Source organism: Psychrobacter sp. T6-4 (assembly GCF_052258425.1).
Lineage (GTDB): Bacteria > Pseudomonadota > Gammaproteobacteria > Pseudomonadales > Moraxellaceae > Psychrobacter.
The window spans coordinates 230,686-396,794 of record NZ_JBQQEZ010000001.1 but is presented as its reverse complement, the minus strand read 5'-3'; the positions used below and the strand labels follow the sequence as shown (position 1 = coordinate 396,794).

Annotated in this window: 149 protein-coding genes and 4 tRNA genes (1 of these 153 running past the window's edge); 64 read left to right on the top strand and 89 right to left on the bottom strand. The window is 45.8% G+C overall.

The features are described 5' to 3' along the window. Positions 1-58 (top strand): IS3 family transposase (locus ACTXGE_RS01775; RefSeq protein WP_443541323.1); only part of this gene is annotated, 58 nt, incomplete at its 5' end. 74 nt (positions 59-132) lie between these two features. Here ACTXGE_RS01775 and ACTXGE_RS01770 read toward each other — a convergent pair. Together ACTXGE_RS01770 and dxs are read right to left on the bottom strand one after the other, a co-directional pair. After that, the gene (locus ACTXGE_RS01770) at positions 133-960 is read right to left on the bottom strand and encodes an inositol monophosphatase family protein (RefSeq protein ID WP_435950158.1); all 828 of its coding nucleotides are present in this window, start codon (positions 958-960) and stop codon (positions 133-135) included. Positions 961-1,114: 154 nt separating this feature from the next. Then, positions 1,115-3,163: a 1-deoxy-D-xylulose-5-phosphate synthase gene (dxs, locus tag ACTXGE_RS01765; protein WP_435950157.1), complete on the bottom strand. Its 2,049-nt coding sequence runs from the start codon at positions 3,161-3,163 to the stop codon at positions 1,115-1,117. A 561-nt stretch (positions 3,164-3,724) separates the two neighbouring features. On the opposite strand from dxs, the gene ribA reads away from it, so the two are divergent. From ribA to ACTXGE_RS01750, 3 genes are all read left to right on the top strand, one after another. Next, entirely contained in the window at positions 3,725-4,363 is a 639-nt protein-coding gene (gene ribA, locus ACTXGE_RS01760) for a GTP cyclohydrolase II (RefSeq protein WP_317199512.1), read from the top strand. A gap of 108 nt (positions 4,364-4,471) precedes the next feature. Then, entirely contained in the window at positions 4,472-5,464 is a 993-nt protein-coding gene (hemF, locus tag ACTXGE_RS01755; RefSeq protein ID WP_443541112.1) for an oxygen-dependent coproporphyrinogen oxidase, read from the top strand. A 115-nt stretch (positions 5,465-5,579) separates the two neighbouring features. Next, a complete protein-coding gene (locus tag ACTXGE_RS01750) occupies positions 5,580-6,080 on the top strand; it encodes a c-type cytochrome (RefSeq protein ID WP_435950154.1) in 501 nt (166 codons plus the stop codon). A gap of 103 nt (positions 6,081-6,183) precedes the next feature. Here ACTXGE_RS01750 and ACTXGE_RS01745 read toward each other — a convergent pair whose 3' ends face one another. From ACTXGE_RS01745 to ACTXGE_RS01730, 4 genes are all read right to left on the bottom strand, one after another. Continuing rightward, on the bottom strand, positions 6,184-7,347 hold the full coding sequence (locus ACTXGE_RS01745; protein ID WP_443541114.1) for a hypothetical protein: 1,164 nt from the start codon (positions 7,345-7,347) through the stop codon (positions 6,184-6,186). Between the two features lie 27 nt (positions 7,348-7,374). Then, positions 7,375-8,391, bottom strand: a complete 1,017-nt coding sequence (locus ACTXGE_RS01740; RefSeq protein ID WP_435950152.1) for a mechanosensitive ion channel family protein — start codon at positions 8,389-8,391, stop codon at positions 7,375-7,377. A gap of 45 nt (positions 8,392-8,436) precedes the next feature. Then, entirely contained in the window at positions 8,437-9,006 is a 570-nt protein-coding gene (gene gloA / locus ACTXGE_RS01735; RefSeq protein ID WP_435950151.1) for a lactoylglutathione lyase, read from the bottom strand. Positions 9,007-9,129: 123 nt separating this feature from the next. Then, positions 9,130-9,777 (bottom strand): carbonic anhydrase, encoded by a 648-nt coding sequence (locus ACTXGE_RS01730; protein ID WP_317199518.1) that lies wholly within the window; start codon positions 9,775-9,777, stop codon positions 9,130-9,132. A gap of 298 nt (positions 9,778-10,075) precedes the next feature. On the opposite strand from ACTXGE_RS01730, the gene potA reads away from it, so the two are divergent. The 4 genes from potA (at position 10,076) to ACTXGE_RS01710 (ending at position 14,266) form a co-directional block, all read left to right on the top strand. After that, a complete protein-coding gene (gene potA / locus ACTXGE_RS01725; protein ID WP_443541117.1) occupies positions 10,076-11,353 on the top strand; it encodes a spermidine/putrescine ABC transporter ATP-binding protein PotA in 1,278 nt (425 codons plus the stop codon). Continuing rightward, positions 11,353-12,240, top strand: coding sequence for a spermidine/putrescine ABC transporter permease PotB (gene potB / locus ACTXGE_RS01720; RefSeq protein WP_443541118.1), 888 nt, complete (start codon positions 11,353-11,355; stop codon positions 12,238-12,240). Before potA ends, potB begins: the two co-directional genes overlap by 1 nt. Then, a complete protein-coding gene (gene potC / locus ACTXGE_RS01715) occupies positions 12,240-13,028 on the top strand; it encodes a spermidine/putrescine ABC transporter permease PotC (RefSeq protein ID WP_443541119.1) in 789 nt (262 codons plus the stop codon). The genes potB and potC overlap by 1 nt, the downstream gene beginning before the upstream one ends. 344 nt (positions 13,029-13,372) lie before the next feature. After that, a complete protein-coding gene (locus tag ACTXGE_RS01710; protein ID WP_443541120.1) occupies positions 13,373-14,266 on the top strand; it encodes a LysR family transcriptional regulator in 894 nt (297 codons plus the stop codon). Positions 14,267-14,358: 92 nt separating this feature from the next. Here the strand turns inward: ACTXGE_RS01710 and ACTXGE_RS01705 are convergent, their stop codons facing one another. Further along, positions 14,359-14,820, bottom strand: a complete 462-nt coding sequence (locus tag ACTXGE_RS01705) for an REP-associated tyrosine transposase (RefSeq protein ID WP_443560258.1) — start codon at positions 14,818-14,820, stop codon at positions 14,359-14,361. 121 nt (positions 14,821-14,941) lie between these two features. On the opposite strand from ACTXGE_RS01705, the gene ACTXGE_RS01700 reads away from it, so the two are divergent. Beyond that, positions 14,942-15,511: a hypothetical protein gene (locus ACTXGE_RS01700; protein ID WP_443541121.1), complete on the top strand. Its 570-nt coding sequence runs from the start codon at positions 14,942-14,944 to the stop codon at positions 15,509-15,511. Between the two features lie 148 nt (positions 15,512-15,659). On the opposite strand, the gene ACTXGE_RS01695 is transcribed toward ACTXGE_RS01700, so the two are convergent. From ACTXGE_RS01695 to ACTXGE_RS01670, 6 genes are all read right to left on the bottom strand, one after another. Beyond that, a complete protein-coding gene (locus tag ACTXGE_RS01695) occupies positions 15,660-15,941 on the bottom strand; it encodes an addiction module antidote protein (protein WP_317199524.1) in 282 nt (93 codons plus the stop codon). Next, complete coding sequence (locus ACTXGE_RS01690; protein ID WP_443541122.1) at positions 15,942-16,244, bottom strand: type II toxin-antitoxin system RelE/ParE family toxin; 303 nt, start codon at positions 16,242-16,244, stop codon at positions 15,942-15,944. 78 nt (positions 16,245-16,322) lie between these two features. Beyond that, positions 16,323-16,694, bottom strand: a complete 372-nt coding sequence (locus ACTXGE_RS01685) for a CrcB family protein (protein WP_443541123.1) — start codon at positions 16,692-16,694, stop codon at positions 16,323-16,325. Between the two features lie 51 nt (positions 16,695-16,745). Further along, positions 16,746-17,804, bottom strand: a complete 1,059-nt coding sequence (gene tsaD, locus ACTXGE_RS01680) for a tRNA (adenosine(37)-N6)-threonylcarbamoyltransferase complex transferase subunit TsaD (protein ID WP_443541124.1) — start codon at positions 17,802-17,804, stop codon at positions 16,746-16,748. A gap of 130 nt (positions 17,805-17,934) precedes the next feature. Continuing rightward, positions 17,935-18,456 carry a c-type cytochrome gene (locus ACTXGE_RS01675; protein WP_435950140.1) on the bottom strand — a complete coding sequence of 174 codons (522 nt, stop codon included), beginning with the start codon at positions 18,454-18,456 and terminating at the stop codon, positions 17,935-17,937. Between the two features lie 53 nt (positions 18,457-18,509). Further along, on the bottom strand, positions 18,510-19,037 hold the full coding sequence (locus tag ACTXGE_RS01670; protein WP_435950139.1) for a c-type cytochrome: 528 nt from the start codon (positions 19,035-19,037) through the stop codon (positions 18,510-18,512). Positions 19,038-19,407: 370 nt separating this feature from the next. Between ACTXGE_RS01670 and rpsU the strand changes: the two genes are divergently transcribed. Then, the gene (gene rpsU, locus ACTXGE_RS01665) at positions 19,408-19,623 is read left to right on the top strand and encodes a 30S ribosomal protein S21 (RefSeq protein ID WP_025651930.1); all 216 of its coding nucleotides are present in this window, start codon (positions 19,408-19,410) and stop codon (positions 19,621-19,623) included. A 147-nt stretch (positions 19,624-19,770) separates the two neighbouring features. Beyond that, positions 19,771-20,220: a GatB/YqeY domain-containing protein gene (locus tag ACTXGE_RS01660; RefSeq protein ID WP_435950138.1), complete on the top strand. Its 450-nt coding sequence runs from the start codon at positions 19,771-19,773 to the stop codon at positions 20,218-20,220. Between the two features lie 106 nt (positions 20,221-20,326). Here ACTXGE_RS01660 and ACTXGE_RS01655 read toward each other — a convergent pair whose 3' ends face one another. Further along, on the bottom strand, positions 20,327-21,964 hold the full coding sequence (locus tag ACTXGE_RS01655) for a M48 family metalloprotease (RefSeq protein ID WP_443541125.1): 1,638 nt from the start codon (positions 21,962-21,964) through the stop codon (positions 20,327-20,329). A 227-nt stretch (positions 21,965-22,191) separates the two neighbouring features. Between ACTXGE_RS01655 and ACTXGE_RS01650 the strand changes: the two genes are divergently transcribed. The 4 genes from ACTXGE_RS01650 to thiS all read left to right on the top strand — a co-directional run bounded on the left by ACTXGE_RS01650 (position 22,192) and on the right by thiS (position 24,463). Continuing rightward, the gene (locus ACTXGE_RS01650; RefSeq protein ID WP_443541126.1) at positions 22,192-22,623 is read left to right on the top strand and encodes a sulfurtransferase TusA family protein; all 432 of its coding nucleotides are present in this window, start codon (positions 22,192-22,194) and stop codon (positions 22,621-22,623) included. A 329-nt stretch (positions 22,624-22,952) separates the two neighbouring features. Next, entirely contained in the window at positions 22,953-23,816 is an 864-nt protein-coding gene (rpoH, locus tag ACTXGE_RS01645; protein WP_317199671.1) for an RNA polymerase sigma factor RpoH, read from the top strand. A 32-nt stretch (positions 23,817-23,848) separates the two neighbouring features. After that, positions 23,849-24,214: a DUF423 domain-containing protein gene (locus ACTXGE_RS01640; RefSeq protein WP_443541127.1), complete on the top strand. Its 366-nt coding sequence runs from the start codon at positions 23,849-23,851 to the stop codon at positions 24,212-24,214. Positions 24,215-24,265: 51 nt separating this feature from the next. Beyond that, entirely contained in the window at positions 24,266-24,463 is a 198-nt protein-coding gene (gene thiS / locus ACTXGE_RS01635) for a sulfur carrier protein ThiS (protein ID WP_443541128.1), read from the top strand. A 67-nt stretch (positions 24,464-24,530) separates the two neighbouring features. On the opposite strand, the gene hpf is transcribed toward thiS, so the two are convergent. After that, positions 24,531-24,911, bottom strand: a complete 381-nt coding sequence (gene hpf / locus ACTXGE_RS01630) for a ribosome hibernation-promoting factor, HPF/YfiA family (RefSeq protein WP_317199535.1) — start codon at positions 24,909-24,911, stop codon at positions 24,531-24,533. 445 nt (positions 24,912-25,356) lie between these two features. Further along, on the bottom strand, positions 25,357-27,003 hold the full coding sequence (locus ACTXGE_RS01625) for an RNA polymerase factor sigma-54 (protein ID WP_443541129.1): 1,647 nt from the start codon (positions 27,001-27,003) through the stop codon (positions 25,357-25,359). Positions 27,004-27,253: 250 nt separating this feature from the next. Here ACTXGE_RS01625 and ACTXGE_RS01620 point away from each other — a divergent pair, with 250 nt between their 5' ends. Further along, positions 27,254-28,153, top strand: coding sequence for a carbon-nitrogen hydrolase family protein (locus ACTXGE_RS01620; RefSeq protein ID WP_443541130.1), 900 nt, complete (start codon positions 27,254-27,256; stop codon positions 28,151-28,153). Between the two features lie 42 nt (positions 28,154-28,195). On the opposite strand, the gene ACTXGE_RS01615 is transcribed toward ACTXGE_RS01620, so the two are convergent. The 4 genes from ACTXGE_RS01615 to lptM all read right to left on the bottom strand — a co-directional run bounded on the left by ACTXGE_RS01615 (position 28,196) and on the right by lptM (position 32,092). Then, positions 28,196-29,191, bottom strand: a complete 996-nt coding sequence (locus ACTXGE_RS01615) for a tyrosine recombinase XerC (RefSeq protein WP_435950132.1) — start codon at positions 29,189-29,191, stop codon at positions 28,196-28,198. A gap of 54 nt (positions 29,192-29,245) precedes the next feature. After that, positions 29,246-30,133, bottom strand: a complete 888-nt coding sequence (gene dapF, locus ACTXGE_RS01610; protein ID WP_435950131.1) for a diaminopimelate epimerase — start codon at positions 30,131-30,133, stop codon at positions 29,246-29,248. Between the two features lie 209 nt (positions 30,134-30,342). Next, on the bottom strand, positions 30,343-31,698 hold the full coding sequence (lysA, locus tag ACTXGE_RS01605) for a diaminopimelate decarboxylase (protein WP_443541131.1): 1,356 nt from the start codon (positions 31,696-31,698) through the stop codon (positions 30,343-30,345). Positions 31,699-31,765: 67 nt separating this feature from the next. Further along, positions 31,766-32,092 (bottom strand): LPS translocon maturation chaperone LptM, encoded by a 327-nt coding sequence (lptM, locus tag ACTXGE_RS01600; protein ID WP_443541132.1) that lies wholly within the window; start codon positions 32,090-32,092, stop codon positions 31,766-31,768. A gap of 394 nt (positions 32,093-32,486) precedes the next feature. Here lptM and ACTXGE_RS01595 point away from each other — a divergent pair, with 394 nt between their 5' ends. The 5 genes from ACTXGE_RS01595 to ACTXGE_RS01575 all read left to right on the top strand — a co-directional run bounded on the left by ACTXGE_RS01595 (position 32,487) and on the right by ACTXGE_RS01575 (position 38,288). Next, entirely contained in the window at positions 32,487-33,719 is a 1,233-nt protein-coding gene (locus tag ACTXGE_RS01595) for an acetate/propionate family kinase (RefSeq protein ID WP_443541133.1), read from the top strand. Between the two features lie 105 nt (positions 33,720-33,824). Continuing rightward, positions 33,825-35,969: a phosphate acetyltransferase gene (gene pta / locus ACTXGE_RS01590; protein ID WP_443541134.1), complete on the top strand. Its 2,145-nt coding sequence runs from the start codon at positions 33,825-33,827 to the stop codon at positions 35,967-35,969. A gap of 109 nt (positions 35,970-36,078) precedes the next feature. Beyond that, entirely contained in the window at positions 36,079-36,885 is an 807-nt protein-coding gene (locus tag ACTXGE_RS01585) for a nicotinate-nicotinamide nucleotide adenylyltransferase (protein ID WP_443541135.1), read from the top strand. 100 nt (positions 36,886-36,985) lie between these two features. Then, positions 36,986-37,387: a ribosome silencing factor gene (gene rsfS, locus ACTXGE_RS01580; RefSeq protein ID WP_317199545.1), complete on the top strand. Its 402-nt coding sequence runs from the start codon at positions 36,986-36,988 to the stop codon at positions 37,385-37,387. 157 nt (positions 37,388-37,544) lie between these two features. Next, positions 37,545-38,288, top strand: coding sequence for an MOSC domain-containing protein (locus ACTXGE_RS01575; protein WP_435950128.1), 744 nt, complete (start codon positions 37,545-37,547; stop codon positions 38,286-38,288). Between the two features lie 43 nt (positions 38,289-38,331). Here the strand turns inward: ACTXGE_RS01575 and ACTXGE_RS01570 are convergent, their stop codons facing one another. Next, complete coding sequence (locus ACTXGE_RS01570) at positions 38,332-39,255, bottom strand: hypothetical protein (RefSeq protein ID WP_435950127.1); 924 nt, start codon at positions 39,253-39,255, stop codon at positions 38,332-38,334. A gap of 85 nt (positions 39,256-39,340) precedes the next feature. Here ACTXGE_RS01570 and ACTXGE_RS01565 point away from each other — a divergent pair, with 85 nt between their 5' ends. From ACTXGE_RS01565 to tdh, 4 genes are all read left to right on the top strand, one after another. Next, positions 39,341-40,228 (top strand): N-acetylmuramoyl-L-alanine amidase, encoded by an 888-nt coding sequence (locus ACTXGE_RS01565; protein ID WP_443541136.1) that lies wholly within the window; start codon positions 39,341-39,343, stop codon positions 40,226-40,228. A 47-nt stretch (positions 40,229-40,275) separates the two neighbouring features. Then, on the top strand, positions 40,276-41,016 hold the full coding sequence (locus tag ACTXGE_RS01560) for a pyridoxine 5'-phosphate synthase (RefSeq protein WP_443541137.1): 741 nt from the start codon (positions 40,276-40,278) through the stop codon (positions 41,014-41,016). A gap of 162 nt (positions 41,017-41,178) precedes the next feature. Then, positions 41,179-42,369 carry a glycine C-acetyltransferase gene (gene kbl, locus ACTXGE_RS01555; protein WP_443541138.1) on the top strand — a complete coding sequence of 397 codons (1,191 nt, stop codon included), beginning with the start codon at positions 41,179-41,181 and terminating at the stop codon, positions 42,367-42,369. Positions 42,370-42,411: 42 nt separating this feature from the next. Next, positions 42,412-43,437, top strand: a complete 1,026-nt coding sequence (gene tdh, locus ACTXGE_RS01550) for an L-threonine 3-dehydrogenase (protein WP_435950123.1) — start codon at positions 42,412-42,414, stop codon at positions 43,435-43,437. Positions 43,438-43,524: 87 nt separating this feature from the next. On the opposite strand, the gene ACTXGE_RS01545 is transcribed toward tdh, so the two are convergent. Further along, entirely contained in the window at positions 43,525-43,677 is a 153-nt protein-coding gene (locus ACTXGE_RS01545) for a hypothetical protein (protein WP_435950122.1), read from the bottom strand. 464 nt (positions 43,678-44,141) lie between these two features. Further along, positions 44,142-48,146, bottom strand: a complete 4,005-nt coding sequence (purL, locus tag ACTXGE_RS01540; RefSeq protein WP_443541139.1) for a phosphoribosylformylglycinamidine synthase — start codon at positions 48,144-48,146, stop codon at positions 44,142-44,144. A 295-nt stretch (positions 48,147-48,441) separates the two neighbouring features. Between purL and ACTXGE_RS01535 the strand changes: the two genes are divergently transcribed. Both ACTXGE_RS01535 and ACTXGE_RS01530 read left to right on the top strand, forming a co-directional pair. Further along, on the top strand, positions 48,442-48,936 hold the full coding sequence (locus tag ACTXGE_RS01535; RefSeq protein ID WP_317199556.1) for a pyridoxamine 5'-phosphate oxidase family protein: 495 nt from the start codon (positions 48,442-48,444) through the stop codon (positions 48,934-48,936). Between the two features lie 285 nt (positions 48,937-49,221). After that, the gene (locus tag ACTXGE_RS01530) at positions 49,222-49,716 is read left to right on the top strand and encodes a pyridoxamine 5'-phosphate oxidase family protein (protein WP_443541140.1); all 495 of its coding nucleotides are present in this window, start codon (positions 49,222-49,224) and stop codon (positions 49,714-49,716) included. Positions 49,717-49,811: 95 nt separating this feature from the next. Here ACTXGE_RS01530 and pgsA read toward each other — a convergent pair whose 3' ends face one another. The 9 genes from pgsA to ACTXGE_RS01485 form a co-directional block, all read right to left on the bottom strand. After that, complete coding sequence (gene pgsA / locus ACTXGE_RS01525) at positions 49,812-50,483, bottom strand: CDP-diacylglycerol--glycerol-3-phosphate 3-phosphatidyltransferase (RefSeq protein WP_443541141.1); 672 nt, start codon at positions 50,481-50,483, stop codon at positions 49,812-49,814. A gap of 319 nt (positions 50,484-50,802) precedes the next feature. Then, on the bottom strand, positions 50,803-51,954 hold the full coding sequence (locus tag ACTXGE_RS01520) for an NAD(P)/FAD-dependent oxidoreductase (RefSeq protein ID WP_443541142.1): 1,152 nt from the start codon (positions 51,952-51,954) through the stop codon (positions 50,803-50,805). Positions 51,955-52,073: 119 nt separating this feature from the next. After that, positions 52,074-54,044 carry an acetate--CoA ligase gene (gene acs / locus ACTXGE_RS01515; RefSeq protein ID WP_443541143.1) on the bottom strand — a complete coding sequence of 657 codons (1,971 nt, stop codon included), beginning with the start codon at positions 54,042-54,044 and terminating at the stop codon, positions 52,074-52,076. 300 nt (positions 54,045-54,344) lie between these two features. Then, on the bottom strand, positions 54,345-55,577 hold the full coding sequence (locus ACTXGE_RS01510) for an ABC transporter substrate-binding protein (protein ID WP_443541144.1): 1,233 nt from the start codon (positions 55,575-55,577) through the stop codon (positions 54,345-54,347). A 73-nt stretch (positions 55,578-55,650) separates the two neighbouring features. Next, positions 55,651-57,636 (bottom strand): AMP-dependent synthetase/ligase, encoded by a 1,986-nt coding sequence (locus ACTXGE_RS01505; protein WP_443541145.1) that lies wholly within the window; start codon positions 57,634-57,636, stop codon positions 55,651-55,653. 3 nt (positions 57,637-57,639) lie between these two features. Further along, entirely contained in the window at positions 57,640-58,482 is an 843-nt protein-coding gene (locus ACTXGE_RS01500) for an ABC transporter ATP-binding protein (RefSeq protein WP_443541146.1), read from the bottom strand. Beyond that, the gene (locus tag ACTXGE_RS01495) at positions 58,482-59,249 is read right to left on the bottom strand and encodes an ABC transporter ATP-binding protein (RefSeq protein WP_317199562.1); all 768 of its coding nucleotides are present in this window, start codon (positions 59,247-59,249) and stop codon (positions 58,482-58,484) included. The genes ACTXGE_RS01500 and ACTXGE_RS01495 overlap by 1 nt, the downstream gene beginning before the upstream one ends. Further along, the gene (locus ACTXGE_RS01490; protein ID WP_443541147.1) at positions 59,246-60,343 is read right to left on the bottom strand and encodes a branched-chain amino acid ABC transporter permease; all 1,098 of its coding nucleotides are present in this window, start codon (positions 60,341-60,343) and stop codon (positions 59,246-59,248) included. The genes ACTXGE_RS01495 and ACTXGE_RS01490 overlap by 4 nt, the downstream gene beginning before the upstream one ends. A gap of 49 nt (positions 60,344-60,392) precedes the next feature. Next, positions 60,393-61,271, bottom strand: coding sequence for a branched-chain amino acid ABC transporter permease (locus ACTXGE_RS01485; protein WP_317199564.1), 879 nt, complete (start codon positions 61,269-61,271; stop codon positions 60,393-60,395). A 383-nt stretch (positions 61,272-61,654) separates the two neighbouring features. On the opposite strand from ACTXGE_RS01485, the gene ACTXGE_RS01480 reads away from it, so the two are divergent. Next, positions 61,655-62,947, top strand: a complete 1,293-nt coding sequence (locus tag ACTXGE_RS01480) for a BaiN/RdsA family NAD(P)/FAD-dependent oxidoreductase (protein ID WP_443541148.1) — start codon at positions 61,655-61,657, stop codon at positions 62,945-62,947. 196 nt (positions 62,948-63,143) lie between these two features. Here the strand turns inward: ACTXGE_RS01480 and ACTXGE_RS01475 are convergent, their stop codons facing one another. Next, positions 63,144-64,256: an alkene reductase gene (locus ACTXGE_RS01475; protein ID WP_443541149.1), complete on the bottom strand. Its 1,113-nt coding sequence runs from the start codon at positions 64,254-64,256 to the stop codon at positions 63,144-63,146. Positions 64,257-64,562: 306 nt separating this feature from the next. On the opposite strand from ACTXGE_RS01475, the gene ACTXGE_RS01470 reads away from it, so the two are divergent. Then, a complete protein-coding gene (locus tag ACTXGE_RS01470; RefSeq protein WP_443541150.1) occupies positions 64,563-65,675 on the top strand; it encodes a hypothetical protein in 1,113 nt (370 codons plus the stop codon). A gap of 82 nt (positions 65,676-65,757) precedes the next feature. Here ACTXGE_RS01470 and trpB read toward each other — a convergent pair whose 3' ends face one another. After that, a complete protein-coding gene (gene trpB / locus ACTXGE_RS01465; RefSeq protein ID WP_443541151.1) occupies positions 65,758-66,984 on the bottom strand; it encodes a tryptophan synthase subunit beta in 1,227 nt (408 codons plus the stop codon). 246 nt (positions 66,985-67,230) lie between these two features. On the opposite strand from trpB, the gene ACTXGE_RS01460 reads away from it, so the two are divergent. Continuing rightward, entirely contained in the window at positions 67,231-68,829 is a 1,599-nt protein-coding gene (locus ACTXGE_RS01460; protein WP_443541152.1) for a GMC oxidoreductase, read from the top strand. Positions 68,830-68,998: 169 nt separating this feature from the next. Here ACTXGE_RS01460 and ACTXGE_RS01455 read toward each other — a convergent pair whose 3' ends face one another. Then, positions 68,999-69,253, bottom strand: a complete 255-nt coding sequence (locus ACTXGE_RS01455) for a DUF4282 domain-containing protein (protein WP_443541153.1) — start codon at positions 69,251-69,253, stop codon at positions 68,999-69,001. 187 nt (positions 69,254-69,440) lie between these two features. On the opposite strand from ACTXGE_RS01455, the gene ACTXGE_RS01450 reads away from it, so the two are divergent. Further along, positions 69,441-70,460, top strand: a complete 1,020-nt coding sequence (locus ACTXGE_RS01450) for a lipoate--protein ligase (protein WP_443541154.1) — start codon at positions 69,441-69,443, stop codon at positions 70,458-70,460. Between the two features lie 45 nt (positions 70,461-70,505). Here ACTXGE_RS01450 and ACTXGE_RS01445 read toward each other — a convergent pair whose 3' ends face one another. Together ACTXGE_RS01445 and ACTXGE_RS01440 are read right to left on the bottom strand one after the other, a co-directional pair. Beyond that, a complete protein-coding gene (locus ACTXGE_RS01445) occupies positions 70,506-71,705 on the bottom strand; it encodes a serine hydrolase domain-containing protein (RefSeq protein WP_435950101.1) in 1,200 nt (399 codons plus the stop codon). A gap of 452 nt (positions 71,706-72,157) precedes the next feature. After that, on the bottom strand, positions 72,158-74,314 hold the full coding sequence (locus ACTXGE_RS01440; protein WP_443541155.1) for a 2,4-dienoyl-CoA reductase FMN-binding domain-containing protein: 2,157 nt from the start codon (positions 74,312-74,314) through the stop codon (positions 72,158-72,160). A 260-nt stretch (positions 74,315-74,574) separates the two neighbouring features. Here ACTXGE_RS01440 and ACTXGE_RS01435 point away from each other — a divergent pair, with 260 nt between their 5' ends. Beyond that, positions 74,575-76,239, top strand: a complete 1,665-nt coding sequence (locus ACTXGE_RS01435) for an AMP-binding protein (RefSeq protein WP_443541156.1) — start codon at positions 74,575-74,577, stop codon at positions 76,237-76,239. 88 nt (positions 76,240-76,327) lie between these two features. Here ACTXGE_RS01435 and ACTXGE_RS01430 read toward each other — a convergent pair whose 3' ends face one another. The 4 genes from ACTXGE_RS01430 to hemA all read right to left on the bottom strand — a co-directional run bounded on the left by ACTXGE_RS01430 (position 76,328) and on the right by hemA (position 80,357). Next, the gene (locus tag ACTXGE_RS01430) at positions 76,328-76,747 is read right to left on the bottom strand and encodes a DUF6691 family protein (RefSeq protein WP_443541157.1); all 420 of its coding nucleotides are present in this window, start codon (positions 76,745-76,747) and stop codon (positions 76,328-76,330) included. Between the two features lie 69 nt (positions 76,748-76,816). Next, a complete protein-coding gene (locus ACTXGE_RS01425) occupies positions 76,817-77,254 on the bottom strand; it encodes a YeeE/YedE family protein (protein WP_435950096.1) in 438 nt (145 codons plus the stop codon). Between the two features lie 203 nt (positions 77,255-77,457). Beyond that, on the bottom strand, positions 77,458-78,594 hold the full coding sequence (locus tag ACTXGE_RS01420) for an aminotransferase class V-fold PLP-dependent enzyme (protein ID WP_435950095.1): 1,137 nt from the start codon (positions 78,592-78,594) through the stop codon (positions 77,458-77,460). Between the two features lie 440 nt (positions 78,595-79,034). Then, complete coding sequence (hemA, locus tag ACTXGE_RS01415) at positions 79,035-80,357, bottom strand: glutamyl-tRNA reductase (protein ID WP_435950094.1); 1,323 nt, start codon at positions 80,355-80,357, stop codon at positions 79,035-79,037. A gap of 483 nt (positions 80,358-80,840) precedes the next feature. On the opposite strand from hemA, the gene ACTXGE_RS01410 reads away from it, so the two are divergent. The 10 genes from ACTXGE_RS01410 (at position 80,841) to ACTXGE_RS01365 (ending at position 89,349) form a co-directional block, all read left to right on the top strand. After that, complete coding sequence (locus ACTXGE_RS01410; protein WP_443541158.1) at positions 80,841-82,709, top strand: tetratricopeptide repeat protein; 1,869 nt, start codon at positions 80,841-80,843, stop codon at positions 82,707-82,709. A gap of 145 nt (positions 82,710-82,854) precedes the next feature. Beyond that, positions 82,855-83,493 carry a lipoprotein insertase outer membrane protein LolB gene (lolB, locus tag ACTXGE_RS01405; RefSeq protein ID WP_435950092.1) on the top strand — a complete coding sequence of 213 codons (639 nt, stop codon included), beginning with the start codon at positions 82,855-82,857 and terminating at the stop codon, positions 83,491-83,493. 49 nt (positions 83,494-83,542) lie between these two features. Then, the gene (ispE, locus tag ACTXGE_RS01400) at positions 83,543-84,517 is read left to right on the top strand and encodes a 4-(cytidine 5'-diphospho)-2-C-methyl-D-erythritol kinase (protein ID WP_443541159.1); all 975 of its coding nucleotides are present in this window, start codon (positions 83,543-83,545) and stop codon (positions 84,515-84,517) included. Between the two features lie 102 nt (positions 84,518-84,619). After that, a tRNA-Gln gene (locus ACTXGE_RS01395) sits at positions 84,620-84,695 on the top strand. A gap of 183 nt (positions 84,696-84,878) precedes the next feature. Then, a tRNA-Gln gene (locus ACTXGE_RS01390) sits at positions 84,879-84,954 on the top strand. A 97-nt stretch (positions 84,955-85,051) separates the two neighbouring features. Next, complete coding sequence (locus ACTXGE_RS01385; RefSeq protein ID WP_317199585.1) at positions 85,052-85,999, top strand: ribose-phosphate pyrophosphokinase; 948 nt, start codon at positions 85,052-85,054, stop codon at positions 85,997-85,999. Between the two features lie 318 nt (positions 86,000-86,317). Further along, positions 86,318-87,022 (top strand): 50S ribosomal protein L25/general stress protein Ctc, encoded by a 705-nt coding sequence (locus tag ACTXGE_RS01380; RefSeq protein ID WP_317199586.1) that lies wholly within the window; start codon positions 86,318-86,320, stop codon positions 87,020-87,022. A 160-nt stretch (positions 87,023-87,182) separates the two neighbouring features. Then, entirely contained in the window at positions 87,183-87,764 is a 582-nt protein-coding gene (gene pth, locus ACTXGE_RS01375; RefSeq protein WP_443541160.1) for an aminoacyl-tRNA hydrolase, read from the top strand. Between the two features lie 97 nt (positions 87,765-87,861). After that, positions 87,862-88,242 carry an aspartate 1-decarboxylase gene (gene panD, locus ACTXGE_RS01370; RefSeq protein ID WP_010196068.1) on the top strand — a complete coding sequence of 127 codons (381 nt, stop codon included), beginning with the start codon at positions 87,862-87,864 and terminating at the stop codon, positions 88,240-88,242. A 138-nt stretch (positions 88,243-88,380) separates the two neighbouring features. Beyond that, positions 88,381-89,349 (top strand): calcium/sodium antiporter, encoded by a 969-nt coding sequence (locus tag ACTXGE_RS01365; RefSeq protein WP_435950089.1) that lies wholly within the window; start codon positions 88,381-88,383, stop codon positions 89,347-89,349. A 22-nt stretch (positions 89,350-89,371) separates the two neighbouring features. On the opposite strand, the gene ACTXGE_RS01360 is transcribed toward ACTXGE_RS01365, so the two are convergent. The 8 genes from ACTXGE_RS01360 to ppx form a co-directional block, all read right to left on the bottom strand. Then, the gene (locus ACTXGE_RS01360) at positions 89,372-90,055 is read right to left on the bottom strand and encodes an RDD family protein (RefSeq protein WP_443541161.1); all 684 of its coding nucleotides are present in this window, start codon (positions 90,053-90,055) and stop codon (positions 89,372-89,374) included. Positions 90,056-90,220: 165 nt separating this feature from the next. Then, positions 90,221-90,297 (bottom strand) — tRNA-Arg (locus tag ACTXGE_RS01355). A 154-nt stretch (positions 90,298-90,451) separates the two neighbouring features. Beyond that, positions 90,452-90,541: transfer RNA gene (locus ACTXGE_RS01350), tRNA-Ser, on the bottom strand. Between the two features lie 296 nt (positions 90,542-90,837). After that, positions 90,838-91,407 (bottom strand): YggT family protein, encoded by a 570-nt coding sequence (locus tag ACTXGE_RS01345; protein WP_317199590.1) that lies wholly within the window; start codon positions 91,405-91,407, stop codon positions 90,838-90,840. A gap of 62 nt (positions 91,408-91,469) precedes the next feature. Further along, positions 91,470-92,303 (bottom strand): pyrroline-5-carboxylate reductase, encoded by an 834-nt coding sequence (gene proC / locus ACTXGE_RS01340; protein ID WP_443541162.1) that lies wholly within the window; start codon positions 92,301-92,303, stop codon positions 91,470-91,472. 139 nt (positions 92,304-92,442) lie between these two features. Beyond that, the gene (gene tilS / locus ACTXGE_RS01335; protein ID WP_443541163.1) at positions 92,443-93,951 is read right to left on the bottom strand and encodes a tRNA lysidine(34) synthetase TilS; all 1,509 of its coding nucleotides are present in this window, start codon (positions 93,949-93,951) and stop codon (positions 92,443-92,445) included. A 126-nt stretch (positions 93,952-94,077) separates the two neighbouring features. Continuing rightward, entirely contained in the window at positions 94,078-94,881 is an 804-nt protein-coding gene (locus ACTXGE_RS01330; RefSeq protein ID WP_435950085.1) for an acetyl-CoA carboxylase carboxyltransferase subunit alpha, read from the bottom strand. A gap of 365 nt (positions 94,882-95,246) precedes the next feature. Next, a complete protein-coding gene (gene ppx, locus ACTXGE_RS01325) occupies positions 95,247-96,782 on the bottom strand; it encodes an exopolyphosphatase (protein ID WP_317199593.1) in 1,536 nt (511 codons plus the stop codon). A 325-nt stretch (positions 96,783-97,107) separates the two neighbouring features. Here ppx and ACTXGE_RS01320 point away from each other — a divergent pair, with 325 nt between their 5' ends. Next, positions 97,108-97,506, top strand: coding sequence for an Mpo1-like protein (locus ACTXGE_RS01320; protein ID WP_435950084.1), 399 nt, complete (start codon positions 97,108-97,110; stop codon positions 97,504-97,506). A gap of 122 nt (positions 97,507-97,628) precedes the next feature. Here the strand turns inward: ACTXGE_RS01320 and hemL are convergent, their stop codons facing one another. Together hemL and ACTXGE_RS01310 are read right to left on the bottom strand one after the other, a co-directional pair. Next, a complete protein-coding gene (gene hemL / locus ACTXGE_RS01315) occupies positions 97,629-98,930 on the bottom strand; it encodes a glutamate-1-semialdehyde 2,1-aminomutase (protein WP_435950083.1) in 1,302 nt (433 codons plus the stop codon). 138 nt (positions 98,931-99,068) lie between these two features. Further along, positions 99,069-99,425, bottom strand: a complete 357-nt coding sequence (locus ACTXGE_RS01310) for a zinc ribbon domain-containing protein YjdM (protein WP_435950082.1) — start codon at positions 99,423-99,425, stop codon at positions 99,069-99,071. Between the two features lie 242 nt (positions 99,426-99,667). On the opposite strand from ACTXGE_RS01310, the gene ygfZ reads away from it, so the two are divergent. Then, a complete protein-coding gene (ygfZ, locus tag ACTXGE_RS01305; RefSeq protein WP_443541164.1) occupies positions 99,668-100,399 on the top strand; it encodes a CAF17-like 4Fe-4S cluster assembly/insertion protein YgfZ in 732 nt (243 codons plus the stop codon). Between the two features lie 54 nt (positions 100,400-100,453). Continuing rightward, the gene (locus tag ACTXGE_RS01300) at positions 100,454-101,779 is read left to right on the top strand and encodes an FAD-dependent oxidoreductase (protein ID WP_443541165.1); all 1,326 of its coding nucleotides are present in this window, start codon (positions 100,454-100,456) and stop codon (positions 101,777-101,779) included. A 58-nt stretch (positions 101,780-101,837) separates the two neighbouring features. Here the strand turns inward: ACTXGE_RS01300 and ACTXGE_RS01295 are convergent, their stop codons facing one another. Continuing rightward, complete coding sequence (locus ACTXGE_RS01295) at positions 101,838-104,039, bottom strand: molybdopterin oxidoreductase family protein (protein WP_443541166.1); 2,202 nt, start codon at positions 104,037-104,039, stop codon at positions 101,838-101,840. Positions 104,040-104,678: 639 nt separating this feature from the next. Here ACTXGE_RS01295 and ACTXGE_RS01290 point away from each other — a divergent pair. After that, a complete protein-coding gene (locus ACTXGE_RS01290; protein ID WP_317199600.1) occupies positions 104,679-104,882 on the top strand; it encodes a CsbD family protein in 204 nt (67 codons plus the stop codon). 716 nt (positions 104,883-105,598) lie between these two features. Further along, complete coding sequence (locus tag ACTXGE_RS01285; protein WP_443541167.1) at positions 105,599-106,225, top strand: hypothetical protein; 627 nt, start codon at positions 105,599-105,601, stop codon at positions 106,223-106,225. 86 nt (positions 106,226-106,311) lie between these two features. Here the strand turns inward: ACTXGE_RS01285 and ACTXGE_RS01280 are convergent, their stop codons facing one another. The 6 genes from ACTXGE_RS01280 to ACTXGE_RS01255 form a co-directional block, all read right to left on the bottom strand. Then, entirely contained in the window at positions 106,312-106,623 is a 312-nt protein-coding gene (locus ACTXGE_RS01280) for a YqfO family protein (protein WP_443541168.1), read from the bottom strand. Positions 106,624-106,670: 47 nt separating this feature from the next. Beyond that, positions 106,671-107,300 carry a DNA-3-methyladenine glycosylase gene (locus ACTXGE_RS01275; protein ID WP_443541169.1) on the bottom strand — a complete coding sequence of 210 codons (630 nt, stop codon included), beginning with the start codon at positions 107,298-107,300 and terminating at the stop codon, positions 106,671-106,673. A 150-nt stretch (positions 107,301-107,450) separates the two neighbouring features. Then, complete coding sequence (purC, locus tag ACTXGE_RS01270; RefSeq protein ID WP_435950075.1) at positions 107,451-108,164, bottom strand: phosphoribosylaminoimidazolesuccinocarboxamide synthase; 714 nt, start codon at positions 108,162-108,164, stop codon at positions 107,451-107,453. 110 nt (positions 108,165-108,274) lie between these two features. Beyond that, positions 108,275-108,589 carry a hypothetical protein gene (locus ACTXGE_RS01265; protein WP_443541170.1) on the bottom strand — a complete coding sequence of 105 codons (315 nt, stop codon included), beginning with the start codon at positions 108,587-108,589 and terminating at the stop codon, positions 108,275-108,277. Positions 108,590-108,628: 39 nt separating this feature from the next. Beyond that, positions 108,629-109,534 (bottom strand): 4-hydroxy-tetrahydrodipicolinate synthase, encoded by a 906-nt coding sequence (gene dapA, locus ACTXGE_RS01260; protein ID WP_435950073.1) that lies wholly within the window; start codon positions 109,532-109,534, stop codon positions 108,629-108,631. Positions 109,535-109,740: 206 nt separating this feature from the next. After that, the gene (locus ACTXGE_RS01255) at positions 109,741-111,117 is read right to left on the bottom strand and encodes a Do family serine endopeptidase (protein ID WP_443541325.1); all 1,377 of its coding nucleotides are present in this window, start codon (positions 111,115-111,117) and stop codon (positions 109,741-109,743) included. 537 nt (positions 111,118-111,654) lie between these two features. On the opposite strand from ACTXGE_RS01255, the gene ACTXGE_RS01250 reads away from it, so the two are divergent. After that, complete coding sequence (locus ACTXGE_RS01250) at positions 111,655-113,823, top strand: cation:proton antiporter (RefSeq protein ID WP_443541171.1); 2,169 nt, start codon at positions 111,655-111,657, stop codon at positions 113,821-113,823. Positions 113,824-113,919: 96 nt separating this feature from the next. Here the strand turns inward: ACTXGE_RS01250 and tmk are convergent, their stop codons facing one another. Further along, positions 113,920-114,591, bottom strand: a complete 672-nt coding sequence (gene tmk, locus ACTXGE_RS01245) for a dTMP kinase (RefSeq protein WP_443541172.1) — start codon at positions 114,589-114,591, stop codon at positions 113,920-113,922. 98 nt (positions 114,592-114,689) lie between these two features. Beyond that, a complete protein-coding gene (gene mltG, locus ACTXGE_RS01240) occupies positions 114,690-115,847 on the bottom strand; it encodes an endolytic transglycosylase MltG (protein WP_443541326.1) in 1,158 nt (385 codons plus the stop codon). Between the two features lie 325 nt (positions 115,848-116,172). On the opposite strand from mltG, the gene ACTXGE_RS01235 reads away from it, so the two are divergent. After that, the gene (locus ACTXGE_RS01235) at positions 116,173-116,937 is read left to right on the top strand and encodes a DpnI domain-containing protein (RefSeq protein WP_435950070.1); all 765 of its coding nucleotides are present in this window, start codon (positions 116,173-116,175) and stop codon (positions 116,935-116,937) included. 42 nt (positions 116,938-116,979) lie between these two features. On the opposite strand, the gene ACTXGE_RS01230 is transcribed toward ACTXGE_RS01235, so the two are convergent. Continuing rightward, positions 116,980-117,474, bottom strand: coding sequence for a hypothetical protein (locus tag ACTXGE_RS01230; RefSeq protein WP_435950069.1), 495 nt, complete (start codon positions 117,472-117,474; stop codon positions 116,980-116,982). A 167-nt stretch (positions 117,475-117,641) separates the two neighbouring features. Between ACTXGE_RS01230 and ACTXGE_RS01225 the strand changes: the two genes are divergently transcribed. Continuing rightward, positions 117,642-117,836, top strand: coding sequence for a DpnD/PcfM family protein (locus ACTXGE_RS01225; RefSeq protein ID WP_443541173.1), 195 nt, complete (start codon positions 117,642-117,644; stop codon positions 117,834-117,836). A gap of 6 nt (positions 117,837-117,842) precedes the next feature. Here the strand turns inward: ACTXGE_RS01225 and ACTXGE_RS01220 are convergent, their stop codons facing one another. Together ACTXGE_RS01220 and ACTXGE_RS01215 are read right to left on the bottom strand one after the other, a co-directional pair. After that, positions 117,843-118,802: an aminotransferase class IV gene (locus ACTXGE_RS01220; protein WP_443541174.1), complete on the bottom strand. Its 960-nt coding sequence runs from the start codon at positions 118,800-118,802 to the stop codon at positions 117,843-117,845. Between the two features lie 32 nt (positions 118,803-118,834). Next, complete coding sequence (locus tag ACTXGE_RS01215; protein WP_443560256.1) at positions 118,835-119,473, bottom strand: hypothetical protein; 639 nt, start codon at positions 119,471-119,473, stop codon at positions 118,835-118,837. Positions 119,474-119,870: 397 nt separating this feature from the next. On the opposite strand from ACTXGE_RS01215, the gene aroE reads away from it, so the two are divergent. Both aroE and ACTXGE_RS01205 read left to right on the top strand, forming a co-directional pair. Further along, positions 119,871-120,734, top strand: a complete 864-nt coding sequence (aroE, locus tag ACTXGE_RS01210) for a shikimate dehydrogenase (RefSeq protein WP_435950065.1) — start codon at positions 119,871-119,873, stop codon at positions 120,732-120,734. A 439-nt stretch (positions 120,735-121,173) separates the two neighbouring features. Further along, positions 121,174-122,994 (top strand): acyl-CoA dehydrogenase C-terminal domain-containing protein, encoded by a 1,821-nt coding sequence (locus tag ACTXGE_RS01205; protein WP_435950064.1) that lies wholly within the window; start codon positions 121,174-121,176, stop codon positions 122,992-122,994. Positions 122,995-123,089: 95 nt separating this feature from the next. Here the strand turns inward: ACTXGE_RS01205 and ACTXGE_RS01200 are convergent, their stop codons facing one another. Both ACTXGE_RS01200 and ybaK read right to left on the bottom strand, forming a co-directional pair. Further along, a complete protein-coding gene (locus ACTXGE_RS01200) occupies positions 123,090-123,467 on the bottom strand; it encodes a 5-carboxymethyl-2-hydroxymuconate Delta-isomerase (protein WP_443541176.1) in 378 nt (125 codons plus the stop codon). Positions 123,468-123,545: 78 nt separating this feature from the next. Then, positions 123,546-124,034 (bottom strand): Cys-tRNA(Pro) deacylase, encoded by a 489-nt coding sequence (gene ybaK, locus ACTXGE_RS01195; protein ID WP_435950062.1) that lies wholly within the window; start codon positions 124,032-124,034, stop codon positions 123,546-123,548. Positions 124,035-124,257: 223 nt separating this feature from the next. Between ybaK and plsB the strand changes: the two genes are divergently transcribed. Further along, complete coding sequence (gene plsB, locus ACTXGE_RS01190; RefSeq protein WP_443541177.1) at positions 124,258-127,047, top strand: glycerol-3-phosphate 1-O-acyltransferase PlsB; 2,790 nt, start codon at positions 124,258-124,260, stop codon at positions 127,045-127,047. A gap of 103 nt (positions 127,048-127,150) precedes the next feature. Here plsB and ettA read toward each other — a convergent pair whose 3' ends face one another. Further along, complete coding sequence (ettA, locus tag ACTXGE_RS01185; RefSeq protein ID WP_317199620.1) at positions 127,151-128,812, bottom strand: energy-dependent translational throttle protein EttA; 1,662 nt, start codon at positions 128,810-128,812, stop codon at positions 127,151-127,153. Between the two features lie 435 nt (positions 128,813-129,247). On the opposite strand from ettA, the gene ACTXGE_RS01180 reads away from it, so the two are divergent. From ACTXGE_RS01180 to ACTXGE_RS01165, 4 genes are all read left to right on the top strand, one after another. After that, entirely contained in the window at positions 129,248-130,366 is a 1,119-nt protein-coding gene (locus ACTXGE_RS01180) for a flavin reductase family protein (RefSeq protein ID WP_443541178.1), read from the top strand. Between the two features lie 21 nt (positions 130,367-130,387). Next, positions 130,388-131,710 (top strand): fatty acid desaturase family protein, encoded by a 1,323-nt coding sequence (locus ACTXGE_RS01175; protein ID WP_443541179.1) that lies wholly within the window; start codon positions 130,388-130,390, stop codon positions 131,708-131,710. A gap of 44 nt (positions 131,711-131,754) precedes the next feature. Continuing rightward, positions 131,755-132,039 (top strand): GNAT family N-acetyltransferase, encoded by a 285-nt coding sequence (locus tag ACTXGE_RS01170; protein WP_435950058.1) that lies wholly within the window; start codon positions 131,755-131,757, stop codon positions 132,037-132,039. A 100-nt stretch (positions 132,040-132,139) separates the two neighbouring features. Further along, positions 132,140-132,433: a 4a-hydroxytetrahydrobiopterin dehydratase gene (locus ACTXGE_RS01165; RefSeq protein ID WP_317199624.1), complete on the top strand. Its 294-nt coding sequence runs from the start codon at positions 132,140-132,142 to the stop codon at positions 132,431-132,433. Between the two features lie 108 nt (positions 132,434-132,541). Here the strand turns inward: ACTXGE_RS01165 and ACTXGE_RS01160 are convergent, their stop codons facing one another. Continuing rightward, positions 132,542-132,697 (bottom strand): DUF1328 domain-containing protein, encoded by a 156-nt coding sequence (locus ACTXGE_RS01160; protein ID WP_443541180.1) that lies wholly within the window; start codon positions 132,695-132,697, stop codon positions 132,542-132,544. A 440-nt stretch (positions 132,698-133,137) separates the two neighbouring features. On the opposite strand from ACTXGE_RS01160, the gene ACTXGE_RS01155 reads away from it, so the two are divergent. The 3 genes from ACTXGE_RS01155 to ACTXGE_RS01145 all read left to right on the top strand — a co-directional run bounded on the left by ACTXGE_RS01155 (position 133,138) and on the right by ACTXGE_RS01145 (position 136,420). After that, positions 133,138-134,409 (top strand): saccharopine dehydrogenase family protein, encoded by a 1,272-nt coding sequence (locus ACTXGE_RS01155; protein ID WP_443541181.1) that lies wholly within the window; start codon positions 133,138-133,140, stop codon positions 134,407-134,409. A 388-nt stretch (positions 134,410-134,797) separates the two neighbouring features. Further along, a complete protein-coding gene (locus ACTXGE_RS01150) occupies positions 134,798-135,640 on the top strand; it encodes a hypothetical protein (protein ID WP_443541182.1) in 843 nt (280 codons plus the stop codon). Between the two features lie 393 nt (positions 135,641-136,033). Further along, positions 136,034-136,420 (top strand): hypothetical protein, encoded by a 387-nt coding sequence (locus ACTXGE_RS01145; RefSeq protein ID WP_443541183.1) that lies wholly within the window; start codon positions 136,034-136,036, stop codon positions 136,418-136,420. Between the two features lie 138 nt (positions 136,421-136,558). On the opposite strand, the gene ACTXGE_RS01140 is transcribed toward ACTXGE_RS01145, so the two are convergent. Next, a complete protein-coding gene (locus ACTXGE_RS01140; protein WP_443541184.1) occupies positions 136,559-139,093 on the bottom strand; it encodes a Tex family protein in 2,535 nt (844 codons plus the stop codon). A gap of 336 nt (positions 139,094-139,429) precedes the next feature. On the opposite strand from ACTXGE_RS01140, the gene ompR reads away from it, so the two are divergent. Together ompR and ACTXGE_RS01130 are read left to right on the top strand one after the other, a co-directional pair. Beyond that, positions 139,430-140,185 (top strand): osmolarity response regulator transcription factor OmpR, encoded by a 756-nt coding sequence (ompR, locus tag ACTXGE_RS01135; RefSeq protein ID WP_317199630.1) that lies wholly within the window; start codon positions 139,430-139,432, stop codon positions 140,183-140,185. 91 nt (positions 140,186-140,276) lie between these two features. Then, positions 140,277-140,957, top strand: a complete 681-nt coding sequence (locus ACTXGE_RS01130; protein ID WP_435950053.1) for an exopolysaccharide biosynthesis protein — start codon at positions 140,277-140,279, stop codon at positions 140,955-140,957. Positions 140,958-140,996: 39 nt separating this feature from the next. Here the strand turns inward: ACTXGE_RS01130 and ACTXGE_RS01125 are convergent, their stop codons facing one another. The 4 genes from ACTXGE_RS01125 to ubiG form a co-directional block, all read right to left on the bottom strand. Next, a complete protein-coding gene (locus ACTXGE_RS01125; RefSeq protein WP_317199632.1) occupies positions 140,997-141,263 on the bottom strand; it encodes a DksA/TraR family C4-type zinc finger protein in 267 nt (88 codons plus the stop codon). Between the two features lie 85 nt (positions 141,264-141,348). Continuing rightward, the gene (locus tag ACTXGE_RS01120; protein ID WP_443541186.1) at positions 141,349-142,164 is read right to left on the bottom strand and encodes a YciK family oxidoreductase; all 816 of its coding nucleotides are present in this window, start codon (positions 142,162-142,164) and stop codon (positions 141,349-141,351) included. Positions 142,165-142,201: 37 nt separating this feature from the next. Further along, positions 142,202-142,912, bottom strand: a complete 711-nt coding sequence (locus tag ACTXGE_RS01115) for an HAD family hydrolase (RefSeq protein ID WP_443541187.1) — start codon at positions 142,910-142,912, stop codon at positions 142,202-142,204. Between the two features lie 106 nt (positions 142,913-143,018). After that, on the bottom strand, positions 143,019-143,825 hold the full coding sequence (gene ubiG, locus ACTXGE_RS01110) for a bifunctional 2-polyprenyl-6-hydroxyphenol methylase/3-demethylubiquinol 3-O-methyltransferase UbiG (protein ID WP_443541188.1): 807 nt from the start codon (positions 143,823-143,825) through the stop codon (positions 143,019-143,021). A gap of 375 nt (positions 143,826-144,200) precedes the next feature. Between ubiG and ACTXGE_RS01105 the strand changes: the two genes are divergently transcribed. Next, entirely contained in the window at positions 144,201-144,821 is a 621-nt protein-coding gene (locus ACTXGE_RS01105; RefSeq protein WP_317199636.1) for a thiol:disulfide interchange protein DsbA/DsbL, read from the top strand. A gap of 122 nt (positions 144,822-144,943) precedes the next feature. Here ACTXGE_RS01105 and yjgA read toward each other — a convergent pair whose 3' ends face one another. The 8 genes from yjgA to mazG form a co-directional block, all read right to left on the bottom strand. Continuing rightward, on the bottom strand, positions 144,944-145,453 hold the full coding sequence (gene yjgA, locus ACTXGE_RS01100) for a ribosome biogenesis factor YjgA (RefSeq protein ID WP_317199637.1): 510 nt from the start codon (positions 145,451-145,453) through the stop codon (positions 144,944-144,946). 40 nt (positions 145,454-145,493) lie between these two features. Further along, positions 145,494-146,471 carry an RNase adapter RapZ gene (rapZ, locus tag ACTXGE_RS01095; protein WP_443541189.1) on the bottom strand — a complete coding sequence of 326 codons (978 nt, stop codon included), beginning with the start codon at positions 146,469-146,471 and terminating at the stop codon, positions 145,494-145,496. A 55-nt stretch (positions 146,472-146,526) separates the two neighbouring features. Continuing rightward, positions 146,527-147,411 (bottom strand): pantoate--beta-alanine ligase, encoded by an 885-nt coding sequence (gene panC / locus ACTXGE_RS01090; protein WP_443541190.1) that lies wholly within the window; start codon positions 147,409-147,411, stop codon positions 146,527-146,529. A 29-nt stretch (positions 147,412-147,440) separates the two neighbouring features. Further along, positions 147,441-148,241, bottom strand: a complete 801-nt coding sequence (panB, locus tag ACTXGE_RS01085; protein ID WP_317199640.1) for a 3-methyl-2-oxobutanoate hydroxymethyltransferase — start codon at positions 148,239-148,241, stop codon at positions 147,441-147,443. A gap of 212 nt (positions 148,242-148,453) precedes the next feature. Continuing rightward, positions 148,454-148,972, bottom strand: a complete 519-nt coding sequence (gene folK, locus ACTXGE_RS01080) for a 2-amino-4-hydroxy-6-hydroxymethyldihydropteridine diphosphokinase (protein ID WP_317199641.1) — start codon at positions 148,970-148,972, stop codon at positions 148,454-148,456. A 23-nt stretch (positions 148,973-148,995) separates the two neighbouring features. Then, the gene (gene pcnB, locus ACTXGE_RS01075) at positions 148,996-151,167 is read right to left on the bottom strand and encodes a polynucleotide adenylyltransferase PcnB (RefSeq protein WP_443541191.1); all 2,172 of its coding nucleotides are present in this window, start codon (positions 151,165-151,167) and stop codon (positions 148,996-148,998) included. A 198-nt stretch (positions 151,168-151,365) separates the two neighbouring features. After that, positions 151,366-151,746: a ComEA family DNA-binding protein gene (locus ACTXGE_RS01070; protein WP_443541192.1), complete on the bottom strand. Its 381-nt coding sequence runs from the start codon at positions 151,744-151,746 to the stop codon at positions 151,366-151,368. After that, the gene (gene mazG, locus ACTXGE_RS01065) at positions 151,733-152,506 is read right to left on the bottom strand and encodes a nucleoside triphosphate pyrophosphohydrolase (protein ID WP_443541327.1); all 774 of its coding nucleotides are present in this window, start codon (positions 152,504-152,506) and stop codon (positions 151,733-151,735) included. Before mazG ends, ACTXGE_RS01070 begins: the two co-directional genes overlap by 14 nt. A gap of 264 nt (positions 152,507-152,770) precedes the next feature. Here mazG and ACTXGE_RS01060 point away from each other — a divergent pair, with 264 nt between their 5' ends. After that, positions 152,771-154,246, top strand: a complete 1,476-nt coding sequence (locus ACTXGE_RS01060) for a phosphohexomutase domain-containing protein (protein ID WP_443541193.1) — start codon at positions 152,771-152,773, stop codon at positions 154,244-154,246. A gap of 103 nt (positions 154,247-154,349) precedes the next feature. Here ACTXGE_RS01060 and ACTXGE_RS01055 read toward each other — a convergent pair whose 3' ends face one another. From ACTXGE_RS01055 to ACTXGE_RS01015, 9 genes are all read right to left on the bottom strand, one after another. Next, positions 154,350-155,756, bottom strand: coding sequence for a UDP-glucose/GDP-mannose dehydrogenase family protein (locus ACTXGE_RS01055; RefSeq protein WP_443541194.1), 1,407 nt, complete (start codon positions 155,754-155,756; stop codon positions 154,350-154,352). 67 nt (positions 155,757-155,823) lie between these two features. Then, positions 155,824-157,485 (bottom strand): glucose-6-phosphate isomerase, encoded by a 1,662-nt coding sequence (gene pgi, locus ACTXGE_RS01050; protein ID WP_443541195.1) that lies wholly within the window; start codon positions 157,483-157,485, stop codon positions 155,824-155,826. Positions 157,486-157,500: 15 nt separating this feature from the next. Further along, complete coding sequence (locus tag ACTXGE_RS01045; protein ID WP_443541196.1) at positions 157,501-158,379, bottom strand: UTP--glucose-1-phosphate uridylyltransferase; 879 nt, start codon at positions 158,377-158,379, stop codon at positions 157,501-157,503. 75 nt (positions 158,380-158,454) lie between these two features. Continuing rightward, positions 158,455-159,501: a UDP-glucose 4-epimerase GalE gene (gene galE, locus ACTXGE_RS01040; protein WP_435950037.1), complete on the bottom strand. Its 1,047-nt coding sequence runs from the start codon at positions 159,499-159,501 to the stop codon at positions 158,455-158,457. Positions 159,502-159,614: 113 nt separating this feature from the next. After that, positions 159,615-160,490 (bottom strand): succinate--CoA ligase subunit alpha, encoded by an 876-nt coding sequence (gene sucD, locus ACTXGE_RS01035; RefSeq protein WP_435950036.1) that lies wholly within the window; start codon positions 160,488-160,490, stop codon positions 159,615-159,617. A 27-nt stretch (positions 160,491-160,517) separates the two neighbouring features. Then, positions 160,518-161,696 carry an ADP-forming succinate--CoA ligase subunit beta gene (gene sucC / locus ACTXGE_RS01030; RefSeq protein WP_317199650.1) on the bottom strand — a complete coding sequence of 393 codons (1,179 nt, stop codon included), beginning with the start codon at positions 161,694-161,696 and terminating at the stop codon, positions 160,518-160,520. 142 nt (positions 161,697-161,838) lie between these two features. Continuing rightward, positions 161,839-163,290: a dihydrolipoyl dehydrogenase gene (gene lpdA, locus ACTXGE_RS01025; RefSeq protein WP_317199651.1), complete on the bottom strand. Its 1,452-nt coding sequence runs from the start codon at positions 163,288-163,290 to the stop codon at positions 161,839-161,841. 234 nt (positions 163,291-163,524) lie between these two features. Beyond that, positions 163,525-164,796 carry a 2-oxoglutarate dehydrogenase complex dihydrolipoyllysine-residue succinyltransferase gene (odhB, locus tag ACTXGE_RS01020; protein ID WP_443541197.1) on the bottom strand — a complete coding sequence of 424 codons (1,272 nt, stop codon included), beginning with the start codon at positions 164,794-164,796 and terminating at the stop codon, positions 163,525-163,527. A gap of 103 nt (positions 164,797-164,899) precedes the next feature. Next, a protein-coding gene (locus tag ACTXGE_RS01015) for a 2-oxoglutarate dehydrogenase E1 component (RefSeq protein ID WP_317199653.1) crosses the window boundary here: on the bottom strand, positions 164,900-166,109 show its 3' end. 1,673 nt of this gene lie beyond the right edge of the window; only the last 1,210 of its 2,883 coding nucleotides appear in the window; its start codon lies off the right edge, out of view — the gene reads right to left on this strand; the stop codon is at positions 164,900-164,902.

Below are 166,109 nucleotides of genomic sequence, written 5' to 3'. Positions count from 1 at the left end.
TCAGCTAAAACTAAAAGGACTAAGCCCTGTACAGTACAGAACTCAGTCCTTGTTATAAACTTAAACCGTCCAAGTTTCGGGGGGCAGTTCACATTTTGAAGTCAGCTTTTTTGTGATTATTAATAAATGATATTAAATGGCGTCGTTCCAAGCCGGGACAACGATTTGCATTAGTGGCTTGAGTAGTTTGACGTTACAGGCAAAGATAGAGCCTGTAGTCATAGAGTTATGCGCGCCCGTATGATCGACAACCACGCCGCGCGCTTCGGTGACAATCAGCTCACCTGCCGCAATATCCCAAGGCTTGATAGACATCTCAAAATACCCATCAAAACGCCCTGCTGCTACGTAACATAGATCTAGGGCGGCTGAGCCTAGGCGGCGAATTTGACCGCCCGCTTCACAGACCTTTTGCAAGCTCTCAAAGTGCTCTTTGGCATAAGAGATGACTTCGCCGTTACGTTTACGCTCTAGCGGATGACCTGTGGTAAATAATGCACCCTCTAACGTTTTGCGCTCACTGACATTAATACGGCGCTGATTAAGACGCGCGCCTTTACCGCGACTCGCTGAGAACATCTCATCACGAACGGGATCATAGATAACGCCGTGCTGAGTGACGCCTTTATGCTGCACGGCGATAGACACACAAAACTGCGGAACCCCGTGGACGAAGTTTTTGGTACCATCGAGCGGATCGATAATCCAGCACCAATCAGCGTCTTCGCCGCGACCTTCTTGCATACCAAACTCTTCACCCAAAAATGAATGCGTCGGATAGCTGCTTTTGAGCGTCGCAATCGTCAGCTCTTCGCTAAAGCGATCGATACGAGTGACCAAGCCATCAAGACCTTTAGATTCGGTATCGAACTCGATTTTGTGGCGGTTTTGATGCGCATGCAAGATCTCTTTTCCAACTTTTTCAGCAGCACGCGCTGCGATGACGACCATGGGTTCCATAAATAACCTTTTACCTAATCAATGAATAAAACGAAAGCATTAGCCGTAGCCAAAGCCATTTAAGACACACTGTAAAATAATTTACACCTGCGGCAAGCAGGCGTCGTACTAAAACTTTTAAAGCTAATAAATATATTTTCAGTAGAATATAAGACTACGAAGATAACAAACCTTTGAGCTGAGAGGTTACGCCTGTGACATCTAAGCCGCAGTCTGCGATCTGCTCGGCTTGCGAGCCATGAGCGGCAAACTGATCGGCTATACCGATGTTGAGTACTACCGGTCGCTGACGCTGATAAGCGACTGACTCATTGAGCAAATACTCATTGACCGCGCTACCAGCCCCGCCCATGATGACGTGCTCCTCAAGCGTTACGATATGCGTCGCGCCTTGCTCAATTAGCGACTCTATCATCTCACTATCTAAAGGCTTGACCCAGCGCATATTGACCACTTGAATCTGACAATCGGCTTGCTCAGCACTCAACACCTTTGCCGCTTGCTCAGCTGTCGCAACCCTAGTTCCGAACGCTAGCAAAATCAGCTTAATCTGAGCCTCACTAGAACCCAATACTGACTCAATAACGGCTTGTCCGATCTTATACTGCTCAGCAGGCTTAACGATAAGGGCGCCTGTGCCCGTGCCGCGTGGATAACGAACCGCGCTGCACCCTTGATACTCATAACAAGTATTAAGTAGATGGTAGCACTCGTTTTCATCTTTTGGCGCCGCGACAATCATATTAGGTACGCAGCGCATAAAGGCTAAATCAAATATACCCGCATGGGTTGCACCATCTTCACCGACTAACCCTGCACGGTCGATAGCAAACATCACGTCCAAATCTTGCAAAGCGATATCGTGAATTAATTGATCATAACCGCGCTGCAAAAATGTGGAATAAATCGCCACAATAGGCTTGACCCCTTGGGTTGCCATGCCGCCTGCCAGCGTGACCGCGTGCTGCTCAGCGATTGCTACATCAAAGAAGCGCTCAGGATAGTGGCGGGCAAACAGGGTCATCCCTGAGCCCTCCTCCATCGCAGGCGTAATAGCTAACAGCTTATCGTCTTGCTCAGCTTTATCACACAAAAACTGCCCAAATACTTGCGAGAATTTTAGTGCTGGTGCTTTAGCTGGACTGTCTTTGGCGACATCATTGTTTGGCGTATCACCAGCCAGCTTACTAATCGCATGATAACCCACAGGATCCGCTTCAGCAGGCGCAAAGCCGCGACCTTTGGTGGTATAAATATGTACCAAGACTGGGCCTTTGACTTGTTTAGCTCTCGATAACACCCGTAATAATTCAGGCATGTTATGACCATCAAAGGGGCCAAAGTAGGTAAAGCCTATAGCTTTAAACAAGTTGTCTTCTAAATTAGGAACATCGCGCATGGCTTTGTGGCGTTTGCGCCGATCAAAATCACGCATATTAGGTCTATGACGCAAGACAGGCTCGCCCGTTTCTGCGATATCTACCTGATAGCCTGACTCCCACAGCATCGCTAAATGCCGTGAAAACCCACCGATAGAGCAGGATATCGACATATCATTGTCATTTAATATGACTAGCAGATCAGCGTTTTGCTGCACCGCATCATTCATGGCCTCAAACGCCATGCCACCTGTCATCGCACCATCGCCGATAACGCAAGCAACAGTCTGCGCGCGACCTTGGTAACGCAGCGCAAGGCTCATACCAAGCCCAGCTGAGATAGAAGTCGAGGAGTGTCCCACGCCAAAGGTATCGTATACAGATTCGCCGCGCTCAGGGAAAGCGGTTAGACCATCTTTGGCACGAATAGAGCCAAGCTTATCACGGCGACCAGTCAATACTTTATGAGCATAAGCTTGATGACCGACATCCCAAACGATTTGATCTTGCGGCATATCCAACAGATAATGCAGTGCAATCGTCAGCTCAATGACGCCCAAGTTTGCGCCAAAATGACCGCCGCTTTGACCTGCTGAATACAGTACAAACAGACGCAGCTCATCGGCTAATGTAATAAGCTGCTCACAACTTAAGTCATTTAAATCAGCAGGCGCGTCAATAGTGTCTAGTAGCGGAGTCGATGGACGCGTGCGCGGAATAGTATCGTAAGTTTGCTGCAAAGCTGATGGGTACACAGGCGCATCAGCAATAGAGTGCGCTGCAGATGCTGACTGAGACTGTAGGGGATGAGTTGACTGCTGCATAAACCGTACGATACCTATCAAGCTTGACGTGATATACCTTTAGCTTACATAAGCTTAAGAGGTAAATCTTTATTTGTTTTTTTGCTCAAACAGACCCTAGTATTACCTACTTTATTCGCTGCGATAACTTGCCACATTATGCCTTGTTATCGGGCATGGGTCGTGAAAGTTCGTGACGCCATAGTAATCTACGGGTAAACACTTGTCACTGTACTGGGCAAAATAGTATGGCATAATAGCATTTTTTTTTGACAGTCGCTGAAGTCATCGTGTTTGGTCTGTGAATTTTATGTGTTTTATCCTAAACTTAGTCGCTTGCTTCAGAACAGGTTATACTAGTTTGCTCTATTTACTATCAGCGTGTTATTAATTGGCCTCAAGCACCACATAAGTGAAGCACTCCTTTGCCAGCCTTAAGTCATAGGCTTATTGTAAACGAGAACTTATGCCTTATATAAGTCTAAAATTATCGTTAGGCTAATACAGGTTCCAAGTTGACCTTAAATACGCTCTACAACACTCTCCTCTACTGCCACGATAACCGGCCTATGCAGGATCTCAATGTCATATCAATTTATTACTAGTGCCAAATTACCGACTCGTTACGGCGAGTTTGATATTCATGTTTTTGAAAACGAAGACGGTCAGGAGCATGTCATGCTCACCGTTGGCCTGCCTGCCGCACAAGATATAGATGCTAGTGCCTCTATGATTCCCCTTGTACGCATTCATTCAGAGTGCCTTACAGGTGACGCTTTTGACTCACTCAAATGCGACTGCGGGCCTCAGCTTAATATGGCTATGCAAGCGGTACAAGAGTCCGGTTGCGGCGCTATATTATATCTGCGTCAAGAAGGCCGCGGCATAGGACTCACCAATAAAATCCGCGCTTATGCCTTGCAGGATCAAGGTCATGATACTTTGGATGCCAATTTGATACTAGGGCTACCTGCTGATGCGCGTATCTATGATATGTGCGGGCCGATGCTGGCACACGTTGGCGTCAATCAAGTACGCCTCATCACCAACAATCCTAACAAAGTCACCTATCTGACCGATCACGGTATCGACGTCGTAGAGCGCGTGCCCTCAATCGTCGGTATCACAGAGGATAACGCCGGTTATCTAGCGACTAAGCGTGACCGCATGGGACACCTGTTGGATAAAGACATCAATACCGAAACGCATTTTAATCAGTAATACGCTTCAATAGTAGTACAAGTACCAAGATTGTAAGCGCAGGACTATAAGCGACAAACTATAAGAAGTGACAAACTATAAGCGAAGCATTATAAGTGAAAAATTATTATGAGCGACACAAACGACAAATCAGCAATAACGACTACTGACAGTGGAGCGACCAGCAAGAGCATCCTGCGCGTACGCGCGTTTTTGGTCGATTTGCAGACGCGAATTTGTCAGGCGCTAGAAGCTCAGGAGCGTGACGGCGGCGGTAGTGCTACCTTTGTTCCCGATAATTGGGAACGTCCTGAGGGCGGCGGCGGACGCTCAAACGTGCTTGCGGGCGGTCAAGTTATCGAAAAAGCAGGCGTTATGTTCAGCCATATTCATGTCCATAACTTGCCGGCGTCCGCGACAGCTCGTCACCCTGATATCGCTGGTCGCAAAGCACAAGCAATGGGCGTATCACTGGTGGTGCACCCCACTAATCCAAACGTCCCAACTAGCCATGCCAACGTTAGATTGTTTGTCGCCGAAGCACCGGGTGAGGATCCGATTTGGTGGTTCGGTGGCGGTTTTGACTTGACGCCGTTTTATCCTGTGCTCGCTGACTGCGTGCACTGGCACCAGGTCTGTCACGATCTATGCGCACCTTTTGGCGAGAACATTTATGCTGATTTTAAACAGTGGTGTGATGAGTACTTTCATCTGCGCCACCGTGATGAGCAGCGCGGTATCGGCGGCCTGTTTTATGATGATGTCAATACCCAGAGCCGAGGTTGGGATTTTGAGCGCTGCTTTGACTTTATGAAAGCGGTCGGCAACGGTTATCTCGATGGCATCCTCCCTATCTTTGATAAGCGTAAAGATGAGCCCTATACCGAGGCGCAGCGCGAATTTCAGCTCTATCGCCGTGGTCGCTATGTTGAGTATAACCTGGTGTATGATCGCGGTACCTTATTTGGGCTACAGAGCAATGGCCGTATTGAGTCCATCTTGGTCAGTATGCCGCCCCTTGCCAGCTGGCACTACCGTTTTGAGCCTGAGCCTGGCACTGCTGAGTTTGAGCTTACCGATTACTATTTAAAACCACGTGACTGGTTGACTTTGCACTCTTAGTTGGCATAATGAATAAAAAAGAGCTCAACAACTGCCCTTTCTTGTTTTTAATAAAAACTATCTTAACCACCAACCCTGCATATTTAATCATTGTATAAATAAGGAAGAGTGACCTATGGAACAGGTTCGTACTAACACCCTATTAAAAAACAAAACTTTAAAAGCCACATCATTAAGAGCAGTCGCTGGCACGGCGCTACTAAGCGCTGTAGTCGGTTTAAGCGCTTGTAGCAGTCCTACTGATCCTGATATCAAAGCCCGACAAGACATTATGAAAAGCTACAGTGACGCAATGGGAATTATGGGCGATATGGTCAAAGCGCCTGATACTTTTGATGCGGCAGTACTCAAAGATCAAACCTCATTTTTGGCAGAAGCCTCAAAAAGCCCTTGGGTACATTTTGGTAACGCGGAGTCCATTGGTAATTCGACAGAAGCCGTTTGGAGCGACAACGCCACTTTCGTCAATGAATCAGAGAAGTTTCAGCAAGTTACCGCACAGCTTGATGCGGTTGCGCAAACAGCGACCAGTGTCGATGACTTCAAGCCCGCTTTTGGTGATGTTGGTGCCAGCTGTAAGTCTTGTCATACTGACTTTAAAGTTAAAACCGACTAAGGTGCCTACGTTTGTAGTCAGTGAGCAAGTACAAAAAAACCGCTATATTAAATGATATAGCGGTTCTTTTAGTGAGATTTATTAGTAGCTTGTTCCCAAGCTATCACGTTTCATCAGCTGCAAACAACACATTGCGTACCACTGAGCGCGAATCCGCCGATCCGCCAAGCGAGCCTGATAGCACTCCTACAGCCGCCAAGAATGCTGCCAAGCGTATATGAGCTGCAAGGGAAGCTCCATCTTTGTCAGAGGTCCACGTACTCATCAAGGGATCTGGAAATACGAACACCACCACACCATACATCAGCACTCCAAACATGATGAACATACAAATCAGCGTTAATACTAGTGCCAAATAGGTAGCCGCAGCCGTGACCACCGAGCTCTCTGAGGTTTGCCCTCGCCGCGTAGATATGAGCTGAAAGGAAAAAGCGCGGTAGAGCACAAAAGTTGCTGCCAAAAAACTGGAGACGACAAAAACCGCTAGCTGACTGTAAGACACTGAAGCGGCAAAATCCCAAGTCTCCCCGCCAAAGATAAGTACGATAATCACTGAAAGCGCTGTCGCAATCATGGTTGGTAGTTTGGTAACAAGGCGTAGCGGATTGGCTCTGATGGCTCCGCGAACAATCTTTGGAATATTGCTTAGGATATGCCGAATGACAAAAGAAAACCTACTCCCCTCAGAGTAACGATCATTGGCCTCTTGTGGAAGACTCTCAGCCATCTGCTGGTACTGAGCGGCTGTAAAGGCCTGCATAGCGTCAAGGTCATCAGGCACTTGCACATAAGCCAAATAATTAGTCGGCTCTTGCGTATATTTTAGGTTTAACAGTCGACCAAAGCACTGTAGCATTAGGTGAGTTAAGCGCTTGATAAGCCTATCCTCTTGCGTAACTTCAGAATCGAGCAAACGACGCGTAGAGATTACCGCCACATTAGTAAGCTGAGAGGGCAGCGCAAGTAAATAAGACATAGAGGCGGCAGCGATTTCTACATCGGTAATAATCAACATAAATGCAAGCTTGCGCTCAGTCTTTTCATTGATGCCAATCTGTACAAAATCGAGCGCTCGATAGCCGTTCTGATCAGGAGTTAAACTGAGTCCTGTAAAAGAGAATGACTCGATTTGAATGTCTAGCTTATGCTGCACGACTTGGTTGAACCGAGCCGTCGCAGCTTCGATTGTTTTATCCAAGGCAACGTCACTCTCTTCGCCAGCTACGGCAAGTTTCATAATGCCAAGAGTGATCACTCTTTTCGTCATCGATGTATCAGCCTCAACACCAGATATTTACTCTGTGATAATTTTATCCACATCTACTTTGTTTTCACCTTCTTGATCTTTAGCATCCTTTTTGCTGAGTTGCTCGACCGTAGCTTTTACCGACGGATCGCTCAGATCTAGCGTGCGTATCGGGAATGGTATATTAATGTCTGCCGCATCAAGTGCTTTTTTGATCTCAACAATGACCTGATGAATGGAAGCCACTTTATTGGCTTGCGTACCATCTTCGATAAACCAACGTACTGTCATATCCATAGATGACCCACCAAAACCTGTGGCAATGATACTTGGATCCGCTTTGGTTGATACCGTATCCGCCTTTTGTAATGCCTTGATAATCTCCATCTTGGCTTCTTCGATATCATCCTCATAACCGATACCCACCTCAACTTGCAAGCGGCGCTGCTTATAGGCGGTATTGACCGTTAGAGCCGAGGTATACAGATCTGAATTGGGTATGACAACTTGCCGTCCATCATAAGTTCTAATGGTCGTGGCGCGGATTTTGATGTCTTCAACCGTACCCTCAAAATCACCTGAGACAATTTGATCGCCAATGCGAAACGGCTCTGATATTAATAATAAAATACCAGATAGTAGGTTTTGAAAAATATCCTTAAAGGCAAAACCAATGGCAACCGAACCGATACCAAGCGCGCCGATAAGTTTGGCTGGGGTAAATCCTGGTAAGGCGATGACCATAGCGATCATAAAGCCGATAAAAAATATCAATGCGCCGCCTATGCGCTGAAATACTTTGACAAGGTTTTGATGCCGACTACGGCTGCCCAGTAGTTTGCGAACGATTTTTTTGAAGACGATAGACAATAGCCAAAAGATTACGATCACGATAATCGCCGCAACTAAGTACGGGATGCGTTCGACGAAACTACTGAGTAGATCGTTCGCTGTATCTGTAATGGTATGATAAGTCACAGGGTCAGCGCTTTGTATTGCTGTGTTTGCGGCAGTCTCAGTTGCGGCAGTCTCAGTTGCGGTAGGATCACCCTCAGTAGTTGCCATAAAAAGATTACTCCAGTCATTATTGTTTTAGTCAATCGGGCATTACTAATCCATCAAGTCCGCTTGTACGATCTCAATCCAGTAACCATCGACATCTTTGATAAAGGCAATATTTTTCATACTGCCTTCCTCTGGTCGTTTTTTGAAAGCGACATCTTTGCTATCAAACCATTCTACAGCGGCCTCTAAATCAGGTACGCTAAAGCAAATATGTCCAAAGCCCTGCGGCGCCTCATTACCATCGTGATAGCTAAAGTCATCTTTGGTCTCGGTACCATGATTGTGCGTAAGCTCCAAAATACCGCGCTGACGAAAGGCATAAATCGCTAAATCGTCACCTGCGGGCAGAGTATCACGCTCGCTTTTGGTAAGCTTGGCTAAAAAGTACAAATCAAAACCCATATCAGGGAATTTTTTGACGGCAAGTAAGGTCATACCGAGCACGCCTGTATAAAACTCAAGCGATTTGACGGGGTCTTTGACGCGTAGCATGGTGTGATTAAAATTAAAGCCTTTGGTTTGAGCCGATATAGGCTGAACCCCTACCGCTTGTACGCTGCTCTTGGGCTGGTCAATCGACGCGTTACTCGTATCTGGACTTAATACCTTTGACATTATTATTCCTATTTTTTAAAAGTGTTACTCATCTTAATAAAAATCGCCGCGGGTACTGATGGCGTTTTGTATTAAGCTCATAAATTCAAATTAAGATGATAAACCTAGATTGAGCTTATACATTTAATTGTCTAAAAAGCGCACCTCACCTGTCTCTAAGTCATACTCAGCGCCGACGATGAGCAATTGACCACTACCAGATAAGTCTTCTAAAATACGTGAGCCGTGACGAAGCTGGCTGACCGACATGCGTACATTGGCGCTAATAGAGCGCTCAACCAACTCATCAGCGTCGACATCTTGCCCGTTGGCAGTAGCAAGCTCATGCAGGTTGTAGACACTGGGGCGGATGCGATCGACGATCGACTGCAAGTTGGGCGAGTAGTACTTGTCAGGATTGATCAGCGCGTCGACGCAAGCGGTCACCGCGCCGCAGTGCGAATGCCCAAGAACGACGACAAGCTTGGTATCGAATTGATCGGCAGCAAATTCAACAGAGCCAATTTGAGAGGGCGCGACCACATTTCCTGCCACCCGAATCACAAAAAGCTCGCCAAGCTTTTGATCAAAAACAATCTCTACAGGGACGCGGGCATCTGAGCAGCCCAGAATAATCGCTAGTGGATTTTGCACACTGACCAGCTCAGGCCGCCTTTGCATACAAGGGTCTGTTGTATTTAAGCTCTCAACGTAACGCGCATTGCCTTCTTTGAGTAGCGCCAGTACTTCTTGACCCGTTGCTGGGCGATTATTATCGGTTTGAGTAGTCATAGGACGTCCTTGTTTTGAGATGAGGGGCACAAGTTTTAAAACCTACCTAGTGAACAAAAACAATTGTATCGCAATAATGTTAAAAACAGGGTAAAAAATGTTTGTCTCAATGTTTGTCTCAATGTTTGGCTATAAGCCACTTGCATAATTCATAATGAGATTTGGGTCATTCATTGGGTAGGTTTGTTATAATATCTAACCGTTGACGCAAGTCAAACCCCGCGCTTATCTTATATTCGTCGGTATACTTGATATAAATATTCACAAGCCTATTGTTAAAAGCTTAGGAATCCGCTTTATGACCAACTCGCCAGCAACTGTCATCTCAGCAAGCGCCAACAGCGCTTCTAACTATGATAAAAACACGCCTACTGACAGTAATAGCTTGCTGCAAATCACAGGGGTCAAAAAATCTTACGATCAGACGCAAGTGCTGACCGACATCAACCTCGATATCAAGCACGGTGAGTTCCTAACTTTGCTAGGTCCATCTGGTTGCGGCAAGACCACCTTGCTACGCTTGATTGCAGGATTTGAGCAGCCGACAGCAGGTGCCATCGTTTTGGACGGCGTGCAGATGGCAGGTCTATCCGCTGATAAACGCCCTGTCAATACCGTATTTCAGCAGTATGCGCTGTTTCCGCATATGAGCGTCGCGCAAAACGTCGCTTACGGACTTAAGCTCAAAAAAGTCCCAAAGGATGAGATTCAGACGCGGGTGCGCGAGATGCTAGCGATGGTGCAGATGGAGCACTTGGCTAATCGTCGCCCGCAAGACTTATCTGGCGGTCAGCAGCAGCGCGTGGCTATCGCGCGCGCGGTCATCAATCGCCCTAAATTGTTGCTACTCGATGAGCCGTTATCAGCACTCGATCATAAGCTGCGTTTGCAGATGCAATCAGAGCTTAAACGCTTGCAACGTGAGCTGGGTATTACCTTTGTCTTTGTCACTCACGATCAAGAAGAAGCCTTATCGATGTCAGATCGCATTGCGGTGATGAAAGATGGTAGGTTTCAGCAAATCGGCACGCCTATTGAAATCTATGAGACCCCTGCTAATCTGTTTACCGCCAAGTTCATCGGTGAAGCCAATCTGTTTAAAGCTGAGGTTAAAGGCGTGAACTTAAAGCAACCAGATCGCGATGGTCGCGTCACTAACGGGCGTATTGAGGTTGAAGTTTGCGAAGCGCAAGACGGCCCGACGACCCTGCGTAATTTGCGCCGCCCTGCGTTTGCGACAGCCGTTCAAGTCGGCGATATCGTCAATTTACTCCTGCGCCCTGAGGATCTGCGCATTTATGATCCTAATGATATGACGCATACGGGACTGCTGGGCCGCGTCATTGAAAGTAATTATAAAGGCAGTACGCTTGACTCTATTATTGAGCTTGAAAACGGTCATGTGATTAAAGCCTCAGAATTCTTTGACGAGGACGATCCTAGTTTTGATTACAAGTTAAATGAAGGCGTCAAAGTCTCGTGGGTTGATGGCTGGGAGTGGGTATTGCCTGATGACACTCATGGCGACACGAATGATGGCTATGACAACGTCGATAACGAAAAGGATGGCAGCTGATGGCAGGTCATGGCCGTTTCAATTTGGGCAGCAAAAGCCCCTTTCGTACTGCAACGCTGTGGCTAATTTGGGGCTGGCTACTAATATTTGCCCTGTTGCCTAATATCTTGGTCATTGCAGTGAGCTTTTTGAGCCGTGATAGTAGCGCGTTTATCAGCTTGCCGGTCACTATTGAGAGCTATATACGCCTAGTTGATCCGCTATATTTTGAGGTCTTCGTTCATTCACTCTGGATGGCAGGGATTACTACCGTGATCTGTTTGCTGCTTGGTTATCCCTTTGCTTGGCTCGTCTCCAAAACAAATGGTCGCTGGCAGGCGTTACTGATGATGTTATTGATATTGCCCTTTTGGACCAATTCTTTAGTACGAACTTATGCGCTCAAATTACTATTTGCCAATAACGGTTTGATTAATAAATTATTGCTTGGCATTGGCATAATCGATACCCCTATTAATATCTTATATACGCAAGGCGCGGTCATCGCGGGTTTAACGTATTTATTATTTCCCTTTATGGTGTTGCCACTCTATGCCGTGTTTACGGATCTGCGCGATGATATGCTGCTGGCGTCACAAGATTTGGGCGCCTCAAAAACGCAAACCTTTTGGCATGTGGTGCTGCCCTTGACCACGCCGGGGATTATCTCAGGCGTACTCTTGGTGTTATTGCCGGCGATGGGGATGTTCTATGTCGCTGATGTCTTAGGCGGCTCGCGCAATTTGCTAGTCGGTAATATCATCAAAAACCAATTTTTGGATGCGCGTGATTGGCCGTTCGGCGCGGCAGCGAGTGTGCTGTTAACGTTAGCGATGGCGGTGTTGCTCCTAGCCTATCGCGCTAGTAGTAAGCGTATCGGCAAAACTGACTTCAATGAGGTGGCGTAATGTCGAGCCTACGTACACAAAAGATAGGCCGTATCGCCGCCAAAGGTTATCTGGGACTCATTTATACGCTACTGTATTTGCCCATTATTGTCTTGGTTGTGATGTCTTTTAATGAGTCAAAGATCAGCTACAACTGGGGCGGCTTTAGCCTTAAATGGTATGAGTCTTTGTTCAATAACCAAGCCATGCTTGATGCGTTTTGGCACTCCATTGTGTTGGGATTGGTCGCGGCAACGGTCTCAACCTTGATTGGGACACTGACGGCTCTCGCCTTACACCGCTATCAGTTCCGCGGCAAAGGGCTATTAAACGGACTATTATTTGTATTGATGATGTCGCCTGAGATTGTGCTGGCGATATCTTTACTAGCATTGTTTTTATTAATTGGTCTGCAGCTTGGCTTTGTGTCTTTGCTACTGGCACACATCACCTTTTGCTTACCTTTCGTCGTTATCACTGTCTTTGCGCGCTTAAGTAGTTTGGACGAGCGGCTGATGGAAGCGGCACGTGATTTGGGCGCTTCTGAGTCCACCATGGTACGTACCATTTTGATTCCGGTGATTTTCCCGGCGGTGATGGCGGGCTGGTTGCTCGCCTTTACCTTGTCGCTTGATGATGTGGTGGTCTCTACCTTTGTCACGGGTCCGAGCTATGAGATCTTGCCGCTGCGTATTTATTCTATGGTGCGTGTCGGTCTTAAGCCTGAGGTCAATGCCATTGGCACACTGTTATTAGCGGCTTCATTGGTATTGGTCATTATCTCGCAGCTCTTATTGCGTCGTCGCTAAGCGTAGTAATTTTAATACGCCATTCTTAGTTTAATATTAGCTGTTGTAGGCTAGCGCTTTTAGACTAGCTTTAAAACCTTACAAAAGCTTCTTGGAAATTCTATTTAAAGAATTACCCTTGCAAAGCTAAAATTGCAGTGCAATTTTTTAACGCTTCTCAGGACTTAAGCCTGAGGTCAATGCTATCGGTACACTACTGCTCGCAGCGTCTTTGATCTTAGTTATTATCTCGCAATTGCTATTACGCAAGCGTTAATATCAAATAGAAAACTATAAATCTGAAAGAAATTCATTGTGATATTTACTATAATGAATCCATCTCATCTTAAATATAAAGATACGCTATGTTAGAGCTTCGCCATCTTAATACGTTAACCGCGCTGCGCGCACACGGTTCGCTAGCCGCCGCAGCCGATGAGCTACACGTCACCGCTTCTGCGGTCTCCCATCAGCTCAAAGAGTTAGAGAACTACTACGACATCAGCTTAGTCAATCGTCGTACGCGCCCGCTTAGCTTTACTCCAGCAGGCAAGACGGTACTGGCGCTCGCTGATAGTATCTTGCCGCAAGTCACCCGTACCAAATCTAACCTCAAGCGCTTAGCTCATGGGCAAGCGGGCAGATTGCGCCTAGCCTCTGAATGTCATAGCTGCTTTGACTGGCTAATGCCGATACTCAATCAATATCGCCGCGAATGGTCCGATGTCGAGCTGGACTTTGCTACAGGATTTGAGCCTGAGCCGCATCATTTGCTGGTTGAGGGTGATATTGACTTGTTGATTACCACGAGCAATCTACCGATAGACGGTATCAGCTATCAGCCATTATTTGAGTATGAGAGTCGTTTGGTGTTATCGCCAACACACGATTTGGCAGCGCAGCAGGTTATTGAGCCTAATGATTTAATCGATGAGACCTTGATAGCTTACCCCGTTGAAGCCAAGCGCTTAGATATCATTGCCAACTTTATGACACCATGCGATGTGAGCTTTAAGCGTATCCGCACCACTGAGCTAACCGCGATGTTGATTCAACTAGTCGCTAGTGAGCGCGGAGTTGCCGCCCTCCCCGATTGGGTGGTTGCAGAATACGAGAAAAAAGGCTGGGTGGTCTCGCGTCCTTTAGGTGATGGCGTGCATTGTCAACTCTATGCCGCGACGCGTAGCTCAAACCAAGATACAGCTTATATGCAAGGGTTTGCGAGTTTATTGGAAGGGATTGTTAAGCCGGTTCCATGATGATTCCCTAACACGTAGGTTGGGTGGAGTTTACGACACCCAACATTTATATATTGGAGAGTTATTCAACCACCCAATCTACAGGTAATAAACTATCCGCTACGAATCGATGAATATTGCCAATCTTGAACCCGTTTAACATACTCGTGTTTGACTGGGTTCAGATGGATATAATCTATGTGCATACGATAATCTGCTTCATTACGAATGCAATGCTCCCAAAATCGTCTTTGCCAAATACCACGCTCGCCTTTTTTACGACGGCTCTTTGAAATATGCTCGGTTTTGACGATACGATAAGAGGAATAGTATTTAATCAGTTTAATACGTTCAGAATAATTAGCATCATCGCTTGGTATCGTGCATAGCATATGCAAGTGATCGGGTAGAATAACGATAGCATCGATATAAAAAGGATGTTTTTGTTTTACGACTTTGAAAGCGTAGCGTAGTGTCTCAATCTCTTTGATTAGCAAGTCACTTGATCTATCAGCGAGGTTAACGGCTAAAAAATAGCTAGCGCCTTGAACGTAGTGTCTGCGATATTGCGGTATAGTTAAGTTAATCTTAATCTATCGTGTTGGGTGTCGCAAGCTCCACCGAAACTACGGGCTACAGACTCCTATCAGAAATATATGGTAAAACTAAGTGGTTCTACAAGTGTGGGGACTAAATATGCTAGATAGACCATGGATTAAAGACAATGACCCAATCAAAGACTTTTATGACTGCTTGAATAAAGAGGAAATCGCATGGTTATATGGCGTAGTAAAAGCTGTAGACCTAAATCGAGCGACTTTTAATACAAATTTTTGTCCAAATAAAGTACAGCTCTTGGATTTCTCCAATTACTATGACAATCCATATCAGTTCGACTTATTATCAGATTTAATTAATGAGTTCAATTATATAGGTAGTTCTCTGTTTTGGTTACCACTCAATAATGACTGTTCAAAAAATGAATTTGAGAAATTTGAACCACTTATGATTGCTAAAACACCCATGAACATCATTTATTTAAAAAAAGTATCGCGGTCTATGATGCAAATGATGAATGGTGGATATATTGTGGTTGATAGTGGGAATAATTTTATAGCAATAATCGTTGACGGATATTATATGTTGGCTCTAGTCGATGATGATAATTTGCCAACTAAATACGAAAAATACATAAAAAATTGGAGTCTGATAGAGGAAAATATTGATTCTATTACAGCAAAACCACTAATACGTGCGAGACTTTAAAATACTGTTTAAAAATTGAGGCATACCCCACTGGAACCACCAAAACCGACTTGATAATAAATAAACAGCCTATTCAAAATAGAATGCTATAATTAAACTATTAACTACAGAATAAAAACACAAGTTAATTTAAGAAAGGCTCGATATCTTAAATTGCCAGACGTAAATTTAAAGCTTTAACAACCTTAATAATCGTGTCAAAACTTGGATTGACTTCACCAGAGAGTGCTTTATAGAGACTCTCTCGACCTAATCCTGTATCTTTTGATAACTGTGACATTCCCTTGGCTCTAGCGATATTACCTAGAGCTTTTGCTATAAATGCGGCATCGTTGTTAGATTCTTCAATACAAGCTTGTAGATAAGCTTGCATGTCCTCATCAGTTTTAAGATGCTCAGCACTATCCCATTTTCGAAGTTTAATAGTCATTTATAACTCCTTCTCTAACTCTTTTGCCAATTGAAGGGCAATTTTTATATCTTTACTTTGAGTCGATTTGTCTCCACCTGCTAGTAAAATAACGACTCTTTGCCCCTGCGTGCAATAATAGACTCGATAGCCAGAACCAAAGAAGAAATGTAGTTCAGAAACACCTTCACCGATAGGTTCAGAATCTCCAAAGTTTCCATCTTCAACTCGATCAATTCGAGCCTGTATGCGTCTTTTTGCCTGTTGGTCTTTTAGTTTATTAAACCATTTGTCAAAAACTTCAGTGGTATATATTGAGTACATAGAATTATTGTATCCTATAAGATACAGGTAAACAAGATTTATATCTATTTTGATATATCAACTAATATCAATCGTAGTTCACAAAACCATTTTAAAAAAATAAAACCCAGCAGCAGTAGCCAATAAAGTCAGCCCAACATGTAACCCTATCAGGGCTAAACCCGCCAGCAAACGCCCATCATGAATAAAGCCAAAAACCTCAGCACTAAAGGTACTAAAGGTCGTCAGTCCGCCCAAAAAGCCAGTGATCACAAACACGCGGACATTATCCGACAGACCACTGCCCATCCGCTCAAACCATACGAGTGCAAGGCCTATCAGCAGACCACCTAAGACATTCGCGCCCAATGTGCCCAGTGGTATCCAACTGTGCGCTATATTAAAGCGGGACAGCCATGCTCGCAGACACGCACCAATCGCTGCTCCTACACCTATGGCTAGCCATTGCATCGCGTTATCCTTTTTTATGATTTAAGGCTATGAGAAAACTATATAGAACGCTTACAGTGCAGGCAGCTCTGTCATCGGCCAACGCGGTACGCAGCTCACCGCCAGATCGTCAGACTGCCCAGCTTGCAAACGCTCGTACCCTGCGTAGGCTATCATCGCGCCATTATCCGTGCATAACGCAGGCGGTGCATAATGTACAGTTGCGTCCATCTTTGCCAATTCAGTCTCTAATGTTTCGCGCAGATGAGTATTAGCACTGACGCCGCCTGCGATAACTAGCCTATTCATATTTACTTGCTTGAGGGCTTTAACGCATTTTTTCACTAGCGTATCGACCATTGCATGTTGAAAGCTCGCAGCAATATCGGCACGCACTTGTGAGTCGCTCTCATCTTTATGACCTGAGCCTCCTGAGTGCGGCGTATCTTTGATCAAATTATGCACCGCGGTTTTCATACCACTAAACGAAAAGTCCAAGCCGCGATGGAGCATAGGGCGCGGTAAATCGTAAGCGCTTGGATCACCACTCTCTGCTAGTTTGGCGACATTGGGACCGCCAGGATATGGCAAACCCAACATCTTGGCAGCTTTATCAAAGCACTCACCCGCTGCATCATCTATCGACTCACCGAGTATCTCATACTCCCCAATACCATGTGCGGCGATCAGGAGCGTATGACCACCAGAGACGAGCAAGGATACAAAAGGAAATGCGGGTGGATTTGCGCCCATAAGTGGTGCCAGCAAATGCCCCTCCATATGATGCACCCCAATCGCAGGAATATCCAAGCCATAAGCCAAACTGCGCCCAAATAACGCGCCCGTCATCAGCGCGCCGATCAGACCTGGACCTTTGGTGTAGGCGATCGCATCGATATCGCTTTTTTCGATATCGCACTGCGCAAGCAATTCGTTAAGTAGTGGGACGAGTTTACGAATATGATCACGACTGGCAAGCTCAGGTACCACCCCGCCGTAGAGAGCATGAAGCTCTACCTGAGAGTACAACACTTGCCCAACGAGACCTTTATTATCGCTGCTGATTTGCTCACTATCAAAAATAGCCAGACCGGTCTCATCACAAGAGGTCTCAAGTCCCAATACTTTCATACTTTATCCTTTGTCATGGCTTTTACGGTGCTGCCGATTGTATTATCACTTAGTCCAAAACAGCAGCCATAAAAAACCGTCACTGTGAACCCACAATGACGGTTAGCTTAGCAAATTTCAATAGCGGATATTAGCTTACAGCTGCCAACATATAATCTACAGCCGCTTTGACTTGCGCTTCTGTGACGCCGTTTACAGCTTGCGCTGGCATCTTGTTAAAACCGTTTGCAGAATGCAGGTATAGGGTTTGCTTGTCTTTTTGTAGTGCTAACGCCCATCCTGCTTTGTCACCGTATTTAGGCGCGTTGAGGAGTCCACTGGCATGACAGGCTTTACAGTTTGACTCATAAAGAGTGACACCTGCATCACTTGCAAGAACGACGTCAGCGGATTCATTCTCAGTAGCGTCTGTCTGAATGACCTCTGTTTTTGGCGCTACAGAGTCAGTTTCGACTGCCGCTACAATTTCTGTTTCTGGCGCTACTGTTACTACCTCAGGATCAGCCGTAGTCGTTTCAACTGTAGCACTGTCACTAACAGGCTCATCGCTACTACAAGCACTCAATAAAAAGAACAAGCTAAGATTAGAGGCTATCAAAATCCCTTTGACTAGCGGACGTTTGGGTGAGGCTTTTTGCTGACTAGTCATCATAGCTCCTTATACATACAAAAATTAGCGCAAGACAACCCTCTACTTATAGCCTATTAGCTGGCTGCATCGATCATGTATTCGACCGCTTGGCGGATCTGATCTTCGGTCACGCCGTTATAAGCCTGAGCTGGCATCTGATTAAAACCGTTGGCTGAATGAGATGTTAGCGTATCAACACCTTTTTCGATACGAGGTCCCCAAGCGGCTGCGTCACCATATTTAGGGGCGTTGAGCAACCCTGTCGCATGACATGCCATGCATTGCTTATTATATAGCTCAGCACCCACGTTGACCGCTAAGTCCTCAGCAGGGGCAGCGGCATCAGCTGGTGCTGCCATTGCATCATCCATTGCGGTAGTTTCTGTAGCGTCAGTTTCAGCGATAACCATAGGCGCAGTCTCTGGAAACTCAAAGTCCTCAGCTTCTGGAGCATTAGCGCGAGCTTGATCTGCTGCAGCATTGACACGTTCAACAGCAAAAACATCATGAGAATCTACCCCTCCACCACAAGCACTAAGACTTAAGCCTGAAGCGATGAGCAACGCTGTCCATAATGATGCATTTAGTACTGTCTTTTTCATCCTAAAATCCTTGTTTAAATCAATCTGAATATGTTGTGATACTATAAAATTATCATACCATAAACTGCTTTTAATACGTATAAACCGTATGGACTTTTTGTGCGCGGTCATTACATTTAGCTAGAGCTTATAGTGCTTATTTTATTTCAGCGCTTATTGTTATAACCCTCAGAGATGAGTCAGTATAGCTATCACATAAGAAGATTAAGCTTTGACTTTGTAGGTATTTTTGAGTATAATTACCGCCCTTGTGCACCGTGCACAAGTTATCCTAGTTTGAGCTGATGCCTGTAATCTTGAGATGTTACGGCTAAATACTAATACACAGCCAAACTAATGCCTTTGTATCTCATCCCAATAAGGAGTCTTCATGCCTGCAGTTAAGGTTAAAGAAAACGAACCCGTAGATATCGCTATCCGCCGTTTTAAGCGTGCTTGTGAAAAAGCTGGCGTTCTATCAGACGTACGCAAACGCGAATTTTATGAAAAACCAACGCAAGAGCGCAAGCGCAAAAAAGCGGCTGCTGTAAAGCGTTATAAAAAGAAGTTGCAACGCGAAACTATCCGCACCACTCGTATGTACTAAACACTATTGAGCCCATAGCTCAAATGTGAGTACTACAAGCGCTATACCAACGCCACTGCTATCGATTGATATCAGTGGCGTTTTTTATGCTATTATTTTTGCTATTCATATTGATCTATCAACTTTTAAAAATAAGGAATAATAATTATGAGCGACCTCAAACAAGTGCTATCAGATAGCATCAAAACTTCGATGAAAGCTCGTGAGCTTGAGCGCGTCAAAGTGCTGCGTAATGTACAAGCGGTTATCAAACAAATCGAGATTGACCGTCAAACCCAGCTGAGTGACGCTGACGTTTTAGAGGTACTACAAAAACAGCTCAAGCAGCGCCAAGAATCGCTCGCTATCTTTACTGAGAATAATCGTGAGGATCTTGCGAACAAAGAGCAGTTTGAGATTGATATCATCAATGGTTTTATGCCGACGCAGATGGATGATAGCGAGCTTGCCGCCTTGGTCAATAGCGAGGTTGCAGCACAAGGCGCGACCTCTATGCGTGATATGGGTAGCGTGATGGGCGCACTCAAAGCCAAAACCGCAGGACGCGCTGATCCTGCGGTAATATCAAAATTGGTTAAAGAAGCGCTACAAGGCTAACCCTACTAGTCGTCTAAAAAATAAAGCGTCTACAAAAGCCATTTAAACTAGACGGTTTATGGCCTATTTGATATAAGCCGACTTATATAAACTATCTAAAAACCGCTTAAGGCTCAAAGTCTTTGGCGGTTTTGACGTCTTTGATCTCAGCATTGATATTTGCAAGCAAAGGCGGCGCGCTTCGAGCTTGTGCGGTGCTTTGTAGTTTCTTAGTTAGCTGCTGAGCTTGGTTTAACGAGGTCAAAGCACTATCATAGCGCCCACTCCACAATTGGGTTTGACTGCGGTAGCGTAGTGCATTAATCGTAGCAATATCAGCCAATGCCTTTGAATCCGTCGTTTTGGCCAGTTTTTCATTAGCCATCTGCATACTTTGCCATGCATAACGATCGCTTGGGTCTTGCTGCGTGAGCGACTTTACTAAAGCTTGTGCTTGCGCGGGCTGATTACTATTGGTCAAAGCCTCAGCTAAATACAGCCGCAAATCACGACGCTCAGGGTACAGGCGCTGCTGGCTTTGTAATAATTGCGCAGCCTGCTGCCACTTGCCTTGATCACTGAGTATTTGGCTATAAGTAATTGACAATAAAGGCTCAAGCATCTGGCGCTGGGCGATTGGCAGAGTCTGTAGCTCATTCATGATATCTTTGGCATTAGCATAACGCTGCTGATCGCCGTACCAGTACATCAGCGCAACTTTAGCCCCAAGGCTATTATTAGCAGCGGTCTTAAGAGCAGTTTCAGAGACATGTTTGCCCGTGACCTGTACGCGCCAGTGCAATAGATCAAATAGCGCTTGATGACGCTGCTGCTCACTTAAGCTCAAGGACGAGTAACGCTGGGCCCGCGTCTGTGCTTCGCTCAAACGCTCATTGCTAAGCGGATGCGAGCGTACAAAACTTGGCATAAATTGATTGGCAGTTTGATTAAGCTGGCTTCTTTGATTCATAGTCGCAAAAAATCTAGGCATCGCTCTTGGGTCATAGCCCGCTTGCGTCATGATTTGCATACCGACCCGATCTGCCTCACGCTCATTGCTACGACTAAAGGCCATGCTACTATTCATCGATGCCGTCTGACTACCTGCCATCACTGCCGCCGCTGCATTACCATCAACCGCAGAAGCCGCGATAGCAGCGAGCATCCCGCCGATTTGCATCAGCAGTGCTTTTTTACGCTCATCTGCACCGCTCTCATAATGACGCTGACTGATATGCGCCACCTCGTGAGCGACGACGCTTGCCAGCTCATCCATGCTACTTGCGGCAAGTATCGTACCTGTATTGATACCGATAACGCCGCCTGGCGCGGCAAAAGCATTGATACTTGGATTATCTATGAGTACTAACCCTATAGGCGCTTGCTGACGCGCTTGAGCATTGATGCGCCATGTCATGTCCTTGACAGTCTGTTGAATCCAAGGATCATGCTCCATTTTAACCCGGCCATTGATATTTTGCAGTGACCATGCCCCAAGCATTTTGTTTTGATACTGCTCATCAAAGCTCAAGCCTGAACCGCGCAAACTTGGCAGCTCTAATGTCTCAGGCTCCATGACTTGCCATGAGTTTTTGACATAGCTAGCCGCCGACGCAGGCGCAGACCACAGCACTGTGCATAGCGCACAACTAAGGGCTATCGATAAAGGCTTGGCGCTTTTATATGCTGTCAATGCAGCACTGCTCTTAGCTGAGCGGTTTAGACGAGAGTCGTACTGAGTAGAGTGGTACTGAGTATAGTACAAGGGCGTATCCTATGCGGTGACCAGATATCAGCTTTGACTATACGAGCTTGTTTGGCGCAAATCAATTTTAGTCTGCTGATAGCTACCAATATCCAAGCAGGCGTCACTTTTTAGTAACACTTGCTTGTGATTTTGGCGAGTCAAACATGCTGTTAAACATTTCAGAGACGACTGAGCTACCGCTATTTGCTACAATGACACGCTACTGTATAAAGGGGCTTACTCCTATGTCCATCGAACCTACTTCTACCACTTATTACGACCTCTCAAAGCTATCTGCTACTGAGCGATCAGTCGTACAGGATTTGATTGAGCGCCTCCCTAAAGATAGTGATCAAGCATCCTTGGCAAATTCTATTGCAGATTTGTCCATAACAGCATTCGTCGATGGGCGCAATCTATCTTGCCCTATGCCACTACTTAAAACTAAAGTGGCGCTGCGGCAAGTAGTAGACGGTGACTCACTCTATATCGTCGCAACTGACCCCAACTCACAAGCAGATATTGTCGCTTTTTGTGAGCAAAGTCAGATAACAAAAGCTACAAGCTCATTATCTTTGGCAGTCAACACTACAAGTGAGATAGAGCCAGATAGCAATCTAGCAACATCATTCGATACAATATATCACTTCATCATTACCAAAACTGATAGTAACTAAGCGTCTCTATCCTTTACAATTAATACAAATACACCTTTGCTTACTTAGTTATAAATACTTAGTTAAAAACACTCAAGGTCAAGAATATGGCTACTAAATCAGCAAGCGACAATAACAACCGCAAAAAAAACGACAAGGTGCAAGACAAAACTGCGCCAGACAATGCTGTGCAAAATGATGAGACGTCTAATATAAAAACAGCGGCAGGCAAAACCTTGACGCCTGCAAAAAGTGAAGCTCGTACCGCAGCGCTCAAGGCTGCCGCACAAAGACCACCTTATGATGCGAGTAAATTGGGCGATACCAGTACCCGTGACTTGGTGCCTGCGATGCCAACGCATCTGTCAGCGCCTGGCGTGAACTTAGGGGCATACATTAATACTGTGCATCAAATCCCTATCCTAACGCCAACACAAGAGCAAGAGCTGGCTCATCGTTATTACGATGAAGGCGATGTCGAAGCGGCGCGCCTTCTCGTTATGTCGCATCTGCGTTTTGTCATTCATATTGCGCGTAGTTATTCAGGATATGGTCTGCCGCAAGCGGATCTGATTCAAGAAGGTAACTTGGGACTGATGAAAGCGGTCAAACGCTTTGATCCCAACAAAGGCGTGCGTTTGGTGTCTTTTGCCGTACATTGGATCAAAGCTGAGATTCACGAGTTTGTCATTCGCAATTGGCGCATCGTTAAAGTGGCGACCACCAAAGCGCATCGCAAATTGTTCTTTAATTTGCGTAGCCTTAAAAAGACGAACAATCAGCTCACTTTAGAAGAAGCGGATGCTATCGCTAAAGATTTAAATGTCACGCGCAAACAAGTGCTCGAGATGGAGTCGCGCCTAACTTCTTATGATGCGTCATTTGAGGCGCAATCAAGTGATGATGATGACGGTCGTTACGCGCCGCAACTGTTTTTAGAGGATGGTATCGATCCTGCTGAGCAGTTAGAAGAAGCTGACTGGGAGGAGAATAACTCCTCGGCGCTACTGGCTGCTATGGAGACCTTGGATGATCGTTCGCGCGATATTGTCGAGCAGCGCTGGCTCACTGAGCAAAAATCAACCTTGCATGAGCTGGCGGCGGTCTACTCGATATCGGCTGAGCGCGTGCGTCAGATCGAAAAGAACGCTATGGACAAGATTCGTGAGGCGATGACGATTGAGAGCGTTATACTGCCAGATGACATTCAATAAATATTCATGATGGTATCTAAGGCTAGACAATAATGAACTGGATTGGTATTGGTGCACTCAATATGGCGATTGCTGTGGGACTTGGCGCATTTGGTGCTCATGGTCTCAAAGGCATCGCTGACGCGCAGCAGCTGGGCTGGTGGCATACCGCGACACTTTATTTGCTGGTTCATGCTTTAGGGTTGTTAATTGTCGGTTTGCTTATTCGCTTAAATTATGCGACTCAAATGACGGCTTGGTTATTGCAAATCGGGGTGATTATATTTGCTGGTAGCTTGTATGCGATGACTTTGGGCGCGCCGCGTTGGTTTGGCGCGATTACGCCTATCGGCGGCGTATTAATGATAGCGGGATGGGTTTGGCTTGCTGTCACCACGTTTCGTAGCACAACCAGTTAGTTATCAATGCTAAATGAATGAATACGAAATGAATGAACAGGAATAAGTGTTATGAGTACAATCGAGGTCAACGGCAAAACTATGCAGACTACCCATCAGACAGTACAACTTGTGGTTAACGAGTTGGGACTCAGTCAGGGTCGCTATGCGGTCAAGGTGAATGACAAACTTATAGCGCATGCTGATCTAGCTAAAACTAAAGTGGTTAATGGCACGAATATTGAAGTGGTACAGCACGACGATTTATAATAAATACTTGCAAAAAAACCTCAACCGTATCACGTGTTGAGGTTTTTTGTTTTTAGATCATTGGTTTTTAGCTCATTGGAGAGGCTTCATCGTCTCCGATCTCATCAAATCGTCCTTCACGTCCAGCGCCCTGCGTCTTTTTGCGCTCTTGACGGGTTTTATACTTACGGACTTGCCTATCAAGCTTGTCTGCCATCTCATTGATGGCTTTATACATATCATCCTCTAAAGCTTGGACAAACATCTCTTGACCTGAAACACGCAAAATAGCTTCTGCTTTGTGGCTTTTTTTACCGCCATCACTAGCGCCGCTATTGTCTAGTGACAAAATCACTTTCACACTTTGTATTTGATCAAAATGACGCTCAATTTTGGCGAGCTTTTCGCGTACTGAGGTGTCCATAGCTTCGGTTACACTGATATGGTGACCACTGATAGATACATTCATATTGTTGTCCTTATGGTTATCGTTCTTATTTATGAGCAGACAGTACATTCCTATACTTATCTGCTTTATCTCACCAATAATGAATAAAACCGAATCGATTGATAACTGATTATCTTAAAATGGCTTGTCCTTTTTCATCCACCATCTTACTAAGTTCAATACCTTATTGATGCTTCTCTAATTTGTCATGAAAGCACCTAAGTAGCAAGACAACAAACTGTAAGCAAATGTAATAATATGAGTTATTGCACAAATATTTCTATATAATCAAAAAATTTTATTTTTATATTCTAATTTTGCTATAAACAGCTACAGTCGCTGCACTATAAAATAAATACTCTGCTATTAGGATAAATTTTGCATCGTCTCAAAAGAGCAGCACGCAAAGAAAACTTGTACCAGTAGCACGGTCTAATCTGTGTATTTAGAATCAGTTATTAGTACCCTAGTATTTTTGTTTACGCTGGGTTGAAGAGCCAATATTCATAGCTTCTCGGTACTTGGCGACAGTTCGTCTAGCGATCTCGATACCCTGCTCTGCTAGCTGCGTTTGTATACGGCTATCGGACAAGGGTTTTTTGGCGTCTTCATCCGTGATGAGCTGCTTGATCATCGCACTGATAGCGGTTGAGGACACATCACCTTCGCTACTACTCACGTGCGATGAGAAAAAGTGCTTGAGTGAAAACAGCCCCTGCGGCGTTAAAATACTCTTGCTAGTGGTCAAACGTGAAACCGTAGATTCGTGCAGTTCAACTTCTTCTGCGATGTCCTTTAAGATGAGCGGCTGCATAGCGGTTGCTCCTTGACGCAAAAACCCTTGCTGGCGGCGCACAATACTGGTCGCCACTTTTAAGAGGTTCTGATTGCGCTCCTCGATACTGCGAATAAATAACCTAGCGTCGGTTAGATTTTCTTTCAAATACTGATTGTCAGGACTGTCATCACCGCGCTTAACTAAGCTTGCGTACTCTTGATTGACGCGCAGTTTGGGCAGGGTTTCAGGATTGAGGCGAACGTGCCAGCCTTCATCGGATAGCGATTGTTGATGACTTGATACCTCTTGGTCGGGTAATGTTTGATTTGACGAGTGGTCTTTTTGCCGTATTGGCGTCACCAAAACATCAGGAATATCATAGCTATCAGGAGCGCGGGTATAATCTGGCTGATCACTTTGAAAGGACAAGCCTGGTGAAGGGTTCAAGGTACGCAATAATTCAAGCGCTGGGGTGATACGCGCGGCTGGCAGTCCCGTCATCTCAGTCAAGGCTTTGATATTGTTACTGACCAGATGCTCACTGGCGCTCAGTAGTGCCTGCGCATCTTGTAGATACTGGGTGCTGGCCTCTAATTTGGACAACTGTATGGCTAGGCACTCACTTAGACTACACGCCCCAACGCCTAAGGGATCACAAGATTGAATAATGCGTAGAACCGCTTGTATCTCATCGTATTCAACGCGCTCCTCCCACTGATAGAAGCTGGCCATAGTTGCAAAGCTTTGGGCTAGCTCATCGATATCTAAGCGCACAAAACCCATATCGTCCATAGAATCAATCAAATACTGTGCAATTAGTGCATCAGTACTCGATAGACGTTTGAAGTTAAGCTGCCAGCGCACATAGTCTTGAATAGTCGCCTGCGTGCTGCCTTGATAACGCTCCATCTCATCGAAATCTATTGCGCTTGAGCCTGTACCGCTAGGCGCTGCCGACGCATAGTTACCCGTGTCATAGCTGTCGCTATCGAAACTGTCATCAGAGCTGTCATAGTTATCGTCAAAGCTATCGTCAAAGCTATCATTGTCATCACTAAAAGCATCGGCGTCTTTTGAGGTGTCCTTGTCTGATGTCTGATTCCAAGTTTCAAGCGACAAAGCTTCGCTCAACTCGTCGTCTATATCATCTAAGCGCTCAAACTCCTCTTCTTCATCTTCAATACGTTCAAGCAAAGGATTACTATCGAGCTTGATTTGCACCTCTTGCGCCAGCTCAAGACTTGAGAGCTGAAGCAGTTTGATCGCCTGCTGCATCTGCGGCGTCAGCTTTTGTGAGGTACCAAGACTGGTTGCAAGTCCGAACGACATACTCATGAAAGGGTTATTACACTCCAGTATAATTAGGCTATTGATGGTTGGGATAAATGTGGCTAATGCGGCATTAGCATTATGCATTGGCATTATGCGTTTATGACGATAGCATTTTTTATGATAATTTTGCTATGATAATTTATTCCCTTATCTAAAAACGCTTATTTATCTATAGCTTATAAGTGACTCTAAAATTTAAATATTATTGATAAAAACAACGATTTGATAAATCTTAACAACTACTGAGCTTATTATGAATCATGCTAACCAAGAATCCGTTACCGTCGCCGCCGTACAGCTAAATAGTCAACAGGACGTAGACGCCAACCTTACCGCTATAAAATCTGCTATTAGTGAGGCAAGCGAACAAGGTGCAAGCCTTGTCGTACTACCAGAGAACTGCTGTAGTATGGGCGCGCAACATGCCACCGCCGAGCGCTTTGACGAGATATCGACAACGCTAGCAAGTTATGCTCGCGCGCATCATATTTATCTGTTAGCAGGTACGCAGCCGTGTTTTTCTCGCCCTGATGGCGTGATCGTCCCTGATGGACGTCTGCGTCAAGTCAGTCAACTGTTTGCACCAGATGGCACTCAAATCGCACGCTATGACAAGATTCATCTGTTTACCGCTACCGTTGCTGATAAGCAAGGCAGCTATAACGAAGCGGCGACCTTTGAGCCGGGGACGCAGACGGTGGTTGCGCCGATTGAGATCAATAATAGCGTCTATCAGTTGGGTATGATGGTCTGTTTTGACTTACGTTTCCCTGCACTCGCGCAGCGTTTGCGTCAAGCGGGCGCGGACATATTAAGCGCGCCTTCTGCTTTTACTTATATGACAGGACAGGCGCACTGGTCACTACTATTGCAAGCGCGCGCACTTGATAGCCAATGTATGGTCATAGGCGCGGCGCAAGGCGGTGAGCACTTTGGCAAAAACGGCAATAGTCGTCAGACATGGGGGCATAGCGCTATCACAGACTACAACGGCAAAGTGATAAACAGCTACGATCACAGCGCGTTTGATAGCTCTGATCACGACAATACTAACAAAAAAGACTATACACTTGTATTTGCTGCCTTAAACAAACCTGCGCAAGAAGATGCAAGGCAAAAAATGCCTATCTTTCAATGTCACCGTTTGGCCTGATATTGCTATAACGCTGAGTATTAAAAAGCACTTTTACAAGCCTTACTCTATTTCGTTTTGTGGATGGCTTGCACGTGGATGGGCGCGATCATAGACTTGGGTCAGTTTGGCAAAATCAACATGAGTATAAATCTGCGTGGTACTAATATCACTGTGTCCCAGCATCTCTTGCACCGCCCGCAGATCACCGCTACCTGAGAGCATATGCGAGGCAAAACAGTGGCGTAGCAGATGCGGATACATGTTTTGGGCGATACCTGCGCGCAGAGCGGCAACCTTGAGACGCTGCTGTACCGCTCGAGTTGAGAGCCTAGTGCCCAGCTTTTCACTGATAAATAAAGCGCTATCGACTTGCTCTACCCACAGATTGCGATGCGGTAAGTAGCGCCTAATGGCATCGCTTGCTTTAGCCCCTATCGGCACAAGGCGGGTCTTATTACCTTTACCCGTCACGCGCACGCGCAAATCAGACAGATCGATATCCGTTATATCAAGGGCAACCAGCTCACCGACGCGCAGACCACTGCTATAGAGTAGCTCAAACATCGCCTTATCCCGCAGCCACAAACGCGCTTGTTCTGGCGTATCAGGAGCAGGTTGATCCAGTAGCTGGGTGAGCATATCGATATCAGCAATAGAGGGTAGCGGGCGCGGACTGCGTTTGAGCTGATAGCCTGTCGTTGGATTGATCCGAGCAAGGCCCTCCTCAATGAGCCAGCCATAAAAATGCCGAATCGCTGACAGCTCCTGCTGAACGCTGGCAAGGGCAAGCTTGTCTTCATCAAGGCGCTGGGAGATGTGCTGAGCCAACTGACGCTTATCGCAGCGCGTCCACGTCGAGCGCTTACCGCGCAAAAACAGCGCCAACTGATTAACCCCAGAAAAGTAAGCACTCAAAGTGTGCTCTGAGTGATTGCGTACCTTGAGCGTGCTTAACCAGCGATTGACGGGTATTAATAAATTATTTAACTCAGTATCTAACTCTAGCGTATTGGCCAAGTCTGTCGTTATCCAAGGCTGACTGTTGGCAGTAGACATTTTTATTACCCCTTATTTATCAAGCCTGAGCTATCAAAAATCAGCTATTAAACATTAGCTATCAGGATTAGGCGTAATGCCTGCTTGTGCCATGAGACCATCTGGACTAAACACCCCTTCATAAACAAAAGCGGTCGGACCGGTCATCATCACAGAATAGCCCGGTTGCCATTTGATAATCATACTGCCGCCATATAACTGCGCGCGCACATCTTCGCCTTCATCAAGCCAGCCCTCACGGATACCAATAGCCACCGCCGCGCAGGCACCCGTGCCGCACGCTTGCGTCTCGCCTACGCCGCGCTCGTAGACACGCAAACGGATGTGGCGCTGGTTCATCACCTGCATAAAGCCGACATTGACCCGCTCGGGAAAGGCAGGGTGCGACTCTAACGCTTTGCCCAAAGTCTCGACATCGGCCTCGAGCACGTCATCTACCTTTATTACCGCATGTGGATTACCCATGCTCGCCACATAAAGCTGCACGGGCGTACCTTCGACATTTAGATGATAAGCATTTTGAATCTTGGTTGTCGCTTTGGGCGTAAAGGGAATCTCGTCAGGCTCAAATTTGGGCTTACCCATATCGACCTCGACCCAGCCGTAACGATCGGTCGTCAAAGCAATAATACCGCTTGCTGTCTCAACACGCAGGCGCTGCTTAAAGGATAATTTGCGCGCTTGCACAAAACGGGCAAAACAGCGCGCGCCATTACCGCACTGCTCAACCTCTGTGCCATCGGTATTAAAAATGCGATAGCTAAAATCCACATCAGGGCGCATCGGCGGTTCAACGACTAAGAGTTGATCAAAGCCCACACCCAGATGCCTATCGCCTAATAATTCTACTAATTCTTTGGTCAAATCCAAGCGCTGCGTCACCAAATCGATGACCATAAAATCATTGCCCAGCCCATGCATCTTTGTAAACTCTATTAACATATCCTTGTGCCCCACTCTATTATTATATGTCGGTTATATTAGCACGCTACCTGATACAATGATAACTACCAGCATGTGCTAATAACGACTTAAAGTAATAAAAGACTGACCATAAAAAACCCACTGTCATCATGACAATGGGTCTGTTTTTGACTTATTTATGCAAATGCTAGTTTTAATAATTGTTTATGACTTATCCTGCTACTTGTTTAATCCTGCCAAAGCATCTCATCACGGTATAAGTCCTCAAGCGTTTCGCGCTTACGGATCAGTTGATGCTGAGTGCCAGCTATCATAACCTCGCTTGCTCGCCCTCGCGAATTATAGTTACTACTCATAGTAAAACCGTAAGCGCCTGCGCCTGTGATCGCTAAAATATCACCTACGGCTAGTGTCAGCACGCGATCCTTTGCCAAAAAGTCGCCCGTCTCGCAGATAGCGCCGACAACATCCCAAGTCATAGCCTCATTGCCAGCATCATCACTTGGCAACGTCTCAGGAATCACCGCCATCTCAGCCTGATATAGTGCAGGACGGATCAGATCATTCATCGCCGCATCAACGATAGCAAAGTTCTTGTGCTCAGTTGGCTTTAGGACATCCACGCGGGTGATTAACACGCCAGCATTGGCAACCATGCTGCGACCCGGCTCAAAGAATACTTTTAATCCAAGCGCTTGCAATTTAGGCAATAAAGCTTGCGCAAACTTATCAATGGTCACAGGCGACTCATCGATATAACGTACCCCAAGCCCGCCGCCCAAATCGATATGACGAAGATTGATACCCTTGTCACGCAGCGAGCCAATCAGCTCAATGAGTTTATCTAACGCAGCAACAAAGGGGGCTACCTCAGTCAATTGCGAGCCGATGTGACAATCGATACCGACGATATCAATATTGTCCATGGTAGCCGCCTGCTCGTAGACGCCAACGGCCTTGTCATGAGCAATGCCAAATTTATTATCCTTAAGACCCGTTGAGATATAAGGATGCGTACCCGCGTCGACATCTGGGTTGACGCGTAGCGATATTGGCGCGCGCTTGCCCAACTGCTGAGCGACATCGTTGATGAGTGCAAGCTCGCTGATAGACTCAACATTAAAACAACCAATGCCCTGATTGAGTGCAAACTCGATGTCGTCATAAGTCTTACCTACGCCTGAGAATACGATGCGATCTGCGTGACCACCTGCCGCAAGGACGCGCATAAGCTCGCCGCGCGAGACAATATCAAACCCTGCACCTGCTTGCGCTAGTACGCCCAATACCGCAAGGTTAGAATTGGCTTTTACCGCGTAACATATTTGATGATCAAGACTTGCAAAGCTGTCGCTATAGGCTTGATAGACGTCCAATATTGCCTGTTTTGAGTAGACATAGCACGGCGTACCGTAGTGCTCGGCGACATCACTTATGCTGACCTGCCCCATGTGCAGTGCTCGGTCTTGATATTGCAGCGCAGGCAAATGCTTGCTCAAAACGATGGGGTCTATATATAGACCTTGCTCAGTTTGAGTGCTAACAGAATTAGGGGTGCAGGCTTGCAAGGTCGTATTACTCATAGCTAAATCTCAAATGTAGGACGTGTTTTTAATAGTGGCGCGTGTTTTTGCGCGCGCGTGCTTTTAGTTAATAGTCGTTGGGATCATCACTGGCAGTGGGTAGTATTTGCTTTCGCTCAAGATAGCGGGTCTTATCATAATCGGTATCGTCTAAATTATCAAAAGCGGTATCCTGCGGCTGACTACCACTGGCTAGGACTGCAGAGGAGGTCTCGATGGCTGCTTGATCGCTTGTATCGACTAAATACAACGCACCCTTTTGTCCGCAGCCAGCTAGCCCAAGCGCGGTAATGCTAGCCGTGATGACTAAAGCATTAACTAAAGCATTGGCGCGCCGCGTAGCGCTGCTCGGTAGATGGCGGTTGGTAGAGGATAAACGAGATAAAATAGACATAGGGGTTAACCTTGAGATAAGCCTGCAATAAAAAGTAAATTTTGCATCATTAGCAATGGCGCTAATCATAGCATTATTCAATATCAGTGTCCGATAATGTAAATGACTGTTTGATAAATTTACTTACAACTAATATTTCAATACTTCAATTTTGTGCATAGCTTGCTACGCTTTATATTGAGTGAACATCTGTATTAGATATTTGACCTCTATCACTCCTAAACCTTATAGTTGTCGTGGTATAGCGCCCAAAATATGTTACATTATTGATAATATCTGCTTTGTTTAAATAAGTAGCCCCTATGCTGCTTGCTAAGTGATAAGCGAATAACACCCCACTGCGGCTACTATTTAGCCGATTCACCCCCTACCGACAACCATCTAAGGATAGAGCATGAGCGATAGCGCAACCACCCAAACCTCTAAGCAAGAATCTGATACCTCACAATTAACCAATCCTACTTTAGTCTTGAACTGTGGCTCATCGTCCATCAAATACGCCCTCATCAGTGAAGATGAGTCGACGCGTATCACAGGTCTTGCTGAAAACTTAGGACTTGATACTGCGCGTATCAAGCACACAGCTTTGAGCGGTGAAAAATTAGAGATAAGTATTCCAGGCGGTCGCCATAAGCTTGCGCTACAAAAAATCCTTGAGCTCCTTGAGCAATATCATTTCATCGCCGTCGGTCATCGCGGCGTCCATGGCGGGCGTGAATATTCAGAAGCCGTGCAAGTCACCAATCATGTATTATCTGAGGTCAAACGCCTCAAGTCATTGGCCCCGCTGCACAATCCTGCCAATGCGCTAGGGATTGAAGCGGTACAAGCCATTTATCCTGACATCCCGCAAGTGGTCGTCTTTGACACCGCCTTTCACCAAACTATGCCAGCGGTTGCTTATCGCTATCCCATTCCAAAAGCGCTTTACGAGGATCACAAGATTCGTCGTTATGGCTTTCATGGTACCTCACACGCTTATGTCTCAGAGCGCGCCAGCCAAATCACCGAAGCGAGTGGTACGCATGGCTGGTTGACCGCGCATTTGGGCAATGGTTGTTCAGCGGCGGCTGTGTATGACGGTAAAAGCTTAGATACTAGTATGGGTCTGACCCCGCTTGAGGGTCTGATGATGGGTACGCGTAGTGGTGACGTCGATCCAAGTTTGCATATTCATCTTAAACGCCAGCTCGATATGAGCTTGGAGGATATTGACAAGATGCTTAATAGTGACAGCGGATTGCTCGGTATTTCAGGTCTGTCTAACGATATGCGTACAGTTGAAGAGGCCGCTAATGAAGGTCACAAAGAGGCTAAGCTCGCCATTGAGATGTTTGCCTATCGCGCGGGCAAATACTTAGCCAGTCTTAGCTGCGCCTTGCCTGAATTTACAGGTATCATCTTTACCGGCGGTATCGGTGAGAACTCAGCATCAACTCGCGCCCGTATCTTGAATGTTATGCGTCACTTTGGTATCTCGTTTGATGCCGATAAAAACAAAACGCTGGCAGGCGGAGCTGAAGGTAGTTTCCATAGTAACGATAGTAGTGTTGAGCTGTGGGTGATTCCAACGGATGAGGAGCGCCAGATTGCCAAAGAGACGCGCCAAACGCTAGGGTTAGCGTAATCATTTATATGTAAAGATAAAAAGAGCGCGTTTTGCCAATGGCTTTATTCATAGCTTCATAAAACGCTGTACACTATTTAATTAAAATAAATCGTAGGATACGCTATGCAAACTATTTTACTTGTTCCTATTAGCCGCGGTATCGGTGTGACTTCAGCGGCGCTAGGGCTGATCCGTGCCCTTGATTACAACGGTATCAAAGCGGGCTTTATGAAGCCGTTTTTGCAAGATGATACTTTAGATAAACAAAAGAGCTTAGATAGCTCAAGCGCACTTGCTATGCACGCCTTTGGTCTAAAAGCGCCTAAATCTATCGGGCGTCAGCGCGCACTACGTATGATCGGTGACGGCAATATCGATGAGCTAATGGAAGAGGTTATCGGCAGCTTCCATAGTATCGGCGATGATCAAGATGTTGTCATTTGTGAAGGCCTAGTCTCAACGACAGAGGCCTCTTATGCCTCGCAAGTCAACCGCGCTATTGCTCATGCTTTGGATGCCAAAATTATCTTTGTCAGCGATGCTGATATCAACAATCCTGCGCACCTAGCCGACAAGCTCGACGTCCATGCGCGTGAGTTCGGCGGTATTGCAAGCGAGCGTACCCTTGGCTGTATTTTGATGCGTGTTGATGTGCCTAACACCTATGACAATCAACCTGTGGCGCCAGGCGAGGCGGTGTTTGAGCTTGATCAAAGCTACATTCAAGAAGTACAGCGCTTATCGCCGCATTTTGATAGTGAGCAGTTTCGCCTGATCGGTGTCGTGCCTTTTAGCGATACATTGTCAGTGCCGCGTACTTGGGATATCGCCGCCGAATTAGATGCCACTTGGCTCAATGTTGGCGATGCCAAAACCCGCCGTATCAATAATATCAGCCTAACCGCGCGCTCTATTGCCCGCGTTGATGAAGTCTTTAATCGAGGCACGCTGATCGTCGTTCCAGGCGACCGTGATGATTTGCTCCTTGCCGCAGGATTGGCCTGTATCAATGGCGTACCCTTAGCAGGTCTGGTGCTAACGGGTGGCGTGACACCGAACGCTACTGTCGCAGAGCTGTGGATATCAGCCCTAAAGACGGGTATTCCTGTGATGAGCGTCGAAACCGATAGCTTTGAGACCGTACAAAAACTCTTGCACATGAGTGCTGAGATCCCAAGTGATGATACCGAGCGCGCCACCGATGTCACGCGTTATGTCGCGGCGCACTTAGATTTGGCTTGGATCAAAGAGCAATTTAGCGGCGATCATAAGCCGCGTCTGTCTCCAGCGGCCTTTCGTCATCAAGTGGTCAAGCAGGCGCAGCAAGCCAAAAAACGTATTGTACTGCCAGAAGGCTCTGAGCCGCGCACCGTTGAGGCCGCTTGTATCTGTCAAAGCCGCGGTATCGCTGACTGCGTGCTCTTAGCGACGCGTAGTGATGTTGAATTAGTCGCCAAAAACCGCGATTTAATTCTGCCAGAAGGCCTAGAGATTCTCGATCCTGCCAGCCTCGATATGGATAAATACATCGCCGCTGTCGTTGAGCGCCGTAAAGGCAAAACCACGCCAGAGGTTGCCGCTGAGCAATTAGAAGATACGGTGTTTTTGGGTACGATCATGCTGCAAATGGACGAAGTCGATGGCCTCGTCTCAGGCGCGATTCATACTACGGCTAATACTGTACGCCCAGCCTTTCAGCTGATTAAGACTGCGCCGCAATACTCGCTAGTATCGTCAGTATTCTTTATGCTGCTACCAGAGCAAGTGGTCGTCTATGGCGATTGCGCCATCAACCCTGACCCGAACGCAGAAGAGCTCGCTGAGATTGCTATTCAATCAGCGCAGTCGGCTGCCGCCTTTGGTATCGATCCCAAAGTGGCGATGATCAGCTACTCAACAGGCTCATCAGGCACAGGCGCTGACGTTGAAAAAGTCATCAAGGCAACCGAAATCGTCCGTGAGCGTGCGCCTGACTTAGCCGTTGATGGACCGCTACAGTATGACGCCGCCTCAGTAATGAGCGTCGGCAAACAAAAAGCGCCTGACTCAAAAGTTGCAGGTCAAGCCAACGTGTTTATCTTCCCAGATCTGAACACAGGTAACACCACCTATAAAGCAGTGCAACGTAGCGCCAACGTCATCAGTGTTGGGCCGATGCTCCAAGGCCTTAACAAGCCTGTGAATGATCTATCACGCGGCGCTCTGGTCGATGATATCGTCTACACTATCGCCTTGACTGCTATTCAGGCTTATAGCGATTTGATTTAAATCAGCTCAAACCGTCTTATTAAATTTAAACGCTCACTATAACGTTATGGTGAGCGTTTTTTGTTAAGTTCGCTCAGCAAAATGTGTACCCAATCGCTATAATAGCGCCATGACTCACTCACCTACTCTTACGCAAAACATTAACCCTTTGATTCGTGTCTATCTAGGCGGCTCGTTTGATCCGGTGCATCTGGGTCACATTCAGATGGCGATGGCAGTTTATGAGTGCTTAGCCCCTATTGCTAGCGAGCAAAATCGCGAGCTACATTTGTCACTACTACCCAATGCGCGCTCACCGTTTAAAACCGATAGCACAGACCCTCAGCATCGCTTAGCTATGCTAAAGCTTGCACTGCAAGGCACGCCGCTATGCATCGATGAGCTGGAGCTATGGCAAGCGCCGCCCGTTTATACTATCGATAGCGTTCGCACTCTGCGTAGTCGCTACCCAAATGATAGCTTGATATTTGTTATGGGTATGGACAGCGCGCGTAGCTTGGATAAGTGGCAGGATGGCTTAGCACTAATAAATTACGTCAATATTTGGGTGTTTAATCGTGTCGATAGCGTCTTAGACGCTCAGCTATCAACTCAGCAAGATAGCACGCAGCTGCTACCTACCGAGCTACAAGCGCAAACGAGCGACTCTATACAAGATCTGCTCACGCCCTTGAAAAACGATAGCCAAGGGCGCATTTATATAGATCTGCGCCCCATAGCATCAGTATCGAGTACCCAAATACGCCAAGTACTATCTCAATCTTTGACTAAAGCTGTCAGGCCAATTACACGGCTAGCGCCAATAAATGATACTATTGACACTGTGAACCCTATATCATCTCCTCTGCTCACTAAATGGCTACATCCTGCGGTTTATCATTATATAATCACTCATAAGCTATATTCTAAGACTTAATTCCGTTAAAATTACCTTATCCCTATTTATTTAACCGTGTAGCTTTTGATAGACGCGGTGCACCCATACCCTTTATTTTAGATTTAAGAGACCACTATTTATGACTAATACTATGACCGACGAGCGTTTAAAACAATGCTTAGACCTCGTCAATACTTCATTAGAAGATATGAAAGCTAAAAACATTACCGTACTCAACGTCGAGGATTTAACCGACGTCATGGAACGTATGGTAATCGCTGATGGCACCTCAAAGCGTCATGTACGTGCGATGGCTGATAGTCTCGGCGCTGAATCCAAAAAAGCTGGCTTTATGCCGCTTGGCCGCGAAGGCGGAAATGACTCTGATTGGACACTAATCGATCTAGGCGCAGTCGTCGTCCATATGATGACGCCGCAAGCGCGCGAGTTCTATGACTTAGAAGGCCTATGGTCATCGTCTGAGAGCTTGGCTGAACTGGTCGCTGTACCGCGTGAAAAGAAAGCGGGTCGCCGTAGCTAACATAATCAAAGCTTTGATGACGACTAAAAGACTAGATAACTTATCTGGTCTTTTTTATGCGCGACTATAAATCCGTCAGCAAGTTACAAATGAGCTGAAAGCAGGCTATGATTGCGCTAAGATAGCGCTATTATTGGATCGCCAATTAGGACATGCCATGAGTACAGCAATGACTTCGCAAGCGAAAGCACCTCAAGAATTTAATCAGCCTCTGCCCTTACATATTGCCACTTTGACTTGCGTGCGCGCAGGCAAAGCCATGCCATTCGCGCGTGAGCAAATGAGCGCCATCGACAAAGTCCCGATCAAAGCTCCTGTCGCCGTCGACTTTATGGGTTTGACCACAGACGAGCAAGCCGATCGCCGTCATCACGGTGGCCCGCTAAAAGCGGTACACCAATTGCCGCCTGCGACTTATGAGCAGATTAATACAGAATTTAGCTTAAAAGTACGCGTTGGCACACTCGGTGAGAACCTGACGACTGAGGCGGTCAATGGCCTACCTGAGATGGATGAGAGCAACGTTTGCATCGGTGATATCTTTGAATATGGAGATGACAGCCATAGCGTCCAACTGCGTATCGTGCAGCCACGCCGTCCTTGTTATAAGATCAACGACCAAATCGGGCAGTTTAATAAAGTGCCCAATATCGCCGCTTGGGTGAGCAAACAAGGTATCGCTGGTTGGTATTTCGAAGTGGTACGCGCGGGCATGATTGACGCGGATCTGCCCGTTTATCTAGTAGAGCGTCCCTATCCGTTTGCAACGCTCTCGATGCTATGGCAATTGTCGAACTCAAAAGAGAAATATGCTGCTGAAGTCATTGAGCCTTGGTTAGCGATTGAGTGTTTAGAGGAGAGTTGGAAAGTCGTTTTGGCTAAGAAGATTCGGAAGGATTAATTAGTACTTCCGAACTTTACTTGTGCTAATAATGTTTCATAATTTAAAATGGTATATCTTGATCTATGCTGTACAAACCACGACCGACCTCTTTCATTTCATAACTCAAGTTACTCATACTCATTTTTACATAATCTTCGAAGTCTGTATAAGATGCTGTTGTATTATTACCTACGAGATCAATTCTGTTACCCGATAACCTTGAAAAAACTAAATTATTATCAAATTTCAATGCTGTAGCTATTCTATTATAGACGTCATGAATATTAGACTCAGTGTCATTTATTAATGTCATTTTATGAGCATCTCTTTTTACTTCAAGTTGACTATTAATATGTATCGACCTAGATAGGCTTTGAACTGATGATCTGAGTCCTTTAATCTCATCTAACATATACTTATCAACTGATACTGTTTCCTCGTTAATTATAGGAGTCTTGAAATCTCCAAAATTTTTTAGAAAAGTTGAATAGTTTTCTGGATTTTCGAGATAAGTTTTGTAAGTTTTTTCAATTCTATCTTTTAATTCATCTTTAAATATATCAATCTTATGATGTCTTAAGTCTTTAGGATAGCTTAGATGCTCAATAACTGAAGTATCAAAAGAGTACTGAGTAGCATCATCCTTAATGATTATAGTTGGCTTATCAAACGCTAAGCGCAAGCCAAGTTCAAACATAACATTTGGATTTCTACCACTGATATCACAAACTATCATTGGATTTTCATAAAGGTTTTGTACAATACGTTTATGAATAACTCCAATATCGTCTGACTCACTAACTATTCTAGCTTCAAAACCAGCTCCTCTGATAGCAGATTCTAATATTCTTCTAATATCTTTCCAATGAGATTCAGGGTAACCGTCCATTGAAGATATTGGCATTACAATTCCACATTTTTTACTAATAATAATTTCTTCAGTCAAAACTTCTGTATTATTCTCTTGTTCAGAGTCCTGTGACATTTTTATCCCTCATTAACTTGTTAATATGTAAAATACATCTATTCTAATAAATATTTTAAATTATACATTACTTACAGAGCAATTCATGGCAAAAAACTTTACCGCTTTAGCATTAGCGACCTTCTTATCGCTACCTTTGATAGGCTGTATCACCACTCCCCAACCGCAAATGGCGACGACCGAGACCTTTCGCGTCGATAGCGATACTTATCAATCGCAAGGCAAAAGCGAGCGTATCAAAACTATCGTCCTGCACTATACTGTCTCAGACAACGCGCGCTCAATAAAGACCCTCACCACAGGTCAAGTCAGCGCCCACTATTTAATCTTGGACCAAGGCGATGACAAGATCTATAACTTAGTCCCAGAGTTTGAGCGCGCTTGGCATGCGGGCAGTAGCTATTTTGCAGGTCGAACCATCCTCAACGATACTTCTATCGGTATCGAGATTGTTAATGCAGGCATCGCTCAGCAGTATCGAGGCGCGCTAAAATCAGGCGAGCTGGACTATCATCCGTACGAGCATTTTGTCGCATTTGACGACTTACAAATCAAAAAGGTCTCGCAACTGGTGCAAGATATCACGCGGCGCTATGGCATCTCACCCAAAAACATCGTCGGTCACTCAGATATCGCGCCGTCACGTAAGATAGATCCAGGCGCAAAGTTCCCTTGGCAACAGTTATACGAGCAGTACGATATCGGCGCTTGGTACGATGAAGCCGACAAAAAGTATTTTATCAGGCAAATCGCTATGACCACGCCGACGATAGCTCAGATCAAGCAAGCCTTTCGCGAGTATGGCTACCAGATCAATACCACAAACGCGTGGGATAAGCCTAGCCGTAATGTCATCTATGCCTTTCAATTACACTTTCGTCCTCTAAATCCAACAGGGCAGATGGACGTCGAGACCTATGCTATCCTAAAAGCACTCAATAAAAAGTACGCAGGTCGTGATAACTTTTATTAGCATTTAGTGATTAATAATCAGATAACTATAACGAAAAAGGAAATACTATGAGCACCCTATTTAGCGTCAATTTAAACAAACTCGCTTTAATCCGTAACTCGCGCGGCACCGATTATCCTAATCTACTCTACTTTGTTCAAAAGCTGATTGATCTAGGTGTCAAGGGCTTTACCGTGCATCCACGACCCGATGAGCGTCATATCAGATACCAAGATGTTTATGATATTAGCGAATATCTTAAAGACTACAAAGACATCGAATTCAATATCGAAGGCAATCCCAACGAGCAATTTTTAAAACTCATTCGCGAAGTAAAACCGCATCAATGTACCCTCGTACCCGATAGCGAAGATCAACTGACCTCCGATCATGGTTTCGATATTATTAAGCATAGCGATATGCTATCTAAGCTTAGTCATGAGCTTGAAGCGTTCGGCACACGCTGCGCAGTGTTTATCGACCCTGATATTGAGCAGATTAAAGCGGTCATCGAGAGCGACGTACAGACGATAGAGATGTACACCGAAGAATGGGCGCGTGCTCATAGCGACGATAACAATGACGGCGACTTTGCTGCGGTCAAGCAGCGCTTTAGCGATTGTATCAACCTCGCCAGCCAAAACGGTATGCGCGTCAACGCCGGTCACGATTTGAATTTGGAGAACTTAGCCGATTTGCTCAGGCTTGGCGATATTGCTGAGGTGTCGATTGGACATGCCTTTACCATTGAATCACTAGAGCAAGGCATGGATACGGTGGTTGCGCAATATCTGTCCATTTGTGGTTGAGGTTTTTATAAACAAAAATCAATGATTTAGGACTACAATATTTGTAAGAATATCTAGATAAGAGAAAAAAATAGCTACAAGAGTCTAAATAGATTATTGCTAGCAGCGGTCCTAATATTTACCTCAGGCAGTGGCAGCTAAAACACTAAAAAAGGAATTGTTATGTATCAAGCCTTTCAAACCCATCTACAGCAAGAAATCGACGAGATACGCGCGGCAGGACTGTATAAAACCGAGCGCGTTATCACCTCCCCGCAAGATGCGCTCATCAAGATCGCCGATGGCCGTGAAGTGCTGAACTTCTGTGCCAATAATTACCTTGGATTATCTGATAACCCTGAGATAAAAAAGGCGGCTACCCAAGCCATTGAAGACTCAGGGTATGGTATGTCATCGGTGCGTTTTATTTGTGGTACGCAAGATTTGCACAAGCAACTAGAGGCGACGATTTCTAAGTTTTTTAATACCGAAGATACGATTCTTTATGCCGCCTGTTTTGATGCTAATGGCGGTGCTTTTGAGCCCCTGCTAACTGGCGAGGATGCCATTATTTCTGATTCGTTAAATCACGCCTCCATCATCGATGGGGTGCGCCTGTGCAAGGCGGTACGCTATCGCTATGCCAATGCCGATATGCAAGATTTAGAGGCGCAATTGCAGGCAGCGCAAGCACAGCGTTTTCGCTTAATTGTCACCGATGCCGTGTTTTCGATGGATGGTAATGTAGCGCCAATGGATGAGATTTATGCGTTGGCTCAAAAGTATGATGCCATGATTATGATTGACGAGTGTCATTCAGCAGGCGTCGTCGGTAAGACTGGCGGCGGCGTGACTGAATTGTTTGATCTGCGCGGTGATATTGAGCTTATCACCGGCACTTTAGGTAAGGCATTTGGCGGTGCTATTGGCGGTTTTACGACGGGTAAAAAAGAGATGATCGAGATGCTGCGTCAACGCTCACGCCCGTATCTGTTTTCAAACTCCATTCCTCCAGTGGTGGCGGCAGCTGGGATCAAAGCGTTTGAGATGCTAGCGCAGGACAATACCCTACAAGATAAATTGCATGAAAATACCGACTATTTTGTTCAGCAAATGCAGGAGGCAGGCTTCGATATCAAGCCCACCGAATCGGCAATTTGTGCGGTGATGACTTATGACGCTAATATCGCCCAACAAATGGCAGAGGCGCTGCTTGACGAGGGTATTTATGTGATTGGCTTCTTCTACCCTGTCGTACCCAAAGACGAGGCGCGCATTCGGGTTCAGCTCTCAGCCGCCCATACTCGTGAGCAGCTTGACCAATGTATCGCCGCCTTTATCAAAGTCGCCAAGCAAATGGAAGTGATTGCTTAATGCGCTATTCACCTTATTAACGCAGCTAAATAAGAGAAAAATATGAAAGCCTTAGTCAAAACTCACGCTAAAAAAGGCATCTGGATGCAAGACGTGCCAGAACCGACGGTCGGTATTAATGACGTTAAAATAAGAATCAAAAAAACCGCTATCTGTGGGACGGATTTGCACATTTATAAGTGGGATGAGTGGTCACAAAAAACCATAAAGACGCCGATGATTATCGGACATGAATATGTCGGTATCATTAGTGAAGTGGGCGATGGTGTTAAGCATTTTGCAATCGGCGATCGCGTCACAGGGGAGGGCCATATCGCTTGCGGACATTGTCGTAACTGCCGCCGTGGTAAGCTGCATGTGTGCGAAAACACTATAGGCGTGGGCGTGAATCGCGATGGCGCAATGGCTGAATATTTGGTGATACCTGTCGATAATGTCATAAAGCTCGATGAGCGTATCAGCGATGAGATGGCAGCCATTATGGACCCTTTTGGCAATGCCACTCATACCGCCCTATCCTTTCCAGTACTTGGTGAAGACGTGCTAATCACCGGTGCGGGACTCATTGGCTCAATGGCTACGGCGATTTGTCGCTTCGCAGGGGCGCGCAATATCGTGGTCAGTGATATCAGTGATTATCGCTTAGAGATTGCCAAAAAAATGGGCGCGACTATGACCATCAACCCAGCCAAAGGCGAAACCATCGAAGACGCCATTGCTGAGTTAAAAATGCACGGCTTCGATATAGGGCTTGAGATGTCAGGCTCGCCTCAGGCCTTTGATTCGATGATTAGTAACATGTATAACGGCTCTAAAATCTCTCTGCTCGGCATTTTGCCCAACACCACGACGGTGGATTGGAGCAAGATTATTTTTAAGGCGTTAACCCTAAAAGGTATTTATGGGCGTGAGATGTGGGAGACTTGTTATCAGATGGAGCAGATGCTGATTAGCGGTATTGATTTATCACCGATTATTACCCATCGCCTGACCATTGATGACTTCCAACAAGGCTTTGATATTATGGAAAGTGGACAATGCGGTAAGGTGATTTTGAGTTGGGATTGATTTTGGCAGGTTTTAGAAATAAAGAATGTTAGTAACTAAATAATAATATTATAGGTCACTTATCCAACAAGCGCATTGGCACTATCGCTACCTCTGTTGTGAGATATCTGTTTCGGTTTGAATCGATTTGGTATCAGGTATGTCATGACTAAACTTTCGGCTTGGTTCAGCCTCCCTTTTAGCAATCACTAATGCTTGACTGAGTGACGTCGATAGATCATCGTAGAATTCATGAATCATGGTTATAGACCTCTTCAATTTTTTGGGCTGATTTTTTAAGCAAGCTTCTATATTACCTTACTATATCAACAGCGGGTTACGCTCCACTGACCTACCCTGCCGATCCTTCAAGGTATCCGTTTGAACCACAACAAATAGTTGCAAGAACACGATGTCACCGCTAGCCTTGATTGCAGTGGATATACTTAGATGACTACTGGGTTGCGGTGACTTGGTTAGAGGTGGTCGCTCGAATGTTGGAACGCCTCTCACCTTAGTCACCGCCCCAGTAGACAGCTAAGATAGTAGCGAAAAGCAGGATTAGCTCTAAAAAAAACGTTGGGTGTCGCAAGCTCCACGCCAACCTACTCAAAATTTCTTGATGATAAAATTAAGCTGATATTTTCAATATCTTAAAGTCTCAAACAAAAAAAGGTGAGCTTTAAGCCCACCTTTTTTATTATCTAAGATTAATTCAAGTTTTCCTAGCGCAACCAAGCCCTTGCGTTACGGAACATACGCATCCATGCACCGTCCTCGATCCACTGCTCAGGTTTCCAGCTGTGATTATAGGCTTTTAGGTTACGCTCAGGGTGCGGCATCATAATAGTGACGCGGCCGTCAGTGCTACATAGACCCGTGACACCGCCGACTGAACCGTTTGGATTGAGCGGATAAGTCTCGGTTGGATGACCTTGGCTATCGACATAGCGCATCGCCAGCTGACCGTGTTTTGCCATACCATCGATCTCAGTAGCGTTAAGGGTGGCAAAACCCTCACCATGCGCCACAGCGATAGGTAAGATGCTGTCTTGCATGCCTTTGAACAGGATAGACTTGGTGCGCTCGACTTTGACATTGACCGTACGCGCTTCAAATCGTGCCGATTTGTTAGCGATGAAGCGTGGGAAGTTCTCTGCGCCTGGGATCAAGTCTTTCAATTGCGCCATCATCTGACAGCCGTTACAGACACCTAAGCTAAAGGTATTAGGACGGGCAAAGAAGCGTACAAACTGCATGCGCAATTCGTCATGGAACAAGATAGAGTTGGCCCAACCTGAACCTGCGCCGAGGACATCACCGTAACTAAAGCCGCCACAAGCGACCAGACCATCAAAGTCGCGCAAATTGATACGGCCTTCAAGTAAATCGCTCATGTGCACATCGACCGCCTCAAAACCCGCTCGAGTAAAGCCTGCTGCCATCTCGGTCTGACCGTTGACGCCTTGCTCGCGCAGGATAGCGACTTTTGGTTTTTCTTCACGACTGTTTAGATAGGGTTCTTCGACCTTTTGATTCAGATCAAAGTTTGGCGCTGCGATAAGGCCTTTATGATTAGTATCGGCAATCAAGTCATATTCTTGTTGCACGCAGTCAGGATTGTCACGACGGCGGGCGATTTGATAGCTGACCTGACTCCACTCTTGCTGCAGCTCACTGCGGCTAAAGCTGAGGGTTTTATCACCTTGATGTAGCGGCGTTTGGATAATGAGGCTATCTTCCTCAGTGCTTTGACCGACGAGGCTTAGCATATCGCTGACATTAAATTCTTCTGCCAGTTGCATCAAAGCCGCGACGTTTTCTGGCATGACTTGAATCACTGCGCCCAGCTCTTCGCTAAACAGTTGACCTAATAAGTTATCATCAGTCAATGACAGCTTGATACCTTGGCGACTAGTAAATTGCATCTCAGCAATAGTGGCGAGTAGTCCACCATCACCGATATCGTGATAGGCGCTAATGACGTCTTGCGCGTTGCCCGCTTGAATAAAGTTAAAGAAATCAACCAAGTCGCTTGGCTTATCGAGATCAGGACAGTCATTGCCAATTTGGCTGTGCGTTTGCGCGAGGATTGAGCCGCCAAGACGCAATTTACCTTTGGATAAGTCAAGACGATAAAACGCGCTATCACCATTAATAAGCTCAGGCGTCAAAGTTTTTGCCACATCAACCACAGGCGCAAAAGCGGTAATCACCAGACTCATAGGTGAGACGACAGATTTGTCTTGGCTATCCTGCTTAGCATCGCTATCATCCGTCCAGTTAGCACGCATCGATAGCGAGTCTTTACCGACGGGAATAGCAATCCCCAAAGCAGGGCACAGCTCTTCACCAACGGTATAGACCGCATCAAACAACGCCGCATCTTCCGCGTCATCGCCGCATGCCGCCATCCAGTTCGCTGACATAGTGATATCAGATAGCTGAGCGATACGCGCGCCTGCGATATTAGTAATGGCTTCACCAACGGCTAATCTCGCCGAGGCTTTGGGATCAATGAGTGCAACGGGCGTACGCTCGCCAATACTCATCGCCTCTCCTGTCATGACTTGACCATCAAGCGCGATGAGGCCCGATGCCGTCACTGCGCAATCGGCGACAGGTACTTGATAACGACCAACATACTGATCGCGCACCACCATACCTGTGATTGAGCGATCACCAATGCTAATCAAAAACGACTTGCTGGCGACAGTCGGATGACGCAGCACGTCTTTAATAGACTGGGCTAAATCAAAATTATTGAGCTCAAGCGGTGGCAACTGGTTTGCTTGCACCTCAAAACTGCGCTGCATCTTTGGTGTACCACCAAGCAAGACTTGCATCGGCATATCGACCGGCTGATCATCGAGCAATTCATCATTGACTGCTAGCTGACGCACTCTAGTCGCCGTGCCTAATATCGCATACGGACATCGCTCGCGTGTGCATATCGCGTCAAACTGCGCTTTACTCTCTGGGCGAATCGCCAGCACATAACGCTCTTGCGCTTCATTTGACCAGATGGCCATTGGCGACATGCCAGCTTCTAATGACGGAATATGACGTAGATTGAGCACTGCGCCCATCTCATGATCGTTGACTAGCTCTGGCATCGCGTTAGACAGTCCACCGGCACCGACATCATGTAGTGAGACGATTGGATTGCCGTCAGCGCTATCATTGCTAATTTCAATATCATTACCAGCGAGGGACCAGCAGCGATCGATGACTTCTTGACAGCGGCGTTCCATCTCGGCGTTATCACGCTGCACGGAGGCAAAGTCTAAGCCTTCGTCAAGTGCGCCACTATCGACTGATGATGCCGCGCCGCCGCCGAGACCGATTTGCATGGCAGGTCCGCCAAGGACGATTAATAAATCCCCTTCGCGGATTGGATTTTTTTCAATGAGGTTACGTTTGATATTGCCATAACCACCTGCCAGCATGATGGGCTTATGATAGCCGCGCATCTCGCTGCCGTCTTTGGCCTCTGACATATCAAGCTGGAAACTACGGAAATAACCGCATAGGTTCGGACGACCAAACTCGTTAGAGAAATTGGCTGAACCCAGTGGTGCTTGTGTCATAATCTCAAGGCTGGTGGCCATACGCTCTGGCGTACCATAGCCCTGAGTGCTAACTTGTCCAGACTGCTCCCACTTCTCGGCAAGCTCTGGAATGTGCAGATGCGAGACATGAAAGCCTGTTAGACCCGCTTTTGGTTTGCCGCCGCGACCCGTTGCGCCTTCATCACGAATCTCACCGCCCGCCCCCGTCGCTGCGCCCGCATAAGGAGCAATCGCCGTGGGATGGTTATGAGTTTCGACTTTCATCAGGATATCGATAGCTTCTTGATGAAAATCGTACGGATGCGCAGAATTAGGATCTTGAGGATCAGTAGGAATAGGATAAAAACGCATACCCTCAGCCCCTGCCATTACCGCTGCATTGTCTTTATAGGCCGACAAAATACCTTCTGGACTCGCCTGATAAGTGTTCTTAATCATTTGGAACAGCGATTTGGGCTTTACCTTGCCATCGACGGTCCACTCAGCATTAAAGATTTTGTGGCGGCAATGCTCAGAGTTGGCCTGCGCAAACATCATCAGCTCAACGTCGGTAGGATTGCGCCCCAATTCATTGACGTAGGCATTCATCAAGTAATCAATATCTTCACTCGATAACGCAAAGCCAAATTGGGTATTAGCGGACTCTAGCGCTGACTGACCTTGTCCGATGACATCGATATGATTGAGCGTGGCTGGTGGTTCATCATCGAACAGCTGGCTCACTTTTGCCAAATCATAGACCAAACTTTGCGTCATACGATCAAACAATAAACGCTCAGCAGCGCTCGATAGTTTCTTTTGAGCACTGCCTTCTAGCGTGAGCGTATAAACGATTACGCGCTCAATACGATTGATTTTAAGCTCGCAGTTATTAAAGATATCCGTCGCTTTACTTGCCCACGGCGATATCGTCCCAAAACGCGGACTGACAACCACTTGGATTTGCTGATCTTTTGCACTATTAAAAGACGTCTCACTTTTTACACCCAATAGATCCAGCGCCTTTTGGTGCTCATCAGCGTTTAGCTCACGCGATAACACATAGACTTGCTGAGTATCGATTTGGGTGACATTGAGATCAGTTTTTTGGGCAAATTGAGTGATGAGTTGCTGGGTCTGAAAGTCGGTCAAAAACGGCTGTCCGGCGATAGTCATCATAAAGGCAGGTTTCCTAAGATATAGGCTATAGCAGACGCGCTGCTATATAGAGTCAAGGGTCTGCGCATTATAACAAGAAGCCTTGTAATAATCAGGTAAAAGCCAGAAAATTTGCTGATTAACGGAGCTGGTTTTGAGTAATAAGCGCACTCAAATTTTACCTAACCCTTATACAGCTTACAAACGCTCACATCGCATTACGGGCAGCCTATATAACTACAGGCACCTCTATCGTTATTCTACAACCAGTTAATCATTTAAAACCACAATAATTTTAATCTAATAAGGATATATTATGACTAAGCAAGAGCAAATTGATAAAGTACAAGACGTGATTAAAGACGTAAAATTTGCCATGATGAGCACCGTTAATAGCAAAGGTGATGTTCATGCTTGGCCGATGACTACTAGCGAAACCAGCATCGGTGGTAGGGAGATTTGGTTCATTGGTGATAAATCATCTGATGTTGTCAAAGACATTCAAAACAATCCAAAGGTTGGTTTGTCTTATGCAACGCAAGACGAAAAAAACTACGTCTCAGTGAGCGCTAATGCTGAATTACCAACGGATAGAGCCAAGCTAGAAGAGCTATGGTCACCTGTCTATAATGCATGGTTTGAGCAAGGTATTGATGATGACGAAGTACAACTGATTAAAGTAGTGCCACACGGCGTTGAATGCTGGATAAGTGGTAGCTCTACAGTCAATATGTTCAAAATGGTATCAGCTGCGCTACAAGAAGGTAAAACCGCGGAAGACATGGGTGAGCAGTTCAATATCTCTTTGTAATATAACTGATAGCACATCACTTTAACGTCAGTAAATTTATTTTGCTGGCGTTTTTTTATGACTTAAGGCTTTAAGACTTGATGTCTTCTCAATTGTAAATAGCAGCTTAAAATTACAAACAATCACAGCGTATTACAGAGGACTCGTAGCGTTATACCAGCACATTTCGTTATATTGATAGTGAACTATCGATATAGTCGCTAAAACAAACGCTATATATCAGAGTCAAAGTTTTAGTGACTTTATATTTTAAACTTTTACCGGTAAATAGTAAGGATAACTATTATGAGTAAACAACAACAAATGGATACCATTCAGGCGATGGTCAATGATATCAAATTCACCATGATGACCACGCGTACCCACGAGGATCATCTACATTCTTGCCCAATGAACACCACTGAGACGAGTATTGGTGCCAAAGAGATTTGGTTTATCGGTCACAAGCCATCAGAGACGGTCGATAATATCAATAACAACCCACAGGTGAACTTAGCTTACGTCAGTCAAGATGACAAAAACTATCTCTCGATCACAGGCAAGGCAGAACTGGTAGAAGATCGAGAAAAGTTAGAAGAGCTCTGGTCAGTCACTTACAATGCCTATTTTGAAAAAGGGATTGATGATCCAGAAGTGCAACTAATCAAGGTTGTTCCGCATGGTGCTGAGTTTTGGGCCAATGGTAATGCTATTGCAAGCGCCGCCAAAATGGCAGTGGCAGCAGCTACTGATACGGCTATAGAGAAAAGTTTAGGTGAGAACTTCTCAATAGCCTTGTAAGTTATACTCTAGCAGTTGAGTAAGTCTATAAATTTTAAAAACAAAAACGCCAGTCGTATAGACAACTGGCGTTTTTTTATTGTAAAGGTATAAAGCTAACCGCTCTGCTTTAAATAAGGCCAAGCCGCTTTAAGATAAATCATCATCGACCACAAGGTCAATACCACCGCTGCCATCATCAGTACGTAACCTATGGTCTCAAGCGACTCCCAATTGAGCAGCAATACGGTAATAGCCACCATCTGAAAGGTCGTTTTAAGCTTGCCAACATAGGAGACAGCAACGCTGGTGCTATTACCCAGCTCTGCCATCCACTCTCGCAGCGCTGACACTGCAATCTCACGCGATATAATAACAATAGCGGCAATTGCCATGATGATATTGGGATGCCATTGCACTAATATTATGAGTGCTGCTGCGACCATAAGCTTATCAGCGACAGGATCTAAAAAGCGTCCAAAAGCGGACATGACATTGAGCTTACGGGCAAAATAGCCATCGAGCCAATCGGTAATGGCCGCGATAATAAAGACACCTGTTAATAGTAAGTGGCGGAGCAGACTATCACTAAACTCACTCATGCCGACGCGGGCAATAACATTGTCTGAAATCGCAGGCATACCTATGCCCATCGCAGGTGGCCAGTAGGCAATCGCTACAAATAACGGAATCATCAAGATACGCGCGATGGTCAGGTTATTTGGCAGATTAAAGATACTTTTTTGGTGGTGCGGCGTCGGCGTGTGCAATGGGGTGCTCTCGGTCATAGTAAATAACAACTTAATAATGGCTGCTAGCTTAGCACTTTTCACGAAGGTCGTCATGGTCTGTGTGCAGACGCACAATTTATATAACAAGAGCTGAGAGCTTAAAGTATGTCGATATGTGACACTGTAGCAAAACTGCTCTAAGCGTAAAGGGATGTAATAAGTGTCAGATAAATAGCTATATCACTATTATAATTAAAAGCGACATGGACTTTTACCCTTGTAAAATAAGTACGCTTTCCTCAGCCTACAGATGGTGATCTGTAGGCTTTTTTTTAGGTGATACTTTATTTAAATATAATAGATTTAAATGTAAAAGCTAATGCTGAAGTATGACTTTAACTGTCTGCTGCGCCATCAAATAAGCACTCTCGATATTACCTTTATGGCACCAGTCGCCACTCACAATCCACTGCTTTTGCTTATCTACTAATATCCCTAACGGCTCGCTGTCCTCGTCGGTCACGGTTGCCGCATAACGCCAGCGATGACAATCAATTTGACTAGGAGCGCTATCGTCATTCCAGTTCAGTGCTTGCTGCGCTGCGACTAATAACTGCGCTCTAATAGTGTCGATGTCCTCATCAACATGCTGCTCTGACCAGTCATTACGGGCGTGAATCGTTATGCTCGGTAGCAGCGCCTCGCGGCCAGGCTTTTGATGTTCCATAAATATTCTATCTAATATAGAGTCCTGCACATAGGCCACGTCCCACGCAGGCTTGTCACTAATTGTCTTTGGTAGATGCGCCAGATCATCCCAACCAAGCATCAAGGTATAACAGGCTAGCATCTTAGGCTGCATTATTTGTGAGAGTTCACTAAAGCCGCTCTCTGCCATCAGCTCAAAAGCTTGCACGTTGGGCGCGGTGCAGATCACCCAATCAAACACGCCTAAGCGCTCACCACTCTCATCAAAAATCTCAGTCTGCTTGCTGGTTAAAGTGCTGTCAGTTTGCAAGTGAGCGTACTGCGCTAATGGTGCAACACGCGTCTTGAATTCAATCGTGCTCTGCTGCAATGTATCGGCCAGCTCTCGGCCCCAACTGGTCATTTTTGGGGTGCTGATATAGCGCGCATGGTCGGTATCCCACTGCTCTTTGACCTCAGTTTTTGCCACGCTCTCTTTGCTGTTGGCAGGCGTTGTATTGACAACCTGTGCAAGCCAAGGCTGCAACAGTCCTGAGTCCAGCCAAGGCGCAATAAAGCGTGAAAACTCAGCTGACTTGGCGGTAAAGAACTGCGCGCCAAAGTCCCACTGCCATTGTTTATCACTGTGTGTACTGCCTGTACGATAACGAGTCGCTAGGCGACCGACGCTACGAGATTTTTCAAAGATAGTAATGCTGACCGTATTGTCACCAAGCGCACGCTCTAACAAAGTCGCCGTAAACAATCCTGTCAGGCCGCCACCGATGATGGCTATTTTAGGGTTATTTTGATCATTAGTAGATGCAGCAGAATGAGTCATAGTGATAACAAGCCTTGTCAGCAGAAAAAAGATGCAGAGAGTATAACAAGCCTATTTTATAGCGCAGCAAAAAGCCATGCTACTTTTGGTAACATGGCTGGTTAAAATCTTAAACGTCACTAACACGGGTGCACTTTATCTTCTGCTTTGACGACCTCAATAATGCTATTGATAACTGTACTGTCCGCAAGCGTTGATAAATCACCAAGTCCGACATACTGTCCAGCGGCCAAGTCGCGCAAGATGCGGCGCATGATTTTGCCTGAACGAGTCTTGGGCAGCGCATCGACGAGGTAGATAGCATCGAGGTTGGCAATAGGTCCAATCTCCATACGCACATGACGGTTGAGTTCTGCTTTTAACGTATCGCTTGCTGCCTCACCCATATTGAGGATAACAAAAGCAGCTATTCCGACGCCGCGAATATCGTGCGGCATGCCAACGACTGCAGCTTCAACGGTCGAGGGGTGCGAGTCGATAGCACTCTCAACTTCGGCGGTACCCAGCCTGTGCCCTGAGACTTTGAGGACATCGTCGACACGGCCTGTAATCCAATAATGATCTTCCTCATCGCGGTATACTCCATCCCCTGTAAAATAAAAGCCTGGGTACTGGGTAAAATAAGTCTCTAAAAACCGCTCATGATCATTGTAAATAGTGCGCATCTGCCCCGGCCAGCTGTTACTAATGACCAGATTACCACCAGCAGGCCCATCTAACACCGTATCATCGGTATCGATCACTTGTGGCACGATACCATAAAGAGGATTCATCGCAGCGCCTGGCTTAAGCGCAGTAGTTCCCGGTATCGGAGCGAGCAAAATACCGCCCGTTTCTGTTTGCCACCACGTATCGACAATAGGACAGCGCCCCTGCCCGACCACCTCAAAGTACCAGTCCCAAGCCTCAGGGTTGATCGGCTCGCCAACGGTGCCAAGCAGGCGCAAACTTGAGCGATCCGACTCTCGCACGAACGCGTCACCCTCTTTCATCATTGAGCGTATAGCTGTGGGCGCAGTGTAGAGTACGCTGACATCATGCTTGTCGATGATCTGACCGATACGTGCCCACGAGGGATATTCAGGGACGCCCTCAAACATCATGGTCGTTGTGCCATTAGCAAGCGGCGCATAAACGCTATAGGTATGACCTGTAATCCAGCCAACATCAGCAGTACACCAATAGATGTCATCGTCTTTTATATCGAACACATCGCAAAAGGTCGATAGCGCATAAGTGATATAGCCGCCTGTGGTATGTAGCACACCTTTTGGCTTGCCCGTTGAGCCTGAGGTATAGAGCATAAACAACGGATCCTCGCTATCCATAACTTCAGGCTCGCAATGCTCATTTTCACTACTAATAAGGGTATGATACCAGACGTCACGGCGACCACTCATCGGTACCGAATTGCCTGTGCGGTGGACGACGACCACTTGGTTGACGCAGCTTGTACCTTCCATATTGAGCGCGCGATCGACATTGGCTTTGAGCGGGGTAATCTTGTCACCGCGCAAGCCCTCGTCCGCGGTAATGACGAGTTTGGACTGGCTATCGACAATGCGATTGCCTAGGCTCTCAGCAGAGAAGCCGCCGAACACTACCGAATGCACCGCGCCAATACGCGCGCAGGCCAGCATAGCGACGATAGCTTCAGGTATCATCGGTAGATAGATGGTGACGCGGTCGCCTTTAGCGATGCCCATTTTGCGCATGGCATTCCCTAAGCGGCATACTTCGTTATGCAGCTCTTTAAAGGAGATAATTTTGTGCTGAGAGGGATGATTGCCTTCCCAGATAATCGCAGGCTTGTGCGGATTGGCTTTGAGGTGACGATCTAGACAATTAGCGGCGATATTGAGAGTGCCATCCTCGAACCACTTGATACGAAAATCGTCTAGATCATAACTGACATCGCTAATGATAGTCGGCGCTTTAATCCAGTCAATCCTCTGGGCGCGCTTGGCCCAAAAAGCATCAGTGTCATCGGTTGAGGCCACCGACATCTTGTAGTCATCAGCATACTGCTTAGGTGAGGTGTTGGCAGTAGCAGCAAACTCTGCTGGTACAGGGAATGATTCTTGAGTCATGGTCATCTTCCTTTGACAGTATTATAGGGCGCTATATATCATGACGCCTCATAGCAGTTTGGCAAATAAGCGGATTCGTTGCAAGGTGTTGACTACGAATGACAACAATTTCAATTTACAATTGTACACTTATAACATTAAAATCTGTACAGCTACAAAATAAGGCATTGTATCGATAGCTATTACTGAGCGTTTTTTGAGTAGTTATTAAGCTATAACTTGTCAAAACTAAGGCCCAAAAGTAAAACAAGCCATACGGGTGTATGGCTTGTTGGTTACAAAATCGGAAGACGTAGCAAACTACTTAAGCTGAGTTACGGTTTTCCATGCGCCGTTTTGTACTTGCGATAAGTAAATATCGTTGATCGCGACATGGCTCTCAGGCGAAATAGCGACTGTCGATCCTGTTACCCCATCTACGAAGCTGACGGTCTCCATACCAGTGTTAAAGGTATCGGCATTTAAATCTTTGCCTGCAGCTTTTAGACCTTCAACAGTTACTTTAGCTGAAAGATAACCAAGAATAGCGCCTGCTGATACATCCTCACCGGTTGCTGCTTTGTACTTATCGACAAAAGCTTTGGTCTCAGGCTCGTTCGCTCTTAGCGCCAAATCATTGTAGTACGATACGGCATATAGCCCTTCACTAGCGCCGCCTGGAGCATCGGCAACGGCGGGATGAAAGCCTGTGACAGGTGCGACAAACTTGACATCAGTCCAGCCCATAGCGTTTGCGGTACCGACTGCGGTGATAGCGCCGCGAATGGTGAGAGACAATGCGACAAGATCACAATCTGCTTCTTTTAGCTTAGCGATTGCTCCTGCAAAGTCTGTCTCATCTGGACGATGCGAGCTTGCCATTACTAAGGTAACATTAGGATTGTTGTCAGTGATATCTTTGGCCGCCTCATTAGTCTCTTCACCATAATCTGAAGGGATATACATGACGCATATATTGCTCATATTATTTTCGGCAATCAGGTACTCCATGCCTAATTTTATGGAGTCATAATAAGTACTACCAGAGGTATAACGACGATCAAAATCGCCCTCTTCTTGCATAGCGCGCGCAAAGGTGAGCGGCATGACACTAGGGACATTGGCGCGATCCATAATAGGGAAACTCGCTAAGTTGTGCGGGGTACCTAGCGACATTAGCATGGCAAATACTTTATCACGGCTCACAAGCTTATTGGCAGACTGTACCGCTTTTGGTACTTGATAAGAGTGATCTTCGACGATGTAGCGAATCATGCGACCGTTGACGCCGCCTGCTGCATTGACTTCATCAAAGTACATATTAGCGCCTGCTACTGCAGGATTACCAAATCCTGCAAACGGACCTGATAGGTCATTAGCACTACCAAGGAGGATCTCAGTATCCGTTACGCCTTGTACAGGTACGTCACTCTTAGTAGCAGCGGTTTCAGTATCTGTGCCGCTCGCCGCTGGCGTCTCTGAATTGCTACAGCCGACCAGCCCTATCGTACCGACAGATAGTGCTAGTAGCGTGGTCTTGAATGTCCATTTCATTGCCTCTCTCCTTGCGACTTAAGTCGCTGTTAGTGTTCACTTTTGATACTGCCGTTTGTGCAAAAAATCTAAACTAGTACATAGAATCGATAAGCGCGCGGTGTTTTTTCTCAACGAGATTTCTTTTGAGTTTCATAGTTGCTGTTAATTCATCATCCTCAGGACTGAGCAGCACATCGATAAGGCGAAAATGCTTGATCGTCTCCACTTGCGCTAGTGTCTTATTGGTGTCTTGAATCACCTCATCTATTAAGGCGATAACTTCTGGCGCATGACACAGCGAACGAAAATCTGAGAACATGACCTGATTGTCTTGCGCAAACTTTTCGACATTTTCTTGATCGATCATAACCAAACAGCTTAGATATTTGCGTCTATCGCCAATGATGACCGCGTCTGAGATATAAGGCGAGAATTTAAGTTTGCTCTCGATAGCGGCTGGCGTGACGTTTTTGCCGCCTGCGGTAATGATAATGTCTTTGATACGACCTGTGATAAATATATAGCCATCCCTTATCTCACCAACATCACCTGTATGAAGCCAGCCATCACGTATATCCTCAGCGGTTTTTTCAGGCTTGTTCCAGTAGCCGGCAAACACGTGACCGCCCTTTACGAGTATCTCTCCATTGTCTGCGATACGCACTTGTGAATTTGGCAGTGCTCTACCTACGCTGCCAGGCATTTGCTCCTCAGGCGTATTTACCGATATTACCCCTGTGCTCTCCGTCATGCCGTAGCCTTCATAGATAGGCACACCTATGGCATGAAACCAGCGGATAATATCGAGCGATATGGGCGCCGCCCCTGTGGTTGCGCGGCGGATATTACTCATGCCTATCAGGTCACGTATTTTGTATAACACCAGCTTATCCCAAAACTGATAACGCAGGCGTTGACCCGTTGTCGGCGTGTTGCCTGCCATCGTGATATCCGCGTAGTCATGACCAGCTTTTATAGCCTTATCGAAGGCCCAGCCGTTCAATGCACTGGCATCGCTACGCATATTACTGATGGAGGCATACATCTTTTCCCACAGCCTTGGTACGGCAGTAAAGGTATCGGGCGAGACCTCTTTCATGTTCTCAAATACTGTCTCAGTGCTCTCAGCGAAGTTGACGATACAGCCTCGATGAATAGGCAGATCTACTGAGGTGAGGCGCTCAAGCACATGACATAAGGGCAGAAAACACAGCTGCTCATCAGTGGGCAAAATAGGCAGGGTATCGATGCTGGTTTTTAGCTCAAAGAGGATATTGGCGTGGGTGAGAATAGCGCCTTTTGGATCGCCTGTGGTACCAGAGGTATAGATAAGGGTGCGGACATCGTTTGCGTCTCCTTGATCAATATAAGCGCTAAAACGCTCTATTGCACTGTCCACGTTTTGACCGATAGTATATAGCTCATCTAAAAATATCACCTGATCATCGTCTAGGCTACGCAGACCTTTGCTATCAAAGACGATCACCTTTTTGACATGAGGCGTCTGCTCACGAATTTCCAAAAATTTATGCAATTGCTCATCGTTCTCGGCGATCAAAAACTTAGAATGACTATCCTTTAATATATAAGCGAGCTGCTCGGGACTGTCTGTGGTGTAGACGCCGTTGGGTATGGCGCCCACCGCGCAGACACCCATATCACAATAGAGCCATTCCTTGTTATCTTCACTTAGTATAGAGACAGTGTCGCCTTTACTTAGGCCAAGCTCGACGAGCGCCATGCCGATATCGCAGCTGCGCTGATAATAATCAGTCCAGCTGTGACTTTGCCAGATGCCAAAGGCTTTTTCGCGATGCGCAATCTTGTCGCCCCGCGCGAGGCACACTTGTCGCCACAGTTTGCTTAACGTATCGCAGCCTTCTAGGATTTGCGGCTCATGATTGTACGGGGCATTACGTATTTTTTTATGAGTATCATGACTGCTGTTTTGGTCAGATAAATGACGGGGCTGATCGTGAGACGCGGTGCTGTAGTTAGGTGCGATCGTAGTGACCGCCGTAGTAGAAGACGAAGAATCGCGTTTAGCATTAACATTAGTATCAATAGAAGTAGTCATGTCTTATCGCCAAGTCTTTTTGCGTTTCCAGCGAGTGGCTGTCGCAGTGTTGTCTTTGGTTTGTCCCAAATAGAACTCTTTAATATCATCAGAGTGCATCAATTGGTCCGCTGAGCCTGCCATAACGATACGCCCGGTCTCAAGCACATAGCCGTAATCCGCTGCTGCCAAGGCTACCCTTGCGTTTTGCTCAACGAGTAAAATGGTCACGCCTTGCTCTTTATTAAGTCTGCGAATAATCGTAAATATCTCTTGCACCAGTAGTGGCGAGAGTCCAAGAGAGGGCTCATCAAGGAGCATAAGAGAGGGCCGTGACATCAGCCCGCGCCCGATAGCGAGCATCTGCTGCTGACCGCCTGACATGGTGCCAGCCGCTTGGGCGCGCCGATCTTTGAGTATAGGAAAGTACTCATATATCATCTCGACATCACGCTGTATCTCACCTTTATCGCGCCGCGTATAAGCGCCCATCGCTAAGTTCTCAGCGACATTCAAGAACGGAAATACCTCGCGCCCTTCTGGTACGTGCGAGAGTCCCTTTTTGACCAAGCGATCAGGCTCGATACCATCGATACGCTCACCGTGGAACCATACTGCGCCTTTACGGGGATTGATGACACCAGAGACAGTTTTCATCAGGGTCGTTTTGCCTGCGCCATTAGCGCCTAAAATGGTGACGACTTTGCCTTCTGGCACCTCCAAACTCACGCCTCGCAGCGCCATGACCGGACCATAAGCGGACTCTAAATTACGCACCTCTAACACGTTGTTTTTGATCTCAGAGTCGACCAAATTCATCTGGGTTGCAGGTGCGGCAGACGATAGCGGCTTTTTAATCGTTGACATCACGCACCCTCCTGACCTAGATAGGCCTCGATAACTTGTGGATTGGCTTGTACATCGGCGGCGGACCCTTGCGCCAAAAACTTACCTTCAGCCACTGCCAATACTCGATCTGATACCCGATTTACTAGGCTCATGTCATGCTCTACCATTAGGATCGTTAGACCAAGATCCTTTTGCATATCCTCAATCCACCACGCCATCTCAGATGTCTCCTCGACGCTGAGACCAGAGGCGGGCTCATCGAGCAAAATAAGCTTGGGGTTCGCCGCTAATGCGCGCGCAATCTCGACAACCTTTCTAATACCATAGGGCAAGCCTGCAATCAGCTTATCCCGATAAGGGGCTAACTCTAAAAAATCGATGATCCTCTCGACATGCAATCGATGCTCGCGCTCACTACGGCGCACCTTTGGTAAAAACAACAAATCTTGTATCCACGAGGTATTGCGCTGAGAATGGCGACCGATGAGCAAGTTTTGTAGCACGCTTGAATGATCAAACAATTCAATGTTTTGAAACGTACGGGCGATACCTAGTTTGGCGATATCGTGAGCAGGCAGCTTAGTAATGTCGGTACCATCAAAGGTAATACGACCACTGAGCGGCTCGTACAGACGGCTAATTAAGTTAAAAATCGTTGACTTGCCTGCGCCATTGGGGCCGACAATCGTGAATATCTCGCCCTCGTTTACCTCAAAGCTGATGTTATCTACAGCTTTTACACCGCCAAAGGCAATAGATAAGGAGTCGACTTGTAATAAGCTCATCGCATACGCTCCGTTTTAAGATAAGTTTTGGAACGGCGAAACAGACCTTTTCGATACAGTGGAAATAGCTGAAACCAAGTCCGTATTTTTATCCACATACCGTATATGCCGCGTGGCTCATAAATGATCATAATCACGATAACTAGAGCAAAAAGCGCGGTGTCGACACCAGGGATGCTAGTGATGCTAGAGCCTGTGCTTTGACCGACAACGTCGCCTAAGATTGCAATGACTTGCGGTAATAAGACCACGACGACGGCACCAAAAAACGCCCCGTGTATAGAGCCTAGGCCGCCAATGACGATCTGTAATAGTATGGTGATAGAGATAATAACCGTAAAGCTCTCGTAGTTGACCGCTTGCACGAAATGCCCGTACATAGCGCCGCCGATAGCGGTAATCGCGCAAGATATGCTAAAGGCAAGGGTTTTGGCTTGCGGTACATTGACGCCAAGCGCGCGGGCGGAGACTTCGCTATCTCTAATGGCTAAAAAGGAGCGCCCCGTACCGCTTCTAAGCAAATTGATATATCCCAAGGTCACAAGTATCACAAGCACAAGGCACAAGTAATAAAAAGCTTTTGGCGTAATGTAGCGATCGATGGTGTAGCCAAAGAGGTTAATCGGAGAGGCAAAGGTGCCAGAGATGCCGCCAGTAATCGGCTCAGCTACAATCGCAATATCCTCGACGATAATACTGAGCGCTAAGGTTGCAATAGCCAAATAGATACCGCTAGTTCTCAGAATCGGTCTGGCAATGATGGCGCCGATAACCCCAGTGATGAGCGCGCAGGCAACCAAAGCGGGGAAAAAATTCCAGCCCCGTGCCATTAGCGCCATATGACTAAATGCCCCTATCGCCATAAAGGCGGCGTGACCTAAGCTGACCTGTCCTGTATGTCCCGTCAACAGCATCAGACCAAGACCTGTGATAGACCAGATCAATATGGCGCTCAGCTCGCTGATGTAATAGTTACTAAGTAACCAAGGTGCCATTAACAGGAGCAAAAGCAGCAAACCATATTTTATAAGCTGGCTTTTATCCTCAAAGATATTGATATCTTGATCGTAACTGTGTTTAAACTGGGATTTCATTGGCAGTATTCATCCTTGAAATGTTTTAGTCATCCTTGACTCAACGCGTCTATACTTTTTTCTGTTTGACCTGAGAAAAAATACCGCCCGGGCGTACGATTAACACAATAAGCATCACCACATAAGGCGCAATTTGACTCAAACCCAGCGGCAAATAGCGACCTGCAAAGGGCTCTATAATCCCAACTAATAATCCACCAGCTAAAGCTCCAGGCAAGGAGCCTAAGCCGCCGATGACCGCAGCGGCAAAGGCCTTGATACCAAATAGCAAACCAACTGAGGGCTCGATAGCGCCTTTTGCCGCAAACAATATACCAGCAAGGGCGGCGACAACGCCTGACAATGCCCAAACGATACCATTGACCCGCTTAACCGGAATACCCATATAGTAGGCGGCCATCTGATTTTGACTACTCGCCTGCATAGCAATGCCGAGGCGGGTATGAGCAAAAAAGAAGTATAAAACGGAGGTTAACGCAATGGTGGATATGATGATGATGATATCGACGTAAGCGATACTTAGCGAGCCGAGTGCTATCATCTGGCCTGAAAACGGCGTCTGTAGAGAAACGGGGCTATGTCCCCAGATGACACCGGCGACAAAGCGCATCAAAAAGCCAAGCGAGATGGTCAGGATTACCATAGCAAATTGCGGCTGACCAAAGATACCACGCAGTACAAAGCGATCGAGTAAGTAACCAAATGCGCCCATAATAACGGCAGCAAAGGTAATACCCAATAAGAAAGGAAGGTTAGCTTGATCAGTATTAATAAAGGATATGCCTAAAAAGGCACCGAGCATGAGCATATCGCCTTGAGCGAAATTTACCGCTTCTGAAGCTTTGTAAATCAATACAAAACCTAGCGCCAATAGCCCATAGATACAACCATTAGCAATCCCGCTAATGAGCAGTTGTAGGATATCCATAAAGTCCCTTTTGTCTTAACATTGTCATCCGTGACCCTGTTTAAAGTAGCCATTTAAATAGGCTGCTTTCTGATTGTGCTCTTAAAGAATATCATTTTCTTTAAGTTAAAATTATTTAGATATCAGCAAGCTAGCACCTAAAATACTAGTAACAAATAATCTTAGGACTTTCACTCTATAGCAACTCATTATTGATGTCTATAAAGAATATCGGTTTATTTGGTGGGGTTATTCATTAACATGACATTAGTAGAGAAAGCTTGTTTAAATCTTTCATAAAGCGCATTTATCTTGAAATAAGCGAGCAGGCGCGCCTAAACGTCTCATGACTTACCATGATATAATTTGACCCTTTATCTAATCCTATTCTAAAAGTTGCCACCATGAGTCAAATGCCAAGCCAAACGCCAATAGCCAAGTCAGATAACCAATTCGATGTCATCATCATTGGCGCTGGCGCTTCAGGCTTGTACTGCGCGTTGACCGCAGGTCGTAGAGGTCGCCGCGTGCTGGTGCTTGATCACGCCAATAAAGTCGGCAAAAAAATCCTTATGTCGGGCGGCGGTCGTTGCAACTTTACCAATTACTTCGTTGAGCCTGAGCATTTTGTCAGTGACAACCCGCATTTTTGCAAGTCAGCACTGAGCCGTTATCCTAGCTGGGAGTTCATCGCTATGGTTGAGGCGCACAATATCGCCTATCACGAACGTGAGCACGGTCAGCTGTTTTGTGATAATTCTGCGCAAGATATCGTCACTATGCTGCTAGATGAATGTGCGGCGGTAGGCGTACAAATACGTATCAATACACAAATCGATAAGGTGACTGTCATCGATGACACACCTAACAACTTTGTGCTAATGACCCGTAAAAAACTCAGTAAAAAAGATGTCGCAAACGATGTAAAACCCTCAAGCCATACATATAGCTGTGCCTCACTAGTGGTAGCAACAGGCGGTCTATCTATTCCGACGATGGGTGCAAGCGGTCTCGGCTATGAGCTGGCGCAGCAATTTGGGCATACGCTGATTCACACTGATGCCAGCCTCGTACCCTTTACCTTTACGGATAAAACAGGCGAGCTGATTCGGGCTTTGGCAGGTATTAGCTTGCCCGTAGTGGCGAGCAATGAGCGTACCTCATTTAAGTTGCCGCTACTGTTCACTCACCGCGGCCTGTCTGGTCCTGCCATGCTCCAGCTCTCCAACTACTGGGAAACGGGCGAGAATATCACTATTAATCTGCTACCTGATATCGATGTCACTGCCCTACTCCTCGCGCACAAAACCTCTCATCCCAAGCAGCTTATCCGTACGGTCTTAAGCGACAATACTAATAACGCTTTACCCAAAAAGCTACTGGTCGCCCTGCAATCTATGCTATGGGATGATAGCAAAGACATTGAGCTTGCCAATATCAGAGATGAACGTCTAAGCGCAATCGGTAATGCAATCAATAGCTGGCAGCTTAAACCTTCAGGCACTGAAGGTTATCGTACTGCTGAGGCCACACGTGGCGGCATCAAAACCGATGAGGTCTCATCAAAGACCATGCAAAGCCGATTGCAAGAGGATCTGTACTTTATCGGGGAAGTGCTCGATGTCACAGGCTGGCTTGGCGGTTATAACTTTCAGTGGGCTTGGGCAAGTGGTTTTGTTTGCGGAGAGGTGGTGTAGAAGAGTATTTTATAAATAACAGACAGTAAAAAGCCTCGACAACATGAAGCTATCGAGGCTTTTGAATCTTGAGAATGATACTATTTAGAGTTTTTGCGTAGGCTGGGTTTTTAATCCAGTTTTAAACTTTGCAAAAGCTAGATGCTGGGTTAAAAACCCAGCCTACAATAGTTTATGCTAAGTTAAAGGTTACGGATTATGCCTGCTTATGATCTAAATACGGATAATCGGTATAGCCTTCGCTACCGCCGCCATAAAAGCTTTCTGGATGCTGCTCATTAAGCGGTGCATTCTGACGGATACGCTCTGCTAGGTCAGGATTGGCGATAAAGTCACGACCAAAGGCGGCAGCATCAATGTAGCCTTCGCGTACATTTCTCTCAGCCTTTTCGGCAGTATAGCCACCCGCTGCAATAATGGTATTATCAAAAGCATCACGAATACGCTGACGGAAACCATTATTGTACGGCGTACCACCCGCCCAATCTGGCTCAGAGAGATGAAGATACATCAGATCACGTTTGTTGATTTGCTCAATCAGCCAGATGTTGTCGTCTTCCTCATAGCCTGCTTCTACGGCGTTAAACGTACCTTGTGGCGAGAGTCTGACACCGACATGATCGTTGTCCCACTCTTTGACACAAGCATCAATGATATCTAACGTTAGACGCGCGCGGTTCTCACGACTACCGCCATACTCGTCATCACGCTTGTTGGTTTGCTCCACCCAAAACTGATGCAACAGATAGCCATGAGCGCCATGTACTTCTACGCCATCAAACCCTGCCTCTTTCGCCGTTTTGGTTGCATGAGCAAAGTCTGCAATGACTTGTTTGATTTCATCGAGCGTCGCAGCGCGTGGCGGCGTGGTCTCAACGCGGATCGCATTATTATCGCTATCACGCAATGAGGTACGAGCGCCGACTTCAACGTCTGATGCTGAGATGGGCGCTTTGCCATCAGGTTGTACGCTATCATGCGATACCAGACCAGTATGCCATAGCTGTACGACGATCTTACCGCCTTTGGCATGGACATTGTCAACGATCGCTTTCCACGCGGTCATTTGATCTTGCGTGTGCACGCCAGGCGCGCCTGCATAGCCTTTGGCTTGGAACGACACTTGCGTGGCCTCAGCGATCACCAGACCTGCGCCAGCGGCGCGCTGCGAGTAATATTCACCTGCTAGAGCAGTTGGTACATCGCCTGGCTCAACTGCGCGCAGACGGGTGAGCGGTGCCATAATAATGCGATTTTTTAGAGTTTGGGTACCCATTTTTACGGGTTCAAATAGATTGTCATATGCCATAAAAGTGCCTTGTTTGTCGTTGTTGACTTGTAGTTGTTGAATGAATGCTCAATACGATATGTTCAGTACTATAAAGGAATCTGCTAGCGACTCTGAAAAGTTTATAAGTGATTAAGTCAACAGAATGTATCTTTACGTGCTGTGAGCGTAAAATAACTGGTGAGCGAGTGATTTGCTTGATGAGGCACGAGCGCTGCTATTCAAGTTTGATTTACAAACGAATACATGAAGCCAAAGTATCTCATCAAACCTAAAATATATTCTCAAATCTTACGATCTCATTTATTGATTATAGGAGCACCCTTAGTGCAAAAAACCCTAATGCCTTTGATAATAGCTATTAGCTTATTACCTCTGACGGCTTGCAAGCCCAATCCAGACATGACCCATCCTGCGCCTGCTCAAACAGATAACACTGCGATTACAGAAGCCACAACGGCAAAATCACTGACCAAAGCGGTCGTATCTGCGTCTGAAAATCAGCTGACAAATGAGCTTATTTGTACAAGGCTGAGTCAGACTATAAATAAGATCGATAATACGAGTAAAATTGAGGACATTTATGCCCTTGAGCGCCAGTTAAACGCCTGCCTACCCATCGCCAATAATTCTGAGATATTAAAGTGGCTCACGGACTATCAAGCGATGTATGCCCGTTTTTTGTCCCTCGATCATAATGTGGTCGATGAAAACTTTTATACCATCATGAGCCTAGCGGAACAACACATCGAAGTGCCATCAGAACACCTAAAAACGACCAGCCCACGTTTGCGCTATCTGATCAAGCTGGTGGAGAGTGATGCTGATGTGAGCGTGCTGTATTTGGGAGAAGGCGAGTACCAGTTTCATCATGATCTGCAAGCGATGGCAGATATCTTTACTCCATACTTGCCAAGCGATCAGACCAAGTTTGTTGAGCGTATGGCCATGGATAATCAACAGATATTTTGGTTCGATGCGGCGATTGCTTTTTCTTTTAATGAGCTGATTGAGCGCACTCTATTTTGGGAGGCTTATACTCGTCAGTATCCAGAGAGTTATTTCATTGATGAAGCCAAATCGCTATTTGAGAAGTATCGCTATTTAGTATTTTTTGGTTCAGAAAATACGCAGTGGACGGATGATACTATTCGTGAATTTTATGACAGTAAAGATGAGCAAACTATGCAAGAAGTGGCTGAGATTCCCAATCAACTTTTGGCAACAGACGCACAAATCTTTCTAGATTTTATGACGTTGTCAGACAGCGAGCGGCAACAGCAATATCCTATACCGCCTACAGACAATAGCAATGACAAAATGAATAAGCGAGCGCTTGCCTATGCGCAGCTCGCGCAAGCGTTATCACTGACCTCTCCTTGGCGTACGAGCAATAAGAGTTGTAGCGCTGGCGTGATTTGTGTAGATAATGACGGATAAACAACGACGTTAAATAAAAAAACGTTTGATAGAGCATACTATCAAACGTTTTTTTATATCAAAAGCAGATAGGATTTGTGCTCTATAGCGTCACTTTGTCCAAAATAAAATCAATATCTTTATCGCCGCGCCCTGATAGATTGACTAATATAGTCTCATCAGGCGACATGTCTTTTGCCACTCGCATCGCATAGGCAATGGCGTGTGCGGTTTCAAGCGCTGGGATGATACCCTCTAATCGTGACAACGCCATAAAAGCGTTCAAACACTCGCTATCGGTTGCCGACTCGTAAGTCGCCATATTCTTATCTTTTAGTAGCGAATGCTGCGGGCCGACGCCTGGATAATCAAGACCTGAGGCGATTGAATGCACAGGCGCAGGCTCGCCCTCTTTATCTAGTAGCACGTAGCATTTAAAGCCATGAATCTCACCCTTGATCCCAAGCGTCATCGTCGCCGCATGATTAGGGGTATCCAAGCCCTCACCCGCAGGCTCGACGCCTACCTTTTCAACGTCCGTATCACCCAAAAAGCCACTAAAGATACCGATAGCATTGGAGCCGCCGCCAACACAAGCGACTACTTTATTAGGTAATTGACCAGTCGTCTCCAAGAACTGCGTACGCGCTTCACGACCGACTACCGACTGAAAGTAGCTGACGATTTCAGGATAAGGCGCTGGCCCGAGCGCTGAACCAATCGCAAACATACTGTTATCTAAATCACCAAGATAGGTCTCAAACGCGCTATCGACCGCTTCTTTTAGCGTGCCTGCGCCGCGCGAGACGGGTACTATTTTGGCACCTAAGATTTTCATTCGGCTAACATTAGGATGCTCTTTTTCGATATCGACCACGCCCATATGGATCTCACACTCGACGCCCATTAGCGCCGCTGCGGTTGCTAACGCCACACCATGTTGTCCTGCGCCTGTCTCGGCGATGACTTTAGTTTTGCCGAGCTTTTTGGCGAGCAGTACTTCACCCAAGCAGTGATTAATCTTGTGCGCGCCCGTATGGTTTAGGTCTTCACGTTTAAAATAAATCTGCGCGCCGCCGCAATGCTCGGTTAAGCGCTTAGCATGGAATATCGGGCTTGGCCTGCCAACGTAAGTCTCGCGCAGACGTTTCATCTCTGCGATAAAGTCGTCTTCTTTGATGATCTCACGAAAGCCTGCTTCAATCTCTTCCATAGCTTTTTCCAATTCGGGATGACCGATCTTGCCGCCAAACTCGCCATAAAGACCGTCGCTGCTGGGCAGGAGTAATTGATGTAAGCCGTAACTATTTGCCGCATTGTCAGTCGTCATGTTTTAACCTTTTGGTGATCTATTTTGAGATGCTGTCGTAAGCTGATACAAATTTTAGGGCAAGTGTTATAACAGGTCAAGGAGCACTTAAGGCTTATTTATTACGGCTTGAGAAATAGCTAATCTCTATGATTTAAATGCGATCTTGATTTCATCGAACTTAGTAAATCGCCGCTCTGAAACAATAACGACACTTTTGTTTGCTAGACTCTCGCCTATCAAATTAGCAAAATTTTAGAGAGCACTATGCAAAGACGTCAATTTATAAAATCTATGGGCTTAGGGGTCGCGACGGTCAGTGCATCGGTCACCATGAGCGGCTGCCAAACCCTCGCCAAACAGCCAAAACTACCTAGCACCGTGACTCAAGCGGGTCACTTTGACAATATAATCGTCGGTAGTGGTTACGGCGGCGCGGTATCAGCACTGAGACTCAGTGAAAAAGGCCATAAAGTGCTCATTCTTGAGATGGGTATGCGCTGGGATAGAACGCCCGAGCACGATACCTTTTGCAAGATGATTACTGCGGATAAACGCTCGAGTTGGTTTAGTAACTTTCCCAATGCGCCTATCCCGATTCCCATTCCCATCCGAAAATACCCTGGCGTGTTAGATTTAATCGAATATGATGATATGAAAGTCTTCGCAGGACGCGCTTATGGTGGCGGCTCTATCGTCAATGGCGCGATTGCTATCCAGCCGAGGCGCGCGCACTTTGAAGCCGTCTTTCCGTGGATAGATTCTGATGAGATGTACGATATCTATTTTCCAAAGGCGATGAAGGAATTAAAAGTCAGTCAAATTCCCGAATCTTTTTTTAATCAATCCGAGCATTACGAATTTACCCGCGCCGCTGAACGTCAAGCTGAGAGAGCGGGACTAAAAACGGAATTCTTCGGTAATAGCTACGACTTTGACTATATGCAACGTGAGGCCAAAGGCGAAGTGTATAAATCGGGATTGGGCGGTGAAGTCATTTACGGTAATAATGCGGGCAAGTATTCACTCGATTTAACCTACCTTAAAGACGCGGAAGCCACAGGCAATGTCACGGTAAAAACCCTACGCAAAGTCAATAGCATCCAAGCGCTCGATAATGATCAACTCAGACTAGAGGTCCACGTACTTAATACTAGTGGCGGTATAGACAAAATAGAGCACTACACTTGCGATAAGTTGTTTCTCAACGCTGGTAGTACAGGCACCGCGGAGCTACTATTGAAAAGCCAAGCTGAAGGCAAATTAAACAACTTAAACGAGCACATCGGCAAATACTGGGGGCCAAACGGTAATATCATGACTGGTCGTAATTTCGTTCATGCCGCTGGCACTACTCAATCTACCATTCCGGTCAAAGGCATCAACATGTGGGACGGCGATAGAGACGGTTCAAAGTACAAAATCTTTGCCGAACTCGCGCCATTGCCGCTAGGACTTGAGACATGGACGACGCTGTATCTTGCTATCACTGACAATCCTGAACGCGGCAATTATTACTATGACAAAGCCACAAAAACCGTCAAACTCAACTGGAAGCGCGAGCAAAACGAGTATTCGGTAAACGCGGCCAAAGAATTGATTGAAAAGCTAGCAAAAGCCAATGGTGGCTCGATATCAAGCTTACTGTTCACCAAAGGCTTCGGTGATGACTTTTGCTACCACCCACTTGGCGGCTGCGTCTTAGGTCTAGCAACTGATGGCGTGGGACGCGTCAAAGGGCATGAGAATATCTATGTGCAAGATGGCGCGTTAATCCCCGGCAGTGCGGGCGTCAATCCGTATGTGTTTATCACCGGACTTGCTGAGCGGAATATGGCGGCTGTTTTAAGGGAAGATTTTGGGTAGTGAGTTGGGACTAGATAGATGAAAAACGCTCTTAGGGGGCGTTTTTTTAGGTTTTGTAGAGACCCTCTTATCTACTAAAAGTTATATTTAACCTTAAACGGCGGATTACGCTTGAGCTAACCCACCCTAGGCGCTGTTTATTAAGACCGAACATTTTTCAAGCGCTTGTCTACAGTTGACTCTTCTCGCTGATTGTCTTTAAGTATTTATTATTGCGAAAGATAACCATGATAAGCTCGCAATAAACTCTGACAGAAATGGCACCAAATACCATAACCATCAACCCTGCAAAGAACCCTGCCGCGCCCATACCTGAGAACATCACACTAATGCCGCCAACAAAAACGGTAAAAAGGGATAACCAATATATAATAGTGATAACTCTAGGTGTAATAAAAGAATCAAATGATAATAGCGAATTCATGGTCTAATGTCCTAAATAGAATGTGGGTTGCTAAAGCTAATGATAAAATAAAGTTTAATATTGAGCGTTACTTTATAGCAATATTATACCTATAAAAATTAACAAAACAATCTATTTAAAGACATAAGTCCACTTAAACCCGAGTTAATTTTCATATTACTTTCTTATAATTAAAAAAGGAAAAATAATGAAACTACGCATCTTAAAATCAGCCGTGACCAACCCTTGGTTTAACCTCGCGACCGAGGATTGGATATTTAATACGCTCGACGCAGACTCGCATACGCTATTTTTATGGCGTAATAGCGAGACCGTGGTCATCGGGCGCTCGCAAAACCCATGGGTGGAATGCAAAATCGATAAGATGGAAGAAGACGGGGTGTTTTTGGCGCGGCGGCAAAGTGGCGGCGGCGCGGTGTTTCATGACTTGGGCAATACTAACTTTACCTTTTTATCGCCTAAGGAAGACTACGACCAAGAAGCAAACTTTACTATTATTGTCAATGCGCTGAAAAAATTAGGCATAGACGCGGAGTTGTCTGGGCGTAACGATATGCAAGTGGGTGATAAGAAAATATCAGGTAGCGCCTTTAAACATGCGGCGGATCGCAGCTTTCATCACGGTACTTTATTGGTCAATGCCAATATGCAAAAGCTAGGCGATTATCTCAATCCGCATCCGCTCAAGTTGCAAGCCAAAGGTATCAAATCGGTGCGTTCTCGTGTGGCTAACTTGGTTGAGTTTAATGAAGACATCAATCATGAGATTTTATCCGAGGCGATTATCGAGGCGTTTTACGAATACTATCATGTCACTGATTATGGCGACACTACGCCCGTAGAAGAGTTGGATGAAGCCAGTCTCGCCAAGCAGCCTAACCTGAATAAATACTATCAGCAAATGGCCGATTGGGACTGGCGCTTTGGCAAGACGCCGCAGTTTAATCATCATATAGAAACCCGTTTTGATTGGGGTATTATTGATTTGCATATGGATGTTCAGCAGGCAGTGATTACGGAGGTGGTTATCTTCTCGGATGCATTAAACGTGGAGTTAATTGAGCTATTAAAAGAAACGCTGACGGACATTAAATATAATCGAAGTGAGGTAAAAGCCAAGCTTGCTGAGCTAGCCCAAGCACATGCTGAATTAGCCGCGCAAGTTGATGATGTTTCTGAGTGGTTGCTTGATGAGATGGAAGTTTAGGTTTTGCGGTTATAAACAAGGTACAGTCTTACAACCGCTACTATTTTATTCTAAGCCATCCAAAACGGCTTTAACCTCAGTGACATACTGACCCAAATCTGGCTCCAAATTGAACCCTTCAACTGGCGTGGGCAAGCCCTTTTGCTTCCCTAATCTAACGATAATCGCGTTCTCCTCTGGGAGCACGAGCACGCGCTGGCCTAAATGTCCCAGCATCGCATAATAAGGTATCGGACTGTCCATATCCGTCCATACTGAATGTCCGTAGATTGGCGCATAACCGTCAGGAAAGGCATCTTTATTGGGCGTAATCATAAAATCTATATGCTCTTTGGTGAGTAATTGCTCGCCCTGCCACTCGCCACCGTTCACTAGTAATTGCCCAAATTTGGCAAAATCAAGCGCACTGGCATTGAGGCAGCAATAGACCTTTTCGATATTCGCAGCGCCATCAAGCGACCAGTAGGCGTCGCCTTGCATGCCTAAAGGTTGCCAAAACTTCTCTTCCAAGTAACTAGAAATAGTATAACCGTGCGGTTCTAACGCCCTTGATAATGCAATCCCCAGCATTTGCGTATCGCCGGAGGAGTATTCAAATTGACCACCGCATGGCTCAACAAAATCACGATTGACCATTTGCTTGACCAAGTCATGACCGTAATAAGATTCAGCCGTCGGGTTAATGGGGAAGTAATAATCCTCGGTCCAATCATAACCTGAGGTCATCGCTGAGAAATCTGCAAGGGTACAATTCTGCGCGTATTCGCTATCTGCGTATTCCGGCAACCACCTAGTAATCGGCTCATCGACGCTGCCAATATAGCCGTCTTCTACGGCTTTGAGATAGAGCATAGTGGTGACAGTTTTTGCCATCGAAAAGCTATTGGTGTGCGAATTGGCATCGTAACCTTGCCAGTAGTTTTCGTACACTAGCTTGCCGTCTTTGATAATTGCAAAGGCCACCGTTTCGTCGGTATCTAAGGCGTTTTGTAAGGTTGGCGTGAGTTTGACTTGCTCAAAGCTTGGATCTTTTTCCCAAGCGATAGCGTCTTTGGCGCGAATCGTACGATTATCAAAATCAATATAATCATCGATATTGGCAGTGGCTTCACCTTTAAGATAAGTGAGCTGTAAGCCGCGGAAGATATAGCCATTGCCTGTCACTACTAGACCTAAACTGATAATAATAAGCAGCGCTAAGATAGGTAACACAATCCATTTAAACAGAGTCTTTAACACAGCCATGTTCAAATCCTTTTTTATGGCGTGAATGATGAGTACGATTGAGTATCATTGATAGGATTTAATCTAGCATGAATGGAGTGTTTTGGGAGGTGGATTTTTGAATGGTGAGCTTAGAGTGTAGGCTGGGTTTTTAGCCCAGCTTTGAAACTTTGCAAAGTCAAAATGCTGGGTCAAAAACCCAGCCTACACATAATTTTATGATGCGCTGGACGTACCCTATGACCACGACCAATATCTGCAAGAAAACAAATCTTACCGCTAGCCCTGATGTGAGAGCCGTAAAAAAATTGTACACAATTTTAGGCTAGCAAGGAGAATCCCCTTAAAGGGGAATTCTTAAAGGTATCCTCTCGCAGTTTAGTCCGCACGCCATCAGCAAGACAGATACAAACAGACAGCAGGAAATTGCTCCCCTACCGTCTATTAACTTACCCTAAGATTTTAAACCAAACCTATATCTGCACCGCAACCTCTGCCCCATCACGAATGGCGCGTTTGGCATCGAGTTCTGCTGCTAATTTTGCGCCACCAATCAAATGATATTGCGCGTCTGGCGCATCGCCAACGTTTGGCATTAGCTCAGCGACAGACTCTTGACCGGCGCAGACGACGACGCTATCAACACGTAGCAACTGGCTTTGACCTTGGTCGTTAGTGACCCAAATGCCCTCATTGGTGATTTTGTCGTATTGCACGCCTGAGACTTGGATGACGCCGTGCGATTTGATGTGTGCGCGATGCACCCAGCCAGTCGTTTTGTTGAGACCAGCACCTAAGCGGCCTTTGCTGCGCTGCATCAGATACACTTGGCGAATCGGGGTGATGCCTTCAGGTTTGATTAAGCCGCCATCTGTTTGATAGTTCATATCAGAGGTAACGCCCCATTCTTCGCGCCACTCCTCAACAGATTGTGGCTCGGGGCGATAGCTTGGATCTTTGAGCGTCTCAGGTCCTAGCTCATCTAGCGGCTGACCGTGACGTGCAGTGAGGTATTCGCTCACATCGAAGCCGACGCCGCCAGCACCAATGACCGCAACGGTATCGCCGACAGATTTTTCACCGGATAATAATTCGGCATAGCTGATCACTTGCGGCAGGTCTGCACCTTCAAGCTTACCTTCTAGGCTCTTAGGCACCACGCCTGTGGCAACAACGACGTGTTGGAATTTACCATCGCTGAGCATGGCTTTGTCGACTTGGGTATTAAGTTTAATCTCAACGCCTAAGTGCTCAAGCTCATTGATGTAGTAGCGAATAGTCTCAAAGAATTCTTCTTTACCTGGGATGACTTTGGCGTAGTTGAACTGACCGCCCAAAATATCACGCGCTTCAAAGAGCGTGACGTCATGACCGCGCAGCGCTGCGACGTGCGCTGCTGACATGCCCGCGACGCCACCACCGACGACAGCCACTTTTTGTGGCTTTTTGGTTTTGGTATAGACCAGTTCAGTCTCATGACACGCTTGTGGATTGACGAGACAGGTTGAGCGCTTATTGGCAAAGGTGTGATCGAGACAAGCTTGGTTACAGGCAATACAAGTATTGATACGATCGGCTTGACCGTCTTTGGCCTTGTTGACCCAGTGCGCATCAGCGAGGAAGGGACGCGCCATTTGAATGAGATCAGCTTGGTTACTTGCGACAATATCTTCTGCCGTATCTGGCATATTGATACGGTTGGCCGCCATCATTGGAATACTGATGTGCTTTTTGATCTCGCTGGTAAAATCAACAAAAGCGGCGCGCGGAACGCTAGTGACGATAGTCGGTACGCGTGCTTCATGCCAGCCGATACCCGTATTCATAATGGTCACGCCAGCAGCTTCTAGTGCTTTAGCAACTGTAATGACCTCATCCATGACATTGCCATCTTTGACCAAATCGATGACAGATAGACGAAATATGATAATAAAATCTTCACCAACCGCAGCGCGCACCGCTTTGACGACGTCAACGGCGAGTTTCATACGTCCTTTAATATCACCACCGTACTCGTCATCACGCTGATTAACATGGCTTGATAAAAACTGATTGAGTAAGTAACCCTCAGAGCCCATGATCTCCACGCCATCATAGCCTGCTTGCTTAGCCAATTTGGCAGAGCGCGCATAATCTTCAACCGTTTGCTCGATTTTGCTAATACTCATCTTACGTGGTTTAAATGGCGTAATCGGTGATTGAATCGGGCTTGAGGATAGGATAAATGGATGATAGCCGTAACGACCACTGTGCAATATTTGCATAATGATTTTGCTATCGTACTTGTGCGCGGCGCGAGTCACGCGTTGATGATTGATAACATCTGCTCGCGTATTCATAGTGCCGCCAGCAGGCAACAGCCAGCCTTCACGATTGGGCGAGATACCACCCGTAATCATCATCGCTACGCCGCCTTTAGCACGCTCAGCGAAATAGGCGGCAAGCTTGCCATAGTTATAAAAACGGTCTTCAAGTCCAGTGTGCATCGAACCCATAACTAAGCGATTCTTAAGCGTAGTAAAGCCTAAATCTAGCGGCTCAAAAAGATGAGGATAATGCGCGTTAGCATTAGCAGTGTCTATTGTATCTGTCGTGCTGGCAGTGCTTTTAGCTGAGGTGCTGGCGCTCATAGGGTCGTCCTTGTCAACGAGATAAAATTAAAAATTATAGTTATCCTACCACACCGCTACGACTATCAGCTATGCGGACAAACGACTGATGAGTGAGCATTAGATCAATATCAATATCAGTAGGCTCAAGGCCTCTTAAAAATCATCCCAAATTAAGCCCACTTTTGACGTGTCTTTGGCTATAATAAAGGCTAGCTGTTCGCCTAAGAGCCGTTATTATAAAGACAATCGCCACCCAAATACGATAAAGGACTATCATAATGACCGACTTTCACACAGGTCTTGGCAAAAACGCTGCCAATTACCAGCCGCTCACCCCTATTGATTTTATTATTCGTAGCGCTCAAGTTTATCCTGATAAGACCGCTATCATCTATGATGACCTTGAGCATAACGAATTAACTCAAACTTGGGCGCAGACCTATACCCGTTGCCGCCAGTTATCTGATAGCTTGCGCAAATTAGGTGTGGATAAAAACGATACGGTGGCTGTCATGCTGCCTAATACGCCAGCCATGGTAGAGGTCGCTTTTGGTGTGCCCATGTCAGGCGGCGTACTGTGTACGCTAAATACACGCCTTGATATCAATGCGCTAACCTTTTGCGTGCAGCATTCTGAAGCCAAAGTTTTGATCATGGATAGCGAGTTTGCTGACTTGGCTGAGATTATCGATGAGACCTTTCCTAATCTGATCGTCATTCATGCCACAGATAGCGCTCTTGATGTGGAACGCTTTGGTAAAATGAGCTATGAAGAGCTAATCGCCAGCTCAGATCGTCTGGATAATTGGGAAAAACCTGAAGACGAATGGGAAGCGATCGCCCTCAACTACACCTCTGGTACCACAGGCACCCCCAAAGGCGTGGTCTATCATCATCGCGGCGCCGCGCTAAACGCAGTCTCCAACATTCTAGATTGGGATATACCAAAGCATCCGCTGTACCTATGGACGCTGCCTATGTTTCATTGTAACGGCTGGTGCTTTCCGTGGACTATCGCTGAGCGTGCAGGCACTAACGTCTGCCTGCGCAAAATCGATGGCAATTTGATATTACAGATCATCGCTAAGCACAAGGTTAGTCATTACTGCGCTGCCCCTATCGTCCACAATATGATCGCAGGTGGGGAGGCAAGGCATAAAGACGCTATTAATCATAACGTCAAAGGCTGGGTCGCAGGCGCGCCGCCGTCAGAAACCATGCTTGCTGCTATGGAAGCTATGGGCTTTGATATCTCTCACGTTTACGGGCTGACCGAAGTGTATGGACCCGTCACTGTCTGTGCCGAGCAAGACCAGTGGGATGATCTTGATGTGACAGGACGCGCGCAAATGAAATCGCGTCAAGGCGTACGCTCGCATCTAATGACAGGGTTTGAGGTGCTTAGACAAGGTACGAGCGAACCGGTTGCCGCTGATGGTGAGGAGATGGGCGAGCTGGCACTACGCGGTAATATGATCATGAAAGGCTATCTCAAAAGCCGCAAGTCAACTGAAGCGGCATTCAAAGATGGTTGGTTCCGTACTGGAGATTTAGGGGTCAAATACCCTGATGGCTATATCAAAATCATGGATAGACTCAAGGACATTATCATCTCAGGCGGTGAGAATATCTCCAGTATCGAGGTCGAAAACGTCTTGTACAAAATGCCTGAGGTCGAAAGCTGCGCAGTAGTCGCCGCCCCTGACGAGCGCTGGGGTGAAGTGCCCGTTGCCTTTATCGAGATTCATGACGGTAGCACGCTACAACGCGATCATGTCATCGCACATTGCAAAGAGCATTTAGCAGGTTTTAAAGTACCTAAATATATCCTCTTTGCCGAAATACCCAAAACCAGTACGGGTAAAGTACAAAAATTTGAGCTACGCCAAGCGGCTATTTCACTTGCCCACGAGACACCAAAGGTGACCTCTAGTGCAAAGTAGGAATATAGTTTTAAATTATTTGCGCTAAAATATCAAAAAGGCTCCGTCTATTTTTTAGACGGAGCTTTTTTTATTTGCTTTGTTAATACTAGCTTATTTTTGGCTCAAGCCACCCAAAGGCCAGCATCCCAACGATCATCGCAGGGATAAATATAAAGGCTTGCCACGCTCCTGTACCCAGTAACACGATACCTGGGCCTGGACAAATACCAACCAGACCCCAACCGATACCGAACATCGTGGCACCGATAATAAGTCTTTTGGTGATGACCGTTTTGCCTGGCATATCAATTTCAGTACCGATCCAGCTCAGCTTTTGACGCCGAGCCAGTTGCACACCGACCAGAGCTACCGCTAAGCCGCCGCCCATGACAAGTGCCAGTGAGATATCCCAAGCGCCAAAGACATCCAAAAACCCTAAGACCTTTTCAGGATTGGTCATGCCTGATATCAGCAGCCCAAACCCAAATAACAAACCAACTAGTAACCCAATTATATTTTTTAGCATTGTCTTCTCTTTATCATCTATTATTGACTATGGCCTCTCAACCAACTCACTTTTTAAATCAGCACAAAGCTAAATCAAACCCAATACTTGTCTGCCGATATAAACGGTGAGAATGCCAAAGAGCATAAAGGTCACGGTCGCCACCATTGAGCGTGGTGACAAGCGCGCGTTACCACAGATACCATGACCACTGGTGCAGCCAGAACCCAAACGCGTACCAAAGCCAACCAGTAGCCCTGCGCCAATAAGTAACGGCAATGAGCCGGTCACCTCCATAGGCGGTAGCGGCGCGATAAGCTGATACAGTATCGGCGAGACAATCAGACCTAAGACAAATAATATCTGCCACAGCTCAACGCGTTTAGGTTTAAGTAAGCTTGCACTAATGCCACTGATGCCCGCAATGCGCCCGATGCCTAACAGTAGCACTACGGTAGCAACGCCTATGATAAGACCGCCTACCAAGGAGATAGGCGTAAAGGCTTGCCAGTCAATTTGTATGCTCATAATCATTACTCAATTTAAATGTGCCAGTTAGAGACGTGCCGATGTCAAATCCCTATAAAATCGACAACATCTATTTATAAAAAAACATTATATTATAAAATATAACAAATAGCCAAAAAAAGTGCTAAGCCATAAAATAGATAGACTCAGCACTTTTTAATTCATCAAAACCTAATGGATTTAACACTCGGTAAATAGAGCGATTACTTAGCAACGACCTCATCAAGAACTGACTCAAAACGCGCTACCGCACCGTCGACATCTGTTAGTTTATCGAGACCAAATAGCCCCAAACGGAAGGTCTTAAAGCTCTCAGGCTCACCGACTTTTAGAGGAACGCCTGCGGCAATCTGCATGCCTGCCTCAGCAAAGGCCGCGCCTTTATGCATATCGTCACGATCGGTATAAGAGACCACAACGCCTGGCGCTTTGAAACCATCAGCCGCTACGCTTTCAATGCCTCGGCCCTCTAGTACGTCGCGAACACGCTTGCCAAGCTCCCACTGCGCATCAGATAATGTATCAAAGCCGACTGCTTTGGCCTCCAAAATAGTATCGCGGAACTGACGCAAACCATCAGTTGGCATCGTGGCATGATAAGCATGACCGCCGTTTTCATAAGCGCGCATGATAGTGAGCCACTGCTTTAGATCTAGGCTGAAGCTGGTAGATTCAGTCTCCTCTACCTTTTTGACAGCGGCATCGCTTAGCATCACAAGACCGGCGCAAGGGGTGCTGCTCCAGCCTTTTTGCGGGGCGCTAATGAGTACATCAATACCCAAGTCTTTCATATCGAGCCAGACGCAGCCTGAGGCGATACAGTCGATGACGAGTAGACCACCCACGCTATGCGTGGCATCACTCAATGCCTTGATATAGTCATTAGGCAAAATGATACCCGCTGAGGTTTCAACATGCGGCGCAAAGACAATCGCCGGTTTTTCGGCTTTAATCTTGGCGACAGCTTCATCGATATCGACTGGCGCAAAGGGTTTTGGCGCCTCAGTGTCATCAGTACGATTGGCTGTCAAAACGGTAGAGGATTTGGCGATCTTGCCTTTTTCTAAAATCTGTGTCCAGCGGTAGCTAAACCAACCATTACGGATGATAAGGCAGTCCTCATCACGGGCCAACTGATTGGCAACCGCTTCCATACCATAAGTGCCCGCACCAGGGACGATGACCACAGCGTCAGCGTTATAAACTGACTTAAGCTCACTAGATAGATCATTCATGACCTGCTGAAATGCCTTTGACATATGGTTTAAAGCGCGATCGGTGTAAACCACTGAATACTCTAATAAGCCGTTGGGATCGATATCTTGACGTAATGCGGTCATGGCGTGCTCCTAGTTGGTAATTTATTAAAATAGAATTTAAAAGTGTTATGGTAAAGATTAAGGCGTATTTGATAATTCATAAATGAGCACTGCTGATCGCTAAAATGGTTCCAGACACGGCGCGAGTCGAAGATAATGTCCAGACCTTAGCTAGACTTGCAACACAGTATGGAGCAATTTTAGCATCAGCCTGGAAGGACAGGACTCTTTTTTGCCGCTCCTTTGATAAAAATAGACGCTTAGAATGACTAAACTTACTTTTTTTATCTTGCTTCTAATTTAAGAGCAGCGACTAAAAAATAGTCTCTGTCAGTGCCATGATCGAATATCAAACACGCCTTAAGTCATACTCGTTTAAGCGCTCACTTAGTTTGAGCTTGGCAGCCTAGATCATGATGCTGTTTGTATCGTATCGATTCTAGCATATATTAAACAAAAGCCTAACGGCGACGGTAGGATTCATTTAATCCTGAAACCACAAAATTTAGCAATTCACTATCGCCTTCTCGCGCCGCTTTACGCATCAGTTTCGATGGCGCGTGAGTGAGTGTCTGCGTTAAACGGCGCGTCAGCTCAATGACGATATCCTCAGCATTAGCTTCACCATCTGTAAGCTTTGCGATGGATTCACTTAGCAATTTGTCGACTTGATCGTGAGTGCGCAAGCGATACTCTTGAATATCACGGCCCACTTGACGCACAGCAAAACTTCGCTCCATCTCAACGACGAGCTGACTGACTAATAGCTCAGCGTCAACAGCGGCTTGACGACGCTGTTCGATGTTGCCAGCGATAACGTGTTGCAAGTCATCAACTGAGTACAAGTAAATGTCATCTATCTGACTAATACTAGCATCGATATCGCGCGGTACTGCCAGATCCACCATCAGCATCGGCTGATAACGGCGACGTTTGAGCGCTTGCATCGCCATGCTTTTATCAATCAATAGATCCATGCTACCGCTACAACTGCTGACAATGTCCGCCTCAGATAACACTTGCGGCAAATCTTGGAGCGTACGCACCTCAACCTGACAGTTTGCGTGTCGTAGCTCATCGGCCAAAATTTGAGCGCGCTCAGGACTGCGATTACAGATGATAACGCGCCCGATACCTAAACCTGCGATATGGGTCGCTACCAAGCGATTCATCTCGCCTGCGGCAACGACCAATAGCGTGCGACTGGGCAGGTTATCAAATATCTGAGTGGCAAGCTTAGCCGCTGCAAAGCCGAGTGATACTGCTTGGGCGCCCACTTGCGTCTCATTGCGGACGCGCTTAGCGGAGGCGAAGACCTGATCGACAATCCAGCCTAGCTGATTGGTCAGAGCTTTCTCATTTTGCGCTAAATGCACTGCTTGCTTGATTTGGCCAAGTATCTGCGGCTCACCGAGTATCATAGAATCCAGACCTGCGGCCACTCGTAGCCAGTGCGTTAAAGCATGAGTATCACGGTGCACATATAGATAGTCATCAATCTCAGTAAGCGCGATCTGCTTAAAAGTAGCAAGCCAAGTTTTTATACGTAAAATGTGCGCACTCACTAAAGCTGAGGATACAGAAGTTACAGAACCTGCATCAGCCTCTTGCGGCACGAGCGCATAGATCTCAGTACGGTTGCATGTAGAGACAATTACGCTACCATCGGTAAAGCGTTCCAACTGCTCAAGCGCAGTATTGACATCCTCACCAACAAGCGCCAAGCGCTCACGTAGAGCGACTGGTGCGGTTTTGTGATTGACCCCAATGACCACTAATCTCATTATCGATAGACCGTCTATATAACTCGCCCGTCAAGACTCACTTGACTTATAAAGGCGTTATTAAAGGCAACTGCTACACCTATGCACGAAAAGACAGATGCAATAAAAGTCGCCTATTGTATCACTCTTACAAGGTTTATTTAATACTTGCCCAGTAACCCTAGTGCTGTTTATCTGTATCTGGGCGCTGACAGCACAAATCAACTACTCCAAGGCGTCTTAGCAGTCATTTATTGAGCGCATTTATTGCCCTTGTTAGGGCAAATTTTAGCCCTACTTTTTGAGTAACAAGGACGCTATTGTTTATCACAAACGTCTCCTCTTATAATGAGCTGAGCTACTAACTCTAGTAAGAACAGTAAGAACAGTTACGTTAAACTAAATCGGCTTGGCTATAATAAGTCTAATCGCTATCCATAATATGATAAGACTACTTCCTCGTTTAGCCGCTTTTGATGCGATCACAGGCAAGCACTGCTATATATGAAACTTTTTGGTACTTCGTTGCAACTACAGCGCGCGTATGATGATATAAACCTTCGAGCGCTATGGCGCAAGATTGTCGATCGTCTGTGTCATCAGCACAAGCTAACTTTGGTGTTGGCCGCTTGTCTGTGCTTAGGAGCACCTGCTTATGCCAGTGCCAGTGCCAGCCTTAATGATACCTTATCAATTACCCAAGATATCAATATACAACGCGCTGATACTTTTGAGGATGAAGACGAGTTTAGTGATGATTTGATAAATAAATCTGCAACGATTAATGAGCCAAGCTTATATGCACTGCTCGACGCTGAGTTTGCAGCAGATCGCAGTAATATGCCGCGCGCGCTGGCTATTTATAAGCAGCAAGCCTTTAAAGAAGAGGCAACGGCGGTCTTTGAGCGCGCGCTGAGCTTATCGCTGCGCAGTGAAGGGTTTGAGTCATCCTTAGCCTTTGCCAAAGCATGGCAAGAGCGCAATCCTGAGCACGCGCCCGCTTGGTTTTATGTCGCCCATTTAGCGCTCAAAGCGCATGATTATCCTTTAGCCGCCGAGACGCTCACGCTGATATTGCAAGATGATCCAAGAGCGGATTTGAGCGAAGTTTTGGTCGGTATTTATCCTGAAACTGACGAGGACAGACGCGAGCTACTAGCGGCTTTGCAGCTTATTGATAGCGCGCAAAACGCCTCGCTATCAGTACTCAAAGCAGGCTTATTATTGCAGTTCGACGAGCCAGAAGTCGCCCTTGTACATATCGACCGTGCCCTACTGCGTCAACCAGACTACGTGCCTTTTATTACCCTCAAAGCCGATATCTTACGTAAGCTTGAGTCCTCAAGCACTGTTACCAACTACCTTACTCAATCGCGCCTGCGCAATCCCTCTAACAAGAGCTTGTACCTATATGAGATTCGCTACTTACTCGATTTGAATCAAAGCCGTGAAGCGTGGGAGTTGCTGCTTGTTGCCAATAAGCGCTTTGAGGATGATGCGGAGATTACTTTGCTTGCTGCCCTTGTGAGCTTAGATATCGAAGAATACCCTAGCGCAGATAGGCTGCTTAACCAACTGGCAAAGAGCACCAATTATCTCGATCAAGCGTATTATTACCTAGGTATTAGTGCCGAGCGCCAGCAGCGCTTTGATCAGGCCAAATATTACCTAAGCGGCGTTATGCAAGAGGATTTAGTGCTTGCTGCCCGCAAAAAAGTAGTGGCCTTTGAGCTCAATGACAATAATATCGAGGCGGCTATTGCCACTTTAGAAAAGCTACGCCAGCAGTTTGAGATATTTGCACCTGAGGCTTATATTATGCAGGCAGATATCTTGTGGCAGCAAGAGCAAAAGGACAAAGCACAAATGCTCTTGGCACGTGCTAGCCGCGAGTATCCTGATAACGAAGACCTGTTATTTGCGCGCGTACAATTACTTGATGATCGCAGTGATTATGTCATCAAGCGCACTTTACTCAATCATTTGCAGACGCTTAAGCCCAATAACTTATCTTATAAACTAAGCTACGCACGACTGTTACTTGCCAATGACAGAAATTCTGAGCAAGGCTTAGCTCTAGCAAAAGCTATCGTTCAGATTCGCTATGATGACCTGCGTTACGATAACGGTTTGCACTTGCAAGCGCTCAATGTGCTGGCAGATAATGCGCTTGCAAACGATAATTACGCACAAGTGATCAGCTATCTGCAAACGCCTTATGATGTGCTACCAACCTTAGAGTCTGGGGTGCTGCTATTGCGAGCTTATCAGGGCTTAGGCGATGATGACAGAGTTAGAATGCTACTCATAGACCTGCAAAAACGCTTCTCTTTTGGACAACAAAACGTCAATGACCGTATTCAGCTTTACTGATTGTCAGAAGTTATCAGCAGCAAAACGTCCAAAAACAATGTCGCTTATAAAAGGCATAACCGAGTAACAAATGGCGCGTAAGCTGTACTGCTAAGCACATCACTGCTAAACACACAAAAATTTGCATCCCTTTTGAGGAATAATCATGTCATCTTTATTATCAAAAACGCCATTGAACACCCGTCTATCTACATTGGCTGCCATAACTTCTGCTATATTGATTACCTCTGGCTGCCAATCGTTACAAAGCGCTAAAACGCCTATTACCAGCAGCCCTACCGTACAAGCGCAAAAACTCGATGACTTTACTATTAATGGCAAGATTGGCGTCACTATGCCTACCCCTAGTGATAGCGCACAAAACCCTGGCACGCAAGGCGGTAGTGCATTCTACGCTTGGGGTCAACAAGACGATCGCTTCGCTATTGAACTCATTGGCGCGTTAGGCATTGGCAAAACCAATATTGAATACAATGGTCAAACGGCGACACTGGTCAGCGAAAAGACAGGTACGCTCACCGCTGATGATCCAGAGACATTATTGCTAAAGGCCACAGGCTGGCAAGCGCCTATCTCACAAATGCCCTACTGGATATCGGGTCGCCCTGCGCCCTCAGATAGCGATGCACAAGTGGACGCGCAAAACCGCCTGATCAGCTCAGTCAATGGGCCTTGGACTGCAAACTTTACATATAAAGGCGCTGATACGTTGCCTAACAAAATTAGCGCCACGCAGCCGCAAGGTCAAAAGGTCATTATGACCATTAATCATCAAGATCGTTAAATTGCACTGCTGATATATTGACCCTACTTTATCTACGACGCAAAACTATATGACGACTCACACTATCACGCGCTTGTCCCCTGCCAAGATTAATCTGTTTTTGCATATCACAGGCAAACGCGGCGATGGTTATCATAATCTGCAAACCGTCTTTCGCCTGCTTGATTGGGGCGATTATTTGCATTTTTTGCCCAGTGCGCAGGTCGATATCAGCGTGGTAACTACAGATAGCGCGGATGCGAATCAGCAAGCGACTCGCCTTTGTCATCAGCTCATCATCCTTGCTGACGCGGATAGCATTACTGACAATGTAGAACAAAACCTTATCTTTAAAGCGGCAAAAGCGCTGCTATTTTCTATTATTACAATAGGAGAGATGCCAGCATCCCTGCAAGCGGTTCGTATCACTTTAGATAAGCATCTGCCTATGGGCGCAGGCTTGGGCGGTGGCTCCTCTAATGCGGCGACCACTTTGCTAGCGCTCAACGAGCTGTGGCAATTTAAACTCAATCAAAACGAGCTAATCAAAATCGCTACCACTATTGGTGCGGACGTGCCTATATTTATCTATGGGCAGGATGCTATCGCTATGGGAATTGGTGAGGAATTAACAGCTATCAACTTGCCTGCTCAGCACTACCTGATTCTTACGCCCGATGCGCATGTGAATACTGCTAAACTATTTGCCCATCCTAAATTAAGTCGTAATATTACGCCTTTATCTATCGACACGATAAAAAACCAAACCCATGATTATGTGCAACATTTAAATGCACCTTTTAAGAATGTCTTTACGCCTGTGGTCACAAGCTTAGCTCCTGCGGTTAAAAAAGCACTAAATTACTTACAAGGTTTAGAGTCGCAAGCTCTAGGCACAGCGAGAATGACGGGGTCTGGTAGCGCCGTTTTTTTGCCATTGGAGGCGAGTGTGGCTGCTGATAAAAGCATACTGACGAAGTGGACTCACGGCGCGCCTTGTCCAGCTTATGTCGTAAATAGTCTGTCACCCTACAATCAAATTTAACTTATTCAAATATCTCCTCGTTAATCTGTTAATAATAAACCCTGTAAAAAGGCCGAAAAGCCTTGCAAAATCTGCAAATTTGATTATAATAGGTCGCCTTAAAGGGGTATAGCCAAGTTGGTAAGGCATCAGGTTTTGATCCTGACATCCGTTGGTTCGAGTCCAGCTACCCCTGCCATTTTTAGTTTGTATTGCTGCATTTTATGATAGCAATTGACAACACCCTCCTACTTTCGGTATAGTTCGCAACGAACACCGTTAGGATAAGTCAGCGATAAATAACTTTATTTTACTGCTGACATGATCGACTATCATGCCATTTTGATACTTTTCAAATAGTACTGGTAGAGCAAGACCTTACAGGGGTATAGCCAAGTTGGTAAGGCATCAGGTTTTGATCCTGACATCCGTTGGTTCGAGTCCAGCTACCCCTGCCATTTTCTACTGTAATAATATACCCCTCTTTTTTCTACATTTGAGCAGTTAGATACTGCTTTGCGGTCGCTGCTTGAGTCAATCAATAGGACTTCAGTCATGCCTTATTTGGCAATTTTTACGGGTAGTGCCCATCCAGAACTTGCGAAAACCGTAGCAGACCACCTACATATTCCTCTTGGTAAAGCTGATATTACCCGTTTTTCTGATGGCGAAATTGCTGTGGAAATCAAAGAACACGTGCGCGGTAAAGACGTGTTTATCATGCAGCCCACCTGTGCACCTACCAACGATAACTTAATGGAAATCATGATGATGGCCGACGCTTTGCGCCGCTCTAGCGCCGGTCGTATTACCGCTGTCATGCCCTACTTCGGTTATGCACGCCAAGATCGCCGTCCGCGTTCTGCTCGCGTACCCATCTCAGCCAAAGTCGTCGCTGATATGCTCAACATCGTCAGCATCGATCGCGTGATGACTGTTGATTTGCACTCAGACCAGATTCAGGGTTTCTTTGATATTCCAGTCGATAACATTTATGGTACGCCGGTACTGTTAAACGATCTCAAAAAACAAGATTACGACAATATCATGGTCGTCTCACCTGACGTTGGCGGCGTAGTTCGTGCTCGCGCTATGGCCAAGCAATTGGGCGATGCTGACCTCGCTATCATCGATAAGCGCCGCGCTCGCGCTAATGAGTCACAAGTGATGCACATTATCGGTGATGTCCGTGACCGTGATTGCGTTATCGTCGATGACATGGTCGATACCGCAGGAACATTGTGCAAGGCTGCTGAAGCGCTCAAAGAAAATGGCGCGCGCCGCGTACTCGCTTATATCACTCACCCTGTGTTATCGGGTAAAGCGCTCAAAAACATCAGTGAATCAGAGCTTGATGAGATCGTCGTCACCGATACGATTCCGTTATCTGACGCCGCCAAAGCTTGTACTAAGATACGTCAAGTGTCTATCGCTCCGATGCTCGCTGAGAGCTTGCGCCGTATCAATAACGAAGAGTCTATTAGTGCGATGTTTGATGCCTAATTGCTTTGATTCATAATTCTCAATCCGTAACTTTCATCGATTGAGATATGATTGAATAAAAATAGCGTTAAGACCCTATGAGTCTTAGCGCTATTTTTATTTGAAAGTGATAAAAGGCATAAGCCTTTATTATTGCTACAAAACCACGTATAATGCGCGCCTGTATTCATCTTTAGCTAACGTCTGTTTTTTGGCGCTAGTAGCATGATTTATACTCGTTAAGCTTTACTTTATAAGTATCAATTATCTGGTGATAGACTGGTCGCAAGTCTTAGATCACTAGTAGATACTTCACATACACTCTATAGGATTAATTCCATGGCTATTGATCATTTTGCAATTAACGCAGTTGACCGCTCTGCTGAGCAACAAGGTAAAGGTGCGAGCCGCCGCCTACGTAAGCAGAACCTAGTCCCTGCTATCATTTATGGTGGTGGTGCAGAACCAACCGCTATTTCAATCAAATTAAACGAGATGGTAAAGTCGCTTGAATACGAAGCGTTCTTTTCACAAATCTTGACCATAACTACAGACAAAGGTGATGAGCACCAAGTCGTTATCAAAGACTTGCAGCGCCATCCTGCCAAAGGCTTCCCAATGCATGCTGACTTTCAGCGCATTGTTAAGGGCCAGAAAATAAACATGAACATCCCAGTTCATTTCAGTGGTCGTGAAGACGCGCCAGGTACTGCTAATGGTGGTATCTTGTCTACGCTAGTGTCTGATGTCGAAATCATCGCATTGCCATCACAGCTCCCTGAATACCTAGACGTTGATGTGTCAAGCATGGAGATTGGTGATCTATTCCGTCTATCAGATATCAACTTGCCAGAAGGCGTGGTTATCGCTGAGCTTGAATTAGAAGACGGTCATGACCGTACTATCGTCAACATGCAGCCACCAACAGTCGAAGAAGTTGACGAGGATGCTGACGAAGTTGATGCTGACGAAGTTCCTGCTACTGAGCAAGGCGGCGAAGGCGAAGAAGCGACTGACGACGATTCAGAGTCAGATAGCGAGTAATAAGTTATGGGTTGCTACGGCGTTTTAGTCGCTTTGTAGCATCCAGACTTATGCCGTATACGCAGCAGGGGATAATCGTCTCCTGCTGTTTTTGTCAGTACATTTTGAAAAGCTAACAGCTATCTTTTCAAAATGTATTTATAGCAAATATGAGTATTTTATGGCCATTAAACTTATTGTGGGTTTGGGTAATCCTGGTGAGCAGTATATGTTCACCCGTCACAATGCTGGATTTTGGTTCGTGCATCATTTAGCGCAGCAATTTAATATTAGCTTGAGCCATGACAAAAAATTCCACGGTATCACTGGACGCGGACAGATTCATGGACATGATGTGCGCCTGCTACTGCCGCTGACCTTTATGAATAAGTCGGGGCAGTCAGTAGTGCCTATGGTCAACTTTTATAATATTGATAATCGTGAGCTGCTTATCGCTCATGACGAATTGGACATCACAGCAGGCAGTATCAAGCTCAAAACGGATGGCGGGCATGGCGGACACAATGGTTTGCGCGATATCACTCCGCATATCGGTAACGACTTTCATCGTCTGCGTATCGGTATCGGTCACCCAGGTCATAAGTCAAAGGTCAGCGGTCATGTACTCTCAAAAGCGGCGCCTGATGAGCAGATTGCTATTGATAGCGCATTGTCTGCCAGTTTTGAGGCATTGCCGTTGCTGTTAGCTGGCGATATCGAAAAGGCACGCTCTCAGATTAATAGCTTTAAATTACCTGAATAAAAGAGAGGTAATAACGCGCCCTTTTAATTTAGTGATCATACCCCCATTAACCTCTTGAATTGATTCATTTAACACCCGTACAATAAGGAAGCAACCTATGCTACTTAATATGCTCAAATGCAAACTACACCGTGCCCGCGTCACTCATGCAGAGCTTCATTACGAAGGTTCATGCGGTATCGATGGCGACTTGTTGGACCTCGCGGGTCTTCGCGAGAACGAGTCGATCGACATCTATAACGTCACCAACGGCAAGCGCTTTCGCACTTATGCTATTCGCGCAGAAGCAGGCTCTGGTATCATCTCGCTAAACGGCGCTGCAGCACATATGGCAGATTTGGGTGATATCGTTATCATCTGTGCTTATGCGCATTTTGATGAAGTTGAAGCGTCAACCTATCAGCCAAAGCTGGTCTATTGCAATGAAGACAATACGGTTAAAGACACGGCGAACATAATTCCTGTACAAGTGGCTTAGTCTGATTCGTTGCTAGTCTGCTACTTGCAAAACTAGTGAGTCAGACACTTATTCTTATTGTATTCGTAGTACGCATGCTAGTATTCGGGCTGAATCCAAATGGGTTCAGCTCTTTTTATGTCTGTAGAGGTATGATTTATGTGGCTGGCGATAACAGCGGTGATTATTGGACTGGCGATCTTGGTCTGGAGTGCTGACGTTTTTATTGATGGCGCTGTGGTCTTAGCTAATAAATTAAACGTACCCAGTTTTTTGATTGGTGTGGTCATCTTAGGACTTGGCACCTCAGCACCTGAAATGGTCGTCTCAGTGCTCGCTGCTTTAGAAGGCAGCCCTGAGCTGGCACTGGGTAACGCTTATGGCTCCAATATCATTAATATCGCTTTGGTACTTGGCGCAACGGTACTTATCAGCCCTATTATCATACGCAAAAGCATTATCAATCGTGATATGCCGCTACTGCTACTCGTCACTGGCGTTGCGGCATGGCAGCTTAACGATGGCGTCTTAAGTAATACTGACGGCATTGTGCTCATTGCTTTGTTGATAGCGGTATTAGGTATTCAGATTGTACTGAGTTTGAAAGAGGGTAATCACGAACATGAAGACGACCCTGTATTAGATAGTGCTCAGGAGACCAGCGCTATTCGTGGTCTTGGCGCGCTGCTACTGGGTCTCTCGGTATTGATTTTAAGCTCCCGTGCGATCGTTTGGGGTGCAGTCGAGCTTGCTACGCTTTGGGGACTTAGTGAACTGATTATTGGCTTAACCATCGTCGCTGTGGGTACATCCTTGCCTGAGCTGGTTGCAAGCTTGTCTGCCGCGCGCAAAGGCGAGCATGATATGGCGCTTGGAAATATCATCGGCTCCAATATCTTTAACACTTTAGCTGTTGTGGGACTTGCCGCGCTCATCGCACCGATTAATATTAGCCCCGTTATCTTATCGCGTGATGTGTTAGTAATGGGTGGTATCACGGTGCTACTTTTTGTGATGTGCTTATTTGCTTTTATATCCAAACGTCAATTTGGCCGCGTCTCTGGTATGACTTTGATATTGGCATTTGTAGGTTATACGTTATGGCTATCGCAAAGTGTCGCTATATAAATAAGCAAAAACAAGCCTGTGTTTATTCACTGTCTTTACGGTTGCGTAGCACGCGCCATAAGCCTTCATTCTCTGTTCTTGGCATTTTAAGGGTAATGGTGTTTGAGATCATGTCTTGTACCGCAAGGCCACGACGATTGAACAGACAAAAGGCGTAATTAAACATCAAACCTAAAAACGCACTAGTCAGCATAACAGCGCGCGAGCCGCCGATTAGGCTACCGATAAGACCAAAGATAAGCGGCATGATACTTGCCGCTAAGATACGCTTAAATGCCTGTCCCCAGCTAAGCAGATGACCGGTGTCGTTAACGGTCTTTAACCGCCACGTCTGCATACCCAGCGTCTGACCACCGCGCCGCCAAAACAGTCCATAAAAACCCACTAAGGTTAAGATAAAAGACGGCGTCATTATCGCATTTTGGTACCAAACGGGTAAGGTCTGCGCTTGATTGGACTCCGTCCCCGTCTGCATAGTCGCAAGCGTTCCTATGACTGTCAGCGCCGTCCCTACCAAGAACAGTAATGCCAGTATCAACATACCGTCATAGACGATAGCGGCGATTCTAGTCGTTGGTTTAGCAATCGTCGGCTCATCGCTTTTATGCGCCAGCTTTGCAGCTACTTTTGGCTTTGCTTGCGTAGGTGATGATATTTTGCTTCTTGACTTGGTCTTGGCAGAGGGCTTTTTGGAGGTTTTTGGCATGGCAGGCGCTCACAACAGGTAGGCAATAGGTCTATTGTACCGCAATTGCGCCTGTTATCATAAACGGATGACAAAACGAGCAGACATAAAAAAACCGCCAAATATCCAAAGATAGGCGATTGATTTAGAGTTCTCTGTAATGCTTTTAGACATTAATGATGCAAATGGTGCGCCCGGAGAGATTCGAACTCCCGACCCCTTAGTTCGTAGCCAAGTGCTCTATCCAACTGAGCTACGGGCGCGTTTTGCACATCATTTACTGAGCAGTGACATAGCACTTTTCTAGCAAATTAGGTTGGCTATTATATAGAGTACAAACTTAATGTCAATGCTTTTATCAGTTAAAATAAAAATTACTGTCAAAACACATCAAACTCTATATATCGCCGAATAAGATGGCGGTGAAGGAGGGATTCGAACCCTCGATACGCGTTAACGTATGGTTCCTTAGCAGGGAACTGGTTTCAGCCACTCACCCACTTCACCGAAACGAGATAAGACATTTGTAAAAACAAACTTTGTAGTAACAAATACAGTATCGTTGCTATCGATACGTCCTAGTCGTGGGCGAGTATTATAACAAAGACATCGCCAATTGCAAGCCTTGTCATGCGTTTAATCCTGCTTTGATAGTTATTTAATAAAATGATGTCTGATCAGTTTCAGTTGTGGATTATTGATAAAGCCACTATTGATACTAGTCATTTATATTTTAGCCATAAAAAACGCCCTACCTTAGCAGAGCGTTTGATTATGACGTATAAATTATCTTAAAGGATAGCTTAGCCTAACATCGGCATAAAGCTGGCGGCAAAACCACCGATAAAGATCTCAAGCAGATAAAAGGCAAGAAAGGCGACAATCGGTGAGAGATCTAGCATGCCTAGATTTGGGGTAATACGGCGAAACGGCGCAAGGATAGGTTCTGCTAAGCGCATAATGATATTAACAATAGGATGCACGGAACCTGTAAATACGACAATCCAGCTGACGATAATAGAGCCTATCACCAAATAGCGACACATACGCAAAAAGTCTAATACCAAACTGATAGTACCCGTAAAAAATAGCGGTACAGGGGCGATGCCTTGCTGAGTCAAAGCCGCCTTGCCTGATATATCAATCAGGCGAATAAGCAGCATCAAGACAATAGCTGCAATGCTAATGCGACCTTGCGCTACGGTAGGAAAAATACGACCAAACACATCGACGATATGGGTGGCTCGATAAGCGGGCGCGATCATAGGGTCGCTGGCGTCCATATCCGCAAACTGCAGCATAAAGCGTATAAACACCAGCAGCATGGCAAAGGTGGTGACCAGATCAAAAACTTGTAATAAGGCGTTATTCATGGAGCATTACTCAGTATCGATAGTTTTGCGTTAGCAAGTGCTAAGTTTAATTCAAAAAGCATCTATTGACTCATCTCATCGCTTAGCGCTTCACTGCGCTGATAGCACGCTTGCATAGCTTCAGCGATTTGACGTCCAATCTCATTGGCTTGCATCGATTCGATCGCCGCCTGCGTCGTACCATTTGGCGAGGTGACCTTGCGGCGTAGCTCACTCGGTGCGTCATCGCTATCCATGGCCATTTTAGACGCGCCTAGCATTGTTTGCATAGCGAGTGCGGAGGCTTGCTTGCGACTTAGCCCTAAATCGACTGCGCCGTCGATCATAGACTCAATAAAGTAAAAGACATAAGCAGGCGCTGATCCTGATACAGCGGTCACTGCATGCATATGCTCTTCGCTATCGACCCACATGACCAGCCCTGACGCCGCCATTACTGCCTCTGCCAGTTGCTTGTCATCATCATTTGTCGCAGCACTGGCATATAGACCAGTTGCGCCCATTTGAATCATAGCAGGAGTGTTCGGCATAGCGCGGACGATGTTGCTATAGCCGCCGAGCATCGCGGATAAAATATCCGTCGATAGACCCGCTGCCACTGAAATGATGAGCTGCTTGTCGAGCACCTCTGTAAAAGCGCTGACCACCATTTTCATCACTTGCGGCTTGACCGCGAGTACGATGACATCTGCACTAATCACAGCGGATGTGGCATCCTCAGTGGGATCTACCGTATTGATTCCTTTAGCCGTGAGCGCTTGTCGTATCTCGCTACTAGGATCTGCAACTGTAACCAGCTTAGGATTAACGCCGCAGCCGATCAGACCACTGATCAAAGCCTGCGCCATATTACCACCACCGATAAAGCTTATCTTTTTATCATCTAATACTGACATAATTTATCCTTTATAACGTCGCTAACGGCTGCGCTTATGATCTTATTATAATTTTCATCAAACGCGCAGCAGTAGGGTATGCAAAATGACACTCAGTTTATCATACTGCCATTCTTGGCGTTTGATAAATTAAAAACCCCTAGTCAACATGCAAACTACTTTTTAACCCTTGCGCTATGGCATTGAATGCTGGATTGTCGTTGTCCAATATCCAAGTCTCAAACGGTGATATCAATGCCAGATGAATGATATGAGATTTGTTCTCGCTGTCAGGCAAGATTAGGCTCACTACTACCAAACTATCGCGTAGCCATACAGGTATACCTAAGCTCTGATACAGCTTTTTGCCTGACTGCGCTCGACTGTTTAGCGCAGTTTTTACCTTTTGCTGACGACCAAGCGGCGCAATGCTTAAAGCAATAGTATCACTCATATTTATAGGCGACTTATCAAGCACCACCTTTAATTGCCAATGGCACCTTTGATCTTGGCGTACCGTAATGAGTGTTGCTCTATGAGCAGTATGCAGCGGACAGGTTTGCGCAGGTATATCATTGTTGAGCCATGCAAGCCACTGATTGCTTAATCGATATAGCTTTTGACGATAACGACGAATCGTATAAGCTCGCTGGCGTCCTTGCCAAAATAGCTGGGTCTGATGATCAAAATCGGTGCGCTTGGTTAAGTGAATAACGTCATCTACAAGCTGCTTTGACGGCGGTAGCGGCTCATCTAGTGCCAGCCAGTAGTGCATTAATTGACTCAGGCGAGCGCTTGGCAAGGCATTTAATGAGTCGATATCGATAACGCGCTGCACAGGCGGCATTTGTAGTGGTGCAAAAGATGAGGCGGATACTTGTATAAGATCTTGCTTCGCTTGCGCATTAATAATGTCTTTGGCATCCGCTAATAGCTGCGCGCTACGAGCAATATTCTCGGTTGCGTTAGCATTATAGTGTGTGAGCATAGGCAAGACATCGCGGCGCAGACCACTGCGTACATTATCTCCGCTATCATTCGTGGGATCATCGATATAGGGCAACTCCATCCGCTTAGCGTAGGCAGTGATATCACTGCGGCGCACGCTGAGCCAAGGTCGCCATAACACATGTTGCCGCGCGCCTGTCTGTTGCAGGCGAAGGGGCATCATGCCTGCCAGTCCATTGACGCCTGCGCCTTGAATCAAGCGCATCAGTACCGTCTCAGCTTGATCATCGCTATGATGACCGAGGATCAGTACATCACCTTGATTGATATGCGCTAGCATGGCGGTATAACGGGCTTGGCGCGCAGCTTGCTCATCAGCACCGTCCACCTGAGCTTGCAAGATATAACACCGCATTTGCTGCGCGCGCGCCCAATTGGCTACGTGTATCGCCCACTGCGCGCTACCTGCTTGCAAGTTATGATCGACATGCAGTAGCTGCGGCAAAAATGGCACCTTGCCTTGTCTATAAAGCTGCACGCATGCAGCAGCTAACGCTAACGAATCACGGCCACCACTACAGGCCAGCCAAATACGGCGACCGTGCAGGTGCTCATAGTGCTCAGCGGTACTGGCTAGTAGCGCCTGACTGAGCTTTTTATCTACTGGCAGAGTCGATGACAGCGTTCTGATGGGATGATGACGGATAGCAGAGCTATTCATAAAATAATCTTATTAAAATATGGTTTATTGATCTGCTTAACAATAATAAACCTTTAGATATAAAAAAACGTGCCTTTATAGGGACACGTTTATTTTAACAAAATACTAAAGAGTTAAATCGACCTTTTAGGCAGGCAGCATCACCTCAGAATTAAAGGTTTTAAGCTTTTCATAACGTTGCTCACAGCGCACGTCTGCATCCATATCAACAAGCTCATTCAACTGCTCAGTAATCAGCTCCTTTAGCGCGTTCATAACTGGCTGCGGATGGATATGCGCGCCCTCGCCTTCTTCAATAACCGCGTCAATAAGTCCTAGCTGATACAAGTTAATTGCGTTGAGCTTTAGCGCTTCGCTAGCGTCTTTGGCTTTTTCAGCGGTTTTCCATAGGATAGAGGCGCAGCCCTCAGGAGAGATAACTGAGTAGATACTGTTCTGGAGCATATTGACTTTGTCACCAACGCCAATAGCTAGTGCACCACCTGAGCCGCCTTCACCGATAATCGTCACGATAATTGGTACTCTAAGGCTTGAGAATACCGCAATACTCTCAGCGATCGCTTGCGCTTGTCCGCGCTCTTCTGCGCCAATACCAGGATAGGCGCCTTGGGTGTCGACAAAGGTCATCACAGGAATATTAAAGCGCTCAGCCATTTTGACCAGACGGATCACTTTGCGATAGCCTTCAGGATTTGCCATGCCAAAATTATGAGCGATGCGCTCGCGCGTACTACGCCCGCGGTGTTGACCAACTACCATAACCGGCTCGCCATTGAAGCGCGCAAGGCCTCCGACAATCGCCTTGTCATCAGCGAAAGCTCGATCGCCATGAAGTGCGTCAAACTCTGTGAATAATTGATTGACGTAGTCCATAAACAATGGACGTTTGGCATGACGTGCCAGTTGTACGCTATCCCAGACGGTACTCATAGACTTATCCTTTTTGTCATTTTTTCTGTGATGACTGATATGATCTAGGCGCTATTGCAATACAAAGCGCTATTGTTAATTAGGGCATTCAACCACTATCAGCATCATGGCAGTACAGTTGTAAACTCAATAAAAACTATAGTAGCACATCTTATAAGCTATGGCATTAGCACAACTTTACGTTATTGACATTTATAACGTCGTGCTTATCTATCGTTCAAAAGAATAATGACGTTTACAGGTAACGGATTTCTAGCAATTTTATAATGTATAACTTTTCAATGTATAAAAGCGATAAGTCATATTATTTATCCGCTTTAACAATTATCTACTTCAGTGATTATCCACTTCAATGATTATCTACTTCAATAATTATCCGCTTCAACAATGTCAAGCTTGACGCCCCACTTAGCGAATTGATCAGTCTCCGCATAAAGATCGGTAAGCAAAGACGTATAGTGCTCGTTACCATTGGTCACCGTAATTTGCCAGTGATTGCTCTTAATCACCTTGATACTCATTGTCGGCGGAATATATTCGCTGCGACCATGATGGGCTAATACGGCTAACCGAAGCAGCAGGCACAGATACACTAAGGAATCACCGCCAATGCTGCAAGCCTGCTCAAGCGCATCGGATTTAAGCCGCCGCCTGTGGCTAAGTGCCAGCTGCGCCATACGCTTTTGGTCCACTTGTGAGAACCCTGGAATATCTGAATGCTCTAACAAATAGGCACTATGTTTGTGATAACCGCTATGACTAATCGCTAGACCCACCTCATGCAAATAAGCGGCGCGGCGCAATAGGTCAGCGTCATCGGTATTTAATTTTAAATCTTTTGCCACTTGTTCAAAGAGTAGATGGCTGCTCTTGACCACTTGCTTGGCTTGTTTTTTATCGACCGAATAACGCTTGATGAGTGCCAGCACGCTACGATCGCGCACATCTTCACTGCTAAAGCGCCCAAGCATGTCATACATCACCCCTTCTCGCAGCGCGCCATCTGAATAGGTCAACGTCTCAATCCCAAGTACTTTCATAACCGCGCGCAGTACCGCTACCCCTGCTGGGAACACCGCTTTTCGGTGCTCTTTGACGCCTTCTAAGTCAATATCGTCAACGTTACCTATTTTAGTTAACAGCTTTTCAAGCTTTTTGAGACCCTGATACGTCACGCGCTCTTGATCATCAGACCAACCTTTTGATACCAGCACATTACGCACCGCCTTAATCGTGCCGCTTGAGCCGATTACACTGCTCCAGCCCGCTTTTTGGTAGCGACCATTAATCGCCAGCACCTCTTTACGCGCCGCGCCAATAGCTTTGGTAAAGGCGTCTTTGGTGATTTGGCCATCAGCAAAGAACTTTTGAGTGAAGGCGACGCAGCCCATTTGCAAGCTCTCAGTGAGTATCGGCTCAAAACCTTGACCAATGATGAACTCAGTCGAGCCGCCGCCAATATCTATAACCAGACGCTTATCGCTACTGGCATTGGTGTGCGAGACGCCCAAATAGATCAGACGTGCCTCTTCGCGACCAGCGATAATCTCAATAGGTTTGGGCAATATCTCATTAGCACGAGCGATAAAGTCGTTGGCGTTTTTGGCTTGGCGCAGGGCATTGGTCGCAACGATACGCACGCGCGCAGGTGGTACCGCATCAAGACGCGCCACGAACCGACTCAAACAATCCAAACCTCGGCGAGCGGCTGCCGCACTCAATATATTGTGCTCATCTAACCCTGCTGCTAATTGTACCTTTTCAGACATGGAGACTACTTTTCGTACCTCACCATGATCAAGACGAGCAATCGCTAAATGAAAACTGTTGGAGCCGATATCGATAGCAGCCATCAATTCATCTTCGGCAAGCGGCGGATTGGTAAGGTAGTTGTTGGGCATAAAAAGCGGTTACCGTAGGTTGCAGGTTGAATGCCTCAAACAATCAACGAAAAGAGATACAAATAACCTCAAACCCTGATTGTAAGGTATCAAGCGTTATCAATGAGTGCTGTCATTAAAGCATTTATGCCCAATAGGGGCAAGCGCTCGACTGTCCTATATATTCAAGAGCGGATATGAGATTTAGCTATTGCGATGTGCTAGGTTATATCGCAATAACAACGGCTATGTCATAATTAACAATTACTTAGCCTTAATTTTGTTATATGATAATGATCTATCTACACCCTTTATAACGCATAAAAAGACGAGCAAGGACGCTACTATGAACACTCAAACCAAACACACCGTTTTTAGCCGTACAGACCTAGAGACCAACAACAAAATCAGAAACGTCAAACCAACTGAGCAAAGGTTTTATGACTTCTATTTAGAAGAGCATCAAAATATGGCTTGTCGGCGTTTGCATTTTGCGGGCAGTAGTTTTGGTTTATTAGGCTTGGCAAAATCTATCAAAACCCGTTCGCCAAAACCTCTACTCAAAGGGATTGCCGCAGGCTATGGCTGCGCTTGGGTCGGACATTTTTTCTTTGAAAAAAACAAACCTGCCTCGTTTAAATTTCCGCTCAAAAGCTTCGCTAGTGACTTTCGCATGTATGGCGATGTACTACGCGGCAGATTAAGTCTAAAAGATACTAAGTTTGATAAGATCAAACAGCGATAACTCTTTATCCGTCAGCAACTCTTTATTCGTCGGCCCTATTATCCGTCAGCTTTTACCTGACACAAAAAAGCCAGTACGTTTTATCGTACTGGCTTTCTTCTTATGACATTTTAGATCAAAAACTAACCTTTTGCCATCTGAGCAAAGATCTCATCAGCCGCTTTGACCGAAGCATCCAGATCTTCATCACTGTGCTTGATAGACATAAAGCCTGCTTCATAAGCAGAAGGCGCAAGATAAATACCACGATCTAGCATACCGTGAAAGAAAGTATTGAACACGTCCATATCGCACGCAGTCACATCATCAAAATCAAGCGGTGTTGGCGTGTCGGCGTCTTTTACAAAGAACATGCCGAACATGCCGCCAAGCTTATTGGTACGCAGATTGATACCGTGCTTGTCGGCAGAGGCTTGAATACCATCGACTAAATGGTCGACTTTGGCAGAGAGCTCCTCATAGAAGCCATCAACAGTTAAGTCCTCAAACATCGCGATACCTGCCCGCATGGCAAGCGGGTTGCCTGACAATGTACCCGCTTGATAGACGCCGCCCATCGGTGCGATACATTCCATAATCTCTTGCTTACCGCCAAAAGCGCCAACCGGCAGGCCTGCCCCAATGATTTTACCAAAGCAAGTCAAATCAGGCTGAATGCCAAAATGCGCTTGCGCGCCGCCAAGTCCAACGCGAAAGCCCGTCATCACTTCATCAAAGATCAGAACCGCACCATGCGCTGTGCACTGCTCGCGCAGGGTATCGTGAAAACTCTGCTCTGGGATGACCATGTTCATGTTACCGGCGATGGGTTCCACGATAACGCAAGCAATCTCGTCGCCCCATTTCTCAAAGCACTCTTTGATCGCATCTGGGTTATTAAAGGGAATGGTAATGGTATGCTTAGCAAAATCAGCGGGCACGCCTTTGGAGGTGGGCTCACCGATATCGAGCATGCCAGAGCCTGCCTTGACTAGCAGACTATCTGAGTGCCCATGATAGCAGCCTTCGAACTTGACGATTTTGTCGCGTCCTGTATAGCCGCGCGCTAGGCGAATAGCACTCATCGTCGCCTCAGTACCTGAGCTGGTCATGCGTATCATCTCAACGCTTGGTACGATCTCGCATATTTTGTCGGCGACAGTCGTTTCAAACGGCGTTGGTGTACCAAAGCTGAGACCATCGTCGGCAGCTTTTTTGACGGCATCGATTACTTTTGGGTGGGCATGCCCCAAAATCATTGGCCCCCAAGAGCCGATGTAATCGATATAGGCGTTGTCTTCGGTATCATAGATTTTGCTGCCCTTGGCACGGTGCATAAATACAGGCGTACCACCGACCCCAGCAAAGGCGCGAACGGGTGAATTGACCCCACCTGGAATGTGCTTGCGGGCTTGGGCAAAGAGTTGTTCGTTTTTAGTGCTCATAATGTACCTTTATTTTGTTTTACTTTTAAATTCAAAGTGAGTTCTACACTCATGATTTGAGTATTTGCTTATAAAATTACGTTGTAAAAAAGACTCTTATTAATTTTGTAACAACATAAGTTTGATAGCGCTAGCCGTTTACGCTTTTTTGACCACTGATGATTTAAGCTTCATCTGTCCAAAGCCGTCTAATTTGCAGTCGATATCATGACCATCTACAGGATCATCAAGCAGGCGAATGCTCTTGGCTTTGGTGCCGACTTTGATAACTATCGACGAGCCTTTTACCTTTAGATCTTTGATGACGGTGACCGCATCCCCATCTTGCAACGCATTACCTACCGCATCACGTACGATGCCATCCTCTTGCGTTTTTGTGTCAGCCGCATCACTCTCAGCTGCCGTCCATTCATGAGCGCACATCGGGCATACAAGCAGCGCGCCATCTTCATAAGTGTAATCAGCCGCGCATTTGGGACAATTAGGTAAGCTCATAGCAGTCTCGCAGCTCGTTATTAATAGAGTATTTTATGGCCCTCATTGTAGCGCAAATCCACTATTTTAACCAATGAGTCAGGTTACGATAAGATGTATTACTAAATCGTTACGATAAGTGAGACATCTCTTTTGTGCTCACTTTTTGTGCTACTCTCCATATTAAGCTGTCATTTAGCTCCCCACACAATTAACCTCTAACTAAATTGATAAACATACCGTTTGTATTAGGAATAACAACAATGACTGACTCTCACTTACCGCAGTTTTCTCAGATCACCATCGAAGGCGAGGATGCCGAAAAGTTCTTGCAAGGTCAAATTACTATTGATGTGACCAAGCTTGGGTTAAGCTATCAGCCAACTGCACTTAGCAATCTAAAAGGCCGTATCGAGTTTGGCTTATGGATCAAAAAGCAAGACGAGAAGCAGTACGATGTAGTGATTAGTACTGATTGCGTCGACGCTTTGCTGGCACATTTAAACAAATTTGGTGCGTTCTCCAAGTTTACAACCAGCGCACCTGTCACGATTTACCCTTGTGTACTTGATCATGAGCCGACCTTCAGCCATAGCTCAGATAACGCTGACGGACAACAATGGGCGGCGATAAGTATTGCTACGGGTAACTATTGGATAGTGGCTAAGACGCAAGGTGAGTTTCAACCGCAAGAATTGCGCTTGCATCAGCGCGGCGGTATGGACTACGACAAAGGCTGTTATCTAGGACAAGAAGTGATCGCTCGTATTTATTTTAAAGCGGCGCCAAAAGCATTTTTGCACCGAGTTAAAGGCTCAGGTGAGACGCCTTTGGCAGGTGAGAAGTTGGGTAAAATACAAGTGGTCAATGCCATATCTACCGATACAGGGTTTGAGGCTTTAGTAGTGGCACGTCCTGAAGCTTTGGGTGATAGTGAGATGCGTGTTCTTGATCTGCCAGAGGCGCTACAAGCTGACGTGGCCCGACCTCAATGATACAACTTTAATCATCAATATAAATAAAAAAAGGTACTAACTAAAGGGAGGCTTATGACGCACATCGCGGTACTAGGAGCAGGCGTAGTCGGTATTACTACCGCATGGTACCTACGTCAAGCCGGCTTCGATGTGACAGTTATCGAGCGCGAATCAGCGCCTGGTATACAGACTTTATTTGCAAGTGGCGCTTTATCAGTAGGGGGTATGAATCCGTGGGCTAACCCTAAAACCCCACTTGCCACCCTTAAAGGATTTTTTCGAGAAGATGCGCCGCTCTTGTATCACCTGCGCGCTGATAAATCACAGCGCCAATGGGCACTACAGTTTTTGCGTGAGCGCCGCGCTGAGCAAGCAGATGCCAATTTGGCTCAAATGGTGCGCTTAGGACTCTACTCGCAAACCGCCTTAAAACAGTTGCGCATAGATACTGATCTCAGCTATGAGCACAAAACTCGCGGCGTCATGCATTTTTATACTCATCAGGCGTATTTTGAAGCAGCGGCTGAGCCAACTAAACGGCTACAAGAATTAAGCTGTGAGCGCCGCTTTATCGATATTAATAATGCGGCAAGTTTGGAGCCTGCGCTATACCCTGTTGCTCATAGGCTCGTTGGTGCAACCTTTACGAGCTGCGATGAGTCAGGCAATCCGTACCTGTTCACTCAGCGCTTGACTGAAAAGTGCATACTTGCAGGGGTGCGCTTTTTGTATAACACTGAGGTTGTCGCCATCAGCATGGATGACGATACGAGCAAATCTCGTGTCCACAGCATTACTATCCGTCCCATCGATGAAAACGCGCAAACCTTTAGCGCGGACAGTTATGTATTAGCGCTTGGTCACGATAGCATGGCGCTTGTCAAACCTTTAGACATTCATCTACCTATTTTCGCTGCAAAGAGCTACTCTGCAACTTACAAGGTCAATCCGCGCGCGCCGCATTTAGCGCCTTTTATCAGCCTTATTGATGATGAGTACAAGCTCATCATATCGCGAATGGGTGATAAACTACGAGTGACCAGCGCTATCGAATTTAGTGGTCATAGTTTGCCGCTCAATTTAGCGCAATGTGAGGCGATTACTGATCGTATTCAGCATCTATTCCCCAAAGGCATTATCGCCAATTCGGCTAAGTACTGGGCGGGCATTCATCCGATGACCCCATCAAGTGTGCCGTTAATTGGGCGCGCGCACGCAGGCTCTGTAAGGCGTGGTAGTCAAAACAGTGAGGCGACTTTTGAAAATTTATGGCTCAATACAGGACATGGTACGTTAGGCTGGACCTTTGCTTGCGGCTCCGCCAAGGCACTAAGTTTGCTGATACAAGATAGAGTACCCGACATCGATTTTAACTTTGTCGGTATCTCACACTCTTAAAAAATAGAAAATCAGACATTAAAAAGGGCGCTTACGGTTAAGCGCCCTTTTTGCATTTTTATGAGAGCATCGAAGCTTCACTTTCTGCTTCTACTTGATCTTTAACTGCAATAGCCTCTAGTTTCACAGGGACGCCGTTGACCGCCGCATTACCGCACAGCTCATCGATCAAAGTATCATCGGTCAAATCGTTGACGCTGACCCCAGCATGCGCTTGGGCGATTTTTTGCTTAACGCCACTGCGGCCGTGACCCCAGCCGTGCGGAATACTCACTACTCCTGCCATCAGCTCATCAGTGACTTCAGCGCTGATCGTTACTTGACCGACGCGCGAGGTGACTTCTACGTCTTGCCCATCCTCAATACCATACTCGCGTGCCGTATCAGGATGCAGCATCAATGTGCAGCGCGGTTTGCCTTTGACCAAACGCTGACTATTATGTAGCCAAGAGTTGTTACTACGCACATGACGGCGACCGATCAGCAAAATTTGCTCGTCATCGTAATTTGCCATCATCTCCTGCACTCGCGCCAGATCTGCTTGATAAAAATCAACATTGAGAGCAATCTGTTTGTCTTTATGCTTAATCGCTTGCGGTAGCATACGTTTGAGTGGTCCTAGATCCATGCCATGAGGGTTTTTCTTAAGCTTGCCTAGTGTCATACCTTGATAAGGTCCGCGGCGCAGCCCTTGATCAAGGACGAACTTGGGCCCTAGTCGCGCGGTGAGCTCACGCTCTACTCGGGTTGCTAGAGCAGGTTTTTTGTCCAAGCGCTTGGCAAGCTCTAGATATATCTGCCAGTCGTGCCTAGCATCTTTGTGCTTGGTAAACAGTGCGGGTGAGTATTTGGCGACATTATGCACTGCAAAGCCATTAAAGGTCACATCATAATGCTCGCGCTCTAGCGGCGAAGCTGGCGGCAATATAATGTTGGCATGGCGACTGGTTTCGGTCACAAAATAATCGATGGCGACCATAAAGTCCAATTGCGCCAAGGCCTCATCTAACTTCTCACCATTTGGGGTACTGAGCACCGGATTACCCGCCACACACATAAAGGCCTTGAGCTGCCCCTCGCCTGTCACTAGCATCTCATCTGCCATAGCGACGACTGGGTAATCGCCGTTAAAATCAGGCAGATTGCTCACGCGCGTATGACGTTTACCCAGATACCCTGGGCCTGAATTATTGACCAAATCAACCGCAGGATTAGGGAACATCAAGCCGCCTACTTCATCCAAGCGTCCAGTGACGATATTGATGATCATAATCAGATACTGACATAGCAGACCAAACTCTTGCACTGAGACGCCCATACGCCCATAGCAGACTGAGCTGTCCGCCTCGCAAAACTCAGTGACCAAACGTTTAATCTCATGCGCACTTATACCCGTGATACTCGCCACCGACTCAGCGCTATAGTCTTTGGCAAAGTCTGCCATACGCTCAATCTCTGGCGTCAAAGCAATTGCCTTGTTGTTTTTGGCACGTGCTTTGTCCGCGTAGCCTTGGATATAGATCTCGTTGAGCATAGCGAGCAGCAACAGAACGTCAGTGGCTGGACGGATAAAATGGTGCTCACTTGCCAGCTCAGCCGTCTCTGTACGTCTAGGGTCAATGACCACTACTTTGCCACCGCGTGCTTTGATATCTTTGATCTTTTGACGCATATTTGGCGCGGTCATAATACTGCCGTTGGAGGCTAGTGGATTGCCGCCGATAATCAGCATGTGCTGGGTACTGTTGACATCAGGCACTGGGATACGCAGCATATGCCCAAACAGATGCATGCTGACGATATGGTGCGGCAGCTGATCGATTGAGGTCGCAGAGAAGCGGCTACGGGTCTTTATACTATTAAGCAGGTGCTTGACGGTGAGCATACCGCCCATGTTATGCACGTTTGGATTACCCAGATAGATACCAAGGGCGTTTTTGCCGTACTTGCTCTGTACGTCGCTGATACCAGCGGCAACTTTATCTAATGCCTCCGGCCAGCTGATTTTTTTCCAGCCGCTCGCAGTACGTTCTACCGGATGACGCAGGCGATCAGGGTCTTCGTGCAAATCTTGCAGTGCTGTCGCTTTGGGACAGATATAGCCTTTAGAGAAAGGATCATCTTTGTCGCCTTTGATGGACAATACCTTGTTGCCATCGTGTTTGATGACAATGCCGCACATGGCTTCGCACAAAGTACAGGTTCTAAGATGCGTTTTTTCGTTGGCTTTATTTTGCTGCGTTTTACTTTTCGTCGCCATAATCATACTTCCTTGTACTTTAAAATAGACATTCCATTTTGGGGTCGTTCTTATTAGCTAACAGTTGACTGCACTCAAACTATCTATAAGAGTCGCTTAAAAAGTCAGTCTACAACGTAATATCTTACTTGTCTGTTTTTTCTCATCATATTAGGACGTGTTGAACATTCACAAATACGCACTGACAGAGACTATTTTTTAGGCGGTTCGCAGTTAAACATAGTAAGTTTAGTTATTCTAAGCATCTATTTTTAACCATGAAGCGTCAAAAAAGAGTCCTGTCCCCAGCTATTTATAAAGAGGGGCTGATGCTAAAATCGCTCTATTCGTTGTAAAAATCTAGCCAATACATCAGTATTACCTGCAATTTTTACTTAGACTAGAACAATTTTAGCTATCAGCAGTGCCATGGTTGAATGTTCAACACGCCCTAATAAATTGATATATAAAACAAGAAATTACCCGTCATTATCCTTAAGTTACACTACCAACATTCCTTATACAGACAAAACAGTCGTCAATTTATATAGTGATGACAGTAGTTGAGTATTTAAATATTTCGATAACTAAACTACTAAAAACATTTATAAGGAAGTGGTGGCACAGACCACTATACCAATAACTAAAAGGAGCACCACAATGAACGAACATACTCTAAAAGGTGACTGGAATCAGATGAAAGGCTCGGTCAAACAAAAATGGGCGGACTTGACAGACGATGATCTCATGCATGTAGAAGGTAGCCGTGACAAGCTCGTTGGCCGCGTGCAAGAGCGTTACGGACATAGTAAAGAAGACGCCGAGCGTGAAGTTGATGATTGGCGCCGCGAGCACAAATACTAAGTCATAAGTTAAATACTTAAACATAAAAACCGCATTGAGATTCAATGCGGTTTTTTTGTACTCTCATCGCTCAAAATCAAGTCAAACACCAGACACGATAAAACCGCATAGCAAATCACTGTTATGCGGTTTTATCGTTGACTATCCGTGTCACCTGTTACGACTTTCTTCACTACATCCGTGTAGCCTATGTCGTAGCAGTTGGGCATCTTGCCCATTACATTGTACCTTTGGCATTACTACCATCAACATAGGGTTGTGTACCTACCTCTATTATTTTTGTCATCCTGACGCTAATAATAGACTCATCATCCTTGATACGGTCAACTCAATCCGTGAGTCACATTCCCTGATGCTGTGGATATATAATGCCAAATTGTTATCATATTGTTAAGAGGTGTTAACGTCATTGCTTGTAAGCATATGCTTACAAGGTGACTTTTACTGGCAAAAAAATAAAACTTACCTCTTATAAAATATTATAAAAAACAATAATTTACCTATTTTCACTTAGATTAACAAGGGTAATGCTAACCCATCGCATTAGCACTTATTTTGAACATATTATTAAGGCGGTTTACATTTTATTAACAGTAACGACATCTGCTATCAAGTTATGCGCTCTATGCTAAAAATGTAAGAAGATATTTCATAGCCGTACTTCTAATAATGACTCTAACATCTATAAAAATGATAACTTTACTTGGAGTAATCTCATGGTAGCTGTCCCAAGCACAATCATCAAATCAGGCCTTATCGCTGCAGTATCAGCCGTTATATTAGGTGGAGCGGTCGGCTGTACAGTGACATCTGGCTACGACAATCAGCCTATCTATCGTGATAACAGCGTTAATCGCGCAAGCCAACAGCTCAGGCAAGATTTGCGCCGCAGCGGCTACACTGTCATGGATATCAAACGTGACAATTACCGTGGTCGTCAAGTGTTAGTTGCCTATGCCAAAAAAAATAACCAGTTCTATGATTTTATCTATAGCTACCCTGATTTAAAGCGCTTAAGCGTTAACAAAAGAGATGTCAAAGACAATTGGAAGAATGATAAAAATAAGTCTGACAACAATCGCTATAAAAACAAGAACAAAAATAAAGGCAAAAAATATAAGAACAATAAAGACGATAGACTACAACAAGAAGCCCGTTACCCTGCTATCAAGCAGCGCGCTATACGCAAGGTGCGCGCTATGGGCTACCGTGTGACAGACATCGACTTTGAGAGTAAAAAAAATCGTGGTGTTTTTGAGATTGAAGCGCGGCGCGGCGGGCAAGATTATGAGATTGAGCTGAGCTATCCAAATTTAGACGTCATCAAATTGAAAAAGGACTAAATGAACAAAGACAATGTACTGCAGTTGTAACGCTTGCTCGCTTTGGTCAAACAAACTTTAATGTTTGTTTGACCTTTTTTTGTCGATCAAAAATCAAGCACTGCTATAACATCATAGGCAGGGGTCTCATAAGGGTGCGCTGATTTTAGAGCATTGATAACCTCATCAATCACTTTTTTGTCAACGACCATCTCAACTCGCCACTCCTCAACCTGAGCCAAGTTATCGTGCGCGCCTATATGCGGATCACTACCTGCTAGCGGCATAAACTGCCCTACTCCCTTAACTTGCCAGCAGCACTGCTCATAGTTGCCAATACGACCAGCACCTGCCGCAAATAGTGCAGCTTTGACGCTCTCAAGCGCCTCTTTGGGAATAAAAACGGTGAGCTTATACATAAGCGTTTCTCCTTTAAGCTATTATTTTATAGCAGCTTTGGTGAATACTACTTTTTAGACAATGAGGGGTGATCGGTCCAGACATAACGCAGCAGCCAATCTTTGGCCTCTCCAGCATAATCAATGCCAATACGCGGGCGCAGTGAGACTGGCGGCGCGCAACCATCGTCCTCAATCCAAACCGCTGAATTAGGATCGATAGGCTTATCATACAGCGACTTATCAATCTGCAAACGCTTAGTCAGCTTACCAGGACCTGCAAATTGCTTGGGATGAGTGAGCTGCTTGTCAGCGCTAAGTGTTTGCTCATCAGCCAGTCGGTCACTCTCAGCACTCAAAAACCCTGCCCGAATAAGCACCGATTCAGGAGAGTTAGCAGCCCCTGTGACTAGGTTGAGCATAAGATGCACGCCGTAGGTCAGATAGACATAAAAGACGCCACCTGATTGATACATGAGCTTGGCTCGATCTTTTTTGATGTGAGCGGCGACTGAACCATCAGCCTCGCCAATATAGCCTTCTGTCTCTGAGATACGCATGCGCAAGGTTTTTTGCGTGCCATCGCTGTCTACTAGAGTGCGGCATAGCACTTTGCCGATCAGATCAGCGGCGACGACGCAGGTCGGGCGAGTAAACCATAGAGGCGGTAAAACTTTGGATGTTGTAGTTTTTAGCATAAAGGCAAACCTTTTACTGACGCAGGTGAGCTTTATTATAAAAATATCCTAATACGTTTATCGTGCCTATTTGATAAGGATTGCGTAAGTTTTTGCATAAAAAAACTGAGCACATGGCCCAGTTTATCCGTATAACCTATGGCGTCTAGCTTACAGTGCTGGCACTCCAATACGCTTAGCGACCTCTTCATAGCCTTCGATGACATCACCTAACGATTGACGGAAGCGATCTTTATCGAGCTTTTTCTTGGTCGCTTTATCCCAGATGCGGCAGCCATCTGGTGAGAACTCATCACCTAAGACGATACGGTCATGGAACACGCCAAATTCTAACTTAAAATCAACGAGCATCAAGTCGCCATCATCAAATAACCCTTTGAGTACCTCATTAACTTTATACGTAAGCTCCTTCATTGCAGCTAGCTGCGCATCAGACGCCCAGCCAAGAGATACTGACAGCGACTCATTGACCATCGGATCGCCCAACGCGTCGTCTTTATAAAACAGCTCGTAAGTTGGTGGATTGAGCGCTTGGCCTTCTTCAACACCCAAACGGCGCACTAGGCTGCCTGCAGCAAAGTTACGCACCACGCACTCGACTGGTATCATATCTAGGCGCTTAACCAATACTTCGTTATCCGATAATTGCTCTTTAAAATGAGTCTCAATACCTGCCTCATCAAGCTTTTGCATAATAAAAGCGTTAAAACGGTTATTTACTGCGCCCTTACGTGCCAACTGCTCTATACGCTCACCATCAAAGGCTGAGGTATCATCACGAAAATGCAGGATCAGTAGATCACTATCATCAGTTTCATATACAGATTTGGCTTTGCCTTTATAGAGCAGTTGTTGCTTTTGCATGATTAGGTTTCCTATTCGTTCACGCTTAAAGTAGTAATACGAGCAGCTTTTTGTCGATGTCTAAAGGATTTATACTCTTGTTAGATACTGACAAAAACCGTATAAAAAAATTATTGTGGCACGACAGCGACAGTACGCTCAGGCTTTGGCAATTGATACTGCTTGCCTGCTTCGTTCTCTAAAGTTAACGTATTTACGCCCGCTCTAGGAGTCGGATATAAAGGTATAAAAGCTGCAGTGTTTTGAGCTACTGGTAGCTCCAATGGCGCAAGCTTTTGGCTATCTTGATACTCTAAGCTACCGTTGTCTCGTTGTGACAACCAGCCTTTGGCAGTTTGACAGCCGCTGAGTACCACGGTACTACCTAGCACTAGCGCCAATAAAGCGGCAAGAGGTTTTGAAGTCGTAAATGATGTCTTCATCATAGTATCTCTGTTGTAAGGTCTGTTGTATTTGATAAAGGCTTAAATCAAGTTAGCCTGTACCAAAGCTTTATCAATAGTTGCGTGATGCTGGTCTGCAAGCCACACTAGCGGCAAGCGAATGCCTTTTTCTATCATGCCCATTTTGTGCAGGGCATACTTGGCAGGAATAGGGCTTGACTCAATAAATAGGTCGCGGTGCAAGTGCTTGACCACATCATGCGTAGCAGTCGCCGACTCAAAATCACCGCGCAGTGCCGCACTAAAGGTTTCGCTCATGGCTTTTGGCGCGACATTGGCGGTAACTGAGATATTACCTTTGGCGCCCATGTGCATGAGATCAAGCGCTGTGCCATCATCGCCAGATAACACCACCAAGCGCGAACCAACGGTTTTTATGAGCTGCTCGCCGCGACCGACCGAGCCTGTCGCATCCTTAATGGCAACGATATTATCGATATCGGCTAAGCGCTCGACAGTCTCCTGACTGATATCAACGACAGTACGCCCAGGAACATTGTAGAGCATTTGCGGCATGTCGACCGCCTCAGCGATAGCCTTATAATGCTGATACAAACCCTCTTGCGGCGGCTTATTGTAATAAGGCGCAACTAAAAGCGCACAGTCTGCGCCCGCATCTTTGGCATCTTGCGTTAATTTGATGGCTTCCATAGTATTGTTCGCGCCCGTACCTGCTATGACAGGGACGCGGCCTTTGACATGCTGCACAAAATAGCGGATAACTTCGCTGTGCTCTTGCATAGACAAAGTGGCCGACTCGCCTGTAGTACCTACCGCAACCAAGCAATGCGTGCCCTGCTCAATCTGCCAGTCTATAAGCGCGGCCAGACGTTTATAATCTACCTGACCACCGGGCATCATAGGCGTGACTAAGGCGACCATGGAACCTTGTAATCGGGTTTTCATATCGTCGTATGCTGTACTCATAACTGCGCCTTTGTATAGTATTTTAGCTTAAGTATTTTAGCTTGAGTGTTTTAGCAGCACCAAAGCTGCTGTATTAGCGAAAACAGGGCGTTAAGTGGCTCGCCTTGTTCGATTATTTATCATCATAAATGAGCGCTAGTGTAGCATATTTTGATTTGCCTACCATCTCTCAATTGCCACTAGGCTACGCAAAAGTAAAGGGTCAATTACTCGATACGCAGTCCGATAATGGCAGGAATACCTTGACGAATAACTTCAATGGTGACCACGCCACTTTTGGGCAATGAGGACAAGGCATCGGTAAAGTCTGTCACATTGGCAATAGATTTTTGATGCAAGTTGGTGACCATATCACCCGCCATAAGACCTGAACGCGCAGCAAGTCCTGTAGGATCGATAGCAGTGACGATAATACCTGCTTTATCGTTTGATTTGAGCTCTGCCTGCTCATCTGGCGTCAAATTGCGCAGGCGCAGACCTAGGCGTATCTCGTTATCTTGCCCATCTCGACTCTGCGCTTGTACATCGCTTGGCGCTAGGCTAAAGGTGCCATTTACCATCAGCGGTTTGCCATCGCGCTGTATTTGCGCGGCAAAGGTCTCATTAGGACGCGCGCGATTGATCATATTGAGCAGATCTGAGGCGCGCATAATATCAGTATCGTTGAACTTTAATATAATATCGCCCGTCTTGAGTCCCGCTTTTTGTGCAGGAGAATCAGGAGATATACGAGTCAGTAGCGCCCCTTGTGGCCGAGATAGGTTATACGCCTCTGCCAAGTTACGATCGATATCTTGCGGGTAGATACCCAAATAAGCCCTTGCCACCTCGCCATTTAGTTTGAGCTGCTCATAGATATCCATCGCCGCATCCATAGGAATCGAGAACGACAGCCCCATGTAGCCGCCCGTACCGCTAAAGATACGTGAGTTGATCCCAACGACCTCGCCGCGCTGATTAAATAGCGGCCCGCCCGAGTTACCTGGATTGAGTGCTACATCCGTTTGAATAAACGGCACGCTGGTCTCACGCGAAAAGCTACGTGATTTGGCACTAACGATACCTGCCGAAGCTGAATAATCAAAGCCAAAGGGCGAGCCAATAGCTAGTACCGGCTCTCCTACCCTGATAGTGTTGGAGTCGCCAATAGGTAATGCTGGGAACCGCGTACCTGCTACTTTGAGTACCGCTACATCCGAACGCTCATCACTACCGACAAGTGTAGCGTCAAGCTCAGTACGATCATTAAGGGTCACTGTTATCTTGTCCGCGCCCTCGACCACATGGTGGTTGGTGAGCATATAGCCATCAGCGCTGATAAAAAAGGCGGTGCCATAAGCATGCTCTATAGCTGGGGTGGCAGGCCTATTCGGCAGGCGCACGCGATCGCCAAAGAATTGACGCAGCAGCTCAGCGGTCTGTGCTTGTGCCAGCTCAGCTTCGCTGACTGTCTTGGTGACGTTCACGCGTGCAACCCCTGGCGTCACTTGTTGTACCAAGTCAGAAAAATCAGCCGTAGTCACTGCTGCATGAGCATCCGCTATCGCTGCCACATTGATGCCCGTCAATACCGTCATACTCATAGCCAGCGCTAGAGTAGTACGCGGTAGCCAGTGCTTACGACGTGATTGGGGCGCGGCGCTAAAGGTTTGAGCAGATGGTGACAAAGTTGTGATAGGCATGAGAGACTCCTGATAGATGGTTTTTTATAGTTGTTGTAAGACTGTTTTATAAGTTATTGCTTAAAAGTTATAGTCCAAAAAACCACAGCTCAAAGGTGCAAATAAGCGATGGCGCATGGCAGTATAGTATTGTTTTACTTTATAACATGTTTAGATAGCAGGCAATAATAGCGCGTAAAAGACGCTCAACATAAAAAAAATAAAATCATGATATGATAACAAACCCAAGAATTTACTTAGCGAGCTAATACTAGTCAATGTCCACTATCAATCATAGGCGTTTGACTATTATTGACTTTGTTTATTATTTTTTCCGTATCGGCTTGTATCTACTTGTGACAGGCAGTTTTTTGTCTTTATGACTATAGCATTTAAGGTTATCTGTAACCTCACTCAAATGTTGACTGTGATAAGACAAGATTATAAAAGGATTAATTTATGGATACCGCCCTATTGTTATCTGGCGTGGTTGGGCTTGGCATCGCCGCCCAATGGTTAGCTTGGTATCTCAAGCAGCCGTCCATTTTGTTTTTATTATTGATAGGTATTATCGTAGGTCCCGTATTAGGCTACTTTGATCCTGATTTGGTACTAGGCGAGCTGATGTTCCCTTTTATCTCATTGGGCGTCGCTATCATCTTATTTGAAGGCTCTTTGACCTTAGAGTTTGATGAGATCAAGCAACATGGATCGGTGGTGCAGCTACTAGTCTCGGTCGGCGTGGTCATCACTATCGCCATCGTTGCGCTCTCAACTTATCTGTTGTTCGATGTTGACCCTTTGATTGCGCTACTGTTTGGTGCACTGGTCTGCGTGACAGGGCCAACGGTTATTATGCCGCTACTGCGCAGCGTACGCCCGAACAAGACTATCTCCAATATCCTTAAATGGGAAGGGATTATCATCGACCCTATCGGTGCAATCGCCGTGGTATTGGTGTACGAGTACATCATCTCAGGTGGTGAGGCTAGTAGTATATTACTATTTGCTAAAATCGTCGTTTTAGCGACAGCGATCGGTATGGCAGGCGCTTGGCTATTAGCCTTTTTGATGCGTCGCCATATGATTCCTGAGTTTTTGCGTAATGTCTTTACTCTGGCCTACGTATTATTACTATTTTCAATCTCAAACCATATAGAGCACGAGTCTGGACTCTTGACCGTGACGGTGCTGGGCGTGGCCTTAGCCAATTGGCCCAAGTTCCCACGCGATACGATTTTGGAATTTAATGAGTCGTTGACCGTCCTGCTTATCTCAGTGTTGTTTATTATTTTGGCGGCGCGTGTCGAGCTGGCAAGTTTGCTTAGCGTCGGTTTTGCAGGATTAGTGCTACTCGCTATTGTGATGTTTATCGCGCGTCCCTTATCCGTTTGGGCATCCTCTATCGGCTCTAATCTTAAAACCAATGAAAAGCTGATGATCAGCTGGATTGGGCCGCGTGGTATCGTTGCCGCGGCTATCTCATCCCTGTTTGCTATTCGCCTGCAAGAGTATGATATTCAAGGTGTCGAGCTGCTCGTACCACTGGTATTTATGGTCATTATCGGTACGGTGATGATTCAGGGTCTTGGCGCAAAACTGGTCGGCAATCTACTTGGTGTACGCGAGCCTGAGACCAACGGTATTTTGGTCGTCGGCTCAAACCCGGTGGCGCTGCTCGTCGCTACTTCCTTAAAGGATCAAGGTTTTGATGTTATCGTCGCGCACAACAACTATACCAACATTGCCAAAGCACGTATGAGCGGTCTACGCACCTACTTTGGTAATCCTATCTCAGACCACGCCGACAATCATTTAGACCTTATCGGTATCGGTCACTTATTCGCTATGAGTATGGACAAAGAGATGAACACGCTGTCGGAGATTCACTATCGTCACGAGTTTGGCGAGCGTAAACTTTATCGTCTCAAATTTAGTGATGAAAAAACCAAAAGCGAGCGCGATGATAAGCAATCTAACTTTAAATCGCAGTGGCTATTTGGCAAAGATGTCACTTACACCAAGCTTGCCAGCATGATATCCAAAAAAGCGCGCATCAAGATTACCAATATCACAGACAGCTATAGCTTTGAGCAGTATAGAGCGGACAACAAACAGTTCGTGCCGCTATATACGATAGACAAAGAGGGTAAGCTGAGCGTCATTACCGACAAGTTCGACGGTGTGGTAGCACGCGATCGCAAGCTTATCGCCTTGGTCGTTGATGATGAGGTACAACCAAAAGAAGTCGATGTGACCGCCAAGCAAATACAAGCGCGCGCGGACGCTGATGCCAAGTTTGAGGCTGACTACAAAGCGCCTGAAAAACGCAAAGAAAAAGAGCTGATCGCTGACGTCAGTGACGAGCCACTCATTGAGGAGGCACCTGCTAACAAGAACACAGCAGAGGCTAAAGTGATAGATCCTGAGCCGATTGCCAAAAAAGAGCCTGTCAATACGGGTAAAGGCGTCATGACAGATAACTCAGCACAGCTATCAAAAGACAAAACGATGAGTAGTAGCAATGCCAATGGTAGCGGTGCAGCACCTAGAACTAAGAGCGGTGATTTAGACCCTAATCGCCTGCCAGATACGGATGATGTCATAGATAACAAGGCAGATAAGTAACCGCGTTATCTGTTGTCTATATTCTTACGTAAAAAAGCCCCAGTTCTCTATGAGTGCTGGGGCTTTGCTTTAATTGTTTATAGGTTAAAGAGCATGCTAGGTAATACTGAACCTATCCTCAACCGCCTGCCATACCCGCGCGCCAACCTCATCGCTAGTACCAGAGGCATCAATACGGCAAATACGCTCAGGATAGGCCGCCGCCAACGCCTCAAACCCCTTGTATACCCGAGTAAAAAACTCAGTCGCCTGCTGCTCAAACCTATCGGCAGTGCTGCGCTTACCTGCGCGCGCCATGCCCTCATGCACTGGTAAATCCAGCCATAACGTCAGCTCAGGCAAGCGCGGGACAAACTGCTCGCTAAGCTGCTCTATTTTTGCGCGCATAAGCGGCTCACCATGAGCGCGGCCATAGCCTTGATAGGCCATCGTCGAGTCGACAAAGCGATCGCAAATGACCCAAGTACCGCGTGCCAGCGCTGGCATAATCACATACTGAACGTGATCGCAGCGCGCGGCAAATAGCAGTAGCAGCTCGGTGTCGTCATTGATATCGGTAGCAGGGTCGAGCAGTATGGCGCGCAGACGCTCAGCGAATGGACTACCGCCCGGCTCACGCGTGCGCAAGTAGTCAATACCCGCTGCTTGCAAGCGCGTACACAACTGCTCAATTGCGGTAGTCTTGCCGACGCCTTCGGTGCCCTCAAAGCTAATAAAGCGCCCTTGAGCGGACGCGGCTTGAGTAGAGATCATTGCTGATACTGGCATTGGGTAGCCTTATTGATAAAATCTGTAACGAATTTTAGAATAAATTGAACGATTGGATCAGCGCTAGCTAGATCAATGACACCAGCAAGCGCTTATATTTATTCAGGCGGCGTTTGTGATTTTTTCTCCCGCATGACTTTGAGGTACTCTTGTACCGCGCGGTTATGATCCGCCAAATTATCGGTAAATTTGTGCCCGCCCGTTCCTGTTGCCACAAAGTACAAGGCGTCACTCTCTGCTGGGTGCAAAGTGGCCTCGATGGAAGCTGGCGACGGTAAGGAGATGGGCGTTGGCGGTAGACCATCAATCTGATAGGTATTGTAGCTGGTGGTTTCATCGATATCGGCGCGGCGAATATTGCCATCATAACGGCTACCCATACCATAGATAATGGTTGGATCCGTTTGCATGCGCATGCCTTTTTTAAAGCGGTTATTAAACACCGCTGACACTAGTGGACGCTCATCAGCAACGCTGGTTTCTTTTTCGATAATGGAGGCCATAATAAGCGCCTGATACGGCGTCTCATAAGGCAAATCTGGCGCGCGATTCTCCCACGCTTTGGTCAGGGCTTGTTGCTGGCGCTTGTACAGATCGGTGAGCACCTGCGTGTCCGTTGCACCCTCGCCGTAGTAATAGGTATCTGGGGTGAACCAACCCTCCAAGTTATAGCTGACGATAGGATCATTACTACCCGTTACCGAATCTGGCAGGATACCGACCAAATCTAGCGCCTCAGCGATGCTCTGATTGTCCGCGTCTGCTGTGAGTACTTCTTTTTTGATGCCTGAATTGTCACGTAAATTCTGATACAGATCGTTTGCCGTTTTGCCTTCGATAACTTGTACTTTGACCATCGCCACTTTGGCGCCTTGCTCTAGTACGTGCAACACTTCTGCCATCGTTGGGTTCTCAGGGAGCTGATAAATCCCTGCATGCAAAGGGGCGTCGACTTGCGATTTGATATACAGCTTGCCAATCGTCGCTGAGAATAGCGGAATCTGCTGCTGCCACTGCGGCAACAATCCATAATAAGTATCGCCTTGCTCAACTGTGACTTTTTGCGCGGGCTGGTCAAGTCGCCCAAACAAGGTTTGGTAGACCATAACGAGTAAAAACGCTGCGATAAGTCCAAGGACGAGCAATATCTGATAGCCACGCTGCATAAAGAACGAGGGATTATCTTTTTTGTATTTACGCGGTTTGGTTTGGCCACTGATTAAGGACACATCAGTGATAGGTGCTTTGTCCTGCATATCGTCATGTAGGGACGCATCGGTACTCGCATCAGTCACAGAATCCGCCGTGTTGTTATCATAGCCTGCGTCATCAATGCGCGTATTCGGCGAGGTATCATCGGTGTCGTCAGTTTTATTTGGAGGTATTGGTGGTGTTGGCGTGCTCATGGCAACTCTAAAGGCAGATGTTTGCTAGAATTTAGCACCGAACCGCTTGGTTTTCAATGGCATTTGCTTAGCTTGTGGATTAACTTGGCGTTTAAGACCAGATATATATCCTATTGGTCATCATTTTATTTATACTTTTATAGTGATATTCTCAACATTTTAACGATAATCTCTTATGAATCTAAACTTTAATCAAAGCCTTGCCAAGAATTATACGTCTGGACCGCAAATTATTCGTGTTTTAAGCGAGGCGTGGGTAAAAGACAATGGTTATTGTCCCAACTGCGGTACTCAACCCTTAGCTGATTTTGCCAATAATAAGCCCGTAGCGGACTTTTATTGTGCAACTTGCACCGAACAATATGAGCTGAAAAGTAAAAAAGCCAAACTGAGCCAAATTATCAATGATGGTGCTTATGACACGATGATTGAGCGTATCAGTAGCGATGATAATCCCAGCTTTTTCTTTTTGACTTACTCGCCACAGCTAAGCGTCAATAACTTCTTAATTATACCTAAGCAATTTTTTAAACCTGACATCATTATCAAACGCAAACCCTTGTCCGCGAGTGCCAAACGTGCAGGTTGGGTCGGCTGTAATATTGACTTGCGTAAGGTACCTGATTCTGGAAAAGTGTTTTTGGTAAAAGATAAACAAGTGATAACGCGCGAAAGTGTCACTCAGCAATTTCAAAAAACCTTGTTTTTGCGCGAGCAGTCGATAACTTCACGTGGCTGGACATTGGATGTCTGGCACTGCATCGACAAACTGGATGATAAATTTAATTTAAAACAGGTCTATGCGTTTGCCGACGAATTACAGCGTAAACACCCTGATAATAATCATGTTAAGGACAAAATTCGCCAGCAGTTGCAGGTGCTACGGGACAAAGGGGTTATTGAGTTTTTGGGGCGTGGTTGTTATCAGAAACTGAGCTAAGCTTACTATAATGAATTCGAGAAATAATAAAATTTCTATCTTTTAAACTACAGTCACTATAAGCGACCATAACCAAATATCGTTGATTTTTATCACTTTTAGTTCGTTAATTTTCAATAGTAATCTAGCGTTTTCAAGCGTAAGCTTAGTAGCATCTTGCCAACCAATAACTTGAGCTAACTGTAACACCTCTCTATTTTCAATAGCTTTTGGAGATAAAAAATCTGATTCAAAATGAACGTCATCCTCAATAAACATCCAAGATTCTTGCAGCCACAAAAAGTCGTTTTCTGCTCCTAATGGACATTCAACTACTATATAACTTTCTAAGGGATTACCCTCATTATCGACTCCTTCCCACCAATGTTTGTTCGACAACTCACAAGGCCTGTTACTATCATCTTTTTTAAATCCTTTACCATCATAGCGCACAGGACAATTAGAGAATATGTCAATTTTTTGATATAGCTGATTTAATTTTTTCGTATGCAGCAAGTAAGAGGTTTGGGCATCACACACTATAGGGTTGATTCGCATTAGGAATTACCTTTTAACTTAGTTATTTAAAGGCAATCATTGATCGATTAGCGTTATGACACAAGTAGGGTTAACAAAAGACGATCACTTATTCATATAATACGATCACTTCTCCAAAGTTCCTTTGCTAGGATCATCTGTACAAATTATTGATGAAAATGAGAAAAATGATGACGATTAAAAAAGACTTATACACTTACGAGATAGAAATAGTCGAGACGATGAGCGCTATTATAGAGGTCGTTGCCGAAGACGACTCATCAGCGATTTTAGAAGCGCGCGAAAGGTATAGAAATGAGGATATAGAACTCAACTACGATGATTTGATTGATACCAAATTTAATATTTTCGGGGTGAAATGAATGATTTTAGCAAAACCTCACCACCTCACCCGTCAACAATGTTAAATCAGATACAGGCATGATGCCGCGTACCGCATTGCAAAAGAACATCTGGCTTAGCATGGGCAAATCTTCATCTACTAGCGGACGGATGATGACAGGTTTATCCGTAGTAGCTAAGGCATCGATGATGACTTGGCGCATCACTCCTGCAACTCCAGAGCGTGCCATCGACGGCGTATACCATTGACCACTCGTTAGACCGTCCATCGAGTACGGTACGTTTGTGCCTTGATCATTAGCTTTTATGTTATCGCCCGCATCTATGAGCTGATAGAACACATTGCTCATCGTACCCTCAATCCAAGCATTGGTCACGTCGCGTACCAGCCCCTCCCCCCACTCCTTATTGGTATGTGCTTGCACGCGTTGCAGCTCGCCACTTGCCAGCACACTATCGAGTCGGTTTAGCGTTTTGAGTCCAGCGAGCGGCGGTGGCAGGCAAGCAAGCTGCGCGGATAAGCAAATAGCGCGTTTAAAGGGCTGCTGAAACACCGTGCGCCCATCTGGCAAAGACAAATGCGCTGATGTGGTGAGCGATAACGCGGAGGATTTGAGCCATATCTCACAATCTTGCCCTATATTACCAGGGCTATAACCATAGCCGCGCGTGCGCTGCGGCGTGCGAGTAATAACAAGCTTGAGCATGCCTTGATTAAGACGCTCGGCAATAGGTTGTAAGTGATGTATCAAAGCTTGCGCGTCTACACCTAGCTCTAATGCCGCGCTATGTGATATCAGGCGGGCGGCATGATAGTCTTGCCAGAGTATCATGCCATCTATAACGCCCATCGTCGTAAAAAAGCCATCGCCATAAGCCATGCCGCGATTGTCTGGCGTTAGGGCGGCAGGCTCATCTATTATTGGCTCAAAAGACGACTCATCTTGCATCGTCAGACGTATCCAAGCGCTCGACTGAACCTTCATGACTCAAAGCTCATGATACAGGCTTCATGGGTTTAAGCGCCTGACTTATTGAGTATGAGCATACAGCTATAGAACTCGCACTTTGCCAGCTCGACCTTTTGACCACCGATGGTTTCGTTTTTGATGATTTGACCACTGAGCATATTGGCAAGCAGCTTACTGCCATCGTTGCCCATCAGCTGGCGTACGACGGTATGAGATTTTTTGGCGTGATTAAGGCTCAGCTCTTTTTCGGCATCTGAGTCAGTAGGATTGGCGTAGTACCAGCCCAGCTCCAGATACTTATCTGAGTCTATGACATCTAAATAAGGCTGATCGGCTTCCATCAAGCGGTATTTGGACGCCGGATTACTCGCGTAGTCCAAGCTATTTTCATCGGTACTGACGACGCTGCCCAAAGTAGCGGTAATACCGTCTAGATTACTTACCTCTACAGGCGTAACCGCCTCAGTGCTCCAAGTGGATACCTCGTAGACAACGGGCGTGCCTTGATCACTGACAGCGCCGTCCAAATCGGTAGCGTCGGTTGAGGTCTCGACCACAACCTGCTCGGTATTCTCTGGCGTCTCAGTCTCGCTGACTTGGGTCTCAGAACCACTACAAGCACTCAATGAGAGGCCAGCGGCCATCATTATAGTCATAGCAAAGGTCTGTAAAGGGGTGTTCCACATAGGTCGTTTACTCACACTTAAGGGCTTGTCGTTATAAAGCTTAGGGTTCAAAGCTGAGGATAGTATGTTTTCTTAGAGCGTATTTAGCTGTTTTTGCGTCAGCTCGTACAAGCTACACTAAATCACTACTGCTATTGATGAGTGCAATAATTGCGCCAATCCTTAAGCGTGCAGCTCACCGTTAACGTCACTATCTATTAGTCACTGCTATCTGTTAGTCACTATATTAGCGTCGGCTATTCATGTTCGTGCTAACAGTTATTCGTGCCAACAGTTTACCTAAGTGTCCAAGCCTTGACTAGTCATGACGTTACAGATAACAATCGCTGCGAGTACAAATTTGTTAAAGGATTGTTTATCCCTTATCATAGCTTTTTATGCTTAGGATAGACTCGGTATGACTCAGCACTTTATCGTCATTGGCAATCCCATCGCTCATAGCAAATCACCCCATATTCATCAGCGTTTTGCCGCGCAGGCGCAGCTTGATATCTCCTATCAGCGCCAGTTTTGCCCCGATAGCGAGGACAGCTTTGTCGCTGTGATTGAGGCATTTTTTAACGGCGGCGGCGTGGGCGCTAATGTGACTGTACCCTTTAAACAAAGCGCTTTTGCTTGCTCTCAAGCACGTGGCGGCCTATCTGAACATGCCAAAGTCGCAGGCGCAGTCAATACCTTAATGCTCAATCAAGCGCTGTTAGATCAAGGCATACCTGCTGTTGAGGCAATCTACGGCGATAATACCGACGGTCAGGGACTCATCAATCATATCAATAGTCTTAGCTGGTCTTTGGCAGGGGCGCGAGTGGCTATTATCGGTGCAGGCGGTGCGGCGCGCGGGGTCATATTACCGCTTATCGAAGCGGGCATCACCCAGCTTACCCTTGCTAATCGCACTGTAAGTAAGGCGCAAACCTTGGTCAATGAGCTAAGCGCTGCCAGTGATCAGATTGCTCATCATGATATACAAGTCTGTACGACCAGCGAATTAAACGGTGATTTTGATATTATTATCAATGCCACCTCAATTGGCCTGACCGAGGCTACTTTGCCCTTATCTGACCAGCTAAATACCCGCTACGCCTACGATATGATGTATGGCAAAACCTTACCTTTTTTGCAGCATTTTGAGACGCGCGGCGCACAAACCTCAGACGGCTATGGCATGCTCATACACCAAGCGGCTTTGAGTTTTATGCGCTGGACGGGTCACACTGTCGATGTTGAGCAAGCTTTTGCAGCGTTAAGTGCTGATTTATAAATAGCTTTGATCATAGGTTTTAATAGTTACCAAATCTATAGAGGTTTAGGCATTTGAGCACCTATAAAATATATATTGTGACCTAACACGTCATTTAATATAACTTAAATGAATACTTGGACTATTGAAATATGAATTATATTTATGTATTGTGTCTTTGTGATCAAATAAGACTTATACTGACGCTATCACAGCTGCCCTTGTACGACGTCGATTGATTATCAGCATGATTCATTACCGATAATTATAGAGGCAGGTGGGGCTGACAATGGTGCGATTAGCACCATTTATGGGTTATTTATAAAGAAACAGTTTACAAAAAATGACCTCAGAATTCTTTTACCTATCGTATCGCTATTAGACAATAGTGACTTTCATTTATACAGCGGATTCTTTGCTGTTGGACTGATTTGAGCGAATCCATCAAAGAGACTTAATTATGTTGACTTATAAAGCACCTTTACGCGATATCAAATTTTTGATAAACGATGTTTTTGACTTTCAGACGCATTACAAAGACCTAGACAATGGTGAAAATGCCGATCCTGAAACCGTTGACATGATCTTGCAAGGCATGGCCGACTTTGCTGAGAATATTCTCTCGCCTTTGTACCAGCCTGCTGACGAAGAAGGCTGTCATTTTGAAGACGGCGTTGTGACTACGCCTAAGGGCTTTAAAGAGGCGTATGAGCAGTTCGTTGAAGGCGGCTGGCAAGGTATCTCATATCCTGAAGCCTACGGCGGTATGAACTTGCCAATGTCTATCAACCTCATCAAAGCTGAAATCATCGGTACAGCTAACTGGCCTTGGTCGATGTATCCTGGCTTATCAACGGGTTGTATCAATACGATGATGCAATACGGTTCTGATGAGCAAAAAGAGACGTACCTGCATAAATTGGTTGAAGGCTCATGGGCAGGTACCATGTGTCTAACTGAGCCGCATTGCGGTACCGACTTGGGTCAGGTCAAGTCAAAAGCTATTCCGCAAGATGACGGTAGCTACAAGCTTAGTGGCACCAAAATCTTTATCTCAAGCGGTGAGCATGACTTAACTGAGAACATCATCCATATCGTATTAGCGCGCTTACCAGATGCGCCAGGTGGTACCCGTGGTATCTCACTATTTATCGTGCCAAAATTTTTGCCAAATAGTGATGGCGAAGTGGGCGAGCGTAACGGCGTTACTTGTGGCTCTATCGAGCACAAAATGGGTATCAGCTCATCAGCGACTTGCGTACTCAACTTCGATGAAGCGACTGCCTTTCTTATCGGCGAGCCTAATCGCGGCCTAAAAGCCATGTTCACCTTTATGAACACTGCCCGTATCGGTACCGGTATCGAAGGTCTGGCTCATACTGAGCTGGCGTTTCAAAACGCACTTCCGTATGCCAAAGATCGCCGCTCTATGCGCGCCCTGTCAGGTACCAAAGATCCTGAAAAAGTAGCGGATGCCATTATTCATCACGCTGACGTACGTCGTATGCTGCTTACGCAAAAAGCCTTTGCCGAAGGCGGTCGCTCGATGATTTATCATGCGGCGCGTTATGCGGACAAAATGGCGCAAGGCGTGGCTAATGGCAATGATGAAGAGTTTGAAAAGTGGGATGACAAATTAGGATTCTACACCCCTATCCTAAAGGGCTTTTTGACTGAAACAGGTATTGAGGCGGCCAAGCACGGTCAGCAAGTATACGGTGGTCACGGCTATATCAAAGAGTGGGGCATGGAGCTGATCGCTCGTGATGCTCGTATCGCAACCATGTACGAAGGTACCACAGGTATTCAGGCGCTTGATTTATTAGGCCGTAAGGTTATCTTGCAATCTAAAGGTAAAATCATCCGTGATTACACCTCAAGCATCATGAAATGGTGCGGCGAGTATGCGCTTGATAAAGACATGCGTAAATTCGTCTGGGCACTCACCAAGCTATGTGCTGAATGGAATACGTTGACGGTACGCTTAATGCTAATGGCACGTAAAGATCGCGAAATCATCTCAGCGGCATCAGATGACTTCTTGATGTATTCAGGCTATGTGATGATGGGTTATCATTGGGCTCGTATGGCTGCAGTCGCTTATGACAAATTAGAGAATGGCGGCGTTGAAGCGCCAGAGTTCTATGAAGCTAAGATTCAAACAGCAGAATTTTACTTTGATAAGTTATTGCCACGTACCTCAGGTCACGCAGAAGCCATGGTCGCGCCAAGCGAGAGCATGATGAATATGCCTATCGATAGCTTTGCCTTTTTAGACTAGAGCTGAACTTATACCCATAAGTCAACACCCATAAGTTAATAACAAAAGCGTCTCTATTGAGGCGTTTTTTTTGGTTTTACAACATAAGCTATCTATCAAGATAAATTAAAAAACTTTTTATGATAGACCGCACTAATCTCTTCAACCTCAGCGCATACTTGTATACTCGCGCGGCCTGACTGCTCATCTTTAAGTAGACGCTCAGCGGTGGTGACGATGAGCTCGCAGAGCTGATTGCGCGTAACGATATCGCGCCCTGCCATTAGTTTTAGATGCAGATAAATAAAGCCGTTTTCTTGCTCATCATCCTCCACTCCCACCAAAAACGTATCGATAGGCAGTATGCGCGCTTTGATATCCGTGCGTTTGCCAAAGTGTCCACTCTCCCAAAGTGCAAGGTTGAGCGCCTTTAGCAAAGACTCCTCATGAGGGATGGTGACGTTGGGCGTGGCTTGAACAGTAAGATGCGGCATAGGTAGTCTCTTATATATAGTGTGTTTGGAGTTCAATAAATATCAGCTCATAGAGAGTATTGCCAAGAGTATGAGTGTTTAGCTGTCGACAATATCTGCAAAACGGGCGTCAATCGTCTCAGCCAACTGCTGAGGAGGTAGCTCAATTTCAAGGCCGCGGCGACCTGCGCTTACGTAAATGCTTGCCTGATCAGTAGCGGCGTTATCAATAATAGTGGCTAGGCGCTTTTTTTGTCCCAAGGGGCTAACGCCGCCGAGCACGTAGCCTGTACTACGCGCCACTTGTTTGGGGTCTGCTAGTTGTACTTTTTTGCAGGACAAACCGTGATCGATAGATAAAGCTTTGGCCATTTTTTTAAAGTTTAAGGTGTTATCTACGGGCAGTACAGCAACGGCAAGCACGCCTGTGTCACTCGCTACTACCAAGGTTTTGTAGACTTGAGCGCTTGCTACGCCAAGCTTATAGGCGGCCTCGAGTCCATAAGACGCTGCATTGCTGTCATGAGTATATTCATGCAATTGATAATCAAGATGCTGTTTTTTGGCAGTATTGATAGCTGGAGTCATAAGCGCTAACCATGCAAGTGAGAGTATCCATGTTGACGTCAGTATTTTGCTATTTGTATCTTAAATAATTGAGCGACACTGAAGATAGTGAAGTGGTACCTCAGATAGTTAAGATCGACGCTGGTAAGATTATATTAACAGTGAATACAGACAGGATATATCGTTTTATAGCATTTTATGGCATCATGCCTGTATTACATTTTACAACTTTTGATACCTTATTATGATACCTAAGTTTATAAAAAAACGCCTGTTTAAAGCCCCTATTAAGGACAACTCAGCGCAGTTGATAGACAAGCCTCAAGGCAATACGCCCATCAGTCAGCTGTATCGCAAGCTGTCTGGGCAAGCGCTAGATGTCGCAGTCAAACCTAAACTGTTAGGCGAGGTCCCACAATTTGATGAGGGCGACCAAACGCTGACCTTTTATGTGCTACAAGACTATTCACGCTCTAATAGCTTACTTATTGATCTACAAACCCAGGAGCACGGTCTACCGCCAGCCTTGGTTGAAGTCGACGACAGTACACATAATGTCTATGAGAACGCGGGTATCATATTTTTGCATCATCCTAAGGCTAAAGATGATGAGCTCTCACCGCGTTTGGCACGACTGATTGCCGCTGTTTTGCAGTATCCAGATCTAAACATTCGGCTCATACCTGTCTCCATACTGTGGGGACGCGCGCCTGATAAAGAAGACTCGCTGTTTAAGCTACTCATGACCGACAACTGGGAAGACCCGGGTATTACCAAGCAGTTATTCAATATCGGGGTAATGGGCCGTGATACTTTTGTACAGTTTCATGCGCCGCAGGACCTACGTCAAGCTATCTATAAGCGCCTGCCTGATGATTTAATAGCCGATGAGCTGATGGAGGATATATCGGAATCAGTAGCAGTCGATATTGCTGATTTAACAGCAGCAGATATTGTAAGTCCTTTTGAATCTAGTATCTCTGACACTAATACTTCTAGTATAGGTAAAGTAGATAGTGATGCTGCGCCGCACGCACTTATCACAGCCAGTGATGGTCACCGTGAGCTGGTACGCTCATTACAGCAGCAGCTTAATATTTATCTCGATAAACAGCGCGCCAGCATGCTTGGTCCTGACTTATCAGACAGACGCAATCTAGTCGATAAGCTTATCTACTCCCCTGCTATCAAACACGCGATAGAGGTTGAAGCAGCGGCGAGCGGCGTGAGTGATAAAGAGGCGCGAGCGACGGCCAAAGGTTATGCCAATGAGATGGTCAACGACTACTCCTATCAAGTGATTCGTATCTTTGATAAGTTTTTGACTTGGCTATGGACGCAGCTCTATGACGGCGTTGAGGTGCATCATTTTGAGCGCGTGCGCGCGCTGGCAACCGATCATGAGATCATCTACGTGCCTTGTCATCGCAGCCATGTCGACTATCTATTGCTCTCATACGTCATCTACAAGCGCGGCCTGAGCATCCCTTATGTCGCTGCTGGTGACAACTTGGACGTGCCTGTATTGGGGCCGCTACTGCGCGGCGCTGTGGCTTTTTACATTCGCCGCAGCTTTCGTGGTAATGCGTTATATACCGCCGTTTTGCGCGAATATATGCATACGCTTATCACGCGTAATACGCCTATTGAATACTTCGTCGAAGGTGGGCGTTCGCGTTCAGGGCGCTTACTACCGCCTAAGATGGGCATGCTCGCCATGACCATTCATAGTCAGCTGCGCCATACCAATAAACCTGTGGTGTTTATTCCAACCTACATCGGTTACGAGCGCATTATGGAAGGCGTTACCTACATTGGTGAGCTTAAGGGTAAGCCTAAAGAGTCCGAGTCGCTCATAGGTCTGCTCAAAGTCGGCCGTAAGATCGAGCGAATCTTTGGGTCAGTACATCTGAGCTTTGGAACGCCGCTACACATCGAGGACTTTATGCAAAAGTTCGATGTGCCCGCCAATAGCTTGCCCGCCGATCGTACCGATACACCGCTTGATGATAATACGAGTGCAATGGTCGATAATATCGGTATCAAGATCATGCAGCACATTAATAAAGCAGCGGTCGTTAATCCAGTATCGCTACTCTCCTTAGTATTACTATCAGCTCCAAAGGCGGCTTTGGATGAAGATATCTGCCGCGAGCAAATCGCGCTTTATCACAATATCGCCAGTCATATGCCCTACTCTGACGATACTATCGTCACCGACATGACCCCGCAGCAGATTATCGATTATGGTATCAAGCTCAAACTCATTGAACGTATACCGCACATTTTGGGTGATATCATTCAAGTTGCAGGCAAGCAAGCGGCACTACTGAGCTACTTTCGCAATAACATCTTGCATGTCTTTATATTGATGTCATTTTTAGCGGCACTCGTTGCCCGTAATGGTCGTATCGAACTCAGCCGTCTTGATAACATCGTCGAGCAGTTATATCCGTTCTTACAAAGTGAGCTGTTTTTGTATTATCCTGCACACGGATTGACGGACACGCTCAATAAAAAGATCGATAATATGATCGCGCATGGTCTTATCGTTGAGCTTAGCGATGGTATGCTAAGCACTCCTGAAGCCAATAGCAGCAGCTATCAGCAGCTACAAGTGCTCGCAACGCCTGTTGAGCAAAGCCTTGAGCGTTATTTTATGACGCTGGCCCTACTTGCGCAGCAAGGCTCTGGCAATCTAACTGAGGATGAAGTGGTCGATCTGTGTCACCTGCTCGGTCAGCGCTTATCAGTACTCTATGCTGATGATATTCCTGACTTCTTTGACCGCGCGCTGTTTACTAGTTTTGTCACCGCGCTCATACGTCTCGATTACCTCAAAAAAGATGCTGAAACAGGCGTGCTAAGCTTTGATCAGCGTATCAATGATATCGCGCAATATGCCAAATATGTGCTCAGTACTGATATCATGCAGACCTTGCAGCAAGTGGCAAGCCTCGATGAAGAAGAGATATCCCACGCCATTACTGAAATTAGCAATAAAAAACAGCGTAAGTTTGGGCGTAAGCGTTAATCCGTACTAATTACTCTATAGTTTTAATTTCTTTATAGTTTAATACAAAAAAAGACCTCTAATATTAGAGGTCTTTTTTATTGGAATAAGTCAAATAATTGGCTTAGGTACTAATCTTCTTATACTTCATGCGCTTAGGCGTTGCATCGTCACCCATGGTCTTTTTACGATACGCTTCAAACTCAGTATAGTTACCATCGAACCATACAGGGCCTTCCTCTTCAAAGGCTAAGATATGAGTCGCGATACGGTCAAGGAACCAGCGATCATGCGAGACCACCATCACCGTACCTGGGAATACTTGAATCGCGTCCTCAAGCGCACGCAAGGTTTCGATATCCAAATCGTTTGAGGGTTCATCAAGGAGCAATACGTTTGCGCCTTGCTTTAGCGTCTTCGCTAGTTGCAAGCGGTTACGCTCACCACCTGATAATTGACCGACGTGCTTTTGCTGGTCTGAGCCTTTAAAGTTAAAGCGGCCAATATAAGCGCGGCTTGGCGTCGTATAGTCACCAACGGTAATGATATCTAGGCCGTCAGACACTTCTTCCCAAACCGTCTTGCTATCGTCTAGGTTATCACGTACCTGACCGACGTAAGCGACCTTGACGCTCTCACCCAAATCGACTGATCCTGTATCTGGCGTATCGCGTTCAGTAATCATGTTAAACAAGGTGGTTTTACCCGCCCCATTTGGACCGATAATACCGACAATAGCACCTGCTGGTACGTTGAAACTCAAGTCTTTGTACAGCAAACGATCGCCAAATGATTTAGAGATATCGTTGACTTCGATGACTTTATTGCCAAGGCGTGGACCTGGCGGGATATAAATCTCCGAGGTCTCATTACGCTTTTGAAATTCCGTTGAATTTAACTCTTCAAAACGCTGTACACGAGATTTGGACTTCGTCTGTTGACCTTTTTGATTCTTACGGATCCACTCAAGCTCTTTTTTCAGCGCTTTAGCGAAGGATTCTTCTTGCTTATTTTGCTGCTCTAGACGCGTGTTCTTCTGCTCTAGCCACTCCGTATAGTTGCCTTCGTACGGATAGCCATGGCCACGATCTAGCTCTAAGATCCACTGCGCGACGTTATCTAAGAAATAACGGTCATGGGTAATAGCCACGATAGTACCGCTGTAGTTCTGTAAGAACTGCTCAAGCCAAGCGACAGATTCGGCGTCCAAATGGTTAGTTGGTTCGTCAAGTAATAGCATATCAGGACGTGATAGTAGCAAACGGCATAGTGCTACGCGGCGTTTTTCACCACCAGATAGTTTGCTGACATCAGCATCCCATGGCGGCAGGCGCAAAGCATCAGCAGCTTTTTCTAATTGAGTGTTTAGGTTGTGGGCATCCCACGCTTGAATGATGTCCTCCATCTTGCCTTGTTCCTCAGCAAGCTTATCAAAGTCTGCATCAGGTTCGGCATATTCAGCATAGATAGCGTCCAGACGAGCTAGCGCATCTAACGCTTCACGCATGCCGTCTTCGACATTACCACGGACGTCTTTACTATCATCAAGCTGTGGTTCCTGCGGTAAGTAACCGATTTTGGTGCCCGTTTGCGCGCGTGCTTCGCCGCTAAATTCAGTATCTACGCCTGCCATGATACGTAGTAAGGTTGATTTACCCGAACCATTGATACCGAGTACCCCGATTTTGGCACCTGGAAAAAATGATAAATTAATATTTTTTAGAATCTCGCGCTTAGGCGGAACAAGTTTTGACACGTTGTTCATCGTGTAGATATATTGAGCCATTGATACTCCGATGGACTACCTAGAGAGAGCAATTGGGCGCGCATAATGCTTATCATGCGAGTAGCAACTGCTTTGGAATAAGATATAAATTGTCTGCCATTATCGCATTGTCCTCTAGCCCCTGCAAGCTGAGAGCTTGTTTTCTGGCAGGTTCAGTCGTTTTTGCAGGCTGTCGTCTTTTTTTTGCATAAAAGCAGTCATTAAAACTCGGGCTTTACAATAATAATGATAGCTAAGCGTAGGCGCTGATAGATTTCTGTTTTATAAGTCCTACAAAATTTTGCATCAAACTTACTATAGAATTAATCAATAAAGTCTATTATGTTAATATAACTTAATAAATTAGTGCTGCTGTTTAAACTATGATTAGCCTAATAATGATAGCTTTGAGGTAGTAGATGTCGGCAGTGAAGCTAAGTTAAAGGTGCTCTATTTATGTCAACTGGCTACCATCCTGAGCTTATTCAGCGTGCTTTTATAGACTTTGTTGGTACTCGCGTGCATCCCTTTTGGTCTTTGATGTCTCCTAAACTACGCTTATTAGCCAAGCATAGGCTAGGCGATAATCTAGTCGCGCTTCAATTTGAGACCAATTATGCATTTCGTCAGCAATCGGGAAATAACTGGGATGGTGGGCAGCATCTTAGTCTTATCGTACCGATTGACGGTGTTCGTCATCAGCGCCAGTACTCGATAGTTGGACTCCCGCAGCAGCCGTTATGGTGGCATAGCAAAAAGGCGCATACACTAACTATAGCGATAAAGGCTCAAGGTTTGGTCTCTCAACATTTAACGCAGCAAGCAGCGCTTGGTGATGTATTTGAGTGCAGCACTCCAAGCGGTAGTTTTATACTGCCATCTGCTCTAGATGACTCTGCGCCCATGTTATGTATCGCCAGTGGTAGCGGTATTACGCCGATGTTAGGACTGATAACTCAAGCCTTAAAGAATGGGCGGACGGTTATGCTACTGCATTACAATCGTACGCCTATATTGACGTCTTTTTGGTCAGTATTGGCATCGACTTATCCTGCGTTTCGTTATCATTTGATAATCACTAAAGATTCTAGTACTTATCTTGCCAGTAGTCGTCATCTAAATACTCACAGCTTGTTATCACTAGGACTGCCACTTGAGCAAACGCAAGTATATGCCTGCGGCGCGCAAGAACTGTTATCAAGTTTATATCAAGCAGCAAGCGAGATTGATTTAGACGACGTATCACTGCGTGATAATATCACTGTAGAGCGCTTTGGCAGTAGTGATTTTGGATATAATCAAGAGCAAAGCGCGGCTGATATCGTAGAGCGAACCATATCTCTACGAGCGCGCCAGCGACAGTTCACAAGTGATACTACTTTACTTGCTGGTGCTGAAAAGGCAGGTATACGTCTGCCCTATGGTTGTCGTCAAGGTATCTGTCATTTATGCCGCTGCCAAAAAATCAGTGGTCAAGTCAAAAATATTCAGACAGGCTCAATTAGTAGTGATGGTTTTGAGTCCATTCAGACTTGTATTACAGTGCCTTTAACAGACGTCGTGCTCGACGTTTAACTCAGTAACTGAGGAGTTTTTATGCGTTTATTACCGCCTATGTTTAGTGCTCAATCTGCGCTGCCTACTGCGTCTTTTTCGCCCGTTGATGACAAGCTATGGCCGCAAAAGCCCTACCCTACCTTGAGCGCTGCGCCGCTATCAAAAGCGCAAACCCAAGCTATGGCTGATGAATTAGACGCTTTATACAAAGAGGTGATGGCTTCTCTTGGCTTGGAGGATGCTCGCTATATTCAGCGTATTTATAGCGCGGTCGTTTATAGCGAAACTCTAGCACGCGCTGTGCTTAGCATTGCCGCTATTCCCGCTTCACGCCGTAAGCAATTGGGTCTCTGGCTACTAGGCACCTCCCTGCTCAGCTTTAGCAAGATACTCAACAATATGGAGCTTGGGCACAATGTCATGCATGGTCAATATGACTGGATGGGGCACCCGCATCTAAACAGTCAAAAATTTGATTGGGACATTGTTTGTCCCGCCCCGCTCTGGCAGCATTCGCACAATTATTTGCACCATACCTTTACCAATATTGTTGGTCGTGATCATGATGTCGGCTATCATCTGATTCGAGTGACCGACGAGCAGTCTTGGACGCCAAGCGATCGCAACAACTTGTTGAGTACAGCGATACTAGCACTAGGGTTTGAGTGGGCGGTAGCGTTTCACGATATTCAAATCAGTGTTGATGAATACGCCAATGACGCGCGCTTGGTCGATATTATGACGCCTAAGTCTCAGGCATTATTTAGCAAAATAAAGCGGCAAGTAGGCAAAGATTATGTGGCATTTCCTGCGCTTTCAGGGCTGGTATTTGGTACACGCAGTGCTATGATGACCGTTAGCGGTAACGTGACTGCTAACCTTGTACGTAACGTCTGGACTTGGGCGGTGATATTTTGTGGTCACTTTACCGAGCAGGCTCATATTTATACCCATCTTGACGACCATGAAAGCCGCGGCGACTGGTACACCAGACAGATACTAGGCTCAAGTAACCTTACAGGTCGCAAGTGGTTTCATATCTTGACCGGTCATTTATCGCATCAGATTGAGCACCATATCTACCCTGACATGCCAGCCAATCGCTATACGCGCATCGCCCCGCAAGTACAAGAGATATGCAAAAAATACGGCTTACCATACAATACTGGCAGCTTCGGTCAGCAGCTCAAACAGGTGATTAAGCGTATTCATCATTTTAGCAAGCCAAGCGCTGCTGAGTGGCAATCATACTTAACAATGCAAGCTGTAGAGAATAAAGAGGTCACCAAGGCTGTGACAACCGCGCGTGGTCTGAGTAAATATTTGCCACCAGTCATGCGTAATGCTTTATTCTATGCTTAATCAGCTTTATATTAAAATAAGTCATTTAGTAAACGGAGAGAGATATGAATAATAATGAATCACTAGATATATCCCACAACCAAGATGCCAAGCGTTTTGAGACCTCTATCGACAATAAGACAGGTTACATCAGCTACCAAGAACGCGGCGACACGCTCGTCTACGATCATACTATTGTGCCTGCAGCTCTAGGCGGGCGCGGTGTGGGCTCAGCACTGGTCAAGCACGCTTTAAACTATGCGCGTGACAACGACAAAAAAGTCGTGCCGCAGTGCTCGTTTGTTGCCTCATATATCAGCAAGCACCCTGAGTACAAAGATTTAGTTTAAGTATAAAAGCTTATTCTAATATGTACTCAACGGATTTCGCTCCTGTTGTATCTATTCTTATAAATTTTAACTTTTTTATCACTATCATAAGGACAGCATCATGAGTAGTTTATCTGATAAACAAGTGGATATGCAGCTTGAGGATCTAGCAGGCTGGCAGCGTGATGGCAGCAGTATCGTCAAGACCTATCACTTTAATGATTTTATCGAAGCTATGAGTTTTATGAATCAAGCGGCTTTTTATGCTGAGGCGCTCGAGCATCATCCCGAGTGGCGCAACGTTTATAACATCGTCGAAGTACGTTTGACGACGAATGATACTGGCGGTATTACCAGTCATGATATTCGCCTAGCTAAGCGCATGGAATATATTATTCAGCCTAAAAGACTATAATCTGTACTTACAAACTCTTTGAGATTATGAGTCCTTGTATGCTTAAACCAAAAAACCGTCTCCTTAGAAGACGGTTTTTTGATTATAAAGAATAAGTTTTTTGCAGATCTACATCTTGCGGCTGACAAAGGCCACAATGAATAAGATAACAGCTACAGCTAATAGTACGTAAGCAATATTGGCAGATAAGCCTGCAACGCCGCCAAATCCAAGTAAACTTGCGATAAGTGCGACAACGGCAAAGATGATAGCCCAACGAAACATAAAATTCTCCTTTAATTGTTAATATAGGTGGCTTTGGTTATAAGTAGCTCTAATTAATTGTTTTTAATACTATTCTTAAGAATCAAATAGTACTAAATCACCTCTAAAAGTATCGTTTGATTTGGTAATTAAACATTGAATTATGTAACTTTTGTAATTTCAAAAGTATTGATGTAGTAGATACTTAAGTGCGACCGTTTTATGTGTCTATATATAAATAGCATCTAGTATGCCTACCTATATTGACGTAAAATCCATTTAACACCAAAATCGGCCAATGAGAGCTCTGCAACAAGAACCTTAATAAACCAGCTCTTGTAACTATATTTAATAATTATAAGTAATTATCTGCTCAACATCTCACAGCTCAAATTTTTAAGGCTCAAACATTACTTTTTTAATCACTCTATCTTCTTTAATCACACTATAAGGATACTATTATGTCTACCTCAAATCAGAAAAACACTGACACGCGCGAATATGCCGTTGTCTTGTACGGTGCTACTAGCTTTGTCGGTCAAATTACGGCGCATTACTTATCAGAGTTTTTGTCTGAGAATAGTGACGCAAAAGCGACTTGGGCGATTGCAGGGCGTGATGAAGACAAACTCAAAAAACTACAGTCTGAAATCAGTGGCTCTGACTCTACGCAAAAAGTCGACATTATCATTGCCAATAGTAACGATGACGCCAGCCTAGATAAGATGACCAAACAAACACAGGTCATTATCTCAACCGTCGGTCCTTACCTAAAGTACGGTGAGCCTTTGATCAAATCTTGCAGCGCTAACGGTACTGATTATGTTGATCTGACGGGCGAAGCTATCTTTATTAAGGACATGATGGATAAGTATGAGGACGCCGCCAAACAAAGTGGCGCTCGTATAGTCAACTCGTGCGGCTTTGACTCTATTCCCTCAGATTTGGGCGTGTACTTTACTCAGCAGCAAGCTCAAGATAAGTTCGATGATGTTTGTAGTATCATTCACATGCGCGTAAAAGCAGCTAAAGGCGGTCTCTCTGGTGGTACGATTGCCTCGATGGCGACTATATTTGAAGAAGTCGGCGAAGACAAATCACGCCGCAAGCAAGTGACGAATCCTTATCTACTCAATACTGATGATGATGCGCCAAATACTCGTCAGTACAATGTCAGCAAACCTGAATATGATGATAAGCACAAGCGCTGGCTAGCTCCTTTTGTGATGGCAAGTATCAATACGCGTATCGTACATCGCAGCAATCAGTTATCAGATTATGAGTATGGTCGCGACTTTAAGTACGACGAAGCCATGTGGATGAAAGATGGTATCAAAGGTCAGATGACCAGCTACGCATTGAGTGCAGGTCTTATGGGTTTTGCCGCCTCTATGATGTTTAAGCCCAGCCGTGAATTACTCTCAAAGCATGTCCTACCTAAGTCAGGTAGCGGTCCTTCAAAGTCTGAACAAGACAACGGTTATTTTGATATTCGCTTCTTTGGCGAAACGGCTAAAAATGAGCATATCAGTACCAAAGTTACAGGGGATAAAGACCCAGGCTATGGCAGCACCTCACGTATGCTGGCACAATCGGCGCTATGCTTGGCACAAGATATCTCAAAAGAGAGCGTTGAAGGCGGCTTTTGGACGCCAGCTTCTGCTATGGGCGAGCATTTAATCAAGCGCCTAGAGGAACACTCTGGTCTAAGCTTTGAAGTTGTTGATAGCTAATATTGATACTTTTTTTAGCGCCTATTTTGTTTTAGCGCTAAAAGTCTAAAGACACAATCAACCGCATCTTATTGTTAAGGTGCGGTTTTTTTATCGGTTAATGACACAAGTATAAGTTTTAGGTAACTGACATTGCCGTATTGCGCGTTTTCACTACATTACGCTACATAATCTTAGCCTATTGTCACAGCGTACTGGCAATCATTTGGGTAGTATAAATTTTGATAAGCACAACTTATTCATCTATATCTTAATCAGCGCTTGTAAAGTACAGCGTTTATTCAAGCTCTATAGATAGATATTTCACATAAAAAAGGTATATGCAGCTTTTGCTGTGGAACATCACAAAGCTACTAAATAATACATAACCTATTAAGAGGATAAAATTATGAAATTGAATATATTAACTGCAGCGGTACTCACGTCAGGTTTGGCTATGGCAGCCACAAGCGCTAATGCTGGTATGACTACTGATCGTAACGGTAATGTCGGCTATGATACTTATGATGAGTGCGTCATGGCGGTAAAAGACGGCTCTGCTAAGTTCTATACTCCTTATACTTACCAAAATCCGATGCGCCGCGCAGGTGAAGTCAGCGTAGCTAAGATGAGCCTATCTGAGGTTATGATCCCCCAAAGCGTAGTCAACAATAATAATCTACGTACCAGCGACTATGAAGCAGGTGCTTGTGATATGGGTGTTGGTCAGTCCAATGGTCGCTACGGTGTTTCAGGTGCGCTAGTAGGTAAATATGTTCCTTTTGCCTCTGACATGCCAGTTAATGTCTATATGGATAGAAATGGCAACCCTGTACGTGTCACCATGCAGCAGTGTGATAACCATTTTGGTAGCAACTTCCCAACTCCCGTTATCAGTGAAGTAAAAGCGCCAGAAGCACAGCTTGCAATCAAAGAAGATCGCAGTATGGAAGCAGTCGTTATCGAGACCAAGCGTACTATTCGTCCAACGCAGTATCAAGTCAGCGAAGTCATCATAGCGCCTAGTGATCAGGTTCAACGCGTGAATACAGCAGCAGGTACAAGAGTTGCTGTAGAGACAGCAGATGGTCGTACGGTGTATGTTGGTCAAGAAGCAGATGCTCAAGCCATCAGAAACACTGATATCAATCAGACTTATCCTGTGATTCGTGTGCCAGACAATAACATGCAAAACAACATGCAGCAGCGCATCATCGATCCAAACACAGGTAGAACTATCATAGTTGAGTAATACTTTAACGCTAGCGATATTATAGTTAGAATCTGCAACGTGACCTCAACACTTTTGAGTGATAAGCAGGTTTTGGACATATATCTTGCACGTTATAACAACTTAGATTGACTCTGTGAGAGTATTAATCTCTTTACTACTGAAATACCAGCCATCGAGCTGGTATTTTTGCGTCTAAGACATCATCAATGGACATCAAGTTTTTATAACGTTTTATTTTATCTGACATAAACGTTGTAGCAATGATGACTCAGTTGTTGTCTTTATAGGTCTTTTGCTTTTAGGGCGTAAGACCTATAGCTCAATTAGCATAATAGGAAATCATGCTAGTTTACTTAAAAGTCTAAACTCATTTTGGACTTGTCTTAGATTTGCAACTCAAGGAATACCCTAATGCAAAACCGTACTTTATCTCTACTTTTCGGCACTACTCTCATGATGCCTATCTTTGCCTTCGCTGCTACTGATAGTAGTGTGACACCCGCTGATATACGTACCACTGCTGTAGACAATACTTTGCAAGCCCAAATTGAAGGTCCTGATGGGGAGCTACTAGCCACTCAGCCCGGTGAAATCGAAGTCGATACAAACCCTGCGCAATTAGATCCGAAAATGATGGAAGATTCAAGCATGATGGAAGATTCAAGCATGATGGAAGATCCAAACATGATGCCAAACTCTGTAACGCCATTAGAGTCAGAGCAAAGAATTGAGGGTGCAGATAGTACAACGACAGTTCCTGTAACTCTACAAGAAACTCGTCGTATCATAACCCAGTAATGTTAGACCACTGGAGTACTTAGACATATGGTGTCGTCCTAAGATAAGTCGTTTATCGTATCCTTACTTTAGAACGGCGCACATGAAAAAAGGCAGCCAGTGGCTGCCTTTTCTGTGTGTTAAATAAAGATTGAGCAGTTACTTCTTGCCCTTGGTGACCCCTGCTTCTTTAAGCAGCGCGCCAAGTGTACCCATTTTGACCGGCGTATCTGCCTTAGGCTTTTGCGCCTGCTGACGATTACTCGCGCCGCCTTTATTGTTGTCACCTCTACTCTTGTCACCTTGGCGCGGTGCGCCAGAGCGTTTGTCTGCTGGTGGACGCTTGCTGCGCGCACGGCTCGGCTTATCGTCACTACTAGTAGAGTCCGTACGGCTCGTAGCTGGTTTAGCTGGCGCGCGCGCAGGTTTGTCGTTTTCAGGTTTCATGCTAAAGCCAATACGGCCACGTTTTTCGTCGATAGAGATGACTCGAACTGAGATAATATCACCAGGTTTGACACGGTTCATAGGGTCTGCGACAAAGTCATTAGCCATCTGAGAGATATGTACCAGACCGTCTTGATGTACACCAACATCGACAAAACAACCAAAGGCGGTAACATTGGTTACAACGCCTTCTAAAGTCATGCCCTCAGTAAGGTCTTTGATACTATTGATATCATCACGGAAATTAGCCGTTTTGAACTCAGGACGCGGGTCACGAGCAGGTTTTGCCAGCTCGTCCAAAATAGCTTTGACACTGATGTTGTCATCATTAGCCAAAGCTGTAGTATCGATAGTACCCAGCACACTATCGTTACCGATAATCTCGCTTAGAGACTTGTCCGTTTGCGCAAGTATGCTATCAACCAGCTCATAGCTCTCTGGATGAACACCTGTGGCATCAAGTGGATTGCTACCCTCGTGAATACGCAAAAACCCTGCAGCTTGCTCAAAGGTTTTGACCCCTAAACGGGGCACATCTTTGAGCGCGTCCCGAGTAGCAAATGCGCCATGCTCACGTCTATAAGTGACGATTTGCTGCGCGACGTTTTTATTCAAACCAGCAATATGTGCCAAGATAGCAGGGCTTGCTGTATTGACATCAACACCGACGGCATTCACGCTGTCTTGCGTGACTTTGTCTAAGCTATCAGCCAATTGGTTTTGGTTGACATCATGCTGGTATTGACCGACGCCAATGGCTTTTGGATCGACTTTGACCAGCTCTGATAAAGGATCTTGCAGGCGGCGCGCGATGGAGACTGCTCCGCGTACGGATACATCTAGATTGGCAAGCTCATCACTAGCAAGCTCGCTTGCAGAATAGACAGAGGCGCCTGATTCATTAACGATGACCGCTTTTGCTTTAAGAGCAGTATTGGCAGCCAAGATCTCTTTAATCATCGCATCGGTTTCGCGACTTGCCGTGCCATTACCGATAGCCACTAGATCAACGTTATAAGTACTTAACAGCTCATCAATGACAGTTTTGGCTTCATCCATTTTATTATCAGGCGCAAAAGGATAAACGGTTGCGATAACTGGCTTGTCATCAGCCATCATGACATGACCTTGTGCATCGATAACCGCCATTTTGACGCCATGGCGAATACCGGGATCAACGCCTAAGATGACTTTGCGTCCAGCAGGCGCTGACATCAGTAGATGCTGCAAGTTACTGGCAAACACATCAATAGCATCCGCCTCAGCACTTAAGCGTTTTTCGGTTAACAAGCGATGCTCGATATGCGGACGCCACTTATCTTTCCAAAGACTAGTTGCCGCCTCAACCAAAAACTCGCGGCGTGCGTCTGGCGCTTTAGCCTCAATATCAAAATGACTCACGATTTTATCGATAAAGGGCGTATCTTCGCCTTCAATTTTTAGACCTAAGACATTTTCTTGGCGACCGCGTAACATGGCAAGCAGGCGATGATTGGGCAAGCGTGCAAGGCTTTCACTATGCTCAAAGTAGTCTTTGAACTTCTCACCCACTTCGCGTTTTTCTTCGCTAGCCACCGATGAGACGATGCTCGCTGTTTTAGCAAAGCCACTACGTAAACTATCGAGTAGATCAAGCGCCTGCGTCCATTCATCAACGATAATAGCTTGTACGCCTGCTAACTGCTTGTCGGTATCCGCAAAATCTACCTCAATCTCATTACCATTATCATCGGTGATGACTGATGGCGCTTGATAGTCAGCTAATGCCTCTATTGGTGCAACCTCTTGCGTTAATACCGATTGCGCAGCTTTATCTAATCCTGCTGCGCGAGCTTTGGCGGCAGGTGAGCGCCGGCGCGGACGATAAGGCAGATAGATGTCTTCAAGTTCAAGCTTGGATGTCGCGTTATCGATACGCGCTTGCAACTCGTCATTTAGATTGCCTTGGGTACTTAGCAATTCGATAATCTTGAGGCGGCGCGTTGCCATGTCACGCTCATAATTGAGCGACTTTTCTAGTGCTCGAAGCTGCGCATCATCGAGATTTTGGGTTTTCTCTTTACGGTAGCGCGCTATAAACGGCACCGTCGCCCCTGCATCAAAGAGTTCGACAAACGCATTGACTTGAGCCGTCTTAATGCCAAGCGCGCGAGCAAGTTTGTCGTGGATATTCGCGTGTGTGGTTGCATCCAAACCCTGCATATTTGCTGGGGCTTGCGATGACGTTAAGGTATCAGTGCTACTCATAGACGTATCAATCGTTGATAAATGGTGTTTGGCATTATAGCAAAAGCTGCATGAATAAAAATCCTTTTTATACTATCCTTAATTATCATGGTTTTTGTAGCCATAATGAAGCAAAAGATGTCACTATCTGCCTTGTTAAACAAACGCATACAGCATTTGTGCGGATGGATGATGCATTTAGTGATGCAATCTTATACACTGATGGTAGATAGCTAAATAATAAGTCATTGCACAAAAGTCGTGACTGATATTCTTAAAATTTAAATAGCAACAAGATTACAAGTAAAAGCGATAGCAGATTTTGCCTATAATAAAGCCTATAAAAGGATATGATAAATGACGGATAACACTCATGCAGATACGCTCACTCAGCGCATATTAGTCGTTGATGACGACGCGCGTTTACGCTCTTTACTACAGCGCTTTTTGGAAGACGACGGTTTTGTAGTGCGTACCGCGCACGACGCCAATCAGATGGACAAGCTCATGCAGCGCGAGCTGTTCTCTTTAGTGGTACTAGATCTTATGCTACCTGGCGAAGATGGTATCAGTATCTGCAAACGTCTGCGTGAAGACAACGGTGATATTCCTATCATTATGCTGACCGCAAAGGGCGGTGACGCTGATCGTATTGCAGGTTTAGAAGCGGGCGCTGATGATTATTTACCCAAACCTTTTAATCCAAAAGAGCTGCTCGCTCGTATTAAAGCCGTACTACGTCGCCAAAATCGTGAGCTGCCTGGCGCGCCCAGCTATCAGTTAGAGGTGGTTGAGTTTGGTCCGTGGACGCTTGATTTATCCACGCGTACGCTAAAACGCGATGGCAATGTGGTGACCTTAACCACGGGCGAGTTTTCAGTATTGAAGGCACTAGTACAGCATCCCCGTGAGCCGCTGACTCGTGATAAGCTTATGAACCTAGCACGTGGACGCGAATGGGGCGCTATGGAGCGCTCAATTGACGTACAAGTGTCACGATTGCGCCGCTTGATCGAGGATAATCCGTCGCAAGCGCGTTATATTCAGACCGTTTGGGGCGTAGGCTACGTCTTTGTGCCTGATGAAGCGGAACCTGAAGACAATGAGTCCTAAAGACAATGAGTCCTAAAGACAATGAGTCCTAAAAACGATGCTTCTTAAAGACAATGTATAGTGACGCGTAATAAAGCGCTCAGGAGTAGCGGTGTTAGAAAGTAAAACCAGTTCAAAGTCTAAAGACTCAAAGGATGACACTAGCGTAAGCGCTCAGAGTACAGAGCAAAGCGGCGCTAGTCACTCCTCTCATTCTGACACTAGCTTGACTACAGTCCTACATAAGATTGAACCTGACAAAAACACTGATAAAGTTAGTATTGGCGACGTCATGTCAGCGCTTAGTGAAAAAGGATTTGGACCTTTACTGTTTGCGCCTGCTTTGATTGCTATTATGCCTACAGGTGGCATACCGGGAGTACCGACAGTTTGCGGAGTCATTATTGCTTTAATTAGTATACAGATGCTATTTGGCAAACAACGCCCGTGGCTGCCCAAATTTATCGATAAGGTGAGTTTTGAGCAGGACAAGCTACATAAAGGCGTCGCTATCGCCGAAAAAGCGACGAAGCGGATTGATAAGATTGTTAAACCAAGATTGACAGTATTGAGCTCTGATAAGGCAAAAAAACTAGCAGCAGCAGTATGTGTTTTTGCTGCCCTAGCTATGATCCCATTAGAGGTTGTACCCTTTGCTGTTATGATACCCGCGGCCGCTATCATATTGTTTGCTATTGGACTAATCACCGAAGATGGCTACGTCTTTTTGGCAGCTTTACTTTTGAGTATAGTGACCGCCTACTTTTTGGTGACTCAGGTACTTATGGGATAAAAGGGTTTGTAAAACAAACAGGTAAGTACGTTAAATGTATTAGCGCAACTGACTGTCTTTACTACCACGTCGATTAAATAGCTCAGACGCTTTTGCTGCTTGCTCAAGTTCCGTCTGGCAACTCACGCAGTGCTGTACGCCAGGCAAAGCCTTTCGGCGTGCCTCTGGAATCTCATTGCCGCACTCATCACAAAACTCGCTACTCTCACCTTTGGGTATGGCACTGCGTACGCGATCTAAAGCATCATTGACCGTTGCATCCATCTGCTCATGTTCAGCGCCATCTCTTGACCATCCACCTGCCATAACCTAATCCTTTTCATTTATTGTTAGGAGCTATAAAAGTCTTTAAGAACAATTAGATGGGGCTAGGTTCTAACATTTCAATGCGCTATGATTTTGGCTGCAAGGCGACAACTTGTCCGCGAACGCCAATACTCTCGTCACTCATTAAGCATACATAACCTGCCATAATGTCTTCAGGCGTTTTGAGAGTCATTGGATTCTCACCAGGAAAGGCATGCGCGCGCATATTAGTACGGGTGCCACCTGGATTAATACAGTTAAAGCGCAGGCTTGTGGTGTTTTGCGTCTCTTGAGTAAAGATATCACTCATACCTTCCACTGCTTGCTTAGAGAGGGCATAAGCACCCCAAAATGCGCGTGGATGCGTCCCTACTGTACTAGATGTGAACACAATAGAGCCATTATCATTCTCTTTGAGTAGCGGTAATAATGCTTGCGTGAGCATAAAGGTAGCGGTAGCATTGACGTGCATGACTTTCGCAAAAGTGTCGACGTCGTACATCTCAAGTGGCGTCAGATCACCAAGTATACCGGCGTTGTGTAAAACACCGTCCAGCTGACCAAACTCGTTTTCGATTAACAATGCCAGATTGCGCATCTCATTGTAGTCAGCCTTTTCTAGATCCATTGGCAATATAGCAGGCTGCTTACCACCTGCGCCCTCGATCTCATCGTAGACCGCTTCTAATTTACTACTGGTACGACCCAGTAATAATACCGTTGCCCCATAACGCGCGTAAGTCAAAGCGGCAACGCGGCCAATACCAGCGCCTGCGCCAGTTACCAATATACGTTTGCCTGCCAAGCAGTCCTCTTGCGCATTGAAGTTTCGAATATCATCATGGTTTAACGAAGGCGTAGTTTTATTTTGGGTTGCTGACTGGGTGCTCTTATCGGTCATGCTTATACTCACAGCTGGTTAAATAAAGAATAAAATTTTAAATATACTCAAATGTACCTGACGCCAATAGCAACTTGCTTAGCTGCTCAGGCGTGTTGACAATATAATCTGCGCCCCACTTTTTCAAAGTCTTTTGGTCCTCAGGCGGAATATAGCCATAGCCTGCCAAAATAGTTGGCATGCCAGCGGCGTTACCTGAATCGATATCGCGTATATGATCGCCGACATACAGTACGCAGCCAGCTGCGCCGCGCGGTATAGCAAGTTTCTCTAACGCCATGTACATAGGTTCAGGATCAGGTTTAGAGCGAGCGACATCTTCGGGACAAACTAAGGCGGCGCAGCGTTCGTCCAAATCCATTTTTTGTAGTAGCTGCTCTGCTAGGTAGCGCGGTTTATTAGTGACAATGCCCCAAGGAACGCCTTTTTGCTCTAAAGTTGTGAGTACAGATTCAAGTCCATCAAACACCTGACTATCGACGCAAATGTCCGCTTCATAATCATCTAAGAACTGCTGACGAAAGGCTAGTAACTCCTCTTCTGTGACTTGATCTTGATTATTATGGCGTAGCATCAGCTTGACCATAGCAGAAGCGCCTGCCGAGACTTGCTCACGAATTTGCGCTTCAGGCGGCGCTTGCCAGTTATTCTGTTGACTCATTTTACCGATAATACGCACAAAATCAGCGGCTGTATCTATCAAGGTGCCATCAAGATCAAATAAAACTGCTTTTATAAATTTGCTCATAATTACACACTCTTTTCGTAGATAGGTTTAATAGAGGTAATGCTTTTTTCTAAAAGCTGAGATTTAAAATACAAGTTGCTATGGCTAACCATCATTAGCCATAGGCTTAAACCATCGGCTTTTGCACTGCAATCATATAGTTGACGTCAACGTTTTGTGCCAGCCAATAGCGCTTGGTTATCGGGTTATAATGCAAACCTATAATGTCTTGACGAGTAAATCCAGCATTAATTGCCATCTTATCAAGCTCGCTTGGAGTGATAAATTTGGCATAGTCGTGAGTACCGCGATCAAGCAGACGCAGCACGTATTCTGCGCCAATAATAGCAAACAGATAGGATTTAGGATTACGGTTAATGGTAGATAAAACGCTAACCCCGCCTGGCGCCAATAGCTCAAAGCAGGCGGTAACAATAGAGCTTGGATCTGGTACGTGCTCGAGCATCTCCATACAAGTCACCACATCGAACTGCCCAGCGTGCGTTTTTGCCAGCTCCTCTACAGGAATATTTTGATACCGCAGAGTACTCTCAAGGCCGCTTTGCTTGGCATGTACCGCCGCTGCTTTGAGGTTTTCATCGCCCAAATCGATACCCGTCACGTCAGCGCCGCGACGCGCCATAGATTCAGACAAAATACCGCCGCCGCAGCCGACGTCTAATACGGTTTTGCCAGCCAGACCTGTATCAGATGTTTTATCAGTATCATCGCTTATAAAGCCACTCTTGACATTGTCCTCTATCCAGTTCAGACGTAGCGGGTTAATTTCATGCAAAGTTGCAAAGGCGCCTGTGTTACTCCACCACTCGCCGGCTAAGTTGTTAAACTTTTCAACTTCGCTAGGATCTACATTGATTGTGTTTGTATTAGTCGTTGTTTGATTATCAGTAGCAGCATGCGGCGCTGAGCTCATAGGATTTTCCTTAGATATATGTATTGTCATAAATTTTATAACCTAATATTATCATGAGTGCGTCTATTTAGGTCGATACATACGTGGGCTATTATAAGCGGTATTGTTAACTTGAGAACATGACGAGTTTGCTTTTTGTCGACTCTTTTAAATCGCTATCAATATCGACAATATTTTGTTTTTATAGTGCTAAGTAAGAGTCGCTAAATAATAGCTCACAGCTTTACAACGGTTAGTTAAGAATACGGTTCACAAAAGGCGGCGTTTTGAGCTATTATAGCTTACGTTATTGCATGTGGTGCTAAGCGACCATCGCTTAACACTATGTCTCTCACTTTACAAAGTATTTAAGACTTTATCCCTTAAGGAAAACGTATGAAACGTGTCATGACACTGACTGGTTTGGCGATGGCTATTGGGTTTGCCTCTATGGGCGCGCAGGCAGCTGATTATGTAGCAGGCAAGGATTACCGAGTACTTGATAATCCAGAAAATATTAGCGGTGATGCAATCATCGTCCGTGAGTTTTTTTGGTATGGTTGTCCGCACTGTAATGTGCTTAATCCGCACATGGAAAAATGGGCAAAAACTAAAGATAAAGATGTGGCTTTTTTTAAGACGCCAGCGGCGCTAAATCCTGTTTGGGAAGCCAGCGCACGCGGATTTTATGCTGCGCAGTTACTTGGATTTGAGAACAAAACCCACGACGCGTTGTTTGATGCCGTTCATAAAGACGGTAAAAAGCTGTTTGATCAGGCCTCCCTTGCCAACTGGTATGCTTCAAAAGGCGTCGATAAAAAGAAATTTAATAGTCTTTATAACTCGTTTGCCGTCGGCACCAAAATTGGTCGCTCACAAGCAGGCGCTAAGCGCTATCAATTATCAGGCGTGCCAGCGGTAGTGGTCCAAGGTAAATATGTCGTGACTGGTGAAGGCGCTAAAGTGCCTAAAGTCGTTGATTATCTCGTTGATAAAGTACGTGCTGAGAAAAAATAGTTTTTAGTCTTGTTTAGATTTAAATGCAAAAAGCCAATCCTTAAAGATTGGCTTTTTCGTTGTGAATTTAGTGTTTACCGATTTTATGAGTAGACTCTCTAATTTGTCATAAGCCTGACAAGCTACTTTAGATCTGACAAAATAGTGACTTCACGAATATAGGTTGCAAGATCTTCTTGTGATTCAGCTAGTAGTTCATCGTCTTGCTTGTACTTAGCATATTCAATCCATAATAGCAGTTGGTGCAGGCTATTATGTTCAGACGCTTTATACTGTTTAGTAAATTGCTTTAATGTGCCTTCATCATTAATATTAAGCCTACCATACCAGCTCTCGATCTTGGCAACTTGCTCGTTTGGAAAGTAAGCGTCGAATAATGCTTTGATTAAAGTATGACGATCTTCTTCACCAATCAGTTTGCCCACGCGTTTGGTTTGGCGATTGCGAGCATTGGCGCTGGTAATATCAGTGAGCGCCATCAGCTCTGCCATAAAGTAGTCACTGGCAGGTAATTGTTTGAGCTGTTTTTTTGATAGATTTGACAAGGGTATCGATAAAGCCTGCAAGCGCTCATGCGCTTTTTTAAGCTCAGTACGCGAGACGCGCATGTCCTGTTCTGACCAGTCAACCATAGTACTATCCATATAATAATAAAAAATAAATAAGACGCAGCTACCACATATGCTTTTCGCGATGCTTAGTTGCCACTGTCAAATCTGTAGGCAAGTTTGCTGCCAATCTGTCTTGTAGTTGCTGAGTGATAAAGACTGAGCGATGTTTGCCACCTGTGCAGCCGATAGCAACAGTGACCGTATGACGATTATTATGTAAAAAATTAGGTAACCAGCGCTCCAAAAACGTCCTGATATCCTCTGCCATCTCGTCCACTTCTGGATAGTCAGCAAAGAACTCCTTAACCTTGCGATCTAACCCAGTTGCCGTACGTAACTTAGGGTTCCAATGCGGGTTTGGAAGTATGCGCACATCAAATACAAAATCGGCATCAATAGGATTGCCGTACTTAAAGCCAAAGGATAGCAGGTTGATAACGATTTTGTTGTCAACGCCAACGTAATCGCGCAAACGCTCTTTTAGTTGATGAATATTTAGCATGCTAGTATCAATTTTCATATCCGCGCGCTTAAAGATAGGCTGGAGCAAATCGCTCTCTTTTTTTATAGCTGCAGGTAAATTGTTAGTACTATGCTCAGTACTCAGCGTGTCTTTGGTCATCAATGGATGTACGCGGCGCGTGGCATTAAAACGCGCGACCAAGGTGCTATCTTGCGCGGTTACATACACCACCTGAACCGCTTGCTCACCGTAAGTCTGCTTAAGAGTGTCGTGTATAGTAGAAAAATTTGATAAATCTGCGCGCGGCGTACGAATATCAACGCCAAGCGCTAAGCGCTTTATACCACTATCTCCGACGAGCCTTTGCGCCGCTTGAGGGACTAAAGACAAGGGCAAATTATCGATAGAGTAATATCCCAAGTCCTCCAAAATGTTAAGCACGGAGGTCTTGCCTGATCCTGAACGACCAGAAACTACTAAGATACTCACGACTTCTTCTTTTGTGATCTCAGATATAACCGTTGTATCAGACAACGAGGTTTGATCTAGATTATCGTCTTTATTATCCGTATCCATGATCAATTACCTTTGTCTATTCATTTATCAAATTTTTTGGGTATTGCAGCACTATCTACTTAAAAGTGAACGGCTCATTATCTAATAGACGTGCCTGCCCTAGCTTCGCGGCGACGAGTATAATGGCATTAGCAGACTCTGAACTAAGATTAGATCCGTTATCAGTAATCGACTCTAATTGCGCGGTTTTGACTTCTAAATAATCGACAACAAAACCTGCATCAGTTAGTCGCTGCCGACTATTACTTATAAGCATATTTAGCTCATCATTATCATAAGTACCAGATAGCTGCTTAGCCAGTTGCTGTAGCTCTTGATGTAATAACGGGGCAATCTTTCGCTCTATACCCGTTAAGTATTGATTGCGCGATGATAGTGCTAAGCCATCGGTAGCGCGGACAATAGGGGCTCCTATAATCTCAATAGGGTAGCTTAAGTCACGTACTAGCTGCTTAATAATTGCTAATTGCTGATAGTCTTTTTGTCCAAATACAGCTACATCGGGTTGTACAATGTTAAACAATTTTGAGACCACAATACCAACGCCATCAAAATGCCCAGGACGCGACTGACCACATAATTGATCTGTGATAGCACCTGCAAGCACTAGAGTTGGCGGCGGCAGTACAGGATACATCTCATCAATACTAGGTGCAAAGACATAATCAGCGTGAACGGTGGTCAACTTACTGACATCTTCGTCCAAAGTGCGCGGATAACTGTCAAAATCTTCACCAATACCAAATTGGGTAGGATTGACAAAGACACTAACAACAACGATATCAGCTTGCTGTTTTGCGATACTGACCAGCTCCAAATGCCCCTCATGCAAGTTGCCCATCGTCGGCACTAATGCAATGCGCTTTGGCTTATCTAACTTGCATCGGCTGGACGCTAAGGCTGAGCGCAAATCTGAAATACGGTGGTAGATAGTAGGCATAAATAGCTCTAGTTATAAAAGATACTCAGCTAATCAAACTGATGCTGCTGTTTTGGGAAACTACCTTCGCGGACCGACTGCTGGTATAAGGCAAAGGCGCCTTCGATACTGTGCTGTGTATTGCGCTCATCGGTCAAAAAGTCATGAACAAAGCGCGGCACTCGCCCATGTACCATACCTAGCATATCGTGCATGACCAGCACTTGACCGTCGGTATCCGCGCCTGCGCCTATCCCAATCACAGGCACATCAATAGCTTGCGTAATAGATTTTGCCAAATCAGCGGGCACGCATTCTAATAAGATAATCGCCGCCCCTGCTTCTACCAAAGCTTTGGCATCATTAAGCAATTTGTCAGCGGCAGCATCACCACGTCCTTGAATCTTATAACCTCCAAAGACATTGACCGACTGCGGGGTCAGACCAAGATGTACACAAGTAGGCGTACCTGCCTGCGCTAAGGTAGTCACAAGCTCACACAGCTCGCTGCCGCCTTCTATCTTGATGACATGGGCGCCCGCTTGCATAAGCTTGCGGCTATTGGCAATTGCTTCTGGCAAAGTGGCGTAACTCATAAACGGCAAATCAGCCAGAATCAGTGCTTTGTCATTGCTACGCGCGACATTAGCAGTGTGATAAGCCATATCGTCGACGCTGACAGGTAGCGTAGAGTCATGACCTTGAACCACCATACCTAGGCTATCCCCGATCAATATCGTGTCAATCTCTGCTTTGTTCATCATGCGCGCAAACATGGCATCATAGCAGGTCAGGCAAGTAAATTTAGTCCCGTCTTTTTTGAGATTTTTTAGCGTAGATAAAGTGGTCATACATTTCTCGATAACTTGGCAATAAATAGTTTTGATATAGTCGATTCTAAATAAAACAGATACATTATATTTAAACGCGGAACTGGTATAAATTTTACTGGCGTGCTGTGTCTACGCTGCTCGATGCTGCGCAACCTATGTTTTAAAAAAAGCATTCCAGTCCCGTTGTATCGTTTTTATGTTGAACCCACTATCAGTAACAATAGACTTGTCTAATTGTCACCTAACTTCTTTAACCCTGTCCAGTCTGTACTGGATGCACAATTGATAAGTGGTACGCCTGCAACTTTGAGGGTTGGCTTAAGCTCAAGCAAAGGTATCAAAACAAAGTTGCGCTCATACAAACCTGCATGCGGTATTATCAAAGTCGGCTCTGCTAACAGCGCATTACCATACAACAAGATGTCAACATCTAAACTGCGCTCGCCCCAGTGACGCAATCGCGCGCGCTTAGCGTTGTTTTCTAACCCTTGACAAAATGCTAGTAGTTCAAACGGGGGTAGGCTCGTCTCAAAGCCTGCGACTGCGTTAACGAAGTCTGGCTGATCTTGTGGCCCCATTGGCGCTGATAGATAAAATGAGGACACTTGTACCTCTTTTATCTGATCTGCTGCAAGCAAACTTTTAATAGCGAACTGCAAGTGCTCCATTGGCGTACCCAGCTCGTTGGTTAGGTTGCTTCCTAAACCAACATAAGCGGTTACCCACTTATCATCTGTTATCTTTGCCATTTTATTTTAAACACTATATTAGTTTAAACACTGTCAGTGCTGATAGTACTAGGCTGACGGCGACGACGTTTTGCGGGCACAGGTCCTTGACTACTGATTGTATTGCTCTGATTTGGCGTAGCCAATTTTTTACTTTTAGTCGTTTTAGCTTCTCGTTTACTAGCTTCTTTGTTAGTCGTTTGTGCTTTGTCAGTCAACGTATCTTTATTCTTATCGCGACTTGCCACCTTTGGAGTAGGCAGGGTATCAGACTTGCTCAAAACGTCTGAGAAGGTAGTACTAGGCTGACGGCGGCGGCGCTTGTGCGGTATCGGCTCGTTATTTGCCGTAACCAGCTGCGGCGTTTGTGCAGGCAACTGCTTGCTCTCTTTGCTAGCCTTTGACGCCTGCTTATTCTCAAGAGCAATATCAGACGGCTTACTCTTCGTTTCTTTATCCCTAGCTGACTTCTTATCAACCGACTTTATATCAACCGACTCAGTATCAGCAACAGATGCTTTATTTTTAGCCGAGACTTGGCGAGATTTAGGTTTAGCCGATTTATCCACCTCCAGCTGTTTTTGTAGTGGCGGCACTACCTTTTCATGCTCTATTACCAATAGCGGCTCTGGCTGAGATTTAGATTTAGCACGCTTATTTTCACTACTGGCTAATGACAACTGCTTTAGTAATGCAAGCTCTTTACGGTCTTGTTTTGCCAGCTGCTTGCCATTGAGAGCTTGTTTCGGTTTAGTAGAGGACGTTTGTAGCTCTGTAGATAAAGACTGAGTATCATCGCGGCGACGGCGGCGGCGAGTGGGTACATTTGAATCATCATTCATAGGCGGCGCAGTCTCTTGTGGCTTAGCTTTGTCTTGGTTGTGATCAGTATCATTGTGCTTATTAGAATGACTTTGTTCTTGCAAATCATTTTGCTTTTGACGATTACGACCGCGCGAGCGCTGATTTTGTTTGTACGATCCTCGGCGAATACTGTCATCAAAATCATCGATCGCTTGAGCCTGCTCTTTTTCAGACAAGGTCTGATACGTCTGCCACCACTCGCCCATGCCGTTAGTAGACTCAGATAAAGGATGATCGCTATCACCGCACTGCTCACGCAACAATAAAAAGTCAAAGCCTGCGCGAAAACGCGGATGCTCGGACAGTTGTACAATTTGCTTGGTACGCGGCGCAGCAAGTTTGGGCTGCAATAGCCAAATATCGCGGATAAACTGCTCGGCAAACTTAGGAATCGCCGTTTTGATGCGTTGACGATCGATCACTTTACCTGCTGCATGCATCTGTGCATCGGCAAAAGGCATATTACGGTTTTTGGCTTTTTCTAACTGATGTAGGTAGTTCTCCCACAATAGCGCCGCATAAAAGAACGCCGGATTGATACTCTTGCCCGCTGCGATACGCTTATCGGTATTAATAGCCACTTGTTTGACCAGTGGACTTGGTTCAGCGGGTGGATATATCATCAAGCTATCGATTGCACCTGACTCAAACAAGAGCGGTAGCAGCGGTACTAGGTAGCCACCAGTAAACATCTTTTGCGTTTCATCATAGAGGCGATGGGGCGATATTTGTTCCAGTAGAGCCCAATTACTCTCGTGAAATTGCCCTGCTAACTCGTCATCAAACTCAAAACCTAACTTGGCCTTAAAACGTAGCGCGCGCAGCAGACGTACAGGATCTTCTTCGATACGCACCGGAGCATGACCTAACAGGCGAATTACCTTATTGTCTATATCATCAAGCGCTCCGCAAAAGTCATGTACCACGCCTTTTAGCGGTTGATAATAAAGCGCATTAATAGAAAAATCACGACGCGAGAAGTCTTGCTTAATATCGCCCCAAACATTGTCACGCAGGATCATACCATCTTGGTTGGTGTTAGCATCACTGGTGGGCGGACCGCGAAAAGTAGCGACTTCAATGAGCTCGCGTCCAGAGTAAACATGCGCCAGCTGAAAACGGCGACCGATAATGCGGCAGCGCTTGCCAAAGACGTCTTTGATCTCATGAGGCTTGGCATCAGTGACCGCATCAAAGTCTTTTGGACGTAGGCCTAACAAGGTATCGCGCACGCCGCCACCGACGATATAGGCATCAAACCCAGATCGGGACAAAGTGGCAATAACTTCGGTAATGGAATTGGGTAATTCAGATTTATTTAGTTCTAACTGCTTGGCGGCGCGCTCTGCCATGCATCTACTCCTCAACGGTGTTCTCGATCACCCCTAACGAACACAGTGTTCATCAGGCGGATGTACTCGCTAGTTTAACAAATTTTGTGCAAGCTGGGTATGTTATGGTTATCCCTTAAGTGCTAATTTGTCACTTTTGCTGTGCTAAAGCGTCGTACGCAAAGTGTATGCGGGCTAGGTGCCATGATATCAAGCGTCTTATTCGCTTATCTGTAAGCGAGAGCGATTCTTTTCAATCGTTTTTGCGCCTATGCCTTTGACTTTTTGTAGCTCATCAACTGATTTAAAGTCGCCGAACATCTCGCGGTACAAGATGATCGCTTGCGCTTTACTACTGCCGATACCGTTTAGCGAGGTCAACTCACCCTCGCTCGCACGATTGATATTCACCCTTTTTTGCTCTCGTGCTTGCACTGCTGATTTTTCTTGTGCCAACAAATACTGATAAGCACTTGCAGGATCATCGAAACAAGGCGCTGCATGGACTTGGGCTGGCAAAGCACTGATAATACAGCCTATTAACAATAGACAAAACATAAGGCTACTGTTGTAAGTTGCATATTTATTAACGGCGCTCATGCTGTTTGGCGGCCTCCCATAGTGCATCCATCTCCTGTATGTCACTCTCCTCAAAGCGCTTACCTGCCTGCTCTAGTTGTGTTTCGATATAGCCAAAGCGTGATTTAAATTTATGCACGCAGGTGAGCGTAGCCGCTTCTGCGTCAAGACCTAACTTACGCGCGACGTTGACCAGTCCAAATATACAATCGCCCAGCTCCTTTTCGATAGCAGCGATATTGGTTTGGATATCAGCGTCTGTTTGATTACTCACTTCACTCTTAAGCTCATTGATCTCCTCCTCAAGCTTATCAAATGCGCCGTCCACTCCGTCCCAATCAAAGCCTAATTTTGAGGCTTGACTTTGCACCTCTTGCGCTTGCATCAGAGCACTCCCTGCTTTGATAGCATCTAACCGGCGTCTTGGTTTACCCCTTGCTTCATCAGCTTGTCGTTCCACAACTTTGATCTCATCCCAGCGCGCTTTTACGGCCGTCTCATCTTTGAGACTCTCAGCCTCAAACACATGTGGATGGCGACGAATCAGTTTTTGTTGTAGAGTCGCTATTACGTCACTAATGTCGAAACGCCCTTGCTCAGCATAAAGCTGACAATGAAAGACCACTTGTAATAGCACATCACCCAGCTCACTTTTGATATCTTCGTCATCGTCAGTCTGTACCGCCGCGCCAAGCTCATAGGCTTCTTCGATGGCGTAAGGGATTAGGCTATGATTAGTCTGTTTTTGATCCCAAGGACAATCACTGCGCAAGCGTGCCATAAGCGCCAATAAATCCTCAAGCTCACCTGTTGCTTCTGGTACGCCTAATGCTGGCTTGGGCGTTATGATGGTTTTTGGCGTTTTACTTGTGGCTGCGTTGTTATTAAGTACTGTCATCACCTGCTCTCATTAGATTATTAGATTTATTGCTTGCTTGAACGAGTTTGATTTATCGCTTAGTGTAGCATTGAATAAGTAGACGCTTATAGTCATACTACTGCTACAATTAACGATACTATTTTAAACGCAAGGAACGTCCCTTTTATGTCTGCCTCAGCGAACTATCAACCTGCCCCCTCATTTGAACCTATAACTATCAGCTCCTTTAAAGCCTATGATATTCGCGGTGAGCTGGGCGTAAGTTTGGATGAAGACATTGCCTATCGTATCGGGCGCGCCTTTGCGCAGATTTTATCAGCGCGTTTTAAGGCTACCGATAAGAGTGAGAATAAGGAGGGCTTGCAAACGGCTATCGTCATCGGTAGCGACATTCGCCACTCAAGTGAAACCCTTAAACAGGCGACTATCAAAGGGGTTATAGATGCAGGCGTCGATGTTATCGATTTAGGCATGAGCGGCACCGAAGAGGTATATTTTGCGACCAGTCACTATCAAGCGATGGGCGGCATTGAAGTCACTGCCAGCCACAATCCAATTAATTACAATGGACTTAAACTGGTCAAAGAGCACTCAAAACCAATCAGCAGTGACGATGGTTTAGCTGAGATTCAAGCGTTAGCTGAGTCTGGCGACTTTACCCCAACGCATGCAGCGGGACAAATACAGTTATTGACAGACAAAAGCGCTTATATCAATCATGTCATCGATTTTATTGATATCGATATACTTAAACCCTTGAAGCTTGTGATTAATTCAGGCAATGGTAGCGCAGGCCCCGTTGTTGATTTATTAGTCCATAAACTTAAGACGGCTGGCGCGCCAATTGAGGTAATCAAGCTACATCACACCCCTGATGGTAGTTTTCCTAATGGTATCCCCAATCCTATGATTGAGGTCAATCGAGTGGCTACCAAAGCGGCAGTTTTAGACAACAAAGCTGATCTAGGTATTGCTTTTGACGGCGACTTTGATCGCTGTTTTTTATTCGATGAATACGGCGAGTTTATCGATGGTAGTTACGTCGTTGGTATGCTTGCTCAAGCGTTTTTGAATAAGTATGCCAACGAATCTATCGTCTACGACCCTCGGGTGATATACAACACCGAAGCGGTTATCGACGCTCATGGCGGTCAGGCAGTTATCAGTAAATCAGGACACTCTTTTATCAAGCAGGTGATGCGAGAGTCAGGCGCTGTCTATGGCGGTGAGATGTCCGCGCATCATTATTTTCGCGATTTTTTCTACTGTGATAGTGGCATGATACCTTGGCTGTTGACCATTGAGCTATTGTCAGTCACAGGCAAAACGCTGTCAGAATTGGTCACAGGCTATATCAGCGACTATCCAAGCTCAGGCGAGCTTAACTTTCGCCTGACTACCCATGATGCGCCCAGTATTATCAGCGCCATAGAAAATAGATTTAGCGCGCAAAACCCTAAAAAATCGACCTTAGACGGACTGAGCCTGAACTTTGGTGATTGGCGTTTTAATTTGCGAGCGTCTAATACTGAGCCACTGATTCGTCTAAATATTGAAGCGCGTGGGGATAAAGAGTTACTCGCGCAAAAAGTGGACGACATTCAGCAGTGGTTAGCCGCTCAAGGAGCGATACCGGCTTAACGTATCTAGTCTGTTATATTGTCTAAAAACGCTTCGAGGTTAATAGAATAAAAAAAGGGTCTACTCATTATCATATGAGCAGACCCTTTTTTAATGATAAAAACTATGACTTGTTGCGACCGATACCCACGTAACCGCCAACAAGTCCCTCAACTTGCACACGGGTCAATATATTCTGCGCATCAAAGATAGGCATTGCGTACTGATTGATACTGGCAACATCTAAGCGATCTTGTGGCGACCAGCTGATGATAAATATAGCTTGAGCACTAGCTAAAGACTGATAAGGGCTATTAATCAGCGTCATAAGCGGCTGTTCTTCATACTGCTCAGCGAGTTCGGTTTGTGCCTTATCACTATAGATAAGCGTATGAATATTATACGACCACAATAAGCTCAGGAGCGGATGAATTGCAGAATTTGCGGTGCGTCCAGAGCCTGATTTATAACTACCGCCCCAAATCATTACGGTTTTATTATCGATAAATCCATCAAAATATTGCCAAAATTTGCGAAATATCAGCTCTTTTTGGTCTTCGTTGATGTGCATGACCGCTTGCAGTAGTGGCATCTCAACGCGGCTAGTCTCGCCTGATTCTTCCAGCTTTATAAGCTCACTAGGCAAAGTATTACCGCCAAAACCCCAACCTGCTTGTAAGTAGCTGCTACCCACGCGCGCATCGAGTCCCATGATTTGACTGACCTGTCCGATATCGACATTCTGGCTATCTGCTAAGCGTGACATCTCGTTCATAAAACTCACTCGAGTCGCTAGCATGGCCATAATACTACTGCGAGCGAATTCTATCGTTGCAATATCAGCATGATGATAGGAGCGCGCCTGTTGCATTAGAGGCTGTAGCGCGCGTAGATGCTGACTGCTGTCTGGCGTCTTTTCGCCCAGTAACCACAGCGAGGGTTTAAGCATCGAGCTATAGGCCTCGCCATCTTGCAAGAATACAAAGGGCACATAATACACCCAAGCACGTCTTAGACGCTGAGCAACTTGAGAGATATGACCTAGATTTTCGATACCACTCATAATAATCGGTTGGGTCTGCTGCTGACTATCATTAAAGCTGCTAACCCAGCTCTCATCATTCCAAAATGATTTTATGTCATCAAGAAACAGCCAATAGAGCGCGGCGCGGGGTAGAATCTGAGTGCTGTCATGCTTGCTATCGGTAGTAGGCTCTTCATAAGTAATAATGAGTTCATCCGCATTTTTAGGCAACTGAAAACTTATTATCTGTTCTTGTTGAACATAAAGCTGCCACAGTGCTTGCAGATGATGCTCAAAACTGTATTGCTGCAGCTGCTGTGACAATTTATCGTTATCGGCATAGATATGAACGTATTGACCTAAACTTGCCAACACGACTGCACTAGTTAAAGCCTCAATACCATGACCAATAAGTACGCAGACATCAGAGTATTTGACAGCAAAACGATTAGCGTTTTCGCCATTATTACTGTTAGCAGAATTACTGTTAGCAGAGTTTGAAGTCATAAGATTACCTTTCACTTCTTATTATCATTTACGTCTAATTATCATCTAAATTTAACTACAAACAGTATCAAGACAGCTGTTTGATATGGGCAAGCAGCTGATTGGTCGAGCTATCAAACTGCTCGCTACCGTCTTGTTGCAGGGCATGATAAACCGTCTCTGCCATCTGTTTACCCATCTCAACGCCCCATTGATCAAAAGGATTAATATCCCAAATACTAGCCATGACATAAACTTTATGCTCATATAAGGCAATAAGCGCGCCTAAGCTATGCGGCGTGAGTTTGTCGAGCAATAGCGTAGTTGAGGGCTGATTACCACGGTAATGCTTGTACTTGTCCGCCTCGCAAGCATGAGTCTTCTCAACGATTGCTGCATTACCAAAGGCTAGGACGCGGCTTTGCGCCAAACAGTTAGACAAAGATAGCTCATGCTGATGCTGCAAGGAGGCATTTTGTAGCTCATCGCTGTAGTGACGCACGCAAGCGATAAAGTCGCAAGAAACGTGTTGAGTACCTTGATGAAGTAGCTGATAAAACGCATGCTGAGCATCAGATCCAATTTCTCCCCAAAGAATTGGACAGGTATTATAATCAACGCGAGTGCCATCATGAGTGACCGACTTACCATTACTCTCCATCTCAAGCTGCGTCAAATAACTGGGCAAATAGCTCAGTCTGCCATCATATGGAAGTACGGTATGAGCATGTATTTGCAAGAACGTACTGTTCCAAACCGCGAGCAAACCCAGTAGCACAGGCAAATTATCCGCAAAATCAGTATGGGCAAAATGTTCATCCATACTGTGCGCGCCAGCGAGCAATTCACGGAACTGACTCATACCAATGCGCACAGCAATGGCTAAACCAATCGCTGACCATAAAGAGAAGCGTCCACCGACCCAATCCCAAAGCTGCAACTGGTGCTCAGGATGAATACCCCAAGCGCTCATTTTTTCGTTATTAGCAGATATACCGATAAAGTGCCGACGTAATACGCTATCCTCACTACCATCGCGGCGCTTAGCGGTTGCTAGCAGCCATGACAGCGCCGTCTTCGCGTTGGATAAGGTGTCAACGGTACCAAAGGATTTGGAGGAGATAATAAATAGCGTGGTCTCTGCATTTAAGCGTTTGAGCAAATTATCGAGCTGGGAGCCATCCATATTGGAGACAAAATGTACCCTAATATCGGTATCAGACCATTCATCAAGAGCAGTCGCTGCCATCAACGGCCCAAGGTCTGAACCACCAACGCCGATATTGACCACATCGGTAATTGCTTTACCCGAGAACCCGCGCCACGTGCCATTTCTAATACGTTTGGACAAACGCTCTACCTGCAATAGACTCTTATGTACATCAGCCACAACATCTTGCTCACCCATTTGCAGTTTGGCAGTTGATGGTAGACGTAACGCCGTATGCAAAGCAGCACGCTCTTCACTGGTATTGACCATAGCGCCTTGCATCAAGGCTTTTATACGTCCAGATAAATCACAACTGTCAGCCATGTCTAAAAGCGTCGACAATACCGTCTCATCGATACATTGTTTGCTGTAATCCATATACAGCTCACCTGCCTGCGTACTGAAACGCGTCGTACGCGCGTCCCCTTTAGCAGAGTCTTTAGCAAACAGCTCAGCAAGTGACCAGGACTGTTTGGCAAGGTCTTGCAGCTGCTGCCATGGTTTTGAGTGGCGAGCACTATTAGCGCTGTAGCTTTGCATTTTTACATCCATGTCTTAATTATTATCAAGTTGTTGCTGGGCAAAATAGATAAACGCTTGCATATAAGAGTGCATATCACCTGCATCATAACTATCGCCGCGCATTGTCGTGACATTGACGCCATACTGACTGATTAGAGCATCGATCGCATCGGTCAGTTGAATCTCACCGCCAACAGAAGCAGTAGTATTCGCCAGATAATTAAATATCTGATTGCTAAATACGTAGCGGCCTACGACAGCCAGCCGAGATGGCGCCTTATCTAGGCTAGGTTTTTCTACAAATCCTGCAACTTTAAAACTCATATTTTCTGAAGTATTATCGTTTTGGGTAGCAAGGTCGTGGTCTTGACTGAGCTTAGCAATACCGTATTTATGTACGTCTTCGTCAGCCACTTGATCCACTAGTATTTGCGAATGCCTATCATCAGCAAACTGTTTAATCATAAAAGCTAAGTTATCGCTTTGGCTATCAGTGGTAAAAGGATCCAGCACCACATCTGGTAGCAACACCGCAAAATCGTTATCACCGATAATGGGGCGCGCAGCTAGCACCGCGTGACCTAAACCTAGCGCTTTGCCCTGACGTATCATAGATACGCTGACATCCTCTGGTAACCAGTTTAAACTATCAGCAAGCGCGTCTTTGCCTTTTTGCCGAAGCTGATGATCCAGCTCTGCATTGGTATCAAAATAGTTCTCGATCGCGCTTTTTTGTGCATGACCGACTAACACGATGTGCTTGATACCAGCAGCAATGGCCTCTTCGACCACATAATGAATAGCGGGACGATTGCCTAGTGGCAACAGCTCCTTGGGTACTGATTTTGATAATGGCAACATTCGAGTGCCAAAGCCTGCTACAGGAATAACAGCATGAGTAATTTTTGTCATAAATAGAATCTGCGTCAAAAGGTTTTAGTGTAGATAAAGCGTTTTAATTAAAAGTAACATGCAATAGCATCAAATTTAAGAGGCATTATAGCCATTAGGGTTTTGACTTTGCCAGCGCCAAGTATCGCTGCACATATCGATGATAGATAGCTTAGCTTCCCAGTCCAGCAATGTTTTTGCTTTGTCAGCACTAGCGTAACAACTGGCGATGTCTCCCGCGCGGCGCTCGGCAAACTGATAAGGAATATTTTGCTCAGTTACACTAGCAAACGTATCGACTAACTCTAAAACGGAAGTCCCTTTACCCGTACCCAAATTAATGGGTAAAAATCCTACTGAGCGACTCTCTTTTGCACAGTCTTGCTGCTTTAAATAATTTAAAGCGGCAACGTGACCTGATGCTAAATCAGTCACATGAATAAAATCACGGACACCCGTACCATCAATAGTGGCGTAATCATTACCAAAGATATTTAACTTTTCAAGTTTGCCGACGGCAACTTGAGAGATATACGGCATCAAGTTATTGGGAATGTCATTTGGATCCTCACCAATTGTACCTGAAGAGTGCGCGCCTACCGGATTAAAATAGCGCAAAGTTACCAAATTCCAGTCTTTATCTGCTACTGCTAAATCTTCTAAGATGTGTTCAACCGTCAGCTTACTTTGACCATAAGGATTGGTCGCAGAACGAGGAGAGCTTTCATCAATAGGTAAAATTTCAGCATCGCCATAGACCGTTGCTGACGAAGAGAAGATGAAACTTTTAACGCTAAATTTACTCATAATGTCAAGTAGTGTAATAGTCCCACTAACATTGTTGTCATAATAAAGCAGAGGTTTGGCGACAGACTCACCAACCGCTTTTAGTCCTGCAAAATGAATAACGCCAAAAAATTCGTGTTGAGCGAATACTTTTTGTAGTGCTCTGCGGTCGCGAATGTCGCCTTCAATGAATTCGATGGACTCACCAATGAGCGTTGAGACACGATTGAGCGCCTCAACGCTACTATTAGATAAGTTATCAAAGACAACCACTTCATACCCTGCCTGATATAGTGCAATGCAAGTATGAGACCCTATATAACCTGCGCCGCCTGTGACCAGAATCTTGTGCTTCATAATATAACCAAAAGTATATAAGAATAAAAAAAGACACCTCATTGTGAAGTGTCTTTATAGTATATCAATATAATTAAATAGTTATCTGCCAAACTTATGTAGCTTTTAACGCATTACCAGCCAGTGACTTCTTTTAGCTTGTCACCTAGTTTTGAGGGATCGCGTGTATAAGCGATACCCGCGTCTTCAAAGGCTTTGAACTTTTCTTCGGCTGTGCCTTGACCACCAGAGATAATCGCGCCTGCGTGACCCATACGCTTGCCAGCAGGTGCCGTCACACCAGCGATATAACCGATAACAGGTTTAGTCACATTATCTTTAATGTACGCTGCCGCTTCTTCTTCAGCCGTACCGCCAATCTCACCGATCAAGATGATGGCTTCGGTTTGTGGATCGTCTTGGAACAGTTTTAGCGCGTCTATCTGATTCATACCTGGGATAGGATCGCCGCCAATACCGATACAAGTTGATTGACCAAAACCTAGCTTTGTCGTTTGCGCAACGGCTTCATAGGTCAGCGTACCAGAACGTGAAATGATACCCACTTTGCCTGGCAGATGAATATGACCTGGCATGATACCTATTTTGCACTCGCCTGGCGTGATAACGCCTGGGCAGTTTGGACCGACAAGGCGTACATCGCCTGCAGCTTCAAGGTAACGCTTGGCCTTTAGCATATCTAAAGTCGGTACGCCTTCGGTGATAACAACGATAAGTTTAACGCCTGCGTCTACAGCTTCAACGATTGAATCTAGTACAAAGGGCGCTGGTACATAGATGACAGACGCGTCCGCTTGCGTCGCTTCCATGGCCTCGCCCATAGTATCAAATACAGGTAGACCCAGATGCGTTTGACCGCCTTTACCTGGAGTCACGCCGCCGACTACTTTAGTACCGTACTCAATCGCTTGCTCAGAATGAAACGTACCGTTTTTACCCGTAAAACCTTGTACCAATACTTTGGTATTTTTATCAATTAATACACTCATTATTTTTTCCTACTTTTGATCATTATTTTAGTTGACGATACCTGTGGTAACTGCAGAAACGATCTTTTGCGCCGCGTCTGCAAGACCTTGCGCTGAGGTAAGCTTTAGACCAGACTCTTCTAAAATCTGTAGGCCTTTTTCAGCATTATTACCCTCTAAGCGCACGACTACAGGCACTTGCACGTCTACTTCTTTGACTGCAGCGATAATCGCCTCTGCAATCATGTCACAGCGTACAATACCGCCAAAGATATTGATCAAGACCCCTTCAACACTGCTATCTTCTAAGATAATCTTAAACGCTTCAACCACGCGATCTTTGGTCGCGCCGCCGCCCACGTCCAAGAAGTTAGCAGGCTTACCGCCGTATAACTTGATGATATCCATGGTCGCCATAGCGAGGCCTGCACCATTAACCATACAACCAATATTACCCTCTAGGGCTACGTAGTTTAGATCAAACTCTGATGCTTTAAGCTCACGCTCATTCTCTTGCGACTTATCACGCAGAGCTTCGATTTTTGGCAGACGGTATAGTGCATTTGAGTCGATACCGATTTTGCCATCGACGCAGACGATCTCGCCGTTTTCACGTACTGCTAATGGATTGACTTCAAGCAGAGCAAAATCATTGTCAATAAAAGCTTGATACGCGCCTTTCATGAGCTTTGCAAACTGATTGACTTGCTTGCCTTCTAGACCTAATTTAAACGCGACTTCGCGAGCTTGATACGGCATCAGACCCACTAGTGGATCGACGCTGACTTTAAATATCTTTTCAGGCGTTTGACTGGCAACTTCTTCGATATCGACGCCGCCTTCGGTTGAGGCCATAAAGGTCACGCGGCGTGTTGAGCGATCAACGACAGCGCCAAGATAGAGCTCAGTTTGTACTGGGTACATGTCTTCTGCGACGAGTACAAAGTTGACCGGTTGGCCATCAGAATCGGTCTGAAAGGTCACTAGATTGGTACCGATCAGCTCGTCAGCCACTTTTTTGGCTTCTTCGCGGGTTTTGACCAGTTTAACGCCGCCTGCTTTGCCGCGGCCACCAGCGTGAACTTGCGCTTTGATAACTGCGATATCCGTCGGCGTTTTGTCAAAAGCTGCCGCGGCTTCATCGCCACTATAAGCGACAATACCTTCTTGAATCGGTAAGCCGTAGCTTTTTAGCAGCTCTTTTGCTTGATACTCATGTAAATTCATTGCTTGTATCCTTCGTTATTATCTAAATAAGAGAGAGTAAAAATGTGAAATCAGGCAATTTACCATAGCAGCAGAACTCATCGTAATGAGTTCTGCTATGTTGCCTAATCAAACTATTATCTTGCTAAAGCAAAACTGTTAACTACTTACGTTTTTTGCGCTGGATAGCATGAATAGCACGTCCATCTGCTGATAGTGCCGCTTCGTGTACGGCCTCAGAGATTGTTGGATGAGCAAAGGTCATTAGTTGTAAGTCTTCAATGCTTGAGACGAACTCCATTGCGATCATACCTTGATGAACAATGTCGCCAGCTCCTGCAGAGATAGCATGCATACCTAATAGGCGATCGGTTTTGGCATCAGCGACAACTTTGATAGACCCTTGCGCTTCACTTTGTGCCAGAGCGCGGCCGTTAGCGGCTAGGTTGAATGAGCCTGTTTTGACTTCATAGCCTGCATCAGCGGCTTCTTGCTCAGTGAGACCTACCCAAGCAATTTCTGGATGGGTATAAATGACATTGATAATCGTGTCATAGTTGATCTGAGCTTTTTCACCATGAATACGCTCAACAGCCATCATGCCCTCTTCCATCGCTTTATGCGCCAGCATCGGACCGCGTACCAAATCACCGATAGCGTATACGCCATCTAAGTTAGTCTTGCACTGCTCATCAACATCGATAAGGCCGCGCTCGGTCAAGGTTACGCCACTGTCATCACCAAGTAGTTTCTCAGAATAAGCACGGCGACCGACACAAACGATCAGCTTATCAAAGCTCTCATCAGACGCCTCACCTTTGTTTTCACTAGTGACCACGACTTGACCATCTTTAACTTCAGCATTGGTCACTTTGGTATCAACGCGGATATCAAGACCTTGCTTTTTGAACATCTTACGCGCTTCTTTGGCAATATCTTTATCAGCTGCTGCCAAAAACTCAGGCAAAGCTTCATAGACGACGACTTCACTACCTAGGCGACGCCATACTGACCCCAGCTCAAGACCAATGACACCTGCACCAATGACGCCTAAGCGTTTGGGAGTTTCGGTAAAATCAAGCGCGCCTGTCGAGTCAACGATATGCTCATGATCGACTTTTGCTACTGGTATATCAATAGGGATAGAACCTGAAGCCAAGATAACGTTTTTGGCAGTAATGGTGCTCTCGCTTTCATCTTCTAAAGCGACAAATTTAACTTTTTTGTCATCGCCCTTGCCATCAACTAGCGTACCCCAGCCTTGTAACCACTCAACACCATTGCCTTTTAACAGTGCTGCCACGCCGCCTGTCAATTGCTTGACGATGCCTTCTTTGCGCTCGATCATTTTCTCAATGTCGATACCCACATCACCTGTGCTGATACCGTGCTCTTCAAGATCATGCTTAGTGGCCTCATAACGATGTGAAGTATCGAGCAGTGCTTTTGATGGGATACAACCAACGTTCAAGCACGTACCGCCAAGCGCAGGCTCGCCTTTATAGACGCGTTTTTCGATACAAGCCACGCTCATACCCAATTGACCTGCACGGATAGCGGCTTCGTAACCACCAGGACCGCCACCAATGACGACTAGATCATAACTGTCTTTCATAATGAGTTTCCTTAATATTTTTATTTATTAAATAAGTGATCTATCGTACGTAGACAATAGATTGTATTTATAACAAACAAGCTTTAAATGATGCTTTATGACTATAAATGAAAAGAAGTTTGCTAGAATAGCTAAGCTGTGAAAAGGCTAAGAGATATTTATGACAACAAGCAGAGCTACTCATAGCAAAGGTAAAAAGCTTGTATCAGCAGTTGCCAATACAAGCTTTAAGACTTATAAGTCTAATAGCAGCATGGTTGGATCTTCAACCAAGTCTTTTAGTGTGACCAAGAATTGTACGGCCTCTTTACCATCGATCATACGATGGTCATACGACATAGCTAAGTACATCATAGGTAATATCTCAACCTTACCATCAACTGCCATTGGGCGATCGTTGATAGCATGCATGCCTAAGATAGCCGTTTGCGGCGGATTCAAGATAGGCGTTGACATCAATGAACCAAAGACGCCGCCATTTGAGATCGTAAAGGTACCACCAATCATCTCATCAAGACCTAGCTTGCCTTCTTGCGCTTTACCGCCAAGCTCACGAATTTTACTCTCAACATCCGCCATGCTCATCTGATCGGTATCGCGTAGGACAGGGACGACCAGACCACGATCTGACGATACGGCAACACCGATGTCATAGTAACCGTGATAAACGATGTCATCACCATCTAATGACGCATTAACCGCTGGGAAACGTTTTAGCGCTTCAGTTGCCGCTTTGACGAATAAAGACATAAAGCCTAAACGCACACCATGACGTTTTTCAAACTGATCTTTATACTTGGTACGCATGTCCATGAGTGGCTTCATGTTGACTTCGTTAAACGTCGTCAGCATGGCGGTCTCTTGCGTTGCTGATAATAGACGTTCAGCGACGCGTTTACGCAAGCGCGTCATAGGAACGCGTTTTTCAGTACGCTCGCCTGTCGATTCAGCAACTGGAGTACCGCTATCAGACTTAATAGAGCTGTCTGATTTAAGTTTTGGACTTGCCATATCTGATTTAGTCACGCGACCATCACGGCCACTACCTTCGACATTCTTTGGATCAACGCCAGACTCTTTTGCCGCTTTACGTACTGCTGGGCTTTGATCTTTATGATCAGCTTCAGGAGCTTCTGGACGGCTTGGAGTATCACCATAGCCTTCTTGTTTAGGTTGTACGGGAGCTGCAGGCTGATCTGGGTTGACCGCTGGCGTCTCTGTCTGTGAGCTATCGCTAGTATCAGCGTCTTGTCCACCAGCATCGCCACTAGCGCCAGACTCAAACTCAGCGATCAGGTCTGCTGATTCGACCGTGTCGTCAACTTGCTTGACGATTTTGGTCACAACACCATCATCAGGAGCAACCACTTCCAATACAACTTTGTCAGTTTCAATTTCAGCCAATAAGTCATCACGACTTACTTGCTGACCTTCTGATACGTGCCATTCAACGATCGTGCCATCGGCAACCGATTCTGGAAAAACGGGGGCTTTGATCTCAGCCATCGATAAACTCCTTAGATTTGGATACTGCTCATTATTGGGTCGTGATAGTTGGGTTAAAATACTAACTATCATCGCTTGATTAATTTAAGACTTAATATAACTATTATTTAGACAACTCATCAACGCTAACGCCAAGACCACCTGCAACTAGCTCTTGCTGCTGCTGGGCGTGTAATTTAGGTGACCCTGTCGCAGGTGCTGCACTTGGCGGACGCGCGATAGGTTCCATAACTTTTGCTTTAGTCGGATGCGGTACCACAATACGGAACATGTGCGGTGCTAGGTAATACCAAGCGCCTTGGTTAAGCGGTTCCTCTTGCGTCCAAACGATCTCTTTTAGATTGCTGTATTTTTCAATTTCGCTAATCAAACGCGCTTCAGGTAGAGGATATAGCTGTTCAATACGCACAATAGCCACATGCTCAAGTCCAAGCTCACGGCGCTGCTCTAACAAGTCATAGTATACCTTGCCGCCGCACAGTACTAGGCGCGTGATGTTGTCAGCGTTTTGCTCATCCATCTCTGGTAATATTGTCTCAAACTTACCATTTGCAAGTTCTTCTAACTGCGAAGTTGCCAGCTTATGACGCAGCAAGCTCTTTGGTGACATTACAATCATAGGCTTACGAATAGGACGAACGGCCTGACGACGTAGAGCATGGAAAATTTGCGCAGGCGTTGTTGGGGTAATCACTTGCATATTATCTTCAGCACATAGCTGCAAGAAGCGCTCAAGACGTGCTGAGGAATGCTCAGGGCCTTGACCTTCATAACCATGTGGCAATAGCATGGTTAAACCACAAACACGTTGCCATTTGGTCTCGCCACTCGAGATAAACTGATCGATGACCACTTGTGCCCCATTCACAAAATCACCAAACTGCGCTTCCCAGATGATTAAGGCATTGGGTACCGTAGTCGCGTAACCATATTCAAAGGCTAATACCGCTTCTTCTGATAATAGTGAGTTGTAGGTCGCAAATCGTGCTTGCGTTTCGCTAATGTGCGCAAGAGGCACATACATGCTGCCATCGTTAACATTAAAGATTTCGCTGTGACGATGTGAGAAAGTACCACGGCCAACATCCTCACCAGTGATACGCACTAATACTTCGTCGTTATCTACTAGTGACGCATATGCCAAAGTCTCAGCAGCTCCCCAATTCAACGGCTCTTCACCCGTTTGCATGGCCAAGCGTTGTTCCATCATCTTTTGCACTTGACGCTGTAGCTTGTAACCCTCTGGCACTTCAGCCATACGGCGACCGTAAGTCTTTAGCTTATCTATGTCGACACTAGTATCCCAGTCATCA

Bases quoted from the DNA above. Each gene is read 5' to 3' on its own strand.
- ACTXGE_RS01770 (WP_435950158.1), bottom strand. From the start codon at position 960: ATGGAACCCATGGTCGTCATCGCAGCGCGTGCTGCTGAAAAAGTTGGA.
- dxs (WP_435950157.1), bottom strand. From the start codon at position 3,163: ATGCAGCAGTCAACTCATCCCCTACAGTCTCAGTCAGCATCTGCAGCG.
- ribA (WP_317199512.1), top strand. From the start codon at position 3,725: ATGTCATATCAATTTATTACTAGTGCCAAATTACCGACTCGTTACGGC.
- hemF (WP_443541112.1), top strand. From the start codon at position 4,472: ATGAGCGACACAAACGACAAATCAGCAATAACGACTACTGACAGTGGA.
- ACTXGE_RS01750 (WP_435950154.1), top strand. From the start codon at position 5,580: ATGGAACAGGTTCGTACTAACACCCTATTAAAAAACAAAACTTTAAAA.
- ACTXGE_RS01745 (WP_443541114.1), bottom strand. From the start codon at position 7,347: ATGACGAAAAGAGTGATCACTCTTGGCATTATGAAACTTGCCGTAGCT.
- ACTXGE_RS01740 (WP_435950152.1), bottom strand. From the start codon at position 8,391: ATGGCAACTACTGAGGGTGATCCTACCGCAACTGAGACTGCCGCAACT.
- gloA (WP_435950151.1), bottom strand. From the start codon at position 9,006: ATGTCAAAGGTATTAAGTCCAGATACGAGTAACGCGTCGATTGACCAG.
- ACTXGE_RS01730 (WP_317199518.1), bottom strand. From the start codon at position 9,777: ATGACTACTCAAACCGATAATAATCGCCCAGCAACGGGTCAAGAAGTA.
- potA (WP_443541117.1), top strand. From the start codon at position 10,076: ATGACCAACTCGCCAGCAACTGTCATCTCAGCAAGCGCCAACAGCGCT.
- potB (WP_443541118.1), top strand. From the start codon at position 11,353: ATGGCAGGTCATGGCCGTTTCAATTTGGGCAGCAAAAGCCCCTTTCGT.
- potC (WP_443541119.1), top strand. From the start codon at position 12,240: ATGTCGAGCCTACGTACACAAAAGATAGGCCGTATCGCCGCCAAAGGT.
- ACTXGE_RS01710 (WP_443541120.1), top strand. From the start codon at position 13,373: ATGTTAGAGCTTCGCCATCTTAATACGTTAACCGCGCTGCGCGCACAC.
- ACTXGE_RS01700 (WP_443541121.1), top strand. From the start codon at position 14,942: ATGCTAGATAGACCATGGATTAAAGACAATGACCCAATCAAAGACTTT.
- ACTXGE_RS01695 (WP_317199524.1), bottom strand. From the start codon at position 15,941: ATGACTATTAAACTTCGAAAATGGGATAGTGCTGAGCATCTTAAAACT.
- ACTXGE_RS01690 (WP_443541122.1), bottom strand. From the start codon at position 16,244: ATGTACTCAATATATACCACTGAAGTTTTTGACAAATGGTTTAATAAA.
- ACTXGE_RS01685 (WP_443541123.1), bottom strand. From the start codon at position 16,694: ATGCAATGGCTAGCCATAGGTGTAGGAGCAGCGATTGGTGCGTGTCTG.
- tsaD (WP_443541124.1), bottom strand. From the start codon at position 17,804: ATGAAAGTATTGGGACTTGAGACCTCTTGTGATGAGACCGGTCTGGCT.
- ACTXGE_RS01675 (WP_435950140.1), bottom strand. From the start codon at position 18,456: ATGATGACTAGTCAGCAAAAAGCCTCACCCAAACGTCCGCTAGTCAAA.
- ACTXGE_RS01670 (WP_435950139.1), bottom strand. From the start codon at position 19,037: ATGAAAAAGACAGTACTAAATGCATCATTATGGACAGCGTTGCTCATC.
- rpsU (WP_025651930.1), top strand. From the start codon at position 19,408: ATGCCTGCAGTTAAGGTTAAAGAAAACGAACCCGTAGATATCGCTATC.
- ACTXGE_RS01660 (WP_435950138.1), top strand. From the start codon at position 19,771: ATGAGCGACCTCAAACAAGTGCTATCAGATAGCATCAAAACTTCGATG.
- ACTXGE_RS01650 (WP_443541126.1), top strand. From the start codon at position 22,192: ATGTCCATCGAACCTACTTCTACCACTTATTACGACCTCTCAAAGCTA.
- rpoH (WP_317199671.1), top strand. From the start codon at position 22,953: ATGCCAACGCATCTGTCAGCGCCTGGCGTGAACTTAGGGGCATACATT.
- ACTXGE_RS01640 (WP_443541127.1), top strand. From the start codon at position 23,849: ATGAACTGGATTGGTATTGGTGCACTCAATATGGCGATTGCTGTGGGA.
- thiS (WP_443541128.1), top strand. From the start codon at position 24,266: ATGAGTACAATCGAGGTCAACGGCAAAACTATGCAGACTACCCATCAG.
- hpf (WP_317199535.1), bottom strand. From the start codon at position 24,911: ATGAATGTATCTATCAGTGGTCACCATATCAGTGTAACCGAAGCTATG.
- ACTXGE_RS01625 (WP_443541129.1), bottom strand. From the start codon at position 27,003: ATGAGTATGTCGTTCGGACTTGCAACCAGTCTTGGTACCTCACAAAAG.
- ACTXGE_RS01620 (WP_443541130.1), top strand. From the start codon at position 27,254: ATGAATCATGCTAACCAAGAATCCGTTACCGTCGCCGCCGTACAGCTA.
- ACTXGE_RS01615 (WP_435950132.1), bottom strand. From the start codon at position 29,191: ATGTCTACTGCCAACAGTCAGCCTTGGATAACGACAGACTTGGCCAAT.
- dapF (WP_435950131.1), bottom strand. From the start codon at position 30,133: ATGTTAATAGAGTTTACAAAGATGCATGGGCTGGGCAATGATTTTATG.
- lysA (WP_443541131.1), bottom strand. From the start codon at position 31,698: ATGAGTAATACGACCTTGCAAGCCTGCACCCCTAATTCTGTTAGCACT.
- lptM (WP_443541132.1), bottom strand. From the start codon at position 32,092: ATGTCTATTTTATCTCGTTTATCCTCTACCAACCGCCATCTACCGAGC.
- ACTXGE_RS01595 (WP_443541133.1), top strand. From the start codon at position 32,487: ATGAGCGATAGCGCAACCACCCAAACCTCTAAGCAAGAATCTGATACC.
- pta (WP_443541134.1), top strand. From the start codon at position 33,825: ATGCAAACTATTTTACTTGTTCCTATTAGCCGCGGTATCGGTGTGACT.
- ACTXGE_RS01585 (WP_443541135.1), top strand. From the start codon at position 36,079: ATGACTCACTCACCTACTCTTACGCAAAACATTAACCCTTTGATTCGT.
- rsfS (WP_317199545.1), top strand. From the start codon at position 36,986: ATGACTAATACTATGACCGACGAGCGTTTAAAACAATGCTTAGACCTC.
- ACTXGE_RS01575 (WP_435950128.1), top strand. From the start codon at position 37,545: ATGAGTACAGCAATGACTTCGCAAGCGAAAGCACCTCAAGAATTTAAT.
- ACTXGE_RS01570 (WP_435950127.1), bottom strand. From the start codon at position 39,255: ATGTCACAGGACTCTGAACAAGAGAATAATACAGAAGTTTTGACTGAA.
- ACTXGE_RS01565 (WP_443541136.1), top strand. From the start codon at position 39,341: ATGGCAAAAAACTTTACCGCTTTAGCATTAGCGACCTTCTTATCGCTA.
- ACTXGE_RS01560 (WP_443541137.1), top strand. From the start codon at position 40,276: ATGAGCACCCTATTTAGCGTCAATTTAAACAAACTCGCTTTAATCCGT.
- kbl (WP_443541138.1), top strand. From the start codon at position 41,179: ATGTATCAAGCCTTTCAAACCCATCTACAGCAAGAAATCGACGAGATA.
- tdh (WP_435950123.1), top strand. From the start codon at position 42,412: ATGAAAGCCTTAGTCAAAACTCACGCTAAAAAAGGCATCTGGATGCAA.
- ACTXGE_RS01545 (WP_435950122.1), bottom strand. From the start codon at position 43,677: ATGATTCATGAATTCTACGATGATCTATCGACGTCACTCAGTCAAGCA.
- purL (WP_443541139.1), bottom strand. From the start codon at position 48,146: ATGATGACTATCGCCGGACAGCCGTTTTTGACCGACTTTCAGACCCAG.
- ACTXGE_RS01535 (WP_317199556.1), top strand. From the start codon at position 48,442: ATGACTAAGCAAGAGCAAATTGATAAAGTACAAGACGTGATTAAAGAC.
- ACTXGE_RS01530 (WP_443541140.1), top strand. From the start codon at position 49,222: ATGAGTAAACAACAACAAATGGATACCATTCAGGCGATGGTCAATGAT.
- pgsA (WP_443541141.1), bottom strand. From the start codon at position 50,483: ATGACCGAGAGCACCCCATTGCACACGCCGACGCCGCACCACCAAAAA.
- ACTXGE_RS01520 (WP_443541142.1), bottom strand. From the start codon at position 51,954: ATGACTCATTCTGCTGCATCTACTAATGATCAAAATAACCCTAAAATA.
- acs (WP_443541143.1), bottom strand. From the start codon at position 54,044: ATGACTCAAGAATCATTCCCTGTACCAGCAGAGTTTGCTGCTACTGCC.
- ACTXGE_RS01510 (WP_443541144.1), bottom strand. From the start codon at position 55,577: ATGAAATGGACATTCAAGACCACGCTACTAGCACTATCTGTCGGTACG.
- ACTXGE_RS01505 (WP_443541145.1), bottom strand. From the start codon at position 57,636: ATGACTACTTCTATTGATACTAATGTTAATGCTAAACGCGATTCTTCG.
- ACTXGE_RS01500 (WP_443541146.1), bottom strand. From the start codon at position 58,482: ATGTCAACGATTAAAAAGCCGCTATCGTCTGCCGCACCTGCAACCCAG.
- ACTXGE_RS01495 (WP_317199562.1), bottom strand. From the start codon at position 59,249: ATGAGCTTATTACAAGTCGACTCCTTATCTATTGCCTTTGGCGGTGTA.
- ACTXGE_RS01490 (WP_443541147.1), bottom strand. From the start codon at position 60,343: ATGAAATCCCAGTTTAAACACAGTTACGATCAAGATATCAATATCTTT.
- ACTXGE_RS01485 (WP_317199564.1), bottom strand. From the start codon at position 61,271: ATGGATATCCTACAACTGCTCATTAGCGGGATTGCTAATGGTTGTATC.
- ACTXGE_RS01480 (WP_443541148.1), top strand. From the start codon at position 61,655: ATGAGTCAAATGCCAAGCCAAACGCCAATAGCCAAGTCAGATAACCAA.
- ACTXGE_RS01475 (WP_443541149.1), bottom strand. From the start codon at position 64,256: ATGGCATATGACAATCTATTTGAACCCGTAAAAATGGGTACCCAAACT.
- trpB (WP_443541151.1), bottom strand. From the start codon at position 66,984: ATGACGACTGACAATGCGGCAAATAGTTACGGCTTACATCAATTACTC.
- ACTXGE_RS01460 (WP_443541152.1), top strand. From the start codon at position 67,231: ATGCAAAGACGTCAATTTATAAAATCTATGGGCTTAGGGGTCGCGACG.
- ACTXGE_RS01455 (WP_443541153.1), bottom strand. From the start codon at position 69,253: ATGAATTCGCTATTATCATTTGATTCTTTTATTACACCTAGAGTTATC.
- ACTXGE_RS01450 (WP_443541154.1), top strand. From the start codon at position 69,441: ATGAAACTACGCATCTTAAAATCAGCCGTGACCAACCCTTGGTTTAAC.
- ACTXGE_RS01445 (WP_435950101.1), bottom strand. From the start codon at position 71,705: ATGGCTGTGTTAAAGACTCTGTTTAAATGGATTGTGTTACCTATCTTA.
- ACTXGE_RS01440 (WP_443541155.1), bottom strand. From the start codon at position 74,314: ATGAGCGCCAGCACCTCAGCTAAAAGCACTGCCAGCACGACAGATACA.
- ACTXGE_RS01435 (WP_443541156.1), top strand. From the start codon at position 74,575: ATGACCGACTTTCACACAGGTCTTGGCAAAAACGCTGCCAATTACCAG.
- ACTXGE_RS01430 (WP_443541157.1), bottom strand. From the start codon at position 76,747: ATGCTAAAAAATATAATTGGGTTACTAGTTGGTTTGTTATTTGGGTTT.
- ACTXGE_RS01425 (WP_435950096.1), bottom strand. From the start codon at position 77,254: ATGAGCATACAAATTGACTGGCAAGCCTTTACGCCTATCTCCTTGGTA.
- ACTXGE_RS01420 (WP_435950095.1), bottom strand. From the start codon at position 78,594: ATGACCGCATTACGTCAAGATATCGATCCCAACGGCTTATTAGAGTAT.
- hemA (WP_435950094.1), bottom strand. From the start codon at position 80,357: ATGAGATTAGTGGTCATTGGGGTCAATCACAAAACCGCACCAGTCGCT.
- ACTXGE_RS01410 (WP_443541158.1), top strand. From the start codon at position 80,841: ATGAAACTTTTTGGTACTTCGTTGCAACTACAGCGCGCGTATGATGAT.
- lolB (WP_435950092.1), top strand. From the start codon at position 82,855: ATGTCATCTTTATTATCAAAAACGCCATTGAACACCCGTCTATCTACA.
- ispE (WP_443541159.1), top strand. From the start codon at position 83,543: ATGACGACTCACACTATCACGCGCTTGTCCCCTGCCAAGATTAATCTG.
- ACTXGE_RS01385 (WP_317199585.1), top strand. From the start codon at position 85,052: ATGCCTTATTTGGCAATTTTTACGGGTAGTGCCCATCCAGAACTTGCG.
- ACTXGE_RS01380 (WP_317199586.1), top strand. From the start codon at position 86,318: ATGGCTATTGATCATTTTGCAATTAACGCAGTTGACCGCTCTGCTGAG.
- pth (WP_443541160.1), top strand. From the start codon at position 87,183: ATGGCCATTAAACTTATTGTGGGTTTGGGTAATCCTGGTGAGCAGTAT.
- panD (WP_010196068.1), top strand. From the start codon at position 87,862: ATGCTACTTAATATGCTCAAATGCAAACTACACCGTGCCCGCGTCACT.
- ACTXGE_RS01365 (WP_435950089.1), top strand. From the start codon at position 88,381: ATGTGGCTGGCGATAACAGCGGTGATTATTGGACTGGCGATCTTGGTC.
- ACTXGE_RS01360 (WP_443541161.1), bottom strand. From the start codon at position 90,055: ATGCCAAAAACCTCCAAAAAGCCCTCTGCCAAGACCAAGTCAAGAAGC.
- ACTXGE_RS01345 (WP_317199590.1), bottom strand. From the start codon at position 91,407: ATGAATAACGCCTTATTACAAGTTTTTGATCTGGTCACCACCTTTGCC.
- proC (WP_443541162.1), bottom strand. From the start codon at position 92,303: ATGTCAGTATTAGATGATAAAAAGATAAGCTTTATCGGTGGTGGTAAT.
- tilS (WP_443541163.1), bottom strand. From the start codon at position 93,951: ATGAATAGCTCTGCTATCCGTCATCATCCCATCAGAACGCTGTCATCG.
- ACTXGE_RS01330 (WP_435950085.1), bottom strand. From the start codon at position 94,881: ATGAGTACCGTCTGGGATAGCGTACAACTGGCACGTCATGCCAAACGT.
- ppx (WP_317199593.1), bottom strand. From the start codon at position 96,782: ATGCCCAACAACTACCTTACCAATCCGCCGCTTGCCGAAGATGAATTG.
- ACTXGE_RS01320 (WP_435950084.1), top strand. From the start codon at position 97,108: ATGAACACTCAAACCAAACACACCGTTTTTAGCCGTACAGACCTAGAG.
- hemL (WP_435950083.1), bottom strand. From the start codon at position 98,930: ATGAGCACTAAAAACGAACAACTCTTTGCCCAAGCCCGCAAGCACATT.
- ACTXGE_RS01310 (WP_435950082.1), bottom strand. From the start codon at position 99,425: ATGAGCTTACCTAATTGTCCCAAATGCGCGGCTGATTACACTTATGAA.
- ygfZ (WP_443541164.1), top strand. From the start codon at position 99,668: ATGACTGACTCTCACTTACCGCAGTTTTCTCAGATCACCATCGAAGGC.
- ACTXGE_RS01300 (WP_443541165.1), top strand. From the start codon at position 100,454: ATGACGCACATCGCGGTACTAGGAGCAGGCGTAGTCGGTATTACTACC.
- ACTXGE_RS01295 (WP_443541166.1), bottom strand. From the start codon at position 104,039: ATGGCGACGAAAAGTAAAACGCAGCAAAATAAAGCCAACGAAAAAACG.
- ACTXGE_RS01290 (WP_317199600.1), top strand. From the start codon at position 104,679: ATGAACGAACATACTCTAAAAGGTGACTGGAATCAGATGAAAGGCTCG.
- ACTXGE_RS01285 (WP_443541167.1), top strand. From the start codon at position 105,599: ATGGTAGCTGTCCCAAGCACAATCATCAAATCAGGCCTTATCGCTGCA.
- ACTXGE_RS01280 (WP_443541168.1), bottom strand. From the start codon at position 106,623: ATGTATAAGCTCACCGTTTTTATTCCCAAAGAGGCGCTTGAGAGCGTC.
- ACTXGE_RS01275 (WP_443541169.1), bottom strand. From the start codon at position 107,300: ATGCTAAAAACTACAACATCCAAAGTTTTACCGCCTCTATGGTTTACT.
- purC (WP_435950075.1), bottom strand. From the start codon at position 108,164: ATGCAAAAGCAACAACTGCTCTATAAAGGCAAAGCCAAATCTGTATAT.
- ACTXGE_RS01265 (WP_443541170.1), bottom strand. From the start codon at position 108,589: ATGATGAAGACATCATTTACGACTTCAAAACCTCTTGCCGCTTTATTG.
- dapA (WP_435950073.1), bottom strand. From the start codon at position 109,534: ATGAGTACAGCATACGACGATATGAAAACCCGATTACAAGGTTCCATG.
- ACTXGE_RS01255 (WP_443541325.1), bottom strand. From the start codon at position 111,117: ATGAGTATGACGGTATTGACGGGCATCAATGTGGCAGCGATAGCGGAT.
- ACTXGE_RS01250 (WP_443541171.1), top strand. From the start codon at position 111,655: ATGGATACCGCCCTATTGTTATCTGGCGTGGTTGGGCTTGGCATCGCC.
- tmk (WP_443541172.1), bottom strand. From the start codon at position 114,591: ATGCCAGTATCAGCAATGATCTCTACTCAAGCCGCGTCCGCTCAAGGG.
- mltG (WP_443541326.1), bottom strand. From the start codon at position 115,847: ATGCAGGACAAAGCACCTATCACTGATGTGTCCTTAATCAGTGGCCAA.
- ACTXGE_RS01235 (WP_435950070.1), top strand. From the start codon at position 116,173: ATGAATCTAAACTTTAATCAAAGCCTTGCCAAGAATTATACGTCTGGA.
- ACTXGE_RS01230 (WP_435950069.1), bottom strand. From the start codon at position 117,474: ATGCGAATCAACCCTATAGTGTGTGATGCCCAAACCTCTTACTTGCTG.
- ACTXGE_RS01225 (WP_443541173.1), top strand. From the start codon at position 117,642: ATGATGACGATTAAAAAAGACTTATACACTTACGAGATAGAAATAGTC.
- ACTXGE_RS01220 (WP_443541174.1), bottom strand. From the start codon at position 118,802: ATGAAGGTTCAGTCGAGCGCTTGGATACGTCTGACGATGCAAGATGAG.
- ACTXGE_RS01215 (WP_443560256.1), bottom strand. From the start codon at position 119,473: ATGTGGAACACCCCTTTACAGACCTTTGCTATGACTATAATGATGGCC.
- aroE (WP_435950065.1), top strand. From the start codon at position 119,871: ATGACTCAGCACTTTATCGTCATTGGCAATCCCATCGCTCATAGCAAA.
- ACTXGE_RS01205 (WP_435950064.1), top strand. From the start codon at position 121,174: ATGTTGACTTATAAAGCACCTTTACGCGATATCAAATTTTTGATAAAC.
- ACTXGE_RS01200 (WP_443541176.1), bottom strand. From the start codon at position 123,467: ATGCCGCATCTTACTGTTCAAGCCACGCCCAACGTCACCATCCCTCAT.
- ybaK (WP_435950062.1), bottom strand. From the start codon at position 124,034: ATGACTCCAGCTATCAATACTGCCAAAAAACAGCATCTTGATTATCAA.
- plsB (WP_443541177.1), top strand. From the start codon at position 124,258: ATGATACCTAAGTTTATAAAAAAACGCCTGTTTAAAGCCCCTATTAAG.
- ettA (WP_317199620.1), bottom strand. From the start codon at position 128,812: ATGGCTCAATATATCTACACGATGAACAACGTGTCAAAACTTGTTCCG.
- ACTXGE_RS01180 (WP_443541178.1), top strand. From the start codon at position 129,248: ATGTCAACTGGCTACCATCCTGAGCTTATTCAGCGTGCTTTTATAGAC.
- ACTXGE_RS01175 (WP_443541179.1), top strand. From the start codon at position 130,388: ATGCGTTTATTACCGCCTATGTTTAGTGCTCAATCTGCGCTGCCTACT.
- ACTXGE_RS01170 (WP_435950058.1), top strand. From the start codon at position 131,755: ATGAATAATAATGAATCACTAGATATATCCCACAACCAAGATGCCAAG.
- ACTXGE_RS01165 (WP_317199624.1), top strand. From the start codon at position 132,140: ATGAGTAGTTTATCTGATAAACAAGTGGATATGCAGCTTGAGGATCTA.
- ACTXGE_RS01160 (WP_443541180.1), bottom strand. From the start codon at position 132,697: ATGTTTCGTTGGGCTATCATCTTTGCCGTTGTCGCACTTATCGCAAGT.
- ACTXGE_RS01155 (WP_443541181.1), top strand. From the start codon at position 133,138: ATGTCTACCTCAAATCAGAAAAACACTGACACGCGCGAATATGCCGTT.
- ACTXGE_RS01150 (WP_443541182.1), top strand. From the start codon at position 134,798: ATGAAATTGAATATATTAACTGCAGCGGTACTCACGTCAGGTTTGGCT.
- ACTXGE_RS01145 (WP_443541183.1), top strand. From the start codon at position 136,034: ATGCAAAACCGTACTTTATCTCTACTTTTCGGCACTACTCTCATGATG.
- ACTXGE_RS01140 (WP_443541184.1), bottom strand. From the start codon at position 139,093: ATGAGTAGCACTGATACCTTAACGTCATCGCAAGCCCCAGCAAATATG.
- ompR (WP_317199630.1), top strand. From the start codon at position 139,430: ATGACGGATAACACTCATGCAGATACGCTCACTCAGCGCATATTAGTC.
- ACTXGE_RS01125 (WP_317199632.1), bottom strand. From the start codon at position 141,263: ATGGCAGGTGGATGGTCAAGAGATGGCGCTGAACATGAGCAGATGGAT.
- ACTXGE_RS01120 (WP_443541186.1), bottom strand. From the start codon at position 142,164: ATGACCGATAAGAGCACCCAGTCAGCAACCCAAAATAAAACTACGCCT.
- ACTXGE_RS01115 (WP_443541187.1), bottom strand. From the start codon at position 142,912: ATGAGCAAATTTATAAAAGCAGTTTTATTTGATCTTGATGGCACCTTG.
- ubiG (WP_443541188.1), bottom strand. From the start codon at position 143,825: ATGAGCTCAGCGCCGCATGCTGCTACTGATAATCAAACAACGACTAAT.
- ACTXGE_RS01105 (WP_317199636.1), top strand. From the start codon at position 144,201: ATGAAACGTGTCATGACACTGACTGGTTTGGCGATGGCTATTGGGTTT.
- yjgA (WP_317199637.1), bottom strand. From the start codon at position 145,453: ATGGTTGACTGGTCAGAACAGGACATGCGCGTCTCGCGTACTGAGCTT.
- rapZ (WP_443541189.1), bottom strand. From the start codon at position 146,471: ATGGATACGGATAATAAAGACGATAATCTAGATCAAACCTCGTTGTCT.
- panC (WP_443541190.1), bottom strand. From the start codon at position 147,411: ATGCCTACTATCTACCACCGTATTTCAGATTTGCGCTCAGCCTTAGCG.
- panB (WP_317199640.1), bottom strand. From the start codon at position 148,241: ATGACCACTTTATCTACGCTAAAAAATCTCAAAAAAGACGGGACTAAA.
- folK (WP_317199641.1), bottom strand. From the start codon at position 148,972: ATGGCAAAGATAACAGATGATAAGTGGGTAACCGCTTATGTTGGTTTA.
- pcnB (WP_443541191.1), bottom strand. From the start codon at position 151,167: ATGGCAGAGCGCGCCGCCAAGCAGTTAGAACTAAATAAATCTGAATTA.
- ACTXGE_RS01070 (WP_443541192.1), bottom strand. From the start codon at position 151,746: ATGAGCGCCGTTAATAAATATGCAACTTACAACAGTAGCCTTATGTTT.
- mazG (WP_443541327.1), bottom strand. From the start codon at position 152,506: ATGGCACGCTTGCGCAGTGATTGTCCTTGGGATCAAAAACAGACTAAT.
- ACTXGE_RS01060 (WP_443541193.1), top strand. From the start codon at position 152,771: ATGTCTGCCTCAGCGAACTATCAACCTGCCCCCTCATTTGAACCTATA.
- ACTXGE_RS01055 (WP_443541194.1), bottom strand. From the start codon at position 155,756: ATGACTTCAAACTCTGCTAACAGTAATTCTGCTAACAGTAATAATGGC.
- pgi (WP_443541195.1), bottom strand. From the start codon at position 157,485: ATGCAAAGCTACAGCGCTAATAGTGCTCGCCACTCAAAACCATGGCAG.
- ACTXGE_RS01045 (WP_443541196.1), bottom strand. From the start codon at position 158,379: ATGACAAAAATTACTCATGCTGTTATTCCTGTAGCAGGCTTTGGCACT.
- galE (WP_435950037.1), bottom strand. From the start codon at position 159,501: ATGAAGCACAAGATTCTGGTCACAGGCGGCGCAGGTTATATAGGGTCT.
- sucD (WP_435950036.1), bottom strand. From the start codon at position 160,490: ATGAGTGTATTAATTGATAAAAATACCAAAGTATTGGTACAAGGTTTT.
- sucC (WP_317199650.1), bottom strand. From the start codon at position 161,696: ATGAATTTACATGAGTATCAAGCAAAAGAGCTGCTAAAAAGCTACGGC.
- lpdA (WP_317199651.1), bottom strand. From the start codon at position 163,290: ATGAAAGACAGTTATGATCTAGTCGTCATTGGTGGCGGTCCTGGTGGT.
- odhB (WP_443541197.1), bottom strand. From the start codon at position 164,796: ATGGCTGAGATCAAAGCCCCCGTTTTTCCAGAATCGGTTGCCGATGGC.